Origin of the sequence: Amycolatopsis sp. GM8, assembly GCF_021653975.1 — a bacterium.
In the GTDB taxonomy this organism is placed as follows: domain Bacteria; phylum Actinomycetota; class Actinomycetes; order Mycobacteriales; family Pseudonocardiaceae; genus Amycolatopsis_E.
Map to the genome: position 1 here is coordinate 671,591 of NZ_JAJKFK010000002.1, position 223,742 is coordinate 895,332.

Annotated in this window: 234 protein-coding genes, 3 tRNA genes and 1 pseudogene (2 of these 238 running past the window's edge); 107 read left to right on the forward strand and 131 right to left on the reverse strand. The window is 69.0% G+C overall.

Going from position 1 to position 223,742, the window contains the following annotated elements:
• Window positions 1–732, reverse strand: partial view of an ATP-binding cassette domain-containing protein gene (locus LOZ83_RS10605; RefSeq protein WP_374202646.1) — the 5' portion only. Its footprint begins 453 nt before the window's first position; 732 of the gene's 1,185 nt are visible here — the first part of the coding sequence; it begins with the start codon at window positions 730–732; its stop codon lies off the left edge, out of view.
• On the reverse strand, window positions 725–1,372 hold the full coding sequence (locus tag LOZ83_RS10610; protein ID WP_236790250.1) for an ABC transporter permease: 648 nt from the start codon (window positions 1,370–1,372) through the stop codon (window positions 725–727). The genes LOZ83_RS10605 and LOZ83_RS10610 overlap by 8 nt, the downstream gene beginning before the upstream one ends.
• A 204-nt stretch (window positions 1,373–1,576) precedes the next feature.
• Here LOZ83_RS10610 and LOZ83_RS10615 point away from each other — a divergent pair, with 204 nt between their 5' ends.
• The 4 genes from LOZ83_RS10615 (at window position 1,577) to LOZ83_RS10630 (ending at window position 4,436) form a co-directional block, all read left to right on the forward strand.
• Window positions 1,577–2,098, forward strand: coding sequence for a hypothetical protein (locus LOZ83_RS10615; protein ID WP_236790251.1), 522 nt, complete (start codon window positions 1,577–1,579; stop codon window positions 2,096–2,098).
• A gap of 68 nt (window positions 2,099–2,166) precedes the next feature.
• On the forward strand, window positions 2,167–2,886 hold the full coding sequence (locus tag LOZ83_RS10620; RefSeq protein WP_236790252.1) for a YcnI family protein: 720 nt from the start codon (window positions 2,167–2,169) through the stop codon (window positions 2,884–2,886).
• Window positions 2,887–3,417, forward strand: a complete 531-nt coding sequence (locus tag LOZ83_RS10625; RefSeq protein WP_236790253.1) for a copper resistance CopC family protein — start codon at window positions 2,887–2,889, stop codon at window positions 3,415–3,417.
• Window positions 3,414–4,436, forward strand: a complete 1,023-nt coding sequence (locus LOZ83_RS10630) for a copper resistance D family protein (RefSeq protein ID WP_236790254.1) — start codon at window positions 3,414–3,416, stop codon at window positions 4,434–4,436. Before LOZ83_RS10625 ends, LOZ83_RS10630 begins: the two co-directional genes overlap by 4 nt.
• 149 nt (window positions 4,437–4,585) lie before the next feature.
• Here LOZ83_RS10630 and LOZ83_RS10635 read toward each other — a convergent pair whose 3' ends face one another.
• The gene (locus LOZ83_RS10635; RefSeq protein WP_236790255.1) at window positions 4,586–5,488 is read right to left on the reverse strand and encodes a phosphotransferase enzyme family protein; all 903 of its coding nucleotides are present in this window, start codon (window positions 5,486–5,488) and stop codon (window positions 4,586–4,588) included.
• A 37-nt stretch (window positions 5,489–5,525) separates the two neighbouring features.
• On the reverse strand, window positions 5,526–6,908 hold the full coding sequence (locus tag LOZ83_RS10640; RefSeq protein ID WP_236790256.1) for a helix-turn-helix transcriptional regulator: 1,383 nt from the start codon (window positions 6,906–6,908) through the stop codon (window positions 5,526–5,528).
• 285 nt (window positions 6,909–7,193) lie between these two features.
• Between LOZ83_RS10640 and LOZ83_RS10645 the strand changes: the two genes are divergently transcribed.
• Complete coding sequence (locus tag LOZ83_RS10645; protein WP_236790257.1) at window positions 7,194–7,520, forward strand: hypothetical protein; 327 nt, start codon at window positions 7,194–7,196, stop codon at window positions 7,518–7,520.
• 11 nt (window positions 7,521–7,531) lie between these two features.
• Entirely contained in the window at window positions 7,532–7,936 is a 405-nt protein-coding gene (locus LOZ83_RS10650; RefSeq protein ID WP_236790258.1) for a hypothetical protein, read from the forward strand.
• Between the two features lie 194 nt (window positions 7,937–8,130).
• Here LOZ83_RS10650 and LOZ83_RS10655 read toward each other — a convergent pair whose 3' ends face one another.
• Complete coding sequence (locus LOZ83_RS10655; protein ID WP_236790259.1) at window positions 8,131–9,378, reverse strand: MFS transporter; 1,248 nt, start codon at window positions 9,376–9,378, stop codon at window positions 8,131–8,133.
• A complete protein-coding gene (locus LOZ83_RS10660; RefSeq protein ID WP_236790260.1) occupies window positions 9,371–10,642 on the reverse strand; it encodes a GH1 family beta-glucosidase in 1,272 nt (423 codons plus the stop codon). Before LOZ83_RS10660 ends, LOZ83_RS10655 begins: the two co-directional genes overlap by 8 nt.
• A gap of 122 nt (window positions 10,643–10,764) precedes the next feature.
• On the opposite strand from LOZ83_RS10660, the gene LOZ83_RS10665 reads away from it, so the two are divergent.
• Window positions 10,765–11,385 (forward strand): TetR/AcrR family transcriptional regulator, encoded by a 621-nt coding sequence (locus LOZ83_RS10665; RefSeq protein WP_236790261.1) that lies wholly within the window; start codon window positions 10,765–10,767, stop codon window positions 11,383–11,385.
• 41 nt (window positions 11,386–11,426) lie between these two features.
• Here LOZ83_RS10665 and LOZ83_RS10670 read toward each other — a convergent pair whose 3' ends face one another.
• The gene (locus LOZ83_RS10670) at window positions 11,427–12,614 is read right to left on the reverse strand and encodes an amino acid deaminase/aldolase (protein WP_236790262.1); all 1,188 of its coding nucleotides are present in this window, start codon (window positions 12,612–12,614) and stop codon (window positions 11,427–11,429) included.
• Between the two features lie 93 nt (window positions 12,615–12,707).
• Here LOZ83_RS10670 and LOZ83_RS10675 point away from each other — a divergent pair, with 93 nt between their 5' ends.
• A complete protein-coding gene (locus tag LOZ83_RS10675; RefSeq protein WP_236790263.1) occupies window positions 12,708–14,003 on the forward strand; it encodes a D-arabinono-1,4-lactone oxidase in 1,296 nt (431 codons plus the stop codon).
• On the opposite strand, the gene LOZ83_RS10680 is transcribed toward LOZ83_RS10675, so the two are convergent.
• Both LOZ83_RS10680 and LOZ83_RS10685 read right to left on the reverse strand, forming a co-directional pair.
• Complete coding sequence (locus LOZ83_RS10680) at window positions 14,000–14,650, reverse strand: NAD(P)H-binding protein (RefSeq protein WP_236790264.1); 651 nt, start codon at window positions 14,648–14,650, stop codon at window positions 14,000–14,002. The two genes, LOZ83_RS10675 and LOZ83_RS10680, sit on opposite strands and share 4 nt — an antisense overlap.
• Window positions 14,651–14,664: 14 nt before the next feature.
• Complete coding sequence (locus LOZ83_RS10685; RefSeq protein WP_236790265.1) at window positions 14,665–15,306, reverse strand: hypothetical protein; 642 nt, start codon at window positions 15,304–15,306, stop codon at window positions 14,665–14,667.
• Window positions 15,307–15,640: 334 nt separating this feature from the next.
• Between LOZ83_RS10685 and LOZ83_RS10690 the strand changes: the two genes are divergently transcribed.
• On the forward strand, window positions 15,641–16,702 hold the full coding sequence (locus LOZ83_RS10690; RefSeq protein WP_236790266.1) for a CoA ester lyase: 1,062 nt from the start codon (window positions 15,641–15,643) through the stop codon (window positions 16,700–16,702).
• Window positions 16,699–17,547 carry a CoA ester lyase gene (locus LOZ83_RS10695; RefSeq protein WP_236790267.1) on the forward strand — a complete coding sequence of 283 codons (849 nt, stop codon included), beginning with the start codon at window positions 16,699–16,701 and terminating at the stop codon, window positions 17,545–17,547. Before LOZ83_RS10690 ends, LOZ83_RS10695 begins: the two co-directional genes overlap by 4 nt.
• Window positions 17,548–17,567: 20 nt before the next feature.
• On the opposite strand, the gene LOZ83_RS10700 is transcribed toward LOZ83_RS10695, so the two are convergent.
• The 3 genes from LOZ83_RS10700 to LOZ83_RS10710 all read right to left on the reverse strand — a co-directional run bounded on the left by LOZ83_RS10700 (window position 17,568) and on the right by LOZ83_RS10710 (window position 20,816).
• Entirely contained in the window at window positions 17,568–17,813 is a 246-nt protein-coding gene (locus tag LOZ83_RS10700; RefSeq protein WP_236790268.1) for a type II toxin-antitoxin system HicB family antitoxin, read from the reverse strand.
• A gap of 58 nt (window positions 17,814–17,871) precedes the next feature.
• Window positions 17,872–19,707: a hypothetical protein gene (locus tag LOZ83_RS10705; protein WP_236790269.1), complete on the reverse strand. Its 1,836-nt coding sequence runs from the start codon at window positions 19,705–19,707 to the stop codon at window positions 17,872–17,874.
• 71 nt (window positions 19,708–19,778) lie between these two features.
• Window positions 19,779–20,816, reverse strand: coding sequence for a PLP-dependent aspartate aminotransferase family protein (locus LOZ83_RS10710; protein ID WP_236790271.1), 1,038 nt, complete (start codon window positions 20,814–20,816; stop codon window positions 19,779–19,781).
• Between the two features lie 73 nt (window positions 20,817–20,889).
• Between LOZ83_RS10710 and LOZ83_RS10715 the strand changes: the two genes are divergently transcribed.
• Window positions 20,890–21,264 carry an FKBP-type peptidyl-prolyl cis-trans isomerase gene (locus tag LOZ83_RS10715; protein ID WP_236790273.1) on the forward strand — a complete coding sequence of 125 codons (375 nt, stop codon included), beginning with the start codon at window positions 20,890–20,892 and terminating at the stop codon, window positions 21,262–21,264.
• Here LOZ83_RS10715 and LOZ83_RS10720 read toward each other — a convergent pair.
• Window positions 21,230–22,159, reverse strand: a complete 930-nt coding sequence (locus LOZ83_RS10720; protein WP_236790274.1) for a LysR family transcriptional regulator — start codon at window positions 22,157–22,159, stop codon at window positions 21,230–21,232. The genes LOZ83_RS10715 and LOZ83_RS10720 overlap by 35 nt on opposite strands.
• Before the next feature lie 74 nt (window positions 22,160–22,233).
• On the opposite strand from LOZ83_RS10720, the gene LOZ83_RS10725 reads away from it, so the two are divergent.
• Both LOZ83_RS10725 and LOZ83_RS10730 read left to right on the forward strand, forming a co-directional pair.
• On the forward strand, window positions 22,234–23,124 hold the full coding sequence (locus tag LOZ83_RS10725; protein ID WP_236790275.1) for a serine/threonine dehydratase: 891 nt from the start codon (window positions 22,234–22,236) through the stop codon (window positions 23,122–23,124).
• A gap of 22 nt (window positions 23,125–23,146) precedes the next feature.
• Complete coding sequence (locus tag LOZ83_RS10730) at window positions 23,147–24,781, forward strand: hypothetical protein (protein ID WP_236790276.1); 1,635 nt, start codon at window positions 23,147–23,149, stop codon at window positions 24,779–24,781.
• On the opposite strand, the gene LOZ83_RS10735 is transcribed toward LOZ83_RS10730, so the two are convergent.
• Together LOZ83_RS10735 and LOZ83_RS10740 are read right to left on the reverse strand one after the other, a co-directional pair.
• Window positions 24,732–26,639 carry an ATP-binding protein gene (locus LOZ83_RS10735; RefSeq protein ID WP_236790277.1) on the reverse strand — a complete coding sequence of 636 codons (1,908 nt, stop codon included), beginning with the start codon at window positions 26,637–26,639 and terminating at the stop codon, window positions 24,732–24,734. The genes LOZ83_RS10730 and LOZ83_RS10735 overlap by 50 nt on opposite strands.
• A gap of 198 nt (window positions 26,640–26,837) precedes the next feature.
• Window positions 26,838–26,920: transfer RNA gene (locus LOZ83_RS10740), tRNA-Leu, on the reverse strand.
• A 126-nt stretch (window positions 26,921–27,046) separates the two neighbouring features.
• Between LOZ83_RS10740 and LOZ83_RS10745 the strand changes: the two genes are divergently transcribed.
• The 7 genes from LOZ83_RS10745 to pknB all read left to right on the forward strand — a co-directional run bounded on the left by LOZ83_RS10745 (window position 27,047) and on the right by pknB (window position 36,476).
• Window positions 27,047–28,318, forward strand: coding sequence for a DUF3662 and FHA domain-containing protein (locus LOZ83_RS10745; protein WP_236790278.1), 1,272 nt, complete (start codon window positions 27,047–27,049; stop codon window positions 28,316–28,318).
• A 144-nt stretch (window positions 28,319–28,462) separates the two neighbouring features.
• Complete coding sequence (locus LOZ83_RS10750; protein ID WP_236790279.1) at window positions 28,463–28,930, forward strand: FHA domain-containing protein; 468 nt, start codon at window positions 28,463–28,465, stop codon at window positions 28,928–28,930.
• The gene (locus LOZ83_RS10755; protein WP_236790280.1) at window positions 28,927–30,288 is read left to right on the forward strand and encodes a PP2C family serine/threonine-protein phosphatase; all 1,362 of its coding nucleotides are present in this window, start codon (window positions 28,927–28,929) and stop codon (window positions 30,286–30,288) included. Before LOZ83_RS10750 ends, LOZ83_RS10755 begins: the two co-directional genes overlap by 4 nt.
• The gene (locus LOZ83_RS10760) at window positions 30,288–31,772 is read left to right on the forward strand and encodes an FtsW/RodA/SpoVE family cell cycle protein (protein ID WP_236790281.1); all 1,485 of its coding nucleotides are present in this window, start codon (window positions 30,288–30,290) and stop codon (window positions 31,770–31,772) included. The genes LOZ83_RS10755 and LOZ83_RS10760 overlap by 1 nt, the downstream gene beginning before the upstream one ends.
• Window positions 31,769–33,238 (forward strand): penicillin-binding protein 2, encoded by a 1,470-nt coding sequence (locus LOZ83_RS10765; protein WP_236790282.1) that lies wholly within the window; start codon window positions 31,769–31,771, stop codon window positions 33,236–33,238. The genes LOZ83_RS10760 and LOZ83_RS10765 overlap by 4 nt, the downstream gene beginning before the upstream one ends.
• A 3-nt stretch (window positions 33,239–33,241) precedes the next feature.
• Window positions 33,242–34,408, forward strand: coding sequence for a serine/threonine-protein kinase (locus LOZ83_RS10770; RefSeq protein WP_236790283.1), 1,167 nt, complete (start codon window positions 33,242–33,244; stop codon window positions 34,406–34,408).
• A 37-nt stretch (window positions 34,409–34,445) separates the two neighbouring features.
• Window positions 34,446–36,476 carry a Stk1 family PASTA domain-containing Ser/Thr kinase gene (gene pknB, locus LOZ83_RS10775; protein WP_236790284.1) on the forward strand — a complete coding sequence of 677 codons (2,031 nt, stop codon included), beginning with the start codon at window positions 34,446–34,448 and terminating at the stop codon, window positions 36,474–36,476.
• A gap of 75 nt (window positions 36,477–36,551) precedes the next feature.
• On the opposite strand, the gene LOZ83_RS10780 is transcribed toward pknB, so the two are convergent.
• From LOZ83_RS10780 to LOZ83_RS10790, 3 genes are read right to left on the reverse strand one after another with little or no spacing between them, the layout of a single operon-like run.
• Window positions 36,552–37,187 carry a hypothetical protein gene (locus tag LOZ83_RS10780; RefSeq protein ID WP_236790286.1) on the reverse strand — a complete coding sequence of 212 codons (636 nt, stop codon included), beginning with the start codon at window positions 37,185–37,187 and terminating at the stop codon, window positions 36,552–36,554.
• Window positions 37,184–37,951 carry an ATP-binding cassette domain-containing protein gene (locus LOZ83_RS10785; RefSeq protein WP_236790759.1) on the reverse strand — a complete coding sequence of 256 codons (768 nt, stop codon included), beginning with the start codon at window positions 37,949–37,951 and terminating at the stop codon, window positions 37,184–37,186. Before LOZ83_RS10785 ends, LOZ83_RS10780 begins: the two co-directional genes overlap by 4 nt.
• Before the next feature lie 5 nt (window positions 37,952–37,956).
• Window positions 37,957–38,598 (reverse strand): aminodeoxychorismate/anthranilate synthase component II, encoded by a 642-nt coding sequence (locus LOZ83_RS10790; RefSeq protein ID WP_236790288.1) that lies wholly within the window; start codon window positions 38,596–38,598, stop codon window positions 37,957–37,959.
• A gap of 111 nt (window positions 38,599–38,709) precedes the next feature.
• Here LOZ83_RS10790 and LOZ83_RS10795 point away from each other — a divergent pair, with 111 nt between their 5' ends.
• Window positions 38,710–40,026 (forward strand): FAD-dependent oxidoreductase, encoded by a 1,317-nt coding sequence (locus tag LOZ83_RS10795; RefSeq protein WP_236790760.1) that lies wholly within the window; start codon window positions 38,710–38,712, stop codon window positions 40,024–40,026.
• Here LOZ83_RS10795 and LOZ83_RS10800 read toward each other — a convergent pair.
• Complete coding sequence (locus LOZ83_RS10800; RefSeq protein WP_236790290.1) at window positions 40,013–40,174, reverse strand: hypothetical protein; 162 nt, start codon at window positions 40,172–40,174, stop codon at window positions 40,013–40,015. The two genes, LOZ83_RS10795 and LOZ83_RS10800, sit on opposite strands and share 14 nt — an antisense overlap.
• Window positions 40,175–41,017, reverse strand: coding sequence for a class E sortase (locus tag LOZ83_RS10805; protein WP_236790291.1), 843 nt, complete (start codon window positions 41,015–41,017; stop codon window positions 40,175–40,177).
• A gap of 105 nt (window positions 41,018–41,122) precedes the next feature.
• On the opposite strand from LOZ83_RS10805, the gene crgA reads away from it, so the two are divergent.
• The gene (gene crgA / locus LOZ83_RS10810; protein WP_236790292.1) at window positions 41,123–41,389 is read left to right on the forward strand and encodes a cell division protein CrgA; all 267 of its coding nucleotides are present in this window, start codon (window positions 41,123–41,125) and stop codon (window positions 41,387–41,389) included.
• A gap of 87 nt (window positions 41,390–41,476) precedes the next feature.
• Window positions 41,477–41,878, forward strand: a complete 402-nt coding sequence (locus LOZ83_RS10815; protein WP_236790293.1) for a PH domain-containing protein — start codon at window positions 41,477–41,479, stop codon at window positions 41,876–41,878.
• Here LOZ83_RS10815 and LOZ83_RS10820 read toward each other — a convergent pair.
• On the reverse strand, window positions 41,867–42,673 hold the full coding sequence (locus LOZ83_RS10820) for a rhomboid family intramembrane serine protease (protein WP_308190203.1): 807 nt from the start codon (window positions 42,671–42,673) through the stop codon (window positions 41,867–41,869). The two genes, LOZ83_RS10815 and LOZ83_RS10820, sit on opposite strands and share 12 nt — an antisense overlap.
• 165 nt (window positions 42,674–42,838) lie before the next feature.
• Window positions 42,839–43,393 (reverse strand): peptidylprolyl isomerase, encoded by a 555-nt coding sequence (locus tag LOZ83_RS10825; RefSeq protein ID WP_236790762.1) that lies wholly within the window; start codon window positions 43,391–43,393, stop codon window positions 42,839–42,841.
• A gap of 88 nt (window positions 43,394–43,481) precedes the next feature.
• On the opposite strand from LOZ83_RS10825, the gene LOZ83_RS10830 reads away from it, so the two are divergent.
• Complete coding sequence (locus LOZ83_RS10830; protein WP_236790294.1) at window positions 43,482–44,078, forward strand: hypothetical protein; 597 nt, start codon at window positions 43,482–43,484, stop codon at window positions 44,076–44,078.
• Window positions 44,079–44,139: 61 nt separating this feature from the next.
• Here the strand turns inward: LOZ83_RS10830 and LOZ83_RS10835 are convergent, their stop codons facing one another.
• Window positions 44,140–44,586 (reverse strand): hypothetical protein, encoded by a 447-nt coding sequence (locus tag LOZ83_RS10835; protein WP_236790295.1) that lies wholly within the window; start codon window positions 44,584–44,586, stop codon window positions 44,140–44,142.
• Between the two features lie 138 nt (window positions 44,587–44,724).
• Window positions 44,725–45,255, reverse strand: a complete 531-nt coding sequence (locus LOZ83_RS10840; protein WP_236790296.1) for a DUF2020 domain-containing protein — start codon at window positions 45,253–45,255, stop codon at window positions 44,725–44,727.
• Between the two features lie 66 nt (window positions 45,256–45,321).
• On the opposite strand from LOZ83_RS10840, the gene LOZ83_RS10845 reads away from it, so the two are divergent.
• A complete protein-coding gene (locus LOZ83_RS10845) occupies window positions 45,322–46,269 on the forward strand; it encodes a pyridoxal-phosphate dependent enzyme (protein ID WP_236790297.1) in 948 nt (315 codons plus the stop codon).
• On the opposite strand, the gene LOZ83_RS10850 is transcribed toward LOZ83_RS10845, so the two are convergent.
• From LOZ83_RS10850 to LOZ83_RS10860, 3 genes are read right to left on the reverse strand one after another with little or no spacing between them, the layout of a single operon-like run.
• Window positions 46,266–47,090: a spermidine synthase gene (locus tag LOZ83_RS10850; RefSeq protein WP_236790763.1), complete on the reverse strand. Its 825-nt coding sequence runs from the start codon at window positions 47,088–47,090 to the stop codon at window positions 46,266–46,268. The genes LOZ83_RS10845 and LOZ83_RS10850 overlap by 4 nt on opposite strands.
• A gap of 26 nt (window positions 47,091–47,116) precedes the next feature.
• The gene (locus tag LOZ83_RS10855; protein ID WP_236790299.1) at window positions 47,117–47,623 is read right to left on the reverse strand and encodes a DinB family protein; all 507 of its coding nucleotides are present in this window, start codon (window positions 47,621–47,623) and stop codon (window positions 47,117–47,119) included.
• A gap of 9 nt (window positions 47,624–47,632) precedes the next feature.
• Window positions 47,633–48,589, reverse strand: coding sequence for a YafY family protein (locus LOZ83_RS10860; RefSeq protein ID WP_236790301.1), 957 nt, complete (start codon window positions 48,587–48,589; stop codon window positions 47,633–47,635).
• A 62-nt stretch (window positions 48,590–48,651) separates the two neighbouring features.
• Between LOZ83_RS10860 and LOZ83_RS10865 the strand changes: the two genes are divergently transcribed.
• Window positions 48,652–49,353 (forward strand): alpha/beta fold hydrolase, encoded by a 702-nt coding sequence (locus LOZ83_RS10865; RefSeq protein WP_236790302.1) that lies wholly within the window; start codon window positions 48,652–48,654, stop codon window positions 49,351–49,353.
• On the opposite strand, the gene LOZ83_RS10870 is transcribed toward LOZ83_RS10865, so the two are convergent.
• Window positions 49,346–50,206 (reverse strand): alpha/beta fold hydrolase, encoded by an 861-nt coding sequence (locus LOZ83_RS10870; RefSeq protein ID WP_236790303.1) that lies wholly within the window; start codon window positions 50,204–50,206, stop codon window positions 49,346–49,348. The two genes, LOZ83_RS10865 and LOZ83_RS10870, sit on opposite strands and share 8 nt — an antisense overlap.
• 179 nt (window positions 50,207–50,385) lie before the next feature.
• Here LOZ83_RS10870 and LOZ83_RS10875 point away from each other — a divergent pair, with 179 nt between their 5' ends.
• Together LOZ83_RS10875 and LOZ83_RS10880 are read left to right on the forward strand one after the other, a co-directional pair.
• On the forward strand, window positions 50,386–51,078 hold the full coding sequence (locus LOZ83_RS10875) for a hypothetical protein (RefSeq protein ID WP_236790304.1): 693 nt from the start codon (window positions 50,386–50,388) through the stop codon (window positions 51,076–51,078).
• Entirely contained in the window at window positions 51,075–51,407 is a 333-nt protein-coding gene (locus tag LOZ83_RS10880) for a helix-turn-helix domain-containing protein (protein WP_236790305.1), read from the forward strand. Before LOZ83_RS10875 ends, LOZ83_RS10880 begins: the two co-directional genes overlap by 4 nt.
• Window positions 51,408–51,475: 68 nt before the next feature.
• Here the strand turns inward: LOZ83_RS10880 and LOZ83_RS10885 are convergent, their stop codons facing one another.
• From LOZ83_RS10885 to LOZ83_RS10905, 5 genes are all read right to left on the reverse strand, one after another.
• Complete coding sequence (locus LOZ83_RS10885) at window positions 51,476–51,817, reverse strand: VOC family protein (RefSeq protein WP_236790306.1); 342 nt, start codon at window positions 51,815–51,817, stop codon at window positions 51,476–51,478.
• Between the two features lie 70 nt (window positions 51,818–51,887).
• Entirely contained in the window at window positions 51,888–52,754 is an 867-nt protein-coding gene (locus LOZ83_RS10890; protein WP_236790307.1) for a carboxymuconolactone decarboxylase family protein, read from the reverse strand.
• The gene (locus LOZ83_RS10895; RefSeq protein ID WP_236790309.1) at window positions 52,751–53,992 is read right to left on the reverse strand and encodes an RNA polymerase sigma factor; all 1,242 of its coding nucleotides are present in this window, start codon (window positions 53,990–53,992) and stop codon (window positions 52,751–52,753) included. The genes LOZ83_RS10890 and LOZ83_RS10895 overlap by 4 nt, the downstream gene beginning before the upstream one ends.
• Window positions 53,989–54,375: a YciI family protein gene (locus tag LOZ83_RS10900; RefSeq protein ID WP_236790310.1), complete on the reverse strand. Its 387-nt coding sequence runs from the start codon at window positions 54,373–54,375 to the stop codon at window positions 53,989–53,991. Before LOZ83_RS10900 ends, LOZ83_RS10895 begins: the two co-directional genes overlap by 4 nt.
• 68 nt (window positions 54,376–54,443) lie before the next feature.
• Complete coding sequence (locus LOZ83_RS10905) at window positions 54,444–54,860, reverse strand: ester cyclase (protein WP_236790311.1); 417 nt, start codon at window positions 54,858–54,860, stop codon at window positions 54,444–54,446.
• A gap of 102 nt (window positions 54,861–54,962) precedes the next feature.
• On the opposite strand from LOZ83_RS10905, the gene LOZ83_RS10910 reads away from it, so the two are divergent.
• On the forward strand, window positions 54,963–55,805 hold the full coding sequence (locus tag LOZ83_RS10910; protein ID WP_236790312.1) for a helix-turn-helix transcriptional regulator: 843 nt from the start codon (window positions 54,963–54,965) through the stop codon (window positions 55,803–55,805).
• Window positions 55,806–56,381: 576 nt separating this feature from the next.
• Here the strand turns inward: LOZ83_RS10910 and LOZ83_RS10915 are convergent.
• Both LOZ83_RS10915 and LOZ83_RS10920 read right to left on the reverse strand, forming a co-directional pair.
• Window positions 56,382–56,454 (reverse strand) — tRNA-Ala (locus LOZ83_RS10915).
• Window positions 56,455–56,479: 25 nt separating this feature from the next.
• Window positions 56,480–56,668: a DLW-39 family protein gene (locus tag LOZ83_RS10920; protein WP_236790313.1), complete on the reverse strand. Its 189-nt coding sequence runs from the start codon at window positions 56,666–56,668 to the stop codon at window positions 56,480–56,482.
• Between the two features lie 142 nt (window positions 56,669–56,810).
• On the opposite strand from LOZ83_RS10920, the gene LOZ83_RS10925 reads away from it, so the two are divergent.
• Entirely contained in the window at window positions 56,811–57,422 is a 612-nt protein-coding gene (locus tag LOZ83_RS10925) for a helix-turn-helix domain-containing protein (protein ID WP_236790314.1), read from the forward strand.
• Window positions 57,423–57,563: 141 nt separating this feature from the next.
• Window positions 57,564–57,767: a PP2C family serine/threonine-protein phosphatase gene (locus tag LOZ83_RS10930; RefSeq protein WP_236790315.1), complete on the forward strand. Its 204-nt coding sequence runs from the start codon at window positions 57,564–57,566 to the stop codon at window positions 57,765–57,767.
• A 2-nt stretch (window positions 57,768–57,769) separates the two neighbouring features.
• On the opposite strand, the gene LOZ83_RS10935 is transcribed toward LOZ83_RS10930, so the two are convergent.
• The 10 genes from LOZ83_RS10935 to dnaA form a co-directional block, all read right to left on the reverse strand.
• Window positions 57,770–58,552, reverse strand: coding sequence for a YceI family protein (locus LOZ83_RS10935; protein ID WP_236790316.1), 783 nt, complete (start codon window positions 58,550–58,552; stop codon window positions 57,770–57,772).
• 315 nt (window positions 58,553–58,867) lie between these two features.
• A tRNA-Ile gene (locus tag LOZ83_RS10940) sits at window positions 58,868–58,941 on the reverse strand.
• Between the two features lie 30 nt (window positions 58,942–58,971).
• The gene (locus LOZ83_RS10945; protein WP_236790317.1) at window positions 58,972–59,679 is read right to left on the reverse strand and encodes a DUF3566 domain-containing protein; all 708 of its coding nucleotides are present in this window, start codon (window positions 59,677–59,679) and stop codon (window positions 58,972–58,974) included.
• Between the two features lie 11 nt (window positions 59,680–59,690).
• A complete protein-coding gene (gene gyrA / locus LOZ83_RS10950) occupies window positions 59,691–62,216 on the reverse strand; it encodes a DNA gyrase subunit A (protein WP_236790318.1) in 2,526 nt (841 codons plus the stop codon).
• Window positions 62,217–62,258: 42 nt separating this feature from the next.
• Window positions 62,259–64,226 carry a DNA topoisomerase (ATP-hydrolyzing) subunit B gene (gyrB, locus tag LOZ83_RS10955; protein WP_236790319.1) on the reverse strand — a complete coding sequence of 656 codons (1,968 nt, stop codon included), beginning with the start codon at window positions 64,224–64,226 and terminating at the stop codon, window positions 62,259–62,261.
• 180 nt (window positions 64,227–64,406) lie between these two features.
• Entirely contained in the window at window positions 64,407–64,898 is a 492-nt protein-coding gene (locus LOZ83_RS10960) for a DciA family protein (RefSeq protein WP_236790764.1), read from the reverse strand.
• A 241-nt stretch (window positions 64,899–65,139) separates the two neighbouring features.
• On the reverse strand, window positions 65,140–66,294 hold the full coding sequence (recF, locus tag LOZ83_RS10965) for a DNA replication/repair protein RecF (RefSeq protein WP_236790320.1): 1,155 nt from the start codon (window positions 66,292–66,294) through the stop codon (window positions 65,140–65,142).
• Between the two features lie 7 nt (window positions 66,295–66,301).
• Entirely contained in the window at window positions 66,302–67,192 is an 891-nt protein-coding gene (gene gnd / locus LOZ83_RS10970; RefSeq protein ID WP_236790321.1) for a phosphogluconate dehydrogenase (NAD(+)-dependent, decarboxylating), read from the reverse strand.
• A 30-nt stretch (window positions 67,193–67,222) separates the two neighbouring features.
• Window positions 67,223–68,356, reverse strand: a complete 1,134-nt coding sequence (gene dnaN / locus LOZ83_RS10975) for a DNA polymerase III subunit beta (RefSeq protein WP_236790322.1) — start codon at window positions 68,354–68,356, stop codon at window positions 67,223–67,225.
• Window positions 68,357–69,118: 762 nt separating this feature from the next.
• Entirely contained in the window at window positions 69,119–70,723 is a 1,605-nt protein-coding gene (dnaA, locus tag LOZ83_RS10980) for a chromosomal replication initiator protein DnaA (RefSeq protein ID WP_236790323.1), read from the reverse strand.
• 517 nt (window positions 70,724–71,240) lie between these two features.
• On the opposite strand from dnaA, the gene rpmH reads away from it, so the two are divergent.
• From rpmH to LOZ83_RS11020, 8 genes are all read left to right on the forward strand, one after another.
• A complete protein-coding gene (gene rpmH / locus LOZ83_RS10985; RefSeq protein WP_236790324.1) occupies window positions 71,241–71,384 on the forward strand; it encodes a 50S ribosomal protein L34 in 144 nt (47 codons plus the stop codon).
• 24 nt (window positions 71,385–71,408) lie between these two features.
• Window positions 71,409–71,783: a ribonuclease P protein component gene (rnpA, locus tag LOZ83_RS10990; protein ID WP_236790326.1), complete on the forward strand. Its 375-nt coding sequence runs from the start codon at window positions 71,409–71,411 to the stop codon at window positions 71,781–71,783.
• Entirely contained in the window at window positions 71,780–72,097 is a 318-nt protein-coding gene (yidD, locus tag LOZ83_RS10995) for a membrane protein insertion efficiency factor YidD (RefSeq protein WP_236790327.1), read from the forward strand. Before rnpA ends, yidD begins: the two co-directional genes overlap by 4 nt.
• Window positions 72,098–72,101: 4 nt before the next feature.
• A complete protein-coding gene (gene yidC, locus LOZ83_RS11000; protein ID WP_236790328.1) occupies window positions 72,102–73,232 on the forward strand; it encodes a membrane protein insertase YidC in 1,131 nt (376 codons plus the stop codon).
• Between the two features lie 27 nt (window positions 73,233–73,259).
• Complete coding sequence (locus LOZ83_RS11005; protein WP_236790329.1) at window positions 73,260–73,799, forward strand: R3H domain-containing nucleic acid-binding protein; 540 nt, start codon at window positions 73,260–73,262, stop codon at window positions 73,797–73,799.
• 148 nt (window positions 73,800–73,947) lie between these two features.
• On the forward strand, window positions 73,948–74,643 hold the full coding sequence (rsmG, locus tag LOZ83_RS11010; protein WP_236790330.1) for a 16S rRNA (guanine(527)-N(7))-methyltransferase RsmG: 696 nt from the start codon (window positions 73,948–73,950) through the stop codon (window positions 74,641–74,643).
• A gap of 75 nt (window positions 74,644–74,718) precedes the next feature.
• Entirely contained in the window at window positions 74,719–75,621 is a 903-nt protein-coding gene (locus LOZ83_RS11015) for a ParA family protein (RefSeq protein WP_308190204.1), read from the forward strand.
• On the forward strand, window positions 75,618–76,610 hold the full coding sequence (locus LOZ83_RS11020; RefSeq protein ID WP_236790331.1) for a ParB/RepB/Spo0J family partition protein: 993 nt from the start codon (window positions 75,618–75,620) through the stop codon (window positions 76,608–76,610). Before LOZ83_RS11015 ends, LOZ83_RS11020 begins: the two co-directional genes overlap by 4 nt.
• Window positions 76,611–76,692: 82 nt before the next feature.
• Here LOZ83_RS11020 and LOZ83_RS11025 read toward each other — a convergent pair whose 3' ends face one another.
• Both LOZ83_RS11025 and LOZ83_RS11030 read right to left on the reverse strand, forming a co-directional pair.
• On the reverse strand, window positions 76,693–77,640 hold the full coding sequence (locus LOZ83_RS11025; RefSeq protein WP_236790332.1) for a D-alanine--D-alanine ligase: 948 nt from the start codon (window positions 77,638–77,640) through the stop codon (window positions 76,693–76,695).
• A gap of 30 nt (window positions 77,641–77,670) precedes the next feature.
• Window positions 77,671–78,984, reverse strand: a complete 1,314-nt coding sequence (locus tag LOZ83_RS11030; RefSeq protein WP_236790333.1) for a PLP-dependent aminotransferase family protein — start codon at window positions 78,982–78,984, stop codon at window positions 77,671–77,673.
• Window positions 78,985–79,154: 170 nt separating this feature from the next.
• Between LOZ83_RS11030 and LOZ83_RS11035 the strand changes: the two genes are divergently transcribed.
• The gene (locus LOZ83_RS11035; RefSeq protein ID WP_236790335.1) at window positions 79,155–79,802 is read left to right on the forward strand and encodes a GNAT family N-acetyltransferase; all 648 of its coding nucleotides are present in this window, start codon (window positions 79,155–79,157) and stop codon (window positions 79,800–79,802) included.
• A 165-nt stretch (window positions 79,803–79,967) separates the two neighbouring features.
• Here LOZ83_RS11035 and LOZ83_RS11040 read toward each other — a convergent pair whose 3' ends face one another.
• The 9 genes from LOZ83_RS11040 to LOZ83_RS11080 all read right to left on the reverse strand — a co-directional run bounded on the left by LOZ83_RS11040 (window position 79,968) and on the right by LOZ83_RS11080 (window position 90,657).
• Window positions 79,968–81,113, reverse strand: a complete 1,146-nt coding sequence (locus LOZ83_RS11040) for an N-acetylmuramoyl-L-alanine amidase (protein ID WP_236790336.1) — start codon at window positions 81,111–81,113, stop codon at window positions 79,968–79,970.
• 210 nt (window positions 81,114–81,323) lie between these two features.
• On the reverse strand, window positions 81,324–81,650 hold the full coding sequence (gene trxA / locus LOZ83_RS11045; protein ID WP_236790337.1) for a thioredoxin: 327 nt from the start codon (window positions 81,648–81,650) through the stop codon (window positions 81,324–81,326).
• A gap of 37 nt (window positions 81,651–81,687) precedes the next feature.
• Entirely contained in the window at window positions 81,688–82,680 is a 993-nt protein-coding gene (trxB, locus tag LOZ83_RS11050) for a thioredoxin-disulfide reductase (RefSeq protein WP_236790338.1), read from the reverse strand.
• A 95-nt stretch (window positions 82,681–82,775) separates the two neighbouring features.
• On the reverse strand, window positions 82,776–83,513 hold the full coding sequence (locus tag LOZ83_RS11055) for a hypothetical protein (protein WP_236790339.1): 738 nt from the start codon (window positions 83,511–83,513) through the stop codon (window positions 82,776–82,778).
• A 52-nt stretch (window positions 83,514–83,565) separates the two neighbouring features.
• Entirely contained in the window at window positions 83,566–84,171 is a 606-nt protein-coding gene (sigM, locus tag LOZ83_RS11060; RefSeq protein ID WP_236790340.1) for an RNA polymerase sigma factor SigM, read from the reverse strand.
• A gap of 10 nt (window positions 84,172–84,181) precedes the next feature.
• Window positions 84,182–85,765, reverse strand: coding sequence for a protein kinase family protein (locus tag LOZ83_RS11065; RefSeq protein ID WP_236790342.1), 1,584 nt, complete (start codon window positions 85,763–85,765; stop codon window positions 84,182–84,184).
• Window positions 85,766–85,847: 82 nt separating this feature from the next.
• Window positions 85,848–87,680 (reverse strand): murein biosynthesis integral membrane protein MurJ, encoded by a 1,833-nt coding sequence (gene murJ / locus LOZ83_RS11070; protein ID WP_236790766.1) that lies wholly within the window; start codon window positions 87,678–87,680, stop codon window positions 85,848–85,850.
• A gap of 317 nt (window positions 87,681–87,997) precedes the next feature.
• On the reverse strand, window positions 87,998–90,136 hold the full coding sequence (locus LOZ83_RS11075; protein ID WP_236790344.1) for a DUF6049 family protein: 2,139 nt from the start codon (window positions 90,134–90,136) through the stop codon (window positions 87,998–88,000).
• Window positions 90,133–90,657: an NUDIX hydrolase gene (locus LOZ83_RS11080; RefSeq protein ID WP_236790345.1), complete on the reverse strand. Its 525-nt coding sequence runs from the start codon at window positions 90,655–90,657 to the stop codon at window positions 90,133–90,135. Before LOZ83_RS11080 ends, LOZ83_RS11075 begins: the two co-directional genes overlap by 4 nt.
• A 132-nt stretch (window positions 90,658–90,789) precedes the next feature.
• Between LOZ83_RS11080 and LOZ83_RS11085 the strand changes: the two genes are divergently transcribed.
• The 3 genes from LOZ83_RS11085 to LOZ83_RS11095 all read left to right on the forward strand — a co-directional run bounded on the left by LOZ83_RS11085 (window position 90,790) and on the right by LOZ83_RS11095 (window position 93,942).
• Window positions 90,790–92,211 (forward strand): CCA tRNA nucleotidyltransferase, encoded by a 1,422-nt coding sequence (locus tag LOZ83_RS11085; protein WP_308190205.1) that lies wholly within the window; start codon window positions 90,790–90,792, stop codon window positions 92,209–92,211.
• A gap of 91 nt (window positions 92,212–92,302) precedes the next feature.
• Window positions 92,303–93,550: a sensor histidine kinase gene (locus tag LOZ83_RS11090; RefSeq protein WP_236790768.1), complete on the forward strand. Its 1,248-nt coding sequence runs from the start codon at window positions 92,303–92,305 to the stop codon at window positions 93,548–93,550.
• A gap of 77 nt (window positions 93,551–93,627) precedes the next feature.
• The gene (locus LOZ83_RS11095; RefSeq protein WP_236790346.1) at window positions 93,628–93,942 is read left to right on the forward strand and encodes a hypothetical protein; all 315 of its coding nucleotides are present in this window, start codon (window positions 93,628–93,630) and stop codon (window positions 93,940–93,942) included.
• Here the strand turns inward: LOZ83_RS11095 and LOZ83_RS11100 are convergent.
• From LOZ83_RS11100 to LOZ83_RS11110, 3 genes are read right to left on the reverse strand one after another with little or no spacing between them, the layout of a single operon-like run.
• Window positions 93,939–95,777: a TNT domain-containing protein gene (locus LOZ83_RS11100; protein WP_236790347.1), complete on the reverse strand. Its 1,839-nt coding sequence runs from the start codon at window positions 95,775–95,777 to the stop codon at window positions 93,939–93,941. The two genes, LOZ83_RS11095 and LOZ83_RS11100, sit on opposite strands and share 4 nt — an antisense overlap.
• 34 nt (window positions 95,778–95,811) lie before the next feature.
• Window positions 95,812–96,909 carry a TNT domain-containing protein gene (locus LOZ83_RS11105; protein WP_236790348.1) on the reverse strand — a complete coding sequence of 366 codons (1,098 nt, stop codon included), beginning with the start codon at window positions 96,907–96,909 and terminating at the stop codon, window positions 95,812–95,814.
• Between the two features lie 10 nt (window positions 96,910–96,919).
• The gene (locus tag LOZ83_RS11110) at window positions 96,920–98,230 is read right to left on the reverse strand and encodes an MFS transporter (RefSeq protein WP_236790349.1); all 1,311 of its coding nucleotides are present in this window, start codon (window positions 98,228–98,230) and stop codon (window positions 96,920–96,922) included.
• 233 nt (window positions 98,231–98,463) lie between these two features.
• Here LOZ83_RS11110 and LOZ83_RS11115 point away from each other — a divergent pair, with 233 nt between their 5' ends.
• A complete protein-coding gene (locus LOZ83_RS11115) occupies window positions 98,464–99,045 on the forward strand; it encodes a YqgE/AlgH family protein (RefSeq protein ID WP_236790351.1) in 582 nt (193 codons plus the stop codon).
• On the opposite strand, the gene LOZ83_RS11120 is transcribed toward LOZ83_RS11115, so the two are convergent.
• Window positions 99,042–99,434 carry an SdpI family protein gene (locus LOZ83_RS11120; protein WP_236790352.1) on the reverse strand — a complete coding sequence of 131 codons (393 nt, stop codon included), beginning with the start codon at window positions 99,432–99,434 and terminating at the stop codon, window positions 99,042–99,044. The genes LOZ83_RS11115 and LOZ83_RS11120 overlap by 4 nt on opposite strands.
• Window positions 99,435–99,487: 53 nt before the next feature.
• Between LOZ83_RS11120 and leuS the strand changes: the two genes are divergently transcribed.
• The gene (gene leuS / locus LOZ83_RS11125) at window positions 99,488–102,334 is read left to right on the forward strand and encodes a leucine--tRNA ligase (RefSeq protein ID WP_236790354.1); all 2,847 of its coding nucleotides are present in this window, start codon (window positions 99,488–99,490) and stop codon (window positions 102,332–102,334) included.
• Window positions 102,335–102,385: 51 nt separating this feature from the next.
• Here the strand turns inward: leuS and LOZ83_RS11130 are convergent, their stop codons facing one another.
• Complete coding sequence (locus LOZ83_RS11130; RefSeq protein ID WP_236790355.1) at window positions 102,386–103,123, reverse strand: TetR/AcrR family transcriptional regulator; 738 nt, start codon at window positions 103,121–103,123, stop codon at window positions 102,386–102,388.
• A gap of 277 nt (window positions 103,124–103,400) precedes the next feature.
• On the opposite strand from LOZ83_RS11130, the gene LOZ83_RS11135 reads away from it, so the two are divergent.
• Both LOZ83_RS11135 and ptsP read left to right on the forward strand, forming a co-directional pair.
• The gene (locus LOZ83_RS11135; RefSeq protein WP_236790356.1) at window positions 103,401–104,270 is read left to right on the forward strand and encodes a ribokinase; all 870 of its coding nucleotides are present in this window, start codon (window positions 103,401–103,403) and stop codon (window positions 104,268–104,270) included.
• A 19-nt stretch (window positions 104,271–104,289) separates the two neighbouring features.
• Complete coding sequence (ptsP, locus tag LOZ83_RS11140) at window positions 104,290–105,933, forward strand: phosphoenolpyruvate--protein phosphotransferase (protein ID WP_236790357.1); 1,644 nt, start codon at window positions 104,290–104,292, stop codon at window positions 105,931–105,933.
• Here the strand turns inward: ptsP and LOZ83_RS11145 are convergent.
• The 4 genes from LOZ83_RS11145 to LOZ83_RS11160 form a co-directional block, all read right to left on the reverse strand.
• Complete coding sequence (locus LOZ83_RS11145) at window positions 105,899–106,504, reverse strand: DUF1707 domain-containing protein (RefSeq protein ID WP_236790358.1); 606 nt, start codon at window positions 106,502–106,504, stop codon at window positions 105,899–105,901. The two genes, ptsP and LOZ83_RS11145, sit on opposite strands and share 35 nt — an antisense overlap.
• Before the next feature lie 64 nt (window positions 106,505–106,568).
• Window positions 106,569–107,213 (reverse strand): response regulator transcription factor, encoded by a 645-nt coding sequence (locus tag LOZ83_RS11150; protein ID WP_236790359.1) that lies wholly within the window; start codon window positions 107,211–107,213, stop codon window positions 106,569–106,571.
• Complete coding sequence (gene macS, locus LOZ83_RS11155) at window positions 107,210–108,355, reverse strand: MacS family sensor histidine kinase (protein WP_236790361.1); 1,146 nt, start codon at window positions 108,353–108,355, stop codon at window positions 107,210–107,212. The genes LOZ83_RS11150 and macS overlap by 4 nt, the downstream gene beginning before the upstream one ends.
• Window positions 108,352–109,473 carry an AI-2E family transporter gene (locus tag LOZ83_RS11160; RefSeq protein ID WP_236790362.1) on the reverse strand — a complete coding sequence of 374 codons (1,122 nt, stop codon included), beginning with the start codon at window positions 109,471–109,473 and terminating at the stop codon, window positions 108,352–108,354. The genes macS and LOZ83_RS11160 overlap by 4 nt, the downstream gene beginning before the upstream one ends.
• 426 nt (window positions 109,474–109,899) lie before the next feature.
• On the opposite strand from LOZ83_RS11160, the gene LOZ83_RS11165 reads away from it, so the two are divergent.
• The 5 genes from LOZ83_RS11165 (at window position 109,900) to LOZ83_RS11185 (ending at window position 115,487) form a co-directional block, all read left to right on the forward strand.
• Window positions 109,900–110,340: a hypothetical protein gene (locus tag LOZ83_RS11165; RefSeq protein ID WP_236790363.1), complete on the forward strand. Its 441-nt coding sequence runs from the start codon at window positions 109,900–109,902 to the stop codon at window positions 110,338–110,340.
• 48 nt (window positions 110,341–110,388) lie between these two features.
• The gene (locus tag LOZ83_RS11170; RefSeq protein ID WP_236790364.1) at window positions 110,389–110,646 is read left to right on the forward strand and encodes a hypothetical protein; all 258 of its coding nucleotides are present in this window, start codon (window positions 110,389–110,391) and stop codon (window positions 110,644–110,646) included.
• A gap of 210 nt (window positions 110,647–110,856) precedes the next feature.
• Entirely contained in the window at window positions 110,857–111,807 is a 951-nt protein-coding gene (locus tag LOZ83_RS11175; protein ID WP_236790365.1) for a hypothetical protein, read from the forward strand.
• Between the two features lie 173 nt (window positions 111,808–111,980).
• Window positions 111,981–114,965, forward strand: coding sequence for a hypothetical protein (locus LOZ83_RS11180; protein ID WP_236790366.1), 2,985 nt, complete (start codon window positions 111,981–111,983; stop codon window positions 114,963–114,965).
• 126 nt (window positions 114,966–115,091) lie between these two features.
• Window positions 115,092–115,487, forward strand: a complete 396-nt coding sequence (locus tag LOZ83_RS11185; protein ID WP_236790367.1) for a hypothetical protein — start codon at window positions 115,092–115,094, stop codon at window positions 115,485–115,487.
• Window positions 115,488–115,492: 5 nt separating this feature from the next.
• Here the strand turns inward: LOZ83_RS11185 and LOZ83_RS11190 are convergent, their stop codons facing one another.
• Window positions 115,493–115,897 carry a VOC family protein gene (locus LOZ83_RS11190; RefSeq protein WP_236790368.1) on the reverse strand — a complete coding sequence of 135 codons (405 nt, stop codon included), beginning with the start codon at window positions 115,895–115,897 and terminating at the stop codon, window positions 115,493–115,495.
• Between the two features lie 102 nt (window positions 115,898–115,999).
• A complete protein-coding gene (locus LOZ83_RS11195) occupies window positions 116,000–116,137 on the reverse strand; it encodes a hypothetical protein (protein ID WP_236790369.1) in 138 nt (45 codons plus the stop codon).
• Between the two features lie 174 nt (window positions 116,138–116,311).
• Here LOZ83_RS11195 and LOZ83_RS11200 point away from each other — a divergent pair, with 174 nt between their 5' ends.
• Window positions 116,312–117,079, forward strand: a complete 768-nt coding sequence (locus tag LOZ83_RS11200) for an SDR family NAD(P)-dependent oxidoreductase (protein ID WP_236790370.1) — start codon at window positions 116,312–116,314, stop codon at window positions 117,077–117,079.
• Between the two features lie 86 nt (window positions 117,080–117,165).
• Here LOZ83_RS11200 and LOZ83_RS11205 read toward each other — a convergent pair whose 3' ends face one another.
• Both LOZ83_RS11205 and LOZ83_RS11210 read right to left on the reverse strand, forming a co-directional pair.
• Window positions 117,166–117,900, reverse strand: a complete 735-nt coding sequence (locus LOZ83_RS11205) for a patatin-like phospholipase family protein (protein ID WP_236790371.1) — start codon at window positions 117,898–117,900, stop codon at window positions 117,166–117,168.
• Window positions 117,900–118,667, reverse strand: coding sequence for an SDR family NAD(P)-dependent oxidoreductase (locus LOZ83_RS11210; RefSeq protein ID WP_236790372.1), 768 nt, complete (start codon window positions 118,665–118,667; stop codon window positions 117,900–117,902). The genes LOZ83_RS11205 and LOZ83_RS11210 overlap by 1 nt, the downstream gene beginning before the upstream one ends.
• 60 nt (window positions 118,668–118,727) lie before the next feature.
• Between LOZ83_RS11210 and LOZ83_RS11215 the strand changes: the two genes are divergently transcribed.
• Complete coding sequence (locus tag LOZ83_RS11215) at window positions 118,728–118,895, forward strand: hypothetical protein (protein ID WP_236790373.1); 168 nt, start codon at window positions 118,728–118,730, stop codon at window positions 118,893–118,895.
• A 68-nt stretch (window positions 118,896–118,963) separates the two neighbouring features.
• The gene (locus LOZ83_RS11220; RefSeq protein ID WP_236790374.1) at window positions 118,964–119,239 is read left to right on the forward strand and encodes a hypothetical protein; all 276 of its coding nucleotides are present in this window, start codon (window positions 118,964–118,966) and stop codon (window positions 119,237–119,239) included.
• A gap of 228 nt (window positions 119,240–119,467) precedes the next feature.
• Here the strand turns inward: LOZ83_RS11220 and dnaB are convergent, their stop codons facing one another.
• The 12 genes from dnaB to LOZ83_RS11280 form a co-directional block, all read right to left on the reverse strand.
• Window positions 119,468–120,871, reverse strand: coding sequence for a replicative DNA helicase (dnaB, locus tag LOZ83_RS11225; protein ID WP_236790376.1), 1,404 nt, complete (start codon window positions 120,869–120,871; stop codon window positions 119,468–119,470).
• A 453-nt stretch (window positions 120,872–121,324) separates the two neighbouring features.
• Window positions 121,325–122,107: an ESX secretion-associated protein EspG gene (locus tag LOZ83_RS11230; RefSeq protein WP_236790378.1), complete on the reverse strand. Its 783-nt coding sequence runs from the start codon at window positions 122,105–122,107 to the stop codon at window positions 121,325–121,327.
• A gap of 1 nt (window position 122,108) precedes the next feature.
• Window positions 122,109–123,470 (reverse strand): hypothetical protein, encoded by a 1,362-nt coding sequence (locus tag LOZ83_RS11235; protein ID WP_236790380.1) that lies wholly within the window; start codon window positions 123,468–123,470, stop codon window positions 122,109–122,111.
• Window positions 123,471–123,485: 15 nt separating this feature from the next.
• Window positions 123,486–124,097 (reverse strand): DUF3558 domain-containing protein, encoded by a 612-nt coding sequence (locus LOZ83_RS11240; protein ID WP_236790381.1) that lies wholly within the window; start codon window positions 124,095–124,097, stop codon window positions 123,486–123,488.
• Window positions 124,094–124,504 (reverse strand): hypothetical protein, encoded by a 411-nt coding sequence (locus LOZ83_RS11245; protein ID WP_236790382.1) that lies wholly within the window; start codon window positions 124,502–124,504, stop codon window positions 124,094–124,096. Before LOZ83_RS11245 ends, LOZ83_RS11240 begins: the two co-directional genes overlap by 4 nt.
• 143 nt (window positions 124,505–124,647) lie before the next feature.
• A complete protein-coding gene (gene rplI, locus LOZ83_RS11250; RefSeq protein ID WP_236790383.1) occupies window positions 124,648–125,106 on the reverse strand; it encodes a 50S ribosomal protein L9 in 459 nt (152 codons plus the stop codon).
• A gap of 12 nt (window positions 125,107–125,118) precedes the next feature.
• Window positions 125,119–125,367 (reverse strand): 30S ribosomal protein S18, encoded by a 249-nt coding sequence (rpsR, locus tag LOZ83_RS11255; RefSeq protein ID WP_236790384.1) that lies wholly within the window; start codon window positions 125,365–125,367, stop codon window positions 125,119–125,121.
• A 36-nt stretch (window positions 125,368–125,403) separates the two neighbouring features.
• Window positions 125,404–125,898: a single-stranded DNA-binding protein gene (locus LOZ83_RS11260; protein ID WP_236790385.1), complete on the reverse strand. Its 495-nt coding sequence runs from the start codon at window positions 125,896–125,898 to the stop codon at window positions 125,404–125,406.
• 10 nt (window positions 125,899–125,908) lie between these two features.
• Window positions 125,909–126,238 carry a 30S ribosomal protein S6 gene (gene rpsF / locus LOZ83_RS11265; RefSeq protein WP_236790769.1) on the reverse strand — a complete coding sequence of 110 codons (330 nt, stop codon included), beginning with the start codon at window positions 126,236–126,238 and terminating at the stop codon, window positions 125,909–125,911.
• A 136-nt stretch (window positions 126,239–126,374) separates the two neighbouring features.
• Window positions 126,375–127,232, reverse strand: coding sequence for a hypothetical protein (locus LOZ83_RS11270; protein WP_236790770.1), 858 nt, complete (start codon window positions 127,230–127,232; stop codon window positions 126,375–126,377).
• Window positions 127,233–127,306: 74 nt separating this feature from the next.
• Window positions 127,307–128,182, reverse strand: a complete 876-nt coding sequence (locus tag LOZ83_RS11275; RefSeq protein WP_236790386.1) for a hypothetical protein — start codon at window positions 128,180–128,182, stop codon at window positions 127,307–127,309.
• Window positions 128,183–128,263: 81 nt separating this feature from the next.
• A complete protein-coding gene (locus tag LOZ83_RS11280; RefSeq protein WP_236790387.1) occupies window positions 128,264–129,058 on the reverse strand; it encodes a hypothetical protein in 795 nt (264 codons plus the stop codon).
• An 88-nt stretch (window positions 129,059–129,146) separates the two neighbouring features.
• Between LOZ83_RS11280 and LOZ83_RS11285 the strand changes: the two genes are divergently transcribed.
• Entirely contained in the window at window positions 129,147–129,920 is a 774-nt protein-coding gene (locus LOZ83_RS11285) for a deoxyribonuclease IV (protein ID WP_236790388.1), read from the forward strand.
• Here LOZ83_RS11285 and LOZ83_RS11290 read toward each other — a convergent pair.
• The 3 genes from LOZ83_RS11290 to LOZ83_RS11300 all read right to left on the reverse strand — a co-directional run bounded on the left by LOZ83_RS11290 (window position 129,892) and on the right by LOZ83_RS11300 (window position 134,555).
• Window positions 129,892–131,445: a glycosyltransferase family 87 protein gene (locus LOZ83_RS11290; RefSeq protein WP_236790389.1), complete on the reverse strand. Its 1,554-nt coding sequence runs from the start codon at window positions 131,443–131,445 to the stop codon at window positions 129,892–129,894. The genes LOZ83_RS11285 and LOZ83_RS11290 overlap by 29 nt on opposite strands.
• Window positions 131,446–131,493: 48 nt before the next feature.
• Window positions 131,494–134,094 (reverse strand): transglycosylase domain-containing protein, encoded by a 2,601-nt coding sequence (locus tag LOZ83_RS11295; protein ID WP_236790390.1) that lies wholly within the window; start codon window positions 134,092–134,094, stop codon window positions 131,494–131,496.
• Between the two features lie 62 nt (window positions 134,095–134,156).
• Window positions 134,157–134,555: a DUF5318 family protein gene (locus tag LOZ83_RS11300; RefSeq protein ID WP_236790391.1), complete on the reverse strand. Its 399-nt coding sequence runs from the start codon at window positions 134,553–134,555 to the stop codon at window positions 134,157–134,159.
• A gap of 233 nt (window positions 134,556–134,788) precedes the next feature.
• On the opposite strand from LOZ83_RS11300, the gene LOZ83_RS11305 reads away from it, so the two are divergent.
• From LOZ83_RS11305 to LOZ83_RS11315, 3 genes are all read left to right on the forward strand, one after another.
• Window positions 134,789–135,367, forward strand: coding sequence for a PadR family transcriptional regulator (locus LOZ83_RS11305; protein WP_236790392.1), 579 nt, complete (start codon window positions 134,789–134,791; stop codon window positions 135,365–135,367).
• Window positions 135,368–135,401: 34 nt separating this feature from the next.
• The gene (locus tag LOZ83_RS11310) at window positions 135,402–136,493 is read left to right on the forward strand and encodes an inositol-3-phosphate synthase (protein WP_236790393.1); all 1,092 of its coding nucleotides are present in this window, start codon (window positions 135,402–135,404) and stop codon (window positions 136,491–136,493) included.
• A gap of 166 nt (window positions 136,494–136,659) precedes the next feature.
• On the forward strand, window positions 136,660–137,310 hold the full coding sequence (locus LOZ83_RS11315) for a TetR/AcrR family transcriptional regulator (RefSeq protein WP_236790395.1): 651 nt from the start codon (window positions 136,660–136,662) through the stop codon (window positions 137,308–137,310).
• Here LOZ83_RS11315 and LOZ83_RS11320 read toward each other — a convergent pair.
• On the reverse strand, window positions 137,304–137,942 hold the full coding sequence (locus tag LOZ83_RS11320) for an HAD family phosphatase (protein WP_236790397.1): 639 nt from the start codon (window positions 137,940–137,942) through the stop codon (window positions 137,304–137,306). The two genes, LOZ83_RS11315 and LOZ83_RS11320, sit on opposite strands and share 7 nt — an antisense overlap.
• Before the next feature lie 65 nt (window positions 137,943–138,007).
• Between LOZ83_RS11320 and LOZ83_RS11325 the strand changes: the two genes are divergently transcribed.
• The 3 genes from LOZ83_RS11325 (at window position 138,008) to LOZ83_RS11335 (ending at window position 141,319) form a co-directional block, all read left to right on the forward strand.
• The gene (locus LOZ83_RS11325) at window positions 138,008–138,463 is read left to right on the forward strand and encodes a MarR family transcriptional regulator (RefSeq protein WP_236790398.1); all 456 of its coding nucleotides are present in this window, start codon (window positions 138,008–138,010) and stop codon (window positions 138,461–138,463) included.
• Window positions 138,464–138,563: 100 nt separating this feature from the next.
• Entirely contained in the window at window positions 138,564–140,579 is a 2,016-nt protein-coding gene (locus tag LOZ83_RS11330; protein WP_236790399.1) for a PhoX family phosphatase, read from the forward strand.
• A 50-nt stretch (window positions 140,580–140,629) separates the two neighbouring features.
• Window positions 140,630–141,319: an SDR family oxidoreductase gene (locus LOZ83_RS11335; protein WP_236790400.1), complete on the forward strand. Its 690-nt coding sequence runs from the start codon at window positions 140,630–140,632 to the stop codon at window positions 141,317–141,319.
• A gap of 1 nt (window position 141,320) precedes the next feature.
• Here LOZ83_RS11335 and LOZ83_RS11340 read toward each other — a convergent pair whose 3' ends face one another.
• The 3 genes from LOZ83_RS11340 to LOZ83_RS11350 are packed head-to-tail and all read right to left on the reverse strand — an operon-like array spanning window position 141,321 to window position 144,981.
• The gene (locus LOZ83_RS11340; RefSeq protein ID WP_236790401.1) at window positions 141,321–142,625 is read right to left on the reverse strand and encodes an amidohydrolase family protein; all 1,305 of its coding nucleotides are present in this window, start codon (window positions 142,623–142,625) and stop codon (window positions 141,321–141,323) included.
• On the reverse strand, window positions 142,625–143,275 hold the full coding sequence (locus tag LOZ83_RS11345) for a response regulator transcription factor (RefSeq protein ID WP_236790402.1): 651 nt from the start codon (window positions 143,273–143,275) through the stop codon (window positions 142,625–142,627). Before LOZ83_RS11345 ends, LOZ83_RS11340 begins: the two co-directional genes overlap by 1 nt.
• Window positions 143,272–144,981 (reverse strand): sensor histidine kinase, encoded by a 1,710-nt coding sequence (locus LOZ83_RS11350; RefSeq protein WP_236790403.1) that lies wholly within the window; start codon window positions 144,979–144,981, stop codon window positions 143,272–143,274. The genes LOZ83_RS11345 and LOZ83_RS11350 overlap by 4 nt, the downstream gene beginning before the upstream one ends.
• Window positions 144,982–145,090: 109 nt before the next feature.
• Here LOZ83_RS11350 and LOZ83_RS11355 point away from each other — a divergent pair, with 109 nt between their 5' ends.
• Together LOZ83_RS11355 and LOZ83_RS11360 are read left to right on the forward strand one after the other, a co-directional pair.
• Entirely contained in the window at window positions 145,091–145,792 is a 702-nt protein-coding gene (locus tag LOZ83_RS11355) for an ABC transporter ATP-binding protein (protein ID WP_236790405.1), read from the forward strand.
• Window positions 145,789–148,002 (forward strand): FtsX-like permease family protein, encoded by a 2,214-nt coding sequence (locus LOZ83_RS11360; protein ID WP_236790407.1) that lies wholly within the window; start codon window positions 145,789–145,791, stop codon window positions 148,000–148,002. Before LOZ83_RS11355 ends, LOZ83_RS11360 begins: the two co-directional genes overlap by 4 nt.
• 52 nt (window positions 148,003–148,054) lie before the next feature.
• Here LOZ83_RS11360 and trmB read toward each other — a convergent pair whose 3' ends face one another.
• The 4 genes from trmB to LOZ83_RS11380 form a co-directional block, all read right to left on the reverse strand.
• Window positions 148,055–148,759, reverse strand: coding sequence for a tRNA (guanosine(46)-N7)-methyltransferase TrmB (gene trmB / locus LOZ83_RS11365; RefSeq protein ID WP_236790409.1), 705 nt, complete (start codon window positions 148,757–148,759; stop codon window positions 148,055–148,057).
• A 20-nt stretch (window positions 148,760–148,779) separates the two neighbouring features.
• The gene (locus LOZ83_RS11370; RefSeq protein WP_255823512.1) at window positions 148,780–149,355 is read right to left on the reverse strand and encodes a hypothetical protein; all 576 of its coding nucleotides are present in this window, start codon (window positions 149,353–149,355) and stop codon (window positions 148,780–148,782) included.
• Between the two features lie 284 nt (window positions 149,356–149,639).
• Window positions 149,640–150,407 (reverse strand): ABC transporter permease, encoded by a 768-nt coding sequence (locus LOZ83_RS11375; RefSeq protein WP_236790411.1) that lies wholly within the window; start codon window positions 150,405–150,407, stop codon window positions 149,640–149,642.
• A gap of 15 nt (window positions 150,408–150,422) precedes the next feature.
• Window positions 150,423–151,364 carry an ABC transporter ATP-binding protein gene (locus tag LOZ83_RS11380; protein WP_236790412.1) on the reverse strand — a complete coding sequence of 314 codons (942 nt, stop codon included), beginning with the start codon at window positions 151,362–151,364 and terminating at the stop codon, window positions 150,423–150,425.
• A gap of 225 nt (window positions 151,365–151,589) precedes the next feature.
• Here LOZ83_RS11380 and LOZ83_RS11385 point away from each other — a divergent pair, with 225 nt between their 5' ends.
• Window positions 151,590–152,489, forward strand: a complete 900-nt coding sequence (locus LOZ83_RS11385; protein ID WP_374202659.1) for an SDR family NAD(P)-dependent oxidoreductase — start codon at window positions 151,590–151,592, stop codon at window positions 152,487–152,489.
• On the opposite strand, the gene LOZ83_RS11390 is transcribed toward LOZ83_RS11385, so the two are convergent.
• From LOZ83_RS11390 to LOZ83_RS11405, 4 genes are read right to left on the reverse strand one after another with little or no spacing between them, the layout of a single operon-like run.
• Complete coding sequence (locus LOZ83_RS11390) at window positions 152,490–152,780, reverse strand: type II toxin-antitoxin system RelE/ParE family toxin (protein WP_236790414.1); 291 nt, start codon at window positions 152,778–152,780, stop codon at window positions 152,490–152,492.
• The gene (locus tag LOZ83_RS11395; protein WP_236790415.1) at window positions 152,781–153,083 is read right to left on the reverse strand and encodes a type II toxin-antitoxin system prevent-host-death family antitoxin; all 303 of its coding nucleotides are present in this window, start codon (window positions 153,081–153,083) and stop codon (window positions 152,781–152,783) included.
• A gap of 36 nt (window positions 153,084–153,119) precedes the next feature.
• On the reverse strand, window positions 153,120–153,773 hold the full coding sequence (locus LOZ83_RS11400; protein WP_236790416.1) for a response regulator transcription factor: 654 nt from the start codon (window positions 153,771–153,773) through the stop codon (window positions 153,120–153,122).
• Entirely contained in the window at window positions 153,770–154,936 is a 1,167-nt protein-coding gene (locus LOZ83_RS11405; protein WP_236790772.1) for a sensor histidine kinase, read from the reverse strand. Before LOZ83_RS11405 ends, LOZ83_RS11400 begins: the two co-directional genes overlap by 4 nt.
• A 158-nt stretch (window positions 154,937–155,094) precedes the next feature.
• Between LOZ83_RS11405 and LOZ83_RS11410 the strand changes: the two genes are divergently transcribed.
• From LOZ83_RS11410 to LOZ83_RS11430, 5 genes are all read left to right on the forward strand, one after another.
• A complete protein-coding gene (locus LOZ83_RS11410; RefSeq protein WP_236790417.1) occupies window positions 155,095–156,645 on the forward strand; it encodes a dynamin family protein in 1,551 nt (516 codons plus the stop codon).
• A 5-nt stretch (window positions 156,646–156,650) separates the two neighbouring features.
• Window positions 156,651–157,094 (forward strand): nucleotide exchange factor GrpE, encoded by a 444-nt coding sequence (grpE, locus tag LOZ83_RS11415; RefSeq protein ID WP_236790418.1) that lies wholly within the window; start codon window positions 156,651–156,653, stop codon window positions 157,092–157,094.
• Window positions 157,091–158,917 carry a dynamin family protein gene (locus tag LOZ83_RS11420; protein ID WP_236790419.1) on the forward strand — a complete coding sequence of 609 codons (1,827 nt, stop codon included), beginning with the start codon at window positions 157,091–157,093 and terminating at the stop codon, window positions 158,915–158,917. The genes grpE and LOZ83_RS11420 overlap by 4 nt, the downstream gene beginning before the upstream one ends.
• 98 nt (window positions 158,918–159,015) lie before the next feature.
• Complete coding sequence (locus LOZ83_RS11425; protein WP_236790420.1) at window positions 159,016–159,696, forward strand: DUF6802 family protein; 681 nt, start codon at window positions 159,016–159,018, stop codon at window positions 159,694–159,696.
• 325 nt (window positions 159,697–160,021) lie between these two features.
• A complete protein-coding gene (locus LOZ83_RS11430) occupies window positions 160,022–161,848 on the forward strand; it encodes a phosphoenolpyruvate carboxykinase (GTP) (protein WP_236790421.1) in 1,827 nt (608 codons plus the stop codon).
• A 54-nt stretch (window positions 161,849–161,902) separates the two neighbouring features.
• Here the strand turns inward: LOZ83_RS11430 and LOZ83_RS11435 are convergent, their stop codons facing one another.
• Window positions 161,903–162,148, reverse strand: coding sequence for a helix-turn-helix domain-containing protein (locus LOZ83_RS11435; RefSeq protein ID WP_236790422.1), 246 nt, complete (start codon window positions 162,146–162,148; stop codon window positions 161,903–161,905).
• An 82-nt stretch (window positions 162,149–162,230) separates the two neighbouring features.
• Complete coding sequence (locus LOZ83_RS11440; protein ID WP_236790423.1) at window positions 162,231–163,832, reverse strand: alpha/beta hydrolase; 1,602 nt, start codon at window positions 163,830–163,832, stop codon at window positions 162,231–162,233.
• 155 nt (window positions 163,833–163,987) lie between these two features.
• Here LOZ83_RS11440 and LOZ83_RS11445 point away from each other — a divergent pair, with 155 nt between their 5' ends.
• The 3 genes and pseudogenes from LOZ83_RS11445 to LOZ83_RS11455 all read left to right on the forward strand — a co-directional run bounded on the left by LOZ83_RS11445 (window position 163,988) and on the right by LOZ83_RS11455 (window position 166,264).
• A complete protein-coding gene (locus LOZ83_RS11445) occupies window positions 163,988–164,212 on the forward strand; it encodes a DUF3311 domain-containing protein (RefSeq protein WP_236790424.1) in 225 nt (74 codons plus the stop codon).
• On the forward strand, window positions 164,209–165,873 hold the full coding sequence (gene mctP, locus LOZ83_RS11450) for a monocarboxylate uptake permease MctP (RefSeq protein ID WP_236790425.1): 1,665 nt from the start codon (window positions 164,209–164,211) through the stop codon (window positions 165,871–165,873). The genes LOZ83_RS11445 and mctP overlap by 4 nt, the downstream gene beginning before the upstream one ends.
• Window position 165,874: 1 nt before the next feature.
• Window positions 165,875–166,264, forward strand: a pseudogene (locus tag LOZ83_RS11455) (hypothetical protein).
• A 29-nt stretch (window positions 166,265–166,293) separates the two neighbouring features.
• On the opposite strand, the gene LOZ83_RS11460 reads toward LOZ83_RS11455, so the two are convergent.
• From LOZ83_RS11460 to LOZ83_RS11480, 5 genes are all read right to left on the reverse strand, one after another.
• Window positions 166,294–166,569 (reverse strand): hypothetical protein, encoded by a 276-nt coding sequence (locus LOZ83_RS11460; RefSeq protein WP_236790427.1) that lies wholly within the window; start codon window positions 166,567–166,569, stop codon window positions 166,294–166,296.
• Window positions 166,570–166,572: 3 nt separating this feature from the next.
• Entirely contained in the window at window positions 166,573–167,496 is a 924-nt protein-coding gene (locus LOZ83_RS11465) for a bifunctional helix-turn-helix transcriptional regulator/GNAT family N-acetyltransferase (protein ID WP_236790429.1), read from the reverse strand.
• A gap of 179 nt (window positions 167,497–167,675) precedes the next feature.
• Window positions 167,676–167,825, reverse strand: coding sequence for a hypothetical protein (locus LOZ83_RS11470; protein WP_236790430.1), 150 nt, complete (start codon window positions 167,823–167,825; stop codon window positions 167,676–167,678).
• Window positions 167,826–168,005: 180 nt separating this feature from the next.
• A complete protein-coding gene (locus tag LOZ83_RS11475) occupies window positions 168,006–169,202 on the reverse strand; it encodes an ATP-binding protein (RefSeq protein ID WP_236790431.1) in 1,197 nt (398 codons plus the stop codon).
• Between the two features lie 120 nt (window positions 169,203–169,322).
• The gene (locus LOZ83_RS11480; protein ID WP_236790432.1) at window positions 169,323–170,594 is read right to left on the reverse strand and encodes an acetyl-CoA C-acetyltransferase; all 1,272 of its coding nucleotides are present in this window, start codon (window positions 170,592–170,594) and stop codon (window positions 169,323–169,325) included.
• A 54-nt stretch (window positions 170,595–170,648) separates the two neighbouring features.
• Between LOZ83_RS11480 and LOZ83_RS11485 the strand changes: the two genes are divergently transcribed.
• Window positions 170,649–171,992, forward strand: coding sequence for a 3-oxoacyl-ACP reductase (locus LOZ83_RS11485; protein WP_236790433.1), 1,344 nt, complete (start codon window positions 170,649–170,651; stop codon window positions 171,990–171,992).
• Entirely contained in the window at window positions 171,992–172,852 is an 861-nt protein-coding gene (locus tag LOZ83_RS11490) for a MaoC/PaaZ C-terminal domain-containing protein (protein ID WP_236790434.1), read from the forward strand. The genes LOZ83_RS11485 and LOZ83_RS11490 overlap by 1 nt, the downstream gene beginning before the upstream one ends.
• Here the strand turns inward: LOZ83_RS11490 and LOZ83_RS11495 are convergent.
• Window positions 172,812–173,462, reverse strand: a complete 651-nt coding sequence (locus LOZ83_RS11495; RefSeq protein ID WP_236790435.1) for a TetR/AcrR family transcriptional regulator — start codon at window positions 173,460–173,462, stop codon at window positions 172,812–172,814. The two genes, LOZ83_RS11490 and LOZ83_RS11495, sit on opposite strands and share 41 nt — an antisense overlap.
• A gap of 44 nt (window positions 173,463–173,506) precedes the next feature.
• On the opposite strand from LOZ83_RS11495, the gene LOZ83_RS11500 reads away from it, so the two are divergent.
• A complete protein-coding gene (locus LOZ83_RS11500; protein WP_236790436.1) occupies window positions 173,507–174,073 on the forward strand; it encodes an SCP2 sterol-binding domain-containing protein in 567 nt (188 codons plus the stop codon).
• A 32-nt stretch (window positions 174,074–174,105) separates the two neighbouring features.
• Here the strand turns inward: LOZ83_RS11500 and LOZ83_RS11505 are convergent, their stop codons facing one another.
• Window positions 174,106–174,534: an FxsA family protein gene (locus tag LOZ83_RS11505; protein ID WP_236790438.1), complete on the reverse strand. Its 429-nt coding sequence runs from the start codon at window positions 174,532–174,534 to the stop codon at window positions 174,106–174,108.
• Between the two features lie 98 nt (window positions 174,535–174,632).
• Between LOZ83_RS11505 and LOZ83_RS11510 the strand changes: the two genes are divergently transcribed.
• Window positions 174,633–176,402: an NHL domain-containing thioredoxin family protein gene (locus LOZ83_RS11510; protein WP_236790441.1), complete on the forward strand. Its 1,770-nt coding sequence runs from the start codon at window positions 174,633–174,635 to the stop codon at window positions 176,400–176,402.
• Here LOZ83_RS11510 and LOZ83_RS11515 read toward each other — a convergent pair.
• Window positions 176,386–176,973 carry a TetR/AcrR family transcriptional regulator gene (locus tag LOZ83_RS11515; protein WP_236790442.1) on the reverse strand — a complete coding sequence of 196 codons (588 nt, stop codon included), beginning with the start codon at window positions 176,971–176,973 and terminating at the stop codon, window positions 176,386–176,388. The genes LOZ83_RS11510 and LOZ83_RS11515 overlap by 17 nt on opposite strands.
• A gap of 56 nt (window positions 176,974–177,029) precedes the next feature.
• On the opposite strand from LOZ83_RS11515, the gene LOZ83_RS11520 reads away from it, so the two are divergent.
• The 4 genes from LOZ83_RS11520 (at window position 177,030) to LOZ83_RS11535 (ending at window position 181,070) form a co-directional block, all read left to right on the forward strand.
• Window positions 177,030–178,391, forward strand: a complete 1,362-nt coding sequence (locus LOZ83_RS11520) for a carboxypeptidase regulatory-like domain-containing protein (RefSeq protein ID WP_236790443.1) — start codon at window positions 177,030–177,032, stop codon at window positions 178,389–178,391.
• 61 nt (window positions 178,392–178,452) lie between these two features.
• On the forward strand, window positions 178,453–178,746 hold the full coding sequence (locus LOZ83_RS11525; RefSeq protein WP_236790773.1) for a co-chaperone GroES: 294 nt from the start codon (window positions 178,453–178,455) through the stop codon (window positions 178,744–178,746).
• A 19-nt stretch (window positions 178,747–178,765) separates the two neighbouring features.
• Complete coding sequence (locus LOZ83_RS40380) at window positions 178,766–180,640, forward strand: VanW family protein (protein WP_236790444.1); 1,875 nt, start codon at window positions 178,766–178,768, stop codon at window positions 180,638–180,640.
• A 52-nt stretch (window positions 180,641–180,692) separates the two neighbouring features.
• Window positions 180,693–181,070 (forward strand): hypothetical protein, encoded by a 378-nt coding sequence (locus tag LOZ83_RS11535; protein ID WP_236790445.1) that lies wholly within the window; start codon window positions 180,693–180,695, stop codon window positions 181,068–181,070.
• 39 nt (window positions 181,071–181,109) lie between these two features.
• Here the strand turns inward: LOZ83_RS11535 and LOZ83_RS11540 are convergent, their stop codons facing one another.
• Complete coding sequence (locus LOZ83_RS11540; protein WP_236790446.1) at window positions 181,110–181,385, reverse strand: GlsB/YeaQ/YmgE family stress response membrane protein; 276 nt, start codon at window positions 181,383–181,385, stop codon at window positions 181,110–181,112.
• A gap of 114 nt (window positions 181,386–181,499) precedes the next feature.
• Here LOZ83_RS11540 and LOZ83_RS11545 point away from each other — a divergent pair, with 114 nt between their 5' ends.
• Both LOZ83_RS11545 and LOZ83_RS11550 read left to right on the forward strand, forming a co-directional pair.
• Window positions 181,500–181,820, forward strand: coding sequence for a helix-turn-helix transcriptional regulator (locus tag LOZ83_RS11545; protein WP_236790447.1), 321 nt, complete (start codon window positions 181,500–181,502; stop codon window positions 181,818–181,820).
• Entirely contained in the window at window positions 181,810–182,301 is a 492-nt protein-coding gene (locus tag LOZ83_RS11550) for an SRPBCC family protein (RefSeq protein ID WP_236790448.1), read from the forward strand. The genes LOZ83_RS11545 and LOZ83_RS11550 overlap by 11 nt, the downstream gene beginning before the upstream one ends.
• A gap of 48 nt (window positions 182,302–182,349) precedes the next feature.
• Here LOZ83_RS11550 and LOZ83_RS11555 read toward each other — a convergent pair whose 3' ends face one another.
• The 3 genes from LOZ83_RS11555 to mug form a co-directional block, all read right to left on the reverse strand.
• The gene (locus LOZ83_RS11555) at window positions 182,350–184,191 is read right to left on the reverse strand and encodes an acyl-CoA dehydrogenase (RefSeq protein WP_236790449.1); all 1,842 of its coding nucleotides are present in this window, start codon (window positions 184,189–184,191) and stop codon (window positions 182,350–182,352) included.
• A gap of 133 nt (window positions 184,192–184,324) precedes the next feature.
• Window positions 184,325–185,116 (reverse strand): response regulator transcription factor, encoded by a 792-nt coding sequence (locus LOZ83_RS11560; protein WP_236790450.1) that lies wholly within the window; start codon window positions 185,114–185,116, stop codon window positions 184,325–184,327.
• 197 nt (window positions 185,117–185,313) lie between these two features.
• Window positions 185,314–185,868, reverse strand: a complete 555-nt coding sequence (gene mug, locus LOZ83_RS11565) for a G/U mismatch-specific DNA glycosylase (RefSeq protein WP_236790451.1) — start codon at window positions 185,866–185,868, stop codon at window positions 185,314–185,316.
• A 17-nt stretch (window positions 185,869–185,885) separates the two neighbouring features.
• Here mug and LOZ83_RS11570 point away from each other — a divergent pair, with 17 nt between their 5' ends.
• Window positions 185,886–186,515 (forward strand): bifunctional 2-polyprenyl-6-hydroxyphenol methylase/3-demethylubiquinol 3-O-methyltransferase UbiG, encoded by a 630-nt coding sequence (locus tag LOZ83_RS11570; RefSeq protein ID WP_236790452.1) that lies wholly within the window; start codon window positions 185,886–185,888, stop codon window positions 186,513–186,515.
• Window positions 186,516–186,705: 190 nt separating this feature from the next.
• Here LOZ83_RS11570 and LOZ83_RS11575 read toward each other — a convergent pair whose 3' ends face one another.
• Window positions 186,706–187,332: a VanZ family protein gene (locus LOZ83_RS11575; RefSeq protein WP_236790453.1), complete on the reverse strand. Its 627-nt coding sequence runs from the start codon at window positions 187,330–187,332 to the stop codon at window positions 186,706–186,708.
• 182 nt (window positions 187,333–187,514) lie between these two features.
• Between LOZ83_RS11575 and LOZ83_RS11580 the strand changes: the two genes are divergently transcribed.
• The 6 genes from LOZ83_RS11580 to LOZ83_RS11605 all read left to right on the forward strand — a co-directional run bounded on the left by LOZ83_RS11580 (window position 187,515) and on the right by LOZ83_RS11605 (window position 194,507).
• Window positions 187,515–189,215 (forward strand): bifunctional UDP-sugar hydrolase/5'-nucleotidase, encoded by a 1,701-nt coding sequence (locus LOZ83_RS11580; RefSeq protein WP_236790454.1) that lies wholly within the window; start codon window positions 187,515–187,517, stop codon window positions 189,213–189,215.
• A gap of 50 nt (window positions 189,216–189,265) precedes the next feature.
• A complete protein-coding gene (locus tag LOZ83_RS11585) occupies window positions 189,266–189,613 on the forward strand; it encodes an MmcQ/YjbR family DNA-binding protein (RefSeq protein ID WP_236790774.1) in 348 nt (115 codons plus the stop codon).
• A gap of 245 nt (window positions 189,614–189,858) precedes the next feature.
• The gene (locus tag LOZ83_RS11590; RefSeq protein WP_236790455.1) at window positions 189,859–190,596 is read left to right on the forward strand and encodes a GGDEF domain-containing protein; all 738 of its coding nucleotides are present in this window, start codon (window positions 189,859–189,861) and stop codon (window positions 190,594–190,596) included.
• A gap of 1,581 nt (window positions 190,597–192,177) precedes the next feature.
• Window positions 192,178–193,563, forward strand: a complete 1,386-nt coding sequence (locus LOZ83_RS11595; protein ID WP_236790775.1) for an LCP family protein — start codon at window positions 192,178–192,180, stop codon at window positions 193,561–193,563.
• A 77-nt stretch (window positions 193,564–193,640) separates the two neighbouring features.
• Complete coding sequence (phoU, locus tag LOZ83_RS11600) at window positions 193,641–194,306, forward strand: phosphate signaling complex protein PhoU (RefSeq protein ID WP_236790456.1); 666 nt, start codon at window positions 193,641–193,643, stop codon at window positions 194,304–194,306.
• A 9-nt stretch (window positions 194,307–194,315) separates the two neighbouring features.
• Entirely contained in the window at window positions 194,316–194,507 is a 192-nt protein-coding gene (locus tag LOZ83_RS11605; protein ID WP_236790457.1) for a hypothetical protein, read from the forward strand.
• Between the two features lie 7 nt (window positions 194,508–194,514).
• Here the strand turns inward: LOZ83_RS11605 and LOZ83_RS11610 are convergent, their stop codons facing one another.
• From LOZ83_RS11610 to LOZ83_RS11645, 8 genes are all read right to left on the reverse strand, one after another.
• Window positions 194,515–195,150: a GTP pyrophosphokinase family protein gene (locus tag LOZ83_RS11610; protein ID WP_308190206.1), complete on the reverse strand. Its 636-nt coding sequence runs from the start codon at window positions 195,148–195,150 to the stop codon at window positions 194,515–194,517.
• A gap of 9 nt (window positions 195,151–195,159) precedes the next feature.
• Window positions 195,160–196,059 (reverse strand): DMT family transporter, encoded by a 900-nt coding sequence (locus LOZ83_RS11615; protein ID WP_374202649.1) that lies wholly within the window; start codon window positions 196,057–196,059, stop codon window positions 195,160–195,162.
• A 125-nt stretch (window positions 196,060–196,184) separates the two neighbouring features.
• Window positions 196,185–196,961, reverse strand: coding sequence for a phosphate ABC transporter ATP-binding protein PstB (pstB, locus tag LOZ83_RS11620; RefSeq protein WP_236790458.1), 777 nt, complete (start codon window positions 196,959–196,961; stop codon window positions 196,185–196,187).
• Between the two features lie 11 nt (window positions 196,962–196,972).
• Window positions 196,973–197,899, reverse strand: a complete 927-nt coding sequence (gene pstA, locus LOZ83_RS11625) for a phosphate ABC transporter permease PstA (RefSeq protein ID WP_236790459.1) — start codon at window positions 197,897–197,899, stop codon at window positions 196,973–196,975.
• A gap of 1 nt (window position 197,900) precedes the next feature.
• A complete protein-coding gene (pstC, locus tag LOZ83_RS11630) occupies window positions 197,901–198,845 on the reverse strand; it encodes a phosphate ABC transporter permease subunit PstC (protein ID WP_236790460.1) in 945 nt (314 codons plus the stop codon).
• A 138-nt stretch (window positions 198,846–198,983) separates the two neighbouring features.
• Window positions 198,984–200,111 (reverse strand): phosphate ABC transporter substrate-binding protein PstS, encoded by a 1,128-nt coding sequence (gene pstS / locus LOZ83_RS11635; RefSeq protein ID WP_236790778.1) that lies wholly within the window; start codon window positions 200,109–200,111, stop codon window positions 198,984–198,986.
• A 212-nt stretch (window positions 200,112–200,323) separates the two neighbouring features.
• Window positions 200,324–201,250: a mycothiol synthase gene (gene mshD / locus LOZ83_RS11640; RefSeq protein ID WP_236790461.1), complete on the reverse strand. Its 927-nt coding sequence runs from the start codon at window positions 201,248–201,250 to the stop codon at window positions 200,324–200,326.
• Window positions 201,251–201,260: 10 nt separating this feature from the next.
• Window positions 201,261–202,013, reverse strand: a complete 753-nt coding sequence (locus LOZ83_RS11645) for a response regulator transcription factor (protein WP_236790462.1) — start codon at window positions 202,011–202,013, stop codon at window positions 201,261–201,263.
• A 193-nt stretch (window positions 202,014–202,206) separates the two neighbouring features.
• Here LOZ83_RS11645 and LOZ83_RS11650 point away from each other — a divergent pair, with 193 nt between their 5' ends.
• The 6 genes from LOZ83_RS11650 (at window position 202,207) to LOZ83_RS11675 (ending at window position 206,151) form a co-directional block, all read left to right on the forward strand.
• Window positions 202,207–203,073: a DUF2993 domain-containing protein gene (locus LOZ83_RS11650; RefSeq protein WP_236790779.1), complete on the forward strand. Its 867-nt coding sequence runs from the start codon at window positions 202,207–202,209 to the stop codon at window positions 203,071–203,073.
• Between the two features lie 4 nt (window positions 203,074–203,077).
• The gene (locus LOZ83_RS11655) at window positions 203,078–203,518 is read left to right on the forward strand and encodes a thioredoxin family protein (RefSeq protein WP_236790463.1); all 441 of its coding nucleotides are present in this window, start codon (window positions 203,078–203,080) and stop codon (window positions 203,516–203,518) included.
• Window positions 203,519–203,712: 194 nt separating this feature from the next.
• Window positions 203,713–204,150 carry a DUF4395 domain-containing protein gene (locus tag LOZ83_RS11660; RefSeq protein WP_236790464.1) on the forward strand — a complete coding sequence of 146 codons (438 nt, stop codon included), beginning with the start codon at window positions 203,713–203,715 and terminating at the stop codon, window positions 204,148–204,150.
• Between the two features lie 39 nt (window positions 204,151–204,189).
• On the forward strand, window positions 204,190–205,029 hold the full coding sequence (locus LOZ83_RS11665; RefSeq protein ID WP_236790465.1) for a sulfurtransferase: 840 nt from the start codon (window positions 204,190–204,192) through the stop codon (window positions 205,027–205,029).
• Window positions 205,026–205,334: a DUF1416 domain-containing protein gene (locus tag LOZ83_RS11670; RefSeq protein ID WP_236790466.1), complete on the forward strand. Its 309-nt coding sequence runs from the start codon at window positions 205,026–205,028 to the stop codon at window positions 205,332–205,334. The genes LOZ83_RS11665 and LOZ83_RS11670 overlap by 4 nt, the downstream gene beginning before the upstream one ends.
• A gap of 202 nt (window positions 205,335–205,536) precedes the next feature.
• Window positions 205,537–206,151: an FABP family protein gene (locus LOZ83_RS11675; RefSeq protein WP_236790467.1), complete on the forward strand. Its 615-nt coding sequence runs from the start codon at window positions 205,537–205,539 to the stop codon at window positions 206,149–206,151.
• Between the two features lie 112 nt (window positions 206,152–206,263).
• On the opposite strand, the gene LOZ83_RS11680 is transcribed toward LOZ83_RS11675, so the two are convergent.
• The gene (locus LOZ83_RS11680; RefSeq protein WP_236790468.1) at window positions 206,264–207,100 is read right to left on the reverse strand and encodes an aminodeoxychorismate lyase; all 837 of its coding nucleotides are present in this window, start codon (window positions 207,098–207,100) and stop codon (window positions 206,264–206,266) included.
• 31 nt (window positions 207,101–207,131) lie between these two features.
• On the opposite strand from LOZ83_RS11680, the gene LOZ83_RS11685 reads away from it, so the two are divergent.
• Together LOZ83_RS11685 and LOZ83_RS11690 are read left to right on the forward strand one after the other, a co-directional pair.
• Window positions 207,132–208,259, forward strand: coding sequence for a folate-binding protein YgfZ (locus tag LOZ83_RS11685; RefSeq protein ID WP_236790469.1), 1,128 nt, complete (start codon window positions 207,132–207,134; stop codon window positions 208,257–208,259).
• A gap of 53 nt (window positions 208,260–208,312) precedes the next feature.
• Complete coding sequence (locus LOZ83_RS11690; protein ID WP_236790780.1) at window positions 208,313–208,879, forward strand: aerial mycelium formation protein; 567 nt, start codon at window positions 208,313–208,315, stop codon at window positions 208,877–208,879.
• On the opposite strand, the gene LOZ83_RS11695 is transcribed toward LOZ83_RS11690, so the two are convergent.
• A complete protein-coding gene (locus LOZ83_RS11695; protein ID WP_236790470.1) occupies window positions 208,876–209,769 on the reverse strand; it encodes a hypothetical protein in 894 nt (297 codons plus the stop codon). The genes LOZ83_RS11690 and LOZ83_RS11695 overlap by 4 nt on opposite strands.
• 196 nt (window positions 209,770–209,965) lie before the next feature.
• Between LOZ83_RS11695 and LOZ83_RS11700 the strand changes: the two genes are divergently transcribed.
• The 4 genes from LOZ83_RS11700 to LOZ83_RS11715 all read left to right on the forward strand — a co-directional run bounded on the left by LOZ83_RS11700 (window position 209,966) and on the right by LOZ83_RS11715 (window position 212,702).
• Window positions 209,966–210,151: a DUF3073 domain-containing protein gene (locus LOZ83_RS11700; protein ID WP_236790471.1), complete on the forward strand. Its 186-nt coding sequence runs from the start codon at window positions 209,966–209,968 to the stop codon at window positions 210,149–210,151.
• 90 nt (window positions 210,152–210,241) lie between these two features.
• Window positions 210,242–211,102 carry a 3-hydroxybutyryl-CoA dehydrogenase gene (locus tag LOZ83_RS11705; protein WP_236790472.1) on the forward strand — a complete coding sequence of 287 codons (861 nt, stop codon included), beginning with the start codon at window positions 210,242–210,244 and terminating at the stop codon, window positions 211,100–211,102.
• A 2-nt stretch (window positions 211,103–211,104) separates the two neighbouring features.
• Entirely contained in the window at window positions 211,105–212,010 is a 906-nt protein-coding gene (locus LOZ83_RS11710) for a Gfo/Idh/MocA family protein (protein WP_236790473.1), read from the forward strand.
• Window positions 212,011–212,159: 149 nt separating this feature from the next.
• Complete coding sequence (locus LOZ83_RS11715) at window positions 212,160–212,702, forward strand: VanZ family protein (RefSeq protein ID WP_236790474.1); 543 nt, start codon at window positions 212,160–212,162, stop codon at window positions 212,700–212,702.
• Here LOZ83_RS11715 and arfB read toward each other — a convergent pair.
• From arfB to LOZ83_RS11755, 8 genes are all read right to left on the reverse strand, one after another.
• Complete coding sequence (arfB, locus tag LOZ83_RS11720) at window positions 212,690–213,124, reverse strand: alternative ribosome rescue aminoacyl-tRNA hydrolase ArfB (protein WP_236790475.1); 435 nt, start codon at window positions 213,122–213,124, stop codon at window positions 212,690–212,692. The two genes, LOZ83_RS11715 and arfB, sit on opposite strands and share 13 nt — an antisense overlap.
• Window positions 213,108–213,374 (reverse strand): type II toxin-antitoxin system RelE/ParE family toxin, encoded by a 267-nt coding sequence (locus tag LOZ83_RS11725; protein WP_236790476.1) that lies wholly within the window; start codon window positions 213,372–213,374, stop codon window positions 213,108–213,110. Before LOZ83_RS11725 ends, arfB begins: the two co-directional genes overlap by 17 nt.
• Entirely contained in the window at window positions 213,371–213,646 is a 276-nt protein-coding gene (locus tag LOZ83_RS11730; protein ID WP_236790477.1) for a type II toxin-antitoxin system Phd/YefM family antitoxin, read from the reverse strand. Before LOZ83_RS11730 ends, LOZ83_RS11725 begins: the two co-directional genes overlap by 4 nt.
• A gap of 37 nt (window positions 213,647–213,683) precedes the next feature.
• Window positions 213,684–214,754, reverse strand: a complete 1,071-nt coding sequence (purM, locus tag LOZ83_RS11735) for a phosphoribosylformylglycinamidine cyclo-ligase (protein WP_236790478.1) — start codon at window positions 214,752–214,754, stop codon at window positions 213,684–213,686.
• A gap of 28 nt (window positions 214,755–214,782) precedes the next feature.
• Window positions 214,783–216,300 carry an amidophosphoribosyltransferase gene (gene purF, locus LOZ83_RS11740; RefSeq protein WP_236790479.1) on the reverse strand — a complete coding sequence of 506 codons (1,518 nt, stop codon included), beginning with the start codon at window positions 216,298–216,300 and terminating at the stop codon, window positions 214,783–214,785.
• Between the two features lie 92 nt (window positions 216,301–216,392).
• On the reverse strand, window positions 216,393–216,776 hold the full coding sequence (locus tag LOZ83_RS11745; protein WP_236790480.1) for a hypothetical protein: 384 nt from the start codon (window positions 216,774–216,776) through the stop codon (window positions 216,393–216,395).
• The gene (locus tag LOZ83_RS11750) at window positions 216,763–217,002 is read right to left on the reverse strand and encodes a DUF397 domain-containing protein (RefSeq protein ID WP_236790481.1); all 240 of its coding nucleotides are present in this window, start codon (window positions 217,000–217,002) and stop codon (window positions 216,763–216,765) included. Before LOZ83_RS11750 ends, LOZ83_RS11745 begins: the two co-directional genes overlap by 14 nt.
• A gap of 225 nt (window positions 217,003–217,227) precedes the next feature.
• Entirely contained in the window at window positions 217,228–218,106 is an 879-nt protein-coding gene (locus LOZ83_RS11755) for a helix-turn-helix transcriptional regulator (protein ID WP_236790482.1), read from the reverse strand.
• 177 nt (window positions 218,107–218,283) lie between these two features.
• Between LOZ83_RS11755 and LOZ83_RS11760 the strand changes: the two genes are divergently transcribed.
• Window positions 218,284–219,120 (forward strand): SAM-dependent methyltransferase, encoded by an 837-nt coding sequence (locus LOZ83_RS11760; RefSeq protein ID WP_236790483.1) that lies wholly within the window; start codon window positions 218,284–218,286, stop codon window positions 219,118–219,120.
• Here LOZ83_RS11760 and LOZ83_RS11765 read toward each other — a convergent pair.
• The gene (locus LOZ83_RS11765; RefSeq protein ID WP_236790484.1) at window positions 219,117–219,497 is read right to left on the reverse strand and encodes a sterol carrier family protein; all 381 of its coding nucleotides are present in this window, start codon (window positions 219,495–219,497) and stop codon (window positions 219,117–219,119) included. The genes LOZ83_RS11760 and LOZ83_RS11765 overlap by 4 nt on opposite strands.
• Window positions 219,498–219,552: 55 nt before the next feature.
• Between LOZ83_RS11765 and LOZ83_RS11770 the strand changes: the two genes are divergently transcribed.
• The 4 genes from LOZ83_RS11770 (at window position 219,553) to LOZ83_RS11785 (ending at window position 223,408) form a co-directional block, all read left to right on the forward strand.
• Window positions 219,553–220,176: a type VII secretion system-associated protein gene (locus LOZ83_RS11770; protein WP_236790485.1), complete on the forward strand. Its 624-nt coding sequence runs from the start codon at window positions 219,553–219,555 to the stop codon at window positions 220,174–220,176.
• A 110-nt stretch (window positions 220,177–220,286) separates the two neighbouring features.
• Window positions 220,287–221,096: a lysozyme gene (locus tag LOZ83_RS11775; protein WP_374202650.1), complete on the forward strand. Its 810-nt coding sequence runs from the start codon at window positions 220,287–220,289 to the stop codon at window positions 221,094–221,096.
• A gap of 178 nt (window positions 221,097–221,274) precedes the next feature.
• Window positions 221,275–222,147, forward strand: coding sequence for a lysozyme (locus LOZ83_RS11780; RefSeq protein WP_236790486.1), 873 nt, complete (start codon window positions 221,275–221,277; stop codon window positions 222,145–222,147).
• Window positions 222,148–222,274: 127 nt separating this feature from the next.
• Complete coding sequence (locus LOZ83_RS11785) at window positions 222,275–223,408, forward strand: hypothetical protein (protein WP_236790487.1); 1,134 nt, start codon at window positions 222,275–222,277, stop codon at window positions 223,406–223,408.
• On the opposite strand, the gene LOZ83_RS11790 is transcribed toward LOZ83_RS11785, so the two are convergent.
• On the reverse strand, window positions 223,402–223,742 hold the 3' portion of the coding sequence (locus LOZ83_RS11790) for a helix-turn-helix domain-containing protein (RefSeq protein ID WP_236790488.1). Its footprint extends 244 nt past the window's final position; 341 of the gene's 585 nt are visible here — the last part of the coding sequence; its start codon lies beyond the right edge, outside the window; the stop codon is at window positions 223,402–223,404. The genes LOZ83_RS11785 and LOZ83_RS11790 overlap by 7 nt on opposite strands.

Below are 223,742 nucleotides of genomic sequence, written 5' to 3' on the forward strand. Positions count from 1 at the left end.
CGGGGTGTCGTACTGCAGGATCCGCGACTGGTTGCCGAGCACCGCGATCTTGTCGCCGAGCTTCACGGCCTCGTCGAAGTCGTGCGTGACGAACACGATCGTCTTGCGCAGCTCGGACTGCAGCCGCAGCAGCTCGTCCTGCAGGTTGCCGCGGGTGATCGGGTCGACCGCGCCGAACGGCTCGTCCATCAGCAGCACCGGCGGGTCCGCGGCGAGCGCCCGCGCGACCCCCACGCGCTGCTGCTGGCCACCGGAAAGCTGGCGCGGGTAGCGGTCGCGGAACTGGCTCGGGTCGAGCCCGACCAGGTCCATCATCTCCTCGACCCGGTCGCCGATCCGCTTCTTGTCCCAGCCGAGCAGGCCCGGTACGACGGCGATGTTCTGCCGCACGGTGAAATGCGGGAACAGGCCGGCCTGCTGGATCGCGTAGCCGACGGTGCGGCGCAACCGGTCCGGGTTGAGCCGCAGCGCGTCCTCGCCGCCAATGGTGATCTTGCCCGAGGTCGGCTCGATGAGCCGGTTGATCATCCGCATCGTGGTCGTCTTGCCGCAGCCCGACGGGCCCACCAGGATGACGATCTTGCCGGCGGGGATGGTCATCGTGACGTCCTCGACGGCCGGCTGACGGGTGCCCGCGTAGCGCTTCGTGACCTGCTCGAGCTGGATCTCCACGCCGGAAACGGAACTGTCGGTGCCGCCGACGCTTGCTGTGGATTCGATCGTTTCAGACACGGACACCCCTCGGAATGGTGAAGCGGGCGATCAGGACATAGATGCCGTCGAGGATCAGCGCGAGGATGACCACACCGATCGTGCCGGTGAGCGCCTGGTTCGTGGCGTTCGCGCTCCCCGCGCGGGTCAGCCCGGAGAACACCTCGGAACCGAGGCCGGGCCCCTTCGCGTAGGCCGCGATCACCGCGATGCCCATCAGCATCTGTGTGGCCACACGCATTCCGGCGAGGACGGCCGGCCAGGCCAGCCGCAGCTCGACGCGGGTCAGCACCCCGAACCGGTTCATGCCGATGCCCTTGGCCGCGTCGGTCACCGCCGGATCGACCCCGGACAGGCCGACGATGGTGTTCCGCACGATCGGCAGCAGCGCGTACACGACGAGCGGGATGACGCTGGGCGCGACGCCGAGCCCGACGATCGGGATCAGCAACCCGATCAGCGCGAACGAGGGGATGGTCAGGATCGTGCTCGCCAGCGCGGTCGCCAGCGCCGAGCCGATGGGGCTGCGGTACACCGCGACGCCGATCAGCACACCGATCACCGCGGCGAGAATGGTTGCCTGCACCACCTCACTGACGTGCAGCCAAGCCTGGAGCGAGAGCCTGCTCCATCTGTCGGCGACATAGGCGAAAAGGTTCACGCGTGGCAGCCTCCTTCCCGGTCAATGACCCGCTCACCGTTCCTCATTATTTGTTAATGAGCAACCATTGACACTCGGTGAAGGGCCTCGGTAGCCATGTCGACACGCGGCCGACCTGGGAAGATAACCGTTGTCCATACATTTCCCGGTCCCCGTGGCGACCGTTGCGCACGCCCGCGCACGGCGGTCTCTTACGCTGGGCGAGTGAACGGGCCAGCGCGACAGCACGGCGTGTCACGCCTGCTGCGTGGCGGACTGCTCGCGCTGTGCTCGGCCGGGCTCGCCATCACCGCGCACGCCCTCGCGGACGGCGGCCTGCCCGACACGTCGCTGACCCTCGTGCTCACCGTGCTCATCGGCTGGATCGGCGCGGCACTCGCCGAGAAGACGAAGGGCCCGCTCGGGGTGCTGGCCGTGCTCGGCAGCGCGCAGGTGGCGATGCACCTGGTGCTGACCGAACTGATGGGGCACATGGCCCCGGCGCACCTGGACATGTACCTCGCGCACGCGGTCGCCACGGTGCTCACCGCCGGACTGATCACGCATGCCGAGTCGATGGCGCGGATCGCGGTCGCGAGCCTGTGGCTGCTGCTGCCCGTCGTGTGGCGCCCGGCCCCGGTACCCGTCGCGCCGGTACGGTTGCCCGCCGACCCGGTCGCCGCTCCCGTGCTTTCGGTGCTCTTGCGCCGGGTGCACGGGCGGCGTGGCCCACCCGTCCGCTCCTGAAATCCCCGTACCCCAGCCAGCGCCGGTCCGGCGCTGGTCCCTCCATTCTGTTCAGGAGCAGACTCTCCATGTCGAACAACCGCGCCCTGCGCGCGACCGTCCTGGCGGCCACTTTCGGCGCCGCCGGACTGCTGGGAGCGGGCATCGCGTCCGCTCACGTGACCGCGAACATCTACGGCAGCGAACCGCAGAAAGGCGGCAGCGGCGCCATCGTGCTCCGCGTGCCCAACGAAGAGGAGGACGCCGGCACCATCAAGGTCGAGATCGATTTCAAGCAGGAGTACGCGATCAGCTCGGTGCGCTACAAGCCGGTGCCGGGCTGGACGGCCCAGGTCGTGAAGACCCAGCTGCCCTCGCCGGTCAAGGATGGCAAGAACCTCGACGTGACGAACCCGGTCACGTCGATCGTCTTCACCGCACAGCCGGGCTCCGGGCTGGCCAAGGGCACCGACCAGTTCCAGGAGTTCGAGGTCACCGCCTCGAACCTTCCGTCCAATGTGGACGAAATCGCGCTGCCCGCGGTCCAGACCTACGACAACGGCCAGGTCGTGCGCTGGGACCAGGCGCAGACCGGCGCGGAGGAGCCGGAGCACCCGGCACCGACCGTGCACCTGGCGGCCTCGACCGGAAGTGACCACGACATGAGCGTGTCACCGGCGAGCGACTCGGCGAGCACGTCGACCGACAACACCGCCCGCTGGCTCGGCGGTGCCGGGCTGGTCGTCGGTGCGCTCGGGCTTGGCGTCGGCGGGGGCGCGGTACTGCGCGGCCGCAGGGCGGCGAAGTAGATGCGCAAGGCACTCGCGGTGCTGGCGCTGACGGTGGCGGCTCTCATCGGCACCGCCACCCCGGCGCTCGCGCACAACGTGCTGATCTCGACCGACCCGGGCAAGGGCGCCTCGCTCGACACCGGGCCGGCCAAGATCACGCTGACCTTCGACGCGCCGGTCCAGGGCGGTGACATCAACCAGATCTCCGTCCTCGGACCGGACAGGTCGCAGTGGGCCGAGGGCACCGTGGAGATCAACAGCAATGTGATCACCGCCGCGGTGCGGCCGCTCGGGCCCGCCGGGACCTACACGGTCGGCTACCGGATCCTGTCCGCGGACGGGCATCCGGTCGAAGGTGAGTACACGTTCACCCTCACCAAGGCCGGCACCGGCACCCCGGCCACGGCCGGAGCCGCGGTCGGCGCCGCCACTTCGAGCGGCGGCGGTGCCGGCGGTGGCGTGCCGGTGTGGGTGTGGATCGTCGGCGCGGTCGTGCTGCTGGCGATCGGGCTGACGCTCGCGCTCCGGATGGGCCGGGAGAAGCAGTGAAACAGACCGGGACCACCTCGCCCCCGCGGTACTCGACGATGGTCGCCGCGGTCACGGCGGCGCTGGCCGGAGTGCTGATCGGGGTCGCGCTGACCACGACGGCCCCCGTGCCTGGTGTGGCCGACGTGAGCGAGGTGGTCTCGGTCGCCATCCCGATCGTGCGGGTGCTGCTCGATCTGTCGGCCGTGGCCACCATCGGGCTCGGCCTGCTCTCGGTGCTCGTCGGGTACGACCGGCCGAAGCTGAGCGAACCGGTGCTCGCCCGGGCGCGGCCCGCCGCCATCGCGGCCGCGCTGATCTGGGCGGTCACGGCACTGGTCACCCTGGTGCTGCAGACCGCGGAGTACCGGCCCCAGCAGTCGACCATCAGTCCGCGCGACATCTGGGACTACGTCGTGCACATCGGTGCGGGCAAGGCACTGCTCGTCGTCGCGGTGCTCGCGCTGGTGCAGGTCGGGCTCGGCGTGCTCGCGTTCCGTCACGGCGAGAAGGTGCCCGCCGAGGTGCGGGTCGGGTTCGGCCTGTTCGCGCTGCTGCCGCTGCCGGTCACCGGGCACGCGTCCAACTGGAGCTACCACGACTACACGACGATCTCGATCGAGCTGCACGTGATGAGCGCCATCGCGTGGACCGGCGGGCTCGGCGCGATGATCGTGCTGCTCGTCGGCAACCGGACGCTGCTCGCCCATGCGCTGCCCCGGTTTTCGAAGCTCGCCACGCTCTGCCTGGCCCTTTCCGTGGTGACGGGCCTGTTCAACGCCGGCGTCGAGATCCTGATCAACCCGACCATCGGCTTCTGGTCCGCGCTGTTCACCACCGCCTACGGGCAACTCGTGCTGCTGAAACTGTTGTGTGCGATCGTGATCGGCGGTCTCGCGGCGAACCTGCGGTGGCGGCTGATGCCGCGGATCGTGCGGCACGAGCGGACGGCGCTCGCCACGTGGGCGACCCTGGAGCTGACGGTGATGGGACTGGCCTTCGGCTTCGCCGTCGTGCTCACTCGGGCACCAGTCACGTGAAGTAGCGCAACTTGCAGCTCGCGAGTGGCAGTTAGACCATTCAGGGTGACTAGTCGAGCCGAATTTATTACTCGGTGCACGTGCAGGTGCATAAACGGCAAGCGGTCACCTGGCTTCGGCGAATGTCGCCGGATGATCTCAACCTGTGGTCAGCGGTAGCGCGCCCATGGGTCGCCGGTACGACCGGTCCGCAGATCGGCCAGCCGGCGCCGGAACTCGGTCCGCACCTGCGGGTTGCTGCGCAGGATGGGCAGCACGCTGGTGGTCAGCTTGAGCTCCCGCAACGCCCTGAGCACCGGAAACCCGTCCCACGCGGTGACATCGAAGCCGTAGACGTCGGCCAGCATGCGGTACCGGCCCGCCGGGTCGGCGAACCGCTCGCGGCCCACCGCCAGCGGGGTCAGATCCCATTCCGGCGGGCCGACGCACGAGGAGTCGAAATCGCACAACACCGGCCCTTCCGGGCCGACGATGATGTTGCCCGGATGGGCGTCGCCGTGGATCAGGCCACGGCGCAGCGGGAACTCGACCTCGCCGAGCGCGGCCTCCACGTCAAGGCACCGCTGCAGCAGGAACCGTCCGTCACCGGTGTCGAGTTCCTCCGCGTCGGCGATCCGCGCCCGCACGTCCGCCAGCGGATCCCAGTCGCCGACCCCGTCCGGCACCGGCAGTTCGTGCACCTGCCGGAGCAGCCCGCCGAGATCCTTCGCGGTGGCCCGGCGACGCACCGGCGGGACGTGGACCCATGCCGTCACGACGTGCTCGCCGACCGCGATCGGCTGGTCGACGCCCGGTAGCAGGCGGATCGCGGGCACGTCGTGCCGCTCGAAGTGCCGGGCGACGGCGACCACGCGGTCCGCCCGGTGGCGCAGCGCGCGGGACCCGACGATGCGCAGCACGACGGGCGCGCTCGCGAGCCGGTAAACGGCGTTGTTGGTGAATCGCAGCAACCGCGCGCCGCCCGGGTCGAGCCCGAGCAGCGCGGCGGCACCGATCAGTGCTTCGTCCAGCTTTTCCCTGGTGAAACGGCCGTCGAGAGTCGCGGCAGGCATGATCTCGTACCCACTCTCTTCCGCCGCATACGCCGGGTCAGGCAGCGAAGAAACTGCCCAGCCGCTCCGCGAGATCACGCGCGTCCGGGTTGTTCTTCCGCTTCTCTGCTTCCTCCCGCAGCGGCGCCATCCGGTCCCTGACGCGCGCCGACTTGAGGCCTTCGGCGGCGTCGAGCGCTGCGCGCCCGACCCGGGCGCCGTGGTCGATATCGCCTTCGAGCAGGTGGTTGGTGGCCAGCGCGCTCAGGTTGAACGTCTTGCTGCGCTGCATGTCCTCGCCATAGGCGTCGATCGCCCTGGACAGCGCCGGTATGGCGTATCTCGTGTGCTTGAGGTCCACATTGCGCGCCAGCACCGTGTGCACGGTGCCGATCATCGCGTACACGTCGGTCTCGTTGAAGAACTTGACCCAGTCCTCGGCCTCCGCGAGGTTGGCCCGGGCGAACTCGTCCTTGGCCAGCCCCAGCAGCTTCAGCGCCTGGTCCTCGTTCTCCATCATCGCGTAGGCCCAGGCCTGGTTCGCCGCGAGCACGGCGATGGCCAGCTCCGAACCGGATTCCTGCGCGGCGATCTGGCCGAGCTGGAACAACTTCAGCGCGTCGTTCGGCGCCTCCTGGTGCAGGTAGACGCGGCCCATCCGGTACAGGATGTTGGCGACCAGCGGGTTGTTGTCACCCTGCTTGGCCAGCTCCAGCGCGTTGGCGAAATGCCCGCGCGCGGAGTCCATCAGCCCGGTGTCGAACGACGTCCAGCCGGCCAGGCTGTGCAGGTCGGCGAGCGCCACGAACAATCTGGACTTGACCGGGCTGGTCGCCGAGGAATCCAGCATCTGCTGTCCCCAGGACAGCTGCGCGACCACGGCGTCGCGGCAGAAACCGCCGCCGTACTGGTAATCGAGTGCCCGCAGCGCCCTTGTCGCTGCTTCCACCTGGCGCACGTCGGTCATCCCGATGTGCCCCGGTGCCGGCGTCCTCGCGGGGCTCGCCCCCCAGGCCTGCGGCGACGATCCGAAGACCGCCGCACCCATCGTGACCTGGGCGGCATGCGCGAGGAAGTTCCGCCGTTTCACGGACTCGTCCTCCTCAGCCTGCTGCTCGTCGGCTGCGCCGACGACCTGAATCTCGGTGGCCTCGTCGTAGGCGAGGCCCATGTATCCACGGGGGACGCCCAGCCCGTCGGCGATCCTGGCGAGCACGTCATAGGCCATGACCTGCCGCCCCTTGAGGATCTCCGAGACCTCGGACTGTGACTGGCCGGTGAGCGCGGCGATCTGGCGCTGTGAGATGCCCTCCTTGCGGAGGTTGCGGTAGACCGCACTGATCTCGCGTGCGGCCAGCGCTTCCCGCATCTCGCGCTTGTCCCAGACATCAGGGCTGATCGGGTGACCCTGCCGGGCATCCGCAGCGCTACTGGCGTCCATTGCGCCCCCTCACCGTTCACTCGGGCGTCGATTCGCAGCGTAGGCACTCATATTCAACCGCGCGAAACGCCATTTGCCGAGCCTGATCAGCCCGGGCGAAGTATCCCGACCGCTTACCGTGGAACCCGCGCCGGTCGCCGCTATGACGGCGGTTCGGCTTCTCTTCCGCTCTGCTTCACCGCAATCTAGATCTCAGTTCTCCGTGAGCGACCGGGCACGCCCCGCGATCACACAGAGCAACGAGGAACACAACAGACCAAGCCCGGACAGAGCGGAGTTGACGCGGTGGAGTTCATGGACTCGATCCCCGCAGCACGGACGACCGCCCAGGCCCGCCACCACATCGGGCCGATCAGGACGGTGGCCCGCTCGGCGGTGCCGGCCGTCACCGACCCGCGTGCGGCGCAGGTGCGCCGGTACGAGAGCGGCCAGCTGGTATGGCGCGTGCAGTGTGGCGACATGATCAATCGGGAACGTTGTGTGACGGTGCTCGTCCAGGACGACCAGGTGGTGCTGGTGGGACCGCCCGGAGAGACGGCGCGACTGACCGCGGGCCAGCTCGGCCAGCTGCGGGCGGCGCTCAACGAAGCTGCGAAGCTGACGGAAAGGTAAGTGAGTTTTTCGTGGATCAGATCCTTGGACAGGTGCTTCGCGACGCGGTGTGGGAGCGCCTCGACATGCTCGCCGACCTCGCCAGCCGCGCCGACACCGACTCCCTGGTTTCCGTCGCCCGCTCCGAGCTGCCCCGCCTGACCGAAGGCTGGCGCGCGATGTTGTCGGCGCACGAACCCGACGAGCGGGGTGACTGTCCCACCTGCTCCACCCGCTGGCACAGATGCAAGGCCCCGTGTTCCGTCTGGCAGGTCGCGCACGAGCACCTGGTGGCCGGTGGCCTCGCACCGCAGCAGGACCTGCGTCACCCGTGGCGGCGGACCCGGTCGACCGTGCCGAGCGCCCGTGGCACCAAGCCGGCCCAGTCCGAGACCACGGGGCGTCACGCGCTTATCCCGCAGGTCGCGACGCACTGACCGCTCGTCGATTAATCGAAAAAACTTAGCGCTACCCCCTAGCGGGTGAACAGCCCCGCCTATTAGGTTGATCAACATGGTCGCTAGATGTGATGTTGCAGATCGCATGTTGCGGCCCCACGAGTTCCGCGGGCCGGTGCCGTTGCACTCCCCTCCCCCGACCGGTACCGGCCCGCGGGCCCAATCTCTCGCCCTCAGCGCACGGTTTTGACGCCGGCGATCAGCGCTCCCGCGGCGAGAGTCGCGATACCTGCTCCAGCGAAGAGGCTGGGGTAACCGCCCAGGTCTGCCAGGATGACGGTGGCGACAAGCGGCGCGATGACCTGGGGCAGCAGGTTGGCGATGTTCACCACGCCCAAATCCTTCGCCCGGTCCTGGGCGGCCGGCAGCACCTGGGTCAGGATCGCCAGTGCCACCGCCCAGTAGGCGCCGAAGCCCACGCCGAGCAGTGGTGAGGCCGCCAGCGCCGCGGGCCAGGTCTGCCACATGGTCAGCGTGAAAGCCGCGGCGGCCATGACGACGACCGCCAGCCAGACGTAGGGCTTTCGCTTGCCGGAGCGGTCGGAGAGCCAGCCGACGGTCAGGCCACCGATCACCAGTGCCGCGCCGTACAAGCCCATCATGATCAGCAGACCCGTGTCCGGATCCGGGTAGTGCACGGCGTCCTTCAGGAAGAACAGCAGGTAGAAGGTCCCCAGCGCGTTACCCAGGTTGATCATGAAGTGACAGCCCCAGGCCCACGCGAAGTCCGGATGTTCACAGGGCGAGACCCACAGCTCGGCCAGCACATCGCGCCAGCGGTTCGACGGCCGCCACGTGCGCGGCAGCGGTAAATCCTTGGTGCGCAAGACAAATCCCAGCGCCCCGGCAACGACGACGAGCGCGCAGGCCAGGTAGCCGCCGCGCACACTGGTGACCACCACCGTCACCAGCACCGCGCCGAGCACCGTGCCCAGCATCTGGCTGATGCCGACCAGGCCGCCGATCTGGGCTCGCTGCGCCACCGGCACCCGGTCCGGGACGGCCGAGGTCAGGGTCGCGAGCATGCCGTTGAGGCCTGCCTGCACGACACACCAGCCGATGGTCATCACGACCACATTTCCCGCCAGCGCCAGGATGACCAGGCCGATCGCGCCGACCACCGCGCCCAGCAGCGTCCATGGATGCCGCCTGCCGAAGCGGGAACGGGTGCGGTCCGACGCGAGGCCGACCAGCGGGTTCGCGAACAGCGAGACCACCGCGCCGACGCCGGTGACGATGCCGAACACCAGTTCCTTGTTCGCCGAGTCGAGGAGCTCCGCCTGTTCCGGCAGCAGCACCTGGATCGGCGCGTAGATGCCCAGCCACAGCCCGATGTTCGCGAGGAACAGCAGGCTCGTCCAGCCGCCGCGGACCCGGGTGACCGGTTCGGCCAGTGCCGCGGGCAGTTCGGTCTCAGTCATGGCTCACCAACTTCCGGTACCAGGCAAAGGAATCCTTCGGTGTGCGGCGCTGCGTCGCATAATCGACGTGCACGAGCCCGAAGCGGGGAGCGTAACCCCTGGACCACTCGAAATTGTCCAGCAACGACCAGACGAAGTACCCCCGGACATCCACGCCCGAATCCATCGCCGCCCGCAGCGCCAGCAAATGCCGCTCCAGGTAATCGATCCGTTCGGGGTCGTGCACGCCGTCGAAGCTGCAGCCGTTTTCGGTGATGTACACCGGCGGCAGGTCGTAGCGTGCCTGGAAATCCACGAGAAGTTCGCGCAACCCGTCGGGCACGATGGGCGAATCGTTGGTGGTGCGCGGAAATCCCTCGACCGCGCGCAGCTCGAACGGCAACGGGTTGCCCTCGCCGGGCGCCGCGGCACACTGCGGTTCGTAGTAGTTGACGCCGTAGAAATCGAGCGGCTGCGCGATGGTCGGCAGATCGTCGGCGCAGTTCGCGGGCAGGTACGCCACCAGCTCCTCCGGATATCGCCCGGCCAGCACGGGATCCGCGAACAGCCCGTTGAGCAGCGCGTCCAGCCGGCCCGCCGCGACCCGGTCGGCCTCGTCGTCACTCGCGGACCAGATCGGGGAATGGTGGTTCGCGGTGCCGACGCTCCGGGCACCCGCGGCGCGCAAGGCCTGTGTGGCCAGGCCGTGTGCGAGATGCTGATAGTGCGCGGTGGGCAGCGCGTCCAGCAACAGGCTCTTGCCCGGGGCGTACTCCCCGATCGCGTAACCGAAGACGGTCGTGACCATCGGTTCGTTGAGCGGAATCCACATCTTCACCCGATCGGCGAACCGGGCGCCGAGGATCGCCGCGTACTCGGCGAACCGCGACGCGGTGTCCCGCGCCAGCCAGCCGCCCGCTTCCTCCAGCGCCACCGGGGTGTCCCAGTGGTAGACGGTGCCGACCGGCGCGATTCCGGCGGCGCAGACCTCGTCGAGCAGGCGGTCGTAGAAGTCGAGCCCGGCCTGGTTCGGTTCGCCGGTGCCGTCGGGCTGGATTCTCGGCCACCCGAAGGACATCCGGTACGCGCCGATGCCGAGTTCGGCCATCAGCGCGACATCCTCGCGATAGCGGTGGTAGTGATCGGTGGCGTCGCCCGCCCGCACGGTGCCGAACTCGTCCCAAATGGACGGTCCACGACCGCCCTCGCGCGGGGCACCCTCGATCTGGAAGGCTGACGTGGACACGCCCCACAGGAACTCCGGCGGGAAGATCAAGTTTTCCATGGCGCTGGAGGCCTTTCGCCCAGGAAACATGAAAAGTTCTCAAACAATAGCCGTTCCCTCGACCGGGGGGAAGGTTCCGGCACGCTAAAGTCGCAGTTCAGCAGCCCTAGAAGGAGCACAACGTGTCGGACACCCAGGCGACTCCCTTGCGCCGGCAGCCCGTGCAGCAGCGCAGTGCGAAACGGGTCGAGCAGATGCTGGACGCGAGTGCACGGCTGATCGACGAGATCGGGTACGACGCGTTGACCACCACGTTGATCGCCAAGCGGGCCGGGGTCGCCGTCGGTTCGCTGTACCAGTTCTTCCCCGACAAGCGGGCCGTCGTGCAGGCGCTGACCCAGCGCAACCTCGACCGGTTCGTCGCCGCGACCAACGAACGCCTCGCCCGCGAGGACCCGTCGCACTGGTGGGACGTCGTCGACTCGATCCTCGACATCTACCTGACCATGCACCGCACCGTGCCGGGCTTTTCGAAGGTGCACTTCGGTGACGTCGTGGATCGTCAGCTGCTGGACGAGAGCCGCGACAACAACAAGGTCATCGCCGACTCGCTGACCGAACTGGTGCGCAAGTACATCGACACACCGGGAGAAAACCTGCCACTCGCGATCTCGGTGGCGATCGAAATGGCGGACGCGCTGCTGAAGTTCGCCTTCCACCGGGATCCGCGCGGCGACCAGGAAATCGTCGACGAGACCAAGCACGTGATCAAGCTCTACCTCGCCAGCCGGCTCGGCGAGTAGTCCACAGGCGGCCGAAAACCTGTGGATATGTGGACTGCTCGCTAGCCGAAGCTCTGCTGCTCGCCGCGGTAGGTCGGGACGGTCCGTTCGACTCGCCCATCGACCACGATGTGGTATTGCGTGAACCGCTCGGCAAGCTCGCCGGCCTTCGCGTGACGAAGCCACACTCGATCACCCAACCGCAGGTCACGGGCCGCTTTCCCACGCACCGGGGTCTGTACCTCGCCGGCTCCCTCGATAGGCAGCAGCTTGAGTCCGGCGGGCAGGTACGGCGACGGCAACCGGGACGCCGAGGCGGGTCCGGACGCTATATATCCGCCCGAGAAGAGGGTCGCGATACCACGGGTGGGCTTGTGGACAACTGGGAGCGCGAACAGCGCGGCGGGCCGCGGATGGAAGCGCGTGTACCCGTCGAACAGGGTCGAGCCGATCAGTCCCGAGCCGGCCGCGACTTCGGTGACCGCCTGCTCCGCGGTCGTCGTCTCGATGCTGCCCGAACCGCCGCCGTTGACGAACTCGAGTTCGGCGATCTCCCGGACGGCCTTGACGGCTTCGGCTCGGCGCCGCGCCAGCTCCCCGGCCGAACGGCGCTGCATCCAGCGGACCAGCCGGTCGGTGCGGGACCCGGTCGAATCCGGGAAGCCGGCGATCTGGCCTTCGTACGCCATCAGCCCGGCGAGCTGGAAACCGTTGCGCGCCACCACTTTCCGGGCGAGCTGGGCAGCTTGGCGGGCGGCGAACACGGGCGAGCGGCGGGTGCCGACGTGCACCAGGCCGAACGGTCGCCACGACGCGTCCAGCTCGATGCAGACCCGGATGTCGGCGTGCTCGTGCCCGGCCGCGGCGTCCACGATGTCGAGATGCTCGACCGAGTCGACCATGATCGTGATCGCGGCGCGGGCACGCTCGTCGGCGGCGAGCCTGCGCAGCGCGCCGTGGTCGACGGTCGGGTACGCGACCAGGATGTCGTCGCTCGTGCCCAGCTCGGCATGCCACAAGGCCTCGGCGAGCGAGTAGCACATCAGGCCGGCGAAGCCGGGTTTCGCGAGCGCGCGTTCGATCAGGTAGCGGCAGCGAATGGACTTGCTGACCAGCCGGATCGGCGTGCCGTTCGCACGGCGGACGAGGTCGTCGGCGTTGGCGTCGAACGCGGCGAGGTCGACCACGACCAGCGGCGGATCGAGATCCTTCGTGGCCAGGTCGTAGCCGGCCGCGCTCGGCGTGGTCATGAAAAGTACGGTACGACAACAGGGCTTGAAAAGCGAATATCTTTCACTTACGTTTCCGCTATCGTCCCCTGCTGAGACACGAACGGGTAAGCAATGAGCCGGTGGACCAACTGGGCGGGCACCGCGACCGCCGATCCACAACGCGTGCACACGCCGCGCGGCGTGGACGAGATCGCCGATGTCGTGACGACCGTCGCGACCGGCGGCCGCCGCGTGCGCCCACGCGGGTCCGGGCACTCGTTCACCCCGATCGCCCTCGCCGAAACCGACGCGATCGATCTCGACGGGTGGGCCGGGATCGCCGCCGTCGACGCCGGGAAATACCAGGTGACCGTGCGATCGGGCACGACATTGCGGCGGCTGAATGCGGAGCTGCACGCCCTCGGCCTCGGGATGAGCAACCTCGGCGACATCGACGCGCAGACGATCGCGGGCGCGGTGTCGACCGGCACGCATGGCACCGGCGCGCGCCTCGGCGGGCTGGCGACACAGATCGTGCAGCTGGAACTGGTGCTGGCCGACGGTTCGGTGGTGACGTGTTCTGCCGACCAGCGGCCGGAACTGTTCAGCGCGGCGCGCGTCGGGCTCGGTGCGCTCGGCGTGATCACGCAGGTGACGCTGCAGTGCGAGCCTTCGTTCGTGCTGTCCGCGCAGGAGCGGCCGGAACCACTGGAGCAGGTGTTCGACGGGTTCCACGAGTTCGCGCAGGAGAACGACCACTTCGAGTTCTACTGGTTCCCCTACGGCAGCAATGCCCTGGTCAAGCGGAACAACCGGACGGACGCCGAACGCGCGCCGCTCAGCCGGGCCAAGCAGTTCGTCGACTACGAGATCATGGAGAACGTCGCGTTCGGCACGCTGTGCCGGATCGGCCGCACCGTGCCGCGGCTCGTGCCGACCCTGGGCAGGTTCGCGTCGGCCGCGCTTTCCGCGCGCGAGTACCGCGACCACTCGCACCGGGTTTTCGTGACACATCGCGCGGTGCGGTTCGTCGAGTCGGAGTTCGCCGTGCCGCGGGAGTCCGTGCACCACGTGCTGACGGAACTGCGGGCGCTCGTGCCGCGACTGGAGAACCCGGTCGCCTTCCCGGTCGAAGTCCGCGTCGCCGCGTCGGACGACATCTGGCTTTCCACCGCGCACGGCCGCGATTCGGCGTACATCGCAATCCACCAGTTCGTCGGAATGCCGTACCTCGAATACTTCCGGGAGTTCGCGGCGATCGCCGCGGAGGTCGGCGGGCGGCCGCACTGGGGGAAGATGCACAACCTGGACGCGCCGGCACTGCGGAAGCTGTACCCGCGTTTCGACGATTTCGTCCGCGTCCGCGACGACGTCGACCCGACGGGTGTGTTCAGTAACCCTTACTTGGAAAGGGTTCTCGGCCGCTAGATGCGCGCGATCGCCTCGGCGATGGGCATTTCGCCTCCGATGAGCTCAAGGGTGCGGCCGAAAGTCCGGCCCTCTCCGAGGCTCGCGACGATCACCGCCGCGACGTCCTCGCGGGAGATCTCGCCGTAGTCGACCGCATCGGCCAGGTGCACCTGGCCCGTCGGCGGGTCGTCGGTGAGGCGGCCGGGGCGCAGGATGGTCCAGTCCAGGTCCCGCTTCCGCAGGTCCTCCTCGGCCGCTTCCTTCGCCCGCAGGTACGCGGCGAACACCTCGTCCGTGCCCGGGCTCGGCGGGCGGCCGACCCCCATCGAGCCGATCTGCACGTGGCGGCGGACACCGGCCAGTTCGCACGCCGCACCGAAAAGAGCGGCGGCGCCACGGTCCACTGTGTCCTTGCGAGCGATGCCGCTGCCCGGGCCCGCGCCCGCCGCGAACACCGCGGCGTCCGCGCCCTTGAGCGCGTCGGCGACCTCGTCGACGGAGGCGCTCTCCAGGTCCAGCACCACCGGCTCAGCGCTCGAATCGCGCAGGTCCGCCGCGTGTGCGGCGTTGCGGATGATCCCAACCGCCTGGTCGCCTTTCGCGGCCAACTGCCGCGCCAGGCGCAGTGCGATGTTCCCGTGCCCGCCGGCGATGACTACTCGCATGGAGACCAGGGTAGTCAGCCGACCGGGAGGTCGTAGGACGCGAGCAGCTGCTCGTACACCATCTCGTTGATCCAGCGGGACACCGGGTCCTGCGGGAGCAGGGCGCGCTCGCCGCGCTGCCCGGCCAGGTCGAGCGAGACGCTCGCGTCGGTGTCGGCGGAGACGATGGCCAGGCCGTACGAGCGGGCCCGCGGCAGGCAGCCGTCGACGTAGTCCTTGGTGAGCACCGCCGACGCCGGCAGCACCATGGCGGCCTCGCCGTAGCGGGCGAACGGCACGGTCGCGGCCATCCCGGTGCGCCAGTGCCGCGCGACCGACAGCACGCCGACGATGTCCGCGGCCGGGGCCGGGGCGGTCGCCGCGAACTCCGGCCAGGTCCAGGTCGCGACCGTCGTGCGGTCGGCGACGGGCCCGATGCCACAGGCGATCCGCTCGGCGTGCACGTCGGTGCGCAGCCGCGCGACCACGCAGACACGGCGGCCGAGCATCGTCACCTCCGGCAGCACGACGCCCCGCCATCCCAGCTGCATGGCCGCGGCCTCGGCCAGGTACGACGCGCTCGCCGGAAGCTCTACGGGCGGGACCACCCGGGTGGGAAATGACCGGGTCTTGCCGGCCACCACCGCGTCGCCGGTGTGCCCTGGTGTAACCGCCACGAGTCCGCCTCCTCTTGTCCCTGCGCCTGCGTCATGCGTGCCGCTTCCCCCTCGTGAAAAGAGGCACATGACTTGAGTACCAGTGCGGCGGCGCCGGGTCTTCGGGTTGACGGACCAGCTGCGATCGGCGGCTGTCGGCGGTCGGTGACCGGTCGATAAGCGGTAAACGGACTTCAGCCCGACTCTGCGACCGAACGGGTGACGAGGAGCCGAACGGCGCTACCTAGCGGATTTCCGTACCGCCGAACGGAGCAACCTGTGTGTTCATCTCCACTGTGGACGGCCTACGGGGCGGGTTAGAGTCGCCCGTCGGGACAACAGTGATGGAGGATCGATGCGCTCGCCGAAGGATTTCTTCGCGCCGCTCGCGGTCGGGGCCCCGGAGCCGGTTCGGGAAATTCCGGCCCTGCCGTCGAGAATGATTCACTTTTTCGATCCTGGCAACGAGAAGATGGCCGCCAAGGTGCCGGAGCTGGCGACGAAGGTGGACGTCCTGCTGGGCAACCTGGAGGACGCCGTCCGCGCCGATCGCAAGGAGGCGGCGCGCGCCGGACTGGTCTCGATCGCGAAGGCCACCGACTTCGGCCCGGCCCAGTTGTGGACCCGGATCAACAGCCTCGACTCGCCGTGGGTGCTCGATGATCTGACGACGCTGGTCACCGAGATCGGCGACAAGCTCGACGTGATCATGGTGCCGAAGGTCGAAGGCGCACAAGACATTCACTACGTGGACCGGCTGCTCGCCCAGCTGGAGGCGCGCGCCGGGTTGCGCCGGCCGCTGCTGGTGCACGCGATCCTGGAGACGGCGAGCGGGGTCGCCAACGTCGAGGAGATCGCCGGGGCGAGCCCGCGGATGCAGGGCATCTCGCTGGGCCCGGCCGATCTCGCCGCGAGCCGCCGGATGAAGACCACTCGCGTCGGCGGCGGTCATCCCGGTTATCTCGTGCGCACGGACCCGGTCGGCGACGATCTGCACGAAGGGCGCACGACGTATCAGCAGGACCTGTGGCACTACACGGTCGCGCGGATGGTCGATGCCTGCGTGCTGCACGGGATCCTGCCGTATTACGGGCCGTTCGGGGACATTCGTGACGTGGTGGCGTGCGAAGACCAGTTCCGCAACGCCTTCCTGCTCGGCTGCGTCGGCACCTGGACGCTGCATCCGGTGCAGATCGACATCGCGCGGCGGGTGTTTTCGCCGGACCCGAAGGACGTCGCCTGGGCGCGCCGGGTGATCGCCGCGATGGGCGACGGCACGGGCGCGGTGATGATCGACGGGAAGATGCAGGACGACGCGTCGGTCAAGCAGTGCCGGGTGGTGGCGGAGCTGGCCGACGCGCTGGCGGCCCGCGATCCGGAGCTGAAAGCGGCTTATGACAAGGAGACGGTGGAATGAAGGCGCGGCGGTCCGTGCTGTACATGCCCGGTGCCAACGAGCGGGCGCTGGAGAAGGCGAAGACGTTGCCGGCCGACGCGTTGATCCTCGACCTGGAGGACGCCGTCGCGCCGGATGCCAAGGAGGCCGCCCGCGAGCGGGTGTGTGGGATGGTCGGTGCCTACGGTTCGCGTGAGGTGACGATCCGGGTCAACGGCCTGGAAACCGCCTGGCACGACGACGATCTGCGTGCCGCCGCGCAAGCCGGACCGGCCGCGGTCGTGGTGCCGAAGGTGAACTCGGCTCACGATGTGCACAACATCGAGCGCGCACTGGAACTCGGCGGCGCCCCTGACGAGACCAAGATCTGGGCGATGGTCGAGACCCCGGTCGCGATGCTGCACGCCGAGGAGATCGCCGCGGCGAGCGAACGGCTGACGGTGCTCGTGATGGGCACGAACGACCTGGCGAAGGAGCTGCACGCGGATTTCGTCCCGGGCCGCGCGCCGTTGCTCGGCGGGCTCTCGCTGTGCCTGCTGGCCGCGCGCGCGACCGGCAAGGTCATCCTCGACGGGGTCTACAACGACGTGAAGGACGTTGCGGGTTTCGAGGCCGAATGCTTACAGGGCAAGCAGTTCGGCTTCGACGGCAAGACGCTCATCCACCCGGGGCAGATCGAGCCGTGCAACCGGGTGTTCGCACCTTCGGCCGAGGAGATCGAGCAGGCGCGCCGCGTGATCGCCGCCTTCGAAGAAGCGACCGCGGCGGGCCGCGGCGTGGCGACCGTGGACGGCCGGATGATCGAAAACCTGCATGTCGACAACGCCCGCCGCATGCTCGCGCTGGCGGAGGCACTCGAGGGCTGAGAGCTATGAGGCGCCAGCACTCATGCTCGCGCCAGCTTGTCGCTCACCAACCGGTTCAGGCTCACGCCCTGTTCGGCCGCGGCGAGCGCGAGTTCACGATGCAGCGCCGCGGGCACGCGCACATTGAACTTGCCTGAATACTGCTTCTCGGCGATCGGCTCGGGCACCGGTTCCCCAGTCGCCTGCATGTCCGCGACGATCCCCGCGACGAGCTCCTCGTCCGTCTCCGACCATGTCACTCGGTACGTGTAGTGGTCGACGTTCACTTCTCCACCTCCAGCTTGTCGATGGCCCGCAGTGGCACACAAGGAGCAGCCTGAGGCGTCAGTCGTCCGGTTCGTGGAGCCAGTCGAGGGCTTTGCGGGCCGCGTTGGAGACCATGCGGTCCGGGTGGGCGACGACCATCGACTCGAGGACCTCGCGGGTGCGTGGGTGTCCGCAGATCGTCGCGTCCGCGAGGAACAGCAGCTGCGCCGGCCGGGGTTGCGCGGCGAACTCCTCCATCGCCTTTTTCCGGCCCGCGGAACGGATTCCGGCGGCGAGGACGTCGACCATGCTGTACGTCCGCTCGCGGCCGCTGACCTCACTCTCGTCGATGAAACCCGCGTCGAGCAGCCAGCTCAGTGCGGCCGGGCCGGCGGCGGAGTGCTCGCGCAGGTCCGCGATCGTCTCCACGCCCGGTTCGCCGTACTCCGAGAGCACCTGGAACGCCAGCATCCGGTGCTCGAAATCGTCCGTGCGGCGGGCGAGTTCGCACAGTTCGGCGATCGCCTGCTCCGGTCGGCGCGCCGCCAGCCACAGTTGCGAGCCTTCGTCGAACACGTCCTGCGCCATCGGCGCGACGCGCGCGAACAGCACCTCGGCGGTCTCGCTCGCCAGGTCTTCGAGCGTCAGCGTTGGGACTCCGGCTCCGACCCGCGCCTCGTAGATCGCCTGCGAGCCCAACGGCAAAAGCCGGACGACCTGCCGTTCCTCCTCCGGGATCTCCTCGACCGACGCGACGCCGGCGAAGTCGATCAGGTCCTCGTAGTTCTCCTCGGTCGCCGGGGAAACCTCCACCAGCCCGTACTCGGCGAGCTGGTCCAGCACGCGCAGCACCGGCGCGGCGTCGGCGCACCGCCAGGCGAGATCACCGACGTCGTCGAGGATCTCGACGAGCATCGGGATCGTCGCGCAGTCGTTGTCAGCCTGGATGGATTCCAGCAGCTCATAGGCCAGATGCCGCTCCGGCAGCCGGTAGCGCACCCGCCCGTCGCCGGTGTCGAGCACATGCGGCACCGCCGCCCGCCACAGCTTCAGCGGATCGTCGAGCAGCGGTTCTGCGCGCTTGACCCGCACCAGCTTGCCCTTGAGCACCCGCACCAGCCCGGCCGTCTTGGCGAGCGAGACCAGGCCGGCCGGGTCGGGCTCGGCCAGCCGGTCCGCGAGATCCCGCGCGTCGCTCTCCGCGAGCCGCCCCTTCGCCGCCAGCTCACGGCCGTCGCCGACCCAGCTGCTGAACCGGCGCAGCCTGCCGAGCACCGGCAGGCCACCCGCCTCCGCGATCAGCTCCTCGTCCCCGACCAGCGCGAACACCGGTGTCGGTTCGAGCGGCTCGACCTCGGGGTCGCCCTCGTAGTGCCGGTAGGCGATCTCGTGCAGCAACTCCTGGTCGACCTCGACCTCGCCGTGCTGCACGCGGTCGATGAAATGCTGCGCCTCCAGCTCGTCGAGCGGGTCGATGCCGTGTTCGGCCATCGCGACGGCCCAGAACTTGGCGAGCCCGAAGTTCGCGGGTTCCCGCATCGCCTCGTCGAACTCGTCGGTGATGCCGCGCAGGAACGACCGCAGCACCGTGGGCGGCTCGCTGCGGTCGTCGAACAGGTCCGCATCCTCGAAAAAGTCCAGCAGCGCTTCGACCGTCGTCAGCACGGCGGACGAGTGCGGGTCGAGCAGCACCACCTTGCGCGGGAACCAGGTCAGCAGCGCGCCGCGCAGGATCTGGCGGGTCCACCGGCCGAGCAGCCCGTCGCGCTCGAACCGGTAGTCGAGCATGGCACCGGCGACGACGGGGTCGATCGTCCGCTGCCGCATCTGCGACCACGCGTCGAGTTCCACGAGCAGGCGCTGACGGGCGTCGATGAAGTCCTCTTCGTCCGCTCCGGTGTAGACCATGCGCATGGGACGATGGTCTCAAAATTCGGCGGCCGATTACAGCTCGGAGCCGCGTCATTGTTTCCCGTGGAACAGTTTCAGTCACGCTCGAGCGCGCCGGCCAGATCCTGCCAAAGGTCTTCGGGATCTTCGAGTCCGACGCTGAACCTGATCAGGCCCGGCGGCACATGCGCTTCGCCCGCGTACATCGCGCGTCGCTCGATCAGACTTTCCACGCCGCCGAGGCTGGTCGCGTGCACGATCAGCCGCAACCGCGCGATAAACCGCTCGGCGGCGGAGGCGTCGGCCAGCTCGAAGGCGATCATCATGCCCTGTCCGGGATAGCGGACCTTCGTCACGGCTTCGTGCGCGGTGAGCCGTTCTGCCAGCAGTGCCGCCGTTTTCGACTGCTCCGCGAGCCGCACCGGCAAAGTACGCAAACCGCGCAACGCGAGCCAGGCCTCCAGCGCGCCGGGCGTCGCGCCGGTGCGGGTGCGCGCGTCCCGCAACTCCTGCGCCAGCGTCTCGTCCGCGGCGATCGTCATGCCGAGCAGGAGATCACTGTGCCCGCCGATGAGCTTGGTCGCGCTGTGCACGACGATGTCGGCGCCGTGCGCCAGCGGCTGCTGGACGAGCGGGGTCGCGAACGTGTTGTCGACGACGACCTTCGCGCGGTGTCCGGTGAGCGGTGCGATGTCGATCAAATCCAGCGTCGGGTTCGTCGGCGACTCGATCCACACCACGTCCACCTCGTCGGCGGCGGCACGCCAGGCATCGGTGTCCGCGGGATCGAGCTGGCGGACCGTGAACCGACCCTGCTTGCCGGCGTGCTCCAGCAGCGCACGGGTGCCGGAGTAGCTGAAGGTGGGCACCGCGACCTCGGCGCCGATCGGGAACAGCTCGAACACCGCCGCGATCGCCGCGATCCCTGAAGCGAACGCCGTCGCACGACCACCTTCGAGCGCCCCGACGGCGTCCTCCAGTGCGACCCAGGTCGGCGTGCCGCTCTCGCGCGCGTACGTGAAATCGCCACCGGCGACATAGGTGCTCGTCGGGACGATCGGCGTGTTCAGCGGCTCGCCCGGCTCGGCCGGACGGCCCGCAACGATCGCACGGGTTCGGGGTGACCACTGCATGGCCGTCACCCTACGGCGTGCGACCTGGGCATCAGGCCGATACGGTGCAGCGACCCGAGAACGAGGAGTAACCATGGCATTGCAGAAGCCCGAGGTCGATCGCCCGGACGGCCCGCCGCCGCAGGAGCTCGAGGTGACCGACGTGACTGTCGGCGACGGCGATGTGGCGACCGCGGGGCAGGTCGTGTCGGTGCACTACGTCGGGGTCTCGCACTCGACCGGCGAGGAGTTCGACGCGTCTTGGAACCGCGGGCAGCCGCTGCGTTTCCCGCTCGGCCAGGGGCATGTCATCCCTGGCTGGGACCAGGGCGTGCAGGGGATGAAGGTCGGCGGCCGGCGCAAGCTCGTCATCCCGCCGGACCTGGCGTACGGCGAGCGCGGCGCGGGCGGCGTGATCAAGCCCAACGAGACACTCATCTTCGTGGTGGACCTGGTCGAGGTCGGCTGATCCGGGTCGCGGCCTCCCGCAGCAGCGTCACCATCGTCGTGACCGGTGCGGGAGGTCGTTCCCGGTGCACGGTCAGCACTTCCCGGACCGGCCGCCGGCCGGCCAGGTCCCGCACCACGATCCCGTCGCGGGCGGCACTGCCCAGCAGGCTGTCCGGGACGAACGACACCCCCACCCCAGCGCCGACCAGCGCGAGGATCGCTGCGTAGTCCCGCGTCTCGTAGGCGACCCGGGGTTCGACACCGGACTCCTCGATCAGGCTGTCCAGGCAGATCCGGCTCGGCGCCTCGGGATCCCCGGAAATCCAGTCGTCCCCGGCGAGATCGGCGAACTGGATCCGCCGCGCGTCCGCGAGCCGGTGATCCGCCGGCAGGACGAGCCGGAGCCGGTCGGAAAACAGCGACCGGCGCGCGAGACCCCTCACCGGAGGCAGCCGCACGCCCGGATAGCGATGGGTGATCAGCAGGTCGAGCTCGCCCGAGACGACGAGCCCATAGCCCGCGGGCGGTTCGAGGTCGAGCAGGCTCAGCCGGGTTCGCGGATGGGCCGCCCGGAATGTCCGGAGTGCGGGCGGCAGCAGGACCTGGCCCGCGGTGGCGAAGGTGCCGATGCTCAGCCGCGCCACCGGTTGCTCCCGCAGCTCCGCCAGGCCGCGCTCGGCCGCGCGCAGCTCGCCCGCGACGATCTCACCGTGGCCGACCAGCAGTCGTCCCGCATCGGTCAGCGAAGAACCGGTCGGCCGCCGCTCCAGCAGCGCACAGCCGACCTCGCGTTCGAGGCGGGACAGCTGCTGTGACAGCGCGGACGGGGTGAACCCCATGCGCCGCGCGGCGGTCGCGATCGACCCGGCATGGGCCACTTCGACCAGCACGCGGAGCCGTTCGGCGGAGAACATGTCGTAAGTATTGCTGAACTTGGCTTAGCGAAACGCGTTAACAACTAATGGCCGCGGGCCTGCACAGTGGGGGTATGACAGCCACCCTCTCGTCCGAGGTCGCCGCCGCCGCCGACCGGATCAGGCCGTACGTCCGCCGGACCCCGGTCCTGCGCGCCGAACTCGACGGACGCCCGCTCGTGCTCAAGCTGGAGCAGCTGCAGCGGACCGGCTCGTTCAAGCTGCGCGGCGCGCTCAACGTGCTGCTCAGCGGCCCGCGGCCGGACCAGGTCGTGACCGCTTCCGGCGGCAACCACGGCATCGGCGTCGCGACGGCGGCCGCGATCCTGGGCCTGCCCGCGACCGTGTACGCGCCGGTCTCGATCCCGGAGAGCAAGGCGCGGCGGATCGAGGAAGCGGGTGCCCGTCTCGTGCGCGTCGGCACGACCTACGCCGAAGCCGCCACGGCCGCGCACGAGGTGACGAACGCGCGCTATGTCGAGGCCTACAACGACCCCACCGTGATCGCCGGCCAGGGCACGGTCGCCGCGGAGATCGTCGAGGACGCGCCCGGGGTCGACGCGATCGCCGTCGCTGTCGGCGGTGGCGGGCTCGCTGCGGGCATCACCCTCGGCTCGGGCGGCCGGACCACGGTCGCGGTCGAGCCGGAGCACTGCAGTTGTCTGAACCACGCGCTGGCGGCCGGGCATCCCGTCGACGCCGAGGTGAACTCGATCGCGTCGTCGGCACTCGGCGCGACCCGGGTCGGGCAGGTGCCGTTCGAGATCCTGACCGGCCACGACGTCCGGCCGGTCCTCGTGACCGACGACGAGATCCTCGCCGCCCGCGACCTGCTGTGGCAGGAATTCCGGCTCGCCGTCGAACCGGCGGCGGCCGTCCCGTTCGCGGCCTGGCTCGCCGGCCGGGTGCCCGGCGAACTGCCCTGCCTCGTCATCTGCGGCGCCAACGCCGACTGGACGCCGTAACCATTCTCTAAACTCAACCGCCGTGTCCGTTGATCGCTGGAGCACGGTGCAGGCCGAACGCACCGTGCTGGCCGTGGTGCACAACACCACCGCGGCCACCCGGCTGCTCGACATCCTCCCGCTGTTCGCGGAGGACCCGCGGGTCGAGACCGTGTTCACCTGCCCTGGCTCCAGCGCGTTCACCCGCGGCACCGACGAGTTCCTCGCCCGCGCCGGCGTGACCGAGGTGCTGCCATGGGCGCAGGCGCTGCGCCGCCGGTCGGATTTCGCGATCGCCGCGAGCTACGGCGGCGACCTGCACGAGATCAGCGCGCCGCTCATGGTCGTGCCGCATGGCATGGGCTACAACAAGTTCCTCGAATCGAACGGCGTGTCGGGCGTCTTCGGGCTGTCGAGCCCGTGGCTGCTGCACCAGAACGAGCCCGTGCCGTCGGTCATCGTGCTGTCGCATGCCGAACAGCTGGCCCGGCTCGGTGAGTCGTGCCCGCAGGCGGTCGGCGCGGCGGTGGTCGCCGGCGATCCGTGTTTCGACCGGATGCTGGCGAGCCGGCCGCTGCGCGAAACCTACCGGCAGGCGCTCGGCGTCCGGCCGCACCAGCGGCTCGTGGTGATCTCGTCCACCTGGGGCGCGTCTTCGTTGTACGGCACCGATCCCGACCTGATCCGCCGGCTCGCCGCACAGCTTGATCTCGACGAGTACCGGCTCGTCGTCGCGCTGCACCCGAACATCGCCGGGCACCATTCGCCTTGGCAGGTAAGGATGTGGCTCGCGGACTGCGAACGGGCCGGGGTGCTGGTGCTGCCGGACGAACTGCTGTGGGGCCCGACGCTGGTCGCCGCGGATCTGACCATCGGCGACCACGGCTCGGTCAGTTTCTACTCGGCCGCGCTGGGCACCCCGCTGCTGCTCGCCGCCGCGCCGGTGGACGCGGTGGACCCGAAGTCCCCGGTCGGCCGGCTGCTGGAGGTCACGCCGGAACTCGATCACCACCGCGCCCTGGCACCACAACTGGAACGCGCGCTCGCGCGGCACGTGCCGTTCCGGTCGATCACCGATCTGACGACCTCGCTGCCGGGCAGATCGGCTTCGGTGCTGCGGGAAACGATCTACCGCTGGCTGGACATCCCCGCGCCCCGCACGCAGGCCGAAACGCGTGCCCTGCCGGTGCCGGATGTCACGCTGCCGCCCGCACACGCCCAGCTCGTCCAGGTGGAAATCGGTGCGGGAGAAGCGAAAGTGACCCGGTTCGCCGCGGAGGGCTTGCGCGAGCCCGCCCTGGTTCCCGCCGGAAGTCACCTCGTTGTCGACACCAGGGAGCCGAGCACGCGGCTGCTGGATCTGGCCGACGTCCTCGTGCACGACCGCCCCGCCGACCCCGAACGCTGGATCGAAAGCACTTTGCGCGCGCTGCCCGGTTGCCAGGTCGCCGCGGCCAGGGTCGACGACCGGACCTGGCTGATGGGCACGGCCGGGCAGCTGCTCGTCCGGCTCGACGAGGTCACGGGACCGGCCGCCGCGTTCGCGGCCGTCTTGCTGCACAACCATTTCCCGCGCCGGCTGACGGTCGTGACCGGCGAGGAGCGGCACACCGCCACGGTGACGGTGCTCAGTCCAGCCGGGCCAGCCGGGCTTCGGCCTCGACGCTCAGCTCGGTGAGCCCGCGGTCGCGGAAGATCCCGAGCGCTTCGGTGAGATACGTGCGAGCGTGCTCACTGTCCACTTCGGACAACTCGACGAGTGCTTCGCCGCGTTCCCTCGGCTTGCCCTGTTCGAGGACCCGGCGCAGCGCTGCCTCGTCACCCAGCTTGCGGCCGCGCCACAGGTCGACCTTCGTGAGGTTGTAGGGCTCGCCCGCCAGCCCGGCCGCCGCCACGTCCAGCAAGGACCGTGCTTCGTCGGGGGTGACAGCCTTGGCGAGGTGCAGGCAGGCCAGGGCACTCTGGCGTCTGGTGAGCTCGCGCGCGAGCAGACGATTGCGGCGGAGTTGGGCTTCGGCCCTGGCATCGCCGTTCGCGAGATATGCCAGCCCGAGGGATTCGACCGCCGTCGCCATGGCTTCCTTGCTGCCGGACCGGATCGCGGCCTGCTGCGCCCTGGTCAGCACCTCGATCGCCCGATCAGCCGCGCCGCGCTGCAGGTGCGCGAACCCCAGCTGGCAGCCGAGCACCGCCTCGGCGAGGTCGTCGCCCCGCTCCTTCGCGGCCGCGATACCGCGCTCGCCGACCGTCACCATGTCCCCGGTGTGCCCGCCGTGCTCGTAGTACGGCCACAACGCGATCGCGAACTGGCAGACCTGTTCGAACTGGCCCTGCCGATACGCTTCCTCGACGGCGGCGCTCAGGTTCGCGGACTCGGCGTCCAGCCATTGTTCGGCGGCGAAGTCCTGGCCCGAGACCCGCAGTGCGGGCAGCAACTTCTCGTGCCAGATCCGGTTCGGGTTCAGCATCATCGCGGTCGCGACGGTTTTGCCGAGGTAGTGCCCGAGGAACCGGCTGACCACCTGCTCCGGTTCGATCGCCTTCGTCCGCGCGTGCCGCCGGACCAGACCGGACATCAGGAACCGGCCGTCGCCTGTCTCCGTCACCAGCCTGGCTCGGGCCAGCTCCTCCAGCGCGTCGGCCACGTCGTCGCCCGGTTGCCGGATCGCCGCGGCGACGGCGTCCACCCCGACATCGGCCGGTCCGGGATGCACGCCGAGCGCTTGATAGCCGGCGCGGGCCGGCTCGCTCAGGCGTTCGTAGGCGGCGTCGAACACCACGGTCACGGAGAGGCTGCTGTCCTTGGACAGTTCGCGCAGGACCCGCTCGTCCTTGCGCAGCTTGTCGGCGAGGCGCGCGATCGGGCGATCCGACTCGGCGAGCATCGTGCCCACCACGCAGAGCGCGATCGTGGAGCCTTCGCACACCGCGATCAATTGGTCGATGGCAACGGGGTCCGCGTCGGCACGCTCGGCGCCGGCCAGGCGGCCGAGCAACTGGCGGGCCGCCGGTTCGGCCATCGGGTCGAGGTCGACCATCGTCGCCGTGGCGGAGGCGAGCAGGCCGCTCAACCGGCCGGCTTCGGTGACCAGTACGGCCGAATCGCCCGATCCGGGCAGCAGGCTACGCACCTGCGACGCGGTCAGCGCGTCGTCGATGACCAGGCCGACCCGTTTACCGTCGGTCCAGGACCGCCACCAGCTCGCCCGTCCGTCGAGGCTGTCCGGGATTTCGCCGGGCCCGTGGCCGACCGCCAGCAGCAGCTCACGCAGCGCGGCACGTTCGCGCTCGGGCCCGTCCGGACCGCTCGCGAGCCGGACGAAGAACTGGCCGTCGGGGTAGTTCTGCCGGCGCCGCTGCATCCAGACGTTCGCGAGCGTCGTGCGCCCGGACCCGGGTGCCCCGCGCACGATCGCGACGCGGGGTCCCGTCGAGCCCGAGAACCAGCTGTCGAGCTGGCCCAGCGGAGCTTCGTTGTTCGTGTAGTGCCGGGGCTCCGCGGGGACCTCGCAGCGGCCGTTGACCTGGTTCCGCACCCCGTCGCTCCCCCGTAACCGAGAACACGTCAACCCCGGACAGTACCGCGCCCCACCGCACCCCGTGCTGGTCCGAACAAACCAAACCACGCTGCCAGCGCAAGGAGCTCGCACCGCGGGGGTCCGGGGGCTCGGCCCCCGGGTGTGATGAGGACCACGGGAAAAGGCCCTCCGCGAAGCGGAGGGCCTTGAACAGGGTGGGCGAGGAGGGAGTTGAACCCTCACGTCCTTTCGGACACACGGACCTGAACCGTGCGCGTCTGCCATTCCGCCACTCGCCCGAGTGCGACAGCCAGGAAACTGTATCAGGGTGTGCGCAGGGGTTTTCTCGGGGTCCGTGTCGCGGGCCCCGAGAGCCGATAGGATCAGGTGCGAAAGCACATGTACGAAGGAGGCTACGAGACCCGGTGGGCCGCGTTGAACGGTTTGATCGACGCCTGGAAAGCCTGGTGGGGAACACCTTCGCGCGTATGTTCGGCGGCAATGTCGTCACCCAGGAGGTGGCGCAGGCCCTGGAGCGTGAGAGCGAGGATAACGTTCGTGAGCTGGCCGGCGGTAGGCTGCTGGCTCCGAACCACTATGTGGTGTCGTTGGGCCAGGCGGACCATGACCGCATGGCGGGCGACGAGCAGCGCGTCATCAGGGTGCTCACGGAAGCGGTGGGACAGCATCTCGCCGAGCACGGCTGGGACACCTATGGTGACGTCGTAGTCTCGCTCGAGCGCAACGAGGCGCTGCACACCGGACAATTCAAGATCCGTTCATCCGTCGATCCGGACGTCAGCGCGCGTGGCGGCCCGGGTCCAGGACGGCCAGCTCGACCCAGCAACGCAGGAGACCCAGCAATGAGCCAGCCCCCCGGCTACGGCCAATACGACCAGGGCGACCCGTACGGCCAGCAACAACAAGGCGGCCAGTACGGCTATGGACAGCAGGGACAACCCGGGTACGACCAGGGCGGCTACGGCGGCCAGCAGGGGTACGACCAGGGTGGTTACGGCCAGCAGCCCCAGGGCGGTTACGACCAGGGTGGTTACGGCGGCCAGCAGGGTGGTTACGACCAGGGTTACGGCCAGCAGCCCCAGGGCGGCGGCTACGACCAGGGCGGTTACGGCCAGCCTCAGGGCGGCTATGACCAGGGTGGTTACGGCCAGGGCGGCTACGGCGGCCAGCCCCAGCAGGGCGGCGGCTACGACCAAGGTGGCTACGGCGGCGGCCAGCCGGGCTACGAGCAGGGCTACGGCCAGCCGCAGCAGGGCGGCGGCTACGACCAGGGCGGTTACGCCGGCGGGCAGCCCCAGGGCGGCTACGCCCCGCCACAGCAGGGCGCGCCGGACCCGTACGCCCAGCAGGGCTACGCCCCGCCGGCGGTGCAGGGTGGCAACCGCCAGCTGGCGGCGACGCTGCAGCTCGACGACGGCTCGAACCGCACCTACTCGCTGAAGCAGGGCGGCAACGTCGTCGGTCGCGGCCAGGACGCGGACTTCCGCCTCCCGGACACCGGCGTCTCCCGCCGGCACCTGGAGATCACCTGGGACGGCCAGAGCGCGACGCTCGCCGACATCGGATCCACCAACGGCACCACGGTCAACGGCACGCCGGTGCAGACCTGGCAGCTGGCCGACGGCGACGTGATCAGGGTCGGCCACTCGTCACTGGTTTTCCGCACCCAGGGCTGAACGGGCAACAAGGCACCTGCCTGTTTCCGTTCGCCGAGCCGCTGAGAAGCTGGTATCCCGTGTCCCGCAGAATGACGTCGGCGGGGCACCGTGGCGCACCGGCGTCACGGGTGGGAGTACAGAAGGCGGGAGCTGACACAACAGGTGCCAGAGCTGGTCGTTCAACTCACCAGGGTGGGCTTTCTGATCCTGCTCTGGTTGTTCGTGCTGGCCGCACTCCGCGTGGTGCGGTCTGACCTGTACGCGGCCTCCGGGCTGAAGGTGGCCATCCCCGGCCTGCGCCGGGGCAAGGACAAGCAGCGCCCGAGGGGGTCGGGTAAAACACCCCGTCAGCTCATCGTGACGCACGGTGTGCTGGCCGGGACCCGGATCGCGCTGGACGGCCGCCCGATCACGATCGGGCGGGCCGACGACTCGACGCTCGTGCTGGACGATGACTACGCCTCGACCCGGCACGCACGCATTTCGCTGCGCGGCGCGGACTGGTACGTGGAAGATCTGGGATCCACAAACGGGACTTACCTCGACCGGGCTAAGGTCACTGCACCCCTCCGAGTTCCACTCGGTGTCCCCATCCGGATCGGCAAGACGGTGATCGAGCTTCGCCCATGACACTCGTTCTTCGCTACGCAGCCCGCAGCGACCGTGGCCTGGTGCGTTCGAGCAACCAGGACTCCGTGTACGCGGGACCGCGTCTACTCGCACTCGCCGACGGCATGGGCGGCCATGCCGCGGGTGAGGTCGCCAGCAAAGTCGTCATCGCGTCCCTTGCCTCGCTCGACGACGACGAGCCGGGCGACGATCTGCTGTCCCAGCTGAGAGAGGCGGTGTCGGGCGGCAACGCGGCGATCTCCGAGTTGGTGGCCAACGATCCCGATCTCGACGGGATGGGCACCACCCTGACCGCCATGCTGTTCTCCGGCTCGCGGCTGGGCATGGTGCACGTCGGCGATTCGCGCGCCTACCTGAACCGCAACGGTCAGTTCGCGCAGATCACCCGTGACGACAGCTTCGTCAACGAACTGCTCGAACAGGGCCGGATCACCGCCGACCAGGCCGCGACCCACCCGCAGCGCTCACTGCTGCTGAAAGCGCTTACCGGGCACGAGGTGGAACCGAGCCTGACCGTGCGCGAGGCGCGCGCCGGTGATCGCTACCTGCTCTGCTCGGACGGGCTGTCCGGCATGGTGAGCGACGAGACCCTCGCGGAGGCGATCCAGATCCCGGACCCGCAGGCCTGCGCGGACCGGATGATCGAGCTGGCGCTCAAGGGCGGCGGCACCGACAACGTCACGGTGATCGTGGCCGACGTGGTGGACGTCGACTTCGGCGAGGACGCCCCGATCGTCGGCGGCGCCGCCGGCGACGGCAGCGACGACTACAACCACCAGGGCGACTCCCCCGCGGCCCGCGCCCGCGCGCTCACCGCGCCCCCGCCGCCACCGCCGATGACCGAGCCGCCGGTGGACCCGAAGCTCAAGCGCCGCAAGCGCTGGCGCTGGTTCGTCGGCATCCTGCTGGTGCTCGTGCTGCTGGCCGCGGGCGGCATCGCGACGCGCTACTTCGTGCTCAGCCAGTACTACGTCGGCGAGGGCGCCGGCAACGAGGTCGCGGTCTTCCGCGGCGTGCCGGGCAGCATCCTCGGTATCCAGCTGCACCAGCAGGCCGAAGGCTCGTGCCCGCCGGGCAGTTCGCTGTGTGACGTGCTGACCGTGCCGCAGCTGCAGCAGGACGCGCAGAACGCCGTCCGCAACGGGGTCAAGAAGGACTCCCTGCAGGCCGCGCGCGACTACATCAACAACTTCCTGCGGTACAAGACGCTCAAGGACTGCTCGACGCAGACCACGACGACGACCCCGACGACCACACCGCCCGGCGAACCGCAGCAGAGCACCGCCCCGGCGGCGCCGGGCACCGGGCTCCCGGGCACCGACTGCCAGACGACGACCCCGCCGGGCGGCGGTGGTTGATGAGCCAGCCCGCGTCACCCGACTCCGCAGCCGCGATCTATCAGACCAACCCGCAGCGGGAGCTGCCGACGCGGCGAGGGACCGAGCTAGCCATGCTCGGGTTCGCAGCGTTGATCGTCACCTGCGCGTTCGTTCTGGTCCAGGCCAACCAGGAGCAGGAGCTCTCCTTCTCGATCATCTGGTACGGCTTGGCCTATCTCGCGCTGTTCGGGGTCGCACACCTGGCGGTCCGCCGCTGGGCGCCGTACGCGGATCCGCTGATCCTGCCCAGCGTCGCCCTGCTCAACGGCATCGGCCTGGTGATGATCTACCGGATCGACCTGGCGATGACGGAACGGGCGACCCAGAGCGGCAACGACTACACCTCGGCCGCGCCCAAGCAGGTCCTGTTCACCGCACTCGCGCTCGCGTTGTTCCTCGCGGTGCTGATCCTGGTCAAGGACCACCGCACGCTGACCCGGTACGGCTACACCTGCGGCCTGATCGGGCTGGTGGCGCTGGCGCTGCCGGCGATCCTGCCCGGTTCGCTGTCCGAGGTGAACGGCGCCAAGGTGTGGATCAAGCTGCCGTTCTTCTCGATCCAGCCCGGCGAGTTCGCGAAGATCCTGCTGACGATCTTCTTCGCCACCTTCCTGGTGGCCAAGCGCGACCTGTTCATGATCGCGGGCAAGAAGGTCTTCGGGGTCGAGCTGCCGCGCGCACGCGACCTCGGCCCGCTGCTCATCGCCGCCGCGGTCTGCCTGCTGGTCCTGGTGTTCGAGAAGGATCTGGGCACCTCGCTGCTGTTCTTCGCGATCGTGCTGGTGCTGATCTACATCGCCACCGAGCGCGCGATCTGGGTGGTCACCGGGCTCGCGTTCTTCGTCGTCGGCAGTGTCATCGCGTACAAGCTGTTCACGCACGTGCAGCAGCGGGTGGCGAACTGGATCGACCCGCTGGCCACCTACTACGACGCGGGCGGCGGCTACCAGATCGCGCAGGGCCTGTTCGGGCTGGGCACCGGCGGGGTCGGCGGCACCGGGCTCGGCGCTGGCCGGCCCGACATCGTGCCGGAGGCCAACACCGACTTCATCACCGCCGGGCTCGGCGAGGAGCTCGGCTTCGTCGGGCTGGCCGCGATCCTGATGGTGTACCTGATCCTGGCGACCCGCGGCATGCGCAGCGCGCTCGCCGTCCGCGACACGTTCGGCAAGCTGCTCGGCTGCGGCCTGTCCTTCTCGATCGTGATGCAGGTGTTCGTGATCGTCGGCGGGGTGACGAAGCTGATCCCGATGACGGGTATCACGACCCCGTTCCTGTCCTACGGTGGTTCGTCGTTGCTGGCCAACTACATCCTGGTGGCGCTGCTGCTGAGGATCTCCGACGCGGCCCGCCGGCCCACCGCCAAACCGCGCCCGAAGGCGCCGCAGCAGCAGGCTCCGCTGGCCGAAGCGCACACCGTGCTGGTGCGGCCGCCGAGTGCCGAACAGGGGGGTGCCGAATGAACAAGCCCATGCGGCGCGTCGGCATCGCCATGCTGGTCATGGTGGTGCTGTTGCTGGCCAACGTCACCTACATCCAGGTGGTCAAGGCCGACAGCTACCGCACCGACTCACGCAACCAGCGAGTGCTGCTCGACGAGTACGCCCGCCAGCGCGGCAGCCTGGTCTCGCAGTTCAACGGCCAGGTGCTGGCCGACGTGGTGCCGACGGACGACAAGCTGAAGTTCCAGCGCCGGTACCTCAACGGCCCGATGTACGCGCCGGTCACCGGCTACTACTCGTCGCGCTACGGCTCGGCCGGGCTCGAACGGTCCGAGGACGACATCCTCACCGGCTCCGACCCGCGGCTGTTCGTGCGGCGGCTGTCGGACATGGTCACCGGCCGGGATCCGCGCGGTGGCAACGTGCAGCTGACCATCAACCCGGCGGTCCAGCAGGCCGCGTACAACGCGATGATGGCCAAGGGTTACACCGGCGCGGTCGTCGCGATGAACCCGAAGACCGGCGAGATCCTCGCGATGGTCTCGACCCCGTCGTACGACCCGAACGCGCTGGCCTCGCACGACGGCACCGCGCAGGGCGACGCCTGGAAGACGTTCACGAACGACCCGAAGAACCCGATGCTGAACCGGGCGATCTCGGAGACCTACCCGCCGGGCTCGACGTTCAAGCTGGTGGTCGCGGCGGCGGAGCTGGAGAGCGGCGCAGCCCCGTCCACCCCGGTGAGCAACGCGCCGAACGTGCTGCTGCCCGGCACGAACACGACGCTGGAGAACTACGGCGGCGAGGTCTGCCCCGGCAACACGTTCGCCGACGCGCTCGCGCACTCGTGCAACGTCCCGTTCGCGACGTTCGCCGGCCAGCTGGGCGCGGACAAACTGCGCGAGACCGCGGCGAACTTCGGCATCGGCCAGACCGATCTGGTGATCCCGACGAAGGTCGTGCCGTCGAGCCTCGGCGCGCTGGACTCGACCGCCGCGCTGTACCAGAGCGGCATCGGGCAGCGCGACGTCCGGCTCACCCCGCTGCAGGACTGCCTGCTGTCCGCGACCGTCGCCAACGGCGGCATGGCGATGCGGCCGCAACTGGTGAAGAAGCTGCTCGCGCCGGACCTGTCCGACCTGGAGGGCTTCACGCCGGAGAAGCTCACGGGCACGCCGGCACTGTCGTCGTCGAACGCCCAGATCCTCAAGCAGATGATGGAAGCGTCGGAGGACAACACCAAGGGCGGCGGCAAGAAGGCGAACATCAAGATCGCCTCCAAGACGGGGACCGCCGAGCACGGCAGCGACCCGAAGAACACGCCGCCGCACGCGTGGTACACCGGGTTCGCGCCGGCCGACGACCCGCAGATCGCGGTCGCGGTGATCGTCGAGTCCGGTGGTAACCGTGGTCTGGAGGCCACCGGTGGCACCGTCGCCGCCGAGATCGGCCGGGCCGCGATCAACGCGCAGCTCGGGGGTGGGTAGCGAATGCTGTCCACGGGTCAGCTGGTGGCGGAGCGCTACCGTCTGGTCAGCCGGATCGCCGTCGGCGGGATGGGCGAGGTCTGGCAGGCCAGTGACACCCGGTTGGACCGCATCGTCGCGGTGAAGGTGCTCAAGGCGGAGCTGTCGGGTGACGCCGAGTTCCTGCACCGTTTCCGGACCGAGGCGCGGACGACGGCTTCGCTGAACCATCCCGGGATCGCCGCCGTGCACGATTACGGTGAAAGCGCCACTGGGGACGATTCGATCGCGTATCTGGTCATGGAGCTCGTCGAGGGCGAGCCACTGGCCGGCATCCTCGCGCGCGAAGGACGGCTGGCCGCGGACCGGGTGCTCGACATTCTCGAGCAGGCGGGCCGGGCGCTGCAGGCCGCGCACGAACGTGGTCTGGTGCACCGCGACATCAAGCCCGGCAACATCCTCGTCACGCCCACCAACACGGTCAAGATCACCGACTTCGGCATCGCGAAGGCGGCGCACGCCGCCCCGGTGACCAGGTCGGGCATGGTCATGGGCACGGCCCACTACATCGCGCCGGAACAGGCGCTCGGTCACGACGCCGAGCCGGCCAGCGACGTGTACTCGCTCGCCGTCTGCGGTTACGAGTGCCTGACCGGGCACCGGCCGTTCCTGTCGGAGCATTCGGTCACGGTCGCCATGATGCACATCCGCGATCTGCCGCCACCGCTGCCGCCGGACGTGCCGCCGGGTGCGCGGGCGCTGGTCGAGGCGACACTGGTCAAGGATCCAAGGCAGCGCTACCGCACCGGCGGTGAGTTCGCGGCCGCCGTCGCCGCGGTCCGCGCGGGTCATCCGCTGCCGGCGCCCTCCGGTCTCGTGCAGTCCTATGTATCGAACCGGCCGGTCGGGCCGATTTCACATCCGGTGATGCAACCTGTGGCGCCCCCGATGGGTCATCCCAGTGGGGTGGTGCCGGTTTCGCCCCCGATGCCGCGGCGGCGGAACCTGACGGCGCTGTGGGTGGTTCTGGCCATCCTCGTCGTGGGGCTCGTCATCGCGGCGGCGCTGCTGCTGCCGCGGCTGCTCGACAAGCCGAACGCCCCGGCGCAGCCGGGCCACGTCGGCACCAGCGATCTGGTCCCGGGCCGGGACCAGACGCCTCCCACCGAACAGAAGACCTACGGGGCATGATGAGTACACCTTGGACGGAATGGACAGGCTTTCTCCGATGAGCGCACCCCGACTGCTCTCCAACCGCTATGAACTGGGCGACACGCTTGGCTACGGCGGCATGTCCGAGGTCCACCACGGCACCGACGTCCGCCTCGGGCGTGAGGTCGCGGTCAAGATCCTTCGTGCCGACCTGGCCAGGGACCCGCAGTTCCAGGAGCGCTTCCGCCGCGAGGCGCAGAACGCCGCGGCACTCAACCACCCGGCGATCGTCGCCGTCTACGACACGGGCGAGACCCAGACCGAGTACGGCCCGCTGCCCTACATCGTGATGGAGTACGTCAACGGCCGGACGTTGCGGGACATCGTCAAGACCGAAGGCCCGATGTCTCAGAAGCGGGCCATGGAGGTCATGGCCGACGTCTGCGCGGCGCTCGACTTCTCGCACCGGCACGGCATCGTGCACCGGGATGTCAAGCCGGCCAACATAATGATCACCAACCACGGCGCGGTCAAGGTGATGGACTTCGGTATCGCCCGCGCGATGCACGACGGCCAGGCCGCGATGACGCAGACAGCCGCGGTGATCGGTACCGCGCAGTACCTTTCGCCGGAACAGGCCCGCGGCGAGGGTGTGGACGCCCGGTCGGACGTGTACGCCGCCGGGTGCGTGGTGTACGAGCTGATCACCGGCGAGCCGCCGTTCACCGGTGATTCGCCGGTCGCGGTGGCGTACCAGCATGTCCGGGAGGACCCGAAGGCACCGTCGTCGGTGAACCCCGCGGTGTCCCCGGAACTGGACGCGATCGTGTTGAAGGCGCTGGCGAAGGGTCCGGCGAACCGGTACCAGTCGGCGGCCGAGATGCGCTCGGACATGGTGCGCGTGCTGTCCGGGCAGCGCCCGTCCGCGCCGATGGTGATGACCGCCGACGAGCGCACCCAGGTGATGAACGGTGGTGGCCCGCCCGGGCACGCGGCGGACTACGAGGAGTACAGCGACGGCTACGGCGACGAGAACCCGGCCGGCCGCCGGCGACGGCGCGCGTGGACGGCCGTGATCTTCACGGTGATCGGGCTGGCGCTGATCGCGTTCATCGCGTGGCTGGCCGGCGCGTTCGACAGCAAGCCCGCGACGGCGGCGGTGCCCGACGTGAAGGGGCAATCGCAGAACGTCGCGATGGATACCTTGCGGAACAAGGGATTTACGAAGGTCACGCCCGTATCCGTGTCGTGCAAGCTGCAGGAGAACGGAACGTCGGCGTGCACCCCTGACCAGATCGGCCAGGCCCTGAAAACGGACCCGGCCGCCGGCGCCACGGTGGTCACGTCGACCGAGATCAAGCTGAGCGTCGGGGCCGCGCCGGCAAAGGTGACTGTGCCGGATCTGAGCGGCAAGAGCCAGGACGAGGCGAAGGCGGCGCTGCAGGGCGTCGGGCTGTATCTCGACCCGAACGTGCTGCAGGTCGATGTGACCGACTCGAACCAGTACGGCAAGGTGATCAAGCAGAGCGTCGGGGCGAACACCACGGCCGACGAGGGCACCACGGTGACGATCACCGTCGGCAAGACGAAGAACATGGTCGACATCACCGACTACACCGGTCAGCAGGCCAGTGTCGCGGAGTCCCAGCTGAGGTCGGTCGGGTTCAACGTGTCGAAGCAGTCCCAGGCGTCGGACAAGCCGCAGGGCACGGTCGTCAACCAGAAGCCGAACGCCGGCCAGGCGCCCGAAGGCAGCACGGTGGTGCTGTTCGTGTCGGACGGTTCGCAGCAGCAGATCGCGATGCCGGATCTGACCGGGCTGAACCAGAACGAGGCGATGGCGAAGCTCCAGCAGGCGGGCTGGGACGGTCAGGTGAACTACCAGGCGGACCGGATCAACGATCGGGACAAGGAAGGCCTGGTGACGCGCACCGCGCCGACCGCGGGCACGCAGATCGCGAAGAACCAGCAGATCACGGTGTTCATCGGCGAGACAAGCGGCCCCGGTGGTGGCGGTACCAGCACCAGCACCACGTCGACCCCGACGTCCACCAGCCGCGGCGGCGGCATCTTCCCACCCGGCGGCCAGCCGGGTAACGGCGGCTGATCGGTTTGTGTTCTTGGTGAGGCCAGGTTCCCTTCGGGGACCTGGCCTCACTGCTGTCCGGAATCCGCGACTGAGTCAGGTGCGGCGGTCGAAGACGACAGCGACGGCCACCGCGCTGAGGGTCAGGAGCACGGCTGACACCACGGCGCCGACGAGGACCGGGACGGTCGCCGGGTGGCCGGAGGACATTGCACGCAGCATGGGGTTCAGGAGCGGGATCCACCGCACCAGCAGCACCACGACGAGGGCCGCCAGCGCGGTCAGCACCGTGTAGCCGATCCGCGGGACCAGCAGCCGCGAGCAGGGCAGGCCGATGGCGATACCCACGCACACCGTCGCCAGGTGGGCGAGCACGCCGAGACCCAGGGTGCCCGCCGCGTATCCGCCGTGCCGGGCCAGGGACCATCCCAGCGAAATCACCGTCAGCACCGCGCAGCACGACAACACCGAAGACACCACGCCGCCGACCAGTTTCCACAATCGCCGCGCGTGCACGCGGGTGATCAGCCGCTGGACCGGGTCCTCGGCGTCGACCAGCGCGATCGTCAGCCAGCACGACACCACGGTCAGCGCGCCGGCGCTCACCGCGAGTTCGGGCACAACCGGCGCGTCCGGGTCGGTGTACAGGATCGCGAGCAGCACGGCGAAAGCGAACGACGGCGGCAGCCATCGCTGCGAATGCGCGAGCAGCGCCAGCTGGTACCGGATCATCGCGCCACCGCCAGCACAGACCAGCCGCGCTGCAACGCGTCGAGCAGCACCTTGTCGGCCCGCTCGGTCGGGACCGCCAGCTCGACCTGGTCACCGTCCCGTGCCACCGCTTCCGGCCACGGCACGTCTCCGTTGCCACGCAACAGGATTCGCACGGTCGGCGTCGACTCCCGCAGGACCCCGCCACCGATCCGCAGGACCCGCGAAGCATGCCGCTGGGCGAGTCCCTCATCGTGCGCGGTGAAGACCACGCTCGCGCCGCGCTCCCGGGTTTCCGCGATCAGCTCGCCGAGCACGCCGTGCGCGGCCGGGTCCAGGCCGGACCACGGTTCGTCGAGCACCAGCAGTTCCGGGTCCGTCAGCAGCGCCTGCGCGAGACCGACCTTCTGCGCATTGCCCTTCGACAGCTGCTTGATGGGTGCGCGCGGACCGCCGGCCAGGGCCAGCCGCTCCAGCAGCGCCGCCGCGCGGGTGTCCACATCGGACACCCGGCTGATCCGGCCCAGGTTGCGCAGGTACGCGAGCGCGCTCATCCGGGTCGACGCGGGGAAACGGTCCGGCATGTACCCGATCGACGGCGTGCCCGCGATCGTGCCGAACGATGGCCGTGACACCCGCGCGAGGATCCGCAGCAGCGTCGACTTCCCGGACCCGTTCGTGCCCACGATGCCGATCACCGCACCGCGCGGGACTTCCAGATCGATCCCGGTCAGCACGAGGCTGTCCCGGCCGTAGCGCTTACCGACTCCGCCGAGCCGGATCAGCGCGGTCACGCAACCGCGGCCTTCTGCAACGCCTCGACCTGGCGTACCAGATCATCCACAATGGACTCTTCGACCGGGTGCCCGGCCGCGGCCAGCCAGTTCGCCAGCATCCGGTGCCCGCGCTCGGTCAGCACCGACTCCGGGTGGAACTGCACGCCTTCGACCGGCAGCTCCCGGTGCCGCATCCCCATCACGACGCCGGATTCGGTGCGCGCGGTGACCTCGAACTCGGCCGGGATCGTCTCGGGCAGCACCGTCAGCGAGTGGTAGCGGGTCGCGGTGAACGGGTCGGGCAGCCCGGCCAGCACGCCGTGACCCTCGTGGCGCACCTGAGAAGTCTTGCCGTGCAACAACTCCGGCGCCCGGTCGACCGTCGCCCCCCAGGCCACGCCGATCGCCTGGTGCCCGAGGCACACCCCGAGCAGCGGCGTTTCCGTGTCGGCACAGCGGCGGACGACGTCGATGCTCTGCCCCGCACGCTCCGGCGTGCCCGGCCCCGGCGAGACCAGCACCCCGTCGAACTCCGCGACGCGATCGAGATCGACGACGTCGTTGCGCCACACCGTGCAGTCGGCGCCGAGCTGCGCCAGGTACTGCACGAGGTTGTAGACGAAGCTGTCGTAATTGTCGACCACCAGCACGCGCATGGCGCCAAGACTACCTATCCCAGGGCATGGACCGTACGGCAGATCACAGTGCCGGTTAGGGTCACCTTACTTTACCGTCGAAGAGTGAGCCGATCCCTCCGTGTCGCGATCGTGGGCGCCGGTCCTGCCGGCATCTACGCCGCCGACCTCCTCGACAAGTCCGAAGCCGAGGTCAGCGTCGATCTCTTCGAACGCATGCCGGCTCCGTTCGGCCTGATCCGCTACGGCGTGGCACCCGACCACCCGCGCATCAAGGGCATCGTGACCGCGCTGCACAAGGTGCTCGACCGGCCCGGCATCCGGCTCCTCGGCAACATCGACTACGGCACCGACGTCAAGCTCGACGACCTGCGCGAGTTCTACGACGCGGTCGTCTTCGCGACCGGCGCGATGAGCGACCGCGCGCTCGACCTGCCCGGGATCGACCTGCCGGGCAACTTCGGCGCCGCGGACTTCGTGTCCTGGTACGACGGGCATCCCGACGTGCCGCGCACCTGGCCGCTGGAGGCGACCAGTGTCGCCGTGCTCGGCGTCGGAAACGTCGCCCTCGACGTGGCCCGCATCCTGGCCAAGACCGCCGATGAGCTGCTGACCACGGACATCCCGCCGAACGTCTACGAAGGTCTGAAGGCCAGCCCGGTCACCGATGTGCACGTGTTCGGCCGTCGCGGTCCGGCGCAGGCCAAGTTCACCCCGCTCGAGCTGCGGGAGCTGGACCACTCGCCGAACGTCGAGGTCATCGTCCACCCCGAGGACATCGAGTTCGACGACGGTTCGATGGCGGCCATCCGCGAGTCGAAGCAGGTCGACATGATCGTGAAAACCTTGCAGGAGTGGGCAATTCGCGACCAGGGCGACCGGCCGAAGCGGCTGCACCTGCACTTCTTCCACGCACCGGCCGAGATCCTCGGCGACGCCCGGGTCAGCGGGCTGCGCACGGAACGTACCGTGCTGACCGGTGACGGCAACGTCCGCGGCACCGGCGAATTCCACGACTGGAACGTCCAGGCCGTCTACCGCGCGGTCGGTTACCTGTCCTCGCCGCTGGCCGAAATCCCGTTCGAGCACGCGACCGGCACCGTGCCCAACGCGGGCGGCCGGGTGCTGGACATCGACGAGAACCAGCTGCCCGGCGTGTACGTGACGGGCTGGATCAAGCGCGGCCCGATCGGCCTGATCGGGCACACCAAGGGTGACGCGGCCGAGACGATCGCGAACCTGCTCGCCGACGCGGACTCGCTCGCGCGGCCGAAGCACGAGGACCCGGACGCGATCCTCGCTTTCCTTGCCGAGCGCGACATCCCGTTCACGACTTGGGACGGCTGGGGCCGGCTCGACGCGCACGAACGCGCACTCGGCGAGCCGCAGGGCCGCGAGCGGGTCAAGGTCGTCGAGCGCGACGAGATGGTGCGCGTCAGCCGCCGTTGACCGACACGTGGTTGAACGGCAGCAACGGGTCCGCCCAGGGGAAGACCACGAACAGCAGCAACGCGACCACCGCCGCGATCAGCACTGCCGCGAGCACCAGCTTCGCGGCCAGTGGTCCCGGCAGGTGGCGCCAGATCCAGCCGTACATCTACGCCTCCCCGATGGCCTGCAGCAGCTGGGCGTAGGTGGCGCCCGGCGTCTTCGGGAACTGGTTGGTCAGCACCGCGTGCACGATCAGCCGCTGCCGGTCGGAGAACTGCGGGTGGCAGGTCGTCAGCGTGAGCAGCGCGACCTGTTGGGCCGGGGCGAGCACATCTGTGGTGTGGTGCGGCACCGGAGCGACCACGTCGCCTTGCGTGGGATAGACGATCTCGCGACCGGTGGTCTGGCCGTACGGTCCGCCGTCCGGCGCGTTCGTTCGCAGCGTTCCGACCTTCGCGCACTGCGGCTGCTTTCCCTTGCCGGAAGCCCAGTTCGCGGTCTCGTCGGCATGTGGCAGCACGCGGTACACGAAGAAGTCGGTCTGGGTCTCGACGACGATCGCGTCGCACGAGTTCAGCAGGTCGAGGTCGTTGAACGGGGCGCCCTTGCCGACCCGGTGCCCGGCGATCGAGAAGTTGCCGGGCTCACCCGGCAGCGCGGTGCCCTTGTAGTGCCCGGGACCGACTTCGAGCGCGGCCGCGTCGGTGCCCTCCTGGATCGTGAAGTGGTAGTCCGCGCCGAAGCTGGGGATGTACAGCTTGGCGAACGCCTTGCCGTCGATCAGCTCGGGATGCAGCTCGCGGCCGGGATCCTGGGACCAGTCGTGGTCCAGGTCGGCGGATGCGGTGGCTTGCTTCTGCGCGGAGAAGATGTCCGTCACGTACAGCTCGTAGACGACGAACAGCAACACGACGAGACCAGCGGTGATCAGTAGTTCCCCGACCGTCCGGACCGCCTTCGCGCCGGGCCCGGGCGATGACTTTCGTGGTGGTGCGTCCAGGATCGCCACGCGCGCTCCTCTCGAGTGCCCGCTTACGTTAACGTGTGATGCCAGAGGTGGGTGCGCGCAGGGAGCCGCGCATCGCCGGCGAGTCACCGATCACGCGAGGTTCCGATGCCGAAGTCCAAGGTCCGCAAGAAGACGGCGTACACCCCGCCCGCCGATCGGCGTACACCGGTCAAGGTGCGCGCCGCCGGGCCGTCGCACCCGATCTACAAAGTCGTCATGTTCGGCTTGATGCTGGTCGGGCTCGCCTGGTTGGTGGTCAACTACATCGCGGGCGACAAGATCCCGTTCATGGCGGATCTGGGGAACTGGAACTTCGCGATCGGTTTCGCGCTCATGATCTCCGGCCTGCTGATGACGATGCGCTGGCGGTAGTTCGACGAAAGTTCACCGGATTACCCTGAACAGCCGATTGACAGCGAATTACACCGGTGTGACTCATCCCCATTGTGGATAACTCCTGTGGATAACTCGGCGAGCTGGGCTCCCCGACCGGCGCTCGTCGCCGTCGGTCTGATAGGCGCGCTCGTGGCGCTCGCCGGCGCCTTCCTCTACGACGACCGGACGGGCGAGGTGCTGTTCGCCGTCGCGGCCGTCGTGCTCGCCGCGCTGTCCGCGCACGGGCTCCTCGTCCGGCCGCGGCTGGCCGCCGACGCCGACGGCGTGCGGGTCCGCACGATGCACGGTGAGCAGCGATTCAGCTGGCCGGAGGCGGCCCTCTCGGTGCGCAGCAACAAGCGGCTCGGCCGGGAGAGCCGGACGCTGGAGATCTCCGCCGGTGACCAGCTGTTCGTCTTCGGCTGGCTGGAACTGGGCGCCGATCCGGTCGATGTGCTCGACGTGCTCAGCGCGCTACGACGGTGAGCACATCTGCGCGCCGGAGCCGCTGCAGGCCACGCTCGCCAGCTGCGCGTCGCGGTAGAAGTACAGCGCGACCAGCGCGACCGTCAGCAAGGCCAGCGCGCTGACCTGCCAGGTGACGCGGTTCTTTGCCGGGGCGTACACCAGCGCCGCCGTCCCGAGCGCGCCGACGACCAGCCCGCCGAGGTGCCCGAACAGCGAGATGTTCGGCAGTGTCACGGTGATGATCAGGTTGAGCACGATGGTGCCGATCGCGGGCACCGGGTTGAGCTTCAGCCGCAGCACGGCGACCAGGACGCCACCGAGCAGGCCGTAGATCGCCCCGGAGGCACCGGCAGTCGTCCCGTTCTCGGCACTGAACAGGAAGACCATGGTGCCGCCGCCCAGCAGCGAGACCGCGTAGAGCGCGACGAACCGGCCTTTGCCGAGCAGCACTTCCATCTCGCGGCCGATGATCCACAGCGAGAACATGTTGATCGCGAGGTGGACCGGCCCGTAGTGCAGGAAGCCGGACGTGACCAGGCGCCACCACTCCCCACCCGCGACGGCCCGCGGCCACAGCACCCAGGCACCGAACAGGTCCGAAACCTGGTTGTTCCACGGGCTCTGAGCCTCGATCGCGGTGATCGCGTAGATCAGCACGTTGAGCGCGATCAGGACCGGCGTCACCACCAGGCGGTCGGACACCCGCGCGCCCGCGATGGTGCGCGAGCCGTATCCAGCGGGCTGGGGCTGCCGGCGCCGCACCGTGTCCTGCCGGCGACCGGCCTGCACACAGTCGATGCACTGTGCGCCCACGGCTGCCTCACGCAGGCAGTCGGGGCAGGCAGGCCGGCCGCAGCGGGTACAGCTGAGCCCGGTCTGACGGTTCGGATGCCACCAGCAGCCGGGCATGGCCGTCGATGGTGTCTGGGACGGTGGAGGCTGGCTCACGATGCCTCCAAGGTACCCGGGAGCCGTCTGCTAACGCTCGATGTCGATCTTCTCGATGACCACGTCGTCGAGCGGCCGGTCGGCCACGCCCGTCGCGGTGTTCGCGATCTGGTCGACGACGTTGCGCGACTCCTGGTCGGCGACCTCACCGAAGATCGTGTGCTTGAAGTTCAGGTGGGTCGTCGGCGAGACGGTGATGAAGAACTGCGAACCGTTGGTGCCCGGCCCCGCGTTGGCCATCGCGAGCAGGTACGGACGGTTGAACTGCAGCTCCGGGTGGAACTCGTCGTCGAAGCGGTAGCCAGGGCCGCCGCGCCCGGTGCCGGTCGGGTCCCCGCCCTGGATCATGAAGCCGGAGATGACCCGGTGGAAAACCGACCCATCGTAGAACGGTCCCGACTTGTCGCCCTTCGCGTTCGCCTGCGTGTACTCTTTCGTGCCTTCGGCGAGGCCCACGAAGTTCGCCACGGTTTTCGGCGCGTGATCAGGGAAGAGGTTGACGCTGATGTCGCCATGGTTGGTGTGCAGCACGGCCTTGGCCTTCGCACCAACGAGGGATTGATTGCTGTCAGTCACGCTCTTCATCGTGCCATCCGCAGCGGGATCCGCCGGAAACGGGCAGGATAGTGACGGGGAAACAACGAAAAGACCAACGATTGACGAGGTGAAGGCCATGACCCGAGCCCAAGACTCGGTCGGTGAGCCGGTCAAGTCCGGCTTACGGGGCCTGCGTAGCCGCGCCGTGGAGGCGGGCAAGGCGGCCGAGCAACTGCTTGCCGAGAACACCGAAGAAGTGCGCAAGGAGGCGGTCAAGCGAGGCCGCAAGGCACGCAACGATCTCGCCAAGAAGTCCGGCAAGACTCGCAAGGAGCTGGCGAAGGCGCGCGCGGAGGCACGCAAGGAAGCGGCCGCCCGGCTCGCCGAGATGCGCAAGCCCGGCCGCAAGGCGCGCAAGGCCGCCGTGAAGGCCGCGAAGTCGGCAGGCGAGTCCAAGCGCAAGGCCAAGCGCGACTTCAAGGCGGCGAAGAAGGAGTTCCGGGCGGCACTCGCCGAGGCCAAGGTCGCCGCGAAGGGTGAGCGCAAGCGCCGCCGCTGGCCGTGGCTGCTCGGGATCGGACTGGTCGCCGCCGGTGCGGCGTACGCGCTGCGCCCCAAGCAGCAGCCGCCGGTCGCGACGGAACCGCCGCACGCCACACCGGCGCCCGCGGATCCGAAGCACGCCGCGAACGGTCAGACCGCGACGCCTTCCACCGCACAGAAGCAGAACTGAACAACGCCGTCGAGGCCGCCTCCGGGAGTTCCCGAAGGCGGCCTCACGGGTTGTCCGCCACTCAGGCGGTGTGCTTGTCGATCAGCTGGCCCAGCCGGGGAAGGGCTTCCTCGACGTTCTTCTTGCCATTCGGGCGCAGCTTCGAGTAGATCTTCTTGATGCTGTCCCGGCTGCTCCGGTCGGCACGAGCGTCGGTGACGCCGAGCAGCGCGTCGGACGCCTCGTCGCCCCGGCCCGACAGGTACGCGCCGAAGTCGCCGCCGCCCTTGCCCTTGAAGTCCGCGTAGAACGGCTCGAGGGTCGCGGCGAAGTCGTCCAGCAGACTGTCGCAAGCGGAGCCGATGATGCCCGGCTTGATCTTCTTGACCGCCGCGAAACCAGTCTTGATCACGGCACCGGAAACGCCGCCCTTGTCCGAGACCTCTGCGTCGACCAGGGTTTCCAGGTCGGTCACGACGGAGGGACGCCTGCTGGAGTCGAGCAGGATTGCCTTGAGGGTGTCAGCCACGGGTGTCTGTCCTTCTTCACTTCGAGGTACACGGAATTACGCTGCGGCCCTTTGCGCGCCGATGGCGGCTGGTCCTCCCCGGCCACAGGTGGGGGTCAGCGTAGTACAGGTTCGAGTTGCGCCTTCAGCCGCTAGGCGTTAAAGGCCGAGGCCGGAAATTGTTTGCTTGGCAACGGTTCTGGCCTTGACCGTTTGCTTCTGGTTCGTGGTGACGACGATGGCCGTGCCGGCCTTGGCGACCGCGTACACCGCGCCCGCGTCGGTCGGCTCGTAGCCGCCCTGCCAGCCGGCGGGATCGGTCGCCGGGTTGCTGGTGGTCAGCGGAGCCGCCTTGTCCACCAGGGCTTTCGCGACGGCCGGATCGCCCACGTAAACCTGGACGGTCAACTGGAGTTTGCCGTTGAGTGCATAGAAGAAGCACGCGGGATGTGGTTTGTCGGAAGAAGTCTGGACCTTCGAAACATGCTGACCGTTGGCGTCCGCGACGAAGGACGTGTCGAGATACGGGCACGGCCCGGCGCCCGCCGGCTGCGGGTCGGGCGGCGGCTGTGCGGAAGCGGGCGGCGGCGCGCTGGGGCTCGGTGGCGGCGACGGTGCCTGCGCGGCGGGCTGCGGCGAACAGCCGGCCAGCACGGCGAAGGTCGCGAGCAGGAGCACGATTCGGCGCATAGTGCCGATAGTGAAGCACAGCAATTCGCATGGACAAACAGTCTGATAGTTTTACATAATGTCTGAGTGAACCTCGACGACATCCGCGCGGCGGCCGCCCGGCTCGCCGGACACGCACACCGCACGCCGATCCACACCTCCCGCACCCTCGATGCCCGCACCGGCGCCAAAGTTCTGCTCAAATGCGAGAACTTCCAGCGCATGGGCGCCTTCAAGTTCCGCGGTGCGTACAACGCGCTCTCCCGGCTGCCCGCGGATGTGCTGGCCCGCGGCGTGTGCGCCTATTCGTCGGGAAATCACGCACAAGCGGTCGCGTTGTCCGCGTCGCTGCTGGGCACGAAAGCGGCGATCCTGATGCCCGAGGACGCACCACAGTCCAAAGTGGACGCGGTGATCGGGTACGACGCCGAGGTCCACCGGTTCGACCGCTACCACGCGGACCGCACCGTGCTGACCGAAGAACTCGCGGCACGGCAAGGGTTTGTGGTGATCCCCCCGTTCGAGCACCCGGACATCATGGCCGGTCAGGGCACGGCCGCACTCGAACTGCTGGAGGACGCGGGCGCGGTGGACGTGCTGCTCGCGCCGTTGGGCGGCGGCGGTTTGATGGCGGGCACGGCCGTCGCGGCGACGTCGTTGCACCCCGGTATCCAACTGGTCGGGGTGGAACCGGCGGCGGGAAATGACCACCAGCGTTCGTTCGCGGAAGGCAAGCGGGTACGGATCGAGGTGCCGCGCACGATCGCGGATGGCCTCGCGGTGAACGAGCCGGGCGAGCTGACCTTCGCGATCAACAGCAAGCTCGTGTCGGACGTCGTGACGGTGACCGACGACGAAATCCGGGACGCGATGCGGTTTCTGTTCGACCGGATGAAACTCGTCGTCGAGCCGAGCGGGGCCACGGTCGTCGCCGCGCTGTTGACCGGAAAGATCGCCGTGACCGGCAAGCGGATCGGCGCGATCATCTCCGGCGGCAACGTGTCCGCGGACCGGTTCCGGGAACTACTCGCTTAGAAGGAGTCGGGCGGCGGCACGGGTGCGCGCATGCCATCGGTATCAGTGAGCGGCTTCGCCTTGCCGTAGAAGGATTTCAGTTCAGCACCGGCCAGGCACCGGGCCGGGAACGCGGCGGACGCGGCCCGGCCCGTGATGGCCTGCACCGGAAGCTCGGCGGCCGACGCCGCGAGGACGACATTCCCGAACCGCCGCCCGCGCAACACACCTGGTTCGGCGAGCAGCAGAGCGTCCGGGAACACCGTCGAAACCGTGGCCGCGACCCGGCGCGTGAACATGAGGCCGGGGCCGTCGGCGACGTTGATGAGATAGGTGCCCGAAGGCCGGAGAATCCGCGCGATGTCGCGGGTGAATTCGAGTGTCGCGATTTCGCTCGGCATGCGGGCCTGCTTGAAGACGTCCGCGATCACGAGGTCGGCGCTGTCGTCGTGGCGAGTGGCGACACCGGCACGGCCGTCGGTGATCCGCACGCGCAGTTGCGGCACGCTGCGGAGATCGAGTTGTTCGCGGACCAGTTCGATGAGCGGTCCGTCCGCGTCGAACACCAGCTGCCGCGAGCCCGGCCGCTTCGCCGCGATATAGCGCGGCAGTGTGCAGCCTGCGCCACCGATGTGCAGTGCCTCCAACGGTTCCGTGCCGTCGTCGAGACAGTCGATGACGTCGCCCATCCGCCGCACGTACTCGAACTCGAGATGCGTCGGATCGTCGATGTCCACATAGGACTGCGCGATCCCGTCGACGCTGAGCAGCCAGCCACCGGGATGGTCGGCGTCGGCGAGCAGTTCCGCGGTGCCGAACCGCACGCGATACTCGCCGGGCATCGGGTTGGTCTGCCTGCGCCGCTTGTTCAAGCTCCGGTGGTCCCATCGGTCAGCTCGCGCAACAGATCGGCATGCCCGTTGTGCCGCGCGTACTCCTGGATCAGGTGCAGGTAAAGGAAACGCACCGAACAGGTCCCACCGTTGTGGGTGAACGTGTCGTCGAGTGTGGCACCGGCGAAAATCGTGTCGGCGATCCGGGATTCCTCGATCAGCCGCTCGTAGTCTTCCTGTGCTCTCGACGGATCCAGCTCGTCGAAATCGGTGTCCGTGCCCGGATGCAACCGGTCCACCGGCTCACCCGCGAAGCGCTCGCGGAGCCAGATGCGCTCGACCTTGGCCATGTGCCGGATCAAGCCCAGCAAGGAAAGCGTCGACGGCGGCACGGTCCGCCGGGCCAGCTCCTCGCCGGTCAGTCCCGCGCAGTTGGTGAGCAGAACGGCGCGATGCCACTCGAGATAGCCGGCGAGCATCGTGCGTTCGTCCGCCGCGGTCGATCCCCCGGCGAACTGGATCTCGGGCGCGGTCCAGGTCACCGTCGAATCCTAACCGGCGCTCGTCATCATCCGGTGCGCCAGCGCGCGCACGTGCTCGCGCAGGGCGTCCGGATATTCGATCACGAACGGCAGGTTCAGCCAGGCGAGCGCGGACGGGACCCAGTCCAGGCGCTCGGCCCGCAGCCGGACCCGCACCCACTCGTCGTCCTGTTCCTCGACGACCGCGACGCCCGCCGGGAGACGGGACCGAACCTGCTCCACCGTGCCCTGGACCCGTACGGACACTTCGTGCTGGTAGGGCACGTCGGCCAAGCCTGCCAGCACCCGCGCTCCCGGGTCGAAACCCTCGGGCACGTCGAACGAGCCTGGCACCATCGTCGCGTTTTCGATCCGGTCCAGCCGGAACGTGCGCACCTCGCCGCTGTCCGAGTCGGCGCCGGTCACGTACCAGCGCCCGGAGTGCGCGACGATTCCGTATGGGTGCACCGTTCGCTCGCTGCGCCGCCCGCGCCAGGCGGTATAAGCGATCGCGACCGGCCGGCGCTCGCGGGCGGCCTCGGCGAGGGTCAGCAGCACACCCGTCTCCGCGCTGATCACGGACCGGGCCGGTGCGGTGAAATCGGTCGTGGCCAGCAGCGCGTCGAGCCGGCGGCCGAGCGCCTCGGGCAGCACCCGGCGCACCTTCGCGGTCGCACTCTCCATCGCGGCGACGGAGGTCGTCACCAACCCGGCCCGCCGGCCGGCGACCAGGCCGAGCAGGACGGCGAGCGCCTCGTCGTCGGTGAGCATCAGCGGCGGCATCCGGTAGCCGGGGGCGAGCCGGTAGCCGCCGTAGCGGCCGCGGATCGAGCGGACCGGGATGTCCAGGTCGATCAGGTGGCCGGCGTAACGCCGGACGGTGCGTTCGTCCACGCCGAGCCGGTCGGCCAGTTCGGCGACGGTCCGGGTCCCGCCGGCTTGCAGGATCTCCAGCAGGGCGAGCACGCGAGCGGTCGGGCGGGTCATGCGGAAATTGTCGCGCGAATACCGGGCAGGTTCTGTCTGGTAACCCTTCTAGCGTGCCGGGCATGGCTACTTATGTACTGATTCCCGGATTCTGGCTCGGCGCGTGGGCCTGGCGCCCGGTGACAGCCGAGTTGCGCTCCCTCGGTCACGACGTGCACCCGCTCAGCCTGACCGGAATGGGCGAGCGGGCGCACCTGGCTCGTCCCGACACCGACGTGGAAACGCATGTCACGGACGTGCAGGAGTTGATTCGCTACGAGGAGCTGCACGATGTGGTGCTGGTCGGGCACAGCTACGCCGGTTCGGTGGTGATCCCGAGCGTCGCGGACCGGCTGCCGGACCGGATCTCCCGGCTGGTGTTCGTTGACAGCGGCCCGCTGCCGGACGGTATGTCGCAGCTGGAGTTCCTCCCGCCCGAGCAGCAGGCCCGCAACGCCGAACTGGTGGGGAACGGTTGGCAGCTGCCACCGCCGTCCTGGTCCGAGCTGCCCGGCGCGGAACGCCTGGAGCGGTTGTCGGTGCCGCAGCCGTGGGCGACCGCCACCACGCCGGTCCGGCTGACGGGTGCATGGGAGAAGCTGCCGCGGTTGCACGTGCTGTGCAGCTTCCCTGCGGCGCAGGCCCGGGCGATGGCCGCGACCGTCCCCGCCTTCCAGCACATGGCGAACGACGACTGGGACTATCGCGAGCTACTCGGCGGCTCGCACTGGCCGATGTTCGACCGGCCGGGCGAGCTGGCGGCGATCCTGCACGAGCTCAGCTGAGCACCTCGCGCAGCTTGCGGGCGAACGCCTCGGGCTGGCCGGCGTAACCGTGCTCGCCACCGAGGAAACCGCCGTGGTGACTGGGAAAGACGGTCACCTGCTGACCGAGTTGTGCGGCCGTGGCGACGGATGTGCGCCCAGTGAAGGTGTTCGCGGACTCCTCGCCGACTCCGATCACGACGCGGGTCGGCGCCGCGGTCAACGCGTCGACATCGGGGCGGTAGGCGGTGACGGCCAGGGACCGGTCGGACAGCAGCGGGTCGTCGCGGCTGCCGTCGTCGTCGGCCGGCAGCCCGAACTGGGCGGGATCGGGCGACGGCTGGGCGAAGTAGTCGTCGGTGAACTCGCCTTGCCAGGACGTCATCGCGATGAACGCCGCCATCCCGGCGCCCTGCCCTTTCGCCTGGTACGCCTCGCGGAACCCGGCCTGGGCGCGCTCGGCGGCCGCGGCGTCGGGCAGCACCGGAATGATCGGCGGCTCATGGGCGACGAGGGTGGCCACGTCGTGCGGGTAGGCCGCCACCAGCGCGAGCGCGGTCACCGCCCCGCCGCTGCTGGCGAACATCTCGACCGGCCCGGCGCCGAGCGCCTCGATCACCGCGTGCACGTCGCCCGCCTGGACCGTCGGAACAGCGTCGACCCGGCCGTCCTTGCGGATGCTGCGGCCGATCCCGCGCGGGTCGTAGGTGATCACCGTGCGGTCGGGAAGGTAAGAGGCCAGCGTGCCGAACCCCTCGGCGGCCATGGGCTGCCCGATCATGAACAGCGGCGGCCGGCCATCGGCGGTGGGCAGTGGGCCATGCACGTCGTACGCGATATCGACGTCGGCGGTCTCCAGGATGTGTGTCGTCATGTCACTGCAGACTCCTCCGCCGCCGAGAACTCATCGGTCACCGGAGCGATCCGCGCCGCGTCGGGACGCGCCGGCGTGTCCTGCGCAGCGGCGAACCGCTGAGCGCGTACTCTTCGCGCCATCTTCTTTTATGCATGTGTCCAGCGGACTCAACCAGAAACAAGATCATTATTTCGCAAGTGAATCTTGCAAAGGTGAGCATGCATACCATGACAAGATCGTCAAAAACTCTTCAGTTCGCCAATATTTTCGACGATCTGGACAGAGCCTTCTTTCCCAGGGCTGCTTCCTTGCCGGATCCAGAAATAACACTCGTGGACGCTCGCGCGATATTGCACGACAAAACGGAAAACAACTCGACGAAGAATGCGATCTGGCACAGCTTGGTTCAGCACACACGGGCGGATCCGGAGCAGTGGACACCAATGGCGATCTGGATGATGTTACCGAGCTTGCGCGCGATCGTACGACGGTTGCACCGCGCGTGGGCCACCGACATCCGGGACATCCAGTCCGATGCTCTCTGCGGTTTCATCGAAGCTCTGGGGCGACTAGACCCCGAGCAGGAACCTGGAAAGCGGCTGTGGTGGCAAACGTTCAGTTCTGCACGCAACGGATGCCAGCGAGCCGTTCGTGAACAGCCTGTCGACGATATCGAATCTGCTCTGCAGCGACAGGCCGAAGCGCACCCCGACCCGTTGTCTCCCGCTGAACTGGGTCGCCCCGAGGCGTCGGCGCGCGACTACAGCACTATCGAGGGCGAACGACTCGGCGCGCTCGCCGACAGACTCGGGCTCGCCGGGATGATTGAAAACTCGCAGGACCGCGCAGACATCTGGTCGATACTGGCCGGCGAAAGTGAGGACTCATGACCGAGCTGATCCCGATACGCCGATTGCCGGCGGCACCAACTCGGCCTCAGCATCGTGTGCCGGGCACAATGACCTTTCCCGAACTGTTCAAACTGCCAACGTCAGTCCCGCTGAGCCTGGCGGCCAAGGCTTTGGGAGTCCACGTCAACACCGCGTACAAACTCATTCGCGAGGGCACGTTTCCGTGCCCGGTCATGCGCGTCGGGGGACGTTACCGAGTGGCGACGAGGGCGCTACTGATCGCCTTGCACATCGACGAAATACCAATCCACCTAGAGGACGTCAACAACGGCGCTGATTTCGCCGGAGGTCGTACGAACACCAAGTAGCGTCCTTCGGGCGTGAATGACGCCCTCGTGTGGGAGGGCCGTGGTCAGGTCCTCCCACACGGATTTCGTCAGGTCTCCTGGGCCGGTTCGAAAAGGCTGAACGGAGTCCCCTGGTCGTCGTGGCAGTGCGCGATCCGGCCGACGCCGGGGACGGTTTGCACGTCCTCGCTGCGGCCGCCGAGTTCGTGGACGCGTTTGACCGACGCGTCGACGTCCTCGGTGGCGAAATAGACGCGAGGGTGGGTGAAGTCCTCCTCGCGGGGCGCGATCGCGCCGGTGGGACCGTTGTCGATCACGTGGTAGTCGCCGCCGAACTCGCTGGTGCTCCAGCCGAACAAGCCGCCGTAGAAGGTGCGGGCTTTGGTGGTGTCGGCGGCGGGCAGCTCGACCCAGCTGATGTCTCCAGGCATGTTCGGTCCCTTCGGTGATTCGTCGGTTGACGCACCAGAGGACGAACAGCCACCACCGTTCTCGACACGTTCAGCCGGCGGTTTTTCGCGCCAGCGCGGAACGGCCGGCGTCGAAGCTGTCCAGCGCCGCGCCGACCGCCGCCGCGACGGTGACTTCGTAGATCTCGTCCTCGGTATGCCCGGCAGCGGTGAGCCGCGCGATGTCGGCGTCGGTGATCTTGTACGAGGTGTCGCGGACACTCGTGACATAGGACTGCCACGGCTCGGAAACCGGACTGCCGTCGACAATCGCGGCGCGCAGGGGCGAGTCGTCCACCACGGCGTGGCGAATGTTCGCCACGACATCGCCGTGGTCGGTGGTCTTGCCTTCGGCGAGCAGGAATCCGGGGAACCGGTAGCCGAAGCGGTGCAGTGCGCGGGTGCCGCTCTCCAACTGTCCTTCGCGCAGAACGAAACCGAACGCGTTGGCCAGCCGGTTCACGATGTTCCACACCAGGTTGACCTGCAACGCTTCGACCAGCGCATGCTCGGGCAGGTCGGCGACGCCGCTCGTGTCGACGTGATCCGGCGTCAACGTGACCGTCTCGAGAAACCCGCTGACGGCGCGCAATTCCGGCCGTGCCGAGGCGGGATTCTCCGGGTCGACTTCACCATGGCCGGCGATCCGGGTCAGCTCCCTGTGCGAGTCGATGCAGAACGGGCACTGGTGCAGCCGCGCGGTGGACATCGCGAGGTACTCGCGTTCCCCGGCGGTCCAGTACGACGGCCCGCGCATCGCCGCGGCGGTGAGTTCCAGGAGGGGGCGAGTTAGGAAACCCGGCCGGTAGAGCAGCATCTTCACGATGTCGGGACTGTCCACACGCGACATACCCGATGTGAGGGCGAGGAACATCTTGGCGCGGCGGCGATGTCCGTGCTCGAGAATGGACAGTCTCATCGGGACTCCTGTACGTCGAGGTCATGCAGCCGGCCGGCGAGGAAACGCCGGTCGGCCGGGTTGGTGGCGAGCTCGTGTGCGCGCCGGTACGCCGTTGCTGCCTCCCCGACGCGGCCGAGCCGGCGCAGCAGATCCGCGCGAGCCGCGTGCAACAGGTGGTAGCGGTCGAGCCCGGTGATCCGGTCGATCAGCGCGAGACCGTCGTCCGGGGTGGTGGCCTCCGCCACGGCGACAGCGTGGTTCAACGCGACCACCGGTGACGGCGCCACCTCCAGCAGTTGGGCATAAAGGGCGGCGATGCTCGGCCAGTCGGTGTCGTGGACCGACGCGGCTTGGGCGTGCAGCGCGGCGATCCCGGCCTGCAGCTGGTACGGGCCTGGCCGGCCGAGGCGCAACGCCCGGTCGAGCAATCCGACGGCTTCGGCGATCTCGGCGTGATCCCAGCGGGAACGGTCCTGATGGTCCAGCAACACCACGTCGCCGGAAGCGTCGTAGCGGGCGGCGCTGCGCGAATCGTGCAGCAGCAACAACGCGACCAGGCCGAACGCCTCCGGCTCGTCGGGCATGAGGGTGGCGACCAGCTTGGCGAGCCTGATCGCTTCCCGGCGCAACGTGCGGTGTTCGGGCTGGTCATGGGCGGCGGTGTAGCCCTGGGTGAAGATCAGGTACAGCACTGCGAGCACGCCGGAAAGCCGCTCCGGCAGCAGGCGGTCGGCGGGCACCTCCAACGTGATGCCGGCGTCGCGGATCTTCCGTTTCGCGCGCACCAGGCGCTGTGCCAGCGTCGGCTCGCTGACCAGGAACATCCGGGCGATCTGGCCCGCGGTCAGGCCGGCCACCGCCTGCAGGGTCAGCGCGACCCGCGCGTCCTCGGCCAGGGCGGGATGGCAGCAGGTGAAGATCAGGCTCAGCCGCTCGTCACCCATGCCGAGCAGGCTGTCCTCGCCGATGTCCGTCATCGTCGTCACCGCCTCGGGCTGCCCGCCGAGCTGGGCGAGCTTCTCCTGACCGAGCCGGTTCCGCCGCAGCCGGTCGATCGCGCTGTTGCGGGCCGCGGTCAGCAGCCAGGCGACCGGATCGTCCGGCACCCGGCCGGTCCAATTGCGCAGTGCGAGCGCGCACGCGTCCTGCAGCGCGTCCTCGGCGAGCTCGAAATCGCCGAGGACGCGGATCAGGGCCGCGAGCATCCGGGCCCGGTGCTCGCGGTAGACCTGCTGCAGGACGGGCGCCGGGCTCATTCGCCAGTGGCCGCCAGGTCGGCCGGACGGTGGTCCAAGCCCGGCACCCCGGCGATCGGCCGCACCTCGATCGAGCCCACCTCGGCCATCGGACACAGCGCGGCGAGCTCGAGGGCCTCGTCCAGGTTGCGGCAGTCGAGGACGTAGGCGCCACCGAGGTGCTCGTGGGTTTCGGCGAACGGGCCGTCGGTGACCAGCGTCCGGCCGTCCCGGACGCTGACGGTCGTGGCGGTGTGCTCGGCCTGCAGCGGATGCCCCGACACGAACGCCCCGCGCCGCCGGCACTCGTCGGCGAACGCGTTCACCCTGGTCAGCGCCTCGGCGAAACCGGGATCACCCGGTTCGGGCCGGACGCAGTTGTAGATCAGCAGCATGTACTGCACGGGTCCTCCACTCATCCGCAACATGTCGGTCGGAGAGAATGACGAACAGGAAGACCGTAACTCGACAGCTACTCGGTGAGCTGCGCGCGCAGCGAGTCGACGTCCATCATGTACCACATGTGCTTGAATCGGCCGTCCTGGATTTCGTAGAACGCGGTCTCGGCGAAGGAGACGGTGGCTCCGGTGGGGGCCAGGCCGTTCCACTCCCGCACCGGTGTTCCGGTGTCCACGAGGCGGGCCGCGACATGACCACCGTCGACGAGGAGCTCCTGGATTTCCCACGACAGGTCCGGGACGGCGTCGGTGTGCCGGCGGAACTCGGCCACCATGTCGTCCCGGGCGACCGGGGTGCCGTTCATGATGACCTCGTCGTGCGCGAACTCGTGCATCCGGTCGAAGTCACGCTTGTTCGCCAGCTCCACGTACCGCAGGTAGAAGTCGCGCAGCTCGTCGGCAGTCATGGTCTTTTCTGTCGATTTCTCCATGCCTCGAGTCTCACCCCGCGCCGGCCGAAGCAAAATGGACCTGTCCAGCCTCGTACTGGCAGGGCGACCCTCTGGCCCTGACCTCGTGGTACCACTGGAAACGTGGCCTTGAACTCCCGGGAACTCGCCTGCAGTCTGCGCACCTGGCGCGACCGAGTCTCACCTGGTGAAGCGGGCCTGCCCGAGGGCGGCCGGCGGCGGGTGCTCGGCCTGCGCCGGCAGGAGGTTGCGCAGCTCGCGGGACTGTCGGTCGAGTACCTCGCCCGGCTGGAACAGGGGCGCGCCGGACATCCCTCGGCGTCCGTGCTGATGTCACTGGCCCGCGTCCTGCGACTGTCCGACCAGGAGCGCGCACATCTTTTCCGGCTCGCGGATCAGGCCGAGCCGCTGTCCGGGCAGATCAAGCGCCACATCACACCCAGCGTGCAGCGCATCCTGGACCGCCTCACCGACACCCCTGTCACGGTCGTCGACGCGTCCTGGCAGTGCGTCACCTCCAACGCGCTCGCCTACGCCTTGACCGGGGACACCTCAGCCCTGCCGCCGCGGGAACAGAACCTGGCGTGGACGACGTTCACCCACGCGCCCACCCGGTACCTGCGCACCGACGAGGAGGAGCGTCTCCTGCACTTGGAAGTGGTCGCCGACCTGCGGGAAGCGTGGGTGCGTTACCCGAAGGACACCCTGCTCCGCGAACTCATCGCGGAACTGCAGACGGTCAGTCCCGAATTCGCGAAACTGTGGGAGCAACGCGTGCCTCCTCAGCCCGCGCCGAGCAACAGGACGTTCCTGCACCCGGAAATCGGGCCCATCACCCTCGACTGCGATTTCCTGACGGTCCGCGACAGCGATCTGCGCCTGATCGTCTACACCGCCGCACCCGGTAGCGAAGCCGCTGGGCAACTCGACCTGCTCGCGACAATCGGCCTTCAACAGTTCAGCTAACGGCCGCCCGGCAACGCAAAAGGCTGCCGTATGCGGAATCGAACCCCTGACCTCCGCCTTGTAAAGGTGCGAACGCGATCCTGCGCTGACGCTGACCAGCGCACGCCGCGCGCCCGGTCAGCGGGTTGTGTCGCCCGCAATTCCCCGTGGTTTCCCGTTTACTCCCCCGGCGACGGGCACAAGCAGGCTGGAGCAGGAGGGGCAGTTCTCCTGCCGGGCTGCCAATCCCCGGCCTGTTCCAGCCTGGTGACTCTGTGACAGGAAACTAGTGTGGGGATTTGGTGTCACACCAGGGTAACTGGCCGCAGAGGGTGGGGCGGCGACGCGGGAGCTGATGGCGCATATGGCCACTCGACCGCCCGGGCTGCGCTGAGGTACCAGCGCGCATGATCGCTGATGCGATGAGTGAAACACCACGCTCGACGACGACGGCCGCAGGGCAAAGCCCGGAAACGTGCCCAGCGACGGGCGAGGGGCACGCAGGGGGCACGGCTGGCAACACGGCGGCCTGACACAACAAAGGCCAGGTCTGGAGGAAACCCCTCTGACCTGGCCTTTGTCATGTCCCTTTAGGTGTGGAGCTGAGGGGAATCGAACCCCTGACCCCCGCCTTGCAAAGGCGGTGCTCTACCAATTGAGCTACAGCCCCGGGACGCGGGCGGACCCGCGTGAGTTCAGTTGTTCTGGCCCGCGCCGGCGGCGTGCGCCGGGCTGGTGCCGTTCGTGGAAACGGCGCCGAACGGCCGATCGGTGGGGACGGTGACATCGCGCCACACATCGCCTCCGGCCTTGGCGTTCTTGCTGCGCTTGATGACGAACAGCACACCACCCGCGACGACCGCGAGCGCCAACAGCTTCTTCACCTGAGGCCCCTTTTCCACGTTTCGGCTGACTTCAAAATGCTACCGGACGCCACCGGCCAGGCTGACACCCCGTTCCACGTGGAACCAAGCTTGACCTTGACCGCGGGGCAAGCCGCACGGTGTCGGTATGAGGAGGGTGGATATGGGATTGCTGACCATCGGCGCCTTCGCGCGGGCCGCGCGGCTGTCACCGAAGGCGTTGCGGCTTTACGACGAACTCGGGTTGCTGCGACCGGTGTCCGTCGATCCCGTTTCCGGCTATCGCTTCTATTCGCCGGCACAGCTCGAACGGGCCCGGCTGGTTGCCTGGCTCCGGCGGATCGGCATGCCACTCGCGCGGATCAAGGTCGTATGCGGCCTCGAAAATGCCGGCGCCGCAACGGAAATCGCCGCGTACTGGCGCGAAGTCGAGGCGGACGTCCGGTCCCGGGCGAAGCTGGCTTCCTTCCTCATCGAACAATTGTCGAGAAAGGAAGAACCCATGTCGTCACTGACCATCCGCTACGCCGTTCGCGCCGACCGCGGTCTCGTCCGCGAGTCGAACCAGGACGTCGCGTACGCGGGTCCGCATTTGCTCGCCGTCGCCGACGGGTTCGGCGCCACGTCCGAAGCGCGATCGGCCAGCTCGGTCGCGATCGACGCACTCACACCGCTGGACACGACCATCCCGGCGGGCGAACTGCTCAATGCGCTGTCCGACGCCGTCGACAACGCCGGCACGGCCGTGCGGTTTTGTCGCCGCGTGGGGCTTTGACCAACAAAGCGCGCTGCGGATGCGACACGGCTTCCACCGGAGTGAGCCGGCCGTCGTCGATCATCGACTGCCCAGCGTGTGGTCCTGGGTGATCTGGTTCTGCTTTCCGTCGCGCAACAGGTAAATCCGAGTATCACCGGTGTGCACGAGTTGCGTGACGCCGGGCCAGGCGACCGGTATCTGCTCTGTTCCGACGGCCTTTACACCGCCATCACTTTCGACGTTCTGCGCGACGTTATGACCACAATCGCCGATCCCGCGGACGCGGTACGCGAACTCGTCGACCGCGCGAACCGCAGCGGTGGCGCGGACAACGTCGCGTGTGTCGTCGCCCTCGTTGAGTGAGGTCAGGCGCGGATCGCCTGGATGTCCAGTTGGATTTCGACCGTCGAGCCGACCACGACGAGTCCCTTGGCGAGGGTTTGCTGCCAGTTGATGGTGAAGTCCTCGCGGTGCAGTTCGGTGGTGGCGCGGGCGCCGAGGCGGTCGCCGTTCCAGGTGCGCAGGCCGAGGTAACCGGCATCGAGGCGGACGCCGCGGCTTGCGCCGCGCAGGTTCAGGGTGCCGTCGAGGAACCAGCGGTCGCCGGCGGCGTGCTGGATGCGGTTGCTGAAGAAATGCAGCCGCGGGTAATGCTCGACGTCGAGGAAATCCGCGGAGCGCAGGTGCTCGTCACGCTGCGGTGCCGCCGTCTCGATGCTGGCGGCGTCGATGACCACCTCGACGGATGAGTCCTCGATCCGGTGACCGACGTTGATGGTGCCGCGGAAACTCGTGAACCGGCCGTGCACGCGCGACAACCCGATGTGCCGCGCCACGAACCGGATCGACGTGTGGTCCTGGTCGAGCACCCATTCGCCAGGCGCGGGCAACCGCAAACCGGTGTCGGGCTGCAGCATCAACTCGCCCAGTGCGGTGTGGTCACCGCTCACGACTTCGACGTTGTGCTCGGACTCGCGGTACCCGCCCGCACTGATCGACACGGCATACATACCTGATGCGGCGGTACTCACCACCAGACCGAAGTCATCCGCGGTCGCGTGCGTCACCCGCTGTGTCCGCCTGTGCCGCAACGCCATCTCGGCGCCGGCCAACGGCCGGCCGTTCTCGTCGCGTACTCGCGCACTCACCAACCCGGCACCGGCATCAAAACTTACCGGCTCCCCCTGCCGCCCATCCCGACGAAGCCGGCCGAACATCCCGTCGCTCTCCCATCGTTAGCCAATGCCAAAACGACACTAACCAACACCGAAAAAACAACGCCCATTCAAGTAAGTGAAATCACCCGATCATGACCCCCCGCACCCAAACAACCACACAAATGCTGGTCCCCACACACGCGCCCAGCGCTCGCCAAGGGTGAGGAGCAAGCACCGCGGGGGTCCGGGGGGTCGCCCCCCGGGAGAGATAAGGACACGGGGAAGGTGTCAAAAACACCGAACAGGTGGGCCCAGGAGGACTTGAACCTCCGACCTCTTCGTTATCAGCGAAGCGCTCTAACCGCCTGAGCTATGGGCCCCGGAACGAGGAAAAGACTACAGGATGCCTTCTACTCCCGTTCAGACAGGGTGACTTCGAGGCCGCCGGCGAGGTCGGCGGACACGTTGTAGATGAACGCGCTCACGGTGGCGAGTGCCGACAGCAGCACGATGTTGATCGCGCCGAGGATGGCGGCGATGCCGAACACGCGACCGGCGCTGATGAGTGGTGCGGCCGGGGAGTTGCCGCCGTCGCCGGAGACCAGGGACGAGTAGGTGCCGTTCAGCTTGTCCCACACGCCCATGCCGTCGAGCACGGTGTACAGCACGCCGACGGCGACCAGCCACACGAAGAACAGTGCGACGCCGAGCACCAGGGACAGCTTCAGCACCGACCACGGGTCGAACCGTTTGACCTGCAGGCTCGCCCGCCGGGGGCCGCGGCCGGGGCGGCGGAGCGCGCTCGGCGTTCCGCGGCCCTTGGTCGCGGCGCCCGGCACGCTCACGTTCTCCTGCCCCCTCAGCCCAGCTAGTGCGTCTTCACGCGTCTCGGCCGAGCCGCCGAACAGCCCGGCCGCCGCGCTGCCGGTGACGATCGTCGTCTGATCGGTCCCGGCTTTTTCCGAGTGAAGCACACTTTCCCCGGACTGGCTGCTCGGAAGCCACTGTGTCGGGCCTTCGGCCGTACCGTTGCCGTGGTCCTTGCTCAGCCGCTGCCAGGGCGGCGTCGCCTTGTCACCAGCGGCCGTGGGTGATTCCGAGTTTTCGGGCGAAGTCACTCAATAAATCCTTACGCTTCAGGCTGGTCGGCCTGTGCTCCGGTCTCGTCTCCGTTGCCTTCACCATTACCGACGTCTGAGGGCTCGTCGGCGTTGCGTGCCACCGCGAGGAGAGTAGTGCCCTCCCCGAGGTTGATCAGCCGCACACCCTTCGTCTGCCGACCGGTCTTGCGGACCTGCTCGGCCGCAGTGCGGATGACGCCGCCGTTGGAGGTGATGGCGTACAGCTCGTCGTCTTCGTCGACGATGAGCGCGCCCACCAGCCTGCCACGTTTGCGGTCATGCTGGATGGTCAGCACACCCTTGCCGCCGCGGCCCTGCACCGGGTAGTCCTCGATCGGCGTCCGCTTCGCGTACCCGCCGTCGGTCGCGACCAGCAGGAACTTGTCCGGCTTGACGACGTTCAGCGCGAGCAGTTCGTCGCCGTCGTTGAAGCGCATGCCGAGCACGCCGGAGGTGGCGCGGCCCATGGGCCGCAGCGCCTCGTCGGTGTCGTGGAACCGGATCGACTGCCCTTCCGCGGAGACCAGCAGCAGGTCGTCGTCGGGGCCGGCGAGCACGGCACCGACCAGTTCGTCACCTTCGCGCAGGTTGACCGCGATGAGACCGCCCGAGCGGTTCGAGTCGAAGTCGCTCAGTTTGGTCTTCTTGACCAAACCCTTGCGGGTGGCGAGCACCAGGTACGGCGCCACCTCGTAGTTCGGGATCTCGATGACCTGGGCGATCTCCTCGTCCGGCTGGAACGCCAGCAGGTTCGCGACGTGCTGGCCGCGCGCCGCGCGGTTCGCCTCGGGCAGTTCGTACGCCTTTGCCCGGTACACCCGGCCTTTGTTGGTGAAGAACAGGATCCAGTCGTGCGTGGAGCACACGAAGAAGTGCTGCACGATGTCGTCCTGCTTGAGCTGTGCGCCCTGCACACCCTTGCCGCCGCGTTTCTGCGAGCGGTACAGGTCGGTCTTCGTGCGCTTCGCGTAACCGGTGCGCGTGATGGTGACCACCACGTCCTCGACTGCGATCAGGTCCTCGACCGACACGTCGCCGTCGAACGGGATGATCTGGGTGCGCCGCTCGTCGCCGTACTTGTCGACGATCTCGGTCAGCTCTTCCTTGATGATCAGCCGCTGCCGCTCGGGCTTCTCCAGGATGTCCTTCAGATCGGCGATCTCGATCTCGATCTCGGCGAGCTCGTCGATGATCTTCTGGCGTTCCAGTGCGGCGAGCCGGCGCAGCTGCATGTCCAGGATCGCGGTCGCCTGGATCTCGTCGATCTCCAGCAGCTCGATCAGGCCGGTGCGCGCCACGTCGACGGTCGGCGACCGGCGGATCAGCGCGATCACCTCGTCCAGCATGTCCAGTGCCTTGACCAGACCACGCAGGATGTGGGCGCGTTCTTCCTTCTTGCGCAACCGGAACCGGGTGCGCCGGATGATCACTTCGATCTGGTGGTTGACGTAATGGCTGACCACCTGGTCGAGCCGCAGCGTCCGCGGCACCTGGTCGACCAGTGCCAGCATGTTGACGCCGAAGTTGTACTGCAGCTGGGTGTGCTTGTAGAGGTTGTTCAGCACGACCTTCGCGACCGCGTCCCGCTTGAGCGTGATCACGATCCGCATCCCGCGGCGGCTGTTGGACTCATCGGCGATGTCGGCGATCCCGGTGAGCTTGCCGTCGCGCACGAGCGCGGCGATGTTCTCCACCAGGTTGTCCGGGTTGACCTGGTACGGCAGCTCGGTGGCGATCAGGACCGTGCGGCCCTTGACGTCCTCGTCGACCTCGACGACCGCGCGCATCCGCACCGAACCGCGGCCGGTGCGGTAGGCCTCCTCGATCCCGGACGTGCCCAGGATCAGGCCCTTCGTCGGGAAGTCCGGGCCCTTGATGCGCATGAGCAGCGCGGCGAGCAGCTCCTCGTCGCTCGCCTCCGGATTGTCCAGCGCCCAGATGACACCCTCGGCGACCTCCCGCAGGTTGTGCGGCGGGATGTTGGTCGCCATCCCGACCGCGATCCCCGACGTGCCGTTGACCAGCAGGTTCGGGATCCGGGCCGGCAGGACGTCCGGTTCCTGGGTACGGCCGTCGTAGTTGTCGGAGAAGTCGACGGTGTCTTCTTCGATCTCGCGGAGCATCTCCATCGCGAGCGGGCCGAGCCGGCACTCGGTGTACCGCATGGCCGCCGCGGGGTCGTTACCCGGCGAACCGAAGTTGCCCTGGCCGTCGATGAGCGGGTAGCGCAACGACCACGGCTGCGCGAGCCGGACCAGCGCGTCGTAGATCGCCGAGTCACCGTGCGGGTGGTAGTTGCCCATGACGTCGCCGACGACACGCGAGCACTTGTTGTATCCGCGCTCCGGCCGGAAACCCGAGTCGTACATGGAGTACAACACGCGGCGGTGCACGGGCTTGAGGCCATCGCGCACGTCCGGCAGCGCCCGCGACACGATCACGCTCATCGCGTAGTCGATGTACGAGCGCTGCATCTCCTGCTGGATGTCGACCGGCTCGGTGCGGTCGTGATCCGGCGGCAAGGTTTCCGTCATGAGGTCCTTCTCAACTGGACAGTCCTAAGTGGAGGCTGCGGGTCAGACGTCGAGGAAACGAACGTCCTTGGCATTGCGGGTGATGAACGAGCGGCGCGCCTCCACGTCCTCACCCATCAGCACGGTGAACAGCTCGTCGGCCGCGGCGGCGTCGTCCAGCGTCACCTGCAACAGCAGCCGGTGCGCCGGGTCCATCGTCGTTTCCCACAGCTCTTCGGCGTTCATCTCACCGAGACCCTTGTAGCGCTGGATCGCGTCGTCCTTCGGCAGGCGGCGACCCGCCTCGGCACCGGCGGCGATCAGACCGTCGCGTTCCTTGTCGGAGTAGGCGTACTCCGGTTCCGCCCGCGGCCACTTGATCTTGTACAGCGGTGGCTGCGCGAGGTACACGTGACCGTGCTCGATGAGCTGCGGCATGAACCGGAACAGCAGCGTCAGCAACAAGGTGCGGATGTGCTGACCGTCCACATCGGCGTCGGCCATCAGCACGATCTTGTGGTAGCGCAGCTTCGACAGGTCGAACTCGTCGTGGATGCCGGTGCCCAGCGCGGTGATGAGCGACTGCACCTCGGTGTTCTTGAGCACCCGGTCGATCCGGGCCTTCTCCACGTTGATGATCTTGCCGCGGATCGGCAGGATCGCCTGGAACCGCGACTCGCGGCCTTCCTTGGCGGAACCGCCGGCGGAGTCACCCTCGACGATGTAGAGCTCGCACTCTTCCGGGTCCGTGGACTGGCAGTCCTTCAGCTTGCCCGGCAGGCCGCCGATCTCCAGCGCACCCTTGCGGCGCACCAGATCCCGCGCGCGCCGCGCGGCCATCCGCGCCTGCGCGCTGGCGACCGACTTGTTGATGATCGTCTTGGCCTCGGTGGGGTTGCGCTCGAACCAGTCGGCCAGCCATTCGTTCGTTTTGGTCTGTACGAACGACTTCGCCTCGCTGTTGCCCAGCTTGGTCTTGGTCTGGCCCTCGAACTGCGGCTCGGCCAGCTTGATCGACACGATCGCGGCGAGACCCTCGCGCACGTCCTCACCGGAGAGGTTCTCGTCCTTCTCCTTCAACAGCTTCTTGTCGCGCGCGTACGCGTTGACTACGCGGGTCACCGCGGCGCGGAAGCCTTCTTCGTGCGTACCGCCCTCGTGCGTGTTGATCGTGTTCGCGAACGTGTGCACCGACGGCGTGTAGGAGTTGTTCCACTGCATCGCGACCTCGACCTCGAGGCCGTCGCCTTTGGCGTCGAACGAGATGACGCTCGGGTGGATCGGATCCTTGCTGCCGTTGATGTGCTTGACGAAATCGACGAGCCCGCCCGGGTAGTGGAAGACCCGTTCCTTGACGCGGGCCTGCTGGCCGTCGACGTCGGTTTCGGCGTCCGCCTCGGAGACGCGCTCGTCGCGCAGGCTGATGTAGAGGCCCTTGTTCAGGAAGGCCATCTCCTGCAGGCGGCGCGCGACCGTCTCGGCGTTGTACGTCGTGGTCTCGAAGATGTCCGGGTCGGCCCAGAACGTGGTCGTCGTGCCGGTGCCGTCGGCGGGACCGACCTCGATCAGCTCGCCCGGCTCGGAGTGGTCGTAGTGCTGCCGCCAGGTCGTGCCGTCCCGGCGGACCTCCACGTCGAGTGCGGTGGACAGCGCGTTCACCACCGAGACGCCGACGCCGTGCAGACCGCCCGACACGGCGTAGCTCTCACTGTCGAACTTGCCACCGGCGTGCAGCACGGTGTGCACGATCTCCAGGGTGGACTTCTTGTGTACGGGGTGTTCCTCGACGGGGATGCCACGGCCGTTGTCCGCGACGCGCACACCGCCGTCGGCCAGCAGGGTCACGTCGACCCGGTCCGCGAATCCGGCCATCGCCTCGTCGACGGAGTTGTCCACGACTTCTTGGATAAGATGGTGGAGACCGCGCTCACCGGTCGAGCCGATGTACATACCGGGACGTTTCCGGACGGCTTCGAGTCCCTCGAGCACGGTGATGGAGGACGCGTTGTAGTCATTCTGCTTGGCTGCCACAGGCCTGCTTTCTCCTCAGTCTCACCTAGGGGACCCCGCTCCCTTGTACATTCTACTTGGCCACGTGCGCTCAGGTGCGGCAAGGACACCCCTGATTTCCTCACAGAGCGACGAACTCGAACCCGGATGAGTGCCGGGGTGGCTCTGCGTCATGCCGGTGCATCTCGGCGCGTTCAGATCTCAGCCGTAAGTGTCGCGGGGCCCTCGGCCGGGAACATGCCGCGCGCCCTTGCGCCAGCTCGGCGCGGTGGGTCCGTGGATGCGCATGCGCTTGACCACGCCGTGCCCGACGGCGGCGGCGATCTTGGTGAGCAGCTGGCCCTGCAGCAGGCGCAGCTGGGTGGCCCAAGCCGTCGAGCTGGCACGGACGGTGAGCTCGCCGTCCTTCAGCGCGACCGGCTGGGCGTGTTCCGCGACCTCTTCCCCGACCAGCCGGGCCCACTGGCCGAAGACCTGGCCATCGGCAAGACGCTGTGACCAGCCGCGATCCGTGGCGAGCCGCGACATCAGGCGGCCTAGCGGTTGCGGATCACGCGCGTCGGCTCCCGCGCCGGACCAGCGCCGGCGCCGGGGGTTCTGGCCGAACTGCCCTGCCGTACGCTTTCGGACGCCGGGCTCCACACCCCGCGCCTCGGCCTTCGCGCGGGCGGCGGCCAGAGCTTGCCGCGCCAGATCGCGGCCCGACCCGTTTGGCCCAGTTGTCGTGTCACTCTGTGTGCTGGATGGAGTCTGGCCGGCCGAGGGACCCCCTGCTCGTGTCCCGGCATCTGACTCATTTGGCCGCTTGATCACCCGCGGCGATGACGCGTTCACCGTGTTATCCACACTATCCACAGAGTTGTCCCCAGATCGGTGGGTAAATTGTGTGGCCCCGGTCACTCGTGGTGCTCGGGCCGAGCGTGCAGAGCCGTCCTCAGGCACTCCTGACCTCCCCATTCGAGACCGCGAAACGGGTGCCCGATAGCTCTTCGGGCACGTCCTCATCCACCGCGGCGGTGATCAACACCTGTTCGGCTGCGGCCGCCACCTCCGCGAGCCGCGCCCGGCGACGCCGGTCCAGCTCGGCGAACACGTCGTCCAGCAGCAGCACCGGTTCCCCGTTCTCACTGCGCAACAGCTCGTAGGAGCCGAGCCGCAACGAGAGCGCGAACGACCACGACTCGCCATGACTCGCATACCCCTTCGCGGGCGCATCGCCGAGCACCAACTCCAGCTCGTCGCGATGCGGGCCGACCAGGCTCACTCCCCGTTCGAGCTCGGCCTGCCGCGTTTCGCCCAGTGCTCGCACGAGGATATCCGCCAGCTTGTCGGGATCGGCGCGTTCCCCATCGGATTTTCCGTATCCGTCGGGAAGTTCGTCGCCGAGGCTCGACCGGTACGAGATGGTCGCCGGCTGCGAGTCCGGCGCGACTCCCATGTAGGCGGCCGAAGTATGCGGCGCGAGATCCGCGACGAGATCGAGCCGTCCCGCGAGCAGTTGCGCGCCGACCGTCGCGAGATGGTTGTCCCACACTTCGAGAGTCGAGAGCGCGTAAGGATCTTCGCGCGCGCCCTTTCTCTTGCCGGCCGTCTTCAGCAACGCGTTCCGTTGGCGCAGCACACGTTCGTAGTCCGAGCGCACACCCGCCCACCGCGGCGCGCGCAACACCAGCAACTCGTCGAGGAATCGCCTGCGCTCACCCGGATCTCCGCGCACCAACGCCAGATCCTCGGGCGCGAACAACACTGTGCGCAGAATCCCGAGGATGTCCCGCGGCTTGCCGACCGCGCCGCGGTTGACCCGTGCGCGGTTCGCCTTGCCCGGCGTGATTTCGAGTTCGATGGTCAGCTCGCGATCGTCGTTGACCACGGCCGCCCGGACCAGCGCACGCTCGCACCCGTGCCGGACGAGCGGCGCGTCGGTGGCGACCCGGTGCGAACCGAGCGTCGCCAGATAGCCGATCGCCTCCAGCAGGTTGGTCTTGCCCCGGCCGTTCGGGCCGACCAGCACGGTCGGCCCCGGCATCAACGGCAGGTCCGCGTGCTCCCATGAACGGAAGTCGGTGACCTGAAGATGACGGAGGTACAAGATTCGCCTACTGACCGACCTTCTTGACGGCGTGCCCGCCGAACTGGTTGCGCAGCGCGGCAACCGCGCGCATCGCCGCGGAATCCTTCTGCCGTGAGGAGAACCGGGCGAACAGCGCGGCCGAGATCACCGGCGCGGGCACGGCGTTGTTGATCGCCTCTTCCAGCGTCCACCGGCCCTCGCCCGAATCCTCGACGTAGCCCTCGAGATCGTCCAACTCCGGGTCCTCGTCCAGTGCGCGGACCAGCAGCTCGAGCAACCAGGACCGGACGACGGTGCCGCGCTGCCAGCCCTTGATCACGGCGGGCACGTCCTTGATCACATGCGCGGCTTCCATCAGCTCGAAGCCTTCGGCGTAAGCCTGCATGATCCCGTACTCGATGCCGTTGTGGATCATCTTCGCGTAGTGGCCGGCGCCGACCAGGCCCGCGTGCGAAAAACCGTCCTCGCGCGGACCTTCCGGACGGAGCGTGTCGAAGATCGGCATCGCGCGTGCGACATCTTCTTCCGCGCCACCGACCATCAGGCCGTAGCCGTTGTCCTTGCCCCACACGCCACCGGACACCCCGCAGTCGAGGTAACCGATCTTCTTCGCGGCGAGCGTTTCGGCGTTGCGCTTGTCGTCGGTGAACTTCGAGTTGCCGCCGTCGATCACGAGATCGCCCTCGGACAGCAGCTCGCCGAGCTCCGCCACGGTGTCCCGGGTCGGGCCGCCGGCCGGCACCATGATCCACACGATCCGCGGCGCCTCGAGCTTCGAGACCATGTCCGCCAGTGAAGAGGAATCGCTCACGGCTTCGTTGCGGTCGTAGCCGACCACCTCGTGCCCGGCGGTCCGCAACCGCTCGCGCATGTTGAAGCCCATCTTGCCGAGGCCGACGAGACCCAGCTGCACCATCGAAAATCCCCTTGTGTCGCGTGTTTCCGGTCAGCCCGGCAGGCGGACCGGCATCAACAAGTAGAGGTAACCAGGAACGACCTGGCCCTGCTCGTCCGCCGGCTTGATCAACGCCGGCCGGTTCGGGGTGGTGAACGTGAGTTCCGCGCGGTCGGCGTGCAGGGCGCCGAGACCGTCGACGAGGTAGCCCGGGTTGAACGCGATCGTCACGGGATCGCCTTCGTAGTCCACCGGCAGCTCTTCCTCGGCGCTGCCTTCGTCGTCGCCGCCCGCGGACAGCCGGAGCGTCCCGTCCGCGAACTCCAACCGGACCTGGGTGCCGCGCTCGGCGACGAGCGACACGCGCTTGATCGCCTCGGACAGCGGCGCGACGTCGATCACCGCGCGGGACGTGTGCTGCGCGGGCAGCAACTGGCGGTACGGCGGGAACTCCGCGTCGAGCAGCCGGGTGGTGGTGTAGCGGCCGGAACCGGCGAGGCCGAGCAGGCCCTCGCCGCTGGCGAGACTGATCGAGACCTTCGCGCCGCTCGTGCCGAGCGACTTGGCCGCTTCGGCGAGCGTGCGCGCCGGCACGAGGACGGCCGCGTCGTCGAGCCCGTCGGCCGGCTCCCAGGTGAACTCGCGCATCGCGAGCCGGAACCGGTCGGTGGCGACGAGGGTGAGCGAGCTGCCCGAGATCTCCAGCCGCATGCCGGTCAGCATCGGGAGCGTGTCGTCCTTGCCGGCGGCGACGGCGACCTGGGTCACCGCCTGGCCGAACGCCTCGCCCGCGACCTCACCGGCGAGCGCGGGCTGGGCCGGCAGCGCCGGGTAGTCCTCGACCGGCATGGTCGGCAGCGAGAACCGGGCGTTGCCACAAGTGATCGACGCGCGGGCGCCGTCGACGAAGATCTCGACCGGCTGGGCGGGCAGCGCCTTGGTGATGTCGGCGAGTAGCCGCCCGGACACCAGCAGCCGTCCGCCGTCGGCGATCGTGGCCGGGACGCCGACCGTGGCCGAGACCTCGTAGTCGAAGCCGGACACGGTGAGGGCGTCGGTCGTGCCGTCGGAGCCGGCGTCGAGCAGGACACCACCCAGCACCGGAACGGGCGGCCTCGACGGCAGGCTGCGGGCCACCCAAGCGACGGCGTCAGCCAGCCCATCTCGCTCGACGCGGATCTTCATGCGCCCATCCTTTCGACAGCCGAGCCACCCCTTGGGCTCGAGAAGGTCGTCAAGCAGCCCCGGACGCGCGGTGCGCAGCGCGTTGACCAGGGATCTCGCTGTGTGGTGAAGCCCGGCGCCGATGTCACCAACGACCTGCGGGCTCCGGTGTGGATACCCACGTTAGAACGTGACCCGGCCCGCCGTCATTCGGGGCAGGCCATCGACATGTCGACGAGTCGTCCGGATCTCGCCGCTTGTCCCCAACTCCACAGCCGCCTGTTTTTGCTTTAGAAGATCTTCTTGAGAAGAACAAGGGCAGTAACAGTAATAGGGGCTGTGGGTTGTGTGGACAGCTCGTGTCGTCGCAGGTCCGGCGGCGTGGCGGGGTGTGGACATCTGGGGGTGGGCGGCTGTGGACGGTTTCGGCGATCCGTGGACAAGTTCGCGCGCCTCACAATCCGTCCACAGCCATCCACAGTTGTCCACATGATCTTCCCCAGCTGTGGGCCGAGTTGTACCCATCCACCGCGGCCGGTCGCGGCGGCCGCGACTTCACCCCAGTGAGCGACCACCTTCGTCTTTCGATGCCTTGTCGTTATTGGGATCACAACCGGTGCCCGCCCGGATACCGTTGGGACGCAGGCAGAAGCGCGGCATGACGCGGCGCACTGTCCTAGTTGGACTGACCCGGTGTTTCCCGGTGCGGCAGGGAGTCCCCGGAAAAGAAATAAGGACAGCCGCGATGTGCCGCGACTGTCCGAAGTGGAATGAGGAGTAGCGCTACTGGCGGGCGCGCTGCTTGATGCGGAAGGTCAGTTCCTGCACCTGGTCGTAGATCCGCCGGCGCTCGGCCATTTCCTTGCGGATCTTCTTGTCCGCGTGCATGACCGTCGTGTGGTCGCGGCCGCCGAACGTCTGCCCGATCTTCGGCAGCGACATGTCGGTCAGCTCGCGGCACAGATACATGGCGATCTGCCGGGCGGTGGCGAGCGCCTTGGTCTTCCCGGGCCCGCACAGGTCGTCGATCGTCACGTCGAAGAACTCGGCCGTGGTGGCCATGATCGTCGGCGCGCTGATTTCCGGCGCCTGCGAATCCGGGATGAGATCGCGCAACACGATCTCCGCCAGACCGACGTCGACCGGTTGCTGGTTCAGGGAGGCGAACGCGGTGACGCGGATGAGCGCGCCCTCCAGTTCGCGGATGTTCGCCTCCACTCGGGAAGCGATGAACTCCAGTACCTCACCCGGCACCGCGAGCCGGTCCTGCGCGGCCTTCTTGCGCAGGATCGCGATTCGCGTCTCGAGCTCCGGCGGCTGGATGTCGGTGATCAGTCCCCACTCGAACCGCGTGCGCAACCGGTCTTCCAGTGTTTCCAGTCGCTTCGGCGGCCGGTCGGAGGAGACCACGATCTGCTTGTTCGCGTTGTGCAGCGTGTTGAAGGTATGGAAGAACTCCTCCTGGGTTCCTTCCTTGCCTTCCAGGAACTGGATGTCGTCGACGAGCAGGATGTCGATGTCGCGGTAGCGGCGCTGGAACGCCACCTTCCGGTCGTCGCGCAGCGAGTTGATGAAGTCGTTGGTGAATTCCTCGGTCGACACGTAGCGCACGCGCATGCCGGGGAACAGCCGCTGGGCGTAGTGCCCGACCGCGTGCAGTAGATGTGTCTTGCCGAGCCCGGACTCGCCCCAGATGAACAACGGGTTGTACGCGCGGGACGGCGCTTCCGCGACGGCGAAGGCTGCCGCGTGCGCGAACCGGTTGGAGGCGCCGATGACGAACGTGTCGAAGGTGTACTTCTCGTTCAGGCGCGTCTTGGAAGTCTGTGGTTGCGCGGGCGCGGTGTAGGGCTGCCCGGCGATCGGTTGTCCGGAGAACATCGGCCAGATCTCGTGCGCCGCGGCCAGCGCCTCGCCTTCCTCGTCGACTTCTTCTTCGCCGTCGTCTTCGGGGAGCATCGGCTTGGCCGGCTCGGCGACGCTCGCCCCGACCCGGCCGCGCCGGATCGGCGGGAGCATGCCTTCGTCCAGCGGCGGCATCACGGCCGGACGCGGCGGAGCCTCCGTGGTTCCGTTTTCCACTCGCGCGGGTGACGGAGCGTAGTGCGGCTGTGGCGGGGCGACCTCGGTGCTGTCGACCTTGACCGCGAGCGACACCGGCCGGCCGAGCCGCCGGGACAGCGCGTGGGTGATCGGTTCGCGCAGCGCGCGCTCGATCGCTTCCTTCGCGAAGTCACTCGGCGCGGCGAGCAGCGCCGTACCGTCGAGCAAACCGATCGGGCGCGTGACGCGCATCCACGCTCGCTGCTGCGGGGAGAGGGTGCCGTCCGACAGTTCGCGGACGACCTGCTCCCAGACAACGCCCAGGTTCATCTGGTGCTCGGACACCGACTTCGCTCCCCTCCCCTCGTCCACCCCAAGACGAAATCACTCTGTGCGGTGGCCCGCCCACCCCATCGAACGGCGTTCATGGCCACGAAGGTGGCCGCGCGCAGCGACCATCCACAGAGTTGTCCACAACTGTGCACTAATGTACGGCGACCCACAGCGACTCCACCTGCGGGTCGAACCTACGCCTGCCTGAGCCTCTCCACCTTTTGACGGCGGCGCCGAGCCCCACGAACGGGTGACTCAAGAGGAGACACGCTAACAAGCCTCGCGCTGTCAGACAAGACGCCTGCCGCAGAAGGGTTCCATGCTCTACACGGCGTCGCCAATCGATTCTTATGCGTGCTGACGGGGGCCCGGTTGTCTGCTCACCTCAGGCGGTGCGTACCCTCGTAAAGTCACCCCGCTTGTCGCGGGCGCCTTTGTGTGTCCACGTTCGCGAGTCCGGGGGCGGACACACCAGACCTGACGGTGGCTCTCGCGCCGCCGGTATGTCGAGACCAGGAGAAGCAGAGTCGTGAGCAAGGGTAAGCGCACTTTCCAGCCGAACAACCGCCGACGCGCCCGGACGCACGGATTCCGGCTGCGCATGCGCACTCGTGCCGGCCGGTCGATCCTTTCGGCCCGTCGTCGCAAGGGCCGCGAGAAGCTGTCGGCCTGATCGCGCCACTTCCAGGCGCACCCCATGCTGCCCGCTGCCGCGCGCCTGCGGCGAAGTGAGGACTTCCGCGAAGTGATGCGCCGCGGGGCCCGCGCGGGGCGGCGGCGCCTGGTCGTTCATGTGTTGCAGGCCCCAGACCCGTCCGCGGCACCGTCGCGGGCGGGTTTTGTGGTAAGCAAGGCGGTCGGTAACTCGGTGATCCGGCACCGGGTGAGCAGGCGGTTGCGACATCTGGTCGCCGCCCGGCTCGGAACTGTCCCGCCCGCCACCACGTTGGTGGTTAGGGCACTGCCGCCGGCTGCGACCGCGTCCAGCGCCCAACTCGGCGCGGACCTCGACGCGGCACTTGCGCGGCTGAGCCTCCTTCCGGACCAACACAACGATGGGCCTGCGGTGTGAACGAGCACACGACCGCGATCGGCGACGGAACCCAGGAAGCCACACACCCGGGCCCGGTCGCCCGGGTCCTGCTGCTCCCGATTCGCTTCTATCGCAAATTCATCTCCCCCTTCCTCCCGCCGAGCTGCCGCTTCTACCCGAGCTGCAGCACGTACGCGGTCGAGGCCCTGACCCGCTTCGGCGCCGCCCGCGGGTCGTATCTCGCGGTGCGCAGGCTGCTGCGGTGCGGCCCATGGACGATGCCCGGTCGCGACCCGGTGCCCGAGACGTTCTCCTGGCGTCACACCAGACCTGATTTGTCAACCGAGGAGTAGCTCAGTGCTCAACTTCATCTACTACCCCGTGTCCTTCATCCTCTGGTGTTGGCACAAGGTCTTCGGCTTCGTACTCGGGGACAACAACGCGTTCGCCTGGATCCTCGCGATCATGTTCCTGACGTTCACGGTCCGCGGCATCATGTTCAAGCCGTTCGTGAACCAGGTCCGGTCGATGAAGAAGATGCAGGACTTCGCGCCGGAACTGAAGAAGGTTCAGAAGAAGTACGCGAACGACAAGCAGCGCCAGGCGCAGGAGATGCAGAAGCTCCAGCGGGAGCATGGCGTCAACCCGCTCGGCAGCTGCTTGCCGATGGTCCTGCAGATCCCGGTGTTCATCGGTCTGAACTGGGTCCTGCGCGCGTTCTCGATCCAGCCGAAGGACGGCAGCCCGAAGGTCAACAACTACTTCTTCGACAAGGCGGGCGTCGACTCCTACAACAACGCCCACCTGTTCGGCGTCAAGATCGGTGACGCCATCCACCACACCGCGACCCTCGGTGGCCTCGCGGATGGGGGCTGGAACTGGAACGTTGCTCCGGTCGCCGTCCCGCTGATGATCCTGGCGAGCATCCTGACCCACCTGACCGCGCGCCACTCGGCGGCACGGCAGAGCGCGGCGGCCGCGGAGGCGAACCCGCAGACCGCGATCATGCAGAAGCTCACGATGTGGATCTTCCCGCTGGGTGTGCTGGTGTTCGGTGCGTTCTTCCCGATCGGCCTGCTGATCTATTGGTTGTCCAACAACGGCTGGACGCTGATGCAGCAGCGGCTCGTCTACACGAAGATCGACAAGGAAGAGGCGGCGAAGAAGGCCGAGGCGAAGGAGAAGCGCGACGCGCTCGCCCCGAAGCCCGGTGCGAAGCCGGTCGCCGGTCAGAAGCCGAAGCCCGGCCAGAAGCCCGTGCAGCAGAGCAAGCCGGCCGCCGCGGAGATTGAGTCGACGACGAACGAATCCGCCAACGGAAACAGCGGCGCCGCGTCGAACGGCGGCAAGCCCAACTCGAAGGCCGGATCGCCACACCGGTTCGCCCAGCAGCCGCAGCGCCCGAGGAGCGGGTCGGCGCAGCAGCGCAAGAAACCGGCCGGCGGCAAGAACCCTGGACAGAAAGGCTCGGGGCAGAAGCGTCGCTGACGGCTTCCCCGGGAGAGGAGACGAATGATGTCTGAGACGGTCGAGGCGATCGAGACCGAGGAAACGGTCGACGTTGAGGAGAGCGGTCCTACCGGCGCCGAGTTGCTGGTGAAGGAAGGCGACATCGCTGGGGACTACCTCGAACGCTTGCTGGATCTACTGGACTATGACGGCGACATCGACCTGGACGTCGAGGCCGGCCGTGCGGTGATCAGCATCGACGGTGGGGACGATCTGGAGAAGCTGGTCGGCGGACGTGGGCAGGTGCTGGAGGCGCTGCAGGAGCTGACCCGGCTCGCGGTACAGCAGGAGACCGGTACCCGCAGCCGGCTGATGCTGGACATTGCGGGCTGGCGTGCGGCACGCCGGGAGGAGCTGCGGGAGCTCGGCCGGTCGACCGCGGAGTCGGTCGTGTCGTCGGGCGAGAAGGTGCGACTGCAGCCGATGAGCCCGTTCGAGCGGAAGGTCGTGCACGACGCGGTCGCCGCCGTGAAGGGTGCGCGTAGCGAAAGTGAAGGCGAGGAGCCGAAGCGCCGAGTGGTGGTCCTGCTCGACGACGAGGACTAACGACGCAGAACTGACAGCGGCCCACCGGTTTCCGGTGGGCCGCTTTTTTATGTCGTGTTTCACGTGAAACGGATCCGCCTCCCACTCTTGATGTTCGGGTCAGGGACAATCGATCGCGACGCAGGTTTCACGTGAAACGAGGTGACGGGTGGCGGACGTTGAAGGCTCGGCGGCCGAGGTGTTCGGAACGGACCTGGCGCGAGCCGAACAGTTCGCAGAGCTCCTGGAGCGCCACGGTGTAGAGCGAGGCCTGATCGGTCCTCGCGAAGTCGAGCGGCTCTGGGAACGCCACCTCCTCAACTCGGCCGTGATCGGTGAGCGGATCCCCAAGGGAGTGCGCGTCGTAGACGTGGGCTCCGGCGCCGGCCTTCCCGGGATCCCACTGGCGATCGCGCGCCCGGACCTCGAGATCACTCTCGTCGAGCCGATGGCGCGTCGCGTCGAGTGGCTGACCGAGGCGATCGACGAGCTGGATCTCGATGTCCGAGTGATCCGTGGACGCGCCGAGGAGAAGACCGTGCGCGCGGAAGTCGGCATGGCGGACGTAGTCACCGCTCGTGCGGTCGCTCCCCTCGCCCGATTGGCGGGTTGGTGCCTGCCGCTTCTGCGGGAGAGTGGCATGATGCTTGCGGTGAAGGGGGCCAGTGCGCGGGAAGAAGTCGCTCGCGACGCGGCCGCCGTGACTCGAGCCGGAGGCGGGACGCCCACGGTCGCCGAGTGCGGGGTCGGTCTGGTGGAGGTCCCCACCACGGTTGTGATTGTCGAACGAATCCGCCCGCAGGCGCCGGTGCGAGGGAAACGGCGGCGAAACGCTGTCGATGGCCGGTCGAAGCGGGCGGGATGAAAAGATGGCCATGTTCCACGTGAAACCGTGCGTCGTGCGCGGTGGAATATCGATAGCAGAGAGGTGGCTCGGCCGGTGACCCCGCCTTCAACAGACTGGACCCCGATCGCCGAAGAGGCCGAGCGCGCGGCGCGCGTTCTGCATCCCGAATCCAACAAGCTCCCCCGCCCCGACCACCGTCGCGTGATGACGGTGGCCAACCAGAAGGGCGGCGTCGGCAAGACCACCAGCGCCGTCAACCTCGCTGCCGCGCTCGCGGTGCACGGGCTCAAGACGCTGGTGATCGACCTCGACCCGCAGGGGAACGCGAGTACCGCACTCAACGTGGACCACCGCTCGGGCACGCCTTCCGTGTACGAGGTGCTCCTCGGTGAGGTGTCCCTCGCCGACGCGACCGCCGTCAGCGAGCAGTCGCCGAACCTCCTGTGTGTGCCCGCGACGATCGACCTCGCCGGCGCCGAGATCGAGCTCGTCGAGATGACGAACCGTGAGTCGCGCCTCAAGGAAGCGCTGTCTTCCGAGGCGATCGACGAGGTCGGCGTCGACTACGTCTTCATCGACTGCCCGCCATCGCTCGGCCTGCTCACGGTGAACGCGATGGTCGCGGCGCGCGAAGTCCTCATCCCGATCCAGTGCGAGTACTACGCGCTCGAAGGTCTGGGGCAGCTGCTGAGCAACATCGACCTCGTACAGAAGCACCTCAACCCCACGCTGGCGGTGTCGACGATCCTGCTCACGATGTACGACGGCCGGACCAAGCTCGCCGACCAGGTGACGGCGGAGGTTCGCGGCCATTTCGGCGACGTCGTGCTCAAGACGGTCATCCCCCGCAACGTCAAGGTCTCCGAGGCGCCGAGCTACGGCCAGACCGTGCTGGCGTACGACCCGGGTTCGCGCGGCGCGATGAGCTACGTCGACGCCGCGAAGGAGATCGCCGAACGCGGCAGCACCAACGGATCGAGGAGCGGAACACTATGACTGAGCGCAGAGGAGGACTAGGCCGCGGCCTTGCCGCGCTGATCCCTACCGGACCGGCGAACGGCGAGCAGCCGGACGTGCGGCTCGAGGCGTCCTCGCGCAACGGTGACAAGGACTGGTTCGCCGCCAACGCGAGGCAGGCGGCCGGTGGCGAGGTGGCCGGCGCCGTCTATCGCGAGGTGCCGGTCGGTGCGGTCAAGCCGAACCCGAAGCAGCCGCGGCAGGTCTTCGACGAGGAAGCGCTCGCCGAGCTGGAGCACTCGATCCGCGAGTTCGGGCTCATGCAGCCCATCGTGGTCCGGGAGCTGGCGGACGGCGAGTACGAGCTCGTCATGGGCGAGCGCCGCCTCCGCGCTTCGCAGCAGGCGGAGCTGGAGAAGATCCCGGCCATCGTGCGGCAGACCGCCGACGAGGCGATGCTGCGTGACGCGCTGCTGGAGAACATCCACCGCGTCCAGCTGAACCCGCTCGAAGAGGCCGCCGCATATCAGCAGCTGCTCGACGAGTTCGAGGTGACGCACGAGGAGCTTGCCGGTCGGATCGGCCGCAGCCGCCCGGTCATCACCAACACCATCCGGCTGTTGAAGCTGCCCCTTCCCGTGCAGCGCCGGGTCGCCGCCGGCGTGCTCTCCGCCGGGCACGCGCGTGCGCTGCTCTCGCTTGAAGAGGCCGAGGCGCAGGAGGAGCTGGCGACGCGCATCGTCGCCGAGGGGCTTTCCGTGCGCGCGACCGAGGAGGCGGTGACCCTCAAGAAGACCGAGGCGCCGCCGAAGCCGAAGGCGCAACCGCGCAAGGCGATGCAGGCCCCCGGTCTGCAGGAGGTGGCGACCCGTCTCTCCGACACGTTCGACACCCGCGTGAAGGTCGACCTCGGCCGCCGGAAGGGACGGATCGTCGTCGAGTTCGGCTCGGTCGACGACCTGGAGCGGATCGTAGCCCTGATGACGTCGGATGCGACAAAACGGACACTCGATTCCGATGAGGAATGACACCGGGTCGTTTCGTCACGGTGATGAATAGCTGACGGCCCCCTTCGCGCGCGGTGAAGGGGGCCGTGGAGTTTCCCGGGGGTCAGCCCCGCGCGATGGCGCGGGTGACGAGTTCGGCGAAGACCTCACCGAGGTTCGTGCCGGCGGCCTCCATCGCCATCGGCACGGTCGAGGTCTCGGTGAGTCCCGGCGAGGAGTTCACTTCGAGGAACTGGACCGTCCCGTCCGGCGCGATGATCGCGTCGGTCCGCGAGATGTCACGCATGCCGAGCAACCGGTGCGCGGAGACGGCGAGCTCGCCCACCGACTTGGCCATGTCTTCGGACAGCCGCGCCGGCGAGAAGAAGTCGGTCAGCCCGGCGGTGTAGCGAGCGGTGTAGTTGTAGACCCCGCTCTCCGGCACGATCTCGACGGCCGGCAGTGCCTGCGGACCGCCCTCGCGCTCGACGACCCCGATCGCGATCTCGGTGCCGTCGATGAGTTGCTCGGCGAGCACGGTGTCGCCGTAGGCGAAGCAGCCGACCATCGCGGCGGGCAGTTCGGCGGCGTCCCGGACCACCTGGGTGCCGAGCGCCGAGCCGCCCTGGTCCGGCTTCAGGATCAGCGGCAGTCCCAGGTCCTCGACGATCGCGTCCAGCACCTCCTGCGCGCCGAGCTCGCGGAAGGTGCTGTTGGGCAGTACGACCCAGTCGGGCGTCGAGATGCCGGCGTCCGCGATCAGCGCCTTGGCGGTCGGCTTGTCCCACGCACGCCGGCAACCCTGCGCGCTCGTGCCGACATACGGCACCTTCAGCATCTCGAGGATGGTCTGGACCGAGCCGTTCTCCCCCTCGCCGCCGTGCAACGCGATCACCGCCGCGTCGGGACGGTCGGTGCGGAGCCGGCTCAGCAGCCCCGCGTCCGTGTCCCACTCCTCGACGGTCAGCCCCTGGCCGCGCAACGCGGCGGACAACCGCCGGCCGGAACGCAGGGAGACGTCTCGTTCGTGCGAAAGCCCGCCAGCGAGAACTGCGACGGTGGGCAGAGCCACGCGGTACCCCTTTGACTGTCTAAAGTGGACTTAGGCCGTGTCCGGGGACGGATTCTCCGGCCCGGCGATCGGCTTCATGCTGACGTTTCCGAAGGTGCGGACCAGATCCATTTCCGATTCGAGCACCCCGGCGAGCCGGCGCACCCCCTCGCGGATCCGCTCGGGCGTCGGATAACAGTAGGACAACCGCATCTGCCTGCTGCCGAAACCGTCGGCGTAGAAGCCGGTGCCCGAGGCGTACGCGACGCGGGCGGTGACCGCGCGGGGCAGCATCGCCTTGGTGTCCACGCCTTCGGGCACGGTGACCCAGACGTAGAACCCGCCGTCGGGCGTGGTCCAGCTGCAGCCGGCCGGCATGTGCTGCTCGAGCGCGCCGAGGATCGCGTCGCGGCGCGTCCGGTAGTTCTCGCGGAAGGTCTTGATCTGGCCCATCCAGTCGTGCGTGGCGAGGTACCGCGACACGATCATCTGGTTGAGCGAGGGCGGGCACAGCGTCGCGGACTCGGCCGCCAGCACCAGCTTCTCGCGCACCGCGTGCGGCGCCAGCACCCAGCCGACCCGCAGGCCGGAGGCGAACGTCTTCGAGAACGAGCCGAGGTACACGACGTTGTCCGGGTCGAGCGAGCGCAGCGCCGGGTAGATCTGCCCGTCGAAGCCCAGCAGGCCGTACGGGTTGTCCTCGACCACGAGCACCCCGTGCGTCCGGCAGATCGCCAGGATCTCGGCGCGGCGCTCGACCGCCAGCGTGACGCCGGCGGGGTTGTGGAAGTTCGGGATCGTGTACAGGAACTTGACCCGTTTGCCGGCCTTCTCGGCCTGGGCGAGCGCCTCGCGCAGCGCCTCCGGCATGAGCCCGTCGTCGTCCATCGCGACGTGCACGACCTGTGCCTGATAGGCGGCGAACGACCCGAGCGCGCCGACGTACGACGGTCCCTCGGCGAGCACGATGTCGCCCGGGTCGCAGAACAGGCGGGTGACCATGTCGAGGCCCATCTGGGAGCCGACCGTCACGACGACGTCGTCAGGGTGGGCTGAGATGCCTTCCAGGGCCATGATCTCGCAGATCTGCTCCCGGAGTACCGGGATGCCGTGCGCGGAGCCGTACTGGAGTGCTACGAGTCCGTCCTCGGCGATCAGCTCGCCGATCTGGGCGGACAGGCTGTCCAGCGGCAGCGCGGCGAGGTTCGGCATGCCGCCCGCCAGTGAAACGACCTCTGGCCTGCTCGCCACCGCGAACAGCGCCCGGATCTCCGATGCCGTCATCCCGCTGGTGCGCGCGGCGTACCGGTCGAGGTGCGGATCGAGGTTGTGGCGGCCGGATCTGTCGGGTGTGGAGGCAGTCATAGCACTTCGCAAGCGTGTCGGGGGGCAGTTCGTCGAGTGTAACCACCCGTCCTTGTGACCTTCGCTGCCTTTCGACCTGTGTCACATACGCCTATCCTCAGAGGCGGCCGAGCACGCTGCAGCGGTCCGCTGCGCCCGCCGGCCGGTCACGAAGCATGCTGGGAGGTCGGGTGTCGCGTCGCGTCGTGGGCGTCACGCTGGACAACCTGGAGCAGCTACCCAAGCACTGCCGCCGGTGCGTGTACTGGGAGCTGGCGCCGCACCTGCGGACGCAGGCCGAGGAGTACGGCTCGACCGAGGTGGAGAAGGAAGCCTGGGTCTCCAACGTGCTGCTGGAGTGGGGCTCGTGCGGGCGGTTGATCTTCAGCGACGACCTGCCGGTCGGCTTCGTGCTGTACGCCCCGCCGAACGCGGTGCCGCGAGCGAACGCGTTCCCGACGTCGCCGCCCAGTGCCGATGCCGTGTTGCTGACCGGTTTCCATGTGCTGCCGGAGTTCCGCGGCGGCGGGTTGGGCCGGACGCTGGTCCAGGCGGTGGCGAAGGACCTGACGCGTCGCGGCGTGCGCGCGATCGAAGCGTTCGGCGACGCGGAGCCGGACGATGCGGTGAGCGAGGCGATGGGTCATACCTGCGTCGTCCCGGCGGACTTCCTGAGTGCGGTCGGGTTCAAGACGGTCCGCCCGCATCCCAAGTGGCCGCGCCTGCGGCTGGAACTCCGCTCGGCGATCTCCTGGAAGGAAGACGTCGAAGCCGCGCTGGAGCGCCTCCTCGGTCAGGTGACCATCCAAACGGCGGAACCGAGCACGCTGCGCGCCTAGCTGTCCACAGCTCTGTGGACAGATGTGTCGACTTATCCACAGCTGTGGGTGTGGGTTGGGCTATTTGAGCGTTTCCCGCCCGTTCCTTCATGGCGCCGACCACTGTTGAACAACGATCAACGCTTATAGCGGTGGTGATCGCCGTGCTGGTGCCGCCGCCGTGAGTTACTCCGCTTTCGCCAGTTCGTGGGCCAGGACGTCGGCGAACGTGAAGGTGCCGGTCGGCTGGTCGCCCTCGCCCAGCAGGTACAGGCGCTTGACGGCGACGAGGATGCCTTCGGCCACCACGTCACGGAACGCCGGGTCCGACATCCGCGCCCGGTCGTTCGGGTTGCTCAGGTAGCCGATCTCGATCCGGACCGCCGGGCACCTGGTCAGCCGCAGGATCTCCCACGTCTTGGCATGCGTCCGGCAGTCCAGCAGGCCCGTCCGCGCCGCGAGCTCGCGCTGGATGAAGCCCGCCAGCAGCTCGCCGACGGTCGACGTCGTGCCGTACCCGTTGCCGAAATGGAACGTCGCGACACCCTGCGCGTGCGGCGACTGGTTAACGTCGCAGTGCAGCGACAGGAACAGGTCCGCGCCCGCCTCGTTGGCGAACGCCGCCCGCTGGGCCTCGGTCGGGCCGTTGTCCGGGCCGCGCGAAATCAGCGCCTCCATCCCGGTCGCCTTCATCCGGCCTTCGAGCCGGCGCGCCAGGTCCCAGGCCACCTCGGCCTCGCGGACGCCCTCCACGTCGACCCCGGTGTCGGCATCGCCGTGCCCCGGGTCGATCACGATGCGCTTGCCCCGCAGCCGCGGTCCGGCCTGCCGCACCTGCTCCTGCTCCCGCAGGAAAACAGGCCGCCCGCCGCGGGCACGCGGAGACAGCTGGCGCAGCGCGCGCACGGTCGCCGGGCCGCAGATGCCATCCACGGTCAGCCCGTAGTCACGCTGGAAGTTCCGCAGCGCCTTCTCGGTGCGGCCGCCGAACAACCCGTCCGGGCGACCGGCGTCGTACCCCAGTTCGGTGAGCCGGTCCTGCAGTGCGAACACATCGTCACCGTGCACCGGTGCGGAAATCAGATACGCGAGCGGGCGGCTGCCCAGGTGATACGTCGCACCTCGGAGCACCTGGTACGTGGCGGGCCCGACCACGCCATCGGTCATCAGGCCCCGGCGCTGCTGGAAGCCACGCACGGCACGCTCGACCTCCTGGTCGAACGACGTGTGACCATTCGCTTCGCCGGGCGTCTTGAGCAGGCCTAACGACAGCAGCATCGACCGGATCTCAGCGACGTCTTCACCGGCGTCACCGCGGCGGAGTACCCGCATGCACTCCTCTTTTTCGTTGGGCACCGGCGAAAGGAATCCGGTGCGGCGCAAACAGTTTCGGGCAGCTGGCCCGGTCTCTTATTCTGCCCTGTGGACTCTCCGTGATCTCGCAGGGCCGGGGGGTGCGTCACTCGCCCCTGTCGAGGGCAGCAAAAAACCCGGGGGGCGTCTTTGAAAGACGCAAACCCCCGGGTTCAGGTTGCCTTGCGATCAGGCCAGAACGTCGGACAGGTCCGAGAGCAGCGCGGCCTTGGGCTTGGCGCCGACAATCTGCTTCACCGGCTTGCCGCCCTGGAACAGGATCAGCGTCGGGATCGACATGACCTGGTAGTCACGCGCCGTGCCCGGGTTCTCGTCGACGTCGAGCTTGGCGATCTTGATCTTGTCCTTGTGCTGGGTGGCGATCTCCTCCAGCACCGGGGCGACCATCTTACAAGGGCCGCACCAGGTCGCCCAGAAGTCGACCAGGACCGGGGTCTCGCTGGTCAGCACGTCGTCTACGAACGACTTGTCGGTCACCTTCACGGTGTCGGACATGGTTTCTCCTTCAACTGTGGGATGCGAGATCGGGTGGTCAGTTGGCCGGGGCGTAGCCGCCGCCGACCAGTTCCGGCGCGATTTCGGCGGCTTCGACTTCGGCGTGTTCGGCGAGCCAGCGCTCGGCGTCGATGGCCGCACTGCAGCCCGAGCCGGCGGCGGTGATCGCCTGGCGGTAGGTGCGGTCGACGAGGTCACCGGCCGCGAACACCCCGTCGAGGTTCGTGTACGACGACCGGCCCTTGGTCTGCACGTAGCCGTCTTCGTCCAGGTCGACCTGGCCCTTCACCAGCGAGCTGCGCGGGTCGTGGCCGATGGCGACGAAGAAACCGGTCACATCCAGGATCGACTCCTCGCCGGTGACGGTGTCACGCAGCTTGACGCCGGACACCTTGCCGTCACCCTGCACCTCGACGACCTGCTTGTTCAGCGCCCAGCGGATCTTGTCGTTCGCGCGGGCACGTTCCAGCATGATCTTCGAGGCGCGGAACTCCTCGCGCCGGTGGATGATCGTCACCGACTTCGCGAACTTGGTGAGGAACGTCGCCTCCTCCATGGCCGAGTCGCCACCGCCGATGACGGCGATGTCCTGCTCGCGGAAGAAGAATCCGTCACAGGTGGCACAGGCCGACACCCCGCGGCCGAGGAGCTCCTGCTCACCCGGCACGTGGAGATACCGCGCGGCAGCACCCATCGCCAGCACCACGGCCTTCGCCGCGTACCGGACGCCGTTCGCCGTCACGTACTTGGTCTCACCGGTCAGCTCGACCTCTTCGACGTCTTCCGAGCGCAGCTCGGCACCGAAGCGCTCGGCCTGCTTGCGCATCTCGTCCATCAGCTCGGGACCCTGAATGCCGTCCCGGAACCCGGGGTAGTTCTCCACCTCGGTGGTCGTCATCAGCGCGCCACCGAACTGCGAACCCTCGAACACCAGAGGCTCGAGCTGGGCGCGCGCCGCGTAGACCGCCGCCGTGTACCCGGCCGGTCCGGATCCCACGATGATGAGGTTCCGAACGTTTTCCGCTGTCACCCGTGACCTCCGCTCGTCGTGACCTGCGTACAGGCTCAACACGATCGTAAGGTCCAGTGTTCCCGGTGCTGTGACGTGCGTCCCGTCAGGAAAGACTATTTGCCGACAACGCGGTCGAGCAGGGGTTTCGGACCGCAGTCCGGGGCCAGCGCGACCAACCGGAACTCCGCCAGCTTGCCCGTCGTGAGCAGCACGAACACGGCCGGCTGCCCGTCCAGCGTGCCCGGGCGCACCCCGATCGGTGACACCGCCGGCGCGAAGCCGACCTGCTGCAGGCACGTGCTCAGCCGCTGCGCGTCGCCGAACGGGCCGTAGTCCTTGACCCCGGTGGACAGCTGGCCGACCGCGGCCTGCGGCTGGTCGCTGCGCAGCGCCAGCTCGGAACCACCGGACTGGCTGCTCGCCGGCGGTTCGGCGACCGGCGTACCGGTCTGGTCCGATGAACCGGGCACGACGATGGCGATCGCCGCCACCGCGGCCGCGGCGACGGCCACCACCCCGCTGATCCAACCGATCCGCTGGTTCCGCCTGCGGCGGGCCGCGGCCAGATCCACGACCGGCGCGACGCCCTGGGCCTCGGCCGCGAGGGCAGCGTCGATCCGGGCGGCGACCTCGGCGGGCATCGGCGGGGCCGGCGCTGTGGCCAGGCTCGCCAGGTCGGCGGTGGTCGCCTCGAGTGCTTCGATGATCGCGCGCGCCTCGGGGTCGGACTGGACCCGCGGCCACAGCTGCGCCGCTTCGCGTTCGTCCAGCACACCCGCGTGCAGATCAGCGAGCAGGTCGACAGACCAGGGCGGGCCGGCGGCCTCGATTCCCCTGCGTTCGTCCGTCATCGTCCCTCCCGTGCCTGCACCCGATCGGCCCGGGATTTCCCGGCCACGCCGTTCATCGGGCCTCCCCTCGGCGTTTGCTTTCGGAAGTTTGGACGTTCGCAATCGCATCCGGGTTCCGCAGATGACCAAGAACCTTCGCGAGCTTCGCGCGACCTCGGGCACACCGGCTCTTCACTGTTCCTTCGGCGATTCCGAGCAGCTTCGCGGTCTCGCTGACCGAGTATCCCTCGACGTCGACCAGCACGATCGGCGCCCGCTGGTCCTCCGGCAACTGGTCGAGCGCGGACTGGATGACCAGCCGCGTCTCCCGGTCGGCCATCGAGTCGCGCGGGGTGGCCGGCTCGTTGAACCCGGTCTCCGGCAGCGGCACGGTCGGGCGGGCCTGTCTGCGGCGCACCCGGTCGAGGCAGGCGTTCACCACGATCCGGTGCAGCCACGTGGTCACCTGCGATTCGGCACGGAAGTTGCCGGCGGCCCGGAACGCGGAGATGAAGGCGTCCTGCAATGCGTCGGCCGCCTCTTCGGGGTCACGCAGTGTGCGCAGCGCGACGGCCCACATCCGATCCCGATGCCGCCGCACCAGCTCACTGAACGCGGAACCATCCCCAGCGGCATGGGCCGCGATGAGCTGGGCGTCCGTCGGTACGGCTGCGGTCACCCGCGACACACTACTGGGCGGGCAGGAACGTCAATTCGCCGATCTGGGACTGGTACTTGCCGCCGGTGCTCGTCAGCTGGGTGATCCAGATGATGAAGTACTGACCCTGCTGGGGTTGCGGCAGGGTGATGTCGGTCGACGGGCCGTTCAGCGTGGCCGAACCCAGCACGTGGGTCGAGTTCAGGTCCGGGTTCTTGGAGTCGGCCGACCGCAGCTCGACCACCGTGCCCGGGCTGCCGCCCGCGATCGTCACCTTGCTCAGGTTGACCGGGTCGTCGAAGCTCGCGACGATGCCGACGCCCTGCTTGATCGTCGGGAACTGCTGGTTGTACTGGTCCGTGCGCCAGGTCGTGCCCGGGTCACCGTCGATCAGGTTCTTCGCCCGGCTCGTGTTGTCCCCGTCCCCGTCGGGGTTGTACACGGCGGCGCTGCTCGGCTTGACGGGCGCGCCGGGCTGCGCCGGACCGGGCGGCGGCGGGTTGTTGTTGACGGGCGGCGGGGCTGCCTGCGTGTTCGGCGGCGCCGCGGTGGCGGTCGGCTGCGCGACGTTGATCGCCGGACCGCTGCTGTTCGGGTTGTCCTGGAAGAAGCTGATCGCCATCATGCCGAGCCAGGCCAGGATGCCGACCGCGGCGACGACCAGCACGGTCACGCCGAGTGCCAGCTTGCGCCGGCGGGCCCTGTCCTTGATCGGTTTCTTCGTGGTCCAGACCGTGCCGTCGTCATCGGGCTTCACGCCGGCGGCGTTGATCAGCTGGGTCCGTTCCTCGGCCTCGGCCGCGAGCCCGAGCGCCTGCAGGATCGCCGCGCTGGTGCGGATTCCGCCGTGGCCGCCGTCTTCGATCGTGCGGACGGCGAGCGAGGACAGCTCGGCCGGCACCGAAGGCACCAGCGAGCGGGGCGGGACCAGCCGCCCGTTCGGGGCGTGTGGCGCGGCCGGGATCGCCGCCGGACCGCCGGGCAGCGCCCATCGGCCGGTCAGCAGCAGGTACAGCACCGCGCCGATCGCCTTGACGTCGTCGCGCAGCGTCGCGTCGGGCAGCGGGCCCGGGAAGGCCAGCCGCAGCGTGCCGTCCGCGGTGAGGCGCAGGCGCTGCGGGTGGTCCAGACCGAGCACGAGACCCGAGTGGTGCGCGCGCTCGACCGCTTCGGCCAGCCGCTGCACCATCCGCGCCGCGGTGAGCGGGGCGACGGGATGCTCGGCCACCAGGTCGATGAGGTCGGTGCCCTTGGTCCACTCCGTGACCACGACACCCAGCAAACCTTCGCCGGAGGTGATGCCGCTGCCGAGGCTGAGCACGTCCAGCACGCGGGCGACGCCGTCGTGGCTGAACTTCGCGGCGTGGGCCGCGCGTTCGAGGGTGCGCCGCGCCGCACGGGCGGACTCGGCATCCGCCGGGTCACCGACCAGCATGGTCAGCGCGACATCACGGCGCAGCTGACCGTCGCGCGCACGCCAGAGATGGGCGCCCGCGCGTTCGTCGATGCCGAACTGGGCAAGGAGCCGGTACCTGCCATCGCCGACGACACTTCCGGGCGCGAGAGATCCTCCCCGCGACCGGACCCCGACCTGCTCGCTCCGCTTCTCGTTCACCCCACGCTCTCTCTTTCGCGCACCTAACAACCGAGCGTACGCGAGTACGACGGGTGATTCAGTCTTATCCGTGTGTCGATCGTTACCGGCGCTTGATCAACCGGGTGAACCGTTTCGTCGCCGGCGCCAGCTCTTCGACCTTCAGCGCCGCGAGTACCCCGAACGACACACCGAGCCCGACGAGCCCCTGCAGGATCACCTTGATCCAGGCGGTGATCCGCGGCCCGAAGTCCGGCACGATCGCCCCGACGAGCACGGCCGCGAGTACCCCGAGGGCACTCGCCACGAGGGTGAACAGGATGACGCCGAGCACCCGCTTGCTGCGCAGGTTGCCGAGGCTCACCCACAGCCACACCTGGCCCATGATCGCGCCCACCACGAACGTCAGCGAGTTGACCATCATCGCGCCCAGCACGATGTTCTGATCCGACAACGTCGCCTGGCACAGATACAGCAGCGGGATCTTGACGACCGTCATCACGATCATGATCAGCGTCGGCGTGCGCGCGTCCTTCATCGCGTAGAACACCCGCAGCTGCAACATGACCAACGCGTACGGCAGCAGGCCGAACGCCGAGATGGCGAGCGCCTCGCCGAGCCGGGCCGCGTTCTCGGCCGAGTTCTGGCCGCCGCTGAACAGCGCGATACCGATCGAGGAGCCGATCACGCTCATCACCGCGGCGATCGGCACGAGCATCACCGTCGAGATCCGCGAGGCGTACGACAGGTCGGCGACGACCTTGCGGGTGTCGCCGTCGGCGGCGTTCCGGCTCAGCCGCGGCATGATCGCGGTCAGCAGCGACACCCCGATGACGCCGTAGGGCAGCTGGAACAGCAGCCAGGCGTTGGAGTAAATGGTCACACCACCCGCGTCACCGCTGGTCAGCACTCGGGTGTTGATGGTGAAGCCGATCTGGCTGACCCCGACGTAGCCGAGGATCCAGAGCGCCAGCCCGCCGAACTCCTTCATCCGGCGGTCGATGCCCCAGCGCCACTTGAACCGGAACCCGGTGCGCAGCAGCGGCGGCACCAGCATCACGGCCTGCACCACGATGCCCAGCGTCACGCCGATGCCGAGCACGAGCAGTTTCGTGTCGCCCAGGCGCACGGGGTTCGTGCTGATCTCCCCCGGCAGCACCATGAACAGCGCCAGCGTCACGATCACCACGAGGTTGTTGACCACCGGCGCCCAGGCGGCGGGCGCGAAGATCTGTTTCGCGTTGAGCACCGCTGAGAGCAGCGCGAATATGCCGTAGAAGAAGATCTCCGGCAGCAGCAGCCGCGCGAACGCCGTGGTGAGCTCGGGACTCGCCTGGCCGGAGCCGCCGTCGAGGTACAGCGACGTGAACGCGGGCGCGGCGAAGACCGCGATGATCGTGCCGAACAGCAACAGCACGCATGCGACGGTCAGCATCCGCTGCGTGTACGCCTCACCGCCGTCGGGATCGTCCTGCGAGCGCACCAGCAGCGGTACCACGACACTGCTCAGCACGCCGCCGAGCAGCAGCTCGAACACGATGTTGGGCAGCGTGTTCGCGATGTTGAACGAGTCGTTGACGATGCCGGTGCCGACCGCCCACACCAGCATGATCTTCCAGAAGAAGCCGGTGATGCGGCTGATCAGCGACGCGACCGCGATCCGGCTGCTGGACTTGACCAGCGACGGCGCGGGAGCCGGTGCCTCGACCTTCGGCAGGTAGCCGGTCGCGTCGAGACCGGGGCCCTCGCCGAACGAGGAACTCGAGGACGGGCTCGGCAGCCGCGGCAGCATCCGGGTGGCCAGCGTGTCGTACGGACGCATCGAGTCCGGGTCCGCGACCGGCCACTTGGAGCTGGTCGGCACCCCGCCGACGCGCGGGATGAGCATCGTCGCGTCGGGGTCGTTCGGCTGCAGCGGTGGCGCGCCGAACGGCATGCTGTCCTGCTGCTCCCGCTCCTGGCGCCACGGCCGGACCGGCGGGCGGCGCGGCGGCGGTGGCTGGCGATGGGGCGGCGGCTGTGGTGGTGGCTGCTGCCGGACGGGTGGGGGCTGGCCCTGCTGCCCGCGCGGCGGCACCTGGCGACGGCGCCCGTTCGGTGGCGGTACCCGCCGCGTGGGCTGTTCCGGCGGCGGCGTGCGCTCAGGTGGCGGTCGCCGAGTGACGCGATCGGCGGGACGCTCGGGTGGCCACCCCGGCTCTCTGTCCAACGCGTGCCCCATCTTCGGCGGTCGTCTCGGTCACTCCAGGGTAATCACCTTGGCTGGCGGGCCCTGATCCGGCGATAGATCTGCCGGCCGGAGAGCAGGACCAGCGCGACCCCGCCGGCGATCGTCAGCACCAGGGTCACCACGCCGTACTGGTTGGACCGCAGCTCGAACCGGGCCGGGTTGCCGAGCTGGGTGCCGCCGGGGGTGCTCAGCGCGACGGTGATGCTGAACCGGCCGGCGCGCAGCGCCTCCGCCGGAATGGTGATCTTGCGGTTCGCGCCGAGCCCGGCGGGCAGCCACTGGTCTCCGATGTCGCCCGTGCGCAGGCCGTTGCTGTTGTTGAGGGTGATCCGCACCGCGACCTGCACCGGCAGCATGTTGTTGAGGAACACCGGCAGCGGCGCCGAGCCCGAGGCCAGCGAGATCGGCACGGCCGGGGTGTCCACCGTGACCTGGCCGAGCAGGGCGTGCAGCTGGGTGCGGGCGTCGTTCGCGGAGACCTCGGCCGCGTCGGAGCTGCCCTGCCAGGCGGTCGAGCAGTTGCGGACGAGCCCGTAGCGCAGCGGGATGAGCAGCTGGTCGGGGTCCACCTGGGCGGCCGGGTCGACGGCCATCGCACCGCGCAGGTCCGCCATCGTCGACTCGACCGAGTCCATCGAATCGGTGACGGACGCGGGGGTGGCCGAGGCGACGTCCTCGGCGGTGTAGTTCATCGACGCGTGGCCGGACCCGGTCGTGTTCAACACTTGCGACAGCGGGGCCGCGGTCAGGAACTTGCGGTCGATCAGGTCACCGACTGCCTGCAGCAACTGGTTCAGTTCGGTCTCGGGGACCGACCACCGGCGCGGCGGCGCGACGAGCACCGAGTCGCCACCGCCGGTCAATCCGCGGTAGGTGAGCGCGGCCAGCCCGTTCTGGGTGCCCACGGCCGGATCGTCCGGCGGCGTCGAGGCGCCCGACTCGGACCGGCCGGACGCACCGGTGAGACCGGTCGACACCAGCGAGTCGACCGGCTGCGCGCGCAGGGCTGTGCCGTTGACGGTCACGTCGCCCGCACCGCCGCCGGACAGGTCCGAGGGATTCGCGATGAGCGTCTTGATTCCGTTGGCCTGCAAGGAGTTCAACGCGGCCGAGTCGAGCGGGCCCGCCGCCCAGAGCACGCCGGGCAGCGGCTGGGCGCCGCTGAGCTGCTGAACGCGCTGCGCCGTGTTGAGCGCGTAGGTCATCAGGTCCCCGCCGCGGACGCCGGCGAGCGCGGACAGGTCGGCGTCGGCGTACGGCAGCTGGATCACGCACTGGTTCGCGACGAGCTGCCGCAGCGACGCGAGCCACGCCTTCGCGGCGTCGGCACCGCCGCCGGGGACGTTGCCCGTATCGGTCCGGATGTCGTAGCCGCGGCTCATCGCGTCCACGGTGTCGAGCAGGTCGGGGTCGATGGCGTAGCAGATCGACCTGCTGAGCTGGGCATCGTCGCGCACCGCCAGCGCGGACGACACGAGCGCGTCGAGGCGCCCGCCGGGCCGCAGCTCAGCGGCCAGCGCGTCGTCACCGAGCACGACCTTGCCGTTGAACGGGGCGGCGACGATCCGCGGCCGGGTGTCCGCGATGGGCCACAGCATGGTGACCTTCGCGGGCTGGCCCGGCGCCTGCGCAGCGGGCTTGCCGGGCGCGCCGAGGACGGGCAGCAGCAGGCTCATCGACGCGAGCCGGGCCTGACCGCCGTAGGCCGGGGTGCCGTTCACGTTGACCAGCAACGGATACACACCCGCGCTGGGCAGCCGGAGGCCGCCCGCGGTCCCGTCGAGACGCACGGTGATGGTGAGCTGAGCGCTCTGCCCCGGCTCGAGCGTGCCCGGGTCGAGATCGAGGAACTTCGTACTCGACACGGCCGTCACCGCGGCGCCCGACATCATCGAGCGCACCTGACGCTCGGGGCCGAGCTTCTCGCCGAGCTCCAGGCGTGCCTGCAGCTCGCTGATCCGGCGGTCGCCGATGTTCGTCACGGTGCCGCTGATGTTGAGCGTGGTCGAGGTGGACGTCACGGTCCGCGGGTTCAGCTGGGTGACGTCCAGCCGCAGCCTCGGCGTGTCCGTGATCGGCTGCGCGGCCGCGCCGAGCGGCGCCAGCATGGTCAAGATGGCGACCGACGCTGCCACCAACAGGCTGGCGGCGAACCGCTTCACTCTCCGACTCCTTCGGTCGCCGGCTCTTCACCCGCGAACAGTTCGAGGGCCTTCCGCACCAGGGCGCGCTCGTCGGTGTAGGCGAGCCTGGTTTCCAGGTCCACGATGGGCACCCAGGCCACCTCGGTGACTTCGACGTCTTCGTCGGAAAGCTCGCCACCGACGGCTTCCAGCAGGAAATGATGCACCGTCTTGTGCACCCGCCGTCGCTCGGCCACGAACCAGTAGTCGATCGTGCCGAGCGGTGACAGCACTCGCGCCGAAATCCCGGTCTCCTCCTTGACTTCGCGCAGCGCTGTCTCCGGCAGGGTCTCACCGTCTTCGATATGGCCTTTGGGCAGTGACCACAGGAGCTTCCCGTGTCGGTCGAGGCGGCCGATGAGCACTGCCCGCAGCCGGTCCGCGTCGACCACCAACCCGCCGGCGGACGTCTCGTCGACCGTGGTCATCTTCCTTCCGCGGCGGCGTCGCGACCTGCGCCGTGACTTGCCGCCACCGGAGCGACCGGCCGATCCAGACATGCTGCGATGCTAGTCGTAACGGGTGCTCACCGGTCGCGAACGCGTAGTTGCGCCCTCACTTTCGGTCGATGGGTAGGCTGGCTTCTCGTGTCTCGTCCGGCAACAGTGGACCTTGCAGGTGGTTGTGTCCCAGTGAACGAACTCGCTGCCAAGCGGAATGCGGTGATCGAGCTGATGCGGCTCTCGCCACTGGCCGATGAGCTGGCCGGGCTGTTCGCCGCGGCCGGCCATCGGTTGTACCTCGTCGGCGGCAGCGTCCGTGACGCCTTGCTCGGCCGGCTGTCGGCCGACCTCGACTTCACCACCGACGCGCGGCCGGCGCGGATCCTCGAGATCGTGCGCGGCTGGGCGGACGGGGTGTGGGACACCGGCATCGACTTCGGCACGGTCGGTGTGACCAAGCGCGGGTCGACCCTGGAGATCACGACTTTCCGCGCGGACTCCTACGACGGCGTGAGCCGCAACCCTGAGGTGACCTTCGGCGACACCATCGAGGGCGACCTGCTGCGACGCGACTTCACGGTCAACGCGATGGCGATCGAGTTGTCGACGAAGGAATTCGTCGACCCGCACAACGGGATGGACGCGCTGGCGCGGCGGGTGCTGGACACGCCGGCCACGCCGCAGGAGTCCTTCGGCGACGACCCGTTGCGCATGCTGCGGGCCACCCGGTTCGTGTCGCAGCTGGGTTTCGAGCCCGCGCCGCGCGTGGTCGAGGCGATGACCGCGATGTCGGGCGAGATCGAGCGCATCACCGCCGAGCGGGTGCAGGCTGAGCTGTCGAAGTTGCTGCTGGGCGAGTATCCGCGCCGCGGGCTCGAACTGATGGTGGACACCGGTCTCGCCGAGCACGTGCTGCCCGAACTGCCCGGGATGCGGCTGGCGATCGACGAGCACCACCAGCACAAGGACGTCTACGAGCACTCCCTCACCGTGCTGGAGCAGGCGATCGCGCTCGAGCAGGACGGCCCGGATCTGGTGCTGCGCCTGGCGGCGCTGCTGCACGACATCGGCAAGCCGGCGACCCGCCGGTTCGAGGAGGGCGGCGGCGTCAGCTTCCACCACCACGAGGTGGTCGGCGCGAAGATGGTGCGCAAACGGTTGCGCGCCTTGAAGTATTCGAAGCAGATCATGGACGACGTCTGTCAGCTGGTGTTCCTGCACCTGCGCTTCCACGGCTACGGCCGGGGCGAGTGGACCGACTCGGCCGTGCGCCGTTACGTCACGGACGCGGGCCCCCTGCTGCTGCAGTTGCACAAGCTGGTCCGGGCGGACTCGACGACCCGCAACAAGCGCAAGGTCGCCGCGCTGCAGCGCACGTACGACGAGCTGGAGGAGCGCATCGCCCGGCTCGCGGAAGAAGAGGATCTCGCGCGGGTCCGGCCGGACCTCGACGGCAACGAGATCATGAAGCTGCTCGGCCTGCCGCCGGGCCCGCTCGTCGGGCAGGCGTGGCGTTTTCTCAAGGAACTCCGGCTCGACCGCGGTCCCCTTTCCCACGACGAGGCGGTGGCCGAACTCCAGCGGTGGGCCCGGGAGAACGGGATTCCGTAACTTCTGCGCGGGTTCCGGGGACTTCAGGGGCGTGACCTTCCAACGTCGTGCCGGGTTCCTGCTGACACTGCTGCGCCGGGGCGCGCCCGCGATGGCGACCGCGACCAGCGATCTCGACGACCGGATCGCCGACCCGGCGCCCGCCAGCGCGCTCGGGCGAATGCGCCGGATGGCGGGTCCGGTCGACACCACCGTGCAGGACAACCTGTTGCTGCGCGCGACGAGATACGTCGCGATGGTGCCGCTGGTCTACCGGATCGTCGCGGTGATCGGCGCGCTGGCCGCGTTCGCCGCTGAGGGTGGCGGCGGCGCGCCAGTGGTGATCGTGGTGGCGGTGCTGTGCGTCGCGCTCAATGTGGCCGGCCTGCGCTGGCTGTTCCGGACGGCGCCGTTCCACAACGGCAACGCGGCCCGGCTGCTGGCGCTGGATGTGGTGTTCACACTGGTCGTGTATCTGGTCGTCGCCGCGGCGGTGCCGGCTTCGTCGTTCGACACGGCTATGCAGGTGCCCGGCAAGGAACTGCTCGGCGCGATCGCGTTGCTGACCCTCGCGCTCGGGATCCAGTACGGCGCGGGGCTGCTGGTGCTGAGCATCCCGTTACGGATGGTCGCGTGGTGGCTCAACACGGGCGTGTTCAACGTGAAACAAGGCTTCACCGACCTCGGCACGATGCTCGGCGTGGTGCTGACCGCGACCGGCGCGCTGGTCCTCCTCGGCCTCGGCACCCGGCTCGCGCTGGCGTACGGGATCAGGAACGGCCGGCTGGCCGAGCGGGCGTGGCAACATCGCGCGCTGCACGATTCCGTGTTGCAGACGCTGGAGCTGATGGCGCTGCCCCGGCCGGGCGATCCGGCGCGACAGCTGGGCGAGTTGCGCGGGATCGCTCGCGCGCAGGCGATGGAAGTCCGGCAGATGATCGAGAAGGCGCAACGCGAATCGGCTGAGGAGGAGTCGCGGCCGCTGGGCGAGAAGCTCAGCGCGCTGGCGGCGGAGATGGCCCGCGAAGGGTTGCGGGCGCAGCTGGTGATGGCGGAACTCGACGAGGAGACGCTGTCGGAAGTACGCCAGCTGGCCATCCGCGACGCCGCCCGCGAGGCCATGCGCAACACGTTGAAGCACGCGGGCACCGACCAGGTCGTGATGCGCGTCGACGAACAGGACGGCGGGATCTCGGTGGTGATCCGGGACCACGGCACGGGTTTCGACGAGGCACACCGGCCCGCGGGCTTCGGGATCAGCGAGTCCATCACGGCCCGGCTGGCCGAGGCCGGTGGCCGGGCGCTCGTCGAGTCGAGCCCCGGGAGCGGGACCCGCGTGACCCTCTGGATGCCGCGGTAAAACGGGCGGTACCGAGTCGCCGCGATATGACGCGTCCGCAGGTCAGGAGGCGTTTTCGGGGTGGTTACCGTGCTCGCATGACCGAGCAACTGGAACACCGCATGACCAAAATCGAAGCCGACGCGTCGGAGGCGATTGCGATCGCCCGGGAGGCACGCAACGATGCGTGGATGGCCAAGACCATGGGGCAAGGCGCTCTTCAGCTCGCTGAAGACGTCCGAGCGATGTTTCGAGCACACACCACGTCGCTGAACAAACTTCGCGAGACGCAGGTGGAGCAGGGGCAGCGCCTCGACCGGCTTGAGGGTGAGATGAAAGCCGGTCTCAGCAAGATGTCGCTCGGCATGGACGAGATCATTGACCTGCTCACGAAGGCGGAGCGCGAAAGCTAAACTCGCTCCAGCGCGCCCGTCTCCAGGTGCTGTCCGATGGCGTGCGGCAGCAGATACCCCACCGCGCCACCCGGCATCGGACCCCACGGCAAGGTCACGCCGGTCAACGCCGGTAGGCCCCGGACCAGCCGGTACGTCTGCCGCAGCTGTTCGCGTTCCGGAGCCAGCGAAGCCTCCGGGAACCGCGTCGCCGGGTCGTGCACCAGGTTGCCCGCCTCGTTGCCGAAGCGCACCACCGTCGTCCCGGCGGACAGCGTGATCAATCGCTTGGCGCGGAAGAAGTTCAGCGGCGGTTCCCCGCGCAGCGGCACGATGGGCCACTCCACCGACTGCTCCTCCGGTGTCCGCGCCGGGTACAGCAGCAGCGACCCCAGCAGGAACCGCGACGCCTCCTCGACATGGGCGAACGCCGCCGGCTCACCGCCGCCCGGGCCGCTGACCTCCCAGCTGTCCTTCGTCCGGTGCAGGCTCCACACGCCCTCGGCGTACTCGCCGATCCGGTACGCCGCCGCGGGAACCCCGTACTCGGCGAGCCGCCGCTCCAGCACGGCCAGCACTTCCGAAGCCCGCAGCCCCAGCGGCGGTTCGCCACCACGGTCGATCAGCGTCACCGCGTCGAGTTCCGGCGCGCCCGGGGCCGGCGGGTGCGGCTGGCCCAGCACCTCCGCTTCCACCGTCGCCCGCAGCTCGGACGACAGGTACGGCACCCGGTAGGAGTTCGCGCGGATCCGCTCCACCAGCTCCGGCTCCGGTGGGAGCCCGTACTTGCGCAGGTAGTGCGGCACCGCCGCGGGCCAGATCCAGAGTCCATCGGTGTGGGAGGCGTCGGGCACGTCCGGCGGTCCGCCGGGTTTCACCGTGTCCGGCAACCGCCCGGGCCTGCTCACGACCACCGGCGCGCGGTACAGATAGTCGAGGATCGGCCGGATTTCCTCCTGCGGCAACGGTTGCGGCTGCTCGGGGAGCCGCGCGTGCCGGAACGTCACGTCCAGCGGCAGCCCGGCCTTCGCTGCCAGCCACTCCGGCACCTGCTTGCGTTCACGCGGGAAACGTGCGAGCTCCGCGTCGTACACCCGGGCGGTGAGCCGGCCGGCCGGCGACTGGCGCCAGTTGGGCTCGTTCGTCGCGTCGTAGTCGAACTGGAACGAGGATGGCGCCTCCAGCGTGAGCGTGCCCTTGAACCACGTCCCGGCCTGCGGCTCGTACATCGCCGACCGCAGCTGCGCGAACAACTCGCCGAGCTGCGGTGGCGCGGCCAGCGAGACCGACGCGCCGTCCCCGACCGCCCGGATCTCCATCTCCGAGTACTCCCCGACCTGCCGGAACTGCGCCGCGACGCGCTCCCAGCCGTCGGGCAGGATCGCCCGCACCGCCCGCGCGATCGACCGGACCAGCGCCTCCGGCTCGCCCAAACCGGCCTCGGGCGGGCTCGCGGTGGGGAAATCGTGCCGTTCCTGCCACAGCGCGGAGATCTCGTCGAGGGTCGCCGTCGCGGTCAGGTCCTCTAGCCCCAGCTGCCGTGCCCGGGCCTCGTCCTGGTTCTGCCAGCGCAGGGTGAGCGATCGTGGGTCGGGGCCGGGCGCGATCTGGAAGATCTCGTCGTCGAACAGGCAGTGCGTTTCGAGGGTGAAGGTGCCTTCGACCTGGTCCGCGGCGATCACCTTCGCCGGGCGCGAGTTCCATTCGTCGTCGAAGTCCCCGGGTGCTTCCTCGTCCGGCGCGGCGGACAGCAGCAGTGTGCCGTCGGCTGTCGACCGTTCCGCTCGGTAAGCCTGGCCCCGCCACACCCCGTAAAGCCCGTCCGGCTGTGCCGTCAGCTCGACTCGATATCGCACTTCTGCTCCCCCCGACCCGAAGACCCAGTCAAACTTAGCCGACAAAACGCTCCAGACTGCCGTCCGCGACGTGCTCACCGATCGCCTTCGGCAGCACGTAACTCACCGCGCCGCCAGGCAGTTTCGCCCACGGCACCGCGATCCCGAGAACCACCGACAGGGGGCGGCACAGCCGGTACTTGCGTTCCTGCCGTTCCCGCTCGATCGGCAGTGACGTCGTCGGAAAACGGGCCTCGTCATGGTGCACGAGGTTCCCACTCTCGCCGCCGAACCGCAGCACCACCGTGCCGGCCCCGAGCCGGACGAGGCGCTTGTTGCGCAGCAACGTCAGCGGCGGCTCGCCCTCGGTCGGCTGGATCGGCCAGTCGGCGAGCTCGGCCGCGGTCTCCAGCGGCGTCTCCTGCCCCGCGGTCATCCGCGCCGGATGCAGCAGCAGCGCACCGAGCAGGAACTGCACCGCGTCCTGGACCTGGTCGAAGTACCGCGGCTCGACCGGCGCGCCGTTCTCGTGCCACGCGACTTCCCACCCGTGCTCGGTCGTGTTCAGGCACCACGCGTGGTCCGCCCGCGCGGCGATCCGGTACGCCTCCGGCCACACGCCCTGCTCCCCGAGCCGCTGCGCCAGCACGACGAGCAGCGCCGGGTCTTCGAGCTCTGGCGCGACCTGGGTTTCCAGCGCGGCGGCGACGTCCCCGCTCGTCGGCCCCAGGTCACGTGGGTCGGCACGGGGCCGCGGCCGGCCCAGCAGATCGGCGGCCGCCGTGCGTCTCAGCAACTTGTCGACATACGGCGGCTGGAACTCGTGGTCACGGATGTGCTCGACGAGCTCGGGCTCCGGCGGGGTGCCGTACTTGCGCAGGTAGTGCGGCACGGACGCGTGCCAGACCCACAGGCCATCGGTGTGATAGCTCTCCGGCACGTCGGCTTCCGTGCCGCCACTGAAGATGTCCGGGCCCAGCCCGCTGCCGACGAGCACCGCGGGCAGGCGTTCCAGATAGTGCAGCACCCGCGGGATCTCGTCCTCGGGCACCGGCGGCCGGTCCACGACCGGGACTGTGCCGGCGCGCTGGGCATCCACGACCCGCGCATGCCGGAAGGTCACGGCGAGCGGGTGTCCGACCGTCACGTCCATCACGATCACTTTAAGCGAGAGGCGCTCTTCGGACTTGCGGATTGCGCCTAATGGCAAGGAGATAGCCGGCCCCGCCGAGCAGGTACACGGCGGTTGCGACGATCAGCAGCGCGGGCGAGCGGCCGTCCAGCGGCACGAGCGTCGCCGCGGCGGCCACGGCGAGCACCTGGGTGATGTTGAACAAGGTGTCGTAGAGGGCGAACACCCGTCCGCGCGCCTCGTCGCCGACGTCGCGCTGGACGGCGGAGTCGACGCACAGCTTGAGCACCTGACCCGCAGCGGTGATCAGGAACGCCGCGGCCAGCACGGTCGGCAGCATCATCGGCAGCCCGAGCGCGAGCTGGCTCACGGCCGCCAGCAGCAGGGAGCTGAGCACGACCCGGTGCCGCCCGAACCGGTCGACCAGCCGTGGCGTGCTGAACCCGGCGAGCAGGATGCCCGCGGCCGCCATCACCGCCAGCTGGCCGAGCCCCGGCAGGCCCGCCTTCAGCAACCCGATGTCGTGGAAGGAGAACCGCAGCAGCAGCACGGTCAGCAGCAGCGAGATCCCGTACGACGCGCGATGCGCGAACAGTGCGATGAAACCGGCGGTGACGGTCGGCGCGGCGAGCGCGGCCCGGCCGCCGTCGGCGAGACCACGCGCGACGGCGACGACCGCGTCGTCGGGTTCGTCGACCGAGTCGGGGCCCAGGCTGCCGCGGGTGAACCGGGCGGCGATGATCGCCGCGAGGATCGCGCCGAGCACCGCGAACGAGGTCGTCCACGCCGAGCCCACGTTGTCCGCGCCGAACGCCGAGCGCAGCCCGATCGCGCAGGCGCCACCGACGACGGCGATCATCGCGCCGAGCGTCGCGGACAGCGCGTTCGCGGTCACCAGTGCCGGCCGGGGTACGACGTGCGGCAGCGCCGCGGACATGCCCGAGCCGACGAACCGCGAGATGCCTTCGACGAGCAGCGCGATCACGAACAGCCCGGTGCCGGCCACGCCCAGCCCGACGGCGGCGGACGCGATCAGCACCGCCAGCCCGCGCAACAGGCTCGCCCACACGAGTACGCGGCGCCGGTCCCATCGGTCGAGCAGCGCGCCCGCGAACGGGCCGATCAGCGAGTACGGCAGGAGGAGGACGGCGAAACCACCGGCGATGGTCAACGGGTTGGCGCCGCGCTCGGGGTTGAACAGCACGGCACCGGCGAGCCCGGCCCGGAACATGCCGTCGGACCACTGCGCCGCGAACCGCGTGAACAGCAGCCGCCGGAAGTTCGGTATCGCCAGAAACGCGCGAGCCCCGACCTGCTGCTTCAGACCCGGCACCGCTGTCACAACACGACAGCATACGTCGCTGGGCAAAGATCCCAGCGAGAAAGAAAAAGAGCCGACGCACTTGGTCGCCTCTCGGCGGCGTTGCGCAGTGTGGCTCCTGCCGGACGGTATTCCACAAAGGCTGTTCTCAAGTGAGCCCGGGGGACACGGAGTGCGTCGGCCACCCACTCCAACGGGCTCGCGCGGCGTGTTGTTCCCGCTCCGCGCGAATCCTCCGCGCGGGGGGTGAGATCATGGCTGGCGTGCCAGCGGACGCCGAGGTTGAACCGGGCTCACTCCTGGTTGCTGCCCCAACGATGTTCGATCCCAACTTCCGCCGGACGGTCGTCTTCATCATCGACCACCGGGACGAGGGCACGCTCGGTGTCGTGCTCAACCGGCCGAGCGAGGTGCCGGTGGACGACGTGCTGCCCAGCTGGGGCCGGCATGTGGTCGAGCCGCAGTCGGTGTTCGTCGGCGGTCCGGTGGAGAAGAAGACAGCCCTGTGCCTCGCGGCGCTCCGGGCCGGGGAGACGGCGTCGGCCGTGCCCGGGCTGATCGGCGTACGCGGCACGGTCGCGCTGGTCGACCTCGACGCGGACCCGGATCTGCTGGTGCCGAAGGTGCGCGGGCTGCGGGTGTTCGCCGGCTACGCGGGCTGGGACGCCGGGCAGCTCGCCGGTGAGATCGAGCGCAACGACTGGATCATCGTGCCGGCACTGCCCAGCGATGTCCTCGCGACGCCCGACCGGGATCTGTGGGGCCAGGTGCTGCGCCGGCAAGGGGTACCGACCGCCCTGCTGGCCACCCACCCCGGCGACCTACAGCGAAACTAAGCTTTCTGCAGCACACAGGTCCCACAGGCGCATCCGTCGCATCCGGACGGCGCGGGCTCGGGAACGGCGAGCGCGGCCCGGTGCCCGAGCACCCCGCCGGCGACGACGAGCGCGAACATGCCGGCCAGGCCGATGACGGTCACGGTGATGATGCCCGCCGTCGTGGGCAGGACCAGTCCGGCGACGCCCGCGAAGACCCCGATGAACCCGGCCACGATCGTCGGCAGCCCGGCGACCTTGTTGCCGAGCCGGAAGGCGTCGGCCGACCGCAGGGTCGCGTCCGTGCGCACCCCCGCGCCACGGTCGGAAAGCTTCTCGCGCCAGCCGAGCAGACCGCCCCAGGCGACCACGAGACCGAGCACGATGGGAATCAGCGCGATGGCGAACACCCGGCAAGGATACGGGCGGCTAACCGGTTGGACCGTCGGCCTACCATTGGTGTGTGAGTGAGGCAACCGAGGAGACCCCTGGCCACCGCTACAACGCGGCCCTGGCCGGGCGGGTCGAGCTGCGCTGGCAGAACTACTGGGCCGACCACGGCACGTACGACGCGCCGAACCCGGTCGGCCCGCTCGCCGCGGACGACATCCCCTCGGACAAGCTCTTCGTCCAGGACATGTTCCCGTACCCCTCGGGCGCCGGCCTGCACGTCGGCCACCCGCTGGGCTTCATCGCCACCGACGTGTTCGCCCGCTATCACCGGATGATCGGGCGGAACGTGCTGCACACCATGGGCTTCGACGCGTTCGGCCTGCCCGCCGAGCAGTACGCCGTGCAGACGGGGCAGCACCCGCGCAAGACGACCGAGGAGAACATCGAGACCTACCTGCGCCAGATCCGCAGGCTGGGGCTGGGCCACGACGAGCGGCGCCGGATCTCGACGATCGACCCGGGGTACTACAAGTGGACCCAGTGGATCTTCGTGCAGATCTACAACTCCTACTACGACGAGAAGCTGGGCAAGGCCCGTCCGATCGCCGATCTGGAGACGGAGTTCGCGCAGGACAAGCGCCGCACGCCGGACGGGCGCGGCTGGTGCGAGCTGACGCGCAAGGAGCAGGTCGAGATCCTGGACACCTACCGGCTGGCCTACATCTCCGAGGCGCCGGTCAACTGGTGTCCCGGGCTGGGCACGGTGCTGTCCAACGAAGAGGTCACCGCCGACGGGCGCAGTGAGCGCGGGAACTTCCCGGTGTTCCGCCGGAATCTGCGCCAGTGGATGATGCGGATCACCGCCTACGCCGACCGGCTGGTCGACGACCTGGACCGGCTGGAGTGGCCGGACAAGGTCAAGGCGATGCAGCGCAACTGGATCGGCCGGTCGCACGGCGCCCGCGTCCGGTTCGCCGCCGGCACCGAGAAGATCGAGGTCTTCACCACCCGCCCGGACACCCTGTTCGGCGCGACGTACATGGTGCTGGCACCGGAACACCCGCTGGTGGACAAGCTGACCACCGCCGCATGGCCGTCCACTGTGGACGAGACGTGGACCGGTGGCGCGGCGACCCCGGCCGAGGCGGTCGAGGCCTACCGCGTGGCGGCGTCCCGCAAGTCCGAACTGGACCGGCAGGAGAGCAAGGACAAGACCGGCGTGTTCACCGGCTCGTACGCGGTGAACCCGGTCAACGGCAAGGAGATCCCGGTCTTCATCGCCGACTACGTGCTGATGGGCTACGGCACCGGCGCGATCATGGCGGTGCCCGGGCAGGACCAGCGCGACTGGGACTTCGCGGCGAAGTTCCACCTGGAGGTCGTCCGCACGGTCCAGCCCAGCGAGGGTTTCGACGGCGAGGCGTTCACCGGTGAGGGCCCGGTGGTGAACTCTGGCCAAGAAAATGGACTCAGCCTGGATGGTCTGGACGTCGTCGAGGCGAAGAAGACGATCATCGAGTGGCTGGCGGAGCACGGCCACGGCGAAGGCACAGTGCAGTACAAGCTGCGCGACTGGCTGTTCTCACGGCAGCGGTACTGGGGCGAGCCGTTCCCCATCGTCTACGACGAGGACGGTGTCGCGCACGCGATTCCCGAGCGCATGCTGCCGGTCGAGCTGCCTGAGGTGGACGACTACTCGCCCAGGACGTTCGACCCGGACGACGCGAACGCCGAGCCGTCGCCGCCGCTGTCGCGTGCGGCCGAGTGGGTCGAGACCACGCTGGATCTGGGTGACGGGCCGAAGAAGTACCGCCGCGACACCAACACGATGCCCAACTGGGCCGGCTCGTGCTGGTACCAGCTGCGCTACGTGGACCCGTCGAACTCCGAGCGGTTCGTCGACCCGGAGAACGAGAAGTACTGGCTGGGCCCGCGCCCGGCGGAGCACGGCGTCGGCGACCCGGGTGGGGTCGACCTGTACGTCGGCGGCGTCGAGCACGCGGTGCTGCACCTGCTGTATTCGCGGTTCTGGCAGAAGGTTCTGTTCGACCTGGGGCACGTCTCGTCCGAGGAGCCGTACCGCCGGCTGTTCAACCAGGGCTATATCCAGGCGTTCGCATACACCGACGCGCGCGGCTTCTACGTGTCCGCCGAGGAAGTCGAGGAGAAGGACGGAAAGTTCTTCTTCCACGGCGAAGAGGTCAAGCAGGAATACGGGAAGATGGGCAAGAGCCTGAAGAACGTGGTCACGCCCGACCAGATGGCGGTGGACTACGGGGCCGACACCTTCCGGTTCTACGAGATGTCGATGGGCCCGCTGGCCGACTCCCGCCCGTGGGCCACCAAGGACGTCGTCGGCTCGCACAGGTTCCTGCAGCGGACGTGGCGTCTGGTGGTCGACGAGCAGACCGGCGAGCCGCGGGTGTCGCAGGCCGAGGCGTCAGCCGAAGACCGCAAGCAGTTGCACAAGACGATCGCCGGGGTCCGCGAGGACTACGCGGAGATGCGGTTCAACACCGCGGGCGCGAAGCTGATCGAGCTGAACAACCACCTGACGAAGGTGTACGGCTCGGCGGACGGCACGCCGCGCGAACTGGTCGAACCACTGGTGCTGATGCTGGCGCCGCTGTGCCCGCATGTCGCCGAGGAGTTGTGGCACCGGCTGGGCCACGCGGACTCGCTGGTGCACGGGCCGTTCCCGGTGGCCGACGAGCAGTACTTGGTGGACGACACCGTCGAGTACCCGATCCAGGTCAACGGCAAGGTGCGCGCGCGCATCACGGTGGCGGCCGACGCCGGCAAGGACGCGGTGCAGTCGGCCGCGCTGGCGGAGGAGAAGATCGCGGCGCTGCTGAACGGCGGTGAGCCCCGCAAGGTGATCGTCGTCCCGGGCCGGCTGGTGAACCTGGTGATCTAGCCACGCGAAGCGTGTCCTTGAGGGGCGGTGGTCGGGCGAGGGGCTGGCGCTCTAGGTGAGGCCGATTTCTCTCGCGAGGTCGGCCAGCAGCGCGTCGAACACGGCGTCGGGTTTGGACAGCGGGATCGGGTAGTTCCCGAACACCTCGAGCGTGATGTGGCCGTAGAGCCGCGCCCAGAACTGGATCATCACGTAGGTCGTGCCGAGGTTCAGCTTGTCCGGCGGGAATTCGGCGCCGGACTCGTGCAGGACGGTCAGCAGGTCGGACTGGAACGCGGTCAGGTCGTCGCGCAGTTCGAGCGGCACCGCTTCCGCCGACGGGATGGTGAGCTGGTGCGTCGCGAGGATATGGCCGGCGGCGACCAGGAAGATCCGCCCGAACGGCTCGCTCGCCCGCTGCAGGGTCGCCACGCTGCCGGCCGCGGATCCGACGTCACCGGTGGGCGAGGCGAACACCAGGGTGAACTCCTTGGTGTGGGTCAGCGCCCAGCGGCGGAAACCGCGGCAGATCGCGAACAGTTGCACCGCCCCGTCGTCGGTGAGCCCGGCAACCTCTTCGCTCAGCTCGGCGGCGAGGTCGGCGATCACGTCGAGCCGCAGGTGCTGGACCAGGTCGTCGCGGGACCCGTAGTACCGGTAGAGGGCGGGTGCCGTGATGCCGAGCTCACGCGCGATCGCCCGTAGCGTCACCGCTTCCGGCCCGCGCTCGATGAGCAAGGTGCGAGCTGTCCGGCGGATGTCCTGGTCGGTCGCCACGCGCATCCGGCCTCGGCGCGTTGGCTTGTCCATTTGTGCATTCTAGGAGCAGGCAGATCGCCAGGATTGGGCGCCGCCGGTGCCGATCGCTCGGGGGGCTACGCGATCGGCACCGACGACCCGATGCCCGTCCTCCGGCGGGGCCGGGGGCGGACAGATCAGGAGAGTCCGGTGCAGCGTCGAATGGGACGGCCCGAGGGTCAGGTTCCCCCATTCAGGTGATCGATGCTGCACGCTCACCCTAGTGTCGCATTCTTCGGGTCAGAAGTTACAAAGTTCTTCACATTCGCCAATGCGGGATCATCGGGGCATGACCGAAGTCCTGGTGATCGGCTCCGCGAACGCCGACCTGGTCGTGCCCGCCGACCGGCGCCCGGCCGGTGGCGAGACGGTACTGGGCGGCGACACGGCCGTGCTGCCTGGCGGCAAGGGGGCGAACACGGCGGTCGCCGCCGCGAAGCTCGGCGCGGACGTCGCCCTGCTCGGCGCGATCGGCGATGACGCGCACGGCCGGATGCTCACCGAATCCCTGCGCGCCGCGGGCGTGCGCACCGACTTGCTGCTCGTCGTGGAGCGACCGACCGGGATCGCCTACATCACCGTGACGCCCGACGGCGAGAACTCGATCCTCGTCTCCCCCGGCGCGAACAGCGCGCTCGTGCCGTCCGTGGTCGACGGTGCGCTGGCCGGCGTGAAGGTCATGGTGGCGTCGATGGAAATCCCGCTGCCGACAGTGGAACGAGCCGTCGCGGCCGCCGTGGAGGCCGGGGTGCGCACGCTGCTCAACCTGTCCCCTGCCGCGAAGGTGTCCGCACAGACGCTCGCCGCCCTCGATGTGTTGCTGGTCAACGAGCACGAAGCCGCGTGGCTACTGGGTTCCGACGCCGCGCCGGCGAAGCTGCTCGGCCTCGGTCCGCGGTCCGCGGTGGTGACGCTCGGCGCCCGCGGCGCGCTCGTAATCACCGAGGACGGCACGACCGAGATCGCTTCGCCCCGGGTCGAGGCCGTCGACACGACGGGCGCGGGCGACGCCTTCGCGGGTGCGCTCGCCGCGTCGCTGGCGACCGGTGTCACGCTGGAGACCGCGGCCCGCAAGGCGGTCCGGGTCGCGGCGATCTCGGTGACCCGCCGGGGCGCGCAGCCGTCGTATCCGTCCGAAGCGGAGCTGACCGGTCGCTGAAGGGAGTATGGTCTAGACCATGTCGCAGTCTCAACTGTCTGGCGTTGCTGTGAGCCCGGGTCGCGCGCGCGGCCCCGTCGTGCGCGTCGCCGAGCCGCTCGGCGAGCCCGCGAACAAGCCCGCGCCCGAGGACCCGCAGGCGGAGGCCGCCCGGATCGCACCGGCGACAAAGGCCGTGGCCGCCCGGCTGGAAGCGCTTTCCGCGAGCGCGTCCGGTGACGCCGCGACGATCCTGATCACCACCGCCGCGATGGCCGCTGATCCCGCGCTGATCAGCGAGGCCGAACGGCTCGTGACCGCCGAAGGATTGCCTGCCCCGCGCGCGATTTACGAGTCTGCCAACGGTTTCGCCACGACGCTCGCCGCGGCCGGTGGGTACATGGCGGAGCGGGTGCGAGACATTGAGGACGTGCGGGACCGCGTGGTCGCCGAACTGCTCGGCGTGGAGCCGCCCGGCGTGCCGGAACTGCCGACGCCCAGTGTGCTCGTCGCCCGCGACCTGGCCCCGGCCGACACCGCCGGACTCGATCCGGCGAAGGTGCTCGCGCTGGCGACCGAGGAGGGCGGCCCGACGAGTCACACCGCGATCTTGGCGCGGGCACTGGGAATTCCGGCCGTCGTCGCGGTGCGCGGCCTGCTGTCACTCGACGCGGAGGCGCTGCTCGTCGACGGCGACACGGGCGTGGTCGAGGTCGCCGAACGGGACGCACCCGTGCTTACGGCGGTCGCGAGCGGTCCGGTCGAATGGAACGGCGTCGGGTCCACTTCGGACGGTCACCTGGTCAAGGTGCTCGGCAACGTCGGATCGCCCGCCGACGCGCGGGCTGCGGCCGACGCCGGGGCGGAAGGTGTCGGCCTGTTCCGCACCGAATTCTCTTACCTGGACGCGGAAGCCGAACCGACCGTCGCCGAGCAGCAGTCCGCGTACACCGCGGTGCTCACGCCGTTCGCCGGAAAGCCCGTCATCGTGCGCACCCTCGACGCCGGTGCCGACAAGCCGCTCGCGTTCCTCTCCCCCGAGGCCGAACCCAACCCGGCGCTCGGCGTGCGGGGCCTGCGCGTCGCGTTCGACCGGCCGGAGGTGCTGGACCGTCAGCTCGAGGCGATCGCCGGCGCCGCACAGGATTCCGGCGCCGACGTGTCAGTGATGGCGCCGATGGTGGCGACCGCGGCGGAGGCCGCCTGGTTCGCCGAACGTGTGCGCGCCGCGGGAATCGTGCGGGCGGGCGTGATGATCGAGATCCCGGCCGCGGCCTTGTCCGCCAAGGAGATCCTGGCCGTGGTCGACTTCGTTTCGGTCGGTACCAACGATCTCGCGCAGTACACGTTCGCCGCCGACCGGCAGCTCGGCGCGGTCGCGGCGCTCAACGACCCGTGGCAGCCGGGACTGCTGCGGCTGCTGAAACTGATCGGCGACGCCGCGAAGGCGGCCGGCAAACCCGCGGGCGTGTGCGGTGAAGCGGCCGCGGACCCGCTCCTCGCCCGGGTGCTCACCGGCCTTGGCGTGACGAGCCTGTCGATGAACGCGCCCTCGGTCCGAGCCGTCGGCGCGAGCCTCGCGGGCGTGACATTGGCTCAGTGCGAGGCGATCGCCGCGCGAGTACTGGACACCCCGGACCCGGCCGAGGCTAGGAAAACAGCCCGCGCCGCGGATGCCGGATAGTCAGCGAACCGCCGTGCACGCGCCCGGAGAACACCAGCCGGGGCGTGCCGGGGCGGCCGTCGGAGCCGGTCTTGTCCTCCAGCGAGCCGTACTTGATCTCGGTGATCGCGTTGAGGTCCACCGACGCCTGCTCGGGGATGACCACCTCGATCGAGCCCCACTTGCAGTCGAGGTCGATGTGCACCGTCGGGCTCGGCACCTGGGCGTCGCTGAAGTCGAGCTTCGTGGAGCCGTACTTGTTCTGCACCACGATTTCCGGCGGCACGAGCCAGCGCCCGTTGCGCACCAGCGACGAGTATTTCGCGGACAGCACGAGGCGCCGGTCGGAACTCACCGTCGGCGGCGGCGCGCCCAGCTCGCGGTTCATCAGGCCGGGGATGTCGACGAGCACCGCGTTCAGCTCGCCGCGGGTGCGGGCCGCGAGCGCGATGTCGGTGCGCTCGGTGAACTCGTCGAGATCGATCATGCCGCGGCCGATGGCCTTCTGCAGGACCGCGACGACGTGCTCGCGCTCCTCGTCGGAGACGCGCAGGTTCCGCGGGTCGGTCGTCGTCTCGGTGTCTTCGCCCATGCGCACCAGCGTAAAAGCGCGCGGCCCGGCGCGGATCGGGGAAAAACCCCGACTTACGCCCGGCTCATTCCTTGTCCAGTCCGTGCTCGATGGCGTACCGCGCGAGCTCGACCCGGTTGTGCAGCTGGAGTTTCCGCAGCGTCGACTGCACGTGGTTCTCCACGGTCCGGTGTGACAGCACGAGCCGCTCGGCGATCTGCCGCGACGTGTGCCCCTTCGCGACGAAACGCAGCACGTCGGTCTCGCGCTCGGTCAACCTCGGCGGCGGCGCACCACCGTCCGGCGCGTCGGCCATCCGCCGGTATTCGCCGAGCACCAGACCGGCCAGGCCCGGGGTGAACACGGGATCGCCCTGCGCGGTCCGCTCTACCGCGTCGACCAGTTCCTGTGCGGACGCGGACTTCACCAGATAGCCCGACGCCCCCGCCTTCACCGCTTCGAGGACGTCGCTGTGTTCACCGCTCGCGGACAGCACGAGCACCCGGGTGTCCGGCAGCGCCATGGTGATCTCGCGGGTCGCGTCCACGCCCGAGGTCTCGCCCATGTTGATGTCCATCAGCACCACGTCGGGCCGCACGGCGGTCGCGATGCGCACCGCCGCCTCGCCATCGGGCGCCGTCGCGCGCACCTCGAACCCGTTCTCGGTCAGGTCCCGGGCCACGCCGTCGCGCCAGATGGGGTGGTCGTCGACGACCATCACCGAGATCATCGCTTCGTTCCCGCCTTCGGCACCCGAACCTCCCATTCGGTCCCGCGATCCGGAGCGGTCTCCAGGGAGATGGTGCCACCCAGCTCGAGGACGCGCCCGCGCATCGACCGGGCGACGCCGAGATGCCCGTCGGTCTCCGCCGCGGCGAGCCTGCCCTCGGGGATGCCGGGCCCGTCGTCCCGGACCGTGATCACGACCTCCGTCGCCAGATTCTCCAGCAGCACCCAGGCCTTCGCCCCCGGCGCGTGTTTGTCCACATTGGACAATGCTTCGCGGACGACGGCGACCAGCTCGGCGGTCGTGGCCGCGGGCAGCAGCACGTCGCCCGCCGGGGTCGCGATCTGCACCTTCGACGATCCGAGCAGCTGCAACGCGGCCCGCAGATCCGTCTCCCCCGTACCGGTGGCGGTCGGTTCGGTGGTCACCAGCGCCCGCAGCGCGATCTCCTGCTCACCGGCCAGTTCCGCGAGCTCGGCCGCCTCACCGCCGACCTCCGCGCCGCGACGGCGGACCCGCGCGAGCACCTGCAGCACGCTGTCGTGGATCGACCGGGCGAGCCGCTCCCGCTCGGCGGTCGCGACCTCCTTGCGCCACGCCTCCGCCAGCGCCGCGGCGGACTTGCGCGCGGTCGTCGCGCTCATCCCGATCAGCAGCCCCGTCGCCACCAGCAGCAGCGCGTCCCGCGCGACGTCCAGGGTGAATGCCTGCCGCGCCACCGCAGTCGCGGCGCCGACCACCAGTCCGGCGGCCGCCCCGCCGTAGCCGCCGAAGCGGGTGCCCGCGGCGACCGGCACGCCCGCGACCCACACCGTCGTGATCAGCGGGTCCACCCCGGCGAGCTGGGCCGGGCTCAGGATCAGCGGCGAGGTCAGCATCAGCCCGCACACGACCACGATGTCGGCGATCACGAACCAGCGCCACCGCCAGCGCAGCGCCTCACGCGAGTAGACGACGGTGGTCAGCACCGTCCAGACGGCCATCGCGCCGAGCACGATCCAGGCGAGCGCCGGGCGCTGGTAGTCGTCCTCGTGCACGATCACCGCGCCGAGGGCGAACAGCCAGGTCAGCGCCCGCAGCGCGATCCCGCCCCACCACAGCGGGGTGGCCGGCTCGACCGCGGTCGGCCCGAACCGCTTGCTCATGACGTCTCGGGCTCGACCTCGGCCGGCTCCCGCACCGGATCCGTCTCGTGCAGCAGCGACCGGATGCCTGAGTTGAGCACCGCCAGCAGCGGCACGGCGAGCAGCGCGCCCGGGATCCCGGAGACGACGAGCCCGATGGAGATCGCCAGCACCACGGCCAGCGGGTGCAGTTTGACCGCGCGGCCGAGCAGCAGCGGCTGCAGGATGTGGCTTTCCAGCTGCATCACCAGGATCACGATGCCGAGCACGATCAGCGCGGTGACGAAACCGTTGGTCACCAGCGCGACCAGCACCGCGACCGTGCCGGCGACGACCGACCCGATGATCGGCACGAACGCGGCTAGGAAGACCAGCGTCGCCAGCGGGACGACGAGCGGGACCCGCACGATCCACAGCCCGATGCCGATGCCGACCGCGTCCACGACGGCGACCGCGGCCGTCGCCCGCACGTAGGCGACCAGCGACCCGAACCCGCGGCGGCCCGCCACGTCGACCCGGTCGCGCACGTCCCGCGGCACGCCCTTCATCAGGAAGGTCCAGATCTGCTCGCCGCCGACGAGGAAGAAGATCGTCACGAACAGCGTGAGCAGGAACCCGGTGAGGATCTCGCCCACCGCGCCGGCCGTGGTCAGCGCGCTGGTCGTGATCGTGGCCTGGTTGTTCTGCAGGTAGTGGATCGCGTTGTCGATGAACTGCTGGATCTGTTCCTGGCGCAGGTGCAGATCGTTGATCAGCCAGTCCCGGACCTGGTCGAGGCTCGAGTTGAGCTGTTGCTGCAACTGCGGCACGCCGTCGCTGAACTGGATGATGACGAACGTCAGCAACCCACCCAGCACGGCGAGCCCGCCGACCAGCACGATCGCGGTGGCCAGCCCCCGTGGCACCCGGATGTCGACCAGATGTGAAACGAGCGGCGCCATCAACGCGGACAGCAGCAGGGCGATCGAGACCGGGATGACCACGGCCGCGAGGTAGCCGATGAGCCAGATGATGACGTAGAGCGCGGCGATCACCAGCAGGAAGCGCCAGGCGAACCCGGCGGCCACCCGCAGCCCCACGGGTACGGCGTTCGTGGTGCGGGCGTCCTCGCCGGGGAGCCGGGTCTGCTGGTCGGTCACCCGCCCACCCTAGCGAGTGGGGCGTTTCGGACGCGCCCGAAAGCGTGACCAGGGCAGTGGGGCATGTCGGCGTCACACGATCAGGCGCACTCCGCGTGCACGATGTGCGGACTCACCGGGTTGTCTGCGAATCTTCCACAGACCGCAAGATCCACACGTCACCCGCCGATTCGTTCTCTTTCATCCCGGAAGCATTCCCAGCATGCTCGCGAAACAGTCGGGCATGCGTTTTCTGCTGCCGTTTTCCGGTCCGGATCATTCCTCCGATCAGGTAGTACACGATCAGGTAAGACGAGTGGAAAAGGGATTGCGAGGATGTTTAACGTTCTCGGCGAGGGAGCACCGATTCCCACACGGAACTAGCCGGAAGCGAATTCGAGAACACGAGCGAATCCAACGCCGGTGTAGCAATTTCGAGGAGAACTCGTGAAGTTCAGCAAGGCCCGCAAGGTGGTCGTCACCACGGTGGCGGCCGCGGCCGGGCTGCTGGCAATGGGAGCCGTCGGCTCTCCGGCGCTGGCAGCGACGAGCCCCACCCACCACGCGGCGGCGAGCACCGTTCGGCTCGACCCGCGGTGCGGGTGCCAGCCGGCACCGGCGCCGAAGCCCGCCCCCGAGAAGCCCGCACCGGCGAATCCCGCGCCTACCAGTCCCGCTCCTTCGACGCCGTCGACGCCGTCGAATCCGAGCACGGGTGGCGTCGCCTGCCCGGCGGTCGTGCCCTCCCACCCGACAGGCGCCGACTACGTCAACGCCTGGAACGTCTCCGGTACCTGCCTCGGTGCCGGTGCCGCGGGTCTGCTCAGCTCCGCCTGGGCGGGCGCGATCCCGTCCATCCTGCAGGGCGCGACCGGCGCCCTCGGCTGAGTGCTCTCCATCCACCACCAAGTAACACCAACAGAAGGGAACAGTTCCATGCGCAAGACCCTCACCCGCACCGTCGCCGTCCTCGCCCTCTCCGCGGGTGCCCTGGGCCTCGCCGGCGGTGTTGCCTCGGCCGACGAGCTGACCGCCCCGGTGGTCGTGCCGTCGCACCCGACCGGTGCGGACTACGTGAACGCCTGGAACCAGTCCGGTGCGCTGCTGGGCGCCGGTGCCGCGGGCCTGCTGAGCTCCGCCTGGGCGGGCGCGATCCCGTCGATCATCCAGGGTGCGGCCGGCTCGCTCGGCTGAATCCTCTCCAACTGACAACGGCCCGCCCGGGCAGGATCCCCTGGGCGGGCCGTTTTAGGTTTTCAGCCCGGAAATTCTTCACACGATCGTGCGATCAAGTCGTGTCGAACGTGCGCGCGGGTCGTGGGTTTTGGTTACCTCGTCAAGGCAAGCGCGCGTCCTATCGACGCGAACGTTTTTCGAATAAGCCGAAAACAATTCAGGAGAACGGTGAAGCAGCAGAACACGTCCGCGCAGCGGGGACCGGCACATGCCGGCCGCTGGCTCGCGCGTGTTCTGCTCGTGGTCGGCGGCGCCGTCGCCGGCACCGCCGCGGCGTGGGCGATCAGCACCGCCAGCGCCTCCGCCGACACCGTGCCCGCCACCGGTCAGGACGCGATCGTCCAGCAGGACGACCAGGCCACCCCGGCCACCGATGCCGTGCTCGGCGCCAGTGACGACGTCCTGCTCGGCACCGCGCAGCTCGCCGGCGACACGGCGGGAGCCGCCGTCCGGCTCGGCGGCGATGCGCCCTCCGCCGACAGCGTCGCCCGTAGCCAGCAGGCCGCGAACGACGTCACGGGCGCCGTCCGCGAGTTCACCGGCAACGCGGTGCTCCAGCCGGCGCACCGCATCCTCGGCTCCGCGGAGCAGATCACCCGCAAGCCGCAGGACGCGCCACGGGTTATCGGCCAGGCGCTGACCCCGCCGGCGGACTTCTGGAACTTCCTGCGCCCGTCGGGCCAGACGCTGATCCAGCTGCCCACGCTGTCGGGCCTGTCCAGCACCCACGCCGGCGGGCAGCACACCTCGGTCGCGCCGCCGGTCGTGACCCCGCAGGCGGATCCGCTGCCGGCCGGTCCGGTCGGCCCGGCCACGGTCGCGATGCCCCAAGGGCATCCCGCCGCCCATTTCGACGTCCGGGACGAGGCCGGCCAGCGCCAGCACGGCGACCAGCCCGACCGTTTCCCGTTCGCACCCGTACGTAGCCCGCTGGCTCCGTCCGGGGTTCCGTTCACCCCCGGCGGCTCCGCCACCGGTGGTCACATCGACGGTCCGCTGCTCGGCGTTCCCGCCAACGCGCTCACCGTCGCCGATGCCCACGGCCTGCGTGCCGTGCGCTTCGGCATCCGGCACACGCCGGTTCAGCCGGGCTCGCAGCCCGGCGTCACGCCTGACTGATTCACGCGCGGGGTAGCTGAACGCGCCCTGTCGCCGTGCCTTTCCTTTGCCCGGCCGCGCGTTCCCTGCATCCCGCTTGTTCTCTCGCGAACCCGTGTGTTCGCGATTCCGGGTGTCGCCACACCCACCCCACAAGCCCCGCAAGGGACCCCAAGGAAAAGGAGAAATTCTCAATGCAGACCTGGGCAAAGCGCGGTATCCAGACCGCGCTGGTCACGGGTGGCCTGCTGATGCTGGGTACCGGCATCGCGTCTGCCGACGAGAACGTCAACCCGGACACTCCGGCCGGGCCGTTGGACGTCACCGCGAGCATTCCGGTCGACATCTCGAAGAACGCCGTCGGGACGCTCGGCAAGCAGGTCAACCTGCCTGAAGTGCACAAGGAGATCAGCACCAAGCCGATCACCGACAAGCTCAACAGCGCGCTCGCCCCGGTCACCAAGACCGAGGCGTACAAGTCGGCAGCCCCCGCGATGAGCGCGGCGAACCAGGTCACCAGCAAGGCCACCGCGGCCGCCAGCCAGGTCGGCCAGTCGCTGGGCAAGGGCGGCGTCAAGCGCTCCGCGGTCACCCCGCCGAGCGTCGAGTCGAACGGCGACCCGTTGATGGGCAACAAGGTTGCCGGCAACGTCGCGGTGCCGATCCTGATCAGCGGCAACGCGGTCGGTGTGCTGGGCAACGCCTCCGTCGACTCCGACGAGACGCAGACCTACGAGAACTACTCGGACGTCAACACCAGCGGTGCGGGCGGCGGCCTGGCCGGCAACGCGGTCAACCTCGACTGGGCGCTGCCGATCCAGATCTCGGGCAACGCCGGCGGCCTCGGCGGCAGCGGCAAGACCTCGGGCAGCGCGACGCAGTCCGCGACCACCAGCGGCAACACCACCACCGACGGCACCAACGGCGGGGTGGCCGGCAACGTGATCGCGCCGCAGGGTGCGACCCCGGTGCAGGTGTCCGGCAACGCGATCGGCTGGTTCCTCGGCCACGCCGAGACGGACTTCGACGGCAGCAGCTCGGCCTGCTCCGGCGGTTACGTCGAGACCCACGGGTCGGAAGGCGCGGGCACCGGGAACGTCGCCGGCGCGCCGATCGCCCTGCCGGTCAAGGTCTCGAACAACGCGGCCTCTTGGGGCGGCGACGCCGACGCGGCGGGCAACTCCACCGCCGACGCGGCCGCGGGTGGCGTCACGCCCGGGATGAACGACATCCCGAGCTACATCCAGACCGACGGTGACGACTCGTTCCTCGCCGGCAACATCGTGCAGCCGCAGGGTGCGGTGCCCGCCTCGGCCATCAGCAACGCCGCTTCCTTCGTCGGCAACTCGGCGGCCGGCAGCGGCTTCCGGCGCCAGGCCGCCACCTCCGGCAGCACCGCGCAGGCCGGTGGCTTCTCCTCGACCACGGGCCAGAACGCGACCGGGTCGGGCAACATCGCCGACGCCCCGGCGGCCGCTCCGGTCAGCGTGAGCTGCGCCGCGGGCGCCGCGATCGGCACCTCGGGTGCCGGCGGCTGCGACACCAACAACGCCGCGGGCGCCGGTGGCGGCACCTACACCAACGGCAACAACAGCGTCGTGTCCGGTAACAGCGCAAGCGCGCAGCCGGCCGGCGCGGCTGGTGCTTCCGGTGTCGGCGCGGCCGGGATCGGCAACGCCAGCGGTTCGTCGGACTCGACCACGACGGCCAACGCCGGTGGGTACAACGGCAGCCAGGGCAACGACTCGACCGTGTCCGGCAACGTCGCGCAGCTCCCGGTCGCCTTGCCCGGCGACGCTTCCGGCACCGGCGCCTCGGCGATCGGCCAGGGCAGCGGCACCGCCACCACGGACACCAACGTGAGCGCGGGCGGCGGCGGCAACACCCAGGACGACCACGGCACGGGCAGCGCGAACCTGGTCGCGGTCCCGGTCTCGACCCCGGTGCCCGCAGGCGGCATCGGTGGCGCGGCGGCGGGCCAGGCCCACGGCAAGCTCACCTCCGACACGACTTCGCAGGCCGGTGGCCACCTCAACGCCAACGGCAAGAAGGGCTTCCTGTCCGGCAACATCGGGCAGGCCCCGGTTTCGCTGCCGGCTCCGGTGCAGGGGCACGGCGTCGCGGGCGCCGGTAACGCCTTCGGCGAGGGCGACAACATGACCGACTCGTACGCCGGTGGCGACGCCACCGCGACGGGTCAGGGCGGTTCGCTGACCGGCAACATCGTCCAGGTGCCCGCGGGTGCGGCCGCCGGTGTGGTCGGTGTCGGCGGCGGCGCGGCCGGGCTGAACAGCGGCGAGGCCACCAGCGACATCGTGTCGTCGGCCGGCGGCAGCTCGGCGACCAACGGCGAGGGCGGCGCGGGCGCCGGCAACGTCATCAGCGGCCAGCTGATGCCGTCCGGGCAGGCCACGGGCACCGCGGCCAACGGGGCCGGGATCTCCCACGGCAGCGCGCTCACCAGCACCGACACCAGCTCGGGCGGCGACATCACGTCGTCCGGCACCAGCGGTTCGGTGTCCGGCAACATCTTCGACGTGCCGGCGGCCGCGGTGCCGCAGGCGTTCGGCGACGCCGCTTCGGCGGCGGGCGTGGCGCACGCGGTGGACGACAGCACGACCACCGGCACCGTGGGTGGCACCGACACCACGTCGGGTTCGGGCAACGCGCTGTCCGGGATCAACAAGCAGATCCCGGTCGGTGCGGTCGCGCAGGTCTACCAGGTGGCGCTGCCGGTGCTGGCGACCGCGACCTCGCAGACCAGCAACGACACGGACATCTCGGTCGCGGGCCACGAGCCGGGGATCAACCTCCCGATCAGCCCCTCGGAGATGTCGGCGACGAGCCTGCCGAAGCTGCCGGCCCTGCCGCTGCCGAAGTCGGCTCGTCAGGACCTGCCCGCGCTGCCCAGCCTGCCCGCGGCCGGCGGCCTGCCCTCGCTGCCGGCGCTTCCGGCGGTGGGTGGCCTGAGCGGTTCGCTGCCGCAGCTGCCGTTGCTGCCGGGCACGCTGCCCGGCGCGAACCTGCCGTCGCCGATGGTGGGTGACCTGCTGCCCCAGACCCAGCTGCCGCAGGGCGACCTGCCGGCACTGCCGAGCCTGGACGCCGCGAACCCCACGGCGGTGCTGTCTCAGGTCACCGGCGCGGTCGGTGGCAAGGGGATGCACATCCAGGCGTGATTTCGCCTGGCTGAAATGAGAACCGGGCCCGGGAGCAATGGCGCTCCCGGGCCCGTTCTTGTCCGCTGGAGCGGATGAACCGGTCAAGTGTGGCGGTTGCCGGGGTGACGGCGCCTATCCTGAACCATGACCGTCCCGATCGGGAACGTGCTCATCTACCTGGCGGTATGTGTGTTGCCGCTCGTGGTGTTCTGGCTGGTGTCCAAGCTTCCCCAGCTCGTCGACGCGGTCAGCGAGTGGCACCGCCGTCGCCGGCCTACGCCCGACGGGCCGCCCATCGAACAGCTCGCCGCGGACCTGCGCCGGGTGCACCGCGCGCTCGAACAACTGCCGGACAAGGCGCCGGCAGCGCGCCGCCTCGCGACGTATCAGGCTTACGACGCGCTGCTCGCGCAGGCCTGCCACGCGGTCGGCGAGCGGCACTGGCTCGACACCGTGCCCGACGGCATGGAACGCGAGTTCGAACGCCTCCGCGTCGAGGACAGGCTGCGTCGCTGCGGGTTCGCGGTGCCGGGCTTGTGAGGTGACTAGCGGGCGAGCCGTGCGCGGGCGTCGTCGGTGAGCGGGGTGAAGAAGTTGACCAGGTTGCCGTCGGGGTCGCGGAAGAGCAGGGAGCGGTTTCCCCACGGCATCGTGGTCGGCTTCTGCACGATCTCGGGGGCGACGGCCAGGCCCGTCAGCCGTTCGTAGTCCCGGTCGACGTCCTCGACAAGGAACTCGAGGATCGCGGTCCGGTTCGACTCCGGTACGGCGGCGCCCGCGCTGAAGAGCGTCATCGTTTCGGCGCTGCCGATGGCCAAGGTGCACGACGCGCCCACGAACTCGGCGAACTGCTCCGCGGGCCGCCGAGCGTCGAGACCGGTCACCTGCTCGTAGAACTCGACGAGGCGGTTGACGTCGTTGGTGATGATGCGGACAGAGACAAGCTGCACGGTGGATCCTCTCTGAGCTGGAGGCGGTTCGGACCGCTCCTCCGGGGACACCGCACACGCTAGAAGCAATAGTGGACAGAATCCGCCCGGTATCGCGCGACTTCACCGGCGGCGCGGGAGAACGGCCAACGCGGTCTCGGCGGTGCTGCGCAACGAGGCCCCGCTCTTCCCGGCCTTGCCCAGCGCCTCGATCCCACTCATGACCGCCAGCAGTAATCCGGCCAGCGCGCTGGCAGCCACGGCGTGCACGTGTGCGCGCAGCCGGTCGAACGCCCGCAGGAACAGCTGGTGTTTGTCGCCGAAGGCGCCATGGAGGAAAACCTAGCCTAGCCGTTCTTGACTAACCATTCCAGAATCCGTAAGTTCTGGACGTGACAGTCAACAATGGCTGTCCGGACACAGCGAGGACAGCAGATGACCACCGTGCTACCGGGCGGGACGATCCTGGCCGGCAAGATCACCGTGGTGACCGGGGGCAGCACCGGCATCGGTCGCGCCATCGCCCAACGGTTCGTCGCCGAGGGCGCCTACGTGTTCATCACCGGACGGCGGCAGCCCGAACTGGATGCGGCGGTCGACGAGATCGGCTCGAACGTCGAGGGCATCCGGACCGATTCGGCCGACCTCGGCGACCTGGATGCGCTCTACCGGACGATTCGGCAGCGCAAGGGCCGGATCGACGTGCTGGTCGCCAACGCCGGCGGCGGAGTGGCCGGTCCACTGGCCGAGGTGACCGAGGAGGTGTTCGACAAGACCTTCGGCACCAACGTGAAGGGCGTGCTGTTCACCGTGCAGAAGGCATTGCCGCTGCTGGCCGAAGATGCCTCGGTGATCCTGACCGGCTCGACCAACTCGCTGCGGCCAGGACCGGATCTCGGCGTCTACGCGGCGACCAAGGCAGCAGTCCGCAACCTGGCCCGGTCCTGGATCATCGAACTCGGCGCGAGCGGGGTCCGGGTCAACGTGCTGAGCCCCGGCCCGACGAAGACGCCCGGCCTGCTCGGCCTGGCCCCCGCCGGGCAGGAGCAAACCCTGCTCGACGGGCTGGTCGCGGGAGTGCCACTCGGCCGGGTCGCGGATCCGGCCGAGATCGCCAATGCCGCCGTCTTCCTGGCCTCCGACCAGTCGAGTTTCGTCAACGGCATCGAGTTCTTCGTCGACGGCGGCCAGGCGCAGATCTGAGGCAGGGATGAAGGGCCTGGCGAGAAACGAAGCCGCCTTGTGGTGTCATTTCCTCAGCTGGATGAGACCGTCTGGTCGGCCCCCTGTCACAGTGACGTCCGATCGGCCTGCCGGAGACCGGCTTCGTAGGCGTCGGCGGACCTTGCGGTGTCCATCACCGCCGCGCCCCACTCGCTGATGGCGAGGAACTCCGGGCCGGGCTGGACCAGGGTCACCCCGCTTTCTTCAGTGGCCGGGAAACAGGAGATGGCCACGACACGGTGGTGTCCGCCGGCGAGGTCGACGTTGAGCGGATTGATCACTCCGCCGTCCACATACCTGGTGCCATGGATGGTCACGGGCGGGAACAGGCCCGGCACCGCGCAGCTGGCGGCGAGCGCTGTGGGCAGATCGACTCCGGAGTCGGCGTCCCACACGGTCAGCCGTCCGGTACGGGTGTCGACGCCCGTACAGCGCAGCGCCGATGGCCATGGGATACCGGCGAACTCGGCGAACAGTGGGCGACCCAGATAGTGCTCCTCCGCAATGGTGTCGGCGCTCAGCGCGTAGTCGATCATGTCCTTGATCGCCAGCTCCGGTAAGCCGCTGATGTCGCCGCTGGCGCCAGGTCCGAGCGGCAGACCACCGCTGACTCGCGGTAGCAGCGAGGCCAGGTCGAGACCGGCGGCCAGCGTTGCGCCGACGACGGAACCCGCCGACGTGCCCAGGATCAGGTCGCTCCGGGACAGGTCGATGCCGCGACGGGCGAGCGCGGTGAGCAGACCGGATTGCCAGGCGATGCCCAGCGGGCCACCTCCGCCGAGCACGAGTGCGGTGGTCATCACAGCAACCGGGTCGAGGTGATGCCGCCGTCCACGTACAGCGTGATCCCGTGGATCATGCGGGCCTCCTCGGACGCGAGGAAGGCCACGGCCGACGCGATGTCCTCCGGAGCGACCGGCACCCCGACGGGGGTCTTGGCCGCCATCATGTCGATGACCTCCCGGGCCTGCTCATTGCCTGAGGTCAGGGTGACGCCTGGGGCGACCGCGTTGACCCGGACACCGCGCGGTCCGAACTCGGCCGCCCAGGTCCGGGTCATCTGTTCCTCGGCCGCCTTCGTCGCGGTATAGAGCGCGGCGAAGGGGGAGCCCACCACCGCCATCCACGACCCGATGTTCACGATCACCCCGGCGCCCCGCGACGCCATGGCGGGAGCCACCTCGGCGACCAGGACGTGTGGGGCCCGGATGTTGACCGCGAGCATCGCGTCGAGTTGATCGTCCGGCAAGTCCGGTGTTGCGGTGGCCGGGTAGATGCCCGCGTTGTTCACCAGGATGTCGATCTGCCCGCCCGCGGCCGCCGTCGCCTGCGCGGCGAACTCGCGCACCGTTTCGGCGTCGGCGGACAAGTCGGCGGGCAGGAACTCGGCCTTGCCACCGTCAGCGCGGATGTCGGCGACCACCTGCGCGCCGCGCTCCTGGTCGCGTCCGCTGACGATCACGTGGGCACCGCGAGCGCCGAGCAGGCGGGCGATGGCGGCACCGATGCCGCTGGTCGAACCGGTCACCAGGGCACTACGGCCATCGAAGGGAAGTACGTTGGTCATACCTCGATTACAGGGTCGCCGCCGGCACCGCTACAAGCTCATGTCTTCCCTAGTCACGGCATGACCAGGCAGTCCCGGGGCCGGTGGTCCTACGGTGGGGACATGGGCGCGGATCGTTCAGCCTTCGGGGCCTTCCTGCGGGCACGCCGGGACCGGCTCGCTCCCGCGCAGGTCGGAATCGAACCGCTGCCCGGTCTACCGCGCGTGCCCGGCCTGCGTAAGGAGTGAGGTGGCGATGCTCGCCGGTCTGAGCACCGACCACTACAACCGGCTGGAGCAGGGCCGGGCAGTCGACGGTGTCCGAGTCCGTGCTCACCGCGCTGACCCGGGCACTGCGGCCGAACGAGATCGAGGCCACGCACCTGCGCGACCTGGCCGCACCCACGTCCAGGCCCCGCCCGTGGAGCCCCACGGCACAGCACCCCGACCCCGGACTGCTGCGCCTGGCCGCCACCCTCGACCATGTCCCGGTACTGCTGCTCGGCCAGCGCTCCAAGGTACTGGCCCGAAACGCCCTTCTCCAGACCGTGCTTGGCCGCTCACTGCCGATCGGGTCGTCGTTGATGGACTAACTTTTCCGTGATAGCCAGGATGTTGCCGATCCTGGCCAGCTGGGGAGGCACGCCGGTCACTAGAAGCAATTGGCGCGGCGTGGATACCGTAGGCCGCGGCGCTGGCGGGTGCTGAAGGCACCACCGGCAACCACACCCGTCCGCACGAACTTGGTCGCCGCATCGGCGACACACACCAATGGCTCATCATCATGCCCAGTGGCTGGTGAGAAACGAAGCCGCCTCAGCTCATGACTGCGCGAGGTCGGTGAACCGGCTGTAGTGCAGCTGGTGCGCGACGACGATCGTGCTCGTCGGGCCGGCACGGTGCTTCGCCAGGATCAGGTCCGCCTCCCCGGCGCGCGGGTCGTCCCGCTCCCAGGCGTCCGGCCGGTTGATCAGCAGCACCATGTCGGCGTCTTGTTCCAGCGAACCGGATTCACGCAGGTCCGACAGCATCGGCCGCTTGTCGGTGCGCTGCTCGGGACCACGGTTCAGCTGGCTGATCGCGACCACCGGCACCTCGAGCTCCTTCGCGAGGAGCTTCAACTGCCGCGAGAACTCCGAGACCTCCTGCTGCCGCGATTCGACGCGCTTGCCCGATGTCATCAGCTGCATGTAGTCGACGACCACGAGCTTGAGATCGTTGCGCTGCTTGAGCCGCCGGGCCTTCGCGCGGATCTCCATCATGGTCATGTTCGGCGAGTCGTCGATGAACAGCGGCGCCTCGCTGATCTCACTCATCCGGCGCGCCAGCCGCGTCCAGTCGTCGTCGGACATGCGGCCACCGCGCATGTCGGCGAGCCGGATCCGGGCCTCGGCGGAGAGCATGCGCATCACGATCTCGATCCGGCTCATTTCCAGCGAGAAGATGACGCTGGACAGGCCGTGTTTGATCGAGCACGAGCGCGCGAAGTCCAGTCCCAATGTCGACTTGCCGACACCGGGTCGAGCCGCGACGATGATCATCTGACCGGGGTGCAGCCCGTTGGTCACCTCGTCGAGGTCCATGAACCCGGTGGGCACGCCCTGTGCCGTCCCGCCGCGGGACGCGATCGCGTCGATCTCGTCCATGGTCGGCTGGAGCAGCTCCTCCAGCGCGACGTAGTCCTCGCTGGTCCGCCGCTCGGTGACCTCGTAGATGGCGGCCTGCGCGCGGTCGACGACCTCGTTGATCTCGCCACCCTCGTTCGCCGCGCCGTACCCGTACTGCACGATCCGGGTGCCGGCCTCGACCAGCCGCCGCAGGATCGCCTTCTCGGCGACGATCTCCGCGTAATACCCGGCGTTGGCCGCCGTGGGCACCGTCGCGATCAGCGTGTGCAGGTACGGCGCGCCGCCGACGCGGGCCAGTTCACCGCGCCGCTCCAGCTCGGCCGACACGGTGATCGGGTCCGCCGGCTCGCCGCGGCTGTACAGGTCGAGAACGCAGTCGTAGACCGCCTGGTGCTTCGGCAGGTAGAAGTCGCCGGGCCGCAGCGCTTCGACGACGTCGGCGATCGCGTCCTTGGACAGCAGCATGCCGCCGAGCACCGACTGCTCGGCCGCCACGTCCTGGGGCGGTTGCCGGTCGAAGTCGCCGGGCCGCGGACCGGGGTCCTCCGGTCCGGGATCGGACGCGTAGGCGGGACCGCGGTCGTCCGTCAGCGCCACCGCGCGGACACCTCCTCGTAAACGAACACCAGTTCGATTATGCCGGATCTTCCGGTCCGGTGCCCACCCTTTCGGCAGGCATGTCGCGCACTGCGCGCAACCAGTTCGCGGCACGCTAGATCGCTCGGAAGGAGCAACGCAAACCCGCCTGTTGATCGTGTGGGGACACCTTGTGGACAACTTGTGGAAGGGTGGGCCCAACGAATCACAAGCGTGCGCGAGGCTGTGTACAACCTGGGGACAGAAACACGTTCACGCAGTAGATGTGCAGGTCAGACCCTGTGGGCAAGCTGTGGAAAACATTGCTGAAAACTCGTCGGCGTGTCGCGGAAGGACGTGCGCTCGGCGTGTCGTGGCGCCGCGCGCATGATTCGGTGGACACATGCCTGTGGATGAATGCTACGGACGGTAGGCAGGCGGTCCGGTGGGCTGTACGGGTGGCAGAGCGCGTGTTCAGCCGAGTGCGCCGTGTGCGTTCCGTAGTCGCTCGCCCAGGACCTGCGGCGATGCGGGCGTGAAGACCACCAGCGCGCCGTCACGTCCTGGCCTTTCCTCGATCAACCAGCGGCCTTCCGGCGTATCCAGGAAGTTCAGCGGCCGTTCACATCGGCGCCTGCTGCCACTGCGCGTACGCGCGGCGACGTACAACGTGCCGGCGCCGGTGCGAGGCCCGTCCATGATCCGCTTCATTTCCTTGGCGGGCGCGGGCGTGTTCTCCCGTCCGGTGTGCATCACCGTGTATTCGCCCTCGGGGCGCGCGTCGCGGCCGGCCAGGAATTCGGCCTTGGTGGTGATCAACGGCTGACCCGTCGCCGGACGGCCGGGCGGGATCTCTTCGACGAACCCGGCGAGCACCGTCTCGGGACGTTCCGGCGCGAGGATGACCGCGTCCTCGTCGATGAGGCGGACGAGCACGAACGCGCCCCCGGCGCCGCTGCCCGCGAGCAGCGCGAAATTGCTCGGCGTGCCGGGAAAGTCACCGTCGAACCAGCCGTAGTACTCGACCTGCGGGCGCGAGATCGACTCGACGGCGTCGAGCAGCCCGCGGTCCATCCCGCGTGGCCCCATCAGCCCGTGCTGCGTGAGCAGCGAGTTGATCTCCTGGTCGATGGTGCGCTGCGCGCTCTCGTCGTACCAGGTGGGCACGCTGGTCAGGGTCGGGTGCGGCTCGCCACCGCGGCGTCTGATCAGGTTGAGCAGGATCGGGGTGGCGATCTTGATCGGAGCGTTCAGCACTTCACTCGCCGATCACCGGTGGCGCGGTCAGCTCGTCGGTGCCGAACAGGTCGTTGGGGTCCTCGCTGACCAGGTACTTGGTCTGGTGCTCCTCGTCGTCGCTGCCCTTGCCGCGACCACCGGCGCCACCCATTCCGGCCATGCCGGACGACCCGGCACGACCGGCGGCACCGGCCCCACCAGCGCCGACGCCACCACGACCCGCGCCCGTGGCGCCACCGGCACCACTGCTGGCACCCGAACCGGTGCTCGCGCCTCCGCCCAGCGCGCCCGCCCCGCCGGGGCCGAAGCCGCCTGCGCCGAACGAACCGGCGCCGTAGCCGCCGCCCGAGCCTGAGCCCGAACCGGATCCGGAGCCACTGCCGAGACCACCGCCGTAGCCGGACCCGCTGGGCCCGAACCCGCCGCCGCCGAAGTCGGTCTCGGATGTGCTGGGCGTGTAGCCGGCCGCCGTGGTGCCGTCGTTCCAGGTCGGCGGCCTGTAACCGACGTTGGGCGGGTTGGGCTGGTAGGTGTCGCGGCCGTTCCCCCCGTCCTGGCCGATGCCGCCGGTGCCGTCGGTGTTCGGCAGTTTCGTGTCGTAGCGGGGCAGGTTCCCGGTGCCGGGAATGTTCCCGACACTGCCCGGTTTGAAGTTGCCGCCGCCACCCCCACCGGTGGGCGGCACGATGCCGACGTTCTTGCCGCCGCCGCCGGGGTCGTGCTTGTCGGGGCCGTTGCTCTCGGAGAAGTTGTTGCCCTGCCAGGCGCTGTACTGCGGCATGCCGGACGCGTTCTGCCCGCTGGCGTTGTAGTAGTCGTTGAAGGCCTGGACGTTCGTCTGGCCCTGCTGGTTGTACTTGTTGATCTCGTCGTCTTTGTCGCTGAACGGGTTCATGTGGTCGAGCATGCTGGCGTGCGGCGGCGTCGCGGCGATCTCCTGCACCTTCGAGTGGGCGGAGTCGAAGGCCTCACCCTGGTTGGTCAGGTAGGTGCCGCTCTTCTGGAGGTTGCTCGCGGAGTCACGGAGCCAGATACCGAGTGGATGCGCCCCGGCCTGCACCTGCTGCGACGCGTTCCCCTGCCAGGCGGCGTCCATCGACTTGTTGATCTCGTCGATCAGACCCGCGCGATTGTCGTGCACCCCTTGCAGCGTGCCGGCCGCCTTGGCCCCTTCGTGGAGGGAGTCCGCGCTGCCGGGGTGGATCTGCTCCCAGATCGCCCGCGCATCGATCGAGCGGCCGCCGATGTTCGCCTGCTGCTGCTGCGCCTCGGGCCCGGAGAACAGGTCGACGAGCCCCCCAGCCATGGTGCCGACCAGACCCCCAGCACCAGGCATGATCGTGTTGCCGACGACATAGCCCGTGCTTGCGTATTTACCCATCTCGCCCATCCCCTCCTATGAGCCCTGCAGGTGCTGCACCATCGCCGTGGCCACACGCTCGACCACCGGGCATGGGTTGGACTTGTTCGGCCCATCGATGATCTGGCCGGAAACGTACGCCGACAACTGATCAGTGACGCCAACCCACAGAGTGCAATCTCCGCCCGAACGATTATCGGTGACGTCGGCGTAGACGGCCGGATACCCGTTGATCGTCGTCGGCTCGAAGTACTTGTCCTTCGGCTGGTTCGCGTAGATATCGTTGAGCCCGTTCTTGTTCGCGGTCAGGGCACCGACGAAGACGACGTTCGAGTCATAGCTCGTCGAGCGCCACTTACAGCTCGGACCGGTCTGATCATCGGCGCGTGCGCCGGGGCCCGTGAGGCCGATGGTCCGTACCTGGTCAGCGGAGAGCGCGTTGCACGGATCGGACAACAGCGTGTTGGTCGGCAGCGAACTGGGCACACGAGGCGCAAGGTCGCCGCCGGAGCTGTCCGACGTGGCGGCGCCCGAGTTGGGGGTGGCTGGGGGGATGCTCCCCGCGTCGGTCCCGCCGGAGCAGGCGGACAACACCCCGGCGGCCGCGAGGGCGGCCGCGCCGAGCTGGAAGGCTCGGGTCTTGCTCATACGATTCCCTGTCCCTGCTGCGCGGCGACCTGCCGTGCCTCGTCGTCGGTCTGGGCGATCTTTCCGCTGGCCTGCTCGAGCGCGGAGATGTAGTTCTTGACGTACTCGCGCATGCGCTGGTGCTGTTGGAGCAGCGTGTCACCCGAAGGCCCTGCGCCCTGCTTGATGAAATCGCCGCTCGCGAACTCGGCGCCGGGCGCTCGGACTTGAGAAATCGTGGTGGCCTGCTTGATGTCCGTCTCGATGTCATCCAGCAGCGTCTTCCACTTGTTGATGACGCCCTGGACCTGGTCGGGGTCGAACTTGTACCCGCCCGCGCTGCCGTTGTTGCCGACCTGGATGGGGGCCGGTGGTGGTACCGAGGTCAGCGTGTCCACGGGAGCGTCGGCCGACGGTGGCTGCGTCATGGCGGTGATTCCCCTTCACTAACGTCCCCAGTGCCCGCGAGATCAGCATCTTGGATGCTAGCGCAGGCCCAGTGGTTCCCGAGCCCGAAAGGGAAAAGCCCCCTTCCGGAGTGAAAGGGGGCTTCTCTCTTACGTCGACCGGGCTACTGACCGGCCTTGATCTCGAGCCGCACGGAGGCCTGGACGCCCGCGTGCAGGCGCGCGTTGACCTGGTACTTCCCGACGGTCTTGATGTGCCCGTCGGTCTCCAGGATCCGCTTGTCCAGCAGCGGGCCACCGGCCGCCTTGATCGCCGCGGCGATGTCGGCGGTGGTCACCGAACCGAACAGCTTCTTGGAGCCCTCGGCCGCCTTGGCGGTGAGCTGGACGGTGCCCAGCTGCTCCAGCGCCGTCTTGATCTCCTTGGCGTGGTCCAGGTCCCGGATCCGGCGCGACTCCTGGGTGCGGCGGATGGTCTGGACGTTCTTCTCCGCACCCTTGGTGGCCAGGATGGCGTAGCCCCGCGGGAGCAGGTAGTTGCGCGCGTACCCGTCCTTGACCTCGACGATGTCGCCGGGGCCGCCGAGGTTGGCCACGTCGGTGGTCAGAATGATCTTCGCCATTGACGTGCCTCCTTAGCGTGCGGTCGAGGTGTAGGGCAGCAGCGCCATCTCGCGGGCGTTCTTGACCGCGATGGCGATGTCACGCTGGTGCTGGCTGCAGTTGCCGGTCACCCGGCGGGCACGGATCTTGTTGCGGTCGGAAATGTACTTCCGCAGCAGGTTCGTGTCCTTGTAGTCGATGAATTCCGGACGGCCCTTCTGCTCTGCCTTGCAGAACACACAGACCTTCTTCTTGGGCTTGCGAATGGGTGGCTTGGCCACGGTAATGCTCCTGGTGAATGAAAAGAGAGTGGTTGGTTAGAAGGGGGGCTCGTCCGCGAAACCGCCGCCGCCCCCGGCTGGCGGGGCGGAACCCCACGGGTCGTCGGCGGGCGCGCCGCCGCCACTGCCGCCGCTGCCGTATCCGCCGCCGCCCCCACCGGTGCCGCGGCTGACCTTGTTGACCTTGGCGGTGGCGTAGCGCAGCGACGGGCCGATCTCCTCGACCTCGAGCTCGACGACGGTCCGCTTCTCGCCTTCCTTGGTCTCGAACGAACGCTGCTTGAGCCGGCCCTGCACCACGACGCGCGCGCCGCGGGTCAGGCTCTCGGCCACGTTCTCCGCGGCCTGGCGCCAGATGTTGCAGCGCATGAACAGCGCCTCGCCGTCCTTCCACTCACCGCTCTGGCGGTCGAAGGTGCGCGGGGTCGAGGCCACGGTGAAGTTCGCGACCGCTGCTCCGGACGGGGTGAAGCGCAGCTCAGGGTCGGCGGTCAGGTTGCCGACCACGGTGATGACGGTGTCTCCGGCCATGGTCGCCGCCTCAGGCCTTCGCCGCGGCCGCGACCTTGGCGGCCTTGCGCGCGGCGACCTTGCGCACGACCTTGGTGCGCAGGATGTTCTCCTGCAGCGACAGCTGCCGGTCGAGTTCCTTGACCGCGTCGGGCTCGGAGTTCAGGTCGAGCAGGGCGTAGATGCCCTCGGCGTGCTTCTTGATCTCGTAGGCCAGCCGGCGGCGGCCCCAGACGTCGACCTTCTCCACGCTGCCACCGGACGTGCGGATCACGTTGAGGAACGTGTCCAGCGTCGGGGCGACGGTGCGCTCGTCGAGCGTCGGATCGAGGATGACCATTACCTCGTAATGGCGTGACACAACCACTCACCTCCTGTGGGCTCGCGGCCACGGACTGTCCGTGGCAGGAGGGTTTGTCGCCCTACAGGATACTTGGTGAAGGACAGCGGCCCGCAGGGCCTCCGTTGAGGGTGGCGGTGGGCGAGGGGCTGGCGGGCTACGACAGTTTTCGCAGCACCCAGATTCGCACCAGCGCGGCGCTCACCGCGGCGAGCGCGACGACGGCGAGCAGCATCGGCAACTGCACGGTGGTGCTGGACGGGGCGGCCGCGATCGCGTCGGCGTCGCCGGCGTTGCGCACGTCGGTTTGACCCGCCGGGTTGCCGCCGAGCACCTCCGGCGTGGGCAGCCCGGCGATCGGGGCGCTGGTCGGGTAGCGCGCACCGGGCGAGACGGCGATCCCGGGCACGGCCGCGGGGATGTTGCCGTAGTCGCGCGGTGGTGCGGTCGCCCCGCCGGTGTTCGGCAGCGTCGTGCCGGGCACGGTCGTGGGCGGCGGAGTCATGCCGGTCGAGGGCAGGCTCGTGGGCGCGGAGTAGTTGCCGGCGTAGGCGGTCATGCCGCAGTTGCCGGCGACCTTGTTGCTGATCGCGGTCAGCGTCTTCTGTTTCTGGTCGGCGGAGGTGCCGAGCCCGTCGGCGTTCTGCAGCGCGTCGGTCACGGCGGCGGCGACGTTGTCCCCCGTGATGCTGCCGTTGGACGCGTTGGGCACCGAGCCCACGGTGACCGCGCCCTGCTGGGTGATCGCGTCGGCGAGCCCGTCCGGGTTGACCCCGTTGAAGTGCAGGAAGATCTCCTGCTCCTTGGCGCCAGTGCGGACCAGGCCCGCGAGATCCTTGCCCTGCACGGCGATCTGGTCACCGATGTTGCCCACGACGCTGCCGGTGCAGCCCTGGGCGAGCACCGTGCTGGCCGACGCGCTACCGGCGAACACCGCGCCACTGAAGAGAGCCGCGAGCGCACCAGCGGTCAGCAGCCGTCGCGTCGATCTGAGCCGGTCGATCCGCGTTGGCATGCGCACGGGTGCTTCTCCTCCAGTGGTCGCCACGTCATCCGAAAGGGGACAACGAAAAGCCGCGCCTGAAGATACTAGGGAGTAGCAGCGCGCAGAACCCAGGTCCGCACCAATGCCGCACTGACGCCGGAAAGTGCGAGTACCGCGATCAGCATCGGCAGTCCGGCGTTGCCGGGAATGCCGCTGTTGCCCTGAGCCGGCAGTGCCTCCGCCTGCCCCGCGTTCTGCGTCGACTTGTTCTGCTGCCCCGGCGAATTGTTGCCGAGCGTCCCGAGTTCCGGTGAGTAACCGGGAATCTGCCCGCCGTAGCGGATGCCGGGCGACGGCGCGAAAAGGCCGGCGAGCGCGTACGGGATGTCGCTGTAGTCGCGCATCGGCGCGTATCCGCCGGAGGACCCGAACGGCAGCAGGTCGAACATCGCCGGGTCGCCGCCGCCCAGGACCGGGCTGCCGGCGGCGGGGATGAGGCTCGCCAAACCGGTGCTCTGGTTGCCAGTGCCGCCGCTGGGACCGGACTGGGCCGGGCCGCCGCTCGGTGGTTTCTGCGGCGCGGGCTGGTCCTGCCTGCTGCCGCCGGTCAGTGCCTTCCCGGTGCCCTCGACCGCGCCGGTGAGGGCGTTCGTCGTGCCGGCCACGGTGCCGTCGACCGCGCCGGCGAGCGGCGGGCCGACCGCGGGAACCGGCGCGACCACGGTGTCCACGACGTTGACGGTGATCTTGCACAGCCCGGTCAGCAGCCCGCCGACCAGCGAGGTGAGGCCGTCGGTCACGGTCTGCAGGCCCAGTGGGCTGTTGATCTGGTCGCCGGGGTGCGCGGTGACCGTGTCGCCGCATTTCGCGGTGATGGTGCTCGCCGCGCTCGCCGTGCCAGGCGTGGCCAGCACGGCCGATCCGGCCAGTACGAAAGCGGTCGCACCGACCGCGGCGACCCGGCGTGTTCGACCCTGCATCCCGCGCCCTCCAGTAGCGGCATCACTCACTGATACAACGATCGTGACCGAGCGGAGTGACGGGGGCCGAGCGGGTGAATTTCAGCTCGGGCGGCGACGCAGCCAGACGTGCGCGAGCGCGGCCGCGGCGAGGGCCACCGCGATGGCGGCGAGCAGCAGCGGCAGTTTCGCCGGACCCGCCGAGACCGCGGGCAGGGCCTGCGCGCTGCCCGAATCGGACGGGACCTCGCCGGGACTGGTGCCGGTCGGCGGGATGACCCCCTGCGCGAGCGGCGCGATCGCGACTGGCGAAATCAGTGAGCCCAGGTCCGACGGCGAAGACGGCGAGGTGGCGTTCAGCGGGAACGACACGACCTGCACGGTGCCGAGATCGGTCGAATCGGCTGAGGAACCGGCACCCTCGCCGGCGGGCGGCGGCGTGGGCGCGGGCTTCGACGGCGGCTTGGGTGGCTTCGGCGGTTTCGGGGAACCGCTGCCCGGCGGAGCCGGCGTGATCGGGCCGCCGCCGAGGAGGGACTGCGTGGTGGCCGACAACGCGTTCACCACACCCTGCGCGCCGGTGCAGACATTCGCGACGGTCGCCGTGCCCGGCAGCGCCTTGACGTTCAGCGCGCTCGTCACGTTGGCCAGGTCGACATGCAGCGCGGGGGTGTTCGCGGAACGCGATCCGGTGCCGAGGGTCAGCAGGCCGGGCTGGTTCAGCGGAGCGCCCGCGTCGAGCGTCAGCGCTTCACCGCTGTCGGCGCCGAGGGTTTTCGCGCAGTCACCGGCAAGCGCCGGATCGGTGTCCGCGGCCGCGTAGCCTGGCAGCGCCAGGCTCGTCGAGATAGCAGCGAGAACCCCGAGCACGAAAGCCCTATTGGCGATTTTCCGCATTGTCCCCCCTCCGGACCGCCGCTGACGCTACTGCATGTCGGCTTGCTCCGCGCAGGAGACGCGCGGCGCGAAGCAGTACCCTCGACAGATGCAAATCGGTGCCCACGTAAAGGATGACGACCCGCTGTCCGCCGCACCGGAACGCGGTGCCGAGCTATTGCAGTTCTTTCTGGCGGATCCGCAGGGGTGGAAGAAACCCGTGCCCGCGCCGAGCCGCGCGGAAATCGAAGCGGCCGGGGTCGAGATCTTCATCCACTCGCCTTATGTCGTGAACGTGGCGTCGATGAACAACCGGATCCGCATCCCCTCGCGCAAAGCGGTGGCCCAGCACGCGGCGGCGGCCGCGGAAATCGGCGCGCGCGGCCTGATCGTGCACGGCGGGCATGTGCGCAAGGAGGAAGACCCGGAGCAGGGCCTGCAGAACTGGGGCAAGTTGTTCGAGCGCCAGGCCGAAGAGGGCGGGTTCGGGGTGCCGATCCTGATCGAGAACACCGCGGGCGGCGACGGCGCGATGGCGCGGCACCTCGACATGCTCGCGCGGCTGTGGGATGTCGTCGGCGACCTCGGTGCCGGGTTCTGCCTCGACACCTGCCACGCGTTCGCGGCGGGCTGGGAACTCGACACCGTCGTCGCGAAGGTCAAGGCCATCACCGGCCGGATCGACCTGGTGCACCTGAACAACTCCCGCGACGAGTTCGGTTCGACCCGCGACCGGCACGCCAACGTCGTGCACGGCGGCGGCACGATCGACCCGGAGCAACTGGTCGCCGTCGCGAAGGAAGCGCAGGCGCCGGTGATCGTCGAGACCCCGGCCGACGGTCAGGCCGAAGACATCAGCTATCTGCGGGAAGCGCTGGGCTGAGCGGCCGCGGCTTGATGGTGAACACGTCGCGGGCGCGGTCGAGCACCCCGCCCGCCGGATCGTCGTCGCCGGAGAGGCGGACCTTGTCGGTCGCCGGGCGGTAGATCTCGCGGATCACCAGCACGCACAGTCCGACGACGGCCAGGTCCCGCAGCACGACGACGCCGAGGAACCAGTCCTCGGGCAGTCCCTTGTGGTCGACCCCGAGGTAGTAGAACATCCGCGGCGGCCAGACCAGCGCGTCCAGCAGCATCCAGCCGAACAGCAGCCGCCAGCGTGGGATCGCGAGCGCCGCGAACGGCACCAGCCACAGCGAGTACTGCGGGCTCCACACCTTGTTCGTGACCAGGAATGCCGCGAGCACAAGGAAACACAGCTGGGCGACCCGTGGCCGGACCGGTGCGGAGAGGCCGATGTACACGATTCCGGCGCAGCACACCAGGAACAGCCCACCGCTGACGACGTTGAGCCAGGTCGGTGTCTGTCCCGGTTGCAGTGGCCCGTCGAACCCGGCCCAGCCGGTGAAGTACGAGACGACGTTGTAGAGCGAGTCGGGATCCATCCCGCGCGAAGCGTTGAGCCGGAAGAACTCGCGCCAGCCCGCGTTCAACGTGAACGCGATCGGCAGGTTCACCGCGAGCCAGACGACCACCGTCGCGCCCGCCGTTCTGGCCCAGTACCGGAACTTGCCCGCCCGCAGGCACAACACGAGCAGCGGCCCGAGTAACAGCAGCGGGTACAGCTTCGCCGCGGCGCCGAGTCCGAGCAGCACACCGGCGAGCACGGGTTTTCGGCGCGCCCAGGCGAGCAGGCCGGTCGCGGCGAACGCGGTCGCCAGCGTGTCGAAGTTGGTGAAAGCGTGCACCAGCACCAATGGCGAGAGTGCGGCGAGCGCCATGTCCCATGGCCGGCGTTTCGCGGTTCTGCCGGTTGCCCACACTGTCACCAGCCAGGCCGCCGCGAGCAGGAACGCGGTGATGTTGAAATAGATGGCCACCGGCAGCGCGCCGGGTAGCCAGCCGGCGTTCGAGACCTTGACCCAGGCCGATGTGATCTTCGCGTTGACCCACTGGAACAGCCCGGTGAGCACCGGGTACTCCATGTACCGGGCGTGCGCGTTCGGGGTGCCCGCGTTGTCCACCCAGCTCGTCCGGTACGGGAAGGTGCCCGCCTGGTCGAGGCGCTCGGCGGAGTAGAGCGGCACGATGTCCGAGTAGCACATCGCCACGTACGGCCGGCCCGCCCGCCAGTCGAGCTGGTTCTGCCCGGTTTCGTCGGTGTACTGCTGGATGCAGCTCGCCTTGCCGAACCAGCACAGCACCAGCGCGAGCGTGGCCATCGCCAGCCCGACCCGCTGTGGGCTCCAGAACCAGTGCCTGCCCACCGCGGCGTGCTCACCCAGCGGCCCGCCGACCGGTCTGCTCGCCGCCGCCACGAGCGGCTCGGTCAGACTCGGCGCGACCCGCTGGGCTGGGCTCAGCGACGACGGCGCGGGTTCGGCGGCTTGATCGGTCGGGCTGGACACGCGCGCGATGTTACGGGCAGCCGGGTTGGTTCCGGCTGAAGGCGGGCCTCAGCCGCCCGGACTCGTCGTCCCGCCGAAGCCCTGGTTGGTGCCGGTCGGGAAGATCCCGGTCGGGAACGTCGGCTTCGTCGGCTTCGACTGCGAGGACGACGTCGTCGGTGCGGACGACGAGGTCGGCGGAGCCGAGGACGTCGACGGAGTCGTGGCCGGCGGGACCGTCGACGAGGGCGGCGGGGGTGCCGGCGTATCGGTGGTCGCGGTCGCGGTCTTGCCGATCGGGTCCACCGTCGAGAACTTCTCCGCCGGCTTGTTCTTCAGGTAGGTGGTGATGAACTCCTGCCACATCTGGGCGGGGAGACCACCACTGCCGACAGCTTTGCCGTTCTTGTCCTTGATCGGCGAGTTGCCGCCGGTGCCGACCCAGGAGGACACCGCGATGGACGGCGTGTAACCGACCATCCACACCTGCGAGTTGTCGTTCGAGCTACCGCTCGCGTTCGGCCCGCTCGCGTCGTACTGCTGGGTACCGGTCTTGCCCGCGCACTCGTGGTTCGGCGGGCACTTCAGGTGCGAGAAGTCGATCACGGGCTTGAGTGCCATCGTGACGTTGCCCGCGATCTGCTTGCTCTTGTCCGCGTTGTTCGCGGCGAACGCCGGCGTCGGGTTGCTCGGCGTCTGGTAGACGACGTTGCCGCCGGGGTCGGTTATCTTCGTCACGAAGTGCCGCTGCAGCGCGATACCGTCGTCGGCGAACGTCGAGTACCCGGAAGCCATGTCGAGCGGCGTGACCTCGGTCGTACCACCACCGAGCGAGATGTTGTTGTCCACCGCGGTCTTGTCCAGGCTGGTGACCCCGGCCTGTTTCGCCGCGTCCTTGACCGCCTGCGGCCCGGTCACGTTCGCCACCATGTCGAAGAACACGGTGTTGGTGGAGCGCATCGTCGCCTCGGCGACCGTGCACTGCTGTGAACAACTGTTGGACGCGCCGGCGTTGTTGATGTAGCGCGGTTTCCCGTTGACCGTGCCGAACTGCCGGTGCGTGGTGCCGTCGAACGTCTCGCCGATCCCCTTGCCCATCTTGAGGAACGCGGTGATGTCGAACGCCTTGAACGACGAACCCGGGTTGCGTTTGGTATTGGCCCAGTCCACCGCGTTCGACTTGTCGTTCGGCCCGCCGTAGTAGGCGATCACCGCGCGCGTCTTCGGATCGATCGCCACCATCGCGTTTCGCAACGTGTCCGGCTGGTCGTCCATGTACTTGTGTGCGGTGTCCTCCATCAGCTTCTGCGCCGACGGGTCGATCGTCGTGTAGATGTTGTAGCCGCCGGCCTGCAGCTTCTCCTTCGAGAAGCCTGCCGCGTCCAGCTCGTCCTCGACCTGGCCCTGGATGAACGCCTCGGGGCCCTTGATCGCCTGCGGCTTGGTCAGGTCCTTCGGCAGCGGGGTCGGGAACTGGGCTGCCTGGCGCTCGGCGGACGGCAGCCAGCCGTACTTGACCATGTTGTCCATCACGTAGTTCCAGCGCCACTGGACGTACTCGGTGTTCTCCGACTTGCTCGGGCCCTGGATCAGCCCGGCCAGCAGCGCCGCTTCCGCGGGGCTCAGCTGCGCGGCGTCCTTGTTGAAGTACGCGTGCGCGGCGGCCTGCACACCGTAGGCGTTCCGTCCGAAGTAGACGATGTTCAGGTACGCCGTGATGATGTCTTCCTTGGGCTGGGTCTGGTTCATCTTGAACGACTTGACCAGCTCGGTGGCCTTACGGGACAGCGTCGGCGCCTCGTTCTCGGTGGCCTTCTTGATGTACTGCTGCGAAATGGTCGAACCACCGCCCTGACCGCCGGTCAGGTTGTTGTAGACGGCGCGGGCGATACCGACCACGTCGAAACCGTTGTTGGTCTCGAAGGTGGCGTCCTCGGCCGCGTACACCGCGTGCTTCACCGTGTCCGGGATCTGCCCCGGCTTGAGGATTTCGCGGTTGCCGGTGTCCGGGACTTCCTTGCCCATCACCGAGTTGTCGCCGTAGTAGTACGTGACGACCTGGTTCTGCTGCGTCAGCACCTCTTCCGGGGTGGGCACGTCGACCAGGAAGTAGGAGATCGTGAACCCGACCGCGGGCACGATCACGCCGAGCCCGAACATCGCGTACAGCACTCGGCGGACGATCTTCCAGCGACGCTTCCGCCGCTGCAGCGGGGTCAGCACGGCTTTGTCCTTCTTGCCGGTGGCCGCTTCTTCCGGCGACTCGTCGCGGCCGAACTCGTCGAACTTGTCCTGTTCGTCGTCGTAGTCGTCCTCGGGAAAGCTGCCGGCGCCCAGCGGGCTGTGGGTCAGCAGCCCGGGATCGTGCCCGGGCGGCGAGCCGGGCGGCGGCGGGGTGTAGCCGGCGCCACGGTTCGGGCCGGGGGGCGGTCCGGGCCGGCGAGGCGGCGTCGGCTGTTGACCGGCGGGCGGGACGCGGCGCCGCGTGGGGCCGCCGTCCGGGTCACCGCCGGCGGGCCAGCCCGGTTGCTGCGGCGACTCACCGGGCCACTGCGGACGGCGCGGGGGTTCGCCGCCGGGGCGCCGGGGCGGGCCACCGCCCTGGCGCGGGGCAGGGCGGGGCTCATCTGGCTCCTGACCTGGCCAGGAGCGGTTGTAGTCGTCGTTCACGAAGGAGCCTCCCAGACCGGCGTTTCGGGGTACGCCGTTCTGCGGTCACGGTTGTCGTACGGTCACTGCCCGGCTGTCCTCTGCGAGGACCGCCGCGATGTTCCCGTGCCCAGGACGTATGACAGCACCAGGTGGTTCCATCGGCACTCGGCGCAGACCTCGACCTGATGCACGGTGAACTCGCCGAACAGCCCGGCCATCCGGGCGAGCTCGGCCGGCGTCTTCGCCGACCCCGCCACGTGTTTGAGCTCGTCCCCGAAGACCCAGGAGACGAGCGTCATCGCCGGCGAGAGGCAGACCGGACACTGGGTGTCGGTCGGCTCGCCGTGGAACTTCGCCGCCCTGAGCAGGTACGGGTCTGCGTCGCAGACGTCCTTCCTACCGAGGCGACCCGCGCGGAAGTCGGACAGCAGCGCACGGCGCTGCAGCCCGTAGTCCACGACGTGTCGCTGCATCTGCACGGTGACAGAGTACGTGGCCGGTGTCGGAGCGCCATGAGCTGTTGGGCCTAAAGATCTCGGCGGACCGGAGGAACACGCCGACGGTTCGATAACTGTCCGGTGAACTCCACCAGTGTTCTCAGGGAAACTTCAGGTGACCCACGTCGTTAGCTTCGCCACTTCGATGTATCGGCTCGATATAATCGGGCGTTAGGTTGGTGACGTGAGGTCGGTTGCCCGAGAGGAGGTGCACCGTGCTGGAGTTCGCCATCCTGGGGCTGCTGCACGAGGCACCCATGCACGGTTACGTGCTGCGCAAGCGATTGCACGAGACGCTCGGCACGTTCCGCGCGTTCTCTTACGGTTCGCTGTATCCCACTCTACGGAGGCTGCAGCGGGCGGGCTTCATCGTCGAGGAGGCCGATGAGGTCGGTGAGCACGCGAAAGCCCAGCCCAGGGCCAGGGTCCGGCGTGCCCGCAGGGTGTACAAGCTCACTGCCGAAGGCAAGGAGCACTTCGCCCAGCTACTCGGCGACGCCGGTCCGCAGACCTGGGACGACGAGGGTTTCGGCGTGCACCTGGCGTTCTTCTCGCGCACCCCGGCCGATGTCCGGATGCGCATCCTGGAAGGCCGCCGCCGGCGCGTGGAAGAGCGCCGGGAAGGCCTGCGGGCCGCGCTGTCCCGCGCCGAGGAAAAGATCGACCGCTACACGCGCGAGCTGCACCGGCTGGGACTGGAGAGCAGTGAACGCGAAGTCCGCTGGCTCAACGAGCTGATCGCGCACGAGCAGGCGGAACAGCGTGGTGGGCAGCACTGGCAGCCGAGAGATTGACCCGAACAAGGAAACGACCTAAGGAGAATCCGGCATGGGCGACAACAACGGCCGCGTGAAGGTGGCCATCGTTGGCGTCGGCAACTGCGCGGCATCGCTGGTGCAGGGGGTGCAGTACTACGCGGACGCGGATGACGTGTCGCGGGTACCCGGGCTGATGCACGTGCGTTTCGGGCCCTATCACGTGCGGGACGTGGAGTTCGTCGCGGCGTTCGACGTGGACGCGAAGAAGGTCGGGCACGACCTGTCCGAGGCGATCCTGGCCAGCGAGAACAACACGATCAAGATCGCGGATGTGCCGCCGCTGGGTGTTCCGGTGCAGCGTGGTCACACCATGGACGGGCTCGGCCGGTTCTACCAGGAGACCATCCAGGAGTCCGACGAGCCGCCGGTGGACGTGGTCGCCGCGCTGAAGGAGTCGGGCGCGCGGGTGCTGGTGTCGTACCTGCCGGTGGGTTCGGACAAGGCGCAGAAGTTCTACGCGCAGTGCGCGATCGACGCGGGCCTGGCCTTCGTCAACGCGATCCCGGTGTTCATCGCGTCGAACCCGGAGTGGGCGCAGAAGTTCACCGATGCCGGCCTGCCGATCGTCGGGGACGATATCAAGTCCCAGGTCGGTGCCACGATCACGCACCGGGTGCTGGCGAAGCTGTTCGAGGACCGCGGGGTCCAGCTCGACCGCACGATGCAGCTCAACGTCGGCGGCAACATGGACTTCAAGAACATGAAGGAGCTCGACCGCCTGGAGTCCAAGAAGGTCTCCAAGACGCAGGCCGTGACCTCCCAGGTGGACCGGGACATGGGCAAGGCCAACGTGCACGTCGGCCCGTCGGACTACGTGCAGTGGCTCGACGACCGCAAATGGGCCTACGTCCGGCTCGAAGGCCGCGCGTTCGGCGACGTTCCGCTCAACCTCGAATACAAGCTCGAAGTGTGGGACTCGCCCAACTCCGCCGGCATCATCATCGACGCCGTCCGCGCCGCGCAAATCGCGCTCGACCGCGGGATCGGCGGCCCGCTGCTCTCCGCGTCGTCCTACTTCATGAAGTCGCCGCCGGTGCAGTACAACGACTCCCAGGCGCACGATTCCGTCGAAGCGTTCATCAAGGGCGACGTCGACCGCTGACCTGCGAACCCCTTCTCCGGCCTCCCTCGGCCGGGGGAGGGTCGTCTCTCTTTTGACTGGATGTACGTACAGTCAATATCCGTACGGAGTTTCCGGCGCTCACCGGCAGGCACAACCAGAGGGGGTCTGCCGGCGAGCGCCGGTTTTTTGTGAGTTAAGGAGTCAGGTGCCCCGATCGCCCAGCGCCAACGAGGAGATGCGTGCTCTGGCGCGGCAGAAGATCCTGGGCGCGGCCCTGCAGGTGTTCGCCGAGAAGGGGTACCACGGCGCGACGATCACCGAGATCACCAAGCGGGCCGGGGTGTCGCGCGGGCTCGCCTCCTATTACTTCCCGAACAAGCACCTGCTCGTCGAGGAACTGCTGGACACCTATCTGGACGGGGTCGCGGCGATCATCGACGTGCCGGGCGGCCCGGACGAGCGGCTCGCCGGGATCATCGACGGCGTGCTCACCGCGATGATGTCGGACCTGCCGGTGCAGGGCGTGATCCTCAGCCTCGTGGTGCAGCCGTCGACGCACCCGATCTTCGCCGAGGTCGAGGCCCGCAAGGACGAACGGCTGAGCCTGCTCGAGGACAGCCTGCGCGAGCTGTTCGAGCAGCGTGGCGCGGAAGATCCGGCGGTCGAGGAGATCATGCTGCGAAGTGTGCTCGAAGGGGTCATCTTCAAGGCCGCCGTGTACGGCCCGCAGTACCCGGTCGAGCAGATCCGCCGTCGCCTGTACGGCATGTACGGTCTTTCGGCGCCGACGACAACGTTGTCAGGCAAGGAAGTCCGGCCGATCGGACGGCTGCGCGCGACGGACCGCGGTTATTGAACCTTCGCCGGCAGGTCCCGGATGTCGCTCAGCACCAAGGCGACCTGTTCGAGTACCGCCGGGTCCGGTGGGAAATGCGGGTTGGGCACCGCGTAGACCGTCATCCCGGCCGCGAGCGCCGAGCGCATCCCGTTCGTCGTGTCCTCGATGGCGGCGCAGGATTCCGGCCGCACGGCAAGGAGTTCGGCCGCCCGGAGATAGACGTCCGGCGCCGGCTTCCCAGCGGCGACCTGCTCGCTGGACACGGCGACCCGCACCAGTCCGGTCAGGTCCGTAGCCTCGAGGAACGCGTTGATCAGTACCGGCGGCGAGGAACTGGCGATCGCCACCGGGTAGCGCCCGGCGACGGCCCGCACGGTTTCGGGGGCGCCCGGCAGCACTGGCGGCCCTTCGGCGTAGCGCTTCGCCATCTCGTCGATCACGACTTCCGCGACGTGCTCGGGCGTGAGCCTGACACCGAGTTCGCCGACCAGGTACCGCGCCCACTCGGGGGTGCTCATCCCCTGCATCGCGCGGGTGGCCGGGTCGGTCCAGCCTCCGCCGTGCTCCGCGACGACCGCGCGCCGCACCTCGTCCCAGGTTCGCTCGGAGTCGACGAGCACGCCGTCGAGATCGAAAACCACCGCGTCCATGCGGTGCACCGTACTGCCCGGCAGATTATTTCGACACGCTAAGTAAAATTGCTTAGACTGTCTAAGTGATGTCCGGAGTGCACGAGCTCGCCCATCAACTGCGCCCGCTCGTATTTCGTCTCTACTACATGGTGCGTCGTCTCACGCCGCAACACCAGCTGACCCTCACGCAGGGGTCCGTGCTGAGTGAGCTGGTCGGCGGCGGCCCGCGCCGGATGAGCGTGCTCGCCGACCTCGAGGCCATCCGCCAGCCGTCGATGACCGACCTGGTGCGCCGGCTGGAAAAGCTCGGCCTGGTCAGCCGCACGCCCGATCCCGTGGATCGCCGCGCGGTGCTGATCGCGGCGACCGACGCTGGCGTGCGCTATCTGGAGGAGGTCGTTGTGGCGCGCGAGGAGTTCTTGCGCGAGCGGCTGGCGGCGCTCGACCCGGACGAGCATGCGGCGATCGAGGCCGCGCTGCCCGCGCTGCGCAAGCTCATAGACGCGGTGAAGAACGAAGAGTTACTGGATGATCATTGAGGCGAGGCTGCTTTAACTTCTGTTTACTTACTATTTGGAATCACCTGGTCTTTCTCGCTTAACGTCACGGACGTTCCCCTGACTGAGCGATGGAGGCCCTGTGCTGTCTCTCCCCCTTATCTCGCATCCCGGCGGCAGAGCCGCGGTCACGTGCGAATACCGCTGCGGAAACGCCTGCGCCCATGAGGCGCCGAACACGTCGGACAACGAATACTTCGGCGACGTCGCGAAGGGCGTGCTCTCGCGGCGCGGCGCGTTCAAAGCCGGTGCCGTGATGGCCGCGGCCGCAGGCGGGTTCGCCGCGCTGTCCGCCACCGCGCCCGCCACTGCGGCGGCCAGCCCGGTCGCGCTCACCAGGCCCGGCCGTCCGGTGCCGGGCACGGACTTCGAGCCGGTCGCGCCGAACACCGCCGACGCGCTCGTCGTGCCGCCCGGGTTCAAGCAGAACGTCGTGATCCGCTGGGGCGACGCGGTCGTGCCCGGTGCGCCGAGGTTCGACCCGGCCAGGCAGACCGCCGCCGCGCAGGCCAAGCAGTTCGGCTACAACAACGACTTCGTCGGGCTCATCCCGGACGGCCACGACAGCTACCTCATGGTCGTCAATCACGAATACACGACCGAGGTCCAGATGTTCCCGGGCTACGACGTGGACAACCCGTCGCGCGAGCACGTCGAGATCGCGTGGGCGGCGCACGGGCTCTCGGTCGTCCGGGTCGAGAAAGAGCGCCGGGGCGGGCTGAAGGTCGTGCCGAGCCGCTACGGCCGCCGCATCACGCTGAACACGGAGTTCGAGGTGCGTGGCCCGGCCGCGGGCTCGAAGTACCTCAAGACCTCCGCCGACCCGAGCGGCCGTCGCGTGCGGGGCACGCAGAACAACTGCTCCGGCGGCGTGACCCCGTGGGGCACGGTGCTTTCCGGTGAGGAGAACTTCCACCAGTACTTCGCCAACGCCGACAAGGTGACCGAGCCCGTCGCGCAGGCGCGGCTCAAGCGCTACGCGGTCGGCACCGGCACCAGCACGCGCAAGTGGGAGCGGTTCGACAAGCGCTGGGACGTCGAGCAGGAGCCCAACGAGCCCAACCGGTTCGGCTGGGTCGTCGAGATCGACCCGAACGACCCGCACTCGACGCCGGTCAAGCACACCGCGCTCGGCCGGTTCAAGCACGAGGCCGCGAACATCAAGATCGCCCGGGACGGCCGCGTCGCGGTGTACTCCGGTGACGACGAGCGCTTCGACTACATCTACAAGTTCGTGTCCAAGGGCAAGTACAAGCCGGGCAACAGCTCGCACGCCCGCCGGCACAACATGGCGCTGCTCGACGAGGGCACGCTGTACGTCGCGAAGTTCAGCGGTGACAGCCCGGCGAACCAGATCGACGGCAGCGGCAAGCTCCCGGCCGACGGCGAGTTCGACGGCACCGGCGAGTGGATCCCGCTGGCCAGCGGCAACAAGTCCTTTGTGGACGGATTCAGTGCCGAGGAGGTCTACGTCTTCACGCGGCTGGCCGCGGACAAGGCGGGCGCCACCAAGATGGACCGTCCCGAGGACATCGAGCCGAACCCGGTCAACGGCCGCATCTACGCCGCGCTGACCAACAACACCGACCGCGGTGCGGCGGGCAAGGCCGGGGCGGACGAGGTGAACCCGCGCAACGGCAACAAGAACGGGCACATCCTGGAATGGGAGGAGGCCTGGGGCGACGCCGCGTCGACCCGGTTCTCCTGGCGGCTGCTGCTGGTCTGCGGCGACCCGAAGACGGCCGACACCTACTTCGGCGGCTTCCCGAAGGACCAGGTCAGCCCGATCTCCTGCCCGGACAACGTGGCGTTCGACCCGTACGGCAACCTGTGGATCTCCACCGACGGCAACGCGCTCGGCTCGAACGACGGGCTGTTCTCGGTGCCGGTCGCGGGCCCGGAACGCGGGCACGTCAAGCAGTTCCTCACCGTGCCGTTCGGCGCGGAGACCTGCGGGCCGGTCGTCACGCGCGATTTCGTGATCGTGGCGGTCCAGCACCCGGGTGAGAACGGCACGCCGGCCGCGCCGACGTCGCACTGGCCCGACGGCGGGAACTCGCTCGCCCGGCCCGCGATCGCTTCGGTCTGGCGGGATTAACCGGCTGGGTACCGGTTTGGACCAGGGCGAGCGGGAATTACCGTGAAGGCATGTCGGAAACTCCCCTCGCCCTGGTCACCGGTGCCTCCCGCGGGATCGGCGCCGCCGTCGCGCAAGCGCTTGCGCCGAGCCATCGAGTCCTGCTCGGCGGACGGGACGCCGAGGCGCTCGCGAAGTCGGCGGCGGAGCTGCCGGGCGCGCGGCCGTGGCCGGTCGACCTGACGGATTTCGCGGCACTGGCCGAGGGGGTCGCGGAGATCGACCGGCTGGACGTGCTCGTGCACTCGGCCGGAACGGTCGAGCTGGGCACGGTCGAGGAGTCCGACGCCGCGTCCTGGCGGCGGAACTACGAGGTCAACCTGCTCGCGGTGGTCGAGCTGACGCGGCTGCTGCTGCCCGCGCTGCGTGCCGCGGGCGGGCACGTCGTGGTGATCAACTCCGGCTCGGGCCGGAACGCCACGGCCGGCTGGGGTGGCTACGCGGCGAGCAAGTTCGCGGTCCGCGCCTTCGCCGACGTCCTGCGCCTTGAGGAGGAGCCGAACGGCCTTCGGGTCACCTCGGTCTTCCCCGGCCGCACCGCGACGGAGATGCAGCAGGCTGTCGCCGCCGCCGAAGGTTTCGAATACGCCCCAGAGCGGTATCTCCAGCCGGAGTCGGTCGCGTCGGCTGTGCTCGCGGCGGTGACCGCGACGCCGGACGCCCATCCGACGGACGTGATGGTCCGCCCCCGCCGCCGCTGAGTTACGAACGCACCCGGGCCGCGGATTCGCGCGCCGTGGCGTAAGCCTTTTCGCGGTCGACGCGGGTCGACTCGCCGTCCGCGACGACCTGCTCCCCCGCGACCCAGACATCGCGCAGCCGGCGGGAGCCCGCCGCCCACACGACGTTCGCCAGCAGCTGCTCGTCCGGCACGTCCAACCCGGCCGCGAAGGCGAAACCGTCCGTCTCGAGATGCACCAGGTCCGCCCACCGGCCCGCCTCCAGCGCGCCGATATCGTTGCGGCCCAACGCATCCGCACCACCACGCGTCGCCAGCAGCAGGGCGTCCGCCGCGCCCAGCGCTGTCGAGTCCTTAGTGGACAACCGGGCGAGCACCGCGGCGAGCTGGATCTCCTCCCACAGGTCGAGATCGTCGTTGCTGGCCGGACCGTCCGTGCCGAGACCGACCGGGACCGCCGCCGCGCGCAGGTCCGTCAGCCGCGCGATACCGGACGCCAGCTTCCCGTTGGAGCCCGGGCAGTGCGCGACACCCACCCCGCGCGCCGCGAACAAGGCAATGTCCTCATCGGACAGATGGATCGCGTGCGCGGCCAGCACCCGGCCGTCGAGCAGGCCGACCTGGTCGAGCAGCTTCGGCACCGACCCGAACTCCGCGCGCTGGCGCTCGTCCTCGTTCGCCGCTTCGGCCACGTGGATCTGCACCAGCGCACCCCGCGCCGCGGCCGCTTCTCCGGTCAACCGCAAGGCTTCCGGCGGCAACATGTACGCCGAGTGCGCGGCGAAGGACAGCTCGATCCGTTCACCAGGCCCGAAACGCAACCCGTCCGCGTCGACCCAGCGCTCGGTCGCGGTGATCATCGCGTGCCAGTCGAGCCCGGGCAGGTCCAGGATCGGCCCGCCGAGCACCACCCGCGCGCCGGTCGACAGCACGGCGTCGGCCATCTCCTCGGGATGGAAGTACATCTCCGCGCTCGTGGTCACGCCGTGCGAGAGCATCTCCAGCGAACCCAGCACCATCCCGGCCCGCACGTCCTCGGCCCGCAGTTTCGCCTCGGCCGGCCAGATGATCTCGTTCAGCCAGCGCAGCAGCGGCAGGTCGCCGCCCATCCCGCGCAGCAACGTCATCGGGCTGTGCGCGTGCGTGTTCACCAAGCCGGGCAACAGGATTCCGGACAACGCGGTGACCGGTGCGGCTGGCGGGGGCGCGTCCGCGGCGGGCCCGCAGTAGGTGATCCGGCCGTCGTCGACGTCCACGACCCCGTCGCGGATGACCGAACAGGCGGGATCACAGGGCAGGACGACCGGGGCGTGGAACCGCTGTGACATCAGTCCATTAAACCGGACCGCCACGCCCACGCCGCGATCTCGACGCGGTTGCGGGCACCGATCTTGCCCTGCACGGCAGCCAGGTGTGTCTTGACGGTCGAGAGCGAGAGGAACAGCTCGCCGCCGATCTCGGTATTGGTGAGCCCGCGCGCGGTCGCCCGGACCACGTCGAGTTCGCGTGCGGTCAGCGGTTCCTTCGGCGGGTCCACTTCGCGCTTCGTGACGCCGCTGTCGAAATGCTTCAGCAGCCGGACGGTGACCTGCGGCGACACCAGCGCGTCACCGCGATCGGCCGCACGCACGGCCTCGATCAGCAGCGCGGGCCCGGCGTCCTTGAGCAGGAACCCGCTCGCCCCGTTGCGCAGCGCCGTGTACACGTACTCGTCCAGGTCGAACGTCGTCACCACGACCACCTTGAACGGGTCCGCGACCTCGGGCCCGGCCAGCTGCCGGGTGACCTCCAGCCCGTCGAGCCCCGGCATCCGGATGTCGAGCAGGCAGACATCGGGCCGCAGCTCGCGGGCCTTCGTCACCGCGGCGATGCCGTCCGCGACGTCCGCGACGACCTCGATGTCGTCCTGGCTTTCGAGGATCATCCGGAACCCGGTGCGCACCATGCTCTGGTCGTCCGCGATGAGCACCCGGATCATTCGGTCTCCCCTTCCAGCGGCAGCCACGCCTCCACGACCCAGCCGCCCGCGGCCGGACCGGCGGTGAGCCGCCCGTGCAGCAGCTCGACCCGCTCGCGCATTCCGACGAGACCGTATCCGCCCGACCCCCCGGCGGGACGCGGGTCCTGCGCGAAACCGTCGTCGCTCACCCGGATGTGCAGTTCCCCGCCCAGCACCTCGGCCAGCACCGCGACCCGGGTCGCCCCCGCGGCGTGCTTGCCGACGTTGGTCAGCGATTCCTGCGCCAGCCGCAGCGCCGACCGCGCGACCTCCTGCGGGATCGCGCCGTTCAGGCGCAGCTCCAGCTCGGTCGGCACGCCGTGGTGCCCGCTTTCGGTCAGCCGCCGCAGGTCCGCGTCCAGATCGGTGGTCGCCTGCTCGGTCGGATCCGTGGTGCTGCGCATGCTCCGGACCAGCCGCCGCATCGCGGCGAGCGCTTCGGTGCCGGCTTCCTCGATCCGGTCGAAAGCGTCCATCGACAGCGTGGAGTCCTTGTCGCCCAGCATTTTCGCGGCCTGTGCCTGCACCACGATCCCGGTCACGTGATGCGCGACGACGTCGTGCAGCTCCCGCGCCAGTGCCATCCGCTCCGACGTCTGCGCCTCGGTGACGGCTGCTTCGACGACCTGCTTGCGCTCCGAGTCGCGCGCCCGGAAGTACAGGCCCACCGCGACGGCGCTGCCGAGCACCAGCACCGCCGCGATGGCGAGCGACTGGAGGTTGTAGCTGACGCTGGGGTGGGCCGCCGTGTTGGCCGCGGTGGCGATGGCGACCGCGGCCGACATCAGCGCGATGACCGGCCAGGCCTGCCTCGGCGCGGCCGAGCGAACCAGGAGCACGACGAGCATGGCGCCGGCCAGGATCACGGTGAGCGGCAGCGCGGTGGTCGCCCCGATGTAGTACCGCGGCGCGACCGAGGCGGCGGGCACCGACAGCAGGATCACCCCGGAGACCAGGACGCCGGAAAGTACCGGCCGGCGTGCCGCGTACACGGCCAGCGCCGCTGTCGCCGCGGAGCACAGCCACAGCGGAAACAGCCGCACACCGTCGTTCAACAGCTGGTACAGCTCGAGGAACAGCGGCAGGCACAGCACCCCGATCAGCGGCCACTGACCGCGCAGCAGTTCGCTCGCCGCACTCGCCCGTTGTGGCGTCCCGGTCAGCCGGAACCGCAGCCCGACCGCCACCCCCGCGATGAGCAGCACCGCGCCCATCAGCAGGCTGCGCTCGAACCGGGAGGAGTAGAGGGAGGTGTCCGACCGGGCGGTCGCCGCGAACAGTCCCGCGACCACCAGCGTCGCCGTCGCGGCCAGCGCCACCCCAGGGCGCAGCCGGCGGACCGCGAAGTACACCAGTTCCACGCCGGCGACCGTCTCGGTCAGCGACAGGTCGGTCAGCACGGTCGAGTACGCGGCGGCGTCGGTGATCCGGATCAGCACGGTGGACGCGACCAGCACGGCGGCCCCGGCGAACGCGCCGCGCGCCGGATGCGTGCGCGCCCACAGCGCGCATGCCGAGACGGCGAAGATCCCCGGCAGCAACAGTAAGTCCCGCCCGCGCGGGCCGAGATCGTCGAAGGCGGCGGGCAACACGATCAGCAGATCGCACAACAGTGCCGCGAGCAGCACGACGCCTTCGAGACCCAGCTTCTGCCAGGCCACGCGGACACGGTCGGAGAACGGCACAACGAAACCGTAGAGGATTCGGGCACCCCCGCACCTTGACCGGGCGGCCACCCCACATCGGCCGATCGGCCGATCCGGGCATCCCGCGCCGGTTGGCAACCTGCTGGGCATGAATCCACAGTGGAACGCTCCTGCGGTGCTGTCCGGACGGGGGCTCGTGAAGCGGTACGGCACGCAGTACGCGCTGGCTGGGGTGGACATCGACATCCAGCCGGGCGAAGCGGTGGCGATCGTCGGGCCCTCGGGATCGGGCAAGACCTCGCTGCTGCACGTGCTCGGCGGCATCATCCGCGCCGAAGAAGGCGAGATCTTCCTTGCCGGACAACGCATCGACCAGTTTTCCGAGAAGAAACGCAGCGAGCTGCGGCGGACCGAGTTCGGGTTCGTCTTCCAGCAGGGAATGCTCGTCGCCGAGCTGACCGCGGAGGAGAACGTCGCGCTGCCGATGCTGCTCGGCGGCACGAACCGCAAGGACGCGCTGGGTGCCGCGCGCGAGTGGTTGACCAGGCTAGGCCTCGGCGGCCGCGGGGGCAGCAGGCCGGGCGAGCTGTCCGGCGGGCAGGCGCAGCGCGTCGCGATCGCGCGGGCGCTCACCCACCGGCCGAAGGTGATCTTCGCGGACGAGCCGACGGGTGCGCTGGACACCCGCACCGGCAAGGAAACGATGGACGCGCTGCTGGTCGCGGCCGCCGACGCGGGGGCGTCGGTGCTGATCGTGACGCACGACCGGGAGCTGGCCGACTCGCTGCCCAGGACCGTCATCATCCGGGACGGCCGGATTTCCGCGACCGGCGTGGGGGCGATCGCGTGAATCCGGTGCGGCTCGCGTTCCGGGTGCTGCGCGTCGACCGGCGCACCCGGACCTCGACGATCCTCACCGCCGTCGGCGTGGCGATCGCGACCGGGCTGGTGCTGTTGCTGGTGAGCCTCCCGTTCGCGACGAAAGCCAGGGCCGAACGGTCCAACTGGCAGCAGCTCGAGCCCAGCTCGCACGGCGCGTCCACCATGCTCGTCCGGATGGGCACCGACTACACCGGTGGCAAGGAGATCACCCGGCTCGACGTTTCGTCCACAGTGGACACTGTCGCGCTGCCGCCCGGCGTACCGAGCTTTCCGAAGCCCGGCGAGGTTCTCGTGTCGCCGGCGCTGTTCGAGCGCATGCACGCGCTGCCGGCATCGCAGCTCGCCGACCGGTTCCCGGGCAAGGTCGTCGGCACCCTCGACGACCGCGCGCTGAAGTATCCCGACCAGCTCGTCGCGCTCGTCGGCCACACGCCCGAGACGATGCCCGACAATGCCACGCCGGTGTCGGGTTTCGGGACCGCGGACCGCGCCGAGGTGGACCCGTTGCTGGCGCTACTCGCCGGAGTCGGCGTCGTGGTCCTGGTCGTGCCGAGCCTGGTGCTGGTCGCGTCGTCGTCGCGGCTGACCGCTGCCCGCCGGGAGCGACGGTTGGCGGCACTGCGGCTCGCGGGCGCCACACCTGGTCAGGTCACCGGCATCGTCGCGGCGGAGACGGGGGTCGCCGCGGTGGCCGGGGCCGTGCTCGGGCTCGCGGTGAGCCCGCTGCTGCACTGGCTCGCCACGTTCGTGTCCTGGGGTGGCGGGACCTGGCTGCCGACCGACTTCCGGTTGCCGGTCTGGCTGACCGCGCTGCTGGTCGTCGCGATGCCGGTACTCGTGCTGCTGGCGGCGGTGCTCGGGCTGCGGCGGGTGGTGCGCGACCCGATCGGCGCGGCTTCCGCGCACACGCCGAAACCGTTGCACGCGTGGCGATTGCTCGCGTTGCCGGTCGCCGGCGGGTTTTTCTTCTATGTCGTGTCGGACAAGTCGGGCAGCAACGTCGGGACGGTGCTGCTCGGACTGCTCATGGTGATCGGCGCCGCCGTGGTGGTCGGGCCGTGGATCACCTTCGCGGTCGGCCGGATCTTCGTGGAGCGCTGGCGGAAACCGGCGGGGCTGCTCGCCGGGCGGCGGCTGCTGGACGATCCGCGCGGCGCGTACCGGGCGTCGGCCGGGGTGGTGCTCGCGGTGTTCATCGGTTCGATGGCGCTGACCCTGATGCCCAGTTTCGAAGGCCTCGCCGGGGGCGGTGGCACCTACCGCGATTCGGTCCTGACGGTGAACACATCGACGGAGCGGGCCCACGAGATCGCGGCGCAGACGAACGAACGGCTCGCGCGCTATGGCCAGCAGGCACGTGCCACCGAGCTGTACTCGGTGATGCTGTCTTCGGTCAACGGCTCGCAAGTGAACGCGTACGTCGTGCCGTGCGAGCGGGCCGTCGAGTTGTTCCGCGTCGACCTCGCGTGTGCTGCCGGACCCGCGGTGTACGGCCCGGGTGACCTCTCGGGCTACCGGGTGAGCAGTGGCTTCGAAAAGGCGGCCGTGCCCCTGGCGCCGGGTATCCCGACGCGGCCGTTCCGGCCGCTCGACTCGGATGTCAGCGTGCAGGCGGTCGTCGACCTGGCCGCGGTGCCGCCGGGGATCGAGCCGAAGTATGTGAACGTCGCGGTGTCCACCGCCGGCAGCGATCCCGAGGTGGTACGCACCGCGCTGGCCGCGAGTGGGGAAGGCGTGTACAGCCGCGATGTCTACCTGACCCGCCAGCTGACCCAGCTGGCCGACCTGCGCCGGGTCACCGTGATCGGCCTGGTCGCGGCGGCGGTGCTCGCCGGGTGCAGCGCCGCGATCGCGACCGCGGGTTCGGTGCTGGACCGGCGCCGCACGTTCGGCGCCCTGATGGCGGCCGGCACCCCGGTGCGGGTGCTGTCCCGCGCGTTGCGCGCGGAGGCGGCGCTACCCGCACTCGCCGCGACGATCGGCGCGGGTGTCGCGGGAATGCTCGTCGGACTCGGGCTGTTCAGCATGGTCAAGACCAGCGGAGAGGCGGCGTCGGCGGTGCTCACGCCGTGGTTACTGGCGCCCGTCGTACTGGGCCTGGGGGTCGCGGTACTGGCCGCGTCGGTGTGCACGCCCGCACTCAACCGGGTCCGGGCCGAGCCACTGGCCGACGAGTAAGGGGGAGATCCGGGGTGCCGCCTTTCGTCGGGGGAAGGGCGGCACCCCGGCTTCACCTGGAGGAGAGGCGTTCGAAGATGAGATCGCGGCTGACCCGGCCTTCTTCGTTCGCGCGTTGCTCGAACTTGGTCACCGGGCGCCAGCCGGGTCGCGGCGCCCAGTCCGGAAACCTGTTGCGCAGCAACGGTTCCGCGCTGCACACCGTGAGCATCTGCTCGGCGTAGTCGGCCCAGTCGGTGGCCAGGTGCAGCATCCCGCCGGGCGCCAGCCGCGACGCGACGAGCGCGATGAACTCGGGCTGCACGAGCCGCCGCTTGTGGTGGCGCTTCTTCGGCCACGGGTCGGGGAAGAAGATCCGCACGCCCGACAGCGTGTCGCGCTCGATGTGGTGCGACAGCAGCAGCACCGCGTCGCCGTGCAGGAGCCGCAGGTTGTCCAGCGCCAGCTTCTCGGCACGCAGCATCAGCTGACCCAGCCCCGCCTCGTACACCTCGACGGCGAGATAGTTGACCTCCGGCTCGGCGGCCGCGAGCTGCGCCGTCGTCTCACCCATCCCGGAACCTATCTCCAGCAGCACGGGCGCGGACCGGCCGAACCACCCGGCGATATCGAGCGGCCCCGACGGCAGCTCCGCCACCTTCCGGCCGAGGCGCGGCCAACTGTGCTCCCACGCCCGCTGCTGCCCGACGGTCATCCGGCCACCGCGCTGCACATAGCTCACAACACTGCGCAGCCGCGGCTGGTGCTCACTCTCCACACAGTCAAACTAGCCGGATGTCAGCGCACCGCCTCGAACTCCCCCAACCGGGAACGCAGGCCGGCCAGGCCGGTGACCGCGATCGGGGCCGGGGTGGTTCCGCTGTGTGCGGGCAGCACGTCGATCCAGCCGTCGTGCCTGCTCGTGTTCAGCAGCGTGGTCGGGATGCGATGCCCCGACCGGCCGCGTTCGGACGGCATGAACTCCCAGTACCCGGACTCGCCGTCGGCGGCCCAGGGCACGTACTCCCAGCCCGGGCGCCGCGACAGCAGCTGCACCATCCGGTCCTCGACGCGGAACCCGTCGGCGCGGGAGTCGAGCCGGCCGTCGGCGAGCGCCCGCAGCCACCACGGCGACGGGACCGGCTCACCGCTCGCGGTCACCGCGCGGTAGAGGGCCAGAACTTCACTCTCCGGGGCACGATGGATCCACGCGCGGCGGATCTCCGCCGGTCTGGTCGCCATCGCGGCGTCCCGGGGCAGCTCGATCGCCTGCGACCACTGAAGGCCGTCCAGGGGTTCTAGCAAGGGCTGATGCGCCACACTGCGCGGAGCGGGAACGGGGATACCGATTTCTCCTCCGATGTCCACCGTCAAGGGTCACCTCCATCGGGGGTCCTGACGTGGTGACTTCATTCTTCCTGGTCAGCGGCGGGATATCTGCTCCCTGTGAGGGCCAACACAAAGCATTAACGATGACTTAACCTGGATCGACTAGCGGCCATCAGCGATTAATCGAATGCATGCCGCCCATTCGTTCGCGCACCGAACATGTGAAGGCCCGGGCCACCCCCCGAATTGGTGGCCCGGGCCTTTCTTTCCCCTGTCCGGCCGGCGCGCCCCGAATTCGCGCCTGTACCGGAGTTCCCCTGCGGTGGGTCCTACGCGTCCCGCCTGTTGGCGGACCAGAGGGCCACGATCAGCAGGACCGCGGCGATGCCGGCGAAGTACGCCAGCGACCAGCCCTGGTCCAGCGTCGCCGTCGACAGCGGCGGTCCCGCCTGGCCATTGCGGCCGAGGTTCGACGCGCCGTCGCCGGTCAAGAACTTCTGTGCGACGTTGAACGGCATCCACTTGTAGATGTCGTCACCGATCTTCGGGATGAGCTGGATGAGGTTCTCCACGGCCAGCATGTAGATCAGCAGCAGCGCGATGGCGCCGGCGCTGTGCCGGAGCAGGATGCCGATCGCGACGGCGATGACGGCGGCCAGCGCGTAGACCAGGCCGACCCCGGCGACGTTGATCCAGTCCGCGCCGCTGTTGAGCGCGAGGTCCGCGTTGGGCTTCAGCAGCATGCCGATGGCCAGCGAGCCGAAGGCGCCGATCTCACCGATGACCAGCGCCATCAGCGCCACCACGGTGGTCTTCGCCAGCAGCGCCGACGTGCGGTGCGGGACCGCCTGGAAGGTCGTGCGGATCGTGCCGAAGCGGTACTCGGTGGTGACCGCGAGCGCCGCCAGCACCATGACCACGGCCATCCCGAAGGTGTAACCGAACTGGGTCGACGAGACGGTGGCGACCTCGTCGCCCGAGGTGTTGCCGACGATCAGCGCCGAGAAACCGATGGTCAGGACCAGTGCGACGAGCGCGCACCACCACGGCGAGCGCGTGGTGAACAGCTTGATGCGTTCTACTGCGAGCAGAGTCATTGTTGTTCGTCTCCCCTAGTTGGCGCTCGCCTCGAGCACCTGCTGTGCTTCGGCCTCCAGGCCGGTGTGGTATTCGACGGAATCGCCGGTGATCTGCATGAACGCCTGCTCCAGCGAGCCCGTCTGCGGGCTCAGCTCGTGCAGCACCACGCCGTTCTGTGCGGCCAGTTCGCCGATCTTGTCGCTGTCCATGTCCGAGACGAGCACGCCGCCGTCGGACTCGGTGAACGTGCCGCCGGCGCGCTCGACCAGCGGCAGCAGCTTGTCCAGATGCGGGCTGCGCACCTTGACCGTGTTCTCCGCGGCCTTGGCCACGAACTCCTTCGTCGTGCTCTGCGAGATCAGCTGCCCCTTGCCGATCACCACGAGGTTGGAGGCGGTCAGCGCCATCTCCGAGAGCAGGTGGCTGGACACGAACACGGTGCGGCCCTCGTCGGCCAGCCGGTGCATGAACTTGCGGATCCAGAGGATGCCTTCGGGGTCCAGACCGTTCACCGGCTCGTCGAACAGCAGCACCTCGGGGTCACCGAGCAGTGCCGCGGCGATCCCCAGCCGCTGCGACATACCGAGCGAGAAGCCACCGGCGCGCTTGCCGGCCACGTTGGCCAGGCCGACGATGTCGAGCACCTCGTTGACGCGGCGGGCCGGGATCTTGTTCGACTTCGCCATCCAGGCCAGGTGGGCGCGCGCCGAGCGGTTGGGGTGCACCCACTTCGCGTCGAGGAGCGCGCCGACGGTGCGCAGCGGCTGCTTCAGGTCGTGGTAGCGCTTGCCCCCGATGCGCACCTGACCGGCCGTCGGATTGTCGAGTCCGAGAATCATTCGCATTGTCGTCGATTTTCCGGCGCCGTTCGGGCCGAGAAAACCGGTAACCTGGCCTGGCTCGACGCTGAACGAAAGGTTGTTCACCGCCAGCGTCTTGCCATATCGCTTGGTGAGGCCCTGTGCCTCGATCATGACTGCTCCCCTGTATCAGGCCTGTGGATTGCCCCTCGGTTGCACATCATTTCCGATCGGGCGGTCCGTTCGCGTCATCCTGGAGGTCTAACTTCCCCCCGACTGCGGGACTAGCTTCCCTTGTTCTCCCGGCGGGCGCGATCGGGAATGACCCTGACCCGCCCCTGAGCTTGCCCGCCGGTTTTGTCGGGGGTGCCCGGTACCTTGCCCGGCATGACGGAAACGCTGGCAGGCAAGGTCGCCGTCGTCACGGGCGCGACCAGGGGATGTGGCAGGGCGATCGCGGTCGAGCTGGGCAGGCTCGGCGCGACGGTGTACGTCGCGGGGCGGACGACCCGGGAGTCGGCGTCGCCGATGGGGCGTGCCGAGACCATCGAGGAGACGGCCGAACTGGTGGAAGCCGCAGGTGGCCGGGGGATCGCCGTGCGTTGCGACTTCTCGTCGGTGTCCGATGTGGACGCTCTGCGGGCGCGGATCGACGGCCCGGTGCACGTGCTCGTCGACGACGTCTGGGGTGGGGACAGGTTCATCGAGTGGGACCTGCCGTACTGGGAGGCGGATCTCGACAAGACGCTGTCGATGGTGCACAACGCTGTCGATACTCACCTGATCGCTCTGCACCGGCTGTTGCCACTCGTGGTGCGGGAGCCCGGTGGTCTGGTGATCGAGGTTACCGACGGGGACAACGACGACTACGTCGGTCCGACCATCGGTTATCACGTGTCGAAAAGCAGCATTCGGGCGATCGGCCGGGCGCTCGGGGTGGAGCTCGCGAAATTCGGGTGCACGGGAATGGCGGTCACGCCGGGATTCCTGCGTTCGGAAGCGATGCTCGAGGTGTTCGGAGTAACGGAGGGAAATTGGCGCGATGCGGTGGGTAAAATCGCACCGGTCGATTTCGCGGTGTCGGAAACGCCTACTTATGTTGCGCGTGCCGTCGCCGCATTGGCGACCGATCCGGAGGTCTCCCGTTTCGCGGGCCGCACGCTAGCGTCGTGGACCTTGATGCACACCTACGGTTTCACCGACGCCGACGGCACCCAACCGGACTTCGGCCGCTGGCTCACCGAAGTCCGCGAGGCCGGCCTCGACCCAGCGACAGCCAACGCCGCACGGTTCCGGTGATCACTGTCCGAGATAGCGCTGGACCAGCTGGTACACGTCATCCCTGGTCGAGATCGTGACCACGAGGATCAGCAGCTCGCCGTCGTCGATCGTGTAGCAGATGCGATAGCCGCCCACGCGGATCCGCCAAACTCCCGCCGCACCTTTGAGAAGCTTGACGCCCGGCGGCCGCGGATCGCCGGCGAGGTCCTCGATCGCATCTTCGATCGCCTCCGCGTGCTTCGGTTGCGAGCGCGCGAGCCTGTCGAGCATCTTCTGCGCTGGGCGAAGGATGCGGATCGAGTAGGGCACTCACTCGCCTCGGCGGTCGCGGGAGGCGGTCCGCCGGACGAATGGCTGCGGCACGTTTTCACCTGCGGCCACGGCGGCCAGCGCGGCACGAACGGCTGTGAGATCGAAAGCGTCCTCGAGCTCTTCCAGGAGCTCGGCGGCCGGTGCCGGAACCAGCGCCGCGGCCCGCCTTCCGTGCTTGGTCAGGTACACCGTCTGGCCGCCGTACTCGACGTGGTTCGTGACCGGGCCGAGCGCCTCACGTGCCTCGGTCACGCTGATCTCGACCTGTACCTCGGGGTCCGTCCGCCGGTTGATGTCCACGTACAAAATGTACATTTTCGCCGCGTCGCCGGCAACCTACTTCTGGCCCGGTCTGATCAGCCCCGTCTCGTAGGCCAGCACCACCGCCTGCACGCGGTCCCGCAGGCCGAGCTTCGCCAGGATCCGGCCGACGTGGGTTTTCACGGTCGCCTCGGAGAGGAACAGGGCCGCCGCGATCTCGACGTTCGACAGGCCCTTCGCGATCAGCACGAGCACCTCCCGCTCCCGCTCGGTCAGTGACTCCAGCTCCGATTCGTCCCGCAGCGCCCCGCCGCCGGCGATGAAACGGTCCAGCAGCCGCCGCGTCACGGAGGGCGAAACCACCGCATCCCCGCTGGCCACCGCGTACAGCGCGGACACCAGGTCCGCCGGCGGCGTGTCCTTCAGCAGGAAGCCGCTGGCCCCACCCTGCAGCGCCGCGTACACGTACTCGTCCAGGTCGAAGGTCGTCATCACCAGCACCCGCGACGTCGCCGCCTCGACGATCTGTTTCGTCGCCTCCACCCCGTCGAGCACCGGCATCCGCACGTCCATCAGCACCACATCCGGCCGCAGCTGTTCGGCCAGCCGCACCGCCTCGGCGCCGTCACCGGCCTCGCCGATCAAGTCGATGCCCTCCTGCGCGCCGAACACCATTCGGAACCCGGCGCGCATCAGCTCCTGATCGTCGACGACGACCACCCGGATCACAGCGCCCTCACCGGCAGCGTCGCGTGCACCCGCCACCCACCGCCGGGCGCGGGGCCGACTTCGAGCGAACCGCCGTACACATTGGTGCGCTCCCGCATCCCGATCACGCCGTTGCCGCCCGGCAGCGGGCGTTCGATCTGCACCGGCCCGTCCGCCGGCACCAGCGCTCGCGCCTTGCCCGCCCCGTCATCGGTCACGACGACGTCCACCAGTTCCTCCCCGCGCACGATCCGGACATCCGCCCGCGCGCCCTGTCCCGCATGCTTCAACGTGTTCGTCAGTGACTCCTGCACGATCCGGTACACGCCGAGCGACACCCCGGCGGGCAGCCCGGCGAGCGTGCCCTCGATCCCCAACCCCACTGGCACCCCGGCCTGCCGCACCCGCTCGACCAGCTCCGCGAGCGACTCGGCGTCCGGCTGCGGAATCCTTGGCACGCCGTCGCTTTCCTCGTTGCGCAACACCTCCAGCAGCCGCCGCAGCTCGGTGAGCGCCTCCCGGCCGGTGTTGGAGATCGTCTGCACCGCGCGCTCGGCCAGGTCGGGATTCGTGCGCAGCGCATAGGACGCGCCATCGGCCTGCACCACGATCACGCTCACCGCGTGCGCCACGACGTCGTGCAGCTCGCGCGCGATCCGGCCGCGTTCCTGCGCGACGGCGATCCGGCTGGCCTGGTCACGTTCGGTCTCCAGCAGATGCAACCGCGCTTCGACTTCCGTGTGGTAGGCCCGCCGCGCCCCGACGAACTCACCCAGCACCCACGAGAACGCGAACGTCAGCGCGACGACGACGATGACGATCCAGTTCGTGGGCTCCCAGCTGACCGCGAGCTGGACGGCACCGACGCCCGCCTGCGCCGCGAGGTACCAGCCCGCCTGCTTCCGGTTCACGTAGATGACCAGCGTGTACAGCGCGATCGCGCTGGCGATGAGGCTCGAGAAACCCAGTTGCAGCGTGCTGTGCAGCACGCTGACGGCCAGGACCACGTAGGCCACCGGGAGCGGCGCCCGCCGCCGGAACGTGATCGGCGCGGTCATCAGCAGATCGACCGGCACCGCGATGTACCACGGCTTCATATTGCTCTGCTGCTGCGCCGAATCCGCCACCAACAGCAAGAGGTCGATCAACAGCAGCAGCGCCGCGAGCAGGCTGTCCCCGACCATGGGGTGCGCTCGCATCCACAGACTCAGTCGCCGCACCTGTACACCCTAGGTCCCCGGCCATCGACTCCGCGTCATCCAGCGGTAGCACCTTTCGTAGGTCCAGGGAACGATTCGTGGCAGGATTCGGACGCCGTGCGAACTGCGGGGAGGGGCGAGGAGTGACGGACCAGGGCCGGTTGGCCGGCCCTTTGTCGAGGTCGGTGGCCAACCTGTGCCAGCGGCTGCAGCCGCAGGTGTCCGCGCGCACGGCGGCCGGGTTCGCCGAGGTCGTCCGCCGGCTCGGCGCGCCGTTGCAGGTCGCGGTCGCCGGGCGGATCAAGTCCGGCAAGTCCACCCTCGTCAACGCCCTGATCGGCCGCCGCGTCGCGCCGACCGACGTCGGTGAGTGCACGCGGCTGGTCACCCGGTTCCAGTACGGCACGGTGGACCGCATCGAGGTCGTGTTCAAGACCGGCCGCAAGCAGGTGCTGCCGTTCGGCCCGGACGGGGGCATCCCCGCCGAGCTGGGTGTGGACATCGCCGAGGTGTCGCATATCGAGGCGTACCTGACGAACGCGGCCCTGCAGGGCATGACCGTCATCGACACCCCGGGCCTCGGCTCGCTCGACGCCGCGTCGGTGTCGCGCACCGAAGAGCTGCTCGGCGCCGCGAAGCAGGTCGAGGGCACGGAAGACCCAGGCGACCTCGACGACACCTCGCGCAACGCGGTCGCCGGCGCGGAGGCCGTCCTTTATGTAGTGACGCAGGGCGTGCGCGCCGACGACCAGCAGGCGCTCGCCGCGTTCACCGCCGCCACCGCGAGCCGCGAGGCCGGGCCGGTCAACGCGATCGCGGTGCTCAACAAGGCGGACACCATCGCCCCCGAGTCCGTGCAGGGCGCGGGCAACGACATCTGGAAGGCCGCCACCATCCTCGCCGAGAAGCAGGCCGCGCTGCTCAAACCGCGGGTCGCCGACGTGCTGCCGGTGATCGGGCTGATCGCCGAGTCGGCCGAGTCCGGCCAGTTCACCTCGGCCGACGCCGAGACACTGCGCCAGCTGTCCACTTTGGACGAAGCGACGCTCGACACGATGCTGATCGCGACGGACATCTTCACCAGCTGGGAATGCGATGTCCCGACCGGAACCCGCTTGCGGCTGCTGGAAAAGCTCGACCTGTACGGCGTCCGCCGGGCGATCGAAGCGATCCGCGCCGACCCGCGGATCACCGCTGGCGCACTGCGCCGGGTCCTGCTGGACGCGTCCGGGCTGGCCGGGGTCCGGTCCCGGCTCACCGTCGTGTTCGCCGCCCGCGCCGACGGGATCAAGGCCGCCGCCGCGCTCGCCTCGGTCACCGCACTCGCCCATGCCTCCGGCGATCCCGCCGAGCGCCAGCGGGTGCACGACGCGATCGAGGTGCTGCTCGCGAGGCCCGAGGCGCACCAGTTGCGCCTGCTGGAAGCGCTGACGCTGGTGGTCGCCGGCGCGGTCGACATGCCCGAGGACCTCGCCGAGGAGGTGCTGCGGGTCGGCAGCAACGCCGAGATCGACGCCCAGCTCGGGATGGCCGGCGGGGCGCGGGCCGAGCTCGCGGCACACGCGCTGGAGCGGGCCGGCTGGTGGCGCTCGTTCGCGTCGTTCGGCGCCACGCCCGCGCAGAGCCGGGTGGCGCACGTCGTGCACCGCGCGTATTTCCTTATTTGGCAACAACTCCGCGAGAACCGGGGGTGAGCGGGATGCCTGCGTGGTTTCGCCGGGAGCCGGCTCCCGAAGCGGACGATCCGACCGGGCAGATCCCTGCCCTGAGCATGGCGAAGATCATCGAGGAGGCGGACGGAACCGGGACGGCGGACGATGCGTCGGAACCCGACGTGAAGTCCGTGTTGGACCGGGCGCTGGCCGATCGTCAGGCGCTCATTCAGCTGTGCCTCTACGCGCTCGACCGGGCTCGGAGCGGCGGTGTGGTCGAGCGCATCGAACAGGGCCTGGCGGGGATCGGGGTGACCGCGGTCCGCCCGGACGGGCAGCGGTTCGACCCGTCGAGACACGAAGCCGGCGGTGCGGTCGCGACCGACGACCCGGCGCTGGACGGCGTGGTCGCGGAGACCGAGGTCGTCGGCTTCGCCGATCACGACCACCTGCTGCGCGCGCCGATCGTCACGGTATACACGAGGCGATGACTGTCACCGCGCTGCCCAACCAGGTCAAGCAGGCCCGCGACGCGCTGCTGACGGTGCTGCGCGAGAACGACGCGCAGGCGGCCAAGTGGGTCGAGGACATCCGCCGGGCCCGTCCGCGCAAGCCGTCCGTCGTGGTGGTCGGCGAGACCAACCGCGGCAAGAGTTCGCTGGTCAACGCCCTGCTGGCGACGCCGGGGCTGTCCCCCGTCGATGCCGACGTGGCCACCGCGACCTACCTCGTGTTCGACCACGCGCCGGCGTGGGCAGCGCAGGCCTGCTATCCGGGCCAGCTCGCCCCGGTCGGCATCCCGCTGGACGAGCTCGCCCGCTGGGTCTCGGCAGCGCACGAGCTGCCCGAAGGTCAGCTCCCGCCGCGCTACGTCGAGGTGACCGGCCCGGTGCCGATCCTGGAGCGGGTGTCCATAGTGGACACTCCGGGGGTCGGCGGGCTGAACTCGATGCACGGTGAGCTGGCGATGGAGGCCGCGGCCAACGCGACCGCGCTGCTGTTCGTGGTCGACGCGTCGGCCCCGTTCACGGCCGGCGAGCTGGACTTCCTGCGCCGGATGGGCGACCGCGTGGAGACCGTGTTCTTCACGCTGTCCAAAACGGACCAGTTCCGTGGCTGGCGCGAGGTGCTCGAAGCCGACCGGCAGCTGCTGGACGAGCACGCGCCGCGGTTCGCCGACAGCCTGTTCCATCCGGTCTCGGCCAGGATGTTCGAGATGGCGGGCCGGGCGCCGAACGAGCAGGCCGCGACGATGTTGCGCGAGCAGTCCGGCGTGATCGGGCTGCAGGCGGCGATGCAGGAGCAGCTCGTCGGCCGGTCGGCGATGCTCGGCGAGGCCAACACGTTGCGCGCGCTCGCCACCGCGTTCGGCGAGCGGCAGGCGATCCTCAAGGCGGAGCAGCGCGCGCTGTCCTCCGGCGAGGCCGAAGCCGAAGCGCTGCGCGCCCGCCGGGACGACCTGGGGGTTCAGCGTCGCTCGTCGACCCGCGGCTGGCAGCTGCGGTTGCGTGGCGAGATCCAGCGCGCGCGGGTCGAGCTCGGGCACGAGTCGAGCCGCCAGATGCGGGACGCGCAGTCGTGGTTCCGCGCTCAGATCGACAGTGCGAAGCGTGAGCAGCTGCAAGGGCTGCCGCAGCAGGTGGACGCGGCGCTGCAGATGATTTCGCAGCGGGTGTCGGCGGCCATGGCGCACCGGCTCAACCGGGTCACCGACATCGCGCTGGCCGACCTGTTCTCCGCCGAGGAGCTGGACCTCATCCGAGCCCAGTTCCTGCGTGCCGGCGGTCCGCAGGTGGTGCTGCGGGCGCCGGACAAGCGGCCGCCGACGCCCGAGGACAAGCTGCTGGTGTTCATGGGCGTCTCGGGCGGGGTGGGTGCGGGCAAGATCGCCGCGCTGCCGCTGGCCGGGTTCGCGCTGCTCAACCCCATCGTGCTGCCCGCGACGATCGTGATCGGGCTCGGCGCGGGCTGGTGGATGGCGCGGACCCGCAAGCACGCGGCCGACAAGCAGCACATGCGGCAGTGGCTCGTCGAGTCCATCGCCGACGCCCGCTCGACGCTCGACCAGCTGGTCGCCGAGCAGCTCATCGAGGCCGAGCAGCAGCTTTCACTCGCCCTCGACGACGCGCTGGGCCGGCGTATCGAGGCCATCGAGGCGGAGCTGAAGGAAGTGGACAAAGCGATAAAGATGGACGCGCAGGAGCGAACGCGCCAGCTCGCCGAGCTGAACCGGTCGATCCGCGAGGTCGGCGACGGGCGGGACCGCGCGGAGAACCTGTTGTCCCGCCTCCGGACCGTCCGCGACCAGCACTGATCACGGTGGAGTCCGGCTGGTTGTGCCAGGGAACCGAACCGGCATACGGTAAGTCCAAGTTCCCGATCACATACCTCGGAAGTGGGGAGAAGCGGGCCGTGTGGATCGACGAGACTGGTGGCGCGGACACGACGGGCACCGGGCACGAGGGCGAGCTGGAAATCTCGGTCGAAGGCCAGACGTACACCGCCGAGGAGAACTTCGACATTGACCACGACGGTCATGACGACGCGGTCCGCCTCGACAACTCCGACGGCACCATCACCGCGTATGTCGACACCGATGGCGACGGCCACGCGGACCAGTACCTGCACACCGACACTCAGGGCAACGTCGTCGACATGGCGCGGTTCGACGCGAACACCGGCGACTGGATCGCCGACGGCACCGGCCCGTCCGGCGGCACCGACAGCCAGGCCGGGCACCAGGGCGACATCACCGCGGATCTCGCCGACGGCACGGTCGATCTCGGGCACGCGACGGTCGACAGTGACAACGACGGCACCGCCGACACCGCCGTGCTGACCGACCAGGACGGCAACACCCGGCTGTTCACCGATCTCGACGGCGACGGCAAGGCCGACGTGCAGACGATCATCACGCCCGACGGCGAGTCGCACACCTACGAGCACACCGGTCCCGGCGAGTGGACCGAGGCGCCCGCGGCCGGCGGCGTGAGCGGCGACAGCGACCAGCTCTGGGGCGGCGGGCACGACACGGTCGTCGAGGGCGTGGCCAAGATCGACTCCGGCACCGGGCAGTGGATCTCGCAGAACTGAACCAGCGCACAACGAGGCCGGCTTCCCGTACCGGGGAGCCGGTTTGTCGTTGTGCGGGTATCGGGGAGATCACGCGGTACTCGGAAATCCTTTTGCGCTAGGCCGGTTCAGCGATATCTGAATCGATTCCCTGATCGTTCTTGTGAGAGAACTGACAGCTCAGGGCTCGGTTACCCGCCGGTCCTACCGCTAATCTCAAGGAATCCCAATTTCCAGCACACCGGTCGCCAGCCGGTGTGCGAAGCCATTCGGTCGCCGGCGATGGAGCCCGCTTCCGGACAGCACGTCCGGTCGCGGGCTCCTCCCGTCGAAGTCAGGAGAAGGAATGACTGCAGTAGCCATCCCGGGACTGGACAAGGCGCCGACCTCGCACAGCGGGGTTCTCGCATGGGTGCGAGAGGTTGCCGAACTGACCACGCCCGATCGAGTGGTGTGGTGTGACGGCTCCGAGGACGAGGCCGCGCGGATCAATTCCGAACTCGTCGAAGCGGGCACTTTCCGCCCGCTGCAAGGGAAACCGAATTCGTTCTGGGCCGCTTCGGACCCCGGCGACGTGGCACGTGTCGAGGAGCGCACCTTCATCTGCTCCGAGCGCGAGGAAGACGCCGGGCCGACCAACAACTGGGTCCACCCGGACGAGATGAAAGCGACCATGACCGAGCTGTACCGGGGCAGCATGCGGGGTCGCACGATGTACGTGATCCCGTTCTGCATGGGCCCGCTCGGTGCGGACGACCCGAAGCTCGGCATCGAGATCACCGACTTCGCCTACGTCGTCGCGTCGATGCGCGTGATGACCCGGATGGGCACGGCGGCGCTGGAGAAGTTCGTCAACGCGGACGGCACCGAGCGCGAGTTCGTGCCGGCGCTGCACTCGGTCGGCCTGCCGCTGGCGCCGGGCGAGCAGGACGTGGCGTGGCCGTGCAACGAAACGAAGTACATCACGCACTTCCCGGAGACCCGGACGATCTGGAGCTACGGCTCGGGCTACGGCGGGAACTCCTTGCTGGGCAAGAAGTGCTACTCGCTGCGGATCGGGTCGGTGCTCGCCCGCGACGAGGGCTGGCTCGCCGAGCACATGCTGATCCTGAAGCTGATCTCGCCCGAGGACAAGGCGTACTACATCGCCGCCGCGTTCCCGAGCGCGTGCGGCAAGACGAACCTCGCGATGCTGCAGCCGACCGTTCCCGGCTGGCGCGCCGAGACCATCGGTGACGACATCGCGTGGATGCGCTTCGGCCCGGACGGCCGGCTGTACGCCGTCAACCCCGAGTTCGGCCTCTTCGGCGTCGCGCCCGGCACCGGCGTGAAGACCAACCCGGTCGCAATGAAGACCATCGAAAAGGGCAACACGGTTTTCACCAACGTCGCGCTGACCGACGACGGCGACATCTGGTGGGAGGGCATGACCGAGGAGCCGCCCGCGCACCTGACCGACTGGAAGGGCGCCGACTGGACGCCGGCGTCCGACGTGCCCGCCGCGCACCCGAACTCGCGGTTCTGCACGCCGATCTCGCAGGTGCCGACGCTGGCGCCGGAGTGGGACGACCCGCAGGGCGTGCCGATCTCGGCGATCCTGTTCGGTGGCCGCCGCAAGACCACGATCCCGCTGGTCACCGAGGCCCGCGACTGGCAGCACGGCGTGTTCATGGGCGCCACGATGTCGTCGGAGAAGACCGCGGCCGCGGCCGGCAAGGTCGGCGAGGTGCGCCGCGACCCGATGGCGATGCTGCCGTTCCTCGGCTACCACGCCGGTGACTACTTCAAGCACTGGATCGAGCTGGGCAAGTCGGCGGACGGCACCAAGCTGCCGAAGATCTTCTACGTCAACTGGTTCCGCCGCGGCGAGGACAAGCGCTTCCTGTGGCCCGGGTTCGGCGAGAACTCGCGCGTGCTCAAGTGGGTCGTCGAGCGCATCGAGGGCAAGGCCAATGCGGTCGAGACCCCGATCGGTTACGTGCCGCGCGCCGAGGACCTCGACACCGAGGGGCTGAAGGAGCCGCTGGCCGACATCCAGGCGGCGCTCGACGTGAAGGCGGACGAGTGGCGCGAGGAGCTCCCGCTCATCGAGGAGTGGTTCGACAAGATCGGCGACCGGGTCCCGTCGAACCTGCGGGACGAGCTGGCGCAGCTGCGCGACCGCCTCGGCTGACCCCGGAAAACGAAAACAGCCGGCCTTCTCTCGGGAAGGCCGGCTGTTTTTCGTTCAGCCTGTGGGTACCGCGCCGCGTAAGGCTTCCAGTGGCAGCCCGACCGCGTCGGCAAGGGCGACGACCGTGAAGAAGGCCGGCGTCGGGATGCGGCCGGTCTCGATCTTGCGCAGGGTTTCCACCGAGATTCCGGCCTCGGCGGCCACCTCGACCATGCTGCGCGTACCGCGAGCTTCCCGGAGGACGGCACCCAGCCGCTCGCCGCGTTCGCGTTCGGCTTCGGTCAGCGGTACTCGCACCATGAGGTCAGTCTATCCGCAGTAGTTGCCCACAACCTGTGGACAACTCTGTGCACAGGTTGTGGGCAACATCCGAAACCGATGATCAGGCGCCTGGCGGCACCGGGAGCGGCATGCCGGGGATGCTTTCGTCGTCCGGCACGACGCCGTCGACGAGGTAGCTCTCCACAACCTTGTCCACCGCCGCGTTCCCGCCGGCGTAGATCCCGTGATCGCCCTCGCCGGTCACGGTGATCATCCGCGAACCCTTGAACGCCTGGTGCGCGCGCTGTGCGCCTTCGATCGGCGTCGCCGGGTCGTGCGTGGCCTGGACCATCAGCACCGGCGGCACGCCACGGCCGTCGAGCACCGGCAGCGGTTCCGGCTGGTTCTTCCAGAAGATGCACGGCTGCACCAGCCAGCCCCAGCCCAGCAGCGGGTACTGCGGGCCGAGCTGGGCCGACTGCCGGATGGCGGTCGACCGGTTACCGGTCCACGGGCCCTCGTTGCACGGGATCGTCCAGAAGCTCGCGTCGTACGCGTCGTCGTAGTCGGTCGGCACGACCAGCGGCTGCGGGCCGAGCGCCTTCTCGTCGGCGTTGGAGGCCTTGACCTTCTGCTTCGCCGCGACCTCCTGGTCGGCGGGCGCGGTGTTCTGGGTCAGCGTCCGCACGTTGACCAGATAGTCGGCGAGCGCCGGGAAGGAACGCTTGCTGTAGAGCTCCGACGCGATGAACGAGTCGAGCTCGTTCGCCGACAGCGGGGCACCGTCCACGTCGACCGGCTGCTTCGCCAGCGCGGCACGGACCGCTTCGTACGTCTGCCGGGCGGCGTCACCGGTGGTGCCGAAGTGGTACAGCTTGTCGTACTGCGCCAGCCACGGCAGGAAGTCCTCGCGCCAGCGGCGCTCGAAGCCCAGCGGCTGCCAGTCGAACGACTTCTGCCAGGTGGTGGTGAACTCCGTGTTCGAGTCGAGCACGAAGCGCCCGGTGCGGTTCGGGAAGGCCTGCGCGTAGTGCGCGCCCAGCCAGGTGCCCGCCGAGTAGCCGACCCAGTTCACCTTGTCCCGCCCCAGCAGCACCCGCAGCAGGTCGAGGTCGTGCACCGTCTGGTCGGTGTTGATCAGCGGCCCGAGCTCGCCCGACTTCACCTGGCACGAGTTGGCCGCGTACTTCGTCGCGTCCAGGATCAGGTTGAGGTTGCCGCGGCTGCGGTCGCGCGGGTCGAGCGTGTTGCCGGTGCCGATCGCGCCACCGCACGTGATGTTCGTGCTCTTGCCGGTGCCGCGCACGTCGAACCCGACGATCTCCTGGTGCTCGCGCAGCTTCGCCTGGTTACGCAGGCGGGCCGGGAAGATCCGGCCGGGCGCGCCGGGACCGCCGGGGTTGACGAGCACGCTCGCGGTCGCGTCACTGGTCGCCTTCAGCCGGCTGACCGCGATGGTCAGGTCGATGTTGTCGCCGGTGCGGTACCAGTCGCGCGGGGTCTGGTAGGTGGCGCACTCGATGCCCTCCGCGCCGGCCGGCGGGGTCTGCCCCGACAGCTCGTCCGTGCTGCAGGTGTGCCAGTTCAGCACCTGGCTCGTGTACTTGCCCGGAATGGCGGTGCTGTTCAGCGGCCCGGCCGGGGCCGCGCCGGCCACGGTGACGCCCGCCAGCAGCGTGCCGGCCAGTACCGGGATCACCACTGCAGCGCGTATCGACCTCATACTCTCCCTCTCGTCCCTCGACGAACGCCGATCGGTCGCACATTGATATCTGGCGGGCGTGCTCGCGGCAACCCGCCTTCGTCGGTCCTTCACTGTCCGAATCGATACCTGGGACATGGGTGACGGCGCACCCCGCAGGACTTAAGGTGCAGACCATGTCTGGCAAAGCCGCTGGGTTGAGGTTCAGCCCCTGGAACCTGTTCCTGCTGATCCCCTTGTTGATGTTGGTCACGCCGTGGTTCAACTTCGACAAGCCGAGGTTTCTCGGACTGCCGTTCTTCTACTGGTTCCAGTTCGCCTTCGTGTTCATCGGGGTGGCGTCGGTCGCGGTGGTCTACGTGATGACGAAAGGCAAGTCGGACAAGGAGAATCAGCGATGACGCCGGGTGGCGGTCTGCAGTGGACCGAGCTGTCGATCTTCGTGGTGCTGTTCCTGCTGGTGACGGTGCTCGGTTTCCTCGCGGCACGCTGGAAGGCGGCCGCGTCGCTGGACCACCTGGACGAGTGGGGGCTGGGCGGCCGCAGGTTCGGGGCGTGGGTCACCTGGTTCCTCGTCGGCGGTGACCTCTACACCGCGTACACGTTCGTCGCCGTGCCCGCGCTGGTCTTCGGTGCGGGGGCACTCGGCTTCTACGCGCTGCCGTACACGGTGATCCTCTATCCCATCGTGTTCCTGCCGGCGCTGCGGATGTGGTCGGTTTCGCGCTCGCACGGCTACGTGACCCCGGCGGACTTCGTGCGCGGCCGGTTCGGTTCGCCGACGCTCGCGCTGCTGATCGCGATCACCGGCATCGTCGCGACCATGCCGTACATCGCGCTGCAGCTGGCCGGGCTCGAAGCGGTGCTGCGCACGATGGGGCTCAACGGTTCCGGCATCGTCGGGCACCTGCCGCTGCTGATCGCGTTCATCATCCTGGCGCTCTACACCTACCAGTCGGGGCTGCGCGCGCCGGCGCTGATCGCGTTCGTCAAGGACGGGCTGATCTACCTGGTCATCCTGGTCGCCGTGTTCTACCTGCCCGCGAAGCTCGGCGGCTGGTCGCACATCTTCGACATGTCCGCCGCGAAACTGGCCCAGCCCAACCCGAAGACCGGCAAGCCCGCCGGGTCGACGCTGCTGACCGGGACGAACCAGCTGCAGTACGTCACGCTGGCGCTCGGCTCGGCGCTCGCGTTGTTCCTGTACCCGCACTCGCTGACCGGCGTGCTGGCCTCGCGGGGGCGGTCGGTGATCAAGCGGAACATGATGGCGTTGCCGGCGTACTCGTTCCTGCTGGGATTGCTGGCGCTGCTGGGTTATGTCGCGATCGCGGCCGGTGTCAAGCCGATCACCAACGCGGCCACCGGCAACCCCGACTCCAACACCGTGGTGCCGGTGCTGTTCGACATCCAGTTCCCGTCGTGGTTCGCGGGCATCGCGTTCGCGGCGATCGGGATCGGCGCGCTCGTGCCGGCGGCGATCATGTCGATCGCGGCCGCGAACCTGTGGACCCGCAACATCTACAAGGAGTATCTGAGGCGGGGCGCGACCCCGAAACAGGAGGCCACGCAGGCGAAGATCGCTTCGCTGGTGGTGAAGTTCGGGGCGGTGGCGTTCATCCTGTTCATCGACCCGCAGTTCTCCATCGACCTGCAGCTGATCGGCGGCGTGCTGATCCTGCAGACGCTGCCGGCGGTGGCGATCTCGTTGTACACCCGGTGGCTGCACCGCTGGGGCCTGATCGCGGGCTGGATCGTCGGCATGGGCTGGGGCCTGATCATGTTGTACAACATTCCCAACCCGAGCACCGGCCGCGCGCACTTCGGGACGTCCTCGATGCCGCTGTCCACGCTGTCGATTTTCGGCTGGCACCCGTTCCCCGGGGTGGCGACCCAGATCTACCCTGGTTTCGTCGCGCTGGTGGCGAACCTCGTGATCGCCGTGATCGTCACGGTCATCGCGCGGTCGATGAAGGTGTTCAACGGTGTGGATGAAACCGACGGCACCGACTACCACGCCGACGAGCACGACAAGGATCTCCGCCCGATCGGAGTGCACTGACGTGGTTGAGGTAAGCCGTTTCCCGGTGGTGGAGCTCGACGAGCTGCCCGATGATCTCCGCGACCGGGTCGGCGCGATCGCGGAGAAGTCCGGGTTCGTGCCGAACATCTTCCGGGCGCTCGGCCACCGCCCGGCGGAGCTGCGCGCGTTCCTCGACTACCACGATGCGTTGATGGAACGGGAAAACGGCCTGAGCAAAGCGGAGCGGGAGCTGGTCGACCGGGTGTAGAGCAACCCGTGGCAGGCCGAGCCGGACGAGCGCGCGCGGGCCATGGTCGAGCTTTCCCTTGCGCTGGCCCAGAATTCGCGTCTGTTCGGGGAGGCGCAGCTCGGCGCGATCACCGCGTTGTTCGCGATGTCGAACCGGCTCGCGCATTTCACCGCGCTGTAGCCGAATCCGGAGTTCTTCGCGATGGGCCGTCAGAAGCGGTAGAAATGGGTCGGCAGGTTGTGGTCGAACAGCCGTGACCACCAGTGCCGCTGGTGCCGGACCAGCCGGGTCCAGCGCGAGGGTTGCCAGACCCGCGGGTCCTCCCGCGGCGTGAACGCCTCTCCCGTCAGCAGCACGGCCGGGTGCCCGCGCGGGCAGGTCCCGGACACGGAGATGATGCCCGGCGCGAGGTTGTAGACGTACTCGACTTCGTCGACGCCCAGCAGGGACCGGCTGTCACAGGTCGGGCAGTGCACCACGAACATCGGTCACCACTCCAGCCGCCACGTCTCGCCGACCAGGTCCGCGCCGAAGCTGTGGTGCGGTTCGCTTTCGACGAGTTCGAAGCCGGTCTTCGCGTAGATCGACCGCGCGGCGACCAGCACGCTGTTCGTCCACAGTTCCATCGCCCGGTAGCCGTGGGCCTTGGCGAACGCGACGCATTCGGCGACGAGCCGGTGGCCGAGGCCGTGCCCGCGGGCGCTCGGTTCGACGAGCAGCAACCGCAGTTTCGCCGTCTGCTCGTCGGAGCCACGGACGCAGAACACGCAGCCCGCGCGCTCACCGTCGAGTTCGGCGATCCACACCGCTTCGCGCGCGGAGTCCTGGTTTTCGACGTAGCCGGCGACGATGCGTGCGACGAGCGCTTCGTAGGTCGCGTCCCAGCCGTACTCCTGCGCGTAGATCGCGCCGTTGCGCTGCACGACCCAGCCGAAATCGCCGGGCCGCGGCGGGCGCAGCACGATCGTGCGGTCGCCGGGCCGGTCACCGACGAGCGTCGTGATCGCCTGCATCGAGCTGAGCAGGCGATGCTGATCCTCGTCGGTGAACCGGCCGAGCAGCTGTCCGATCTGGTCGATCGTGCGCTGTTCGAGCGAATGCTGCGCGGTGCGGCCGGCGTCGGTGAGGCGGATGATCTGGCGCCGCGCGTCGGTGCCGGACCGTTCGCGCGTGAGCAGACCGCGGGCTTCGAGCTTGCTGAGCAGGCGGCTCGCGTAGCCGGCGTCCATTCCGAGCCGGCGCCGCAGGTCGGTCACCTCGGTGACGTCCTGTTGTTCGAGCTCGTAGAGGACCCGGGCCTCGCTGAGGGAGTAGTCGGTGCCGACGAGTCCTTCGTCGAGGACACCGATCACCCCGGTGTAGAGCCGGTTGAATGCGCGGACGCGGGCGACGCGGTCCAGAAGGTCGTTCATTGCCCACCTCAACTACTTCGTTGACTTAGTCAAAAGAGTAGCGGGCCGGGCAAGCCCCGGGCAATGGAAAACCCCGCGATGCTGCCAGGTCGGGGGTCCGCCAGCATCACGGGGTCATATGGGGTATCGCCGCCTCTGGAGGTAGCGTTACACCCTGGATCTTATGTGGTTCGGATCACTCAGCGCATGTGGACCTTGTGAGCCTGCGCGATCGCGATCAGTTCCTGCCGCACGGTGTGGCTGGCGGCGGTGTCGATGGCCCGGTTCACCGCGCGACGGGTACGAGACTCCGCGCGGCGGGCCCGAAGCTTCGCGGCGATGTTGTTCATCGGTTTCGCATCTCCTCGGATGTCTTGGTGGCTGTACCACCAGTATGCACCTTTTTTCACAAGAATGCCAACGATCGTCCGGTGATATGGCGCACCCGCCGATGAATCATCGGAATCGAAGCCATATTGCAGACGATCTTGATATCTAGCCAAGAAGCTAGAATGTTGTAGAAAGCCCGATCAATCGTCGGCGCGGCCGAGCAGGTAGTGCCCGAAATGCGGCACGGTGAACGTGATGAGCCCGCGCTCGGCCGAGTACACCAAGCCCTTCTTCATCAGGCTGTCGCGTGCCGGCGACAGCGACGAGGGCTTCCGGCCCAGGTAGACCGCGATGTCCGAGGTGCCGGCGCCTTCGTCGCGGCCCTGGGTCAGCTCCGCCATCGCGCGCAGGTACTCCCGCTCGGCCGGGGTCGCCCGCTCGTACCGCGAGCCGAAGAAGCCGACGGCCAGCTCCTGCTCGGCCTCCGGCGCCGCGACCTGCACATCCTGCATGGTGATCGGGTCGGCCGGCGCGGCGTCCCAGGCGGCCTTCGCGTAGGCCTGGATGAAGTACGGGTAGCCGCCGGACGCGTCGAACAACGCGTCGAGTGCCTCCGGTTCGATGTCCGCTTCCTCGCGCGCGATGGGCGCGAGCACCGCGCGGTCGGCGTCGGTGCGATCCAGCCGGTCGATCCGCGCGTACCGGAACAGCCGCTCGGAGTAGGACTTCGAGGCGGACAGCACGGCCGGCACATGGGGCAACCCCGCGCCGACGACGACCAGTGGCGCGCCGGACTGCGAAAGCTCGTGGCACGCGGCGCACAGCGCGGAGACGTCCGGCGCTTTCAGGTCCTGCATCTCGTCGATGAGGATCACGGCGCCGGTGCCGACGTCCGCGGCCAGCTCGGCGACGTCGGTGAACAGCTCGACGAGATCGATCTCGATGTCGCCCGAGTCGGCGCGGCCCTGTGCGGCGGGCACGTCGATGCCCGGCTGCCATCGGTCGCGCAGCTTCGCGTCGGGCTTGTTCGCCTTGAGTGCGAACGCTTTCAGCACACCGAGGACCTCTTCGACGCGGTCCGGGGCGCGATGCCGGACCGCCAGGTCGCGGATCGCGCGGTGCAGCGCCGCCGACAGCGGGCGCCGGAGCTCGGCGTCCGGGCGCGCCTCGATCTTGCCGGCGCCCCAGCCGTGTTTGACGGCCATCGACCGCAGCTCGCCGAGCAGCACCGTCTTGCCGACCCCGCGCAGCCCGGTCAGGATCAGGCTCCGCTCCGGCCTCCCCTTCGCGACCCGTTGCAGCACCACCTCGAACGCGTGCAGCTCGCGTTCCCGGCCGGCCAGCTCGGGCGGCCGCTGCCCGGCACCGGGTGCGAACGGGTTGCGGACGGGATCCATTCGTAGGACGGTATCGAGCTTTCTAGGGCTGACCGGATATTTGCCGAGATAGCGCTATCGGCGTGTCGCTACCGCTTTCTAGTCATGTCTAGGTCTCGCCCAATAAAGATGTAGAAGGCGCTACTTCTCCAGGATCGCGGTGACGCCCTGGCCACCGGCGGCACAGATCGAGATCAGGCCACGCCCGGAACCCTTCTCGTGCAGGAGTTTCGCGAGCGTGGCCACGATCCGGCCGCCGGTGGCGGCGAACGGGTGCCCCGCGGCGAGCGACGAGCCGTTGACGTTGAGCTTCGACCGGTCGATCGACCCCAGCGGTTCGTCCAGCCCCAGCTTCTCCTTCGCGAAACCCGGGTCCTCCCAGGCCTTCAGGGTGGCCAGCACCTGCGAGGCGAAAGCCTCGTGGATCTCGTAGAAGTCGAAGTCCTGCAACGAAAGTCCGGCCTGCGCGAGCATCCGCGGCACCGCGTACGCGGGTGCCATCAGCAGGCCCTCGCCGCCGTGCACGTAGTCGACGGCGCCGGTCTGCGAGAACGTCAGATACGCCTGAACCGGCAGCCTGTGCGCCTTCGCCCACTCCTCGCTCGCCAGCAGCACGGTGGACGCGCCGTCGGTCAGCGGGGTCGAGTTGCCCGCCGTCATCGTGCCGTCCTTGCCGCCGAACACGGGCTGGAGCCGGCCGAGCTTCTCGGCCGTCGAGTCCGGGCGCAGGTTCTGGTCGCGGGCCAGCTTGAGGAACGGCGTGATCAGGTCGTCGAAGAAACCATGGTCGTACGCGGCGGCGAGCCGCTGGTGACTCGTCGCGGCCAGTTCGTCCTGTGCCTCGCGCGAGATGTCCCATTCCTTCGCGGTCAGCGCGGCGTGCTCGCCCATCGAAAGGCCGGTGCGCGGCTCGGCGTTGCGCGGGATCTCCGGCACGATCTGGCCGGGGCGGAGCTTCGTGAGCAGCCGCAACCGCTCGCCGACCGACTTGGCCGAGTTGAGCCGCACCAGGATCCGCCGCAGGTCGTCGTTCACCGCGAGCGGCGCGTCGGACGTCGTGTCGACGCCGCCCGCGATGGCCGAGTCGAGCTGGCCGAGCGCGATCTTGTTGCCCACGTTGATGATCGCCTGCAGCCCGGTGCCGCAGGCCATCTGCACGTCCGAAGCCGGAGTTTCCGGCGCGAGCCTGCTGCCGAGCACGACCTCGCGCGCGAGGTTGAAGTCGCGGGCATGCTTGAGCACGGCACCGGCGGCGACCTCGCCGATCCGCTCCCCCTGCAGGGAGAACCGGCTGACCAGCCCGTCCACCGCGGCGGTGAGCATGTCCTGGTTCGAGGCCTGGGCGTACGGGCCGTTCGAGCGCGCGAACGGGATCCGGTTGCCACCGAGAATCGCGACCTTGCGGGCTTCCATGGTCGCCAGTGTAACCTACTGACGAGTAGGTTGCGCGCGAGCAAGGAGGGCCTGATGGCTGACCGCTATCAGCAGTTCACCAAGACCCCGGTCGGGAAGTTCCTGGTGCCCAAGCTGGGCCTGCCCAACCCGGTCACGTTGCGCCGCCACCGGCCCGGCCAGCCACCGCTCGAGGGTCCCGCGCTCCTCGGCGCGGCGCACGGCGGACGGCTCGCGAAGACAGTGCAGGCGCAGCTGGCCGACGCCGGTATCGCCGTGCTGACCGAACCCGCCGCAGACCAGCGCTACGGCGCGCTCGTGTTCGACGCCACGGGCATCACCGACCCGAAACAACTGCGCGAGCTGCACCAGTTCTTCCACCCGGTGATCCGCAAGGTCGGCACGTGCGGCCGCGTCGTCGTGCTCGGCACCCCGCCGGAGCTGGCCGAGGGCCGTGAGCGGATCGCGCAGCGAGCGCTCGAAGGGTTCGTGCGCTCGGTCGGCAAGGAGCTGAAGCGCGGCGCGACGGCGCACCTCGTCTACGTCGCGAACGGCGCCGAGGACGCGGCGGAGTCGACACTGCGATTCGTGTTGTCGGCCAAGTCCGCGTTCGTCGACGCGCAGGTCATTCGCGTTGGTACCCAGGGCATTCCGGCCGCGCCAGCGCCGGACAGCTGGGAAAAGCCGTTGGCGGGCAAGGTCGCGCTGGTCACCGGCGCCTCACGCGGGATCGGCGCGGCGATCGCCGAGGTGTTCGCGCGCGACGGCGCGCACGTGGTCGCCCTGGACATTCCCGCGCAGGGCGCGGATCTGTCGCGGGTGGCGAACGATATTGGCGGTACGGCACTGCAACTCGACATCACCGCCGCCGACGCGCCACGGAAACTCGCCGCGTACCTCAAGGAGCGGCACGACGGCGTCGACATCGTCGTGCACAACGCCGGTATCACCCGCGACAAGACGCTGGGCAACCTCACCGAAAGCGGTTGGGACGCCGTGCTGACCGTGAACCTGGCCGCGCAGCTCGCGATCAACGACCAGCTCCTCGCGGACGAGGTGTTGCGCCGCAACGGCCGCATCATCGGGGTGTCGTCGATCGCCGGGATCGCGGGCAACGTCGGCCAGACCAACTACGGCACCAGCAAGGCGGGCGTGATCGGGATGGTCGACGAGGGCGCGCCGCGGCTGGCCGAGTACGGCGGCACGATCAACGCCGTGGCGCCCGGTTTCATCGAGACCAAGATGACCGCGGCGGTGCCGCTGTTGATCCGCGAGGCCGGGCGGCGGTTGTCCAGCCTCGGCCAGGGCGGGCTGCCGGTCGATGTCGCGGAAACCATTGCCTGGTATGCGAATCCGGCGTCGGCCGCGGTCAACGGCAATGTCGTCCGGGTGTGCGGCCAAGCGCTGCTGGGGGCGTGATGACGACGAAGGAGCTACGTTCCGCGCCCCGGCTCGCGCCCTTGTACGCCAAGGCGATCCTGCCCTCGCGTGGCGGCGAAACCTTGCCGGACACCGAATACTTCCGTCAGGGCATCGAGATCGAGCCGGCGCACCTGGCCGCGTACAACCAGGTCTGCGGGTTCCGGTTGCACGACGAGCTGCCCGCGACGTATCCCCACATGCTGGCGTTTCCGCTGCAGATGGCGCTGATGACCCAGCCGGAGTTCCCGTTCCCGTTGCTGGGCATGGTGCACATCGCGAACCGGATCACGCAGCACCGGCCTGTCCGGCTCGGCGAGACCGTGTCGATGCGCGTGCGCGCGGAGAACCTGCGCCCGCACGAGAAGGGCCGCCAGTTCGACGTGCTCAGCGAACTGTCCACTGAGGACGGTGTGGTCTGGAGTGAGGTCAGCACCTACCTTCGGCGCGGTGGCGGCGAAGGATCTTCGCAGACCAAGCAGCTCGCCGCGCCGTCGCCGAACGCGATCTGGCGCGTGCCCGGCGACATCGGCCGGCGGTACGCGGAGGTCTCCGGCGACCGCAACCCGATTCACCTGCACCCGGTGACCGCGAAGCTGTTCGGCTTCCCCACGGCGATCGCGCACGGCATGTGGACCAAGGCGCGCACCCTCGCGGCGTTCGAGGGCCGGTTGCCCGGCGCCTACACCGTCGACGTGCGCTTCAAGCTTCCCGTGCTGCTACCGGCGAAAGTGGCCTTCACGTCATGGGAAACGAGCGACGGCTGGGCTTTCGAGCTGTGGAACGCGAAGAAACCCAGGCCGCACTTGGAAGGCACGATCAGCTCGGCTGCCACACCTGACCCTCGAGCAGGTCGTTGAACCCCAGCCACACCAGGTTCATCAGCCACGACGCGAGTACCCCGTCGGACACGTCGGAATGATCGAGCCACCAGTCGGCCAGTGACTCCGCGGCGCCGACGAGCGAAACGGCCAGCGCCGGCCCGGAGAACTCCGCGACCGGACCGAGCCCCTTCTTGGTGCCGGCGGTGACCACGAGCGCCGAGACCATGTCGATCGCCTTGGTGCGCAGCAGGTTGATCTCACCCGCGAACTGGCCACCGACGGTGAGCGCCTGACGGTGCAGCACCGTCCACGAGTCACGGTACTCGGCGACGAAGCGGTAGAACGCGCGCAGCCCGTGCCACAGCTGCATGTCCGGCGGCAGTTCCGAGCGCACCCCCACCCGCACGGCTTCGAGCAGGCGTGCCGCCTCCCGCCGGATGCACTTGGCGAACAGGTCCTCCTTGGCGCCCAGGTAGGAGTAGATCATCGGCTTGGAGACGCCCGCGACGTCGGAGATTTCGTCCATCGACGCCGAGTGGTAGCCGTGCTGGGAGAACACTTCGACGGCGGCGTCGAGGATCTGCCGTTCGCGGACGGCTCTCGGCAGGCGCCGCGACCGGGGTGGGGACTTGACTTCGTCGGTCACACTGAGACGCTACATGCTCCGGTTCGCGCCGGTATGATCAATTGATGTGTTCGGATGTCATTGACGCATTCGCCCGCCGGGTCGACCTGGCGAAGCTGAGTGCCGCGCAGTTCATCCGGCTGCTGGAAACGCTGCATATGCTCGGCATCGCCGGGGCCGGTGTGGAGATGCGCGGAATGTCCACCGAAACACTGGTCGACGTGGTGCGGCGGGCGTCGAAGGAGCAGTTGCGGGCCGTCGCGCACCATCCGGAACTACGCCGTTTGTTCCTCGAGGAAATATTCCGGCGGATGTCGGATCATTTCCTGCCGGAAAAGGCCAAGTATTCGTCCATAGTTGTCAACTGGCGATTCTCCGGCGGTGAAGGCGACGGTTTCGACCGGTTCCAGACGGTGATCGAGGACGGCACCTGCCGGTCCGGCACCGACCTGGGCCGCGAGCCGGTCACCACCATCACGGTGGCGGCCGACGACTTCTTCCGCGTCGCGACCGGGAACGCCGCCGCGGCGACGATGCTGGTGACCGGCCGGATCCGGGTGAAGGGCGAGTACGCGCCCGCCGTGCGGTTCCAGGGATATTTTGATTTACCGCGGCGCGAAGCGCCTCGATGAGGGGTGGTGGTCGGGCGAGGGGCTGGCGTTGACTAGCGGCCCTCGATGACCGGATGCGCCCGGTCGTCCGGCACGACCTCGCTGTCGACCACGATGACGCGTCCGGCCGACGGCATCCGCTTCTCGGCGCGACGCAGCCAGGCTCGGCGGAGCACACCGCGTGACGGCGGCAGGAGCAGCAGCAGACCGGCGATGTCACTGAGGAAACCGGGCACCAGGATCAGCAGCCCGCCGAACCCGACGAGCATCCCGTCGGTGACCTCGGCCTCCGGCGAACGCCCCGCGCGGGCGGCGGTCATGAACGCGCGGGCGGCACGGGCGCCTTCGCGCCGCGCGAGCCACGACCCGAGCATCGCCCCGGCCAGCAGCAATCCCAAAGTGGGGAGGACTCCGACAACCGAGCTCACCGCCCAGACGGCGGCCACCTCGGCAACCACATAGAGCAGGAACAAAGCAGCCATACTCACTCAACGCGCGAGCCGCGCGGTTTGCTCCCCGTGGAGTTCCATCTGGCGGGCGCGGGGAACAAGACGACGAGAAGCGCTGGTTGACTCCTCACGTGACCTCCGTGCAATCCCGCGTCCGCGCGCCCGAGCTGTCCGGCGACGTGTGGCTCAACACCGGTGGCAGACAGCTGCGGCTCGCCGAGCTGCGCGGCAAGATCGTGCTGCTGGACTTCTGGACCTCGGGTTGCATCAACTGCCTGCACGTACTCGACGAACTGCGGCCGCTGGAGGAGGAGTTCGCCGACGTCCTCGTGACGATCGGGGTGCACTCGCCGAAGTTCCTGCACGAGGGTGAGGCCGCGGCGATCGAAGCCGCCGTGCGCCGGTACGCGGTGCACCATCCCGTCCTCAACGACCCGGAGATGCGCACCTGGTCCCAGTACGCGGTGAAGGCCTGGCCGACGCTGGTGATCGTCGACCCGGCGGGCTACGTCGTGCACACCGCCGCCGGTGAGGGGCATGCCGAGGCGTTGCGCCGGGTGATCGCCGCGCTGGTCGCCAAGCACGAAGCCGCCGGCACGCTCCGCCGCGGCGGCAGCCTGTACGTGCCGATCGAGGACGATCCGCACGAGCTCGCGTTCCCGAGCAAGGCGGTCACCACGGCCGAGGGCCGCATCCTGGTCGCCGACACCGCGCATCACTCCATCGTCGAGTTTGCCGCCGATGGGGAGACCGTCCTCCGCCGGCTCGGCGGCGGCGAGCAGCCCTCCGGTCTGACCCTGCTGCCCGACGCGGTGGCCGACCAGGTCGGCTACCACCTGGTCGTCGCCGATACCGCTGGACACCTGTTGCGCGGCATCAACCTCACCACCGGCGAAGTGTCCACTGTGGCCGGTACCGGCGACCAATGGCGCAACGGCGAAACCGACGGCCCCGCAAGGGAAATCGACCTCACCAGCCCGTGGGACGTGGCGTGGTGGGAGTCCGCCGGCGGGGTCGTGGTCGCGATGGCCGGCAACCACACGCTGGACCTGTTCGACCCGGTCAAGGGCACGATCTCGCGCTACGCGGGCACGACCGTCGAAGGTCTTCGCGACGGCCCGCTCGCCGAGGCGTTCTTCGCGCAGACCTCCGGCCTTGCGGTGCAAGAAAACCGGCTCTGGCTGGCCGACGCCGAGTCTTCGGCGCTCCGCTGGATCGAGGACGGCGAGGTGCATACCGCCGTCGGCACCGGCCTGTTCTCCTTCGGCCACCGCGACGGCGACGCCGACGACGCGTTGCTGCAGCATCCGCTCGGGGTCGCGGCGTTGCCCGACGGCACGATCGCCGTCGCCGACACCTACAACGGTGCGATCCGCCGCTACGACCCGCGAACTCGCGAGGTCGCGACCATCGCCGACGGGCTGGCCGAGCCGTCCGGGCTGCTCGTCGCCGATGACACGCTGCTCGTGGTCGAGTCGGCCGCGCACCGGTTGCGCACGCTGCCGCTGACCGGCGAGACCGCCCGGCAGACCGGTGCCGCACAGGCCGTTCGCCGCCCGCCGAGCGTGCTCGCGCCGGGCGAGGTGGAGCTGTCCGTGGTGTTCACGCCGCCGCCGGGCGAAAAGCTCGACGACCGGTTCGGCCCGTCGACGCGACTGGAGATCACCGCCGCACCACCGGAACTGCTGGTCAACGGCGGCGGCATCGGCACCGACCTGACCCGCCGGATCACGCTGGCCGGCGGGCACGCCGAGGGTGTGCTGCAGGTCATCGCGCAGGCGGCCAGCTGCGATTCCGGTGCCGAGCATCCGGTCTGCCGGGTTACCCGCCAGGACTGGGGCGTGCCGATCCGGTTCGCCGAAGACGGCCCGGCCTGGCTCCAGCTCATTCTGGCGGGGTGAATCCCCGCTCCAGCACATCCATCGCCTGGTGCAGCAACGTCACCAGGCTCGGATTCCGGCCGGGCTGCCAGGACGTGATCGCGGCCCGGTTGGCGGCGAACCCGGCCGCCGCCGTGGTGCGCACGTAGATGTCGTCCGGCGGCAGCCCGGTGCGCTCCGCGATGCCGTGCAGCAGGGCTTCCTCGAAGGCCTTGTTGGTGTGCGCCATCTTGACCGTCAGCTCGGGATGTTCGCGCAGGAGCAGCATGCGCGCGCGGAACAACTCGCTCCCGGAGACCTCGGCGAACCGCTCGGCGAGCACGGCCCGCAGCGCGGTGAGCGGCATTTCGTCGGCGGGCCGGTCGATGATCCGCTGCCGCACGGCCGGACCGACGATCTCGATCGCGAGCATCGCCTCGTCCTTGGTCTCGAAGTAGTTGAAGAACGTCCGCGGCGAGACACCGGCTTTCGCGCAGATGTCCTCGACGGTGACCGCGTTCGGCCCCTTCTCCCGAGCCAGCGTGATCGCCGCGTGGCGCAGCGCTTCGCGCGTCGCTTCCTTCTTCCGCTCACGGAGCCCCGGTTCCGTCACATAAATTACAGTACTGCATTTTTGCAGGGGCTGCAAAAAGTGATACCTTAGTACTCATGGCGGAACAGGTGGATCCCGAACCGAAGCAGTCCCTCATCCGCACCCTCGCCGAACACCTCTGGTTCCCCGTCTTCTTCTTCGTCGGGTTCCTGCTCTGCTATCTGCTCGCCTTCCACCAGCCGACCCCGCATCACGTCAGGGTCGCTGTCGCCGATCCGGTGGCCGCCGCGCGGATCGACGCCGCACTCGGCAAGGCCAGCCCCGGCGCGTTCGACATCGTGCCCGCGGCGGACGCCGACGCCGCCCGGCAGGCGGTGCTCGACCGCGACGCCACCGCGGCCTTTTCCGCGGACCCGGCGCATCCGACGCTGTTCGTCGCGAAGGCCGACGGCTACATGCTCGAGTCGATCCTGAACCAGACGTTCACGCCGATCGTCGCGCAGACCGGCGGCACGCTCGCGACGGTCGACCTCGCGCCGACCGCGAGCGGCGACGCGCTGGGCACCGGGCTGTTCTACCTGGTGCTGGTGTGGAACGTCCCGAGCTACATCGTGGTCATGATGCTGCTGCGCGCGGTGACTATGAGCCGCCGCGCCAAGGTGTGCACCCTCGTCGGCTGGGCCGCGTTCCTGAGCGTGGGCGGCTTTCTCGGCGGGCTCGCGCTGCACGTCATCCCGGCCGATCCCCGCGTCATCCCGCTGGCCTTCCTGCTCAGCCTCGGCGTCTCGCTGACGTCGTTCGGGCTGGTGCCGTTCGCGAAGCAGTTCTTCCCCGGGGTCGCGATGGGCCTGTTCGTACTGCTGTCCGTGCCGTCGAGCGGTGGCGCGATCCCGGTGCAGCTGGTGCCCGGTTTCTTCCGCGCGCTGCACCCGTTCCTGCCGATGGGCAATCTGCTGGAGGCCGCCCGCGGCGTCTTCTACTTCCACGGCGTCGGCATCCTCCGGCCGATCCTCGTGCTGTGCGCCTGGGTGCTGCTCGGCACCGCGCTGATCGCCGGCCACGCCCTGTGGCAGAAACGCCACCCCGCCACCGAGGACGAGGTCGTCGCCGAGCCGCCGGTGGAGGATCCCGCGATCGAGATGCCCCGGCCGACCGCGCTGCCCGCCCACGCGCACCACTTCGGCACGCTCGTGCCGATGGTCTCCGGCGAGGTCCGGACCGGCGACGGCCAACCGGTGCGCGGCGCGGTCGTCACCGTCACCGACGGGCGCGGTGGGCAACTGGTGCGCACTATCGCGGACGACGACGGTTGCTACGCGGTGGCCGGTCTGCCCGAGCAGTTCGTGGACCTCGTGGTCTCCGCGCCCGGACGGCAGTCCGCGGTGCGCCGGATCCTGCTGCGCGAGGGAAGCACCCGGCGCGAGAACTTCGAGCTGAGCGATCGGCGGGAGGCCCTGACGGCCGGCCTGAGTGCGTAGCATTGGCCACGTGTCGGATGGCAAGACGCTGCCGGGCCCGGGCCTGAAGCTGGAAATTCAGATGTTGCACGACCGGGTGCTGGTCCGGTTGTCCGCCGAGGAGGGGGAACGCCGCAGCAGCGGCGGGATCGTGATTCCCGCGACGGCGCAGGTGGCGCGCCGTCTCGCTTGGGGCGATGTACTCGGCGTAGGCAGTAATGTGCGCAACGTGAAGATCGCCGACCGCGTTCTGTTCAACCCGGACGACCAGCTGGAGGTCGAGGTCCAGGGCGAGGCGCTCCTGGTCATGCGCGAGCGTGACATCCACGCCGTCGCGACGGAACGCACGGAGCACGGCACGGGGTTGTACTTGTAGCTCGCCGGGGAGGGGTGAGGTGCGCGAGGACCACTACTGGCCGGACTGGGACTCTGACAACCGGAATGACCAGCGGACCGAGCAGGTCATCGGTCCGCGGGCCGCACCCGAGTTCCTGACCGAGGAACCGCTCGACGCGCACGAGGACGCGCTGGTCGAGGAACTGCTCGACGGCGACCGGATCGCCCGGGGCCGGCCGAACGCCGGAAAGCGCTTTCTCGGCAAGGTACTCATGGTCACCGGCGGCGTGCTCGCCCTCGGCGTGGTGCTCTACACGGTGGACCTCATCCTCAGCGCCGGTGAGGTGCCGCGCGGCACCGTCGTCGCCGGGGTCGACGTCGGCGGGCTGAAACGCGCCGACGCCGAGTCGAAGCTCCGGCGCCAGCTCGAACCGCGGCTGACCGAACCGGTCCCGATCACCGCCGGCGATGTCCACGCGAGCCTCGACCCGGTGCGTTCGGGGCTGGGTCTGGACTGGCCGTCGACGCTCGCGCAGGCCGGGCACCAGTCCCTCGACCCGATCGCCCGGGTCCGCTCGTTCTTCACCAAGCACCAGGTCGATGTGGTGACCAAAGTGGACCCGGACGTGCTGAGCCAGGCGGTCGGCAGGCTCGCGACCGATCAGCTCGACCATCCGCCGACCGAAGGCGGTATCGGTTTCCGGCCGGGCACCGGGAACGGCGGGGTGACCGCGTACGCGATCGAACCCCGGAACGGCCAGACGATGCACGACGTGCCGAAGGCCGCGGGCCTGGTCCGCGCACTCTGGCTCGGCAAGAGCGAGGTGGAGCTGCCGGTCGACGTGACCCCGGTGAAGGCCACGTCCGCCGGCGTGCACGCGGCGCTCGACAACGTCGTGCAGCCCGCGGTGTCCGGACCGGTGGTCGTGCACGGCGACGGTGCGGACGGGGTCCTCACGCCGGTCACCATTTCCGGCGCGATGAAGTTCAACCCGCGCGACGACGGGACGCTCGAGGTCGGCGTCGATGCGGCGAAGCTGCAGGACAACCTGCGACCGCAACTGGCGGGCACGGAGAAACCCGGCAAGGACGCGCAGCTCGTGTTCGCCGGTGGCGCGCCGACGGTGCAGCCCTCGCAGGACGCGCGGCAGGTCGACTGGGCGAACACCCTGCGGCCGCTGATGAGCGTGATCGTCAAGCCGGACAACCGCGTTTTGCCGGTGCAGTACCACGACCAGCCGCCGCAGCTGACCACCGACGACCTGAATGCCTTGGGAATCAAGGAAGTCGTCGGTGAGTTCAGCACGAACGGCCTGTCCGGCGCCGCGGCCGCGAACGTCCAGGCGATGGCGGCCAAGGTGACCGGGACCGTGCTCAAACCGGGCGAGATGTTCAGCCTCCAGGGGCGGACCGGCCCGTACAGCTCCGGTTTCGTGCCCGCGCCGGCGAACGAGGACGGCACCGGCCCGGTCGTGACCGGCGGCGGGGTCTCGCAGTTCGCGACGACGCTGTACAACGCCGAGTACTTCGCGGGCCTGTCCGACGGCGGGCACACCGAGCACTCCTACTACCTCGACCGCTACCCGTTGGCCCGCGACGCGATCGCGATCCGGGACGACGGCTCACCGGTCGACCTGCGGTTCACCGACGACCTCACGAGCGGGATCGCCATCGAGGCCTACACCTCCGGCTCGTCGGTGACGGTTCGCATCTGGGGCACCAAGCAGTACCGCGTAGAGAGCGGCACCGGCCCGCGCACGGACCTGGTCGCGCCGCCACTGCAACTGAGCCCGCCGGGATGCCAGTTCTCGCCCGGTTCGGCGGGGTTCAGCACCAGCGACACCCGGGTGCTCTACGACCAGATCTCCGGCGCCGAAGTCCGCCGCACCACCCGCGCCGTCACCTACGCCCCGCGACCGATCGTGTTCTGCTAACCCCGATACTCTCCGTTGCCAGTTGTCACTCTGTGCTGTGGAGGTAGTTGTCGTGAGGAAATGGTCGTCCGCCAAGGTGCTCGTGGTGTGTGCGGGGGTCGCGGGCGCGATGCTGACGTGGGCGCCGGCGGCGAGTGCGGCGGATCCGGAACCGGCGCTGGTGCATGCCTTGCCGGGCAACGACTGCAGGCTCAACGTGCGCGCCGGCACCGACGCCGGTACCGCCCTGCTGGCGACCCTGACCTGCGTGAACTACACGACCTGCGCGTCGGCGTCGGAAACGCCGTGCGGGCCGTACGTGACGGGTGGGATCTACAGCTGCGTCGGCGCGGACGGCAAGCAGATCACCGACACCCGGTGGGCCGAGGTGGCCTGGCGCACCCCGCAGAAGTCGTACGTGGCGGTCGGCTGCGCGGCCTTCCGGCCGTGAGGAGGGGCGGGGGAAGGCCACGCGGCCTTCCCCCGGTACCTACCTCTTGATGCCTCGCCGGCCGAACGCGCCGCTGGCCAGCCCGACGCCGATCGCGGCCAGGCCCACCTGGGTGATGAGTTCGAGCCAGTCGAACCCGCGGGTGTCCGCGTAGCCGAGCCCCCGGGCGATCGCCGTCCCGATGAACGCGGCCACGATGCCGATCAGCATCGTCAGCCAGATCGGGATGCCCTGCTTACCAGGCACGACCAGGCGCCCGAGCGCGCCGATGATGAGACCAACGATGATCGCCGAGATGATTCCGCTGATGGTCATCGAAACTCCTTATATCTCGTCGGCGTCTTCGGATTACCGTCTTCGCCCGCCGCGCAAACCATTCGACGAAATATCCGTTGACGCTTATATACGCTGTCTGTGATACTTCGAGACGTGGATGTGTTCGAAGCCGTGGCGGAACCACACCGCCGGGAGCTGCTGGACCTGCTCGCCGAGGGTGAGCGCTCGGCCGGCGAACTGGTGGCGAGCCTGCCCGCGCTCACCCAGCCCGCCGTCTCCCGGCACCTGCGCATCCTGCGGGAGGTCGGCCTGGTCGAGGTGAAGCCGGAAGGGCAGCGACGCATCTACGCGCTGCGGGCCGACGGCCTGCTGGAGATCGACGCGTGGATCGGCCGCTATCGCCGCTACTGGCCGCGGCATCTGAACGCACTCGAAAAACACTTGTCCCGGAAGGACTTTCCCGATGAGCGATGACCTCGGCACGCTGAGCTTCGACGGCGAGTACGCCGTCATGACGTTCCACCGGCGCCTGCCGCACCCGATCGAACAGGTCTGGGCGGCGATCACGGATCCGGCCGAGCGCAAGGCGTGGTTCGGCGAGACCACGATCGACGGCGGGACGATCGAGATGCTCCCCGACGAACCGCCCGCGCCGCCGGACGCGAAGCGGTTGACCGGCAAGATCCTGGTCTGGCAACCGCCGCACGTGTTCGAGCACGAGTGGAAGCAGCGGATCGTCGAGGACAGCGTGGTCCGCTACGAGCTGGCCGAAGACGGTGACGGCACCCTGCTCACCTTCACCCATCGTGGCCTGTCGGAGCGCAACGCCAAGGGCTTCATGCCCGGCACGCACGCCTTCTTCGACCGGCTCGCCGCGCATCTCGGCGCGCGGCCGTTGCCGGTGTGGTCGGACCGGTACGCCGAACTGGCTCCCGCCTACCCGTCCTGGTCCTGAAACCACGAGGGGCCCCGTCGCGCGCGACGGGGCCCCGCGGGCTTGGCGTCAGAACGCGGGTTCGGGGACCACCAAGAGGTCGTTGTCGGCGCCTTCGACGATCGCGCGCCGCGCGGTCAGCTCGGGCAGCACCTGCTTGGCGAAGAACGACGCCACGGCGATCTTTCCTTGGTAGAACGGCACGTCCTTGGCCGAAGCACTGTCCACCTTGGACAGTGCGATCTCGGCCTGCTGCAGCAGCCGCCAGCCGATCAGCAGGTCGCCGGCCGCGAGCAGCAGGCGCACGGTGTGCTGGCCGACCTTGTAGAGGTTCTTCGGGTCCTCCTGCGAGGCGGTCAGGTAGCCGATCAGCGCGCCGAGCATGCCCTGCACGTCATCGAGCGCCTGCTTGAGCAGCCGCCGCTCGTTCTTGAGCCGGGCGTCGGACTCGGTGTCCTCGGCGAACTTCGTGATCTCGTTCGCCAGGTAGCCGAGCGCCTGGCCCTTGTCGCGGACGATCTTCCGGAAGAAGAAGTCCTGCGACTGGATGGCCGTGGTGCCCTCGTACAGCGAGTCGATCTTCGCGTCGCGGATGTACTGCTCGATCGGGTAGTCCTGCAGGAAGCCGGAGCCGCCGAGGGTCTGCAGCGACTGCACGAGCTGCTCGGTGGCGCGCTCGGAGCCGACCCCCTTGACGATCGGCAGCAGCAGGTCGTTGATCCGCTCGGCCAGCTTCAGCGAAGCCTCGTCCCCGTCCTGGGTCCAGACCTGGTCCTGGAACGACGCCGTGTACAGGTATACCGCGCGCAGTCCCTCGGCGTAGGCCTTCTGCAGCATCAGCGAGCGGCGCACGTCGGGGTGGTGGGTGATGGTGACCCGCGGCGCGGCCTTGTCCAGCATCTGCGTCAGGTCCGCGCCCTGCACCCGCTCCTTGGCGTAGTCGAGCGCGTTGAGGTAGCCGGTGGACAACGTCGCGATCGCCTTGGTGCCGACCATCATCCGGGCGTACTCGATGACCTGGAACATCTGCGCGATGCCGTCGTGCACGTCGCCGAGCAGCCAGCCCCTGGCCGGGGTGCCGTGCTGGCCGAAGGTCAGCTCCGTCGTGGTGGAGACCTTCAGCCCCATCTTGTGCTCGACATTGGTGACGAAGGCGCCGTTGCGCTCGCCGAGCTCACCGGTGTTGGTGTCGAACAGGAACTTCGGCACCAGGAACAGCGAAAGCCCCTTCGTGCCGGGCCGCGATTCGATGCCGGGACCCTCCGGGCGGGCCAGCACCAGATGCATGATGTTCTCGGTCATGTCCTGGTCGCCCGAGGTGATGAAGCGCTTCACGCCGTCGAGATGCCAGGAGCCGTCCTCCTGCAGGATCGCCTTGGTGCGCCCGGCGCCGACGTCGGAACCCGCGTCCGGCTCGGTCAGCACCATGGTGGCGCCCCACGCGTGGTCGATCATGATCCGCGCCCAGCGCTTCTGCTCTTCGGTGCCGTTGCGGTCCACGATCATCGCGAAGTTCGGCCCGGCCAGGTACATGAACAGCGCCGGGTTCGCACCGAGGATCAGCTCGGAGGCGGCCCACTGCACGGTCGGCGGCAGGCCGAGCCCGCCGAGGTCGTTGGGCAGGCCCAGCCGCCACCACTCGCCGTCCCAGAGCTGCTGGTAGCTCTTCTTGAACGACTCGGGCAGCGTCGCGGAGAACGTCTTCGGGTCGTAGACCGGCGGATTCCGGTCGGCGTCGGCGAAGGACTCCGCCAGGGGGCCGGTGGCGAGGTTGTTCAGCTCGGCCAGCGCGCCGCGCGCGGTCTCCTCGTCGGAGTCCGCCAGTACGCCCTTGCCGAGGCGGTTCTGGACGCCGAGCACCTCGAAGAGGTTGAACTCCAGGTCCCGGACGTTGCTCTTGTAGTGGCCCATGTCGTCGCTCCGTTGGTATCGAGTCTTCCGGCTGGGCGCATCCTGGTCCCCTTACTGGCCGGTAACATCAGGATATTACCTGTGGGTAACCGCAGCAAGTGAATCCATCCTGTTGTGATCCGGCGATCACTGTTCAGTGTGCTCGGTATTCGGCGAGACCTGGCGGTGGAAACGGGGCCTGACCGGCCGCACCTCGTTCCGGGGAGTCCTCGGGCTGCGCGATCAGGATGCCGCCGCGGAACGCGATCGTGACGGCATGCGTGCGGTCGCGGGCGGAGAGCTTGCGCAGGATGCTCTTCACGTGCGTGCGCACGGTTTCGACGGACAGGTAGAGGATCTTCGCGATGGCCGCGTTCTCGAGGCCCTCGGCCACGAGCTGCAGCACCTGGAACTCCCGGCGGGACAACGGCATCCGCGGCCGGCGGGACGTGACGACGGGATCGCCGGGGCGCAGGCCCTGACGCTGCTGGGTGGTCAGCGGCGCCAGCGCCGGGTCGATGTAGCGCCGGTCGAGGTGCACCCGGCGGATCGCCTCGACGAGCCGGCGCGCTTCCGCGGTGCGGGGCAGCGCGCCGTGCGCGCCCGCGACGGTCGCGGTCTGCAGGTAGGTCGCGGTCCGGTGGCTCTCCCGGACGAGCACGATGACCAGCAGCGCGGGATCACCGCCGGTCAGCAGTTTGGTCAGATGCCCGTTCGGGTCGAGGCCGGAGTCGAGCAGGATGACGTCGGGATGCACCTGTTCGGCCAGCTGCAGGGCGGCGTGCGGATTTCCGGCGTGCCCGGCCCAGTGCAGGCCGGGCGTGTGCTGGACGATCGCGGAAAGTCCTTCGCGCAGGAACGGGACCGGGTCGACGGCCGCGATGCCAAGGCTGCGTGCCGGTGGAGAGCCTTGCGGCGCCCGGGCCGGCTCGTTACTGCGCGTCATCAGAACAACTCCGTCTCGCACGAGTCAGCACCGGGACGCCGGGCCCGGACCGAGCCGCCCCCCGACGGTCCTTCCGGGTGCCTCCGTCGCCGCGAACCGATCCCCCCTGCTGGGACCGGTCTGGCCTGACACTTCGTCCATTGTGGGAGTCGGTAGGCCGGGGGGTGTGACGCGGGTTCACCCTCCCGGGTTCGGCGCTACTCTGAGTAGAATTTTTGTCGCACTGAGGCGAACTCCTGTGCGAGTGTCACGGGGGTCCAGTGGGCGTTCAGACCGCTCGGATTGGGCAGAACCCAAACGGCTGTTTCACTGATCGAATCGAGTTGGGGGCCGATGGCGGCCTTCGGATGGCCGAACGCGGTCCGGTACGCGGTGATCCCCACGACGGCGAGGCAGCGCGGGCGGTAGCGCTCGATTTCTTCGGCGAGCCGCACGGCACCGTCGCGCAGTTCGGTGCCGGTCAGCTCGTCGGCGCGGGCGGTCGCCCGGGCGACGAGGTTCGTGATGCCGAGGCCGTACTCCAGCAGCTGGTCCTGTTCGCCCGGATCGAGGCGGCGCGGAGTGAAACCGGACGCGTGGAGCGCGGGCCAGAACCGGTTGCCGGGCCGGGCGAAGTGGTGTCCGGTGGCGCCGGAATAGAGGCCGGGATTGATCCCGCAGAACAACACCCGCAGCCCGGGCGCGATGACATCGGGAATCGTCGTCCCGTGCGCGGCCGCGAGCTGCGCCTTGGTCGGGCGGAAGGAAGTCATCCTGGCATTCTGGCGACGTGACTACCGCGGACGGTTGCTCGGTCGAGGTCTACACGCTGCTCCCGACGGCCGGCGAGGCGCAAATCGTGCACGACGCCATCCCCGCCGGCGCGGAAGTGCTCGATCTCGGCTGCGGCACCGGCCGGGTCGCGCACGAGCTGATGGCGCTCGGCCATCCGGTCACCGCCGTCGACGACTCTCCCGAGATGCTCGCGCACGTGCGGGCGCACAAGGTGTGTTCGCGCATCGAGGACCTGCGGCTCGACCGCCGGTTCGAGGCGGTTCTCCTGGCGAGCCACCTCGTCAGCGCGCCCGACAGCGCGCCCGTTCTCGCCGCTGTCGCGCGGCATCTGGCGCCGGGCGGCCGCGCGATCATCGAATGGTATCCGCCCGAGTGGTTCGACACCGTCGAGGACGGTGGCGGCCGGCTGGGTGAGGTCGAGATCAGCCTGTCCGGGATCACCCGCGACGCCGACCTGCTCAGCGCGACCGTCCGATACGCCGCGCGGGGCGCCGCCTGGGAGCAGCACTTCACCGCGCGGCGCTTGGACCAGCCAGGACTCGACGCTCTCCTCGCCGGGGCCGGACTCGTCTTCGGCCGCTTTCTGTCACCGGATCACACCTGGTTCTCCGCCGGGTCGGACTGAAGGTGGCAAAACGCTCACCAGAGGCGTACTCTGTGTGATCTGCCACACAAGGACGACGCCAAGGGAGGCGAGCGTGGAAATCGCGATCGTCCTCGGCCTGGTGGTGCTGTTCTTCACGGCCGCTGTGGTGACAGTGACCGTCGAAGACCGCCGGGCCGCGCGCCGCAAGGCCGCGCAACGTGCCGCACGTCTAGCGCGCCTCGGTGAGGTGGACCCGCTCGCTCCGGCCAGACTCCGCACGGACCGCTGAACGCAGCGCGAGGTACAGCGCCCCGGCGATCCAGCCGAGCACGGCGCCGCTGGTGTTGGTGATCAGGTCGTCCACGTCGAAGATGCGGTACTGGAACGGCGCCGTCCCCCAGTTCGCGGTCAGCTGGGTCACCTCGATCGCCAGCGAGCAGGCGAAACCCAGGAGCATCGTGCCGATGAGCCCGCGCCGCCACAGGACGCGCGCGATGATGCCGAACGGGACGAACAGCACCACGTTCAAGGCCATCTGTTCGAACGGCGTCGTCGTCACCAGGTCGAGCAGGCCCGGCCCGGCCGCGTGCGTGCGCACATCGTGGATCCACTGGAACGGCACCAGCTGGATGCCCTGTGCCACCGCCCGCGTGCCCGGGCCGGGCAGCGGCAGGAAGACCACCGCCAGCGCGAGGCACGCGTAGCACAGGATCGCGGCGGTCCGTGCCACTCGCCAGGGGACGATCCGGCCGAACCGCGCCCGCTGCACGATGAGCTGCGGGACGAGCACCGTCGCCCAGATCGCGAGGAACCCGGCGAGACCCGTCGCCAAGGCTGTGACCTGCGGTGATTTCATGATTCGACCGTATGGTCCGGACCCCTGCCGGCAGATCGGTCGACCAGCCGGACCCGGCCGCCCGGCATCGGCCGGATGGCCGATCAACCCGGCGTTCACGAGATTTTCCCACGATCGGCCCTGGTCATCGTGCACGCGCCGCAGGCAGGATCCAGAGGCGTTATGCGCCTTCTGGAGGAAATATGTCGTTTTCACCTCGTGTGCTGCGACGCACGGTAGCGATCACCGCCGCCGTGCTTGCCGCTGTCGTGGCCAGTGCCACGCCGGCATCCGCGCAGCGACCCGCCCCGACCACGGACGTCCGGCTGATCACCCTCAACGACTTCCACGGCAACCTCGAACCGCCCGCTGGCTCGTCCGGCCGCGTCACGTTGTCGGACGGCAAGACGGTGGACGCGGGTGGAGCGGCGTACCTCGCGACGCACGTCAAGCAGCTCGAATCGCAGGTGCGCAACTCGCTGGTGTTCTCGGCCGGCGACAACATCGGCGCCTCCCCGCTGACTTCGGCGCTGTTCCACGACGAGCCGACGATCGACTTCCTCAACGAGATCGGCGTGCGGGCCTCCGTCGTCGGCAACCACGAACTCGACGAGGGATACCGGGAACTGCAGCGGATGCAGTTCGGCGGCTGCCACCCGACCGACGGCTGCCAGTTCGAGAAACCCTTCAAGGGAGCCAAGTTCCCGATCCTCGGCAGCAACGTCTCCTTCGACAACGGCCTGCCCGCGCTGCTCCCGTTCACCGTCGAGTACTCGGGTGGCGTGCCGATCGGCGTCATCGGCGCGACGCTGAAGGACCTGCCGACCGTCGTCACCCCGACCGCGATCGAGGGCCTGAAGTTCGGCGACGAGGTCGAGGCGATCAACCGGACCTCGGGCTGGCTCGACCGGCTCGGCATCAAGTCGCAGGTCGTGCTGCTGCACCAGGGCGACAACACCGGCGCGGGCGGCCCCGACGACTGCAACGTCGCCCCCGGCCCGGCGACCGCGATCGCCAAGAGCGTTTCGGCCAGTGTCGACGCGATCTTCACCGGGCACAGCCACCAGCAGTACAACTGCGTGATCAACGACCCGGCCGGCAACCCGCGCACCGTCATCCAGGGGGCGTCGTTCGGACGGCTGCTTTCCGTGGTCGACCTGAAGATCGACAAGAAGACCCGCGACGTGGTGCGCTCGGCGACGGTCGCGCACAACGAGATCGTCACCCGCGACGTCACGCCCGACCCGGCGGTGCAGAAGCTGGTCGACGAGGCCAAGACCAAGTCGGCACCGATCGCGAACAAGCAGGTCGGCACCATCACCGCGGACCTCAGGGCGGCCGGCGCGCCCTCCGGCGAATCGACGATGGGCGACGTGATCGCCGACGCGCAGCTCGAAGGCACGGCGGCGAACAACCCGCAGATCGCGATCACCAACCCGGGCGGCATCCGCGCCGACCTGAACTACGCGTCCTCGCCGAACGGTGAGGGCGACGGCGTGGTGACCTACGGCGAGGCGTTCACCGTGCAGCCGTTCTCGAACATCATGCAGACCATCACGCTGACCGGCGCGAACCTGAAGAACGTGCTGGAACAGCAGTGGACCCCGACCTCCACGAAGATCCTGCAGATCTCTTCCACGCTGCACTACACGTACTCGGCCTCGGCGCCGATCGGTTCGCGCGTCTCGGACATCACCGTCGGCGGCGCGCCCGTCGATCCGAACGGCAGCTACCGCGTGTCGGTGAACAACTTCCTCGCCGCGGGCGGGGACGGGTTCACCGAGTTCACGAAGGGCACCGACCTCGCGGGCGGGCCGGTCGACCTCGACGCGCTGGTCGCGTACCTCGGCGCGCACCCGGGCATCGCCCCGCCGCCGGCGGACCGCATCACGATGGTGCCGTAGTTCCCATTTCTCCAAGGAGAATCGGCATGCGGCCCGGCACAATGGGCCGCATGCCGACCTGGGAAGAAGTGGTGGCGATCGCGAGCGAGCTGCCGGGTGTCGAGGTGTCGACCTCCTACCGCACCCCGGCGCTCAAGGTCGCGGGCAAGGGTTTCGCCCGGCTGCGCACCGAGGCCGAGGGCGGCCTGATGGTGCTCTGCGACCCCGCCGAGAAGGAAGCCTTGCTCGCGTCAGGGGATCCGGCCTTCTTCACCACGCCGCATTACGACGGCTATCCGTCGATCCTCATCCATCTCGACCGGGTGGACCGGGCGCAGCTGACCGAGCTGATTACCGAATCCTGGCGTCGTAAGGCGCCGGTGAAGTTACGCACCGCATTCGATTCCGAAACCCATTAATTCTTCCCCGGGGTACTCGTCAGCTTTTCACGCGGAATGAACACCTCTGGTGATCTTCCTTTTGCGGCAACGATTTTGCCTGCTGCGGGCGGTGATCGCGTCGTTCGCCTAGCCGTGGCGACCCGCCCTCGTCCGTCGCAATGACGAACACGCAGAGCCACCTGTCGTCGTCCGGTTGAGCTATATTCATGTTTGCTCGTACCCGCCACTCAAGCCACGCCTCTATATAGACGACAAAGAACTGCGTGACGGAGGTGGATTCGGTGGCGCCGAAGCAGGTCGCGCCCGACGAGGCAAGCCTGCACGAGTCGATCGCCGGTGCGCTCGCGTCACAAGGTGACTGGCGTCGCGCGTACGAGCATTTGCGGGTCGCGCTCGATCTCCAGCGCGCCCAGCCGTCGATCCCCGCGCAGTTGCGCCACGAGGTCGACCGGCTGCGCCGCGAGCGGGCCGAGGCGCGCGAGGAGAGCCTGCGGGACGCGCTCACCGCTGTGTACAACCGCCGTTATCTCGACCGGCGGCTGGACGATCTGCTCTCGGACGCCCGCAAGCCGCTCGCCGTCGCGCTGGTCGACATCGACCTGTTCAAGAACGTGAACGACACGTTCGGTCACATCGTCGGCGATCAGGTGCTGCGCCGGGTCGCCACGCTGCTGGGCGAAGGCCTGCCGTCCCACGCGTTCTGCGCGCGCTACGGTGGCGAGGAGTTCATGCTCGTGCTGCCGGCTGTCGAACCGTCCGCCGCGGTCCGGGTGGCGGAGCTGGCCAGAGCCAGGGTCGCCGAACATCCCTGGTCGGCCATGCGCGACGGGCTGGCGGTGACGATCAGCGTGGGCCTGGCGTACGAGAACGGGGACGCCGCCGCGAACCGGCGGCAGGTCCTCGAAGCGGACGACCTGCTGTACGCGGCGAAGCACGCCGGGCGGAACCGGGTCGCTTATCGGGACCGGGCAGGTACTCGGGTCATTGAGTACTGTCCGTAGTTTTCCGAGGTATTCAGCTCTGTGCCGAGTTGATCGGTTCACCCGGTTTGCCGCAGGCGACGGGAAGTTCTCGCACGCTCGGTGAAAAAACTCGCGGCAGGGTGTCGTCAAGAACGGCGAGTATCCGTACGATAACGATGCTCGCCGTCGGGGCGATCATGCTTGCGAGCTGTATTTCGCCTACTGGAGAGACTGAAAGGAGACCGGGTGCCGGACGAACACGCCGATGGCCCCGGCTCTCGTGACAGTGGCGCACGCTCCCGTGCCCGCAGGCGCCGCTCGATCGACACCCATGGCGGGATCAGCGTTTCCGACGTGCTGGCGCAGCACACCGGTATCCGGCCCAGCTTCGAGCCGACCGACGCGCCCAGCTCGCACGGCAGCGACCCGCATCCGTCGCTGCCGCCCGCCGGCCGCCCGGCCGCGCCGGAGCCGCCGGTCCAGCGCCGGCCGCAGACCCCGCCCCCGCCCCCGCCCCCGCCCTCGTCGCCGCCGCGCCGCCCGCCGCTGCGCCTGGTTCCCGACCCGCCCGAGTCACGGCATTCCGCGCCTGTGCCCGACCAGCCGGTGTCCCGTCATGCGGCGCCCGAACCGTCGGAGTCGCGCCGGCCGCCCGCGCCGAAACCCGCGGAGTCGCGCCGTCCCTCGCCACCGCAGGATTCGCGGTGGTCTGCACCTGAGCCGTCGGAATCGCGCCGCCCGGCGGCGCCGCCGGAGTCGCGTCGCCCAGTGGCACCGTCGGAGTCGCGGCGGTCCACACCTGAGCCATCGGAATCACGGCACTCGGCGCCACCGCAGGATTCGCGATGGTCCGCACCAGAGCCATCGGAATCGCGCCGCCCGGCGGCCCCGCCGTCGGAGTCGCGGCGGTCCGCACCAGAGCCGTCGGAGTCGCGTCGCCCGGCCCCGCCGCAGGATTCGCAGTGGTCCACACCGGAGCCGTCGCAATCGCGCCGCCCAACGCCAACGCCGGAGGCACGCCGTCCGGCGCCGCCTGCCGAGCCGCGTCGCCCGGCGCCGCCAGCCGAGTCGCGGTGGTCCGCACCGGAGCCGTCGGAGTCACGACGGCCGCCCGCGCCGCCCCGCCGTCCGGCACCGGCACCGCCGGCACCACCGACACCGTCCGAGTCACGGCATGCGGCCCCCGTGCCGCCCGAACCGCGGTGGTCCGCGCCGGAGAATTCCGAGCGCCAGCCACCGCCGCAGCCGCCGGCCGCCCGTCGCGCGGTGACAGAGCCGCGCCGCCCCACCCCGCCCGAGCCGCCCGGCCAGCGCCGCGCCGCGCCGCCGGAGCCGCCGCCCGCCCCGCCCCGCCCCGCCCCGCCGGAGCCGCCCGCGGTCCGCCGCCTCGCCGGGGAACCGGACGGCCGCCAGTCCGCGCCTGACCTGCGGCCGCCCGCCGCCGAACCACCGGTCGCCCGGCGCCCTCCCCAAGGGGAGCCCCGCCGCCCGGAAGCGCGCGAGCCCGAAGCCCAGTGGCCGGAGGCGGCGGACGAGGAGCAGGCCGCCAGACCCAAGGGGCCGTCGCGTCCGCCGCGGGCGCCCCGGTCCCGCGCCGTGACGCCGGAAGACCGGCTGACGATGACCGACGAGATGGAGCCGATCGACGACAGCACCAAGGTGCGTCGCAAGATCGACAACACCCTCGCGCGGTTCTCGGCAGCGCACGACGAACTCGCCGCCGAAGAGGCGAAACGCAAGCACCGCTTGGAAAAGCTGGCCGCCCGCCCGGCGCAGTTGCTGGAGCAGACCCGCACCCGGCTTCAGCGTGTCGTCGCGCCCGCGCGCACCGAGGCCGAGCCGACCAAGGTCGTCGCGTCACCGGAGGAGGAACCGGCACCGCAGACCCGGCTGCAGGAGAAGAAACAGCGGCACAACGAGCGGACTGTCCGAATAGGACGGATCTCGCTGGTGGTGCTCGCGGTGGTCGTCTTCCTCGGCACCGGTTCCGCGTGGGGCATGAAGACCTGGTTCAACAGCAAGTTCACCCAGATCTCCGCACTCGACGAGAGTTCGGCCGACATCGTCCCCGGCCAGACCGGCGACGAGAACTTCCTCATCGCCGGCTCGGACACCCGCGCCGGTGCGACCGCCGCGGAGAACGTGGGCAGCGCGGACGACATCGAGGGCGCGCGCTCGGACACCGTGATGCTCGCGCACATCCCGGCGGACCGGAAACGCGCCGTGGTCATCTCGTTCCCGCGTGACCTGGAGATCTCCCGGCCGGCCTGCGAACGCTTCGACTCCGGCAAGAACGACTACTCCACCGACGTCGTGGCCGCCGCGACCAAGGTCAAGCTCAACACCGCCTACGCGATCGGCGGGCCGCGCTGCCTCACCAAATGGGTGCAGCAGCTGACCGGGATGCGGATCAACCACTTCGTCGGCATCGACTTCAGCGGGTTCAAGGACATGGTCGACGCCGTGCAGGGCGTGACGGTGCACCTCGACAAGCCGATGAAGGACAGCGTGCTCGGCATGGTCATCTCGCAGACCGGCGACGTGACGATCTCCGGCGACCAGGCGCTCAGCTTCGTCCGCGCCCGGCACGTGATCGGCGACCCCACCTCCGACTACGGCCGGATCAAGCGCCAGCAGGAGTTCATCGGCGCGCTGATGACGAAGGTCCTGTCGCACGGCGTGCTCACCAACCCCGGGCAGCTGTCGGGTTTCGTGACCGCGTTCGCGAAGGCGACCTTCGGCGAGAACATCGGCGTCGACGAGATGCTCACGCTCGCCCAGTCGATGAAGGGCCTCGACGCGTCCAAGGTCAACTTCATGACCATCCCCACGACCGGTGAGGCCAACTCGCGCGGCAACGAGGTCCTGCTGGACAGCAAGGCCAAGGCGCTGTTCCAGGCCCTGATCGACAACACAGCGTTACCCGGTACTACCCCTGCGCCGACAGCTCCGGGCACCCAGGCCAGCGGCACTTCGTCGTCCGCGAAACCGCAGCCGGACCAGTAGCATTCGTTAGGCGGGGTTCACCGCCGGTTCATGAGGCTGATGCGGCGTTCGCCCTGCTCAGGCCGTAAAGTGTGGCCATGCGCGAGGCTTACCACGTCGAACTCGAACAGCTGGCCGACAACCTGGCAGAGATGTCCGTGCAGGTCGCGACCGCCATGGAGCGGGCGACCAAGGCACTGCTTGACGCCGATCTGGCTCTTGCCGAGCAGGTGATCAGTGGCGACGCCAAGATCGACGACAAGCGGGCCGAGTGCGAGGAGCAGGCCTACGCCCTGCTGGCTCTGCAGGCCCCGGTCGCGACCGACCTCCGGACGGTGCTCGCGGTCATCCACGCGGCGGAGAGCCTGGAGCGGATGGGCGACCTGGCCCTGCACGTGGCCAAGGCGGCCCGCCGCCGGCACCCCGAGCCGGCCCTGCCCGAGCCGGTCCGGCCGTACTTCGCCGAGATGGGCGAGGCGGTCGTGAAGCTGGCGCTGCGCGCCGAAGAGGTCATCAAGTCCAAGGACGTCGACGCCGCTCGCGCGATCGAGGCCGACGACGACGCGGTCGACGAGATCCACCGCCACCTGTTCAGCGTGATCATGGCGAAGGACTGGGAGTTCGGCGTGACCGCCGCGGTCGACGTCACCCTGCTCGGCCGCTTCTACGAGCGCTACGCCGACCACGCGGTGTCGGTCGCCAAGCGGATGGTCTTCGTCACGACCGGCAAGATGCCCGGTTACGGCGCCGACGAGGACATCTGAGGCCGAGCCGTGGAACCGCAGTCGTACACGACGTACCTGCCGCCGTGGCCTGCCGACGGAAAGCGGCCGAAGACCAGGCTCGGCCTGATCGCGGCCGTGGTGGTCGGGGCCCTGGCGGTGGTCGGCGGAGTGGTCACGGTGGTTTCGCTGACCAGCGGTGACCACGCGTCCAGCAGCGCTGCGCCGAGCCGGACCGTCTGAGCCGGCGCTAGGGCTGGATTCGCTGGTGCAGCGCGGTCATCCGGCCGTCCAGATCCGCGGCGGTGGCCGCGGCTGCGCGTAGTTCGGCGGCGAAGTCCTCCGGGGCTTCGCCGGCGTACTTGTAGAACAGCTTGTGCTCCACGGCGGCCCAGAAGTCCATCGCGATGGTCCGCATCTGGATCTCGACCTTGACCTTCTCCACCCGGTCGGACAGGAACACCGGGATCCGCGCGATCAGGTGCAGGCTGCGGTAGCCATTGGGTTTCGGCGTGGCGATGTAGTCCTTCGTGCGGACGATCTCCACGTCGTCCTGCTGCCCGAGCATGCGCGCGACCATGTACACGTCCGGCACGAACGGGCACACCACACGGATCCCGGCGACGTCCTCGATGTGCTCGCGGATCGCGTCGATGCTCGGCTCCAGCCCCTTGCGCCGCAGCTTGTCCAGGATCGCCCGCGGCTGCTTGAGCCGGCTGGTGAGGTGTTCGATCGGGTCGTGCTGGTGCGCGAAGTCGAACTCCTCGGACAGGATCCGCAGCTTCGTCATGAGCTCGTCGACGCCGAACTTGTAGACCATCAGCTCGCCGCGTAGTTCGCGCAGCAGAGCGGGCGACGGCTGGCCGATATCGTCGAGGACGGTCACGCCGCCAGCCTACTTGGCCGTGCGCGTCGCCCCGATCGATGCCGCCACGACGCAGCACAACGCGACCCATTGCAGCGGATGCAACGACTCGTGCAGCAGCACCAGCCCGGCGAGCGCGGCCACCGCCGGCTCGAGGCTCATCAGCACGCCGAACACGTGCGGCGGGATCTTGCGCAGCGCTTCGAGTTCCAGCGAGTACGGGATCACCGACGACAGCAGCGCCACCGCGAGCCCGACGAGCAGCAGCCACGGCGAGAGCAGGGCCGTCCCGGTCTCGACGATGCCGACGGGCATCGCGGCGATGGCCGCGGCCCCCATCGCGAGCGCGAGCCCGTTGCCCTCCGAGGTGCGGTTACCCAGCGCCGCGCTCAGCAGGATGTACCCGCCCCAGCAGACCGCGGCGCCGAGGGCGAACAGCAGCCCCACGGTCGAAATATCACCGCGGTTCTCGGCCAGCAGCACGACGCCGCCGGCGGCGAGCAGCGCCCACACCGCGTCCACCAGCTTGCGAGAGCCGGCGAGCGCGACGGTCAGCGGGCCGAGGAACTCGATGGTCACCACGATGCCCTGCGGAACCCGGGCCAGCGCCTGGTAAAAGGCCAGGTTCATCAACGCCAGTACGACGCCGTACGCGAGCACGACCGGCCAGGCCCGCCGCCCGAGGCGCAGCGCCGGGCGCCAGACCAGCAGCAGCACCACCGCGGCGAAGAACAACCGCAGCGCGACCGTGCCCGCCGCGCCCGCCGTCGCGAACAGCTGCTTGGCCAGGGAAGCACCCACCTGCACGCTGAGGATCCCGAACAGGATCTGCAGTGGCGGCGGGACCGCGCCCAGCGCCCGCCCGGCCAGAGCGAGTGGCCGCGAGCGCGGCAGGCGACCCCCCAGCTCGTCCACGTGAACCGAAACCACGTCTAGACCGTAGCTGGGGGGTCCGACAGTTTTCGACCGGATTTCGCCGGTGTGACGGGGATCCCGGAAAAGACAAACGGCCCTGGCTCCCGCGACGGGAACCAGGGCCGGAACGTCTCGGACGATCAGCCGAAGCGGCCCGAGATGTAGTCCTCGGTCGCCTTCTCGTTCGGGTTGGAGAAGATCTTCTCCGTGTCGTTGAGCTCGACCAGCCGGCCCGGCTGGCCGACCCCGGCCAGGTTGAAGAACGCCGTCTGGTCCGACACCCGCGCGGCCTGCTGCATGTTGTGGGTGACGATGACGATCGTGTAGTCCTTCTTCAGCTCACCGATCAGGTCCTCGATCGCGAGCGTCGAGATCGGGTCCAGGGCCGAGCACGGCTCGTCCATCAGCAGCACGTCCGGCCGCACCGCGATCGCCCGCGCGATGCACAACCGCTGCTGCTGCCCACCGGAGAGGCCACCGCCCGGCTTGTTCAGCCGGTCCTTGACCTCGTTCCACAGGTTCGCACCGCGCAGCGCCCGCTCGGCGATCTCGTCGAGCGACCGCTTGCCGCCCCCACCGGCCAGCTTCAGCCCGGCGACCACGTTGTCCCGGATGGACATCGTCGGGAACGGGTTCGGCCGCTGGAACACCATGCCGATCGTGCGGCGGACCTGCACCGGGTCCACATTGGACGCATAGATGTTCTCGCCGTCGAGCAGTACCTCGCCGTCCACGCGGGCGCCGGGGATGACCTCGTGCATCCGGTTGAGGGTGCGCAGCACGGTCGATTTCCCGCAGCCCGACGGACCGATGAACGCGGTGACGTTCCGCGGCGGAACCGCGAGCGTCACACTGTCCACGGCGTGGAACTTGCCGTAGTAGATGTCCAGATCCTTGACGTCGATTCGCTTAGCCATAGCGGATCAGCTCACTTCTTCTTCGGTGCGACCATGCGGGAGACCCCCGTCGCGATGAGGTTGATCAGGGCGATGATGATGACCAGCGTCAGCGCCGCACCCCAGATGCGATCGAACCCGACCGTACCGGGGTCCATCGTGTTGGTCGCGCGTTCGTTGTTCATCAGCAACGGCAGCGCGGCCTGCTCGTGGTTGAACAGGTTCCAGTTGACGTAGGCGGAGTAGCCGACGAGCACCAGCAGCGGTGCGGTCTCGCCCATGACCCGTGCCAGCGCCATCATGATGCCGGTGATGATGCCGGACAGCGCTGTCGGCAGCACGACCTTGGTGATCGTCTTCCACTTCGGCACGCCCAGCGCGTACGAAGCCTCGCGCAGGTCGTCCGGCACGATCCGGAGCATCTCCTCCGCGGACCGCACGACCACCGGGATCATCAGCAGCACCAGGGCCAGCGACACGGCGAAGCCGCTACGGGGCAGGCCGAACGTGGTGATCCACAGCGCGTAGATGAACAGCGCGGCGACGATGGACGGCACCCCGGAGAGGATGTCGACCATGAACGTGGTGACCTTCGAGAACCCGCCGCCGCGGCCGTACTCGACGAGGTAGATCGCGACCATCAGGCCCAGCGGGACGGAGATGATCGCGCACACCAGACCCTGTTCGAGGGTACCGATGATCGCGTGCAGCACACCGCCGCCGACCTCGTCGGACAGCACCGAGCCGAAGTCCTGCGTCCACCAGTTGCTGTACGGGATGACCTTGATGCCGTTGACGATCACCGTGTAGAGCACCCATACCAGCGGCACCACGGCGAGCAGGAACGACAGCCACACCAGCACCGTCGCGGTGCCGTTCTTGACCTTCCGGCCGACGCTGACCTGCTGGAACGCCGGCGAGAGGGCCGGCTGCTCGGTGTCTGAGAGCGTACTGGTCATCTCAGGCGCCCTTCTTGTCACCGATGATGGACCGCGCGGCGAAGTTCACCGCGAAGGTCAGCACGAACAGCACCAGGCCGGACGCGATGTAGGCACCGGCCGAGGTGGGGTTGTTGAACTCGCTGTAGTTCGCGGCGATCTTCGAGGCGAACGTCGCGCCGCCGTCGAAGAGGCTGTAGTCGAAGTTCTTGCCACGCGGGATGAACAGGATGATCGCCAGCGCGATGGTCTCGCCGAGCGCGCGCCCCAGGCCCAGCATGGAAGCACCGATGTAACCCGCCTTGCCGAAGGGCAGCACCGTCGTGCGGATGACCTCCCAGCGGGTGGCGCCCAGCGCGAGCGCCCCCTCGACCTGCGGGGTGGGGGTCCGCTCGAACACCTCGCGGGAGAGCGAGGTGATGATCGGGAACAGCATCACCGCGAGCACCACGCCTGCGGTGAAGATCGTGCCCGAGAAGTTCGGGTACACGTTGCCGTTGGCGAAGATCGGGATGAAACCCAGATTGCGGTTGAGCCATTCCGCGACCCCCGACAGCCGGGGGGCGAGCACCAGGATGCCCCACAGACCGAAGATGATCGACGGCACGGCGGCCAGCAGGTCGATGACGTAGGAGAACGGCCGGGCCAGCTGACGCGGCGCGTACTGGGTGAGGAACAGCGCGATGCCCAGCGAGATCGGCATCGCGATGATCAGCGCCAGCAGCGACGTGGAGATCGTCACCAGCAGCAGGTCGAGGATGCCGAACTGCAGGTGTGTCGGATCACTGGTTTCCCAGATCCTCGACGTCAGGAAGTTGACATTGTTGGCCCTGAGCGCGGGGATCGCCTGTACCAGGAGGAACAGGCCGATCAGGCCGATCAGCGCGACGACGATGACACCGGCGCCGACGCTCAGGTTCTTGAAGATGCGATCGCCTGGCCGGACCTTGATCCGGTTCCGGGTCACTGGTTGCGCCGAAATCGTGGCCTCCGGGGGGTTCGGGACGACGACGGAAGCCCACCGGGGTTCCCGGTGGGCTTCCGCGTCGAGGTTGGCTCGCTCATCAGGTGTATCTAGTCCAACCCGTTTCCAAGATTTTTGGTACTACGAAATCGCGTTGATCGCGGTCAGCACCTTGTCCTGCAGGCTCTGCGGCAGCGGCACGAAGCCCTTGTCCGCGATCGGCTGCTGGGCCGTGGTGGCCGAAACGGTCAGGAACGCCTTGACCGCCTTGGCGGTGTCCGCGTCGTAGCCCTTCGAGCACACGATCTCGTAGGTCGCGAGCAGCAGCGGGTACGCACCCGGGGTGTTCGCGGCGTAGATCTTGTCCAGGTCCATCGCCAGGTCGTTGCTGCCGGGGTGGGCGAACACCGCGGCGTCCAGCGCCTTGCCGACGTTGGCCGGGCTCAGCTCGACGCCGCCCGAACCGCTGTCCAGCTTGGCGGCGGTCAGGCCGTTGGTGACGTACGAGGACTCGACGTAGCCGATGGCGCCGTCAGCCGCGCGGATACCGGTCGCCACACCGTTCGACCCCTGCGCACCGTTGCCGGTGCCACCCTTGAAGGCCTTGCCGGTGCCCTGGGTCCACGCGCCCTTGGACGAGGCGGCCAGGTAGTGCTGGAAGTTGTCGGTCGTGCCCGAGTCGTCCGACCGCGAGAACACCTGGATCGGCTTGCTCGGCAGGTTCACGCCGGGGTTGATCGCCGTGAGCGCCGGGTCGTTCCAGGTCTTGATCTGGCCGTTGAAGATCTTCGCGGCGACCTCGCCGTTCAGGGTCAGCGAGCTGACACCGTCCAGCTTGTACGCGATCGCGACCGGGCCGACGACCAGCGGCAGGTTCCACGCGGGGTTGCCGCCGCAGCGGGCGTTCGCGGCGTCCACGTCCGCGCCGCTCAGCGCGGAGTCCGAACCGCCGAAGTCGACCTGCTTGGCGTTGAACTGCTTGACACCGGCGCCGGAGCCGGTCGCGTTGTAGTTCACGACCTGGCCGGGGCAGGCCTTGGTGTACTGCTGGGCGAAAACGTCCATGGCCGTCTTCTGCGCCGTGGAGCCTTCACCGGAAAGCGGGGTCTTGCCCCCGCACACCACGTTGGCCGTGCCGGTGGCCGCGGTGGCGGCACCAGAGGTCGGGGTGCTGCTGTTGGTCGAGCCCGGCTGCGAGCCGCAGGCGGCAAGGACGAGCGCGGCGCTCGCCACGATGCCGACGGCGCCGATCGGCCGCATGATCTTCACTGTCATGTCCTCCAGCTGTCTGAGCATGTCGGAACCGGACACTAGGCAGACAGGGTGGACGGGTGGCCGTGAACAAGTGAACGCAAGGTGAACAAGGGTCCCATTCAGGGGTGGGCGTCACCACTCGAAAGCTCGCCGTGTCCTGGCTGTGACCTGCGGGTTTGCGATCCGTGATGGGGTGTTGGCTACCCGTTAAGGCGGGCAAAGCTCGATTACCGTCCGTATTGGACGTCCACGGCGTAACGAGTGAATCCAAGACGTGAGTACACGGTGAGTGCTGGCGCATTGTCACCTTCGACGTAGAGGATGACCTGCTTCAGACCCCGCTCGCGGAGGTAGCGGAGACCCGCCAGGGTGAGTGCTTTCCCGAGTCCGCCGCCCTGCGCCGCGGGGTCCACCCCGACGACGTAGACCTCGCCGACGGGTTCACCGCCGAATGCCTCCGGATCGGCCGGGTGCACTTTGGTCCAGTGGAAGCCGAGCACGCGGCCATCGGCTGTGTCGGTGCCTCCGGCGCCGGCGGGCGCGCTGGCGAGGAAGAACCCGTCGGCGTCGAACCAGTCCTCTTCTTCGGTGGCGCGCAATTCGCCGACGGTCAACGCGCCCTGCTCGGGATGCCAGTCGAAGGCCCGGGCATTGACGTCGATGACCGCCTGCTCGTCCTGTCCCGGCACGAACGTGCGCAGCGAAACCCCTTGCGGCAGCACGGGTTCCGGCCAGTCCGCGCCCTCGACGGCAGCGTGCAGGATGAGCAGTTCGCGGTCACGGCCGAAGCCTTCGTGCCCGGCGATGCGCGCCGCGCCCGGATGATCGCCGTGTGACCACACACGCAGCTTGCTGTCCGCGTGCGCGATCAACGCGCGCGCGAGTTCGGTGCCGAAGCCCTGGCGCCGGTGGGCCGGGTGCACGAACAGTTCGGCGACCGGCCTGCCGAACGAGTCCCCCGCGGTGTCCAGGTACGCGTACCCGACGAGCACTCCGGCGATTCGTCCCAGCAGATGAAGGCCGGCGCCGAACGGCAGCGGCCCGTCCTCGGTCACCTCGGGACGCCCGTCAGCCGCGTGCACGGCGAGCAACAGCGCGCGCACCTCGCGGGTGGCGGCCTCGTCCAGCTCCTCAACCCATACCGACTCCAGCATGGGTTCGAAACTACGGCGTGGACAGCTCGCTCGGCAGCTCGGCGGTGTCGAACGAGAGTGACGTGACGCCGGGCTTCGGCGCACCCTTGGCGGGCCGCTCGAACTTGTAGCCGACGTTGCGCACGGTGCCGATCATCTGCTCGTGCTCGGGGCCGAGCTTGGCGCGCAGCCGCCGGACGTGCACGTCGACGGTGCGGGTGCCACCGAAGAAGTCGTAGCCCCAGACCTCCTGCAGCAGCTGGGCGCGGGTGAACACTCGGCCGGCGTGCTGGGCGAGGTACTTGAGCAGCTCGAACTCCTTGTACGTGAGTTCGAGGGTGCGGCGGCGCAGCCGCGCGGTGTACGTGGCCTCGTCGATGACCAGCTCGCCGACCCGCAGCTCGGCGTCGACCTGGGTCGAGCCGCCGTCCCGTGTGGTGGCCAGCCGCAGCCGGGCGTCCACCTCGGCCGGTCCGGCGGTGGGCAGCAGGATGTCGTCGGTGCGCCATTCCGCGCTGACCGCGACCAGCCCGCCCTCGCCGACGACGGCGATGATCGGGGTGCTCCCCTCCTCCTCGCCGGCGCCCTTGAGCAGCCGGCAGAGGCTCTTCGCGGAAGCGAGGTCCGTGCGCGCGTCGAGCAGGATGACGTCGCGATGACCCGCGTCGAGGAGCGCGGTAACCTCGGGTGGGCGCACGCGTACCGTGTGAGGCAACAGGTCCAGAGCGGGCAGAACCGAGGTGGCTTCCGCCTCCGGAGTGAGTACGAGCAGGTCCAAGCTCATCGCCACACCGCCTTCTTGATCGTAGCTTCGAGCGACCCCCGGGTCGGTGATATCCGTAAAGAGTAGCCGGTGAACACGGGAAACACCTCCCCCCTGCTGCGCTCGTCACACTGACGTCACACTGGGGACGCATATCGTTCAGCCCCGCCCGAGCGGCTCTCCGACAGATCGGATACGAAGAGTGAGCAGACCTGTGACCCAGGACCGCCCCGCCCCCGCGGGCCGTGCCGGCCGTCGTGGCCGCCGGACCCGCCGTGTTGTGATCAGCCTGCTCGTCCTGGTCGCCGTGCTGGTCGGAGCCGACTTCGGGCTCGCCGCGTTCGCCGAGCACACCGTGTCACAGAAGGCGCGCGAGCAACTGCTGCTCACCGACGACCCGGCGGTCACGATCCACGGCTTCCCGTTCACGACGCAGGCGATCGGCGGTGACTACCGCCACATCTCGCTGTCCGCGTCCGGGGTGGCGATCAAGAACCTCAAGGACGTCGCGGTCAACGCCGAGCTGAACAACGTGACCGCGCCGCTGTCGGACCTGGTCAACGGCAACACCAAGGCGATCAAGATCGGCGAGCTGGAGGCGCAGGTCACCATCAAGGCCAGCGATATCGCCAAGATCGAGCCGCTGACCAACATCCAGGACCTGCGGATCGAGCCGTCGAGCCTCGAGTACGTGCAGACCGGGCAGGAGCCCAGCGGCTCGCAGGACAACCAGCAGCAGGCCGAGGAGAGCACGGACAAGTCCAAGGCGGGCATCCGCATTTCCGGCGACGTCCAGATCGCCGGCCAGCAGCTAGAGATCTTCTGCTTCGCCCTGATCGAGTTGCACGGCACCGCGATCGACATCGTGCCCCAGCGGCTGCAGTACGGGAATGACAAGCAGACCACCGTCGTTCCCCAGTCTGTGCAGAAGGCTCTGCTGCCCAACTTCAAGGCGTCCATCGACACCGGCAACCTGCCGTTCGAGGTGACCCCGACCGGGGTCAGCGTGAACAGCGGCTCGGTGACGATCAAGGGCAAGGCGCAGGACGTGACGTTCAGCGGGGCCACGACGGGAAGGTGAGCTGATGGTCGGCGTCTGGGTCGTGCTCGGGGTGCTGGTGGCCGGTGGGATCGCCGGTGGGCTGCTGAACGCGCGCAACGGCAGGATCCGCGCGGCGAAGCCGGCCGGGCGGCAGCTGCCTGCCCCCGTCGCGGAGGCGCTCGACCCGGACGCCGCCGTCACCCTGGTGCAGATCTCGACCACGTTCTGCGCGCCGTGCCGGCACACCAAGGCGATCCTCGAACCGCTGGCCGCCCGCACGGACGGGCTGGAGCACGTCGAGCTCGACGTCACGAACCAGCCGGAGGTCGCGCAGGCGCTCGGCGTGCTGCGCACCCCCACCACGCTCGCGTTCTCACCAGATGGGACGGAATTGCTGCGCATCAGTGGCGTGCCGAAGGGCCCAGCGGTAATGGAAGCCCTGCAAGAGCACCTTTCCGGCGCCACCACTGGTCCCACCAGCTGAACGAGGTTCCCACAAAGAGGGAGCGCTGGGTACTCTGAACGGCGTGACCACCACACTGCTGACTCAACGACGCGCGGTCGATCTGTGCCGTGTGCGCAGCAGCCTGTGTCTGTCCTGACGAGCCATCGGTAGCTCGTTTCCCCGGTTTCCTCAGTCGATTCCGCGCGTTCGCACGCGCCCTTCCGGGAGGTCTGATGTCAGCAGGACCCGCTGTCGACCCGCGTGGCCCGCGGTTCGCGGCCATCGTCACGACGGTCGTGCTCGCGGTGGTGCTGGTCACCGGCTGGTGGCCGCTGCTCGCCGCACAGACCGTGGTGTTCGCGATCGGCGCGTTCATCGGGCTGAAGCCCGCGCCGTACTCGCTGCTCTACCGCTACCTGGTGGCGCCGCGGCTCGGCAAGACGACCGAACGTGAGGACGCGGCGCCGCTGCGCTTCGCCCAGGCCGTCGGGTTCGTGTTCGCGCTCGTCGGCACCATCGGCTACGCCGCCGGGGTCACCCCGCTCGGCATCGTCGCCACCGCGTTCGCCCTGTTCGCCGCGTTCCTCAACGCCGCGTTCAACTTCTGCCTCGGCTGCGAGATGTACCTGCTCATCCGGCGGTTCGTCCCGGCCACGGGCCAAGCGTCCTAGTAGTCCACCCATCGAGGAAAGAAAGAGAGTACCGCTCAAATGAGCCGTGAAGACGTCCTGGTCACGACGCAGTGGGCCGAGGAGAACCTGGACACCCCTGGCGTGGTCTTCGCCGAGGTGGACGAGGACACCACCGCATACGACGGCGGCCACATCCGCGGTGCCGTGAAGCTCGACTGGAAGACCGACCTGCAGGACCCGGTCCGCCGGGACTTCGTGGACCGCGCGGGCTTCGACGCCCTGCTGTCCGAGAAGGGCATCGGCAACGACGACCTGGTGGTCCTCTACGGCGGCAACAACAACTGGTTCGCCGCCTACGCCTACTGGTACTTCAAGCTCTACGGCCACGACAAGGTCAAGCTGCTCGACGGCGGCCGCAAGAAGTGGGAACTCGACGGCCGCGAGCTGTCCGGTGACGAGGTGAAGCGCGAGGCCACCACGTACTCCGCCAAGGAGCCCGACACGTCGATCCGCGCGTTCCGCGACGAGGTCGTCGACGCGATCGGCACCAAGAACCTGGTCGACGTCCGCTCGCCCGACGAGTTCTCCGGCAAGCTGCTCGCCCCGGCGCACCTGCCGCAGGAGTCGGCGCAGCGCGCCGGCCACATCCCGACCGCGCTGAACGTGCCGTGGGCCAAGACCGCCAACGAGGACGGCACGTTCAAGACCGCCGAGGAGCTCACCGAGCTGTACAACGAGGCGGGCCTGGACACCGGTAAGTCGACCATCGCCTACTGCCGGATCGGCGAGCGCTCCAGCCACACCTGGTTCGCGCTGCACGAGCTGATCGGGTTGTCGGACGTGAAGAACTACGACGGATCATGGACCGAGTACGGCTCGCTGGTGGGCGTGCCGATCGAGACGGGAGCTGCCAAATGAGTGCGGACGGTTGCGGAGCGCCGGTGCAGACGGCCACGGCCGCGGACATCGACACCCAGGGCCAGGTCGTGCTGGCCGGCACGGTGAACGGGACCGCCGGGCCGCTCGGCGGCGCGTACGTGCGCCTGCTCAACGGCGACGGCGACTTCGCCGGTGAGGTCCAGGCCTCGCCGCAGGGCGACTTCCGGTTCTACGCCGCGCCGGGCGCGTGGATCGTGCGGGCGCTGCACCGCTCGGGCAACGGCGAGGCGTCGGTCACCGCGGAGGGTCCGGGCCTGCACCAGGTGGCCATCTCGGTCGCCTGAGTCCTGCGCTGACGAGGCCGCCTCCCGGGTTCGGGAGGCGGCCTTTTCGCGTGTCGAGGGCCACCCGAGCGCGGAGCGTTCCGGCGGTTAAGCTGCTGGTGTGGAAGCTCTCTTTACGACTCTGCTGGTGATCGCCGGTATCGCGATCGCCTGGTTCGCCGTGTACGTCGTCTACCGGCTCTACTCCGACCAGCGTTGATCCATGGGTAGCGGCGATGACGCCATCCAGGCCGCTGAGCAGCGGGCGGAGAGCACCCGGGACCGCAACCTCCCCCAGTTCGACGATCTGCCGATTCCGGTCGACACCGCGAACCTGCGCGAGGGCGCGAATCTCAACGACGCCTGCCTCGCGCTGCTGCCGTTGGTCGGGGTGTGGCGCGGCGAGGGCGAGATCAACTACTCCACCATGGAGAAGCCGGTCCGGTTCGCCCAGCAGCTGACCATCGCGCACGACGGCAGGCCGTTCCTCTTCCACGAGGCGCGCGCCTGGCTGCTCGACGACGAAGGCAACGTGATCCGCCCCGCCGCCCGTGAGGTCGGTTGGTGGCGCCCGCAGCCCGACGACACGATCGAGCTGCTGCTCGCTCATGCGAGCGGGATCATGGAGATCTTCTACGGCAAGCCGCGCAACCAGACGTCCTGGGAGCTGGCCACGGATGCCGTCGTCCGCACCGCCACCGCGAAAGAGGTGACCGGTGCCCAGCGGCTGTACGGGTTGATCAACAACGGCGACCTCGGCTACGTCGAGGAACGCGCCATGGTCGGCGAGCCCATGCAGCCGCACGCCTCGGCACATCTGCGGCGCGTGGTCGGCTGAGCTTCCGCGGTCAGATCCCGGACAGGCTGTCGAGGAGTTCGGTCGCGGCCGCGATGTCACCGGTCAGCGGACATGGTCCGCCCGGATCACCGTGGGCTCCTTGGTTCGGCGCTCAGGCGTAGACGTCCTCGTAGGCCTTCGCCAGCTCGGCGTGCACCTCGCTCGTGTCGGGCAGCCGGTCCCCGTCGAGGGTGTGCACGCGGGTCAGCTTGCGCACCGACGAAGCCAGGAACAACCCGTCGTTGTCGCGCAGGTCGGCGGCCGCCAGCGGCTCGATCTTCGTGGTCCAGCCGAGGCGCTCGGCACCGCGGAACACGGCGGCCTGCGTGGTGCCCGGCAGGATCCCGATCGTCGCCGGGGGCGTGTACAGCGTGCGGCCCCGCGCGATGATCACGTTCGAGGTCGGCCCTTCGAGCACCGAATCGTCGGTCGCCATGAAGATCACATCGCCGGCACCGCGGCGAGCGGCTTCGCGGCCTGCGGCCATGTTTACCGCGTAGGACAAGGATTTCGCGCCCAGCAACAGCCACGGCGCCCGCTCGGCGAGGCCAGGGTCGATCCCCCGCTCCAGCGTCACCGCGGCAACACCCTCGGCGCGGGCGCGGATCACCTTCTCCTCGATCGGGATACCCATCGCGAACGCGGTCGGTCCGGCGTCCAAACCCCTGGTGTAGACCAGTTTCAGCGCGAACTCGTCGTCGCCGGCCCAGTTGTCGATCACCAGTCGGGTCGCTCGCTGCCACGCGTCGTCGTCGGGCTCGGGCAGGTCCAGCATCGACGCGGAGCGGGCCAGCCGGTCCAGGTGCGGCCGCAGCTCGCGCGGGGTGCCACCGGCCACCAGCACCGTTTCGAAGATGCCGTCGCCGCGCATGAGACCGAGGTCCTCGACCCGGATGTGCGGGACGTCGGGATCGGCGAGGGTTCCGTCCAGGAAAGCGAGTACGCGCATGGGATCACCGTACTCACCTAACATCGAGGGTATGACCTACCAGTCGCCGCTTCTCGAGGCTCCGGGCGCCGTGGCGCCGCCGGACGGCCACCCGGAACAAGGCGTCCCCTGGCATTGGGGCGATCCGTTCGCCGAGCAGCGCACCGCCACCAGGAGCGCCGCCGTCGTCGACCGCTCGCACCGCGAAGTGCTGAAGGTGACCGGCCCCGAGCGATTGTCCTGGCTGCACCTGGTCATTTCCCAGCACGTAACGGAACTGCGCGAAGGTATGGGCACCGAAGCGCTCGTGCTCGACAGCCAGGGCCACATCGACACCCACATGGTCGTCGCGCACGTCGACGGCGCGGTCTACCTGGATTCCGATCCCGGCGCGCGGGCGACCAGCGCGCTGCCCAAGGGCGGGCCGCAGACACTGCGCGAGTACCTCGAAGCCATGAAGTTCTGGTCGCAGGTCGAGATCTCCGACGTCACCGGCGAGCTGGCGGTGCTGACGCTGCTGGGGCCGGACGCCGATCAGATTCTGTCCACTTTGGACATCGAACTCGCCGCGACGCCGTACGCGGTCACGCCGATCGAGGGCGGCTTCGCCCGCCGCATGCCTTGGCCCGGCCGGTCGAGCGTCGACCTGGTGGTGCCGCGGCCGGCCCTCGCCGCCTGGTGGCAGCGCATCACCGACGCGGGCGCGCGCCCGGCGGGCAGCTGGGCGTTCGACGCGCTGCGGGTCGAGTCGCTGCGCCCGCGCCTCGGCGTGGACACCGACGACCGGACGATCCCGCACGAGGTCAACTGGATCGGCAGCGCGGCGCATGTCGCGAAGGGCTGTTACCGCGGCCAGGAAACCGTCGCGAAGGTGTTCAACGTCGGGCGCCCGCCTCGCCGGATGGTGTTGCTGCACCTCGACGGTTCGCCGGAGATCTACCCCGAGACCGGCGATCCGGTGCGCCTCGGCGACCGGGTCGTGGGCCGGGTCGGCAGCGTCGCGCAGCATCACGAGCTGGGCCCCGTCGCGCTGGCGCTGCTGAAACGCTCGGCGCCGGTGGACGCGGAATTCCTTGCCGGGGACGAAGATCGTGCCGTGCAGGCCGCCGTGGACCCCGATTCGGTGCCCGCCGAGCATGCCGCACCGGGCCGCGAGGCCGCCGCGCGCTTGCGTGGTTGAAAAGGAACGAACCCGCCCTGGCGCGGCGGGTCGCGATGGAGCAGGATGTGCGCGTGATCGAAGTCCGGCCGGGTGGACGTCGCCGCATCGACCGCGTCCTGGATCCCGGCTATGTGCGCGGCCTCGGCGAGCTTTCGCTCGACGGGCTGCGTGAGCGGCGTGACGAGGCCGCGCAGGAGGAGACGGACCTGTCCTACCTGCGCCGGCTCCTGCACGCCCGGATCGACATCGTTCGGGCCGAGCAGCAGCGCCGCAGCACCGGCGGGCAGAGCAGCATCGTGGACCAGCTCGCGACGATCCTCGCCGACAACGCGCTGCGCCCGGCGCGCGGTTCGGGCCGGCACCAGGATCTGGAGCCCTCGCGGGCCGGCGAGCACCGGCGGCAGGCGGAGGCGCTGGTCGGCAACTCGGACCTGACCGACGTCGGCACGCTCTCGGACGACAAGCTCGCCGAGACCCTGCGCGACTACGGCGAGGAAGAGGCTTCGGTGTCCACGCGCCGCCGCGAGGTCCAGGCAGTGGTCGACCTGTTCAACTCCGAGATCGCCACCCGCTACCGCGACCGCACGGCGTCGGTGGACGACCTGCTGGCGGCCGAGCGCGCCCGCGAAGACGATTAGTTGAAGTGCTCGCGGGCGGCGAGTTCGCTCCAGTACTCACGCAGGTCGTTGAACAGTTCCGCGAGCTGCTCGACATCGCCCGAGCGCAGGGCTTCGAGAATCCGGTGCACCTCCTCGGCCGAGGTGTCCGATTCGAGGATCGGGTCCGCGATCAGCTGGACCAGTCCGCCGTAGTCGAGCTCCACCGCCGAGGCCGGGTCGAAGTTCGTCAGCCAGTGCTCGGTCTCTTCCAGGATCCGCGCCGGGCCCGAGTCCCCCAGCGTGCTCTCCACCAGCTCCCGCGCCTCGGCCGCCCGCGCCAGCGCGTCCGGCATCGCGACGCGCCACGACAGCTCCCGCTCGGGATCCTCCGGCCCGGTGCCGAGCTTCACCCGCCGCTGCGCCGGGTCGACGAGCGCGAACCACGGCAGCGGCACGGTCCAGGTCGTGGACAACACGTGCACGGCGGCCTTCGGCAGATCGCTCAACGCCGAGTTCGTGCGCGACCGGACGACCTCGGCGGTGACTCCGCCGGCGTCGAGGACGCTCGCCTGCAGCGCGGGCGACGCGTCGCCCAGAAAGCTCACCAGAGCGGCCGCGGAACGCGCGCGGAGTTCGAGTGGACAGACGAGCGGTCCCGGCCCCACTTTGCCCGGGACGTCGGCCGGATCCAGCACCAGCACATCGGTCCCCGTGCTGGGCGCGGCGCGGCCGTCGGCGAGCTCGGCGGGCAGCAGCCGAACCGGCGCCGCGGCCTGTGACTTGAGCCACATCTGTTGCTCGCGCTCGCCCACGGTCGCCCTGGTCAGCGTCGCCGCCTCGACCGCCCGCTTCAGCTGGTCGGACGGCGGCTCGCCGAAAGCGGACAGGGGTTCGTACACCCTCAGGTAGGCCACGAACGGTCGGAGCACCGTTGCATCGTGGCACGTCAGCAGGGCGCTCCGTGCACCGACCACGGGAAGGCGGCGAGACACTCGCCACGAGACCACATGCCACGTCGCATTCAACCCCTCCGACAAGGTACGGTGTGGACAGGAAATAGTTGTCGAGACATGCGGGGCCGCCGTTTCCCCCGGCCGCCCCGTCCCTGTGCGAGGGGGTCGAGCCATGGGGCGCGGCCGGGCTAAGGCCAAGCAGACGAAGGTGGCGCGAGAGCTCAAATACAGCACTCACGACACTGACTTCGATGCTTTGCAGCGCGAGCTGTCAGGTAAATCCTCTCAGAACTCCCACGACGAGGACGACAAGTACGAGGACCCGTACGAGGACGAGTACGACGACTACCGTCGTTGATGTCTGACGAGGCACGAGGGTGACTTCCGGTGAGTTCCGGGGGCCGCCCTCGTTCCTCGTCATGCGCCGGGTCCGTTCGAGGAGGCTTTTGTGGCGGACATCCAGCGCGTCGGCGTGATCGGTGCTGGTCTGATGGGCTCGGGTATCGCCGAGGTGCACGCGCGGGCGGGCGCCGACGTGACGATCACCGAGGTCAACCAGTCGGCGCTGGACGCCGGGCGCGCGCGGATCGAGCAGTCGCTCCAGCGTGCCGTCTCGCGCGGCAAGCTCGCCGAGTCCGATGCGGACGAGGCGCTGCGGCGGCTGACGTACACCACTGAGCTGGAGTCGTTCGCCGACCGCGATCTCGTCATCGAAGCGGTCATCGAGCAGGAAGCCGCGAAGGTCGAGATCTTCCGCTCGCTGGACAAGATCGTCGAGCGGGCCGACGCGATCTTCGCCTCGAACACGTCCTCGATCCCGATCATGAAGCTCGGCATGGCCACCGGCCGTCCCGCACAGGTGATCGGCATCCACTTCTTCAACCCGGTCCCGGTGCTGCCGCTGGTCGAGCTGGTGCCGTCGCTGCTGACGAGCGACGAGACGGTCAAGCGCGCCGACGAGCATGCCAGCGGGATGCTCGGCAAGACCGTGATCCGCGCGAAGGACCGCGCGGGCTTCATCGTGAACTCGCTGCTGGTGCCGTACCTGCTGTCCGCGATCCGGATGGTCGAGTCCGGGTTCGCCACCGCCGAGGACGTCGACCACGGTATGGAGCTGGGCACCGCGCACCCGATGGGCCCGCTGCGGCTGTCCGACCTGATCGGACTCGACACCATCAAGGCCATCGCGGACTCGATGTACGACGAGTTCAAGGAGCCGCTGTACGCCGCGCCGCCGCTGCTGCTGCGCATGGTGGACGCGGGCCTGCTGGGCAAGAAGAGCGGGCGCGGCTTCTACTCGTACTCCTGACCATGGACGAGCCGCTGCGGGTCGGCCTCGTCGGCGCGGGCCCGTGGGCGAAGTCCGTGCACGCGCCCGGTCTGGCCGACCATCCCGGCACGTCGCTCACCACGGTCTGGGCCCGACGGCCCGAGGCCGCGCGCGAACTGGCGGACACGCACTGCGCGTCCGTGTCGCAGAGCCTCGACGAGTTGCTGGCGCAGGTGGACGCGGTCGCGTTCGCGGTGCCGCCCGCCGTGCAGACCGAACTGGCGCTGCGGGCCGTACGGGCGGGCAAGCACGTGATCCTCGAAAAGCCGCTGGCGACCGACCTGGACTCGGCGGAACGGCTCGCCGATGCCGTGCTCGCGGCCGAGGTCGCGAGCCTGGTCATGTTCACCTTGCGGTTCGCGATCGAGACGCGGGAATGGCTGGACGATCTCGCGTCGGTCGGCGGCTGGACCGGTGGTTCCGCGCGCTGGCTGTCGGGCGCGCTGCTCGGCGGGCCGTACAGCGGTTCGACGTGGCGGCACGAAGACGGCGCGCTGGCGGACATCGGGCCGCATGTCGTCGATCTGCTGGACGCCGCGCTCGGGCCGATCACCGAGGTCCTCACGTCCTACCGCTCGGACGAGGACCTGTGCCATCTCGTGTTCACCCATGAGGGCGGCGCTTCCAGCACCGCGACGATGTCCAGTCGGCTGCCGATCCGGCCCACCGTCGCGGAATTCGCGGTCTACGGTGCGCAGGGTTACCGGGTGCTCAACCGTCGCCCGGTTGCCGGAGTCGAGCGGTTCACCGCACTCCTCGACGACTTCGCCGCGATGATCGCCACGGGCACCACCACGCACCCCTGCGATGTGCGCCGTGGCCTGCACATTCAACGTGTCCTGGAGCAGGCGAAGCGCGGTAGCAGAATCCCGTTCACCAGCCCGTAACGCCACGCCGGGCGATCGGCGGTTCACCGAAAAGTGCACTCGATCGGCTCTGCCGATTTCGCGGCTCGCTGCAAAGATCATTTACGTAGGCGAGTCGGGGAGGGGCGGGCGTGGCTGTACTTTCGGCTAGTTTCGGGATCCTGGCACCGGTGACGATCATCGCGCTGCCATTCGCGTTGTTCGCGTGGCGGTTCCTGACGAACTGGCGCAGCCGCACCAGATCCGCGCTGAGCGCGGCCACCACGTCCGGTCTCGATGTCGGGATTGTGCTTGTGGCGCTGGAAATCCTGGCACTGACGATGATGCCGATCGGCGACTCGGGTGGCAGCTCCGTGCATCTGATGCCGGGCTCGGACATCCTCACCGAGTTCTCCGACAACGGGTCGCTGTGGCAGATCGCGGGGAATCTGCTGCTGCTGGCGCCGCTCGGGGTGCTGGTGCCGCTGAGGGTGCCGGCGATGCGGTCGATCCGGCGGATCACGCTCGCCGCGTTCGCGGTGTCGGTCATGCTGGAGTTGATCCAGTACCTGTTGCACGCCGGCCGGGTCACCTCGACCGACGACGTCCTGCTGAACACCCTCGGCGTCGCGGCGAGTGCCACGCTGACCTGCGGCTGGGCCCGCCGGCCGGTGCCGGTCATGATCCCCGCGCAGCGGGAGCAGGCACTGGTGGAGGCCGGTCAGTCGTCGTAGCGCCCGCCCCGGCCGCGTTTGACGTCGCCGCGGCGTTTCTTCTCGGCGAGCCTGCGTTCCTTCGAGCCGCGGCTCGGTTTGGTGGGGCGGCGTTTCGGCGGTGGCGCCGCCGCCGCGTCCCGCAGCACCGAGACGAGCCGCGCCCGCGCCGCCTCGCGGTTGGCCAGCTGGGCACGCTGTTCGCGCGCGGCGATCGTCAGCACACCGCCGGTCAGTCGCGAGGCCAGCCGGGCGAGCAGCCGCGGCCGCAGATCGTCCGGAATGGACGGTGACCGCGCGACGTCGAAGGACAGCTCGACCCGCGAGTCCGTCGTGTTCACGCCCTGCCCACCGGGGCCCGAGGACCGGGAGAACCGTTCGCGCAGCTCACCCGCCGGAATCACGATCCGGCGGGTGACGGCGAGGTCATCGTCGATAGACATGGGCTCGATGGTCGATGTGCAGGATCTCGATCACGATGTCGTCGTCATCGATCTCGTACAGCACCCGATACGATCCACGCCGCGCCGAATAGGTTCCGACGAACTCGCCGACCAGCGGTTTGCCCAGCCGGTAGGGATTCTCGGCGAGCGGGCCGAAGATGAACTCGACGCAGGCGGCCGCGATCTTCTCGGGCATCTTGTCGAGGTCGCCTTCGGCGCGTGCGGTGAACCGCACGTGGTGGGCTGTCACTTCAGATACTTGGCCCTGATCGACTCGGTATCGGCGAAACGTCCGGCAGCGGCGTCCTCGATGCCTTCCCGCAGGCCGTCCGCTACCTCCGGGTGCGACAGGATGTCGACCGTTTCTTCCAGCGCCGCCAGGTCGTCCGGCGAGATGAGCACCGCGTCGGGGTGGCCGTGCCGGGTGATGGTGATCCGGTGATGCGTGCGCGAAACCTCCGTGACCAGTTCGGAGAGCCGGTCACGGGCCTCGCCGAGTGGAACGTCGGGTGCGATCGTCATACCAACCAGTGTAGCCAAAAGTCTGGGCAAAACCGAGTCAGAATCGCGGGTGGTCGCCCGACAGCACCGCACGCGGGCTCTCGTCGTCTTCCGACGGACGGACCTCGCCCAGCACCCAGGCCGGGACGTGCCGCGCGGTCAGCACCGCCATCGCCCGATCGACGTCTTCGGCGTCGACCACCGCGACCATGCCGACGCCCATGTTGAACGTCTTCTCCATCTCGGCCCGCTCGACCTTGCCGCGCTGCGCGATCAGCGCGAACACCGGCGCCGGGCTCCAGGTGCCCCGGTCCAGCTTCGCGGTCAGCCCCGGCGGCATGACGCGTGCCAGGTTCGCCGCCAGCCCGCCGCCGGTGACGTGCGCGAACGTGCGCACCTCGGCCTCGGCCGCGAGCGCGAGGCAGTCCTTGGCGTAGATCTTGGTCGGTTCGAGCAGTTCCTCACCCAGCGTGCGGCCGAACTCCTCGACGTGACCCTCCAGCGGCATCCGGGCGATCTCCAGCAGCACGTGCCGCGCCAGCGAGTAACCGTTGGAATGCAGGCCGGACGACCCCATCGCGACCACCACGTCACCGGGGCGAACCCGGTCGGGCCCCAGCACGCCGGACGCCTCGACCACGCCGATACCGGTCGCGGACAGGTCGTAGTCGTGCTCGCCCATCATCCCCGGGTGCTCGGCCGTCTCGCCGCCCAGCAGCGTGCAGCCGGCCTGGACGCAGCCGTCGGCGATGCCGCTGACCAGCGCCTCGATCCGCTTCGGCTTGACCTTGCCGACCGCGATGTAGTCCTGCAGGAACAGCGGCTCGGCCCCGGTGACCACGAGATCGTCGACCACCATGGCGACCAGGTCGACGCCCACCGTGTCGTGCTTGTCCAGCGCCTGCGCGACCGCGATCTTCGTGCCCACCCCGTCCGTCGAGGAGGCCAGCACGGGCTCCTTCCACCGGTCGAGCTTGAGCGCGAACAGCCCGGCGAACCCGCCCACCCCGCCGAGGACCTCGGGCCTGCTGGTCCGCTGCGCATGCGGTTTCAGCAGCTCGACGGCTTCGTCACCGGCGTCGATATCGACCCCGGCCGCGGCGTAGGTGGCGTTCGTGGATTCGCTCACGGCAAGCGGACTCCAGACTGGTTTCGGCTCAGGGACGCCGGACGGCATCCCCAGCACCGTACCCGGCCTGGGTGACGCTCAATGAGGTCGCCGTGGTGTCGTCCATGCTCTCCAGCAGGTGCTTGCCGATGAGTGCGTCATCGGGCAGCGGGATCGGGTACTCGCCGCTGAAGCACGCCGTGCACAGCCGCGACTTCGGCTGCTCGGACGCGGCGACCAGACCGTCCAGCGATACGTAACCGAGCGAGTCGGCGCCGATGAGCCGGCGGATACCGTCCAGGTCGGCGCCGTTGGCCACCAGTTCCGCCCGCGAGGCGAAGTCGATGCCGTAGAAGCACGGCCAGCGCACCGGCGGCGACGCGATCCGCACGTGCACCTCGAGTGCGCCGGCCTCGCGCAGCATCCGGACCAGCGCGCGCTGGGTGTTGCCACGCACGATCGAGTCGTCCACCACGACCAGGCGCTTGCCGCGGATCACGTCTCGCAGCGGGTTGAGCTTGAGCCGGATGCCCAGCTGCCGGATGGTCTGCGAGGGCTGGATGAACGTGCGCCCGACATAGCCGTTCTTGACCAGGCCCTGGCCGTACGGGATGCCCGAGGCCTGCGCGTACCCGATCGCCGCGGGGGTACCGGACTCCGGCACCGGGATGACCAGGTCGGCCTCGACCGGGTTCTCCTGCGCGAGCCGCTTGCCGATGTCGACCCGGGTCGCGTGCACGCTGCGGCCGGCGATCGAGGTGTCCGGCCGGGCGAGGTACACGTACTCGAAGATGCAGCCCTTCGGCTCGGGGCTGGCGAACCGGCTGGAGCGCAGGCCCTCGGCGTCGATGGCGATCAGCTCGCCCGGCTCGACCTCCCGTACGAACGACGCGCCGATGATGTCCAGCGCCGCGGTCTCGCTCGCGACGACCCAGCCGCGTTCGAGCCGGCCGAGCACGAGCGGGTGCACGCCGTGCGGATCCCGTGCGGCGTAAAGGGTTTCCTCGTCGGAGAAGACCAGGCAGAACGCGCCACGCAGCGTCGGCAACAGCTCCAGCGCGGCGGCCTCGATGCCCTTGTCGGCGGCCGAGGCCGCCAGCAGCCCACAGACCAGGTCGGAGTCGCTCGACGACCCGGTCAGCCCCGCGAGCGGTTTGATCCCGGCGTCGCGGGTACGGTCCCGCAGTTCCGCTGTGTTGACGAGATTTCCGTTGTGCGCCAGGGAAAGCCCGCTGCCGATGGTGGTCGTGCGGAACATCGGCTGGGCGTTCTCCCAGGTCGAGGACCCGGTGGTGGAGTAACGGCAGTGCCCGACGGCGATGTGTCCCTGCAAGGAGGACAGCACCTGCTCGTCGAAGACCTGGCTGACCAGACCGAGATCCTTGAAGACCACGATCTGCTTGCCGTCCGACACCGAGATGCCGGCGGCCTCCTGACCTCGGTGCTGCAACGCGTACAACCCGTAGTAGGCCATCTTCGCGACTTCTTCGCCCGGTGCCCAGGCACCGAACACGCCGCATTCTTCCCGAGGTTCGTGCTCAGGCTGATCGTTGTGGTCGGAAACCACGAAGGTGCTCCCTGGAGACGCGGGCGGGCCGCTTCAAGTGTAGGTCGCCCCCGCCCCCTGCACGGGAGGACGCCACAGTGACCTTCGGCTCCTCAGCTCGCCGCGGCGAGCCATTTCGAGCGCCCGTCCTGGTCGGACACCCAGCAGCCGCGCATCGGCCGCGCCCGGCCGGCGCCGTACTGGTCGTCCAGCGCGAGCAACTCGTTCAGCACCACGTCGACGGTGCCGCGGCAGCGCCACAGCATCGTGCGCGGAGCGAGGATGTCGGTCTCATCCGCCGGCACCCGGCTCGCCACGACGTCGTCCTCGGCGTTGAGCCGGACGACGTCGATGACCGAGCCGTGCACCCGGATCCCCACGACGGCGGCGACGTTGCCCTCGTCGTCGCGGGGGTGGATGAACCGGTAGCCGCGACCGATCAGCTCGGTCAGCCGCGTCTCCAGGGAGTGATCTGGGTTTTGCTCAGCTGAGCACATCGTCGAATTCGCCGTCCTTGGCACCCGCGAGGAACGCGGCCATCTCGTCGCGCGTGTAGACAAGCGCCGGGCCCTCCGGGAAACGTGAGTTGCGCATGGCGACCTCGCCGGACGCCAGGGTGGCGACCTCGACACAGTTGCCCATCGCGCCGCTGAACTTGCTCTTGCGCCAGTCGGCGCCGGTCAGCTCGGTGGCCGGCATGCCGTTCGAAAATCGTTTCGCCATTTTCTCGAACCCTCCCGATCGGACTGTCCGGTAGTGCATCTGCACGTGCATCTGCACTTGTGGACAAGAAGCTACCAGTCCTGGGTGCACGAGTAAATGCACGAGTCGATGCACGTGCACTTGGGAGAAATTGTTACCTACTACAGGTTTCTGGTTTGTGCACATTGCACACAAGCGGGTGAAGTTCCCCGCTCGGCGCTAACTCAACGTGACGAAAGCGGCTGGCTAGATCTCGGCGATGCGCTTGAGCAACATCTGCCTGCTGCGATCGGGTGTTTCCGCGTCGACGGTCAACCGGTCGAAGGCGCGGCCGTAAAGCTCCAGCTCGTCGGGCTTCTCCAGGTAGAGGGCGCCGTTGAGATGCTCGAGGTAGGCGATGTTGGGCAGCTCGGGCTCGGCGAACTGCAGCAGCGAAAACGCGCTCTCGACCGCGAAACCGCTGACCGCGAACGGCACGACCTGCAGCGAGATGGTCGGCATCTTGATCAGTTCGAGCAGGAACTCCAGCTGCTCCTTGAGCACGCCCATGCCGCCGACCGGCCGGTACAGCACCGCCTCGTCGAGCACGGCCCACAGCCGGGGCGGCTTCTGGCCGGCGAGCAGCTTCTGCCGCCGCATCCGGATCGCGACCCGGTCCTCGACGCTCTGGTCGGCCTGGTCCGAGCTGCCGCGCGAGATCACCGCGCGGGCATAGGACTCGGTCTGCAGCAGGCCTGGGACGAACATCAGCTCGTAGGTACGGATCCGGGTGGTGGCCTCTTCCAGGCCGATGTAGTTGTCGAACCAGTTCGGCAGGGTCTCGTTGAAGCTGCGCCACCAGCCCGGCCGGTTGGCCTGCTTGACCATCTCGACGGCCCAGTCGCGCTCGGCCTTCTCGTGCACCCCGTACATGGTCAGCAGGTCGACCACGTCGCGTTCCTTGCAGCCGACGCGGCCCAGCTCCATCCGGGAGATCTTCGATTCCGACGCCCGGATCTCCCACGCCGCCTGCGCCCGCGTGATGCCCGCGGACTCGCGCAACCTGCGCAGTTGCGTCCCCAGAATCATCCGGCGTGCGGTGGGACCGGTGCCCTGCTCCACTTCCGGCGGATCGGACTGGGCCATCGGGGTGAACCCTCCCTGGTGCGGGGTACAAAAGAGACGGAAATCGCCCAGCTATTGAAGGTACACCGCGGCAGGCCGCGGTCAAGCCTGCACGTGCATTTACCAAGATGCAAACAGTCATTACGCTAGGTGTGCCCTTCAACACTAAGCTGATCTTCCCAGTCAGGGAGCCGCCCAATGACGGACACCGCTCGCACTTATCCCACCGCGGTCCCGGTCGGCGTCGATCCCAACCGCGCGAGCATCGCGCGGGTGTACGACGCGTTCCTCAACGGCAAGGACAACTACGAGATCGACCGTGAGGTCCTGCGGGGGGTGCAGAAGGCGGCGCCGGAGGCGCAAGAGCTCGCGACCGAGAACCGCGGCTTCCTGATCCGGGCCTGCCGGTTCCTTTCCCTGCAGACCGACATCACGCAGTACCTCGACCTCGGCTCCGGCCTGCCCACCGCGGAGAACACGCACCAGGTCGTGCAGCGGCTCAAGCCCGAGGCCAAGGTCGTCTACGTCGACAACGACCCGGTGGTGCTGGCGCACGGGCGCGCGCTGCTGGAGGAGAACGAGAACACGCACTTCGTCGCGGAGGACATCTTCCAGCCGGACGAGGTGCTCGGGAACCAGCTCGTGCGGGAGACCCTGGACTTCTCGAAGCCGATCGTGCTGCTGCAGGCCGGCACGCTGCACCACTACGAGGGCGAGCCCGACGCGCCCAAGCAGATCATGGAGCAGTACATCGAGGCGCTCGCGCCCGGTTCGTACGTCGTGGTGAGCCACTTCCTCGACCCGGAGAACGAGCACAGCGTGGTCGCGCGGAAGATGGAAGAGGCGTTCCGGCACAGCATGATGGGCTCGGGCACCTTCCGTACCCTGCCGGAGATCCAGGCCCTGTTCGGCGATCTCGAGATGGTCCCGCCCGGCGTCTCGAAGTGTGTCGACTGGTGGCCGGACGGCCCGCAGATCAAGCCGCTCAACCAGGTTCAGCACTGCATCGCGGGCGGCATCGGCCGCAAGGTCTAGTCCCGCACCACCGGCAGCCAGTGGGAAAGGTCGGCCCGGGTCCCGGAAGCGGTGACCCGGCCGGCCTCCATCGCGTCTGTCCATTGCAGACGGCCGGTGGCGAGTTCGAGCCACGTCCGCGGGTCGGTTTCGATCACGTTCGGCGGGGTGCCGCGCGTGTGCCGCGGGCCCTCGATGCATTGCACTGCACCAAATGGCGGCACCCGTACCTCCACTGTGCGCCCCGGCGCGTCGGCCGCCAAAGCGCGTAGGCTGAGGCGTACGGCGGCGGCCAGTACTGGGCGCTCCGGTTTCTCCTCGTCCCCGTCCAACCAGGCGGCGATCGCTGTCACCGCGGCACGTAACTCTGCGGGATCGACCGAACGCGAAGGGGGCATGGCGGAACAGTAGAGTGAACGTCAGTACGAAGGCACGCGACACGTGGGGTAGAACATGGCGCAGCGGGACGAAGCAGACCGGCTCGTACCGAATCCCCAGACCGTCAATCGGCTCGGCAAGCCGAAGATCACCGAGGAGATGCGCGCCAACGCGAGGGCGAACCCCAACAGCTGGCTCTACGTGATCGACGAAGCCTTCGATCCCAACGGTCCGGTGCCCTCGTGGGCCGTCGTCGGCGCCTATCCGGTCAACGCGCGCGGTGCGATCGTCGAGGACTTCCACCCCAACGACCGGTACCGGCCCTCGCCGAAGGCGCTCGGGTTCCCCGAGCCCGCCAACGAGCTCGAGCGGCTGCTGCAACTGGTCCGTACCAATCACCGGCCGGCCGAAGACCTGCCGCCGGTCATCCTCAACGCGACGCTGTTCGTCTACGCGATGTCGCCGCTGCAGCGCACGGTGATCGGCTTCCACAACACCGACGGCCGGGTGCTGGTGCCCGCGTACACGTCGAAGTCGCTCGTGCCGCGCGAGTGGCCGCACGCCCGCGCGGTCCTCGGCCGGGACATGGTCCCGCTGCTGGCCGGGCACCCGGTGACGATCAACCCGCACGAGGCGGTCACCGCGGTCGTACCCGCCGAGCACCTGGAGTACGCGCTCGCGCGCGAAGGCCAGCGGTGATAGTCGCTTACACGACACGCCGTGTTGTCACTCCACGGAGTGACAACCGAGTCGCCGTATAGGCTCCATAGAGGCATTGTGGCTCCCCGGAGGGATAGAGGGGAGTCGCTGTGGGTTCATCGAGTTCGAGGTTGCGCTGGGGCGCGGCCGTTGCCCTGTCCGGTGCGCTGACCGTCACGATCACCCCCACCGCGGCTGCCGCCGCTGACTACAGTCTCGCGGGCAGCACGTTCGCCGGTTCGCAGATCGCGAAGGTCGAGGGTGGCGACCCGACGATGCGATACCAGAGCCTCGACGGCATCCGCGGGCACGACGTCAGCGGGCATCAGGGCCCGGTCGACTGGGGCGCGGCCTGGGCTGCGGGCGGCCGGTTCGTCTACATCAAGGCGACCGAGGGCACCGGCTACACCAATCCGCAGTTCGCCCAGCAGTACAACGGTTCCTACGACGTCGGCATGATTCGCGGTGCATACCACTTCGCGCGGCCGGACGTGTCCAGCGGCGCGGCGCAGGCGAACTACTTCGTCGATCACGGCGGCGGCTGGTCGCCCGACGGCCGGACCCTGCCCGGCGCGCTCGACGCGGAGTACAACCCGTACGGCGATGCCTGCTACGGCATGGACCCGGTCGCGATGAGCGTCTGGCTCGCCGACTTTTCGAACACCTATCTGGCCCGTACCGGTCGTTTCCCCGCGATCTACACCTCGGCGAGCTGGTGGAACCGGTGCACCGGCGGCAATGCCGGATTCGGCGCGAACCCGCTCTGGGTGGCCCGGTACAACGACTTCATCGGCGCGCTGCCGGCCGGCTGGCAGCGTCAGGTGATCTGGCAGTACGCCGACGCCGGCCCGCTGCCCGGCGACCAGAACCTCTTCGACGGGTCTCCTGACCAGCTCAGCGGCTTCGCGCTCAATCGCTAGCCCGTTGGAGTCACGACGAAAGTCGCTCTTTTCACCAGGTCATGCGTAATTTCCTCACACGACACAAGAACTTCGCGCAAGTGGGTGACAAGTCGCCATGTCGTCATAAAGAATCACGCGCGGACGGCCTCCCTGCACCGGCCGTCCGACTGCGAGGGCAATCGAAAGGGATACATCCATGTCCACATTTTCGAGAAGACGCGGGCAGCTCACGGCGGCCGTCTGCGTGGCCGCGGCGGCGGCACTGCTGTCCGGACTGTGCACCCCGGCCGGCGCGGCCGAGAGCGCCGCCTCGGTCGACGCGTATGTCGCGGAGCACGATCACGCGATGGGCTCGCAGATCAGGCGGGTCGAAGGCGATCAGTCCACTCAGGACAGTCGCGCGGCGGCGAGCCGGCCGCAGGGCCTCAACCTCGACGGCGTCGCCGCCACGGCCACCGTCGAGGGTATCGACGTGAGCGGCTACCAGGGCAACGTCGACTGGAACAGCTACTGGGGACAGGGCAAACGGTTCGCCTACGTCAAGGCGACCGAGAACGTCAACTACGTCAACCCGTACTTCGCGCAGCAGTACAACGGTTCGTACAACGTCGGCATGATCCGCGGCGCCTACCACTTCGCGACCCCGAACACCTCCTCCGGCGCGGCGCAGGCCAACTACTTCCTCGCCCACGGCGGCGGCTGGTCCGGCGACGGCAAGACCCTCCCCGGCGCGCTGGACATGGAGTACAACCCGTACGGCGCGACCTGCTACGGCCTGTCCGCGGCCGCGATGACCGCGTGGATCAAGGACTTCAGCGACACCTACCACGCGCGCACCAGCAAATGGCCGGCGATCTACACGAGCACCAGCTGGTGGAGCCAATGCGTGAGCGGTGACTTCAGCTCGACCAACCCGCTGTGGGTCGCGAGGTACGCCTCGTCCGTCGGCGCGCTGCCGTTCAACTGGGGTGTCTATACCTTCTGGCAATACAGCTCGAGCCCCATCGACCAGGACAGCTTCAACGGGGCCTACGACCGGCTCCAGGTGTTCGCCACGAACCACGATTGATCACATCGGTCACGAAAGGGCTTCCGTCCGAGCGGGCGGAAGCCCTTCTCGCGTACTTTTTGCTGGAACCAGGCCGGGGGCCGGCACGTCCGAGCAGGGCGTAGGGGACTTGCGAAAGGCGAGAGCGATGACGTATCCACCGCAGCCGGGCCAGCCGGATTACGGGCAACAGCCGGATCCCTATGGGCAGCAGCCCGGTGGGTACGGGCAGCAGCAGCCAGGAGGGTATCCGCAGCAGGGGGGCTATCCGCAGTCGGGGGGTTTCCCGCAGCAGCCCGGTCAGCAGCCGGGTCAGCCTGGCCAGCCGCAGTACGGGCAGCCGGGCTACGGCCAGCAGCCCGGCTATGGGCAACAGCCGGGTTACGGCCAGCCTTACCCCGGCTACGACCCGTCCGGCGGTGGCGGGCAGTACCCGCCCACCGGCCAGTTCCCGCCGGGCATGTACGGCGCCCCGCCGCCCGGTGGCGGTAACAAGAAGGGCCTGTGGATCGGGCTGACCGTCGTCATCGTGGTGATCCTTGCGGCGCTCGGCATCACGGGTTTCTGGCAGCCGGGTTTCTTCGTCGGTGGCAGTGGTGGTTCCAGCGCCGCGCCGGACGCGACGGCGCAGTCGATCGTGGACGGGCTGAACAAGCACGACAAGACCGCGCTCAAGGCCCTGGTCTGCGCGAACGCCGACAAGGACGTCAACGACAAGATCGACGCGGTCGACGACGTGACGAGCGCGAAGCTCACCAGCGTGCAGGCCAACGGCGACAAGGCGACCGCGGTCGTCGCGGTCACCGCCGGCGGCGAGAGCGGCACGGCGACCGGTGGCCTGGAGAAGCAGAACGACAAGTGGTGCTGGCACGACATCGCGCTGAAGTCGGGCGGCTCGGGTGGTTCCAGCCGGTCGTCCACGCCGACGTCGCGTTCGCGCACCACCTCGCCGACGTCCAGCTCGAGTTCCAGCTCGGGCGGCAGCGGCAGCGGCGATGCCTACGACGTGACCGCGCAGAACTTCATCAGCAAGGTCAACGGCGGTGACAGCGCGGGCGCGATGGCGCTGGTGTGCCAGTCGAACGTGTCCGACATCCAGCCGAACGTCAGCAAGGCGACGTCGCAGGGCGCGCAGCTGACGGCGAAGATGTCCGGCATCGACGGCATCGGCCTCGGCGACCTGAAGGGCACCATCGGCGGCCGGCCCATCAACGGCGGCTTCATCTCGACCGACGAGATCAACGGCGGCGACGCCTGCATCGACAACTTCGACTTCTACTGATCGGCGGTCATGCGGCCGAGGCCAGGGGTCCTCGGCCGCATGACGAGCGCCGCCACGTAGTACGTGCACGGCGCGTGGGAGTGGTTGGCGTAGGACAGCGTGCAGTCGGCGGCGAGGTACAGCGAATCGCCTTCGCCGAGGATCAGGACTTCGCCGTCGATGGTCAGTGTCAGCGTTCCGCTCTGCACCACGATGAACTCGTGTGAGCCGGCCGCGTACGGCGCGTAGGTCCCGGCTTCGCAGTCCGGCGGCAGCGTCGAGCGGATCCATTCGAAGTTCACGCCCGGCACGACCGGGGTCAGGATCGTCCGCTGCCAGCCGCCCGGTTCGTGCA

Bases quoted from the DNA above. Each gene is read 5' to 3' on its own strand.
- LOZ83_RS10620 (WP_236790252.1), top strand. From the start codon at position 2,167: ATGTCGAACAACCGCGCCCTGCGCGCGACCGTCCTGGCGGCCACTTTC.
- LOZ83_RS10625 (WP_236790253.1), top strand. From the start codon at position 2,887: ATGCGCAAGGCACTCGCGGTGCTGGCGCTGACGGTGGCGGCTCTCATC.
- LOZ83_RS10635 (WP_236790255.1), bottom strand. From the start codon at position 5,488: ATGCCTGCCGCGACTCTCGACGGCCGTTTCACCAGGGAAAAGCTGGAC.
- LOZ83_RS10640 (WP_236790256.1), bottom strand. From the start codon at position 6,908: ATGGACGCCAGTAGCGCTGCGGATGCCCGGCAGGGTCACCCGATCAGC.
- LOZ83_RS10655 (WP_236790259.1), bottom strand. From the start codon at position 9,378: ATGACTGAGACCGAACTGCCCGCGGCACTGGCCGAACCGGTCACCCGG.
- LOZ83_RS10660 (WP_236790260.1), bottom strand. From the start codon at position 10,642: ATGGAAAACTTGATCTTCCCGCCGGAGTTCCTGTGGGGCGTGTCCACG.
- LOZ83_RS10670 (WP_236790262.1), bottom strand. From the start codon at position 12,614: ATGACCACGCCGAGCGCGGCCGGCTACGACCTGGCCACGAAGGATCTC.
- LOZ83_RS10675 (WP_236790263.1), top strand. From the start codon at position 12,708: ATGAGCCGGTGGACCAACTGGGCGGGCACCGCGACCGCCGATCCACAA.
- LOZ83_RS10680 (WP_236790264.1), bottom strand. From the start codon at position 14,650: ATGCGAGTAGTCATCGCCGGCGGGCACGGGAACATCGCACTGCGCCTG.
- LOZ83_RS10690 (WP_236790266.1), top strand. From the start codon at position 15,641: ATGCGCTCGCCGAAGGATTTCTTCGCGCCGCTCGCGGTCGGGGCCCCG.
- LOZ83_RS10695 (WP_236790267.1), top strand. From the start codon at position 16,699: ATGAAGGCGCGGCGGTCCGTGCTGTACATGCCCGGTGCCAACGAGCGG.
- LOZ83_RS10705 (WP_236790269.1), bottom strand. From the start codon at position 19,707: ATGCGCATGGTCTACACCGGAGCGGACGAAGAGGACTTCATCGACGCC.
- LOZ83_RS10710 (WP_236790271.1), bottom strand. From the start codon at position 20,816: ATGCAGTGGTCACCCCGAACCCGTGCGATCGTTGCGGGCCGTCCGGCC.
- LOZ83_RS10715 (WP_236790273.1), top strand. From the start codon at position 20,890: ATGGCATTGCAGAAGCCCGAGGTCGATCGCCCGGACGGCCCGCCGCCG.
- LOZ83_RS10720 (WP_236790274.1), bottom strand. From the start codon at position 22,159: ATGTTCTCCGCCGAACGGCTCCGCGTGCTGGTCGAAGTGGCCCATGCC.
- LOZ83_RS10725 (WP_236790275.1), top strand. From the start codon at position 22,234: ATGACAGCCACCCTCTCGTCCGAGGTCGCCGCCGCCGCCGACCGGATC.
- LOZ83_RS10755 (WP_236790280.1), top strand. From the start codon at position 28,927: ATGACACTCGTTCTTCGCTACGCAGCCCGCAGCGACCGTGGCCTGGTG.
- LOZ83_RS10760 (WP_236790281.1), top strand. From the start codon at position 30,288: ATGAGCCAGCCCGCGTCACCCGACTCCGCAGCCGCGATCTATCAGACC.
- LOZ83_RS10765 (WP_236790282.1), top strand. From the start codon at position 31,769: ATGAACAAGCCCATGCGGCGCGTCGGCATCGCCATGCTGGTCATGGTG.
- LOZ83_RS10770 (WP_236790283.1), top strand. From the start codon at position 33,242: ATGCTGTCCACGGGTCAGCTGGTGGCGGAGCGCTACCGTCTGGTCAGC.
- pknB (WP_236790284.1), top strand. From the start codon at position 34,446: ATGAGCGCACCCCGACTGCTCTCCAACCGCTATGAACTGGGCGACACG.
- LOZ83_RS10780 (WP_236790286.1), bottom strand. From the start codon at position 37,187: ATGATCCGGTACCAGCTGGCGCTGCTCGCGCATTCGCAGCGATGGCTG.
- LOZ83_RS10790 (WP_236790288.1), bottom strand. From the start codon at position 38,598: ATGCGCGTGCTGGTGGTCGACAATTACGACAGCTTCGTCTACAACCTC.
- LOZ83_RS10800 (WP_236790290.1), bottom strand. From the start codon at position 40,174: ATGTACGGCTGGATCTGGCGCCACCTGCCGGGACCACTGGCCGCGAAG.
- crgA (WP_236790292.1), top strand. From the start codon at position 41,123: ATGCCGAAGTCCAAGGTCCGCAAGAAGACGGCGTACACCCCGCCCGCC.
- LOZ83_RS10825 (WP_236790762.1), bottom strand. From the start codon at position 43,393: ATGAAGAGCGTGACTGACAGCAATCAATCCCTCGTTGGTGCGAAGGCC.
- LOZ83_RS10830 (WP_236790294.1), top strand. From the start codon at position 43,482: ATGACCCGAGCCCAAGACTCGGTCGGTGAGCCGGTCAAGTCCGGCTTA.
- LOZ83_RS10840 (WP_236790296.1), bottom strand. From the start codon at position 45,255: ATGCGCCGAATCGTGCTCCTGCTCGCGACCTTCGCCGTGCTGGCCGGC.
- LOZ83_RS10850 (WP_236790763.1), bottom strand. From the start codon at position 47,090: ATGCCCGGCGAGTATCGCGTGCGGTTCGGCACCGCGGAACTGCTCGCC.
- LOZ83_RS10860 (WP_236790301.1), bottom strand. From the start codon at position 48,589: ATGACCCGCCCGACCGCTCGCGTGCTCGCCCTGCTGGAGATCCTGCAA.
- LOZ83_RS10865 (WP_236790302.1), top strand. From the start codon at position 48,652: ATGGCTACTTATGTACTGATTCCCGGATTCTGGCTCGGCGCGTGGGCC.
- LOZ83_RS10870 (WP_236790303.1), bottom strand. From the start codon at position 50,206: ATGACGACACACATCCTGGAGACCGCCGACGTCGATATCGCGTACGAC.
- LOZ83_RS10880 (WP_236790305.1), top strand. From the start codon at position 51,075: ATGACCGAGCTGATCCCGATACGCCGATTGCCGGCGGCACCAACTCGG.
- LOZ83_RS10885 (WP_236790306.1), bottom strand. From the start codon at position 51,817: ATGCCTGGAGACATCAGCTGGGTCGAGCTGCCCGCCGCCGACACCACC.
- LOZ83_RS10890 (WP_236790307.1), bottom strand. From the start codon at position 52,754: ATGAGACTGTCCATTCTCGAGCACGGACATCGCCGCCGCGCCAAGATG.
- LOZ83_RS10895 (WP_236790309.1), bottom strand. From the start codon at position 53,992: ATGAGCCCGGCGCCCGTCCTGCAGCAGGTCTACCGCGAGCACCGGGCC.
- LOZ83_RS10905 (WP_236790311.1), bottom strand. From the start codon at position 54,860: ATGGAGAAATCGACAGAAAAGACCATGACTGCCGACGAGCTGCGCGAC.
- LOZ83_RS10925 (WP_236790314.1), top strand. From the start codon at position 56,811: ATGGGATTGCTGACCATCGGCGCCTTCGCGCGGGCCGCGCGGCTGTCA.
- gyrA (WP_236790318.1), bottom strand. From the start codon at position 62,216: ATGACGGAAACCTTGCCGCCGGATCACGACCGCACCGAGCCGGTCGAC.
- gnd (WP_236790321.1), bottom strand. From the start codon at position 67,192: ATGGTGCAGCTGGGTCTCGTCGGCCTCGGCAAGATGGGCTTCAACATG.
- dnaN (WP_236790322.1), bottom strand. From the start codon at position 68,356: ATGAAGATCCGCGTCGAGCGAGATGGGCTGGCTGACGCCGTCGCTTGG.
- rnpA (WP_236790326.1), top strand. From the start codon at position 71,409: ATGCTGCCCGCTGCCGCGCGCCTGCGGCGAAGTGAGGACTTCCGCGAA.
- LOZ83_RS11005 (WP_236790329.1), top strand. From the start codon at position 73,260: ATGTCTGAGACGGTCGAGGCGATCGAGACCGAGGAAACGGTCGACGTT.
- LOZ83_RS11020 (WP_236790331.1), top strand. From the start codon at position 75,618: ATGACTGAGCGCAGAGGAGGACTAGGCCGCGGCCTTGCCGCGCTGATC.
- LOZ83_RS11030 (WP_236790333.1), bottom strand. From the start codon at position 78,984: ATGACTGCCTCCACACCCGACAGATCCGGCCGCCACAACCTCGATCCG.
- LOZ83_RS11040 (WP_236790336.1), bottom strand. From the start codon at position 81,113: ATGCGGGTACTCCGCCGCGGTGACGCCGGTGAAGACGTCGCTGAGATC.
- trxA (WP_236790337.1), bottom strand. From the start codon at position 81,650: ATGTCCGACACCGTGAAGGTGACCGACAAGTCGTTCGTAGACGACGTG.
- LOZ83_RS11055 (WP_236790339.1), bottom strand. From the start codon at position 83,513: ATGACGGACGAACGCAGGGGAATCGAGGCCGCCGGCCCGCCCTGGTCT.
- murJ (WP_236790766.1), bottom strand. From the start codon at position 87,680: ATGCCGTTCGGCGCGCCACCGCTGCAGCCGAACGACCCCGACGCGACG.
- LOZ83_RS11080 (WP_236790345.1), bottom strand. From the start codon at position 90,657: ATGTCTGGATCGGCCGGTCGCTCCGGTGGCGGCAAGTCACGGCGCAGG.
- LOZ83_RS11090 (WP_236790768.1), top strand. From the start codon at position 92,303: ATGGCGACCGCGACCAGCGATCTCGACGACCGGATCGCCGACCCGGCG.
- LOZ83_RS11095 (WP_236790346.1), top strand. From the start codon at position 93,628: ATGACCGAGCAACTGGAACACCGCATGACCAAAATCGAAGCCGACGCG.
- LOZ83_RS11105 (WP_236790348.1), bottom strand. From the start codon at position 96,909: ATGGACGTGACGGTCGGACACCCGCTCGCCGTGACCTTCCGGCATGCG.
- LOZ83_RS11115 (WP_236790351.1), top strand. From the start codon at position 98,464: ATGGCTGGCGTGCCAGCGGACGCCGAGGTTGAACCGGGCTCACTCCTG.
- LOZ83_RS11130 (WP_236790355.1), bottom strand. From the start codon at position 103,123: ATGGACAAGCCAACGCGCCGAGGCCGGATGCGCGTGGCGACCGACCAG.
- LOZ83_RS11135 (WP_236790356.1), top strand. From the start codon at position 103,401: ATGACCGAAGTCCTGGTGATCGGCTCCGCGAACGCCGACCTGGTCGTG.
- ptsP (WP_236790357.1), top strand. From the start codon at position 104,290: ATGTCGCAGTCTCAACTGTCTGGCGTTGCTGTGAGCCCGGGTCGCGCG.
- LOZ83_RS11145 (WP_236790358.1), bottom strand. From the start codon at position 106,504: ATGGGCGAAGACACCGAGACGACGACCGACCCGCGGAACCTGCGCGTC.
- LOZ83_RS11150 (WP_236790359.1), bottom strand. From the start codon at position 107,213: ATGATCTCGGTGATGGTCGTCGACGACCACCCCATCTGGCGCGACGGC.
- macS (WP_236790361.1), bottom strand. From the start codon at position 108,355: ATGAGCAAGCGGTTCGGGCCGACCGCGGTCGAGCCGGCCACCCCGCTG.
- LOZ83_RS11170 (WP_236790364.1), top strand. From the start codon at position 110,389: ATGCGCAAGACCCTCACCCGCACCGTCGCCGTCCTCGCCCTCTCCGCG.
- LOZ83_RS11180 (WP_236790366.1), top strand. From the start codon at position 111,981: ATGCAGACCTGGGCAAAGCGCGGTATCCAGACCGCGCTGGTCACGGGT.
- LOZ83_RS11185 (WP_236790367.1), top strand. From the start codon at position 115,092: ATGACCGTCCCGATCGGGAACGTGCTCATCTACCTGGCGGTATGTGTG.
- LOZ83_RS11200 (WP_236790370.1), top strand. From the start codon at position 116,312: ATGACCACCGTGCTACCGGGCGGGACGATCCTGGCCGGCAAGATCACC.
- LOZ83_RS11205 (WP_236790371.1), bottom strand. From the start codon at position 117,900: ATGACCACCGCACTCGTGCTCGGCGGAGGTGGCCCGCTGGGCATCGCC.
- LOZ83_RS11210 (WP_236790372.1), bottom strand. From the start codon at position 118,667: ATGACCAACGTACTTCCCTTCGATGGCCGTAGTGCCCTGGTGACCGGT.
- LOZ83_RS11215 (WP_236790373.1), top strand. From the start codon at position 118,728: ATGACCAGGCAGTCCCGGGGCCGGTGGTCCTACGGTGGGGACATGGGC.
- LOZ83_RS11235 (WP_236790380.1), bottom strand. From the start codon at position 123,470: ATGGGTAAATACGCAAGCACGGGCTATGTCGTCGGCAACACGATCATG.
- LOZ83_RS11240 (WP_236790381.1), bottom strand. From the start codon at position 124,097: ATGAGCAAGACCCGAGCCTTCCAGCTCGGCGCGGCCGCCCTCGCGGCC.
- LOZ83_RS11245 (WP_236790382.1), bottom strand. From the start codon at position 124,504: ATGACGCAGCCACCGTCGGCCGACGCTCCCGTGGACACGCTGACCTCG.
- rplI (WP_236790383.1), bottom strand. From the start codon at position 125,106: ATGGCGAAGATCATTCTGACCACCGACGTGGCCAACCTCGGCGGCCCC.
- LOZ83_RS11260 (WP_236790385.1), bottom strand. From the start codon at position 125,898: ATGGCCGGAGACACCGTCATCACCGTGGTCGGCAACCTGACCGCCGAC.
- LOZ83_RS11270 (WP_236790770.1), bottom strand. From the start codon at position 127,232: ATGCCAACGCGGATCGACCGGCTCAGATCGACGCGACGGCTGCTGACC.
- LOZ83_RS11275 (WP_236790386.1), bottom strand. From the start codon at position 128,182: ATGCAGGGTCGAACACGCCGGGTCGCCGCGGTCGGTGCGACCGCTTTC.
- LOZ83_RS11280 (WP_236790387.1), bottom strand. From the start codon at position 129,058: ATGCGGAAAATCGCCAATAGGGCTTTCGTGCTCGGGGTTCTCGCTGCT.
- LOZ83_RS11285 (WP_236790388.1), top strand. From the start codon at position 129,147: ATGCAAATCGGTGCCCACGTAAAGGATGACGACCCGCTGTCCGCCGCA.
- LOZ83_RS11310 (WP_236790393.1), top strand. From the start codon at position 135,402: ATGGGCGACAACAACGGCCGCGTGAAGGTGGCCATCGTTGGCGTCGGC.
- LOZ83_RS11320 (WP_236790397.1), bottom strand. From the start codon at position 137,942: ATGGACGCGGTGGTTTTCGATCTCGACGGCGTGCTCGTCGACTCCGAG.
- LOZ83_RS11335 (WP_236790400.1), top strand. From the start codon at position 140,630: ATGTCGGAAACTCCCCTCGCCCTGGTCACCGGTGCCTCCCGCGGGATC.
- LOZ83_RS11340 (WP_236790401.1), bottom strand. From the start codon at position 142,625: ATGTCACAGCGGTTCCACGCCCCGGTCGTCCTGCCCTGTGATCCCGCC.
- LOZ83_RS11345 (WP_236790402.1), bottom strand. From the start codon at position 143,275: ATGATCCGGGTGCTCATCGCGGACGACCAGAGCATGGTGCGCACCGGG.
- LOZ83_RS11355 (WP_236790405.1), top strand. From the start codon at position 145,091: ATGAATCCACAGTGGAACGCTCCTGCGGTGCTGTCCGGACGGGGGCTC.
- LOZ83_RS11375 (WP_236790411.1), bottom strand. From the start codon at position 150,407: ATGACTCTGCTCGCAGTAGAACGCATCAAGCTGTTCACCACGCGCTCG.
- LOZ83_RS11380 (WP_236790412.1), bottom strand. From the start codon at position 151,364: ATGATCGAGGCACAGGGCCTCACCAAGCGATATGGCAAGACGCTGGCG.
- LOZ83_RS11405 (WP_236790772.1), bottom strand. From the start codon at position 154,936: ATGGTCGGGGACAGCCTGCTCGCGGCGCTGCTGCTGTTGATCGACCTC.
- grpE (WP_236790418.1), top strand. From the start codon at position 156,651: ATGCCTGCGTGGTTTCGCCGGGAGCCGGCTCCCGAAGCGGACGATCCG.
- LOZ83_RS11420 (WP_236790419.1), top strand. From the start codon at position 157,091: ATGACTGTCACCGCGCTGCCCAACCAGGTCAAGCAGGCCCGCGACGCG.
- LOZ83_RS11430 (WP_236790421.1), top strand. From the start codon at position 160,022: ATGACTGCAGTAGCCATCCCGGGACTGGACAAGGCGCCGACCTCGCAC.
- LOZ83_RS11435 (WP_236790422.1), bottom strand. From the start codon at position 162,148: ATGGTGCGAGTACCGCTGACCGAAGCCGAACGCGAACGCGGCGAGCGG.
- LOZ83_RS11440 (WP_236790423.1), bottom strand. From the start codon at position 163,832: ATGAGGTCGATACGCGCTGCAGTGGTGATCCCGGTACTGGCCGGCACG.
- LOZ83_RS11445 (WP_236790424.1), top strand. From the start codon at position 163,988: ATGTCTGGCAAAGCCGCTGGGTTGAGGTTCAGCCCCTGGAACCTGTTC.
- mctP (WP_236790425.1), top strand. From the start codon at position 164,209: ATGACGCCGGGTGGCGGTCTGCAGTGGACCGAGCTGTCGATCTTCGTG.
- LOZ83_RS11460 (WP_236790427.1), bottom strand. From the start codon at position 166,569: ATGTTCGTGGTGCACTGCCCGACCTGTGACAGCCGGTCCCTGCTGGGC.
- LOZ83_RS11465 (WP_236790429.1), bottom strand. From the start codon at position 167,496: ATGAACGACCTTCTGGACCGCGTCGCCCGCGTCCGCGCATTCAACCGG.
- LOZ83_RS11470 (WP_236790430.1), bottom strand. From the start codon at position 167,825: ATGAACAACATCGCCGCGAAGCTTCGGGCCCGCCGCGCGGAGTCTCGT.
- LOZ83_RS11475 (WP_236790431.1), bottom strand. From the start codon at position 169,202: ATGGATCCCGTCCGCAACCCGTTCGCACCCGGTGCCGGGCAGCGGCCG.
- LOZ83_RS11480 (WP_236790432.1), bottom strand. From the start codon at position 170,594: ATGGAAGCCCGCAAGGTCGCGATTCTCGGTGGCAACCGGATCCCGTTC.
- LOZ83_RS11485 (WP_236790433.1), top strand. From the start codon at position 170,649: ATGGCTGACCGCTATCAGCAGTTCACCAAGACCCCGGTCGGGAAGTTC.
- LOZ83_RS11490 (WP_236790434.1), top strand. From the start codon at position 171,992: ATGACGACGAAGGAGCTACGTTCCGCGCCCCGGCTCGCGCCCTTGTAC.
- LOZ83_RS11500 (WP_236790436.1), top strand. From the start codon at position 173,507: ATGTGTTCGGATGTCATTGACGCATTCGCCCGCCGGGTCGACCTGGCG.
- LOZ83_RS11505 (WP_236790438.1), bottom strand. From the start codon at position 174,534: ATGGCTGCTTTGTTCCTGCTCTATGTGGTTGCCGAGGTGGCCGCCGTC.
- LOZ83_RS11520 (WP_236790443.1), top strand. From the start codon at position 177,030: ATGGCGGAACAGGTGGATCCCGAACCGAAGCAGTCCCTCATCCGCACC.
- LOZ83_RS11525 (WP_236790773.1), top strand. From the start codon at position 178,453: ATGTTGCACGACCGGGTGCTGGTCCGGTTGTCCGCCGAGGAGGGGGAA.
- LOZ83_RS11540 (WP_236790446.1), bottom strand. From the start codon at position 181,385: ATGACCATCAGCGGAATCATCTCGGCGATCATCGTTGGTCTCATCATC.
- LOZ83_RS11550 (WP_236790448.1), top strand. From the start codon at position 181,810: ATGAGCGATGACCTCGGCACGCTGAGCTTCGACGGCGAGTACGCCGTC.
- LOZ83_RS11555 (WP_236790449.1), bottom strand. From the start codon at position 184,191: ATGGGCCACTACAAGAGCAACGTCCGGGACCTGGAGTTCAACCTCTTC.
- LOZ83_RS11560 (WP_236790450.1), bottom strand. From the start codon at position 185,116: ATGACGCGCAGTAACGAGCCGGCCCGGGCGCCGCAAGGCTCTCCACCG.
- mug (WP_236790451.1), bottom strand. From the start codon at position 185,868: ATGACTTCCTTCCGCCCGACCAAGGCGCAGCTCGCGGCCGCGCACGGG.
- LOZ83_RS11575 (WP_236790453.1), bottom strand. From the start codon at position 187,332: ATGAAATCACCGCAGGTCACAGCCTTGGCGACGGGTCTCGCCGGGTTC.
- LOZ83_RS11580 (WP_236790454.1), top strand. From the start codon at position 187,515: ATGTCGTTTTCACCTCGTGTGCTGCGACGCACGGTAGCGATCACCGCC.
- LOZ83_RS11585 (WP_236790774.1), top strand. From the start codon at position 189,266: ATGCCGACCTGGGAAGAAGTGGTGGCGATCGCGAGCGAGCTGCCGGGT.
- LOZ83_RS11595 (WP_236790775.1), top strand. From the start codon at position 192,178: ATGACCGACGAGATGGAGCCGATCGACGACAGCACCAAGGTGCGTCGC.
- phoU (WP_236790456.1), top strand. From the start codon at position 193,641: ATGCGCGAGGCTTACCACGTCGAACTCGAACAGCTGGCCGACAACCTG.
- pstB (WP_236790458.1), bottom strand. From the start codon at position 196,961: ATGGCTAAGCGAATCGACGTCAAGGATCTGGACATCTACTACGGCAAG.
- pstA (WP_236790459.1), bottom strand. From the start codon at position 197,899: ATGACCAGTACGCTCTCAGACACCGAGCAGCCGGCCCTCTCGCCGGCG.
- mshD (WP_236790461.1), bottom strand. From the start codon at position 201,250: ATGCTGGAGTCGGTATGGGTTGAGGAGCTGGACGAGGCCGCCACCCGC.
- LOZ83_RS11645 (WP_236790462.1), bottom strand. From the start codon at position 202,013: ATGAGCTTGGACCTGCTCGTACTCACTCCGGAGGCGGAAGCCACCTCG.
- LOZ83_RS11655 (WP_236790463.1), top strand. From the start codon at position 203,078: ATGGTCGGCGTCTGGGTCGTGCTCGGGGTGCTGGTGGCCGGTGGGATC.
- LOZ83_RS11660 (WP_236790464.1), top strand. From the start codon at position 203,713: ATGTCAGCAGGACCCGCTGTCGACCCGCGTGGCCCGCGGTTCGCGGCC.
- LOZ83_RS11665 (WP_236790465.1), top strand. From the start codon at position 204,190: ATGAGCCGTGAAGACGTCCTGGTCACGACGCAGTGGGCCGAGGAGAAC.
- LOZ83_RS11670 (WP_236790466.1), top strand. From the start codon at position 205,026: ATGAGTGCGGACGGTTGCGGAGCGCCGGTGCAGACGGCCACGGCCGCG.
- LOZ83_RS11675 (WP_236790467.1), top strand. From the start codon at position 205,537: ATGGGTAGCGGCGATGACGCCATCCAGGCCGCTGAGCAGCGGGCGGAG.
- LOZ83_RS11680 (WP_236790468.1), bottom strand. From the start codon at position 207,100: ATGCGCGTACTCGCTTTCCTGGACGGAACCCTCGCCGATCCCGACGTC.
- LOZ83_RS11685 (WP_236790469.1), top strand. From the start codon at position 207,132: ATGACCTACCAGTCGCCGCTTCTCGAGGCTCCGGGCGCCGTGGCGCCG.
- LOZ83_RS11700 (WP_236790471.1), top strand. From the start codon at position 209,966: ATGGGGCGCGGCCGGGCTAAGGCCAAGCAGACGAAGGTGGCGCGAGAG.
- LOZ83_RS11710 (WP_236790473.1), top strand. From the start codon at position 211,105: ATGGACGAGCCGCTGCGGGTCGGCCTCGTCGGCGCGGGCCCGTGGGCG.
- arfB (WP_236790475.1), bottom strand. From the start codon at position 213,124: ATGTCTATCGACGATGACCTCGCCGTCACCCGCCGGATCGTGATTCCG.
- LOZ83_RS11730 (WP_236790477.1), bottom strand. From the start codon at position 213,646: ATGACGATCGCACCCGACGTTCCACTCGGCGAGGCCCGTGACCGGCTC.
- LOZ83_RS11745 (WP_236790480.1), bottom strand. From the start codon at position 216,776: ATGTGCTCAGCTGAGCAAAACCCAGATCACTCCCTGGAGACGCGGCTG.
- LOZ83_RS11750 (WP_236790481.1), bottom strand. From the start codon at position 217,002: ATGGCGAAACGATTTTCGAACGGCATGCCGGCCACCGAGCTGACCGGC.
- LOZ83_RS11755 (WP_236790482.1), bottom strand. From the start codon at position 218,106: ATGGCCCAGTCCGATCCGCCGGAAGTGGAGCAGGGCACCGGTCCCACC.
- LOZ83_RS11760 (WP_236790483.1), top strand. From the start codon at position 218,284: ATGACGGACACCGCTCGCACTTATCCCACCGCGGTCCCGGTCGGCGTC.
- LOZ83_RS11765 (WP_236790484.1), bottom strand. From the start codon at position 219,497: ATGCCCCCTTCGCGTTCGGTCGATCCCGCAGAGTTACGTGCCGCGGTG.
- LOZ83_RS11770 (WP_236790485.1), top strand. From the start codon at position 219,553: ATGGCGCAGCGGGACGAAGCAGACCGGCTCGTACCGAATCCCCAGACC.
- LOZ83_RS11780 (WP_236790486.1), top strand. From the start codon at position 221,275: ATGTCCACATTTTCGAGAAGACGCGGGCAGCTCACGGCGGCCGTCTGC.
- LOZ83_RS11785 (WP_236790487.1), top strand. From the start codon at position 222,275: ATGACGTATCCACCGCAGCCGGGCCAGCCGGATTACGGGCAACAGCCG.